Raw genomic sequence first — 229,180 nt, forward strand, 5'->3', positions numbered from 1 at the left:
CGAAGACCTCCGGTGACGACGTGGTGTGTGGTAACTCACATCGTCCCGGAGGTCTTCACTTACGTCACCCGTTCACAACGTCCCGGGGAACTACACCTAGACCGGCTGGGCGACCGGCAGCCCCGTCCGCAGCTCGACCGGCAGGTGCGCCGTGTCGTTGAGCGTCACGAGCTCGGCGGGCTTCGCGGACCGGATCCGGATCACCGTCAGCGCCGTGTGTGCGACGTTCGTGCCCATCCAGCGCCACTCCGGCGCCTGGAAGACCTCTCGCACGAACCACCCGATCACGGCGTTGTGCGTGATGATCAGGTCGTGCCGGTCCTGCATGGCCGGGGTGAACCACTCCGCGACGGCGTCGCCCATCTGGGCCTGCCCGGCGATGATCTCCTCCTCGGTGATCCCGCCGTAGAACTTCTTGTACGCGGTCGGCATGTCCGGGGTGGGACCGGACGGGATGCAGTCGAAGAGCAGCGTCGACGGCTCCGGCTGGATCGCCGGCAGTCGCTGCGCCAGGAACGACGCGGTCTCGGTCGGCGCGTCGAGCGGCGAGTGGTACACGCCGTCGAAGGGCACCCCGCCGAGCCGGTCGGCGATGAGCATGGACTGCCGCTTGCCGCGCTCGGACAGCTTGCCGTCGCGGAGGCCGTGCTCAGCGTCCTGGTGCTCGCCGTGGCGCACGAGGTAGAGGTAGTGCGACATCTCCCGCATCAACCGCCGATGCCGATCGCGCTCTCGAGAGCCGCGCGCTCGACGTCCCCGACGACCGCGGTGATCTTCGGGCGGGTCAGGAGGTCACGTGCCAGGTCGAGCACGTCGCCCCTGGATACCCGGTCCACCCGCTCGAGGGCGGTGTCGAGATCGGTGAACTCGCCCGTGCCGAGCTCGGCGCGACCGAGGCGGGTCATCCGGGCGTCCGAGTCCTCGAGCGAGAGCGTCAGCGCGCCCTCGATCTGGCCCTTGGCGCGACGCAGCTCGTCGTCCGTGATGCCCGAGTCGACCATCCGCTCGAACTCGGCGTCGACGATGTCGATCACGCCGGCGACGTTGTCCGGGGCGCAGCCCGCGTAGACCCCGAAGGCGCCGTTGTCGAGGTAGGCGGGTGCGAAGGACGACACCGCGTAGGCGAGACCGCGGCGCTCGCGGACCTCCTGGAAGAGCCGGGAGCTCATGCCCCCGCCGAGGACGGCGTTCAGCACGCTCAGCACGGGGCGGCGTTCGTCACGGAGGTCGAGGCCCTGCGAGCCGCGCAGCATGCTGACCTGCTCGGTGGGGCGGTGCACGACCGTGAGCTGTTCGGCGGCGCGGTCGGCGACGGGCTTCGCTGTGCGCCGCGCGACCGGTGCCGCCTTGTCGGCGTTCTGGAAGACCTCTTCGACGAGGGCGCAGAAGCGGTCGTGGTCGACGGCGCCGGCGGCCGTGATGACCAGCCCGCTCGGCGCGTAGTGCTCGGCGTAGTGCGCCATGACCTCGTCCCGCTGCACCGCGCGGATGCTCTCCGGGGTGCCGCCGATCGGACGGCCGAGGGCGTGCCCCTCGAAGGCGGAGGCGAAGAACGCTTCTCCGGCGAGGTCGGCCGGGTCGTCCGCGGCCATCGCGAGTTCTTCGAGGATGACCCCGCGCTCGATGTCGAACGCCTGCGGCTCGAGCACCGAGTTGGTCACCATGTCACCGATCACCCGGACGGCCATCGGGACGTCGGCGTCGCGGACGCGGGCGTAGTAGCAGGTGTACTCCTTGGCGGTCGCGGCGTTGTGCTCGCCACCGACGGAGTCGAACGCGACGGCGATGTCGAGTGCGCTGCGCGTGGTCGTGCCCTTGAACAGCAGGTGTTCGAGGAAGTGCGTGGAGCCGAACTGGCCTTCGCGTTCGTCGCGGGAGCCGACCCCGACCCAGTAGCCGATGCTCGTCGAGTGGGACGCCGGAACGGCCTCGGTAAGCACGCGGACGCCCGACGGGAGGACGGAACGGCGGACGAAGGATCCCCCGGACGTCAGGAACGACGTGTCCGGGGCCTGGAGGGGCAACGGCACTGGGTGGTTCATCGCCGTCGAGCCTACTGACTCTCCGGGGTGCCTCATCCAGCATCTGGACTGTGCCTCGAAGTGGGGTACAGAAATTGAGGACAGACCGACTCGTCTGTCTGTCCTCCTTGTGCTACAGTCGTGCATGCCGGATCGGTAGTCCCCCTAGATTCCGATCCGGTGGCTCGGGACATCAGTCCTCGGCGGCACGAGTCCCCCCGCTCAGCCGCGGAGCCGATGAGTCCCAAGGAGAGCCACGCTGTGACGGTCGATTCCCCCCAACCGGCCGTCCAGCGTCTCCTTGGACCGAGCGATCCGAACCTTCCGTCGCCGGACGGGTCGAGCCTCCCCCCGGCTCCCCGTCCCGGCGGCGCGAAGGTCCGGATCCTCGAGACGGCAACGCGGCTGTTCTACGAAGAGGGCATCCACAGCGTCGGCGTCGACCGCCTCATCTCCGAGGCGAGCGTCACGAAGGCGACGTTCTACAAGCACTACGGGTCGAAGGACAACCTGATCCTCGCCTACATCCGGGCGCAGCACGACCACGTGCAGGACCGCTTCGAGCGACTCATCGCCGACGCCGACTCCCCCGCGCAGGCCGTCCGGTCCTGGGTCACCGCCGTCGCGGACGAGGTGCACGAGCCCGGTTTCCGCGGTTGCGCGTTCCTCAACGCCGCGGCGGAGTACCACGACCCGCGCGACCCCGTGCGCGAAGTCGTCGCGAGCCACCGCGACTGGTACACCGAGCGCCTCGCCGACCTCCTGCAGGAAGCGGGTCACCCGCTGCCCGGCGACGGCGCGGACGAGCTCATGCTCGCCCGGGACGGCGCGATGTCCGGCGCGTACGCGGGCGATGCGATCGCCGCGACGGCGGCGCTCGGCCGGGTCGCCGAGCGCGTCCTCGCCGGCTGAGCGAACGGGCTGAGCGCGCCTGCCGAGCAGGCCGACCGCCGCTTTCCGCGCACCCCTGGTGATGCCCCCTCTTCGGGGGTAGCTTGACGCGCACGATCGACCAACCCGCCGATCGCGATCCCGTCGACCCGTTTCCCTGCAGCGTCGGCGGGACCTCAGTGCTGCCAGCACGACTCGAGGACAACGATGTTCGACAACGCCTTCATCCGCCATGCCGTCGACCGGAGCGCCGAGAACGCTCTCGACCGCCGACGCTTCTTCGCAGCCGCCGGTGTCGCCGGCGCCTCAGCCGGCCTCGCCGCGCTCGGCACCTCGGTGCTCTCCGCCGCTCCCGCCGTCGCCACCCCGCAGGAGGACGGCGCCGTGTCCGACGCCGCCATCCTCAACTTCGCGCTCAACCTCGAGTACCTCGAGGCCGAGTTCTACCTCCGCGCCGTCTTCGGCACCGGCCTCGCCGCCAGCATGACCGGCGGCATCGACCCCCAGGGGCCGGTCGTCGGCGGCCGCCGGGTCCCGTTCAAGACCCCCGCCATCAGGGGCATCGCGACCGAGATCGCGAACGACGAGCGGGCGCACGTCGCGTTCCTCCGGTCCGCGCTCGGCGGCGCCGCGGTGGCCCGGCCGAAGATCGACTTCACGAACAGCTTCACCGCGGCCGCCCGGGCCGCCGGGGTCGTCGGGCCGACCGGCAGGTTCGACCCCTTCGCGAGCGAGGAGAACTTCCTGCTCGGCGCGTACGTGTTCGAGGACGTCGGGGTCACCGCCTACAAGGGTGCGGCCCCGCTGATCACCAACAAGACGTACCTCAGCGCCGCCGCGGGGATCCTCGCGGTGGAGGCCTACCACGCCGGCATCATCCGCTCGAAGCTCTACGACAAGGGACTGCAGGTGCCGGCGAACAAGATCTCCGACGCCCGCGACTCCCTCGACGGCGGCACCGACGACGACCAGGGCATCACGACCAGGGCCGGCGCGGTGAACTTCGTCCCGACCGACGCGAACTCGCTCGCGTACGGCCGCACCGCGGAACGCGTGCTCAACATCGTGTTCCTCAACCCGAACCAGATCGACAAGGGCGGCTTCTTCCCCGAGGGCGTGAACGGCGCCATCGTCGCGAGCGGCAACCCCGGCAGCGCGACCGGCCCCGCCTGATCCGCCGGTCTCGGCCGCGCGCCGCGCGCCGCGCGCCGCGCGCCGCGCGCCGCGCGCGTCGTGCGCTCCCGCTGAGATCGCACCATCTGTCGCTCCGCCGCGGCGGACCCGACACGGATCGCGATCTCGGCGGCGCACCAACGACGTGTCCCGCGACCACGACCGGACGGGCGCGCCCCGCTCAGCGGCAACGCGAAGCGTTGCGCGGGGCGCGCCGACCGAGCCTGCGAGGAAGGGTGCCAGCTGGCACCGGGCCTCCCGTCCGCCCCCAGGGCACGCGCACGCTCGCCGAGATCGCACCATCTGTCGCCCGGCACCGCCTGACGCGACAGGTCCTGCGATCTCGGCCGCGGGACGCCGTCCCGGTCGCCCCCAGGGGCCGCGGGACGCCGTCCCGGTCGCCCCCAGGGGACGGGTGGTTGCCTGGGTGCATGGCCAACGACCCGCTCTGGCGCCTCCCCGAGGTGCCCACCTTCACCCTGACCAGCCCCGACTTCACCGACGGGGGCGAGCTGCCCACCTCCGCACGCGGCGCCGACGTCGGCGGCGAGGACCGCTCCCCCGAACTGACGTGGTCCGGCGCACCGGAGGGCACCCAGAGCTACGTGCTCACCGTGTACGACCCCGACGCCCCGACCGGCTCCGGCTTCTGGCACTGGGCCGTGTCCGACATCCCCGGTGACGTGACCTCGCTCCCCGCCGGTGCCGGGACCGACGACGCCCTGTTGCCGGCCGCCGCACTCCGACGTCACAACGAGTTCGGTTCGGACACGTTCCTCGGGGCCGCTCCGCCCGCCGGACACGGCTCACACCGGTACTTCTTCACGCTGAGCGCCCTCGACGTCCCACTGCTCGAGGTCCCGGTCGACGCGACCCCCGCGGTCGTCGGGTTCATGCTCCGCGATCACCTGCTCGCCCGCGCCGTCCTGATGGGCACGCAGGAGACCCCCGCCGCCTGAGCCCGCACACGCGGAACGGCCGCCGCCCCGAGGGGCGACGGCCGTTCGTGCTGTCAGGCGACTGGCTGGGTTCAGCCCTCGGCCGGCGCGGTGGCGTGGGTCTCGTGACCCGCGCCGCCCTCGACGTCGACCTCGTCCGCCACGACCGGCGCGAGCGAGAGCTTGCCGCGGTCGTCGACCTTGGTGACCTCGACCAGGATCTTCTGGCCGACGCCGAGGACGTCCTCGACGTTCTCCACACGCTTGCCACCGGCGAGCTTGCGCACCTCGGAGACGTGGAGCAGACCGTCGCGACCCGGGAGCAGCGACACGAAGGCGCCGAAGGTGGCGATCTTCACGACGGTGCCGAGGAACTGGTCCCCGATCTCCGGGTTGGTCGGGTTCGCGATCGCGTTGACCTGGGCGCGAGCCGCCTCGGCCGACGGACCGTCGACGGCGCCGATGTAGACGGTGCCGTCGTCCTCGATGGAGATGTCGGCACCGGTCTCGTCCTGGATGCCGTTGATCGTCTTGCCCTTCGGGCCGATCAGCTCGCCGATCTTGTCGACGGGGATCTGCACGGAGATGACACGCGGCGCGGTGTCCGCCATCTCGTCGGGGGCGTCGATCGCCTCGGTGAGGACACCGAGGATGGCCGAACGGGCTTCCTTGGCCTGCTTCAGCGCGGCGTCGAGCACCGACGACGGGATGCCGTCGAGCTTGGTGTCGAGCTGGATCGCGGTGACGAACTCCGAGGTACCGGCGACCTTGAAGTCCATGTCGCCGAGTGCGTCCTCGGCACCGAGGATGTCGGTCAGCGCCGCGTAGCGGGTCTGGCCGTCGACGGTGTCGGAGACGAGGCCCATCGCGATGCCCGCGACCGGTGCCTTGAGGGGCACACCGGCGTTGAGGAGCGACAGGGTCGAGGCGCAGACGGAGCCCATCGACGTCGAGCCGTTGGAGCCGAGGGCCTCGGACACCTGACGGATCGCGTAGGGGAACTCCTCGCGCGACGGCAGCACCGGCACGAGGGCGCGCTCGGCGAGGAAGCCGTGCCCGATCTCGCGACGCTTCGGCGAACCCACGCGGCCGGTCTCACCGGTCGAGTAGGGCGGGAAGTTGTAGTGGTGCAGGTAACGCTTCTTCGTGACGGGCGACAGCGAGTCGATCTGCTGCTCCATCTTGAGCATGTTCAGCGTGGTGACGCCCAGGATCTGGGTCTCGCCGCGCTGGAAGATCGCCGAACCGTGGACGCGCGGGATCACGGCGACCTCGGCGTCGAGCGGACGGATGTCGGCGAGGCCGCGGCCGTCCATGCGGATCTGCTCGGTCAGGATGCGGCCGCGGACGACCTTCTTCGTGACCGACTTGTAGGCGCCGCTGACCTGGCCGTTGGCGCTCTCGGGGAGCTCGCCGGCCGTCACCTTGGCGGCGATGGCCTCCTTGACGCGGGCCTTGAGGGCGTCGTCCGCGTCCTGGCGCTCGAGCTTGCCGGCGATCTTGTAGACGTCGCCGAGCTCGGCGAGGGCGATGGCCTCGACCGCGTCGTAGACCTCGGGGGCGTAGGGCGGGAAGACCGGGTAGTCCTGGATCTCCTTGGCTGACTGCGCGGCCATCTTCGCCTGCGCCTCGACGAGGACCTTGAGGAACGGCTTCGCCGCCTCGAGACCCTGCGCGACGACGGCCTCGTCGGGCTTGGTGGCGCCGCCCTGGATGAGGTCCCAGCTGTGCTCGGTGGCCTCGGCCTCGACCATCATGATGGCGACGTCCTCGTTGCCCGCCTCGTCCGTGACGACACGGCCGGCGACGGTGAGGTCGAAGACGGCGTCAGCGAGCTGCGACGCCCTCGGGAACGCGACCCACTGGTCGGTGCCGTTCGCGCCGGGGATGAGCGCGAGGCGCACGCCGGCGATCGGGCCGGAGAACGGCAGGCCGGAGATCTGCGTGGACGCCGATGCCGCGTTGATCGCGAGCGCGTCGTAGAACTCGTCCGGAGCGATGCTCAGGACGGTGATGACGATCTGGACCTCGTTGCGGAGGCCGTCGACGAACGACGGGCGCAGCGGCCGGTCGATGAGACGGCAGACGAGGATCGCCTCGGTCGAGGGGCGGCCTTCACGACGGAAGAACGAGCCGGGGATCTTGCCGGCAGCGTACGAGCGCTCCTCGACGTCGACCGTCAGCGGGAAGAAGTCGAAGCCCTCACGCGGGTGCTTGCCGGCGCTGGTGGCCGAGAGCAGCATGGTCTCTTCGTCCAGGTACGCGGCGACGGCACCCTGTGCCTGCTGCGCGAGACGGCCGGTCTCGAACCGGACCGTCCTGGTGCCGTAGCGACCGTTGTCGATGATCGCTTCAGCGAACTTGATTTCGGGACCCTCCAAGAGGATGCCTCCTTGCGTCTGTGATGCAGCAGACCCGGCCTCGGGCACACGCGTGCACGTGCGCTCCACGACGCGGAACGCATGCCTGGCCAGCAGTAGAAGCAGTCGGGACGTGATCGGCCCGCATGCCACCACCGATGACCAGCTTCGTGCCGGTCTGCGTGCGATGTTGTGTGTCGTCTCGGGAAACGGTCCCCAGACACCGCGACTTTAGCATTCAGCGGTGCATCGACGGCGAGGCTGGTGGCGAACGGGCGTGTCCCCGATAGCCTTCGACCATGCGTCGATCCCCTGTCAGACGCGTGCTCGTCGCGGCCGCAGTGCTCGTCGGTGCGCTCGTCGCCCCCGTCGTGACCGCCGTCCCCGCGAGCGCGACGGACTACCCGAGCTGGCAGGACGTCGAGAAGGCCAAGGGGAACGAGCAGGCGAAGGCCGCCGAGGTCGACAAGGTACAGGCCGCGCTGCAGTCCGCCCAGGCCGAGGCCGCGACCAAGTCGCAGGCCGCGCTCGACGCGTCCGCGAAGGCGACCGCAGCCGAGGCGGACCTGAGTGAAGCCACCCAGACCGCCACGAGCCTCCAGGCCCAGGCCGACCAGGCGTCGGCGACCGCGAAGCGCGCACAGACGCGTGCCGGACAGCTCGCCGCCAACCTGTACCGCGACGGGTCGACGAACCAGATGACCACGCGCATCGCGACCGCGAAGGACCCCGACGAACTGCTGTACCAGCTCGGCGCGCTCGACCAGCTCTCGAGCAGCTGGGCGGGCGTGATGGACGAGGCGTCCGTCGCCGCGAAGACCGCGTCGTCGCTGCACGACCAGGCGAAGCGCGCCGAGGCCGAGCGAGCCTCCCTCGCCCAGGCCGCCGAGGAACGTTCGGCCGAGGCGAAGTCGGCGGAGCAGGTCGCCGACGCAGCCGTCGCGTCGACCAAGGACCACAGCGACGAGCTGTACGCGCAGCTGGCGTCGCTCAAGGACACCAGCGCCGCGACCGAGCAGCAGTACGAGGTCGGGCAGGCGGTCGCGGCCCAGGCTGCGGCACAGCGCGCGGCGGCGAAGGCGGCCGCGGAAGCGAAGGCATCGGCTGCCGCGACCACGACCACGGGGAGCTCCGCGAGCGCTGGGACGTCCTACCCGAGCACCGCCGGCGTGGCGGTGGACCCGGCGGCGGCGAAGGCCTACGCCCGGAGCGTCCTCGGCAACTACGGCTGGGGCGACGACCAGTACGGCTGCCTCGTCTCGCTGTGGACGCAGGAGTCGGGCTGGCGGGCGAACGCGCTGAACTCCTCGAGCGGTGCGTACGGCATCCCGCAGTCCCTGCCGGCGAACAAGATGTCCGCCGCCGGAGCCGACTGGCGGACGAACCAGAACACCCAGATCAACTGGGGCCTGGCCTACATCAAGAGCTCCTACGGCAGCCCGTGCGGCGCGTGGAACCACGAGATGAGCGTCAACCCGCACTGGTACTGAGCGACAGTCCCTGAGCGGCCGCCAGCGCCTCGTTCAGGCGATCTCGCGCTCCTCGGGCCAGCCGCCCACCCGGATGACCTCGCCGTCCGCGGCGACGAGCCGGGCGGCGACACCGTGCTCGCGGAGCATCGGCAGCGCCCGGTGCCCACGGACCACCGCCGCGGTGGTCATCGTGTTCGCGGCGACACAGGACGGCGCGACGACCGTGACGCTCCGCCACACCGGGTCCGCCGGGAGTCCCCAGCGCGGGTCGAGGATGTGGTGCCGGGCCGTCCCGTCCTGCTCCCACCGGCGCTTCTGCGTGCTCGAGGTCGCCACGGACCAGCCGGCACCGAGGGTGATCCGGTCCTCGGGGTCGTCGTCCAGGTCCCGCACGCGCACCTGCCACCCGCCGCGCGGCTCCGGGCCGGCGGTGGCGACGTCCCCGCCGAGCGCGACGAGCACGCCGACGCCGAGCCGGGCGGTGACGCTCGCGGCGGCCAGGTCGGCGGCCGCGGCCTTCGCCGTCGCGCCGAGGTCGAGGACGACGCCGTGCGGCACCCGCAGGAAGGTCCCGGAGAGCAGCACCCGTCGCCATGCCGGACGTCCGTCGAGCGCCGCCGCGAGTTCGGCGGGCTCCGGGACGACCCGGGCGTCGGCGAACGCGGCGTCGTAGCCGAGCGACACCATCCGGGCGCCGAGCGTCGGGTCGACGTCGCCGGACGTGGTCTCGGCGGCGTCGAGCGCCTGGTGGACGAGGCTGGCGAGGAGCGGGCTGACCACGGCGCCGCGCTCGAGCTCCCCGGCCCGCGCGAGCAGTTCCGAGTCCGGCCGGAACCGGCTGCACGCGGCGTCGACGGCTGCGGTGACCTCGCGCACGCAGGACTCGGCGGCGGCGAGGTGGCGGCGGTCCCGGTGGTCGAGGACGACCGAGGCGGTGGTGGTCCAGAGGTCCCACGACGTGCTGGCGCGCATCGTCACGACCCCGTCGTCATCGCGTCGGAGCTGGCAGCACGGCCCGGGGCGACACCCGATTCGGCGGCCGCCAGGGTCACAGTCGCCTGAGTCGCAGTCGCCTGAGTCGCGTCCGCCAGGGTCGCAGTCGCCTGAGTCGCGTCCGCCAGGGTCGCGTCCGCCTGGTGCCCGACCCAGAACCCGCCACCGGTGACGAGCGCCACCGCGAGCCCGCCCGCGCCGACGATCGCCGTCGTGGTCCGTCCGGACCGCTTGCCGTTGGTGTCCATCGTTCCTCCTCGCCGTCACCACGAGGTTGGCAGCCGGGACGATGGATTCCCCGGGCGGGTGCTGCACCCGGGCCCGGGGATCCCTGTGTCGGCGATGAGAGCGCCGGTCGGACTAGTGGCCGAGTCCGCCGAGCAGGCTCGCGAAGTCCGCCACCTCCGGCAGGGCGTCCGCCTCCTGCGGGTTCCGACGGGAGGCTCCGATCGCCCAGGCCAGGTCGGCCCCGGCCCGGCGGATGCGTCCGTCGAGTGCCGCCTGGTCGCCTCGGGTGCCCCAGTCGTCGGTCGCGGCGAACACGCCGGTGGGCACGACGGCCGCGCGGAGGTACGCGAACACGGGACGCATCGCGTGCTCGATCGCCAGCGAGTGGCGGGAGGTGCCACCGGTCGCCGCCAGGAGGACCGGCATGTCGGCGAGGGCGTCCTTGTCCATGACGTCGAGGAACGACTTCGCGAGCCCGCTCATCCCCGCGGTGAAGATCGGCGAGACGAACACGAGCGCGTCGGCCTCGACGACCGCGGCGGTGGCCGCTGCCAGCGCCGGCGCCTGGAACCCGGTGAGCATCGCGTCGGTGATCTCGTGGGCCAGCGGACGCAGGTCGACGTGCACGACGCGGGGCGAGCCTCCCGTCCCGGTCGTCTCGATGGCGGCGACGGCGGACTCGGCCAGCCGGTCGGCGAGCAGTCGGGTCGACGACGGCTCGGAGAGCCCGGCGGAGACGACGGCGATGGTGGTCATGGTGACTCCCGATCTTTCAATGCGTTTGCATGAACATCGTAGCCAACCGGCGAGGGAACGCAAGCATTCCCGGCAACGGAGAACGCCCCGGTCCTCAGCGAAGAGGACCGGGGCGTTCGATCAAGCCGTGTGTTCGTCGACGAGCGACGATGCCTTATCGACGCAGGCCGAGGCGCTCGATGAGCGCACGGTAGCGAGCGATGTCGACGTTGGAGAGGTAGCCGAGGAGACGGCGACGCTGACCGACCATGAGCAGCAGACCACGACGCGAGTGGTGGTCGTGCTTGTGCTCCTTGAGGTGCTCGTTCAGGTCGTTGATACGACGCGTCAGAACGGCGACCTGGACCTCGGGGGATCCGGTGTCGCCCGGGTGGGTCGCGTACTCTTCGATGATCTCCTGCTTGACCTGTGCGTCAAGTGCCATTGGTGATCCCCTTTCGATCCGTTGCGCGGTGCTCATGCCTGATGCATGGGCGCTCTTTGTCCGCGGCCGTTCTACGGCAACCGCACAAGACTACCAGAGCGCGAGCGGCACCAGGGGCGTCAGACGGTCCGTGCCCGCAGGCGTCGCCGCCGGGGTGCTGGCATCAGGCTGCGCACGAGGCCGACGAGCGTGGCGCCGAGCAGGCCGCCCATGCCGTTCGACAGGACGTCGCGCGGGTCTGAGACACGGTTCGGCAGCAGTGCGCCCTGCGCGAGCTCGATGCCGCCGGACAGGCCGACCGCGATCAGCACGCCGAGGAACCACCAGCGGCGCGGGAGCCACATCGCGGCGATCATCCCGACGGGCACGAACATGGCGATGTTGGCGAGGAACTCGGTGCGGTCGTAGGTCAGCCACGAGCCGTGCGGCAGGTGCTGCGCCCAGGCGAGCGCGTGCAGGACGAGGGAGTTCTCGGCGGACGTGAACACGTGCGGCGTCAACGTCATCCGCCAGATCACCCAGGCGTACGCCGCCGTGAGGGCGAGCAGGAGGAGTTTCCGGAACATCCCGACAGTGTGGGTCATCTGCCTGCCAGAGTCCTGGAGCGCTCCTGGGGAGATCCGTACGATGGTGACGACGAGCCCGACGGGACACGGTCAGATCAGGAGCACCGCCGATGCCGGACCAGGACACGACGAAGCACCGACATCGACGACGGCTGTCGAGCGCTGCACGCCAGTGGGTGCTCATCGGCGCGGTCGCCGTCGTCGTGGCCGCGGTCGTCGTGACCGTCTCGGTGTGGCTGCCGAACCGCCCGAACGGGCCCGACGGGCGCCGGATCGTCGAGCGGGCGACGGCCGCGCAGGCCTTCCCCGGCGGCCTCGCCCGGCAGCCGGCGAGCGAGAACCAACCCGGCATGCGCGAACGGGTGGCGCGCCAGGACGGCGAGGACACCACCGCCGACCGCATCGCCGAGATCGCGGACCAGCCGATCGCGACCTGGCTGACGAACACCTCGGTCACGAAGACCCGCGCCACGATCCGGCAGGTGGTCGCGAACGCGGCGTCGCAGGACAAGACGCCGGTGTTCGTGCTCTACAACGTGCCCGACCGGGACTGCGGCAGCTACTCCAAGGGCGGCACGACGGCGTCGGAGTACCTGCCATGGGTGCGCTCGGCCGTGCGTGCGATGGCGGGGTCGCACGCCGTGGTCCTCGTGGAGCCCGACGCCATCGCGCAGATCCAGGTCTGCAAGCGCCTGCTCGACTCACGGCTGCCGCTGCTCCGGAAGGCGGTCAGCGAGCTCTCCGGGCACGGGCTCACGGTGTACCTCGACGGCGGGAACGAGAACCGTGTCCCCACCGCGAAGATGGCCGGGTGGCTGCGGGAGGCCGGGATCGACCAGACCCAGGGCTTCTTCACCAACGTCTCGAACTTCTACCGGGTGGACCAGGAGCGGACGTACGCGGACGGCCTCGCGGACGCGATCGGCGGCGATCCGCACTTCGTCATCGACGTCTCCCGGAACGGCCAGGGCTGGCGCGGCACGTGGTGCAACCCCGACGGCGCGGGGCTCGGCCAGGATCCGCACGTGGCCGCGGGGTCGTCCCGGCTGGACGCGCTGCTCTGGGTGAAGACCCCCGGGCTCAGCGACGGCACCTGCAACGGCGGCCCGGCCGCGGGTCAGTGGTGGGAGTCGTACGCGCTCGCACTGGTCGAGAACCGCAAGGGCAGCTGAGGACATCCGATCGGGAGGCTGAACCGGCGTCCGATGTCGGTGCCCGGGGGTTGCATGGGCACCATGACCGCCGCCCAGCTCCGATCCGTCGTCCCGCCGTACCTGCTGCGCGCCATCGCGGACGCGCCCACCGACGCGTTCCCCCGCGCCACCCCGGCGGCGCGCACGGCGCTCGCCTCCCTCGAGACCGTCCAGGCACCCAAGCGCGAAGCCCGGCTCGGCGTGAGTCACCCGGCCACGGCACCGGACCGCTCACCACAGCGGAGCATCTTCGACGCGAAGGGGTCCACCACGCTGCCGGGCACGCTCGTCCGGAGCGAAGGGGGCCCCGACTCCGGCGACGCCGCCGTGGACGAGGCGTACGCCGGCCTCGGCGCGACGCACGCGTTCTGGCTCGACGTGTTCGGCCGTGTGTCGATCGACGGCGCCGGGCTCCCCCTCGACGCCAGCGTGCACTACGGGCAGGACTACGACAACGCGTACTGGGACGGAACCCGGATGGTCTTCGGCGACGGTGACGGCGAGGTGTTCAACCGCTTCACGATCGCGCTCGACGTGATCGGCCACGAGCTCACGCACGGCGTCACCCAGTACACCGCGGACCTGACGTACCAGGGGCAGTCCGGCGCGCTCAACGAGTCGATCAGCGACGTGTTCGGTTCCCTGGTCGCGCAGTACACCGCGGGGCAGACCGCCGAGCAGGCGACGTGGCTGATCGGCGAGGGGCTGTTCACCGCCGCGGTGCACGGCGTGGCGCTGCGGTCCATGAAGGCCCCGGGGACCGCGTACGACGACCCGGTGCTCGGGAAGGACCCGCAGCCGGGGACGATGGCCGGGTACGTGGAGACCACCGACGACTCCGGCGGCGTGCACACGAACTCGGGCATCCCGAACCACGCCTTCTTCCTTGCGGCGACCGCGATCGGCGGGAACGCGTGGGACGGCGCCGGGGCCGTCTGGTGGGACGCCCTGACCTCGCCGGACGTCACCGCGTCGATCGACTTCGCCGGCTTCGCGCGGGTCACGGTCGCCGCGGCGGACACCCGCTTCGGGTCCGGCTCGTCACAGTCGGCCGCGGTGACCGAGGCATGGCGGAACGTCGGCGTCCTGGCCTGAGAGCGCGTATTTTCGGGAGCATGCACATCGTCGTCCGCCGCAGTGGTGGGTTCGCCGGCCTCACCAGGGGCTGGCGTGTGGACACCGACGCGTGCGACGACCCCGACGGCTGGTACGACCTGGTCGGGTCACTCCCCCGCGAGTCGCCGCCGCGCCGCCGGAACTCCGTGCCCGACGACTTCGAGTGGACGATCACCGTCGCCCGCACCACCGTGCGGATGCCCGGCAGCCAACTCGACGGACCGTGGGCCGCGCTCGTGGACCGGGTGCGCGCCGAGGGTGAGCCGACCTGACGGACGGGCTCCGGGCCTCCCGTCCGGTCGTGACGCGACGCCGCTGCCGGGTCGCGCCCCCGCAGCGGCGTCGCGCCCCGGCATGACGGGGCGCGACGTTCGCACGAGAGCGCAACCGGAACTGCGCGCGCCCGTCAGGTGACGTCGATGACCGTCAGGCGACGGGTGGGGCGCGTCATCGCGACGTAGACCGCCGCGGCGGCACGGGCTGCGTCGGCACCGACGCCGTCGGGGTCGACGAGCAGGACGCCGTCGAACTCCAGGCCCTTCGCGTCGGCCCCCGTCAGCACCGTCACCGAACCGGGACGAGGCGACCCGAGCGACCGGACGTCCACGTCGGCGCCCGCCAGTCGCTGCCGGACCGCCTCGACCTGCGCGTCCGGGACGATCACGCCCGTGGTCCCCGCACCGATGTGCTCGCGCTCGCGCACGACGGTCGCCGCGATGGCGTCGAGCACGCCGGCACGTGGCACCCGGAGGCGCACGACGGGGTCGCCGTCACGGACCGCCTGGTTCGCCGTCACCGTGAGCCCCGCGGCCGCGGCGAACTCGCCGGCGGCCTCGACGATGGAGCGCGGCGTGCGGTAGTTGACGGTGAGTTCCTCGACGCGGTGGTCGAGCGGGACCTGGGGCGCACGGCCACGACGGCGGCGTGCGAGCGCCCCGATGACGTCGTCCCACGTGCGGGCGGCGCCGGGCGACGAGCCCTGCGCCATGTCCCCGACGATCGTGAACGAGCGGAGCGGGTTGCGGCGGGCGAGCACACGCCACTGCATCGGCGAGAGCTCCTGCGCCTCGTCGACGACGATGTGGCCGTACGTCCACTCGCGGTCCTCGGCGGCACGCTCGGCCGTGGTGCGCGGGTCCCCGCCCTCGGCGAAGGCCCCGGCGACCTGCTCGGCGGAGACGATCCCCTCGACACCCATGTTCTCGATGGCCTGGCGGGCGTTCTCGATGTCGCGGTTCCGGCTGGCCTTCGCCTGCCGCTTCGCCGCGCCGCCCGTCGGGTCGAAGGTGCCGAGGAGTTCGGCGGCCTCGTCGAGGAGCGGGACGTCCTCGACGGTGAAGCCCGCACCACGCTCACGGGTGAGCAGCGCCCGGCGCTCCGGAGACCAGTTCGGGGTGAGCGACGCCAGCCAGTTCGGGCGGGCGTAGAGGTCCTCGATGAGCTTCTCCGCGGGCAGCGGGAGCCACGCGGTGTTCAGCAGCACGCGGGCGTCGTACGAGGACCGGATGTCCTCGCGGAGGACCTTGATGTCGGCGTCGTCCACCGTCGTGCCACGCTGGCGCAGCTGCTCGGCGAGGAGCTTCGTCATCGCGTCGAGCGCGGACTTGTTGAACGAGACGCGGGCGGCGTTGTGCGGCTTCCCACGGTCCTGCGCACGGTGCATCGCGTCGGCGACGAGCTGCGGCGGGACGACGAGCCGCTCACCCTCGACGTCGAGCGTGACGGACTCGGTCGGCACGACCTGGCGTGAGCGGACCGCACGGCGCAGCAGGTCGGCCATCTCCGCCGAGCCCTTCACCGCGGCGACGTCCCGGCGGTCGTGCCTCGCGGTGTCGATCCCCGGGTACAGCGATCCGAGGGACGCCATCACGACGCCGGTCTCGCCGAGGGACGGCAGGACCTGCTCGATGTAGGTGAGGAACGCCGGCGACGGACCGACGACGAGCACGCCGGAGCCCCGGAGGCGCTCGCGGTAGGAGTAGAGCAGGTACGCGGCGCGGTGCAGCGCCACGGCGGTCTTGCCGGTGCCGGGACCGCCCTGCACGATGAGCACACCCTCGAGCGGGGAGCGGATGATGCGGTCCTGTTCGCCCTGGATCGTCGCGACGATGTCGGTCATCCGACCGGTGCGCTCCGCGGTGACGGCGGCGAGCAGTGCGCCCTCGCCCTGCAGGTGGGTGCGCTCGTCGTCGTAGAGGGTCGCGTCGAAGACCTCGTCCTCGACACCGACGACGCTACGGCCCTCGAGCGAGAGGTGGCGACGGGCGCGCATCCCCATCGGGTGCGCCGCGGTCGCCTGGTAGAAGGCGCTCGCACCGGGGACGCGCCAGTCCAGCAGGAGCGGGCGGTGCTCGGCGTCCCGCAGGCCGACGCGGCCGATGTAGCGGAAGGCGTCCTCACCGGTGGGCGGGTCGGCGACCTCGAGCCGGCCGAAGACCAGACGGTCCCCGACACGCTCCAGCGTCTGGATCGTGTCCTCGTAGAGCTTCGCGAACGCGTCGCGCTCACTGCGGCTCTGGTGGTTCCCGCCGACCGCCTGACGACGGGTCTCGGCGAGACGCTGCTCGGCCTCGGCTGTCAGTTCGTCGAGTCGGGCGAAGAGCCCGTCGACGTACGCACGCTCACGGTCGATCTCGGTCGGTTCGGACACACGCCACCCTTCGGGACAGGGGTATCCAGTGTAGTCCCCTGTCCCTCCGGGCGATGCCGCTACATCTCTTCGTGCGTGTCCGGGTCGCCGTCCCACAGCCGTCCGCGCTCGAGGCCGGAGATCGCCGCGACCTCGTCCTCGGTCAGCGTGAACCCGAACACGTCGAGGTTCTCGCGCTGCCGGTCCGCGTCGCCGGACTTCGGCACCGGGATCGCACCGAGCTGGGTGTGCCAGCGGAGCACGACCTGCCCCGGGGTGACCCCGTGGGCGGCGGCCGCGGCGGTGATCGGCTGCTCGGTGAGGAGCTCCGAGCGCTTCGCGAGCGGGCTCCAACTCTCCGTGACGATGCCGAGGTCCTGGTGCACCTGACGGAGCGCACCCTGCGGGAAGTACGGGTGCAGTTCGACCTGGTTCACGGCCGGGGCGACCCCGGTCGCCTCGATGATCCGGTCGAGGTGCGCCGGCGTGAAGTTCGAGACGCCGATCGAGCGGACCTTGCCGCTGTCCCGGAGGTCGACGAACGCCTTCCAGGTGTCCACGAACTTGTCCACCGAGGGGTTCGGCCAGTGGATCAGGTAGAGGTCGACGTAGTCGAGGCCGAGGTTCCCCAGGGTCTCGTCGATCGACCGGTGCGCCTCGTCCCAGCCGTGGTGGCGACCCGGGAGCTTCGACGTGACGAAGAGCTCCTCGCGCGGCACGTCCGAGTCGCGCACGGCACGGCCGACCGCGTCCTCGTTGCCGTAGTTGAGCGCGGTGTCGAGCAGCCGGTAGCCGCTCGCGATCGCGGTGCCGATCGCCGCAGCGCCCTCGTCGCCGTCGAGCGAGTAGGTGCCGAGACCGAGGACGGGCATCTGGTGCCCGTCGTTCAGCTCGACGGTCGGAGCGGTCGGGACGCTCGGTTCGCCGGTCGGCATCAGCGCACGCCCAGCAGGTCGATCACGAAGATCAGGGTCTTGCCGGAGAGGAAGTGGCCGCCGCCGGCCGGGCCGTAGGCGAGCTCCGGCGGGACGACGAGCTTGCGGCGCCCGCCGACCTTCATGCCGGGGATGCCCTCCTGCCAGCCGCGGACGAGCGCCGCGAGCGGGAAGTCGATCGGCTCGCCACGGTTCCAGGAGCTGTCGAACTCCTCACCGGTCTCGTACTCGACACCGGCGTAGTGCACCTTCACGGTCGAACCGGCGCTCGCTTCGTCGCCGGAACCCTCGACGATGTCGGTGATGACGAGGTCGGTGGGCGCGGGGCCCTCGGGAGCGTCGAACTCGGGCTTGCTGTTCAGGTCAGTCATGCCGCAAGTCAACCAGAGACGGCGGACAGGCCCCAGAATGGTTCCACCGTGACACGATCCCCCCAGCAGCAACGCCGCCGTCTGTTCGCCGACCTCACCCCGCTCCGCCGCTCCCCCGCGTTCGCGCGGCTCTGGGCCGGCACCGCGATCGCCGGCATCGGCACGCAGATGACCACCGTCGCGGTCGGCCTCGAGGTGTACGAGATCACGCACTCCACCTTCGCCGTGGCCCTCGTCGGCGTGATCGCGCTGCTGCCGATGATCGTCGCCGGGCTCTACGGCGGGATGCTCGCCGACGCGTTCGACCGCCGGACGGTGGCACTGGTGTCGAGCATCGTGGCGTGGGCCGCGGTCGCCCTGATCGCCACGCACTCCTGGCTCGGGCTGCACAGCGTCGCACTGCTCTACGTCCTCGCCACGGTCAACGCCGTGGCCGCGACCGTCAGCAACGCCTCCCGCTCGGCGATCGTCCCCCGCCTGGTCGGCACCGACCTCCTGCCCGCGGCGAGCGCCCTCGGCGGGATCGCGTCCGGGTTCCAGGTCACCGTCGGCCCCGCGATCGCCGGTGTCCTCATCGCGAGCGTCGGGTTCGCCCCGACCTACACGATCGACGTGGTGCTCTTCACGTTCGCGTTCGCCGGGGTGTTCACCCTGCCGCGGATGGCCGCCGACCACGACGCGCTCCGGCCGGGGCTCAGCTCGCTGATCGAGGGTGCCCGGTTCCTCCGGCGCTCGCGGAACATCACGATGACCTTCGTGCTCGACATCATCGCGATGACGTTCGGGCAGCCGCGCGTGCTCTTCCCCGCGATCGGCGCGCTCGTGATCGGCGGCGGGGCGATCACCGTCGGCACGCTGACCGCCGCGTACGCGATCGGGGCGCTCCTCTCGAGCGTGTTCTCCGGACCGCTCGGCCACGTCCGTCGCCAGGGCGAGGCCGTCGGCTGGGCCATCACCGCCTACGGCGCCGCGATCGCCGCGTTCGGCGTGGTCGTCGCGCTCGCGCACGTGCTCGGCGGTCGCGCCGGGGAGTCGTTCAGCACCGCGATCCTGCCGGCACTGGGCTTCGCTTCGCTGTTCCTGGCGCTCGCGGGCGGCGCCGACAACGTCAGCTCGGTGTTCCGCAACACGATCCTGCAGGCGGCGTCCCCGGACGGGATGCGCGGACGGTTGCAGGGGATCTTCATCGTCGTGGTCACGGGCGGCCCGCGCCTCGGCGACCTCTACGCCGGTCTCGCCGTCGCGGTCGGGTTCGCGTTCCCGCCGATCCTCGGCGGCATCGCGATCATCGGCCTCGTCGCGCTGCTCCTGCGACTCGTCCCCTCCTTCCGCCGCTACGACGCCCTGCACCCGCACGCGAACTGACGGGCGCACCACGCGCCGTGGTCGCGACCACGACCGGACGGGAGGCGCGGTGCCAGCCCGACCCCGGCCTCCCGCCCGGCACCGAACCGGCCCACCGCGCGCCGGGAGACGACAGGTGACCGGTAGATTCATGTGCATGCCGGAACGTGGGACGCGCGACCTCCAGCGGACCGGGGTCCGCGCCGTCGCGCGTCGTACCTACCACTCGGTGATCCGGCACCGCGTCGTGGACGCCGCCGCGTCGCTGACGTTCTTCGCACTGCTGACCGTGTTCCCGACCGCGCTGACCGTCGTGTCCGGCCTGTCGATCGTGGACCGCCAGGGCGACAGCCTGTCGGACATCATCGAGATCCTCGGGTTCATCGTCCGCCCGGAGACCGCGGCGCACCTGGAACAGCCGCTCCGCCAGCTGCTGACCCTCGACAACCCGGGCCTCGGGTTCGCGATCGGGATGGTGCTGACCCTCTGGTCGCTCTCCGGCTACGCGACCGCGTTCGGCCGCGCGATGAACACCGCGTACGAGGTCGAGGAGGGACGCCGGATCTGGAAGTTCCGCAGCATGATGCTCCTCGTCACGCTGCTCGTCATGGCGGGCGGTGCGATCGCGATCGTCATCCTGCTCGGCACCCCGACGATCGCCGCGGCCGTGGTCTACCAGCTCGGCTGGGCGAACTGGATCGACGACCTCTGGAACATCGCGAAGTGGCCCGTGCTGGCGGTGGACCTCGTCGTGATGGTCGCGGTGCTGTACTACGCGACGCCGAACGTGAAGGCCCCGCAGCTCCGCTGGGTCTCCGCGGGCGCGGGCTTCGCCATCGGCACCTGGGCGATCGCGACGTTCGGCTTCGCGCTGTACGTGGAGACGATCGGCGGCGGCAACAAGGCGTACGGGTGGCTCGGCGGCGCGCTCCTGCTGCTCGTCTACCTCTACATCTCGAACTTCGTGCTCGTCGTCGGCGGCGAGCTCGACTCCGAGGTGATCCGGATGCGGCAGCTCCTCGCCGGGATCGACGCGGACGAGGCGATCCGGTTGCCGCTCCGCGACGTGACCCGCAACTTCACGCTCGCCCGGTGGCGGGACGCCGACGTCGCGGCCGCGCACGCCGTCCGGACGGCGGCGCAGGAACTCCCGCGGGAGGAACCGCCCACGCCGCGCGAGGAGCACCTGCGCGACGTGGCCACGCAGGTGCGGGTCGGCGAGCCGCCGCTCCCCTGAGCGGTCGGCGTTCGGGCGTTGCGGCGCTCGGGCGCTGCCGCGCTGGGGAGGTGCGGCGCTCGGGCGCTGCGGCGGTCAGCGCTTGCGGTTCGCCTCGGCGTCCAGCATCTCCTCGGTGATCACCGGGATCGCGCCCGTCGCGAGCTCGATGCCGGACAGCCGCGCCGGGCTCAGCACGCGCTGCACCTGGTCCTCGTCCATCAGTCCTGCGGCGGTGACGAGCGTCGAGATCGGCGTCGAGGTCGTCAGCGCCGTGTGCGCGATCGAGGCGGCGGCCGCGTAACCGATGTACGGCGTCAGGGCGGTGACGACACCGACGTTCGTGTCGACCTGCGCGGCGAGCTTGGCCTCGTTCGCCTCGATGCCGGTGATGCAGTGCTCCCGGAGCGTGGCGCAGCCCCTGGTCATCCACTGCAGCGACTGCATGATCGAGTGCGCGATGATCGGCTCGAAGGCGTTCAGCTGGAGCTGCCCGGCCTCGGCCGCCATCGTGACGGTGGTGTCCGCGCCGGCGACCGCGAACGCGATCTGGTTCACCACCTCCGGGATCACCGGGTTCACCTTGCCCGGCATGATCGACGACCCGGCCTGTCGCGCCGGGAGCGTGATCTCACCGAACCCGGCCTGCGGCCCGGACGCGAGGAGCCGGAGGTCATTGCAGATCTTCGAGAGCTTCGCGGCGCTGCGCTTCACCGTGCCGGAGAGGGTCATGAACGAGCCGGCGTCGCTCGTCGCCTCGATGAGGTCCGGCGCGGTGACGACGTCGATGCCGCTGGCGTCCTGCAGCTGCCGACGGACCTCGTCGCGGTACAGCGGGTCCGCGGTGATGCCGGTGCCGATCGCCGTCGCGCCGAGGTTCATCTCCGCGAGCAACGGCGTGACGCGGCGGAGCAGCACCGCGTCTTCCTGGATGGTGTGCGAGAAGCCGGTGAACTCCTGCCCGAGGGTCATCGGGACGGCGTCCTGTAGCTGGGTGCGCCCGACCTTCAGCACGTCGGCGAACGCGGCACCGCGCTCGGCGAAGGCCTCGGAGAGCTGCTCGAGCTGGTCGATGAGCCGCCGGACACCGAAGATCATCGCGAGCTTCACGCTCGTCGGGTACGTGTCGTTCGTCGACTGGCTGCGGTTCACGTGGTCGATCGGGTGCAGGTACGCGTAGTCGCCCTTCTCACGCCCGAGCAGCTCGAGGGCCCGGTTCGCGAGCACCTCGTTCGTGTTCATGTTCGTGCTGGTGCCGGCGCCGCCCTGGACGACGTCGACCACGAACTGGTCACGGAGGGCACCGTCGCGGACTTCCTGCGCGGCACGGTCGATGGCGTCGGCGCGCTCCTCGTCGAGCACGCCGATGGCCTTGTTCGCACGGGCGGCGGCCTGCTTCACGGTGACGAGGGCCTCGATGAGGTCCGGGTACACCGCGATCGGGACGGACGTGATCGGGAAGTTCTCCAGCGCCCGGAGGGTGTTGATCCCCCAGTAGGCGTCCGCCGGCACCTCCCTCGAGCCCAGGGAATCGGTCTCGGTGCGGGTACCAGCACTCACGTGCGCCTCCTCGTCGTGGTTCACGTGACGAGGCTAGCCCAGTCCGTCTGGCCGGTCCGGGAGCGCGCGGTGCGCGACGCGGGTGGCGCCGGACGGGAGGCACGGGTCAGCACCGACCCGAGCCTCCCGTCCGGTCCGGAACCGGCCCGGCGTCGACGGGACGTGTCAGTGGAACTGCGGGACGATCAGGTAGATGCCGTAGAGGACGACCGCACCGCAGACCGCGAAGCACAGGACGGCGAGCGAGCGGAACGCCCGGACCGCGGCGGTCGCGCCCTGCGGGTTCGGGAACCCGACGGTCGCCGGGCCGATCGTGCCGTCGTCCTTCACGGTGAACTTGCCGGCGCGGGTGTCGGCGGCGCTCCAGAAGCGGAGGCCGACCGAGTACACGGCGACGACGAAGCACGAGGAGACCACGGCGACGAGCGCCACGGTGACGAATGCGAGCCAGTCGATGCCCATCAGCGACGGCCTCCCTTGCGTGCGGCCATGCGCCGCAGTGTGCGCTCGCGGCTCAGTTCGGCGCGACGCGCTGCGACGTTCTCGGCGCGCTTCTTGCGCTGCAGGTCGCGCAGTTCCTTGCGGGTGTACACCGCGTTCGCGGCGACGTCGATCTCGATCGCGGCGGCCTGCTCGTGCGGCTTCCGGAGGGACCAGAGGTAGAGGCCGAGGATCACGACGGCACCGATGACGGCGTCGAGGACCAGGCCGACGATGCCGAAGCGGGCGAGTCCGGACGCGACCGCGCCGACCGCGGCCGAGGCCGGCAGCGTGATGAACCAGGCGATGACGATCTTGCCGGCGGTGGACCACTGGATCTTCGAGCCGCGGCGTCCGAGGCCGGCACCGATGATCGAGCCGGACGACACCTGCGTGGTCGACAGCGCGAAGCCGAGGTGGCTCGACGCCAGGATCGTGGCGGCGGTGGAGGCTTCTGCGGCGAAGCCCTGCGTCGCGCGGATCTCGGTGATGCCCGAGCCGAGCGTGCGGATGATGCGCCAGCCACCGGTGTACGTGCCGAGGGCGATCGCGAGCGCACAGGCGACGACGACCCAGAGCTGCACACCGCTGTTCGAGCTCTGCGCGCCGGACGCGATGAGCGTCAGCGTGATGACGCCCATCGTCTTCTGCGCGTCGTTCGTGCCGTGTGCGAGCGACACCATCGACGAGGTGAAGATCTGGCCGATGCGGAAGCCGCCGCGCTCGTTCGGGAACACCGGGCGCTTCGTGATCCGGTACGCGATGCGCGTCGACAGGAACGACACGAACGCCGCGATGACCGGGGACAGGAACGCCGGGATGATGACGACGGTCATCAGCGCGAGGTAGTTCACCGAGTCGAACCCGGCACCGACGATCGCGGCGCCGATCAGCCCGCCGAACAGCGCGTGCGAGGACGACGACGGCAGCCCGCGCAGCCACGTGATCATGTTCCAGACCACCGCACCGATCAGCCCGGCGAAGATCATCTCGGGGCTGATGGCGACGCCACCCGGCCCCTCGTTGATCAGGCCGTGCGAGATCGACGTCGCGACGGCGGTGCTGAGGAACGCACCGACGAGGTTGAGCACCGCGGCGACCGTGACCGCCACCTTGGGCTTCATGGCCCCGGTTGCGATCGGTGTCGCCATCGCGTTGGCGGTGTCGTGAAAACCGTTTGTGAAGTCGAAGAAGAGGGCCAACGCGATGACCAGGACGACTATGAGTGTGATGTCCACCGCGGGCCAGTGTTCCGCATCCGGGGGCTTCCGAGCAAACCTGATCGAGAACTCGTCCCGGGCTCCCCCTGCAGACTCGTTCAGTTTCGGAAGCATGCCGATGGGAGAATGGGTCCCATGGACACCGTGGAGCTCCTCATCCTGCTGATCGGATCGCTCGCGGTGACCGGGTTCGCGCGGGCCAAGGGCCTCCCGGCACCGCTGCTCGTCACCGCGGTCGCGCTCGCGGCGTCCTTCCTGCCGGGGCTGCCGCACATCGAGATCGACTCGGAGATCATCCTGACGGTGGTCCTCCCGCCGCTGCTCTACTCGGCGGCGCTCGACGTCTCGTGGCAGAGCTTCCAGACCTCCATCAAGCAGATCCGCCGCCTCGGCATCCTGCTCGTGATCGTCACCGCGCTCGCGGTCGGCGCCGCCGCCTACTTCCTCATCCCGGACATGACCTGGCCGGCCGCGATCCTGCTCGGCGCGATCGTCGCCCCGCCGGACGCCGTGTCCGCTGCCGCCATCGGGCGGAAGCTCGGGCTCCCCCGCCGGGTGATGACGGTGCTGTCCGGGGAGAGCCTGATCAACGACGCCGCATCGCTGACGCTGGTCCGGGTGTTCACCCTGATCATCGCCGGTGCCTCGTTGACCATCTGGCAGGACCTCGGGATCTTCGCGCTCGCGATCGGCGTGGGGCTCGTCGTCGGCATCGTGCTCGGCGTCCTCGTGCACTGGATCCGGATGCGGATCAACGACCCCGTGGTCGAGACGATCATGAGCATCCTGCTGCCGTTCGTCGCCTACGTGCTGGCCGAGGACCTCTCCGGCTCCGGCGTGATCGCGGTCGTCACCGCCGGGCTCTACATCGGCTACAACTCGCCGAAGGAGGGCTACGCCACCCGGCTGCAGGAACGCCCGCTGTGGACGAGCATCGACGTCATCCTCGAGGGGTTCGTCTTCGCGCTCATCGGGCTGCAGCTCAACAGCGTGGTGCAGGACCTGGTCGAGAGCGAGCGCAGTCTCGGGCAGGTCGTCACGGCAGCGGCCGTGGTCCTCGCGGTGGTGATCCTGGTGCGGCCGGCGTTCGTGTTCGAGTCCTACGTGCGCAACCGCTTCAACGGCCGATGGCTCAGACCGCTCCGGATCAAGCTCTCCCGCGGGCACCGGTCACTGCGGTGGATGCGTGGTTCGGCGGAACCCAAGCTGAACTGGCGCGAGCTCACCGTCATCTCGTGGACGGGGATGCGCGGCGTGGTGACGCTCGCGGCCGCGGTGTCGGTCGTCGCGAGCCCGACGAAGATCCCGGCGCAGGACACCATCTTCGTGATCGCGTTCTTCGTCACGGTCGGCACGCTGCTGCTGCAGGGCCTCACGCTGCCGTTCGTCATCCGCGCCCTCAAGGTGCAGGACCCGGCCGAGGGCGAGGAGGACATCCGGAGCGAGATGCGTCTCAACCAGCGCACCACCGAAGCGGCGATCGAGCTGCTCGACAAGCGCCGCCCGGACTGGGCGCAGCAGTTCGGACAAGAGGCGGTCGACACCGTCGTCAACCGTCTGAAGCTCCGGCTCGAGCGCCAGGCCGAGACCTTCCGGCGCGACGCCGAGGAAGAGGAGTCCGAGGAACGGAACGCCCCCGTGCGGCTCCGCGGCTCGCAGATCCAGGACATCCGGCGCGAGCTGCTCGACCGGCGGCGCGAGATCGTCCTCGAGGAGCGTGAACGCGGCAACCTCGACGAAGAGGTGATGCGCCGCGTGCTCGTGACCCTCGACGCGGAGGAGCTCGCGATGGACTCCGCGCAGGCCTCCCGCAGCCGCTCGTAGCGGGCTCCGGGCAGCGCCGATCAGCGCCTGCCTGGGCGTGCGCTCCCCCGGACCGCGGTCAGTCGTGCGGCGTATCCTCGACTGACCCGACACGAGAACCAGGAGCACAGCGCCGAGTGAGCACGCCGCGGAACGACGTCCCGAAGCACACCGACACCCCGGAACGTCCCGGGTCGTCGGCACCGAAGTCCGCGCCGAAGCAGCGCAGCACCAGGCCGTCGGCCCGCGGGACGAAGCCCCGTCGCGGCGCGAAGGTCGCTGGCTCGAGCCGTCCGACGCCCCGCCGGCAGGCCCCGGTCCCCGCACCGCAGAAGATCAGCGCGTACCGCCGCTGGTACGGCACCCTGCACCCGTCGCTGCAGCTCATCGGGCTGCAGCTCTGGATGCCGCTCTTCTTCATCGTCGGCTTCTGCCTCTGCTACGTCTTCGCGTTCCACGCCCCGCACCCGCACGACGTCCCGATCGCCCTGGTCGGCAGCGACCCGACGTTCATCGCCGCGGTGCAGAAGGCCCTCCCCGGGGAGTTCGTGTTCCACACGTACGACTCGCTGATCGCGGCCAAGCGTGACGTGCTCGCCGGGTCGATGGCGGTCGCGTACGACCCGTCGACGAACGAGTTCTTCAAGGCGAGCGCGCACCAGTTCCAGGTCGCGAGCCTGGTCCCGGCGACCCTGTCCGCGGTGCTCACCGGCATCGGCGTCGCGACGCCGAAGGTCACCGAGCTCGCGGCACTGCCCTCGTACGACGAGTACGGCACCGTGGCGATGTACGTGATGCTCGCCTGGTGCATCGGCGGCTACATGGTCGCGATGTTCATCGGCATCATGGGCGGCCCGCTCCGGCACCGCACCCGCATGACGGTGATCGTCGTCGGCGGCCTGGTCATCTCCCTCATCACGAACACCCTCGCCGGCCCGGTCGTCGGTGCGATCCACGGGCACTGGATCGAACTGGTCCTCATCGCGTGGGGCTGGATCGTCGCGATCGGCCTCGCCGTGAACGGCCTGAGCTACTTCGTCGGCCGGTTCATCGCCGCGCCCGCGATGATCTGCTTCGTCTTCCTGTCGATGCCGTCCTCCGGCGGCGCGTACCCGAAGTGGTTCATGCCGGAGCCCTTCGCCTGGCTCAACAACGTCGTCGTCGGGTCGAGCATGGTCGACATGATCAAGCACCAGATCTACGGCGTCGGCCCCGGCCCTGCCCGCGGCCTGATCACGATGGCCTGCTACGCCGGCGCCGGCCTGGTGCTGATGTACTTCGGCAAGATGTGGTGGGAACGCCGCCGCATCCGCGCGATCGTCACCGGGCGCACCACGATGTTCCAGGACGCCCAGACGGCGAACCGCGAGTTCCTCGGCAGCCAGCGCGACGCCGAGCTCGAACGGCACGGGCTCTCCTCGACCGAGACGGGGACGCTGCAGGTCCTGCGCGAGTCCGACTGGGAGGACGAACGCGCCGGCGGGGACGTCTTCACGGGCGGTCGCGACGGCCTCGAGAACGAGCCGCTGACGACCGGCCGGATCCCGGTGATCCGCCAGCAGCCGCCGCAGCGCTCCACCGAGCAGCGTTCCACGGAGAAGCCGCACAGTCGGCACGCCGCACGCTGAGCGGTATCCTGGGCCGATCATGACCCGTTCCGCCTGGCACCGCCTGCTCATCACCCTCGTCGTCGTCCTGCTGGCGCTGACCGTGGTGTTCTACGTCGCGAGCGTCGTGCTCGCACCGGCGGACGGCCGCAACACCGCTGGGCTCTTCGTCGGCTGGGCGATGTTCGCGATGGTCGGCGCGATCGTGTTCGGGATCATCGACTTCTTCGTGCGTCCGCTCGGTGGGCGAAGCGGCGACGCCGACGTGATGGCCGCCGCCGAACAGGCGCGAACGGGCAGCACGCGCACCCAGCAGCCCCGCTAGAGCCGGCGCGCGGGCTCGCGCCCGACGAGACGCCGCTCGGTGCGCGAGACGCCGCCGCTTCCGGCGGCGTCTCGCGCGTCGAGCGGCGTCTCGGGGACTCAGCGGCGTCTCGCGCCGCACCACGGGACGGACGGGAGGCCCGGTGCCAGCTGGCACCGGGCCTCCCGTCCGTTCCTTCCCATGACGACCGCGCTGGGAAGGTGATTCGCGCGTGGGAGGTGGAAACTTCCGACCCACTACGCGCGAAACAACTCCCTACGCGCGTTTCAACAGGGGCAGGCGGGGTCGCAGGCGAGCCGCGCGGTCGCGAGCCACGCGGTCGCGAGCGGGCGAGCGCGGCGCGGCGGGCGGGCGCGGGCGAACGCGGCGCGCTAGCGCGACAGCGCGGCCGCGACGTCGGCGACGTGCGGCTCGCGGAGCACCGAGCTGTGCTCGGAGTGCACGCGGACCTCGTCGACGGCGCCGGTCAGGAACGGCGCCCACCGTGCCGCGCCGGTCTCGTTGCCGTCCGCGATCACGAGCGTGACGTCCCCGGCGTAGACCGTCGGGCGGTGCCGGCGGGACACGACGAGCGCGTGGTCGAAGAACGCCCGGAACTGGCGCTGCCCCTTCCAGCTGAAGACCCCCGCTCCGTAGGCACGTGCGTGCCGTCCGAGCTGGGCAACGGGCGTGACGGCCCGCTTCCGGAACGCCGCGGTCCGGTCGGCGAGCGCCTTCCCGATGCCGGGGAAGGCACGACGCGTCGACTGGCCGAGGTCCAGCTCGCCGAACTCGACGCGGTCCGCCTGCTCCGCGGACTGCTCCGGCAGGTAGGTGTCCAGGAGCACGACGCGGCGCACCTCCTGCCCGGCCGCGGTGAGGATCGCGGCCATCTCGATCGCGACGAGACCACCGAAGGAGTGCCCGACCAGGGTGTACGGCCCGCGGGGCTGCACGACGCGCATGAGCTCGACGTAGCGGCGTGCCATCGCGTCGATGCTCCAGTCCGGGACGGACCGACGCTCGAGGCCGTGCTGCTGGAACGCGTACACGGCGCGGCCGCCGAGCCGACGGGTCAGCGGGACGTAGGTCAGGGCGAGCGCGCCGGCACCGGCGACGCAGAACAGCGCCTCCTCGGTGCTGTCCGCGCCGTCCGAGAGCGTCACGATGTCGGGGTGACTCGGGACGGCGGCGGCCCCACGACGCGTGCGGGCGGCGAAGGTGCGGACCGTCGGGTCCTCCAGGAGCGCGGAGGACGGCAGGTCCACCCCGAGACGGTCCTGCACGGCGGCGAGCATCTCCTCCGCGGAGAGCGAGTCCCCGCCGAGCGCCGCGAAGTCGTTGTCGAGCCCGACGGCGGGGAGCCCGAGCGGGCCGACCGCGGGGAGCCCGAGCACCTCGGACCAGATCTGTGCGACGGCGAGCTCCCACTGGTCGTAGGTGTCCTCGTCGATCCCGGCACCGCCGTCGGCGCCGATGGTCATCGCGAGCGACGGCGCCTCGGGGAGCTTCGCCCGGTCGACCTTGCCGCGCTCGTTGCGGGGCAGCACGGTCATCGGCACGATCGCGGTCGGGACCATGTAGTCCGGCAGCAGGTCGCGCAGGGCCTTGCGGATGGCTGCGGGCGACGGGGCACGGCGACCCGGGCGGGTGACGAAGTACGCGACGAGGCGTGTGGGCGCCGGCGGTGCCTTCACCGCGATGACCGCGGCTTCCTGCACCGCGTCGACGGTGCGGAGCGCGGCTTCCACCTCGCTCGGCTCGACCAGGTACCCGCGCACCTTCACGGCGTCGTCGGCCCGGCCGAGGAGCGTGAGCCGGCCGTCCTCGTCGAAGCGGCCGAGGTCGCCCACCGACCACGTGGGGGTGCCGTCCTCGGTGACCCCGGCGCGCGCCGCGGTGACCTCGGGCGCACCCCAGTAGCCGGTCGTCAGGGCGTCGGAGACGCAGACGATCTCGCCGGTCTCGCCGACGTCGGCGACGGTGCCGTCGGGTCGGCGGAGCACGACGCGCTTGCCGGCCACGATGCGGCCGGACGGGATGTTCCGCTCCGGGATCGGGTCGCCGGCGGCGATCTCGTTGACGGCGTAGACGTTCGTCTCGCTCGAACCGGTCCAGTTGAAGAACGACGCGGTCGACCCGAGGAGCGGTCGGAGGGCGGCGATGTCCGCGCCGGTGATGGCCTCGCCGACGGTCGCGACCATCCGCAGGCCGTGCAGGCGGGTGTCGGCGGGGTCGAGTGCTGCCACCACCGACCGCACCAGGTGCGGCGTGGTGTGCAGCGTCGTCAGTCGGGCGTTCTCGATCCAGGCGAGCAGACGGTCGATCCCGGTCCGTCGGGGGTCGACGACGTGCACGGACGCTCCGGTGAGGAGCGTGGAGAGGACGAGCATGAACCCCGCCGCGAACCCGTGCGGGAGCACCGAGGCGATCCGGTCCTCCGGCACGAGGCGGAAGAGCTCACGTTCCGCCACCGTGTCGACGAGCGCCTGGCGGTGCGTCGTCACGACCCCCTTCGGGGCACCGGTGGAGCCGGAGGTGAAGATGATGTCGAGTGCGTCACGCCCGCCGCGTTCCGCAGCGCCGGGCACCGCGGGGATCTCCGCGTCGGTCGCCGCGACGGCGCGGGCCTCGGTGAGCAGGGCGCCGAACGGGAGGACCGTCCCCGGCTCCGTCACCAGGGCCTCGGCCTGCGCGGTGTGCGTCTCGTCCGCGATCACGTCGACGATGCCGGCCAGCGTCATCACGTGGCGGAGCCGCGCCTCCGGCAGGAACGGGTCGAGGGCGACGATGATCCGCCCGGCGTGCACGAGCCCGAGCAGTGCGGCCACGGACCCCACCCCGTGCGAGACCATCACGCCGACCGGGACGGAGGCGCCGTGCTGTTCGGCTCCCACCCCGCGGCCGCTGTGGTCGTCCGGAGTCAGCCGGTCGTGCAGGAGCGCCCCCAGCGCCCGTGTCACGCGGTCGAACTCCCGGTGCGTCATCTCGGTGTGCTCGTCGGCGACGGCGAGTGCGTCCGGCGTGCGCGAGGCGACCGCGGCGAGCCCGGCGAGCAGTGACGACGGCGGGACCGGTGCCCCGGCGCGGTCCGAGCGCGCGGCCGTGTACGGCGTCGTGGGCGGCGTCGCGACGACGGGAATGGATTCGGTCGAGCTGAGCACGTGGTCCCCTTACCATGCTGGACTTTGATCTGCACCAGACGGTAACTCGGGTCCTCTACGGGTCGGCGCGCAGGCAGGGGCACCTGCGGGAACCCGCGCGACTCCTGCGACAAGCCGCAGGTGCCCCGTGCGGTGCCGCTACGGTGCGTCGACCCCGACCCCGACCCCGGTGAAGCCGGCGACGGTCGCGTCGTCCTCGGCGAACGTGAAGCGCGCGTCCACCGTGCCGCCGTCCAGCACGGCCGGCAGCCAGTACTTCGCGTCGTCCCACATCGCCGCGTAGGGCACCGCGTCGACGGGGATCCACCGCGGCTCGAGCTCGTCGCTCGCCGTCGGGGTGCCGGACCAGTGCCGGCAGACGAACACGTCCGAGAACTGGGACCAGGACGGCCGGTACGGGAACCGGTAGTCCAACGTGCCACGAGCCTCCAGATCGGCCGGGTCGAGCCGCAGGCCGACCTCTTCAGCCACCTCGCGCACGGCGGTCTCGACAGCCGCCTCCCCCGGCTCACGCTTGCCGCCGGGCCCCACCAGCCGACCGGTCCCGAGCCCGCGGCGCTTCTCGCCGAGCAGGACCTCAGGGCCCTCGGCGCCGTCCCGCAGCAGGTACACGACGACCACGCGGGGGTGCTGGTTCTTCGTCTCGTCGCGCTCGCTCACGTGTCCAGTGTGGCCGATCATCTGGCGTACGCTCGTTCCATGGCAGGCGTGCTGCGGGGGCACCATGGCTGAGCACCGGCGATTCGGGCGCAGCCTCGAAGTGCTGCGCGCGGAGGCCGCCGAGGAGATCTCGATGATCGTCGAGCACCGCTCCCGGCAGGGCGACGACCCCTGGGACTTCATGCCGATGCTGCCGACCGTCGACGAGCAGGTCGTGCTCATCCTCCGCGCCGAGGCACTCGAACTCGACGCGGCGATCGGGCAGCGCAGCGCGCAGTGGTCGATGCACCCGGCGTCCGGACACGGCACCCAGCTCGGCGAGGAGTACCACCGCCTGCGCCGCATCGCGCTCCAGCACCCGGAGCTCACCGAGGCCGTCTGGAAACTGATGGGCGCCCTGCCGAAGCAGCAGTGACGTGGGGTTGGATGGGTGCATGACCGAAACCGTGCTCGCCGTCCTCAACCAGCCCTCCCGTGACGCCGCGCCGCACGACCCGTCCGCCGACGCGTTCACCTTCGCCGCCCCGCTCGAGGAACACGTGCAGGTGCAAGACCTCGGGATCATCCGCGGCGACGGGGTCTTCGAGACGATCACGGTCGTCGACGGCCGGCCGCAGGCGCTCGAGGCGCACCTCGACCGGTTCGTCCGCTCCGCACGCATGCTCGACCTGCCGCTGCCCGACCTCGACGCCTGGCGCCGCGCGATCGAAGCCGTCTGCGCCGAACTGGACCCCGTGCACGAGGCGTTCGCGAAGACCGTGCTGACCCGCGGCGTCGAGGGTTCGGACCGGCCGACGGGCTGGGTGTACGCGGCCGCGTCCGGGGACTCCACCGCGGCACGGACCCGCGGGATCTCCGTCGTCACGCTCGACCGCGGGTACCGGCACGACGTCGAGCGGACCTCCCCGTGGCTGCTGCAGGGCGCGAAGACGCTGTCCTACGCGGTGAACATGGCCGCCCTCCGCGAAGCCGTCCGTCGCGGGGCGGAGGACGCCCTGTTCGTCTCGACCGACGGCTACGTGCTCGAAGGGACCCGGGCGAACCTGATCCTGTCGGTCGGTGGCCGGCTCGTGACGCCGCGGACCGACATCGGGATCCTCGCCGGGACGACCCAGGCGGACGTGTTCCGCTTCGCCGAGACCGAGGGCATCGAGACCGCCTACGAGCTCGTCACGCTCGACGACCTCCGGGCCGCTGACGCCCTGTGGCTGGTGTCGAGCGTGCGGCAGGCTGCGCCGATCCGACTCGTGAACGGGGACGAGCGGGCGATGGACCTGCCGCTCACGGAGCGGATCAACGAGTTCCTGCTGTCGCGCGAGTCCTGACGGGGCGCGGGCCGCGGGCGCGGGCGCGGGGCGCAGGCCGCGGGCGGGTGCGCGTGCCGCGGGCGGGTGCGGGCGCCGCTACCAGCGCGGGGTGATGACGCCGACGCCGTCGGCCCACTCGAACACCTGCCGGCCGTCGATCCACACGCGGTTCGCGCGGCTCGTCGCGTCGAGCGGATCGCCGGACCAGAGCACGAGGTCCGCGTCGTACCCGGCCTCGAGCCGGCCGACGCGGTCCCCGAACCCGAGGAACGTCGCCGGGTTCGTCGTGAGCGCTTCGAGCGCCGTCTGACGCGGGAGTCCGTCCCGCACGGCCATGGTCGCCTGGGTGACGAGCATGGCGATCGGGACGACGGGTGCGTCGGTCGTGATCGCCACCCGCACCCCGGCTGCGGCGAGCGCCGCGAGGTGCGGGATCCCGCGGTCCCGGAGCTCGACCTTCGACCGGCTCGTGAACAGCGGGCCGTAGATCACCGGGATGTCCTTCGCCGCCAGCACGTCGGCGATCTTGTGCGCCTCGGTGCCGTGGTTCACGACGAGGCGGTAGCCGAACTCCTCGGACAGGCGGATCGCGGTCGCGATGTCGTCGTGGCGGTGGGTGTGCTGGTCCCAGGCGAGCTCGCCGTCGAGCACGCGGGCGAGCGTCTCCTTCGTGAGGTCACGCTCGAACGGCTCGCCCTTCGACTCCGCTGCGGCACGGGCCTTCCGGTAGTGGTCGGCGGCCGCGAACGCCTCTCGGATGACCTTGGCGACGCCGAGCCGTGTGGACGGGGTCTGGCCCTTGTCGCCGTAGACGCGCTTCGGGTTCTCGCCGAGGGCGCTCTTCACGCTGACGGCGTCGGAGATCAGCTGCTCGTCGATCGTGCGGCCGCCCCACGTCTTGATCGCGACGGACTGCCCGCCGATGGGGTTGCCCGAGCCCGGCTTCACGACGATGGCCGTGATGCCGCCGGACAGGGCGTCCCGGAAGCCCTCGTCGTCGATGTCCACGGCGTCGATCGCGCGGACGGCCGCCTGGTTCGGGCCGGTGAGCTCGTTCGTGTCGTTGCCGGCCGGGCCGTTCGCTTCCTCGTGGATGCCGACGTGCCCGTGCGCCTCGACGAAGCCGGGCAGGAGCCACGCGCCGGCGGCGTCCACCACGGGGACGCCGGGCGGCGGGACCACGTCGGGCCCGAGCGCGGTGATGCGACCGTCCTCGACGACGACCGCTCCGCCGTCGAACTCCGGAGAGGTGACGGGGACGACGTGGGCACCGGTGATCGCGAAGGAGTTCGTCATGTCGTCCACCGTATCGAGGGGATCCGACACGGAGCCGGAATGCGAAATACAGACCGTTGGCGCCCCGCGCTCGTTCATGCCTACGGTTCTGGGAACAGGAGGCGGACATGGACCGGACCGGACACGATCGACTGGCAGAGGTGCCACGGCACACCACGACCGAGCGACCCTGGCGAAGCGCGCTCCGGGGACCGCGGGCCGACCGGATGACGACGTCCGTCACGGCGTCGGTCCCACCCCGGATCGCCGAGCTCGTGGTCGCGCCGCTGCCGGACGACCTCGCCCTGCTCGACCGCGCGGCCGATGCGCTCCGGACCCTGGACGACGACCACGGCGCCCGGCTCGCGCCACTCGCCGCCCTGCTCGCCCGCACCGAAGCGGTGGCGTCCTCCCGGATCGAGGACGAGCACGCGGATCTCGACGACTACGCCCGCGCCGTCGTGGGCATCCGCGCGAACACGAGCGCCACCCTGATGGTCGCCGCGACCGCGGCCGTTCGTCGGCTGAGCGCGGACGCCGGGCGCGGCGCCATCACCGAGCGATCGATCCTCGCCGCACACCACGAGCTCATGCGGGACGACCCGGTGGACGGCCGGGCTGCGGGCTCCTACCGGACGGTGCAGAACTGGATCGGCGGTGGCAGCACCCCGCGGCTCGCGACCTACGTCCCGCCGCCTCCGGAGCTCGTCAGCGACGCGATGGCCGACCTGCTCGCGTTCCTCGCCCGCGATGACGTGCACCCCATCGCACAGGCAGCGATCGCGCACGCCCAGTTCGAGTCGATCCACCCCTTCACCGACGGCAACGGGCGGATCGGCCGGGCGCTGATGGGCGCAGTCTTCCGCCGGCGCGGGCTGACGACCACGTTGACGGCACCGGTCGCGACGGCGTTGGTCGCCGACCGGGCGCGGTACTTCGACCACCTGGTGCGGTACCGCTTCGGGTCCGTGCACGACTTCGTCGCCGACCTGGCGATCGCGGTCGGCACCGCCTGCGACGAAGCATCGGTCACTGCGCTGCTCCTCGGCGAGCACACGTCGGACGACGGCGGGGACGGCCTGCTCGAGGACCCGGTCCTCACCGAGGACCGGGCGCTCGAACTCGCTGCGGCGGCCGGCGTGACGACCGACGACCACGTCGACCGTCTCATCCGTGCCGGCGTCATCCGTCCGGTGACCACCCGACGCCGCAACCGCGCGTGGCTGGTCACCGGCGTCGCGACAGAGCTCGACGCGTTCGCCGAGCGGGTGCGCGCAGCGGTGCTGCGCGGGGAGCCGTACGGGGATGCGGCCTAGGCTGGACCGGTGAGCAGCGAGCACGAAGCGACCACCCCGCCGACCGCCGAGAAGCGTCCGGTGACCCGAACGCACCACGGCATCGACTTCGTCGACGACTACGAGTGGCTGCGTGACAAGGAGTCCCCGGACACCATCGCGTACCTCGAAGCGGAGAACGCCCACACCGAGGCGTCGACGAAGCACCTCGCCGCACTGCGGGAGCGCATCTTCGGGGAGGTCAAGGGCCGCGTGCAGGAGACCGACCTCTCCGTTCCGGTGCGCATGGGCGAGTGGTGGTACTTCACCCGCACCAGCGAAGGCAGCCAGTACGGGGTCCAGTGCCGCGCACCGATCAGCGGCCCGGACGACTGGACACCGCCGACGCTCGACGACGGCGCGGCGACGCTCCCCGGCGAGCAGGTCGTCCTCGACGGCAACGCACTCGCCGACGGCCACGACTTCTTCTCGCTGGGCTCCTACGACATCACCGACGACGGCACCCGGCTGGTGTACGGCGTCGACGTCGCCGGTGACGAGCGCTACACCCTGCACATCCGTGACCTCACCACCGGCAACGACCTCCCCGACGTGGTCGAGAACACCGGCTCCGGTGCCACGTTCGACCCCTCCGGCCGGTTCGTGTTCTACCCGACGGTGGACGAGTCCTGGCGCCCGGACCGGATCTGGCGGCACACGGTCGGCACCGCGGCGGCGGAGGACGTCGTCGTGTTCGAAGAGCCGGACGACCGCTACTGGGTCGGTGTCGGCGTGACCCGGTCCTCGCAGTACATCGTCATCGAGCTGGGCTCGAAGATCACCTCCGAAGCGTGGATCCTCGACGCGGCCGACCCCACCGGTGAGTTCCAGGTCGTCTGGCCCCGCCGGGACGGCGTCGAGTACGAGATCGAGCACGCCATCGTCGGTGGCAGCGACCGGCTGCTCATCCTGCACAACGACGGCGCCGAGAACTTCGAGCTCGTGGACGTCCCCGCCGATGACCCGAACTCCGAGACCGACCGCCGCATCGTCGTCGCGCACCACACCGAGCGCCGCATCGAGTCGGTGGACGCGTTCGCCGGGCACCTCGCGCTCGAGTACCGGGCCGAGGCGCTCCCCCGCGTCGCGATCATCCCGATCGACGGCGACGGCTACGGCGACGCGAACGAGGTCCACTTCGACGAGGCGCTGTTCTCCGCCGGCCTCGGCGGCAACCCGGAGTGGGAGCAGCCCACGCTCCGCATCGGGTTCACCTCGTTCGTCACGCCGTCGGAAGTGAGCGACCTCGACCTCGCGACGGGCGAGGTCACCGTGCTGAAGCGCCAGCCCGTGCTCGGCGGCTACGACCCGGCCGACTACGTGCAGGAGCGGGACTGGGCCACGGCGGAGGACGGCACCCGCGTGCCGGTCTCCCTCGTCTGGCGCCGTGACGCCGTCGATCCCGACGCGCCGTCACCGCTGCACCTGTACGGGTACGGCTCGTACGAGCACTCCATCGACCCGGGCTTCAGCGTGATGCGCCTGTCGCTGCTCGACCGCGGCGTCGTGTTCGCGGTCGCGCACGTCCGCGGCGGCGGCGAGATGGGCCGGCACTGGTACGAGAACGGCAAGACCCTCACGAAGAAGAACACCTTCACGGACTTCGTCGCGGTCGCCGACCACCTCATCGCCACCGGCCGCACCACCGCGGACCGACTCGTGGCCGAGGGCGGCAGCGCCGGCGGACTCCTGATGGGCGCCGTCGCGAACATCGCCCCCGACCGGTTCGCGGGCATCGTGGCGGCAGTCCCCTTCGTCGACGCGCTGACGAGCATCCTCGACCCGGACCTGCCCCTCACGGTCATCGAGTGGGACGAGTGGGGCGACCCCCTGCACGACGCCGAGGTCTACCGGTACATGAGCGAGTACACGCCGTACGAGAACGTGCGCGACGACGTCCGGTACCCCGCGATCCTCGCCGTCACGTCGATCAACGACACCCGGGTGCTCTACGTCGAGCCGGCGAAGTGGACCGCCAAGCTGCGGGAGGTCGGGGCGCCCGTGCTCCTGAAGACCGAGATGGCGGCCGGCCACGGTGGCGTCAGCGGCCGGTACGCATCGTGGCGGGAGCGGGCCTTCGAGCTCGCGTGGATCCTCGACACGCTCGGGTTGGCCGAGGTCTCCCCCGCGGCGGCCACGGCAGCCCCGATCGCCGCCGGCTGAGCCGGGCCAGGCCCGGGCCAGGCCCGGGCCCGGCCTGGCCCGGGCGGGCGGGCGCGGTCGAGTGCGCAGAAATGGGCTCCCAGCACCCCTTCGCGCGCATCGTCTGCGCACTCGATCGACCGGCGACCCGCGCCCGCGGCCCGGCGCCCCGCCGTCACACGCGGTTGAGCGCGTGCACCGCCTCGTCGTAGGACTCCTCGGCGAGACGCACGCGGTCCCCCGCGAGCACCCCGTACCCGAACGTGCCCTCGCCACCACGCTCCGCGATCCCGGCGTTCGTCCGCAGCGCGTCGAGCGCGTACAGGGACCGCACCCGCTCGGTGAGCACGTCCGCCGCGGTCCCGATGCGCTTCCAGAGCGCGTGCGGGAACGCGTCGTCCCCGAGCACGTCCATCGCGAGCCGCGCCCGCATCGTGCCCTGCCATGCCCGCTCGGTGGCCTCGCGGTCGGCGGTCTCGCGCTCGGCGGCCGTGTCCGAGGTGTCGTCGGCGACGGCGTCGCGGACGAGCTCCCGCACGTGCGGCTTCACCGTCGCGGAGACGTCCTGCGCGACCTTCTTCGGCGACCGCAGCGCCCACTCCGTCGGCGCGGGACGCTCGACCGCGTCGTCGAGGGCGTCGAGCAGCTCCAGGAACGGCTCGCCGTGCAGCGCCGCAACGACGTCGCGCACGGCCTGGTCGCGCCGTTCGCGCGTGGCCGCGAGGATCCGCTCACGCGTCATCGCGTCGACGAGCGCGTCCTGCGCCGGTGTCGAGGCACGCGGCAGCCGCTCGATCAGGTACTCGGCGAGGGCGGCGCGAGCGGTCACCCCGGCGAGGTCGTCCGCCGCTGCCGCTGCACGGTCCACTGCGTCGGTCGCGGGGAACGCCGGACGGTACGCACCGAGGATCGCGGCGATCTCGAGCGTGGTCGCGGCCGTCTGCCGGAGTTCCGCGTTCTCACCGGACCGCAGCCGGGCCTCCTGGCCGAGCAGCGCGGAGCGCAGCTTCCGGAGTCGCTTCGTGAGGATCCGTGCGGTCGTGCCCTTCTCGGGTCGGTCGACCGTCTGGAGGCGCGGTGCCGGTGCTCCTGCCAGCCCACGTGCCAGCTTGGACGCGACGGCGGCGGGGCCGGCCCCCACGGCCTGGAAGCGGCCGTCCAGCGATGCGAAGAACTCGTGGGCGATCTGCGGGTCGACACCCTCGACCGTCTCCACCTCGACCTCGCGCCAGGTGCGCGGGTCGGCGGGAGCGTCGTCGTCGAGGCGCTGCGCGCTGACGCGGTCGTCGGCGAGCTCGGCGATCTGGTCGCCGTCCTCGTCGAGGAGCCGGGTGACCGTCCGGGTCGTGGTGATCCGGACGACGGGGCGCAGGCCACGGCCGCGGCGTTCGGTGAACAGCGCGGCGAGGACGTCCACCGGCACGGTGTCCGGGTCGTCGGTCAGCGGGAAGTGCTGCTCGTGCCGGACCGTGTCCGACTCGGCGCGCTTGATGTGCCACCCGGCGTCGGGCCCACCGGTCCGGCGCCGCACGGTCACCCGGGAGGCGACGAGGTCGTACCGCTCGGTGTCCCAGTAGGTGGCGTCGAGCTCGAAGGGCTCCTGGCGGTCGAGTTGCAGGATCCCTCCGGCGCCGATCAGGTCGGGGAGGTCGGCCCCGTCGGGCAGGTCGTACGTGCGCTCGATCTCGAGGTGCGTGTCCGTCACACGCTCTTGTCTACCAGGCCGTGCGGGGAGCTCCGAACCACGCGGGTTAGCCTGAGCGCATGAGCGAGACGATCACCCGCGACGCGTTCGTGCCGGAGGCCGGCGCCGTCACGATGTTCACGACCACCTGGTGCGGCTACTGCGCCCGCCTGAAGAACCAGATGTCGAAGGCCGGCGTTCCCTTCCGGGAGGTCGACATCGAAGCGACCCCCGGTACCGCCGAGCTCGTCGCCGAGGTCAACGGCGGCAACCAGACCGTGCCGACCCTGGTGTTCCCGGACGGCAGCACCGCGACGAACCCGTCCCTCGCCGAGGTGCAGTCCCGCATCTGACGCGGCGACGCCCGCGGGACGCCGACGCCGGCGCCCGGCCGTTGCACAACAGAAAGCAGTCCGCACCACGCGATCACGTGGTGCGGACTGCTTTTGGTTGTGCGGGAGCGAACGGCACCGGCACCGCGCGGGCACCGGCGCGGGCACCGGCGCGGCACGCGGCCGCCGGCGCGGCACGCGGCCGCCGGGTCAGCCGCCGAGCGCCTCCGTCAGCATCGCAGCCATCGCGTCGAGCTGGATGTCGCCGGAGTCGACGAGTTCCTCGTCGGAGCCGTCGAGCGCACGCGCTGCCAGCCCGGCCTTGGAGTCGATGAGCTCCGCGATCTTCGTGTCGATCGTCTGCGCGGCGATGATCCGCCACGCGGTGACCGGCTCTTCCTGCCCGATGCGGTGCACGCGGTCGATCGCCTGCGTCTGCTCGGCGCTCGTCCACGACAGCTCGGCCAGGACGACGTTGGACGCCACCTGCAGGTTGAGGCCGACGCCCGCCGCGGTGAGCGAGCAGACGATGACGGCTACGTCGGGGTCGTTCACGAACGAGTCGATCTCGGCGGTGCGCTGCGCGGGCGTCTGGTCGCCGCGGACGGTTGCGGTGCGGAGGCCCCTGCGCGCGAAGACCTCTTCCGCCTGGTCCATCACGTCGAGGTGCTTCGCGAAGAACACGACCTTGCCGACGTTCGAGGCGAGCTGCGCGGCGTAGTCCGCCGCGAGCTGGGCCTTGGCGCGGCCGATGCGTCGGACCATCGAGAACACGTTCTCGCCGGTCGACGATGCGTCCTGGTCCTCCAGCTCCCAGCGGGCGACCTGTCGGACGAGCCGGTGGTCGATGCCCTCGACCGGGTCCTGCCCGGTGCGGGCGTCGAGCGCCTGGTGGTAGCGCTTGACCAGCTTCGCGGTGAGCTCGCGCTCGGCGTCGCGGATCGAGCGGCCCTCTTCGCCGTCGAGCTCGACGGGGATGTCGGCGATCCGACGGGCGGGGATGTCCGCCGCGACGTCGACCTTGCGGCGTCGGACGATGCCCATGTCGATCACGGCGCGCCGGGCCTCGACGAAGAAGCCCTGGTCGGCCGGGGTGAGCCCGATGTCCTCGAGCTCGTTCATGAGCTTCGCACGGGGCTTCTTGTCGTCGATCCAGCCGAGGTACTCCCAGATGGTGCGGAAGTCCTCAACGGAGTTGATCAGCGGGGTACCGGTCAGCGCCATCAGGAGCGGCGAGGAGGACCGCGCGCGGATCTTCTCCGCGAGCTGCAGCACGAACTTCGATCGCTGCGAGTCCTTGTTCTTGATGAAATGCGCCTCGTCGACGACCATGCCCTTGAACCCGAAGGCACCGAGCCAGCCGAAGTGCCGGTCGAGGATCTCGTAGTTCACGATGACGATGTCGGCGAACCCGTCGAGGTCGTCCCCGTCGCCGTGGATCACGGTCGCGCGGCGGTTCGGCACCCAGCGCTCGGCTTCACGCGCCCAGTTGGTCTTGACGACGTTCGGGACCACGACGAGCAGCGGGTACGCGCCGGCGGCCTCGGCGGCGAGCAGCGACTGCGCCGTCTTGCCGAGTCCGGGCTCGTCGGCGAGCAGGAACGTCCGGTGCCCCTGTGCGGCCGCCGCGACGAGCTCCGCCTGGTGCTGCATGAGGTTGGTGCCGGACAGCGTGCTGAGCGTCGACGGGTCGGGCAGCGGCATCGTCGCCGCGCCACCACCGGCGCCGTACTCGAACGACTTGAACAGCGGGCCGAAGAGCTCCCAGTTCGCCAGGCGCCGCGGGTGTGCGACGGGCTGGTCCGCGAGCGCGAAGTCCGGCGGCAGGAACGGGTTCGCGAGCTGCCGCTGCACGACGGCCTGCGGGACGACCGCGCGTTCCTGCGTGGCGGCGACCGGTGCGGGCTCGGCTGCGATGACCAGGTCCTGCGGCTGCATCTCCATGCCGCCGGCGATCATCATGTCCCGCTTGACGGTGCGCGTCGCCTCGGAGACGGACGCTTCCTCGGCGAGCAGCTGGATCACGCTGGTGTCGCGCGCCGCCGTCTTCGCGAGGATCTGCGCCACGCCGTCGAGCCGCTTCATCTGCTCGGCGCGCTGCGCGTCGGTGAGCTCCGTGTCGGCCTTCACCCTGGCGCGTTCCTCGCGCATGAGCAGGGCGACCGCCTGGAACTTCGTGCGGTTCGTCGTCTTCAGCGCTCCGCGTTGCGCGGCCGCCTCGACCTCGCGCACGGCGCGGGCGAGCACCGGGATGACACCGTCGTTGTCGAGCGGCCGGGTCCGGCGCGACGCGGTCCGCGTCCCACCGGCTGCACGCCGCGTGCCTGATCGAGCCAAGGCTCCTCCTGTTCCACCCCGCGACCGGGGCGAGCCGCCCGTGCGGGCGGAAGTCTCGTCGGTGCGTCCGTCGCACCGTTCGCCGGCGGCGGGCCACCGTGGCCCGCCGATCCCCGCGACGTGGTGTGCGACCGTTCGCATCGGAGACACCCGGGTGGTGTCCGTGGCCGATGCCGTGGTCTGCGCGGAGGATCCGGCGCCGTCGCACGCACGCGATGCTCGGGACTGTGGCGTCCCAGGGCGGTCGCGGACCCGGTGCTCGCGTCCTTCAAGTGAACGACTGTCGTGTCCGGAATCGACGCGACGCGCGAGCACGCGGTGCGTGCGCGCTCAGTTTACTCCCGGACCACCGACGGAGGCGAGTCGGCGCACCCCGCGCGAGTCGAGCCTCCCGTCCGGTCCGTGGGTGGCTCCGTGCGTTGGTTGCCGAAACGTGCGTTGGTGGTCCTTCCTTCCGGCCCCCGACGCGCGATCCCGCTTTCCAGCGCGCGTGGCATGGGCTGGAACGGACGCCTCAGACGCGCGGTGCGGACCGCGGACGGGCCGCTGGGTCGGACGGGAGGCTCGGTGCCGGTTCCACGAGCGCGGCACGTGTCGCCGCCAGCAGCTGTTCCGCGGTGGCGATCCCGTTCGCAGAGCCGGTGGTGGCCTGGCCGCCGGCGTGCGCCAGCAGCTGGGCGCCGATCGCCGGTCCGAGGCGCTCGGTCTCGGCCGGGTTGCGAGCCGCCCAGTCCCGGGCGATCGCGTCGGCGAGCCGTTCCGCGGCGGCCCCACGGTCCGCATCGCCGCGGGACCGGTGCCAGAGTCCGGTCACCACCAGGTGCGCGACGACCGCTCCGATGTCCCGGACGGGGTAGCCCCAGCCGGCGGTGTCGATGTCGAGGAGCCCGGAGATGCGCCACGGCTCGGCCTCGTCGACGAAGACCTGCTCGAGGTGCAGGTCCCCGTGCACGACCTGCTTCGTCGCCGCGGCCCACCCGATCGACCGGCGGCCGATCGCGTCGTAGAGCTCGTCGATCTGCTGCGCGTCCTGCGGGAGCGCGGCGACGAGCGTCTTCCGGTGCCAGTCCGCGTGGTCCATCGCGTCCGCGCGGGCCTGCTGCGTCATCGGGACCGTCGCGATGCGCCCCGTGAGCGCCGCGAGCGAGGCGACGAACCGCGGGTCGTCGGCGATCTCGAGGATGCGGCTGCCCGCCGGCACGCCGCGGATCCGCTCGAGGACGAGCAGCCCGTCCCCACGGCTCGACAGCACGCGCGGCACCGGGAGCCCGGCGGCGACGAACTGCTCGTGGGTCTTCACGATCGGCGCGACCCGGTGCGGACGGACGACCTTGAGGAACAGGGTCCCCTCCGGCGCGTCCACACGGACGACCGCGCGCTTGCCCGGCCGGTACGCCGCGACCGTCAGGGTCGGGTTCGTGACGGGCATGCCGAGGGTGGTGAGGAGCTCGGCGACCGCGTCACGGTAGGTGACCTGCGGCAGCACCGGCAGGCCCGGGTCGTTCGGGTACGCCCACACCGAGACGGGCTCGTGCGTCGCCGGGTCGGTGACGAGCGCGCTGTTCTGGTCGTGGGTCCCGCCGGTGTCCACGTAGGTCAGGACGGTGGCGCGCTGGCCGTTCCGGTCGACGGTGTCGACCTCGTACCCGTAGAGGTAGCCGTTGCCCGACGGTTCCACCGAGTGGGCGCGTGCGGCCACGACGGTGGTCCCGGAGCCGACGAAGGCCTCCGGGATGACTCGCTCGTGATTCGGCCACACGACACCAGTCAACCGTGTCCACGGGCTTTCGTCGCCTTCGTGCACGGCTCGGCGTGCGTCCGGTGGCTAGCGTTGACGACGTGAACCCGGTCGCGCGTCTCCGCAGTTCGAGCCGCACGCCGTTGCTGCAGGTCGTGAAGACCGCGGTGGCGGTCGTTGCGGCCGTGCTGCTGTGCCAGGTGGTGATCAACGGGCCGTTCCCGACCTTCGCCGCGATCGCCGCGCTGCTGGTCGTGCAGCCGAGCATCAACCAGTCGTTCGTGAAGGGGCTCGAGCGGAGCGCCGGGGTCGTCCTCGGGGTGCTGCTCGCGACCGGGCTGCACTTCCTGCTCGGCGACTCGGTCTGGGTCGTGCTGCTCGTCATCGTCGTCGCGATCCTCATCGCGTGGGCGCTCCGCCTCACCCCGACCTCCGCGACGCAGGTCGGCATCAGCGGGATGCTCGTCCTCACCGCCGGGGTCGTCACGCCGAACTACTCGGCGGACCGGATCCTCGAGACCGTTCTCGGCGCCGCAGTGGCGCTCGTCGTGAACGCCGTGATCGTCCCGCCGGTGCTGCTCCGGCCCGCGCACCTCGCCGTCGCGCGGCTCGCCCGGGACACCGCGGTGGCCTTCGAGCGGGTCGCGATCGGCCTCACCGAGGGGTGGGACCACGACCGCTGGCACGACGCCCTCGTCCGCGCCAGGGCCCTGCGGCAGCAGCATGCGAAGGCGGAGGCGGCGCTCACCTCGGCGCAGGAGTCCCTCACCATGAACCCCCGCGGCGGGCGGCACCGGACGATCCTCGAGCGGGACGTCGTCGTCGCGGAGCACCTGCGGGTCCTCGTGACGCGGGTCACGGGCATGACGCGGGCGATCCGGGACAACACCGCGCCGGACCTCCGGGCGGACCCGATGGTGGGGCGGATCGCGACGGAGGTGGCTCGTATCGGGGCGGACCTGCGGGCGCTCGGGGCGCGGGTGGAGGCGCCGGCGAACGGTGGTCCCGGCGTCCTGGACGCGGGTCCCGGCTCCGGGCCGGATGCCGGCGCGGGTTCGGGCCCGGGTTCGGGTTCGGGTTCAGGTCTCGACGCCGAGCCCGCGCTCACCGCGCCGCTCGAGGTCATCCGGCCGAACTCACGGCACTGGATCCTGATCGGCGCGCTGCTCGAGGACATCCGGCGCGTCCGTGAGGAGCTGCTCGGCGAGGACGACTGACGCGCGGCTCCCCCGCCGCCCGCGCGCGCTGCTCCTTCGGTGCGCGCTCCTCCGCCGTTGCGCGTTCCCCCGCGCGCTGCGCGTTCGTCCGCGCGCGCTGCGCGATCCTTCCCACACCGCACGCTGTGGAAAGTGGTTTCGCGCGTGGGAGGTCCTTTCTTCGGGCCCCCTACGCGCGATTCGACTGCCGACGCACGATTTGACTCCCCTGCCACGGGCAGGCGCAGGCGCGCACGGGCCGGAGCAGGCGCGCGCGGTCAGGCGCAGGCGGAGGCGGGGGCGGCCGCCGCGGCCTCGGCAGCCGTGCCGATGATCTCACCCCAGATCGTGCGGGTCGGGACCGCGGGGTCCGAGGTGACCACGTCCGCATCCGCGAACCGTGCGATCTCGGCGACCACGGCCTCCTGTCCGGCCTCGCGCGCGGCACGGCTGGCGACGTCCGGGACGGCGGCGCGGAGTTCGGCGACGATCCGGTCGCGGCGGTCACGGTCCATCTGTCCCAGGGCGCCGATGCCCTTCCACGCGGCGTCGAGTTCGGCGCGCAGGCGGATGATGGCCGGGTGGTCCGGCTGGTCGTTCATGGGTCCCCCAGAGACAGGACGTTCTGTCGGGTACAGCGTCCGGCCGGGAGCCTATCAACGAAGCAAGCAGTGCTCATGTCCCTAGATCACGGGCCACGGGCGGTGCACCCGGGCGCGTCCGACGTGCCGAGCCAGCCGCGCTCGCTGTGACGAGATTCAGTCAGGATGCCCGTCGGTGCACCCTCCGGGCGTGGTTCGATGCCACGATGGGTCGCAGGAGGTCCACTATGCGGTTGTTGGTGGTCGAGGACGACGACGAGATGCGCGCGCTCATGGAGCGCGGACTCGCGGCCGAGGGGTACCGCGTCACCGCGGTCGAGAACGGTGTCGAGGCGCTCATCGCGCTCGGAGAACAGGCGTTCGACCTCGCGGTCGTCGACGTGATGATGCCCGGCATGTCCGGCTTCGAGCTCGCCCGGCGGATCCGCGAGCGTGAGGACCCCGTTCGCATCCTGCTCGTCACCGCGCGCGACGCCGTCGACGACCGGGTCTTCGGGCTCGACGCCGGTGCGGACGACTACCTCACGAAGCCCTTCGCCTTCGCCGAACTCACCGCCCGCCTGCGTGCACTCGGCCGGCGCGAGGCCACCGGTGCCCCCCGCACGATCGAGGTCGGGGACGTCTCCATCGACTCCGAAGCCCGCCGGGTCTCGATCCAGGGTCAGCGCGTCGCCGTCAGCCCGACCGAGTTCGCGCTCCTCCGGCTGCTCGCCCGCTCCGTCGGCACCGTCGTCGACCGTCCCAAGATCCTCGAAGAGGTCTGGGACGGGTCGCAGCACGTCGACCCCAACGTCGTGGAGCAGTACATCTCGTACCTCCGCAAGAAGCTGACGGCGCACGACGCGACCGTCGCCATCGCCACCGTGCGTGGCCGGGGCTACCGCCTCGACCTGCTCGGCTCCTGACGCCGGGGCCCGTCGTACCGATGCGCTTCTTCAGGCCGCTCCGGCTGCTCTCGCTCCGGTCGCGGATCACGATCGGGTCGACGGCGATCGCCGCGGTCGTCATCGTGCTGCTCGTCCTGGTGATGCGGTTCCAGGTCGTGAGCGTCGTCGCGTCGGCCACCAGGACCCTGCTCGACGCCGACGCCGACCCGTACGTCGCGACGCTCGAGGTCGACAGCGACCCGGACCTGTCGCCACCCGGCAACGCGCAGCTCGTCGCGGTGGTCTCCCCCGCCGGCGACATCGTGCTCTCCACGATGCCGACCCGGGTCGAGCGGGCACTCGGCAGCCTGACGACGACCTCGGCCGGCACGAGCGTCATCGACGTGTCCGGCTCCCAGTACCGCGTCGTCGTGGAGCACCCGGTGAACGGTGCCGGTCGCTGGACGGTGGTGGCCGCCCGCAACTCGCAGGCCGAGGCGATCGTCGTCGACGACCTCACCACGACCCTCTCGATCACCGGCCTGGCCATCCTGGTCGCGTTCGGCATCGCGTCGTGGGTCCTGGCGACCGCCGCGCTCCGCCCCGTGAACCGGATGCGCCGCGAGGCCGAGCGCCTCTCCGTCGCACCCGAGCGCGCCGAACTGCCTGTCGGACCGGCCCAGGACGAGCTGGCGTCCCTGGCCACCACCCTCAACGCGTTCCTCGCCAGGACCCGCCAGGCGACGGAGCGGGAACGCCAGATGGTCTCCGACGCCAGCCACGAGCTCCGCACACCCCTGGCGATCCTCACCACCCAGCTCGACCTGGCATCGCTCGACGCCGACGACGCCGCAGCCCTCGCCGGCCACATCGAACGAGCGAAGAACAACGTGGCGCGGCTGTCCCGCCTGGCGAACGACCTGCTCACGCTGTCACGCATCGAGGAGTCCGAACGGCGCTCCGAAGACGGCGACCAGCGGCCGCTCACCGCGTGGTCGGACCTCGGTGACGAGGTGATGGCCGCCGTCGACCGCGTCCGGCTCATCGCGAGCGCGAAGGACATCACCGTCGACTTCGACCTCGAGCCGCCCGTCGCCGTCGGCGGTTCCGGTCCGGGCATCGGCGGCGGGACCGTCGAGCCGCGGTACCGGCTCGACACCGGTGGCATGGCACAGCTCGTGACGAACATCGCCGGCAACGCCGTCGCCGCGCTGCCTCGGGGCGGCGGGATCCTGGTGACGTGGCGGACCGCCGGGAACGCCGGGGAGCTGCAGGTCACCGACGACGGCCCCGGCGTGCCGGAGTCGTTCGTGCCCGTCGCGTTCGACCGCTTCACCCGGCCCGACGAGGCCCGGAAGTCGCGACCGAACCCCGACCCGGCGACCGGCGGGATCCCGGTGCCGGGTGGCTCCGGCCTCGGGCTCGCGATCGTGCGGGCGGTCGCGGAACGCGCGGGAGGCACGGCGTCCCTCCGCAACGTCCGCTCCGGTGGCCTCGAGGTCACCGTGCGCATCCCCGAGGCGCAGCAGTAGCGCCGGCGCTCGCCGCGCTCACTGCCCGCGCCGCTCACTGGAAGTCCCGGGAGCGGGTCCGGACGGACAGGGACAGGTGCTCGATGCGGTCCGCGACCACGTTCACCACGCCGTCCGGCGACCGCTCGAGGATCCCCCGCACGATCACCGCCGGCGACTCGCGCGCCACCCGCCGGTAGCGCCCCCACACCCCGACGCTGCAGATCACGTTCACCAGGCCGGTCTCGTCCTCGACGTTCATGAACGTGATGCCCGACGCCGTCGCCGGTCGCTGGCGGTGCGTCACGATGCCGCCGACCTCGATCCGCCGCCCGGTCTCCGCCGTCGCGAGGCCCCCCACGCTCAACACCCGCTTCGCGACGAGCCGGTCCCGCACGTGGCGCACCGGGTGGTCATCCGTCGTCATGCCCGTCGACCACATGTCCGCGATGAGGACGTCGCCGCTCGTCATCTGCCCGAACAGCGGCGGCTGCACGACCACCTGCGTGTCCGGGAGCTGGTCGGCCCGTTCCGCAGCTGCCTGCGCGGCGGACCACATGCCGCCGCGGCGGTCCACACCGAACGGCGCGAACGCATCGGCGGCGGCGAGTGCCTCGAGCTGCGCCGTCGTCAGGCCGACCCGGCGGGCGAGGTCGGACATGTCCACGAACGGGCCGTTCGCGTCGCGCTCGGCGACGATCCGCTCGGCGCTCTTCCGGCCGAGGGACGCGACCTCGGCAAGGCCGAGGCGGACCGCGAAGGCCCCGTCGCGACGGTGCCGGGCGGTGTCGTCGGGCAGCGCCTTGTCGAAGGGCAGCACGGGGTCCTGCTCGGTGGCGAGACAGGCGTCGTCCCCGAACCCGTGTCCGTGCCCGTCCGCGTGCCCGTGCGCGACGGGATCGGCGCCGGCACCGGCAGGCACCCCGGCCGGTTCGAGCGTCGCGTCCACGCCGGAACGCAGGATGTCCGGCCGGAGCACCGTCACCCCGTGCCGCCGGGCGTCGGCGACGAGCGTCTGCGGCGAGTAGAAGCCCATCGGCTGCGCCCGGAGCAGCGCCGCGAGGAACGCCCCCGGGTAGTGCAACCGCATCCACGCGCTGGCGTAGACGATGAGCGCGAAGCTGATCGAGTGGCTCTCCGCGAAGCCGAAGTTCGCGAACGCCTGGATCTTCGCGTAGATCGCGTCCGCGTCCTCGCCGTGGATGCCGTTGTCGGCCATCCCCGCGTAGAGCTTGTCCCGGAGCCGGTCGATCTTCTCGTGACCGCGCTTGGACCCCATCGCCCGCCGGAGCAGGTCGGCGTCGTCGCCGGAGCAGTTGCCGACCGCGATCGCCATCTGCATGAGCTGCTCCTGGAACAGGGGCACCCCGAGGGTCCGTTCGAGCACGGGTTCGAGCGACGGGTGCATGTACGTGATCGGCTCTTCGCCGGTGCGCCGACGGATGTACGGGTGCACCGCGCCACCCTGGATCGGCCCCGGGCGGACCAGCGCCACCTCGATCACGAGGTCGTAGAACCGCCGCGGGAGCAGCCGGGGCAGCGTGCCCATCTGCGCGCGCGACTCCACCTGGAACACCCCGATCGTGTCCGCCCGGCAGAGCTGGTCGTAGACGCCCTGTTCCTCCTTCGGGATGGAGTGCATCTCCCAGCGCTCCCCGCAGTGCTCCGCGGCGAGGTCGAAGGAGTACTGCAGCGCCGCGAGCATCCCGAGCCCGAGCATGTCGAACTTCACGAGCCCCATGTAGGCGCAGTCGTCCTTGTCCCACTGCAGCACGGTGCGGCCGTCCATCCGGGCGTGCTCGATCGGCACGACTTCCCCCACGGGGCGGTCGGTGAGCACCATGCCGCCGGAGTGGATGCCGAGGTGCCGCGGGAAGCCGAGGACGTCGCTGGCGAGCCCGACGACACCCGCCGGGATGTCGTGGTCCTCGCTCTCGGTCACGGAGCCCCACCGCTCGACCTGCTTCGACCAGGCGTCCTGCTGCCCGGGGCTGTGGCCGAGCGCCTTCGCCATGTCCCGCACGGCGCCCTTCGGCCGGTAGGTGATGACGTTCGCGACCTGTGCGGCGTTGTACCGGCCGTACTTGTCGTAGACGTACTGGATCACTTCTTCCCGCCGGTCGGAGTCGAAGTCGACGTCGATGTCGGGTTCTTCGTCGCGCATCGCGGAGAGGAACCGCTCGAACGGCAGCCCGTACCGGATCGAGTCCACCGCGGTGATCTCCAGCAGGTAGCAGACCGCCGAGTTCGCCGCGGACCCCCGGCCCTGGCAGAGGATCCCCCGCCCGCGGGCGTACTGCACCATGTCCCGCACGATGAGGAAGTACCCGGGGAAGTTCTTCTCCTGGATCACCGACAGTTCGCGTTCGATGCGCTCCCGCTTGTGTGGGTCGACGCCGTCGGCGCTGCCCGGGTACAGCCGTCGCGCGCCGTCCCAGGTGAGTTCGCGCAGCCACGACATCGCGGTGTGCCCGTCCGGCACGTCGAGATCGGGCAGCCCGGGCTTGACGGTCTTCAGCTGGAACCCGAGCTCGTCGGCGAGCGTGACGGTGTGCTCGATCGCCCCGGGGTACCGCGCGAAGCGCCGTGCCATCTCGGCGCCGGAGCGCAGGTGCGCGGTGTCCGCCGCAGGCAACCAGCCGTCGATCTCGTCGAGACTCCGCCTGGCCCGGACCGCGGCCAGCGCCGTCGCCACCGGGAACCGGTCCGGGGTGGCGTAGTGCACGTTCCCCGTCGCCACGACCGGCAGCGCGTGCTGCGCCGCGAGGGCCGCGAGGACGTCGTTCCGGGCGCTGTCGAGCGGGTCGCCGTGGTCGAGCAGCTCGACGATGACGTTCCCGGTGCCGAAGCGGTCGAGCAGCGCGCGGAGGGCGGTCTCCGCCGCGGACTCCCCGCCCTGCTCGAGGGCTCGGCGGACGGTGCCCTTCCGGCACCCCGTGAGCACCCGCCAGTGTCCGCCCGCCCGTGCGGCGAGGTCGTCGAGGTCGTACCGCGGCCGGCCCTTCTCGGACCCCGCGGCGAGGTGCGCGCTCGTCACCGCCCCCGCGAGCCGGTGGTAGCCGTCCTGGCCGTCGGCGAGCAGGAGCAGGTGCGAGCCCTCGGGGTCGGGGACGCCGTTCTGCGGCTCCGTCAGCCCGAGGGAGAGCTCGGTGCCGTAGACCGTGCCCACGCTCGGGTAGGCCTCTGCCACCTCTGCCATCCGGGCGGCACCGTAGAAGCCGTCGTGGTCGGTGAGCGCGAGGGAGTGCAGGCGCAGCCGTGCCGCTTCTTCGAACAGGTGCTCCGGCTGGCTGGCGCCGTCGAGGAAGCTGAAGGTGGAGTGCGCGTGCAGCTCGGCGTACGGGACCACCGGCCCGGTGTCACCGTCCGGCAGCCCTGCGGGCTGGTACGGCGCACGCTTCCGCGACCACGCCGGACTGTCACCGCCGTCGCCGTCCGTCGCCGTCCCCGGGCTCCGCTTGTCGGAGAGGGCACGCTCGAACTGGGACCACGGGATGGGTGGGTTGCTGTAGCCCATCAGGCTGCTCCGTTCACGTCGCCACGGCTTCCGCCCACCACCGGTGGTCTGCGAGCACCAGGTACCAGGCCCGCCCGTCGGCGTCGACGAGCTGCAGGCGGTGCAGTCGTCGGCCGCCGGCATCCCACCACCGCACGACGAGGGGCCACGGGCCCGCCCACGCCGTGACCGCGGCGAACCGGCCGCCACGGTCACCATCGGCGCGGAACCGCTCCGGCGCCCCGGAGAGCACCCCGCGGTCGTCGACGTCCACGCTGCCGCCGTCCCCGGCGACGACGTCCACCGGCCGCGGGCGTTCGAGCACCGTGGCCGGCGGCGGCCCCGGGAGCTTGCCTGGCCACGGGCGGTCGCGCACCGCGGTGAGGTCGGCGGGTGGGGCGTCACCCCACGGCACGAGCACCATCCGCTCGGACAGCGTGCGTCCGCCGCCGATGCGCGGGGTCACGACGCCGTCGTGGCCGACCATGCCCTGCACCCGGGCGAGACCGTGGTGCACGCGTTCGTCCGGCCCCGAGCCCCAGAGCCCGCGCTCGTGGTTCGCCATGTCGTCGACAGCGACCGGCTCGAGCACGACCGAGGTCACCGGCGCTTCGAGGCCGGTCGGGTCGACCCCGCCGGCGAGCTGCCAGCGCACCCGGTCGACCACGTCGGCGGCGTCGAACCAGCGCGGGTGCGTCCAGGTGCGTTCGAGCAGGATGTCCCGCTCGTCGACGATCCCCACCCGGATGCTCGTCGCGACGAGCCCCGCGGCACGGAGCCGTGCGGCGAAGTCGTCGGCCGAGCGGCGGAACGCGAACGCGATCTGGTCGGCACGGTCGAGTGGCGGCTCGAAGGAGGCTTCGATCCGGAGTTCCGGCGGCACGTCGCGCGCGGAGATCTCCCGCGGGTCGCGTCCGCTCGCCAACCGGTGCAGGAACGCCCCGGCGACGCCGAACCGGTCACGGACCTGTTCGTCGCCGAGCGCGGCGAACTGCCCCAGCGTGACGATGCCGAGGCGGTCGAGCACCGATGCGAGGTCGGGGTCCCCGAGCACCCCGAGCGGCAGCCGCGCGAGGAAGTCCGCCGAGCCCGACACCGGCACGATGCGCACCCGCTCCCCCGGGCGCACCGGCCGGGCACGTGCTGCCTGCTCCGCCGCGAACGGGGTGTCCGCCACCCCGGCCCGCACTGCCGGGGCGCCGTGGTCGGCGGCGATCCCCGCGAGGGTCGCCGCGGCGGCGCGTTCACCGCCGTAGTACCGCGCCGGCCCCCTGGACCGCAGCGCGAGGGTGCCGGGCCGCACGACTTCGACCCCGGGGACCGCGGCTTCCACCGCGCGGATGACCGGCTCGAACGCCCGGTGGTCGAGGGCGTCGTCGTAGGGCTGCACGACGAGTCCCGGGCAGCGTGCCTGGGCTTCCCGGACGCGGAGCCCGCGGGCGACGCCGTCCTGCCGCGCGGACGCCGAGCACGCGAACACCAGCCCCTTCACGATCAGGGCGAACGGCTGTTCCGGCGGCGCACCGGCAGCCCGGGCCGCGGCGATCACCGGCCAATCCGGGCACCAGAGCACGATGGTCCGGGTGGGCGGCGGCTCGGGCAGCGCACCGCCCCGGGCGACCGCGTCCGCACGGACGCGCCCCGACGCGATCACGACGCCACCGCCACGGGACGGAGGTCCCTGCGGAACCCGTGGCCGTCGCCCGGCAGCTGGACCGGCACCGGCGACGCTGCCCGGACCGCGCCGTCCGCAGCGGGCAGCAGCAGCTCGGCGGTCGTCGGGCGCACCGCACCGGCACGTCCGGTCGCCGTCACGGTCGCCCGACGCTCGGTCAGGTGCCCGTGCCCCTGCCCGATCCCGCTCCACTCCGACGCGGTGACCCGCAGCGTGACGTCGGCCCCCGGCCAGGAGCCGAGCGCCACGAGGGCACCGCCGCGCTGCCGCAGCCGGGCCGAGAGCCGTGCGACGTCGCCGGGGACGACACGGCCGAGGGGCCGGGTGAGGACGATCTGGGCGACGTCGGCCATCGCCGCCGTCACCGCGAGCCACTGGTCCCCCGGGTCCGGCACCAGCACGAGCCGCTCGAGGTCGATGCCGGCAGCCGCCGCGGCTTCCACCCCGAAGGACGGCACCCCGACCACCGCGCACCACGCCCCCGCCGCCGAGGCCGCCTGCAGCATGGTCATCGCGAGCAGCACGGACTCCGGGACGGCGTAGGTGCCCCCGACGCGGATCGCGCCACCGGGCAGCAGGGGTTCCAGCGCGGGCGCCGTGGGGAGCCCGGCGGTGTCCACCCGGGTCGACTCCATGTCGGCGACCCGGGAGCGCAGCGACGTGATCCGGTCGAGCGCAGCACGGGCGTCACCGATGTGGTCGGTACCGGCCGGACGACCGGCAGCACCGGCAGCACTGGCAGCACCGGCAGCACCGGCAGCGCGCGCACCGGGTGTCCGCCCGACCCGATCCGGGCCGGACGACCGGAGTGCCGTCGCCGTCTGCATCCCCTCATATTCGAACATGTGTTCGATGATGTCAATCAGCACCGACATCGTGTGGACAACCGGGTCGAACACCCGTTCGATCCACAGGTCACCAGCGGGCGACGGCCCCCAGACTGCCGAGCACCGAGCGCGTCTTCGTCTCGACCTCGGTCGCCTCGTCCGCCGGCACCGACGACCACGTCACGGCCCCACCGGCCCCGAGCGTCCGCGACCGCACCACGGCACCAGCACCAGCACCAGCACCAGCATCGGGCCCGACCACCGTCACCAGTGTGCGGATCACCACCGACAGATCGACCGCCCCGCTCGCCGAGAAGTACCCGATCACCCCCGAGTAGACCCCGCGCGGTGCCCCCTCGAGCCGGTCCGCGATCGCCATCGCACTGATCTTCGGCGCTCCCGTCATCGATCCCGGCGGGAACGCCGCCCGCACGACGTCGGCACGGGAGACCCCCGGCGGCAGCGACGCACCGATCGTCGACACCATCTGGTGCACGCTCGCGTAGGTCTCCACGTCGCACAGCCGATCGACGTGCACCGAACCGGGCACCGCCGTCCGGAGCAGGTCGTTCCGCAGCAGGTCGACGATCATCACGTTCTCCGCGCGGTCCTTGACGCTCGCCGCGAGCTCGTCCCGCACCGCCGCGTCAGCCGCAGCGTCGGCGAGTCGTCGTCTGGTCCCCTTGATCGGTTCGGCGAGGACGGACCCGTCCGCGTCGATCCGCAGGAACCGCTCCGGCGACCGGCTCGCCACGCGGAGCGGTCCGAGCCGCAGGTACGCACCGAACGGGACGGGGTCCGTCGCGCGCATCCGCAGGTACTCGTCGAGCTGCGGGTCCGCACCGGGGCCGACCCGAGCCTCCCGTCCGGTGCCGGGGAGGGCGAAGGCGGTGGTGAGGCAGACCTGGAACGCGTTGCCGTCGCGGATCTCCGCACGGCACGCGTCGACCGCGGACTCGTGGGCGGCTCGCGTGACGCGTCCGGTCGCCTCCACGCCGGACGGGAGGCTCGGGGACACGTCGCGGACGTCGGTGGCCGCTGCCAGGGTGGCCACCGAGTCGAGCCACGCCCGGTTCGCGGACGACGCGTCCGGTTCCGTGTCCACCACGAGCGCCAGCGCCCACGCCGCCCCGTCGTCACGGACAACGACGGCCCGGTCGACGAACCGCAGGTCGGCGTCCGCGTGGCCGTCGGCGGTCCGGTCGGGGCCGCCGGATTCCCGACCGAGTTCGTACCCGAGGAACCCGACCCAGCCGAGTGCGAACCCGAGCCCCTCGATCGGCCCGTCCAGTGCCGGGGTGGCGGCGAGGAGCTCGGCGAGCACGGCGAAGGCCGATTCGTCCGCAGCACGGCTCGCGCCAAACCATGCCCGTGCGGGCATGGACACGTCCACGACGGCGCGCCGGTCCTCGTGCCGGAACCGGGCCGCGAACGGACCGTCGCACGGTGTGAGGATCGACCACCGGGCCCGCGCGTGCGCAGCCGACGGAGCACCGTGCGGCACGGCCGAGTCGAGCCAGACGAACTCGTCCCGTTGCGCTCGTGCGAGCCGGCGCAGGTCGATCCCGTCCAGCCGGCGGGACTCGATCCGCGGGGTCAGACCGCCTGGATCGTCCACGATGCGGGGAACGAGGCACCCGGGTCGAGCACGACGAGCCCACGCTCGGCACCCGCGTTGAAGGCGTCGGGGGCGCACGTCATCGGCTCGACCGCGAGCCCGGCACGGTGGTACTCCGGCACGACGTGGTCGGCGGTGTGGACCTGAGCCCATGCGCACTCGTCGCCGAAGACCATCCGGACACCGTGACCGTCGGCCGCGGTGAGGGTGATCGACGCGGTGCCGTCCGCGCGGTCGAAGCCGGTGAACGCGTGGTCGATGAACCGCGTGCCGATCAGCGTCGGCGTGCGGAGGTCGAACTCGTCGTGCACGGGCACGAGCGCCGTGGGGATCAGCCGGTCCTCGGTGACCTCGAGCACCTCGGCCGCAGGCAGGGTCAGCGTCCAGTCGTCCACGGTCCCGGCGCCGGCGGAGAGGTACGGGTGCGGGCCGGTCCCCCACGGAGCCGGCCGGTCCCCGGTGTTCGTGCCGGTGACCGTCGTGTGCAGCCCCTGCTCGTCGACGCGGTACTCCACGCGCACGACCACACGGAACGGGTATCCCTCCTGCGCCGCGATCGTCGTCGTCAGGACGACACGGTCCGGCGCGACGGACTCGACGTCGAAGTCGGTCCAGCCGACGAGCCCGTGCAGGGCGTGGGAGCGCTTCGGTTCGGTGAGCGCGAGCTCGTGGTCCTGGCCGTCGAACGTGTAGCGACCGTCGACGACGCGGTTCGGCCACGGGGCGAGGACGGCGCCGCGGAACACCGGGCGGACCTCGTCGGCGGCGAACGGCACCACGAGGTCACGGTCCTGGTGCTGCAGGCTCCGGAGCGTGGCCCCGACGGTCGCGATCTCGGCCGTGTAGCCGGCCGCGGCGATGGTCAGTTGCGTTCCGGACAGCGGGGCGTCGTTGCTCATGCGCTCAGCGTAGCGAACCGCTCGAATCGATCGGCGGACACGGAAAAGCCCCGCCCTTCCGGAGAAGAGCGGGGCTTCGTTGGTGGATCTGAGGGGACTCGAACCCCTGACCCCCTGCATGCCATGCAGGTGCGCTACCAGCTGCGCCACAGACCCAAGTCGTTGCTGCTTTCGCGACTCCGGCTTCCCGGAGGCACCATAGAAGCGTACACCATCGCCGACCCGGGGAACGAAATCGAACCCGCACCCCGGGCGCGTCGGGGCTTACGCCGAGTGCTCGGCTGCGGACGCGGCAGCAGCGACGTCGAGCGGGATGGTCGGGCAGTCCGACCAGAGGCGCTCGAGCGAGTAGTACTGGCGGTCTTCTTCGTGGAAGACGTGCACGACGACATCACCGAAGTCGATGAGGACCCAGCGGCCTTCGCTCCGACCTTCGCGACGGAGGGTCTTCGCGCCCGCCTGGAGCATGCGGTCCTCGACCTCGTCGGCGATGGCCATCACGTTGCGCTCGTTGCGCCCCGTGGCGAGCAGGAACACGTCGGTGAGCTGCAGGGGGCCGGTCACGTCGAGGGCGACGAGGTCTTCGGCCTGCTTGGCGTCGGCCGCACCAGCGGCGACCTGCACGAGTTCCAGTGCGCGTGTGGAGGCGGTCACGGAGTCCTTCCGGTTGTCATCCAGCACGGTGCCGGATCGGACACGATCATAAGCCACGCCACCGACGGCGGCGAGGGCGGGGCGCGACGGGGAGTCGGCCCCTCGGGAGAGCGGGGTCAGCCGCCGAAGAAGTTCGTCGACACCAGGGCGACGACGATCACGGCGGCCGCGGCGACGCAGACGCTGCCGACGGTCACGGCGAGCACGACCGGCACACGCGATTCCTTCGGCTTCGCGGCGGCGAGCACCACCTGCCGGGTCGAGGTGTGGCTCGACACGGCACGACTGGCACGCACGGGGCTGGCGTCGGTCTCGGGCTGCTCGTCGTGCTGCTCGAGGAGGCGGTCGACCTCGGCGCCGTCGATCGGCCGGTGCGAGCCGGTCGAGGACAGCGAGGCGGGCAGGTCGATCGATCCGGTGAGGATGACCTCGCCGGTGGCGTTCAGCGCGCCCGTGGGGTCGGCCAGGGCGGAGTTCGGCAGGATGATCGCGTTCGTCCGGGTCTCGGCGATCCGGCGCGTGCCGGTCTCCTCGTCGTGGACCTCGGTGTCGTGCGAGTCGTGCGCCTGCGTGGACCAGTGCCCCACCGGCGGTTCGAAGGCGGTCGTCAGCGGCTTCGGCTCGGGCGTGCGGCGGAACGCGACACCGGGAGCGTCGTCCGCCGGCTGCGGGGCGCTCTGGACGGGGACCTCGTTGGTGTCGTCGTCCTCGGCGTCGAGCGAGAGCGGGAACACCCCGGGGGTGGCTGCGGCGGCGGCGGTCGGAGCCGGCGGGACCGTGGCGATCGGCGCAGCGTCAGCGGGCGCTGCGTCGACCGGCGCTGCGTCGGCAGGCGCTGCGTCGGCCGGCGCTGCGTCGGCCGGTGCGGCATCGTTCGTCGCAGGTTCTGCAACGGGGGTCGGCTGCTCGACGGCGGCCTGGTCGTCTGCGGACTGGGGCGCCCACGTCGAACGGTGCCGGCGCGGTTCCTCGGCGTGCGCGGCTGCTTCCTCGAGCGGCTCGAGCGCATCCGGTGACCCGTCGGCGGAGGTCGCCTGTTCCACCGCGGCGTCGTCGAGCCGCGTGGTCTCGGGGGTGGGTTCCTGCCAGTCCGACGGCGCGGCGTGCGGCTCGGGAGCGGACACCGGCGCACCGGATGCGGGCGACCCGACCGATGCGGCAGCGGGCCCGGCAGCAGGCGCAGGCGCGGGCGCGCTCGGACCGGCGAACCCGGACGGGGCGGTCGGCGGGGTGGTCTGCTCGTCGTCGTCCTCCAGCGACGCGACGGTCCCGAGGACGTCCTGCACGGTGCGGTCCGAGGACTGCGGCGTGGGGTTCTGGAGCGGGACCGGTCGGACACCCTGCCCCTCGGCCTCGCGCATCTGCCGGATCTGGCGACGGGTGAGTCCACCGGTGCCCGGGACGATCTCGGTCGCGGATGCCGGCGGCTGCTCGGGCACACCACCGGCGGGGAACTGCACCGGCACGGACCCGGGCGCGGATGCGATCGGCGCAGCGGACTGCGCCGGCGCGGGTGCAGCCGGCGCGACGTGCGAACCGGGTCGGCGACGAGCGCCGGGCTCCGGGGTGGTGGAGGGGACGGTCGGCGGCGGGGTCACGGGCTGCGCGCCGCCCGAGGCGGCGCGCTCGCGCTCGCGCGCCTGACGCCGCGACAGTGGCGGCTGCGCGTCGGACGGACTCATGCAACGCTCCGATACAGATGGTGCTTGGTGATGTACTGGACGACACCGTCGGGGACCAAGTACCACACGGGATTCCCGCGTTTCACCCGGTCGCGGCAGTCGGTCGACGATATGGCCAGCGCGGGGACTTCGAGCAAGCTTACGTCGCGCTCGGGCAATCCGGTGATGCTCAAGTTGTGCCCTGGGCGGGTCACGGCGACGAAGTGCGCGAGGTCCCAGAGGCCATCATGGTCTTTCCAGTCGACAATCTGCTGGACAGCGTCTGCGCCGGAGATGAAGACGAGCTGTGCGTCGGGGCGCTGGTCGTGCAGGTCCCGGAGCGTGTCCACCGTGTAGGTCGGGCCGGGACGGTCGATGTCCACGCGGCTGACGGTGAACATCGGGTTCGATGCGGTCGCGATGACCGTCATCAGGTAGCGGTGCTCCGCGTCGGTCACACCGGACTTCATGTACGGCTGTCCGGTGGGGACGAAGACCACTTCGTCGAGGTCGAACGACTTCGCGACTTCGGACGCGGCCACGAGGTGACCGTGGTGGATGGGGTCGAACGTCCCGCCCATCACACCGATGCGCGGTCGCCCCGAGCTCTCGAGCATCGAGCAGTGCGTCAGATCTTGGTGTGGCCGAACTCGTCCACACCGGTCTCGTGGGTGCGGGTGGCTTCGAACTTGTTCGAGTGGCGGTACGCGACGTCACGGAAGGACCACGTGACGAACCCGAGGAACGCGAAGAACGCGGCAGCCACGACCGGGAAGATGAACGCGGGGACCGACGAGGCGTGCTCGGCGGCTTCAGCGAGGAGGGTCATGGTGCGATGCTCCGATCGGTCGAGGAAGGCTGCGGACCAGTCTAGCCGCGGATCTGGCCCTGTCCGCGCACGACCCACTTCGTGCTGGTCAGTTCGGGCAGCCCCATCGGCCCCCTGGCGTGCAACTTCTGCGTGGAGATGCCGACCTCGGCGCCGAAGCCGAACTCGCCGCCGTCGGTGAAACGCGTCGACGCGTTCACCATCACGACCGCCGAGTCCACCGCGGCGAGGAACCGCTCCGCCGTGTCGACGTCGTTCGTGACGATGGACTCGGTGTGGTGCGTGGACCACTGCGCGATGTGCGCCATCGCGGCGTCGACGTCCGGCACGACGCGGATCGAGAGGTCGAGGTCCATCGACTCCGTGGCCCAGTCGACGTCCGTGGCCCGGAGCACGCCCGGCACGATCGCCCGGGTCTCGTCGTCCCCGCGGAGCGTCACGCCCGCGGCACGGAGCCGGGCGGCGAGCGTCGGGAGGAGCCGTTCGGCGGCGGACCGGTGCACCAACAGCGTCTCGAGGGCGTTGCACACGCTCGGGCGCTGCACCTTGCTGTTCAGCACGATGTCGACGGAGCGGTCGAGCGGCGCGGACTCGTCGAGGAAGACGTGCACGACGCCGGCGCCGGTCTCGATCACGGGGACCTGGGACTCGGTGACCACCGTCTGGATGAGCGACGCGCTGCCCCGCGGGATGAGCACGTCGACCAGCCCGCGGGCACGCATCAGTTCGGTCGCGCCCTGCCGCCCGAACTCGTCGATCGTCTGCACGACCGCCCGCGGGAGCCCGACGGACTCGACGGCGTCCTGCAGCCGGGCGACGAGCACCGCGTTCGTGCGCTCGGCAGCGGACCCGCCGCGGAGCACGACCGCGTTGCCGCTCTTCAGGGCGAGGCTGGCGATGTCCACCGTGACGTTCGGACGCGCTTCGTAGATCGCACCGACGACCCCGAACGGAACCCGGACCTGGGAGAGCTGCAGGCCGTTCGGCAGGACGGACCCGCGGACCGACTGCCCGACCGGGTCGGTGAGACCGACCACGTGCTCCACCGCGACCGCGAGCGCTTCGATCCGGGCGGGGTCGAGCCGCAGCCGGTCGAGCAGGCCACCGGAGAGCCCGCTGTCCTCACCGGCGACGAGGTCACCGTGGTTCGCGGCGACGATCTCGTCGGTCGCGGCCCGGACCGCTCGGGCGATGGCTCGGAGCGCGCTGTCCTTGACCGCGATGGTCGCCGTCGCGAGTGCGGCGGCCGCAGCGCGTGACGCGACGAGCTTGTCCGTGAGGGTCGGTGCGGGTGCGGTCAGCGACATGGCTCGATTGTAGGTCGGCCACCAGCACCGTGACGGTGCGCGACGCCCGTCAGGGGCGTGGGGCCGCGTGGAACCAGGTGCCGACGGGCTCGCCCGCCAGTGCCTGCTCCACGAGCGCGGTCGCCGTCACGAGGACCGACGTGCCCGCCTCCGCGGCGAGCCGGGCCGCGGCGACCTTCGTGCCGGCTCCCCCGGTGCCGACCCCGGACTTGCCCACCGATCCGAACGTGACCCCGGCGAGCTCGTCGCCGAACGGGACCTCGTCGATGCGGGTGGCCCCCGGCAGCTCCGGCGGCCGCGTGTACAGGGCTTCGACGTCGGAGAGCAGCACGAGCGCGTCGGCGCCGAGCAGCCGCGCCACCAGGGCCGCGAGCCGGTCGTTGTCGCCGAAGCGGATCTCGTGCGTGGCGACCGTGTCGTTCTCGTTGACGATCGGGAGCACCCGGAGCGCGAGCAGCCGGTCGATCGCCCGCTGCGCGTTCACCCGGTGCGTGGGGTTCTGCAGGTCCCCGGCGGTCAGCAGGATCTGCGCCGCGACGACGTCGTGCCGGTCGAGCTGCTGCTGGTACCGGAACATCAGGACGTTCTGCCCGGTGGCCGCAGCCGCCTGTTGGGTGGCGAGGTCGTCCGGGCGGCCCTCGAGCCCGAGGAACGGGAACCCGGTCGCGATCGCCCCCGAGGAGACGAGCACGACCTCGGTCCCCCGCCCGTACGCCGCGGCCAGGGCATCGACGAGGGCACCGATCTGCCCGGTGTTCTCCCCGCTGACCGACGAGGAACCGACCTTCACGACGATCCGGCGGGCGCGCGGGATGTCCGAGCGCTCCCGGACGGTGCCGAGCGCGGTGCGGTTCGTCGTGTCGGTCATGCCCGGATCAGTCCCTGCTGTCGCTGCCGTCGTCGCCGGCCGCGCTGCCGCTGGCCGCGCTGTCTCCGTCGTCCGCCCAGAGCCCGGAGACGCGCTCCTGCTCGAGCTCGGCACGTGCTGCGGCCTTGGCGTCCATCCGCTCGAAGTACTCCTCGCGGCGCTGGTTGCGGGTCGGGCGCATGTTCATGTCGACACGGGCATCCGTTCCGCGGGCGCTCGTGATGAGCTCCGCGGTGGACGTGAGCGTCGGCTCCCAGTCGAAGATCATGCCGCCGTCGCCGCCGATGACGACGGTCGACCCCGCGACGGCGCCGGCCTTGAACAGGCCGTCCTCGACGCCGAGCTTGGCGAGCCGGTCGGCGAGGTAGCCGATCGCCTCTTCGTTCTCGAAGTCGGTCTGCTGCACCCAGCGCTCCGGCTTCGACCCGCGGACGCGGTAGAAGCGGTGCTCCTCGCCGCCCTCGGCCTTGACCGTGAACCCGCCCTTGGCGTCGACGGCCTTCGGGCGGATGATGATGCGCTCGGCTGCGGGCTCGGACGCCTTCGCCGCGCGGGCCTGCTCGACGATGCCACCCAGCGCGAACGAGAGCTCGCGGAGGCCCTGGTGGGACGCGGTCGAGATCGCGAAGACGCGGTAGCCGCGGGCTTCGAGCTCGGGGGTGACGAACGCGGCGAGTTCCGCGGCGTCCGGGACGTCGATCTTGTTGAGCGCGATGAGCTGGGGGCGCTCGAGGAGCGGCACCTGCCCCTCCGGCACCGGGTACCGCTCGAGCTCGCGGAGCAGCACGTCGAGGTCGCTGATCGGGTCACGGCCCGGGTCGAGCGTGGCGCAGTCGATGACGTGCAGGAGCACCTCGCAGCGCTCGACGTGGCGGAGGAACTCGAGGCCGAGGCCCTTGCCCTCCGATGCGCCCTCGATCAGCCCGGGGACGTCGGCGACGGTGAAGCGCACCTCACCGGACTCGACGACGCCGAGGTTCGGGGTGAGGGTCGTGAACGGGTAGTCCGCGATCTTCGGCTTCGCGGCGGAGATCGCGGCGATGAGCGAGGACTTGCCGGCGCTCGGGTACCCGACGAGTGCGACGTCGGCGATGGTCTTCAGCTCGAGCCGGACGTCGCCGCCTTCGCCTTCGGTGCCGAGGAGCGCGAACCCGGGGGCCTTGCGCTTCGTGGTCGCGAGTGCGGCGTTGCCGAGACCACCCTGACCGCCCTGGGCCACGACGACGCGCATGCCGGGCTCGGTCATGTCGGCGAGCAGGTCGCCGTTGTCCTCGTACACCACGGTGCCGACGGGCACGGGCAGCTCGAGGACCTCACCGGAGACCCCGCTGCGCATGTCGCCCATGCCGGGCTGACCGTTCTTGCTGGAGCGGTGCGGCGACCGGTGGTAGCCGAGCAGGGTCGTGACCTGGGGGTCGGCGACGAGGACGATGTCCCCACCGTCACCGCCGTTGCCGCCGTCCGGGCCGGCAAGCGGCTTGAACTTCTCGCGACGAACGGACACGCAGCCGTTGCCGCCGTTCCCCGCGCTGAGGTGCAGGATCACGTCGTCGACGAACGTCGCCATCGGGTGTCACTCTTTCGTAGAAATGGGAAGGAGGGGCAGGCACTCGGCCTGCCCCTCCTCCTGAAGTACTGCGTCGTCAGTGGTGCTTACGCGTTGACGATGTTGATGACCTTGCGGCCACCCTTGGTGCCGAACTCGACCGAGCCGGCTGCGAGGGCGAACAGCGTGTCGTCGCCACCGCGACCGACGTTCGCGCCCGGGTGGAAGTGCGTGCCGCGCTGGCGGACGATGATCTCACCGGCGTTGACGACTTCGCCGCCGAACCGCTTCACGCCGAGGCGCTGTGCGTTCGAGTCGCGACCGTTGCGAGTGGAACTCGCACCCTTCTTGTGTGCCATTGTCTACTCCCGCCTTACGCGATCTTCGTGACCTTGACGCGCGTGAGTTCCGCGCGGAAGCCCTGGCGCTTCTTGTAACCGGTCTTGTTCTTGAACTTCTGGATGATGACCTTCTTGCCGCGGAGGTCCTCGAGCACCTCGGCGGTGACGGTCACCTTGGCCAGGTCGGTCGCGGCGGAGGTGATGTTGTCACCGTCCACGAGGAGCACGGGCGCGAGCTCGATGTTGCCCTTGTCATCGGCCTTGGCGCGATCGATGGTGATGATCGTGCCGACCTCGACCTTCTCCTGACGGCCGCCGGCGCGCACTACTGCGTAAACCACGTGGAAATCCTTACGTAACTCTGCTTGAGGGAAGTCTCGGGTGCCCAGGCGCGATCTGGCCGGTGGGAACCGGTGATCGGCGACACAGGCAGCAGGGCCGATTGACCAGACCGCACAGTGACACCAGGGATCGAGAATACTCGATGGGCATGGGTCCGGTCAAACGGCGACACGCACGTAGCATGTCTGAGTGACCGTGTTGATCGACCCGCCGACGTGGCCCGCACACGAAACCGTGTGGTCGCACCTCGTCAGTGACCTATCGTACGCGGAACTCCACGACTTCGCGGCACGTGCCGGTGTGCCACGCCGTGCGTTCGACCACGACCACTACGACGTGCCCCTCGCGCGCTACGAGGAACTCGTGTCGCTGGGGGCCACGCCGGTCACCGGGCGCGAGCTGGTCCTGCGGCTCATCGCCAGTGGGCTGCGGGTCGCGCAGCGCGACAAGCGCGGGCACTGACGGCGCGCGCACTGACGACGCGCGCACTGACGACCGGCCTGGAGGCGCGGCTCGGCCCCGGCTCGCGGGTGCGGGCCGGGAGACGGCGGGTCGACCGCCGCGCTCCGGCCCCCGCGGTGCGCTCAGCGCGCGGCCGGCGGTCCCCACGGGTTCGCGGGCGGCGCGGACTGCTGCGGCGCCTGGGGTGCCTGCTGCTGCTGCGTCTGCTGCTGCGCCTGCTGCTGCTGCGGGGGCGCGAAGCTCGTCGCAGGCACCGCGTCCGCCGGACGGACCGTGCCCGGGGTGCCGGGAGCGCCGGCGCCGGGACGACCACCACGAGGGCGGCCGAGCCACAGCCACGCCACGGTGGCCGTCGCGAGGAGCATCACGGTCAGCGGGATGCCGCGCTGCACCGGGGAGGTGAGGACGTCGATGACGAGCCGCTTCGGCCCGGACCCGATCGCCCCGTACGCCCCCGTGAAGACCCCCACGAGCGCCAGCGCGACGGTCCCCGCGGCACCGCCGAGCACGGCGCGGAGCAGCACGACGGGCAGTGGGCTGCGTCGGGTGATCGGCGTCAGGAAGGCCAGCCCGAGGAAGGCACCCGCGTAGAACGGGAAGGGGCTGAGGAACACCGCGGTCGCGAAGCCGAGCACCACGCTCTGGCCGCCGTAGGACCCGAACGGCCCGATGTACAGGCTCGTCCCGATCATCCCGACGAGCCCGGAGGCGGCCTGGACCGCCAGGACCGCGACGACGGCGATCGCCGCACCGGCAGCGGCGGATGCCGAGGCTCCCGGCGCGAACACCGTGGTCGGGCTCCCCGGCGCACGCGGCGTGCGGGGCGGCCGCGGGGGTGCGTACGGCCCGGTGCCGTACCCACCACCCTGCGGCTGCTGTGCGGGCGGCTGCTGCGCGGGCGGCTGCTGCGCGGGCGGCTGCTGCTGCCACCCGGCGCCGTAGTACCCCCGGCCGTCCCCCGGACGCTGCCCCGGACCGCTCACGCTCAGTTCCCCAGGATCACGGGGCCGTCGTCGGTCGGGGTCTCCCCCGAGGTCGCCGGAGCGCTGATGCTGCCGGACGACACCCGACGCGAGCGTGCTCGGCCCTGACCGGGCTGCTTGGGCTCCGGGAGCGCCTGCAGCACCGAGTCGAGGAGCGAGTCGGCGTCGGGCGCCTTGCGGGGCTCGCGCTTCGTCACCGCGACGGGGATGTCGAGGATCGCGACGGTGGTGTCGGTCGGGGTGACCGGCGCCGAGGACGAGACACGACGGCGCGTCGGCGCGGCCGGGGCCGTGGCCTCGGGCGCGACCGCCGGCGCAGCGGCAGCAGCCGGCGCGGCGGCCGGAGCAGCAGTGGCCGGGGCAGCAGCAGGCGCGGCAGCCGGTGCGGACACCGTCAGGATGCCGTCGTCGGTCGTCGGGGCGGACTGCTCGGAGCTCGCACGGCCACCACGACGGCGGCGGCGCTTCGACCCACCGGAGGACTCCCCCTGCGGCTCGGACGCCTCGGGCGACGACGAGGAGGGCGCTGACACCGGGGACTCGACCGTGGCCGGGGACGAGGGCGCCGAAGCGGCGGCCTCTTCCTCGTGCGCGAGGGTGGAGGCGGCGATCCGGGACAGCGCGTTCTTCACGTCGTCCGTGATCTGGTGCGCCTGCGCCGACTTCGACTCGCCACCGTTGTGGCCGCCGGCCCCGGACCCGCCGTTGCCGCGCGAGCCGTTCCCGTTGGAGCCGTTCCCGTTCCCGTTCCCGTTCCCGTTCCCGTTGGAACCGTTGCCGTTCGACCCGTTGTCGGACCCGTTGCCACGACCCTTGCGGCGACCCTTCGAGGGGCCGGGGTCCGCGTTGTTGTCGTTGACCTTGGCGTTGACCTCGTCGAGCGACTCGCGGAGCCCGACGCCGATCTTCTTGCGGGTCATCTGCACGAGGCCGAGCGAGGTGACCTCGGCGACCTGGTGCTTGGTGCGGTCGCGGCTGAGGCACTCGACGAGACGACGGAGCACGAGGTCCCGGTTCGTCTCGAGCACCATGTCGATGAAGTCGACGACGATGATGCCGCCGATGTCGCGCAGGCGGAGCTGGCGGACGATCTCCTCGGCGGCCTCGAGGTTGTTCTTCGTGACGGTCTCCTCGAGGTTGCCCCCGGAGCCGACGAACTTGCCCGTGTTGACGTCGATGACCGTCATGGCCTCGGTGCGGTCGATGACGAGCGAACCGCCGGAGGGCAGCCAGACCTTGCGGTCGAGCGCCTTCTCGATCTGCTCGTTGAGGCGGTACTCCTCGAAGGAGTCCGGGCCGTCGTACAGCTCGACGCGGTCCTTGAGGTCCGGCGCCACGGCGGTGAGGTACTCGTCGATGGTCTCGCGTGCGGCGTCGCCGTCGATGATCAGCTTCGTGAAGTCCTCGTTGAAGACGTCGCGCACGATCTTGACGAGCAGGTCCGGCTCCGAGTGGAGCATGACCGGCGCGTGACCGTTCTCGACCTTCTTCTGGATGGCTTCCCACTGCGCGGTGAGGCGCTGGACGTCGCGGGTGAGCTGCTCCTCGGTCGCACCCTCGGCAGCGGTGCGGACGATCACGCCCGCGTGCTCCGGCAGCACTTCCTTGAGGATCTTCTTCAGGCGGGCACGCTCGGTGTCCGGGAGCTTCCGTGAGATGCCGTTCATCGAGCCGTTCGGCACGTACACCAGGTACCGGCCGGGCAGCGAGACCTGGCTGGTCAGCCGGGCGCCCTTGTGGCCGACCGGGTCCTTCGTGACCTGCACGAGGACCTTGTCACCCGGCTTCAGCGCGGCTTCGATGCGACGACCGTGGTTGCCGGTCTCGACGGAGTTCCAGTCGACCTCACCGGCGTAGAGCACGGCGTTCCGGCCGCGGCCGATGTCGACGAACGCGGCTTCCATCGACGGCAGGACGTTCTGCACCTTGCCGAGGTAGACGTTGCCGATGAGCGAGACGTTGTGCGACTTGGTGACGTAGTGCTCGGCGAGGACGTTGTCCTCGATGACACCGATCTCGATCTTCTGCGCGCTCGAGCGGACGATCATCTGGCGGTCGACGCTCTCGCGGCGGGCGAGGAACTCGTCCTCGGTCACGACCTGGCGCCGGCGCCCGGCATCGCGGCCGTCACGGCGGCGCTGCTTCTTCGCCTCGAGGCGGGTGGAGCCCTTGATGCGCTGCGGCTCGGTGATGAGCTCGACCTCGCGGCGGCGCGGCTCCTGGTGGTCACGGGGCTCGCGGTGGTCGCGCGGTTCGCGGTCGGCGCTCGAGCCACGACGGCGGGTCCGGCGACGGCTGCCGCCCTGGACGTCGTCGTCCTCGTCGTCCCAGCGGTCGTCGCGCTCTGGGCGGGCGGCGCGGGTGGGCAGCTCCGGCAGGACCGGCGCGTGGAAGATCAGGCTGAGCGTCGAGGTCGCCTTCGGCGTTTCCGGCTCGGGCGCCGCGGGCGTCTCGTCCGGCTGCTCGGCGACCTCGGCCTCGGCCTCGGTGTCCTGCGCGGCGGACTCGGCGACGGCGGTCGCCTCGGCAGCAGCGGCGGCGCCGGCATCAGCGGCACCGGCGTCATCGGGCTCGGCCTCACCGGGCTCGGCGACGACCGGCAAGTCACCGGTCAGCGTGCTGACGTCGCTCGGCGCGTCCGTCGTGGCGGTCGCGACCGAGACCTCGACGGAGACCGTCGCGTCGGTCGCGGTGCCGTCCTCGACCGGACGGGAGGCACTGCTCGCCTCGGGCGTCGAGGTCTGGTCGGTCTGCGCGACCGTCTCGGTGCCCTGGTCGGTGACCGTCTCGACCGCGTCGGTCGACTCGGTCGACCCGCCACGGGCCTCCTGGCCGGACCGGGCGCGGCGACCGCCGAACAGGCGGCCCCGTCGTTTCGGTGCGGCGTCGTCGTGGTTGTTCGTTCCGTTGTTCTCGTTCTGCTCCACCATGGACTGGTGCACTCCTCGGCCCCGCTCCCACCCCGAGGGGCGGCGGGAATTCTGTAGTTGTGGCGGGCGGCGGCGACGCCACCCACACTCGCTGGTCAGTGACCGTCCGGCGTCGACATCTTGTGCGGTCCGCGCTCGTTCCGTGCGGAGCACCCGGCCCCGCTCGGCTCGGCGTCGGAGTGACGCGTCGTCCGGTCACGGCACGCTCTCACCGTGCCTGATCGTCCGGGCTGGTGCCCGGAAAGCTCTCGTCGTCGGGTGGATCTCCCACCCGACCCTGTGATTATCGCACGCGACGCCCGGGAAGGCGCGGAGCCGTCGTGTCATGATGACGCTGTGAGTACGACTGCACCAGCCACCCGTCGCCCGGTCGCCATCGCGGTCCTGCTGCTCGTGACCGGCGCGGTCGCCCTGTACGCGGCGTTCCGGCTGGTGCTCGACGAGTTCGAGAAGTACGCGAACCCGGACGCGGTCCTCAGTTGTGACGCCAGTCCGTTCATCAGTTGCTCGGACGTGATGGCGAGCTCGCAGGGGCACCTGTTCGGCTTCCCGAACCCGCTGCTCGGGCTGATGGGCTTCGTCGCCCCGATCGCCGTCGGGGTGGTCCTGCTCGCGGGGTTCCGCGGGACGCGGTGGTTCTGGATCGTGTTCAACGCGGGCGTGTTCCTGGCCTGGGTGTTCGTCACGTGGCTCTTCACGCAGACCGTCTGGTCAATCGGCGCACTCTGCCCCTGGTGCATGCTCGTCTGGGCGATGACGATCCCGATGTTCTGGGTCTTCACGGTCTGGAACATGTCCCGCGGCACGTTCGGTGCCCGCGGTCAGCGCATCGGGAAGGCGCTGCTGCCGTTCTGCTGGGCGATCCCGCTCGCGAACTACCTGGTCATCGTGGTGGTCGTCCTGATCATGTTCCCGACGGTGCTGACCTCGCTCTGAGCCGCCCGGATTCGGTGACACGTCACCTGATTCCTGGACTCTTCTCAGCCAGGAGGGCCCGTCGGCGCGTCGTCAGCCGTTACGCTCGTTCCCGATGAGCGACAACGAGAGCAGCAAGAAGGCTCGCCGGAACGCCGCACGGGAACGTGCCGCCGCCCAGCGCGAGAAGGAGAAGTCCCGCCGGCGCCGCAACCGCACCCTGACGATCAGCGGCATCATCGTCGGTGGTCTCGCCGTGATCGCGGTCGTCGTGCTGGTGATCGCCAACTCGATCCAGCCCGTGGGCCCCGGACCGAAGAACATGGCGAGCGACGGCATCCTCTTCAAGGGTGAGAACAGCCAGATCGTCCCCGTGACGACGAAGGCCATCCCCGAGGGCGGCAAGCCGACCGCCACGAAGCAGGACGACTCCCTCGCGAACATCACCGTGTACGAGGACTACATGTGCCCGTACTGCAACCAGTTCGAGACCGCGCAGATGACCCAGATCAAGCAGTGGGTCCAGAGCGGGTCCGCCACGCTCGAGATGCACCCCTTCAACCTGCTCGACCGCTCCTCGCTCGGCTCGAAGTACTCCACCCGGGCAGCCGCGGCCGCCGCGTGTGTCGCGAACTACCAGCCCGACGCCTTCCTCGACGTGAACGCCGCGTTCTACGAGAACCAGCCGTCGGAGAACACCCGTGGCCTCTCGAACGCGAAGCTCGCCTCGATCGCGAAGAAGGCCGGCGCGACGGACAAGGACATCGCGTCCTGCATCACCGACCAGAAGTTCGCCGGCTGGGTCGGTGACGCCACGAACCGGGCGCTCACCGAGAAGATCCCGAACTCGTCGCTCGACAAGCTCACCGGCACCCCGCTCGTGCTCGTCAACGGCAAGCAGTACAGCGGCACCCTGACCGACACCGACGCGTTCGCCGCGTTCGTCGAGCAGAACGTGAGCGCCAGCTAGCGCGAGCGAGCGAGCGCCAGCGTCCGCGGCGCGAACGCGCGCCGCACAACTGAAGACGGCCCGCACCACGAGATCACGTGGTGCGGGCCGTCTTCCGTTGTGCGGATCCAGACGGAACCGCCTGGAGGCCCGGTGCCGGTCCGGCGGACCGGCACCGCGCCTCCAGGCGGTCACCGACGCGGCCACGGGCGGGCGCGGGCGGGTGCGCGGGCGCGCGCGCGGGCGGCCTGCACCGGCGCACAACCGAGAGCAGCCCGCACCACGGGAATCCATGGTGCGGGCTGCTTTCGGTTGTGCGGACCGCCAGCGGCCGCGGGCCGCGGGCCGCAGGCGGCGCGGGTCAGGCGGAGCGGGTCACGCGAACCAGAGCGCGAGCTCGCGTGCAGCGGACTCGGGGCTGTCCGAGCCGTGCACCAGGTTCTGCTGGACCTTGAGGCCCCAGTCGCGACCGAGGTCACCACGGATGGTGCCCGGCGCGGCCGAGGTGGGGTCGGTGGTGCCGGCGAGCGAGCGGAAGCCCGCGATCGCCGCGTTGCCGGCGACGCGCACGGCGACGACCGGACCGGACTGCATGAACTCGACGAGGGGCTCGAAGAACGGCTTGCCCTGGTGCTCCTCGTAGTGCGCGTCGAGCAGGTCGCGCGGCGCGGTGATCATCTTCAGGTCGACGATCGCGTAGCCCTTGGCCTCGATCCGGCGGAGGATCTCACCGGTGAGCTGGCGGGCGACGCCGTCGGGCTTGACGAGGACGAGGGTCTCTTCGAAGTCGGACACAGCGGTACTCCCTGAGGTTCGGGGGTGGATGTGGTCAGTCCTCGGCAGCGGCGCGACGGGCGGCGTTCTGGCGGTCGAGCTGACCGCCCTTGACGAAGCAGAAGATCCACAGCGCCAGGAACACCAGGCCCACCACGAACATGAACGGCTCGATGAAGCCGGTGGCGAGGATGGCCGCCTGCAGCAGCCACCCGAACCATACACCGGCGCGGGTACCGGTCAGACGCGACGCGAGCGCCAGCACGATCATCGCGCCGATGCCCCCGCCGAACGCCCACCCGGCGGGCAGCGTGTGCTTGCCGAAGACGACGAGCATCGGGAAGAAGAACATGATCGCCTCGAGCACGAGGGCGATCGAGGTCAGGCTCTCCTGCGCGCCACGCTCACGTCGCTGCCGCGGCTGACGACCCGGCCTGGAGGCTCCGCGCGCGTCCGTCACTTCGCCTCACCCTCTCCGTGGACCAGGTCCATGACCGCGCCCACCATCACGATGGAGCCGGCGACGAGCACCATGGCGTCCTCGGCTTCCGCCTCGTCGGCCAGGTCGCGCGCTTCCTGCAGCGCCTGCGTGAGCGAGGGCTCGACGACCACGCGGTCGTTCCCGACCTCGTCGACGATGATCCGGGCGAACTCGTCCGCGTCGAGCGCACGCTCCCCCGGCGGCTGCGTGACGACGAACGTCGCGATCGTGTCCTTGAGCGCGCGGACGAACCCGCGGGCGTCCTTGTCGGCGAGGATCCCGACGACACCGACGACGTGCTCCGAGGGGAACGCGACGGGCAGCGCGTCGGCCAGGGCCTTCGCGCCGTGCGGGTTGTGTGCGGCGTCGACGACCACGGTCGGGTCCTGCGCGATGGGCTGCAGGCGGCCGGGGCTCGTGGCGCCGGCGAGGCCCTCGCTCAGGACGTCCTCGTCGAGGGCCTGGGTCCCGCGGCCGATGAAGGACTCGACCGCGGCGATGGCGACCGCGGCGTTGTGGGCCTGGTGCACGCCGAACAGCGGGAGGAACAGGTCGTCGTAGCGACCGGCGACACCCTGGACGGTGATCAGCTGTCCACCGACGGCCGGGGTCACGTCGGCCACGGAGAACCCGGTGCCCTCGACGGCGAGCGTCGACTCGGTGAGCTCAGCGGCACGCACGAGTTCGGCGAGCGCCTCGGGGACCTGGGCGCTCGACACGACGGCCGAGGACGGCTTGATGATCCCGGACTTGGTGCGGGCGATCTCGGCGACGGTGTTGCCGAGCTGCTTCGCGTGGTCGATCGCGATCGGGGTCAGCACCGCGACCTGGCTCTGCACGACGTTCGTGGAGTCCCACTCGCCGCCCATGCCCACCTCGATCACGGCGACGTCGACGGGCGCCTCGGCGAAGCACGCCAGCGCGAGCACCGTGAGCGCCTCGAAGAACGTCAGCGGGAGTTCGCCCTTGTCGGTGAGCTCCTGGTCGGTCATCGCCAGGATCGGGGTGATGTCGTCCCAGTTCTCCACGAACCGGTCCGGAGCGATCGGCTGCCCGTCGATGACGATGCGCTCCCGGATGGACACCAGGTGCGGGCTCGTCATGAGTCCGGTGCGCAGGCCGTGCGCGCGGACGATGCTCTCGGTCATCCGGGCGGTCGACGTCTTGCCGTTCGTCCCCGTGACGTGGATCACCGGGTACGCCAGGTGCGGGTCGCCGAGGAGCTCGACGGCACGACGGGTCGCGGTCAGGCGGTGCTCGGGTGACTGCTCGCCGATCCGGGCGTACAGGGCGGCCTCGACGCGGCGGACCTCGTCGTCGTCGCCCCCGTAGGGCACGGCGTCGCCGGGGTCGGTGTCCCCGGCCGGTCCGACCGGGATCTCGATCCCGTCCGGCGTGGTCTCCCCGAACTCGTCGCTGTCGTTGCTGTCGTAGCTGTCGCTCATGCGCGCTCCACCTCCACGGTCACCTTGGCACCGTCGCCGACCTCGGTGGCCGGGTCTTCCTTCGCGAACACCGCTGCCACGAGCTGCAGGGTCGTCGCCAGGGTCTCGTTCGCGATGAGCTCCTGGTGCGCCTGCACCGCTGCCTCGGCCGTCTCGTCGGCACGGAGCGTCAGGACGATGCGGTCGCTGACGTCCAGGTCGGCGTCACGGCGGGCCTGCTGGACGGCACGGACGACGTCACGGGCCAGCCCCTCGGCCTCCAGCTCGGGCGTGGTCACGGTGTCGAGCACCACGAAGCCGCCGCCGTCGAGGAAGGCCACGGCGTTCGACGCGTCGGCCACGGTGAGGTCGAGCGTGAACTCGCCCTCGACGAGGTCGATCCCGCCGACGGTGACGCCGGTCTCCGCCGCCACCCAGTCGCCACGCTTGGCGGCCGGGATGACCTGCTGCACGGCCTTGCCGATGCGGGGTCCGGCGGCGCGGGCGTTCACGGTGAGCTTCCGCTCGATGCCGTACTGCGCCAGGGACTCCTCGGCCTGGGTCTCCAGGACGACGCGCTTCACGTTGAGCTCGTCGCGGAGGATGTCCGCGAACGGCTCGACGGCGGCGGTGTCCGGCACGACGAGCGTCAGCGTCGCGAGCGGCAGCCGGACGCGCTTGCCGGTGGCCTTGCGGAGCGCGAGCCCCTTCGACGCCACGTCACGCACGCGGTCCATCGCGGCGACGAGGGCGTCGTCCGCGGGGAACTCCTCCGGGCTCGGGAAGTCCGTCAGGTGCACGCTGCGGTCGCCGGTGAGACCCTTCCAGACCTCCTCCGAGACGAGCGGTGCGAGCGGTGCGGCGACCCGGGCGAGGGTCTCGAGCACGGTGTACAGCGTGTCGAACGCGGCCTTCGCCGAGTCGCTCGACTCGGCGCCGAGCCAGAACTTGTCCCGCGAGCGTCGGACGTACCAGTTCGTCAGCACGTCGGCGAAGTCGCGGATCGCCTGGGCGGCGAGCGGGGTGTCGAGCGCGTCGAGGTGCGTCGTCACGTCGGTCACGAGCACGCGGGTCTTCGCGAGCAGGTACCGGTCGAGCACGTCGGTCGAGTCCGTCCGGCGCGACGCCGGGTAGCCCTCGGGCCCGGACGCATTCGCGTACAGCGTGAAGAAGTAGTACGTCGACCAGAACGGCAGCAGGAACTCGCGGACGCCCTGGCGGATGCCCTCTTCGGTGACGACGAGGTTGCCGCCACGGATCACCGACGAGGACATCAGGAACCAGCGCATCGCGTCGGCACCGTCGCGGTCGAACACCTCGGAGACGTCGGGGTAGTTCCGGAGCGACTTCGACATCTTCTGCCCGTCGGAGCCGAGGACGATGCCGTGGCTGATCACGTTCGTGAACGCGGGACGGTCGAACAGCGCGGTGGAGAGCACGTGCATGACGTAGAACCAGCCGCGGGTCTGCCCGATGTACTCGACGATGAAGTCGGCCGGGTTGTGGCTGTCGAACCACTCCCGGTTCTCGAACGGGTAGTGCACCTGCGCGTACGGCATCGACCCGGAGTCGAACCAGACGTCGAACACGTCGGAGATCCGGCGCATCGTGGACTTCCCGGTGGGGTCGTCCGGGTTCGGGCGCGTCAGGTCGTCGATGAACGGACGGTGCAGGTCGACCTCACCGTCGCCGTTCAGCGGCAGCCGGCCGAAGTCGCGCTCGATGTCCGCGAGCGAGCCGTACACGTCGGTGCGCGGGTACTCGGGGTCGTCGGAGACCCAGACCGGGATCGGCGTGCCGAAGTAGCGGTTGCGCGACACCGACCAGTCGATGGCGTTGCCGACCCACTTGCCGAACTGGCCGTCCTTGACGTTCTCCGGCACCCAGGTGATGTCCTCGTTGAGCTCGCCCATCCGGTCGCGGAACTCGGTGACCCGGACGAACCAGGACGACACGGCCTTGTAGATGAGGGGCCTGCGGCAGCGCCAGCAGTGCGGGTAGCTGTGCTCGTACGAGGCCTGGCGGAGGAGCCGTCCGGCGTCCTTCACGGCCTTCGTCAGCGGCTTGTTGGCGTCCGACCAGAGCTGCCCGGCGACGAGCGGGAACTGCGACGTGAAGACACCGCCCTCGTCGAGGGAGAGCACGACCGGGATGCCGGCCGCCGCGCAGACCACCTGGTCGTCGGCGCCGTACGCCGGGGCCTGGTGCACGATGCCGGTGCCCTCGCCGGTCTCGACGTAGTCGGCGACGAGGATCTGCCAGGCCTGCTCCATGCCCTCGGTCTCGGCGAGGAAGTCGAACAGGCGCTCGTACCGGACACCGTCGAGCTCGGAGCCCTGCAGCTCGCGCGTGACCGCCGCGACAGCGGCCTCCGCCGATTCGTAGCCGAGGTCCTTCGCGTAGGCCGCCACGGTGTCGGCCGCGAGCATGTAGGAGACGGAGCCGGCGGTGCCACCGTCAGCCGAGCCTCCCGGCCCGGCGGGCAGCACCACGTACGAGACGGCGGGCCCGACTGCCAGCGCGGCGTTCGTCGGGAGGGTCCAGGGGGTCGTCGTCCAGGCGAGCGCACGCACGCCGTCGAGCCCCAGCTCCGCAGCGCGCGCGCCCTCGAGCGGGAACGAGACCGTCACGGACTGGTCCTGACGCATCTGGTAGACGTCGTCGTCCATGCGCAGCTCGTGGTTCGACAGCGGGGTCTGGTCGTTCCAGCAGTACGGCAGGACCCGGAAGCCCTCGTACGCCAGGCCCTTGTCCCACAGCTGCTTCCACGCCCAGAGGACGCTCTCCATGAAGGTCACGTCGAGGGTCTTGTAGTCGTCCTCGAAGTCCACCCAGCGCGCCTGGCGGGTGACGTACTGCTGCCACTCGTCGGTGTACTGCAGCACGGACTTCTTCGCGGCGGCGTTGAAGACGTCGACGCCCATCTCGTCGATCTGGTGCTTCTCGGTGATGCCGAGCTGGCGCATCGCCTCGAGCTCGGCGGGCAGCCCGTGGGTGTCCCAGCCGAAGCGACGGTGCACCTGCTTGCCGCGCATCGTCTGGTAGCGCGGGAAGACGTCCTTCGCGTACCCGGTCAGCAGGTGCCCGTAGTGCGGCAGGCCGTTCGCGAACGGCGGGCCGTCGTAGAAGACCCACTCGTCGCAGCCGACACGGCGGTCGATCGACGCCTGGAAGGTGTCGTCGCCCTTCCAGAAGGCGAGGATGCCCTGCTCGACGTCAGGGAAGGACGGCGAGGGGGTGACGCCGGCAGCGTCGGCTGCATCGCGGTTCAGTGGGTATCGCACCGGTTGCTCCTGTGGGTTCGGTTGCTCTCCACGAGGACGGAGCACGCTCCGCGGTACCACCTCGCTTGCCGCACACGCCGGTGCGACCGCTCGTCGTCGGGGATGGTGACGGTCCCGAACCCGTCCGGCTCTACTGACGATCCGCTCGCGCGTCCCGCGTTCTTCCGGAAGCTCCCCGGTGATGGCCGGATCGGTGCTCTTGGAACACGAGTTTAGCGGACGAGAGCATGCTTGAGAGATGCCCTCGTCTGAACAGCAGGACCGTCCCGAGTCCTCCCTCACCGTCGTCATCGCGTTCGGCGCGAACCTGCTCGTCGCGATCGCCAAGACCATCGCCTCGATGCTCTCCGGATCCGCGTCGATGGTCGCGGAGGCGGCGCACTCGTGGGCCGACACCGGGAACGAGGTCTTCCTGCTCGTGGCCGAACGGCGCGGTGCCCGGAAGCGGGACAGCGCGCACCCGCTCGGGTACGGGCGGGAGACCTACATCTGGTCGATGTTCGCGGCGTTCGGGCTGTTCACCGCCGGCGCGATCGTGTCGATCTACCACGGCATCAGCGAGCTCGGGGACACTGGGCCCGCGGACGACGTCCTGCTGAACTACGTCGTGCTGGCGCTGTCGTTCTGCCTCGAGGGGACGAGCTTCCTGCAGGCGTACCGGCAGGCGCACGGCGCCGCCCGGAAGCGCCGGGTGCCGGTGCTCCGGCAGGTGCTGCAGTCGTCGAACCCGACACTCCGGGCCGTGTTCGCCGAGGACGCCGCCGCGCTGATCGGTCTCGTGGTCGCGTTCCTCGGGGTGTTCCTCCACCAGATCACGGGGCTGGCGGTGTTCGACGCGATCGGCTCCATCGCGATCGGTGTCCTGCTCGGGGTCGTGGCGATCATCCTGATCGACCGCAACCGCCGGTTCCTGCTCGGCGAGAGCACGTCGCCGGAGCTGGAGAACGCGGTGCTCGTCGAGCTGCTCGGGCGCCCGCAGATCGACCGCGTCACGTACCTGCACCTGGAGTTCGTCGGGCCGTCCCGGGTGTACCTCGTCGCGGCGATCGACCTCATCGGCAACGAGGACGAGTCGCACGTCGCGGTCCGCCTGCGCGAGGTCGAGAAGTCCCTCGAGGAGAGCCAGTACATCGAGGAGGCCGTCCTCACCCTGAGCCTGCCGGGCGACGAGTCGCTGATGCCGACCGACGGCGACGTGCCCGAGGTCGTCCGGGACGGCACCGTGGAGGACGTGGCGTCCGGCGGGGCCGGCACGCTCCGCACCGACTAGCGCGGCGGCGCGGCGCGGCGCGGCGGCGCGGCGCGGCGCGGCGGCGCGGCGCGGCGCGGCGGCGCGGCGCGGCGCGGCGGCGCGGCGCGGCGCGGCGCGGCTTGCGCCGGCGCGCCGCCCGCGCCGCCCGCGGTGTCGCACGGCGCAGCACAACGGAAACCGGCTCGAACCACGCACGTCCGCGGTTCGAGCCGGTTTCCGTTGTGCGACGCCGGTCCGCACCGCGGAGCGCGGGCGTCGCGTCAGCGCGCGGGAGCGGGCGCCGCGCGAGCGCGCGGGCGTCGCGTCAGCGTGCGTCGAGGCCGGCGGCCACCGGGGTGAGCGCGGCGCCGACGTACTCGACGAGCGGGCGGCGGGCCACCCCGTCGGCGACCCACACCCCGAAGGCCGCGGCCGCCGCGCCGAGCATCGCACCCGACACCGTCTGCGGCCAGAGCGACCCCGGGTACTCCCCCGTGCGGCGCGCGACGAACGCCGCGACCGCGCCGTGCTGCGCCGTCACCCGCGCGGCGACGCTCGCGACGAGCTCCTGCCCGATGCCCATCACCTCGGCCTGTGCGACCGCCCACGGCACGCGCTCCGGATCGTGGGCGCGGGCGGCGGCGAGGAGCGCCTCCTCGACGGCGCGCACGGCCGACGGCTCGGCGGATTCCGCCAGCAGGGCCGGCAGCGCGGCGACGGCGGCGTCGAGCTCGAGCCACATCACGTCCGACTTCGCCAGGAAGTAGTTGAAGAACGTCGCCCGGCTGACCCCGGCGCGCGCGGCGATGTGGTCCACGGTGGTGCCGGCGTAGCCCTGCTCGAGGAACAGCTCCGCGGCGGCGTCCGCGAGCACCTCGGCACTCGAGCGTCGCGGCCGTCCCCCGCGGCGGATCGGTTCGTCCATGGTCCCCAGTAAACAGCTAGACTCGTCCAGCCATGATCTTGGACCCAGTACAGAAACGCCGTACCCGAGCCGCGGGCCTCGTCGCGGGTGCCACCGCGCTCCTCCTCGCCCTGACCGCGTGCACCGGCGCCGGCACGAGCACGACGAGCAGCTCACCCGTCACCGGCGGCACGCTGACGTACGCGTCCGGTGACGCCGAACCGACCTGCCTCGACCCGCACGTCGGCGGCAACTACCCGCAGGCGCTGCTGTCGACCCAGTACATCGAGGAACTCGTCGGACTCGACGACGGCAAGCCGACCCCGTCCCTCGCCACGAAGTGGACGACGAGCGACGACGGGAAGACCCTGACGTTCACGCTCCGCGACGACGTCACGTTCACCGACGGCACCCCGTTCGACGCCGCCGCGGTCGTGGCGAACATCGAGCACGTGCAGGACCCGGCGACGGCGTCGAGCACGGGGTACCTCGCCCTGCAGTCCATCGAGAAGGCCACCGCGACCGACGACCACACCGTCACGCTGTCGCTCAGCCGTCCGGACAGTGCGCTCCTCGAGTCGTTCTCGCAGCCGTGGGTGGGCATGGAGTCCCCGAAGGCGCTCCAGCGCACGCAGGCGGTGAACTGCGAGTCGCCCGTCGGCACCGGCCCCTTCACGATCACGAACTGGAAGCACGGCGACCGCGTCACCCTCGCGGAGAACGACGACTACTGGGGCACGACGAAGCCGCGGCTGTCCGGCATCACGTGGCGCTTCCTCCCCGACTCGACGTCCCGGTACGCGGCGCTGCAGTCCGGGCAGGTCGACGTCATCGACAACGCCCAGCCCGACCAGCTCAAGGCCGCGTCGGCGAAGTCCACGATCCGCGACCTCGACGCCCCGCGCCCCGGCGCCTCGAACCGTCTCGAGCTGAACTCCGGCCACGGCGTGTTCCAGGACGAAGCCGTGCGCAAGGCGTTCATCGCCGGCGCGGAGATCAACCCGGGCGTGCAGTCGCTGTTCCTCGGCACCGCGAAGCGTTCGTACTCGGCGCTCTCCAGCGTCGAACCGTTCGGGTACTCCGACAAGAGCCTGTTCCGGTACAGCCCGAGCACGGCGGAGCAGCTCCTCGACGACGCCGGCTGGAAGGTCGGCTCGGACGGCATCCGGCAGAAGGACGGCAAGCAGCTCACGGTGACGTTCCCGGTGTCGACCAACCAGTCGGTGCCGGCCGAGCGCAGCCTGTTCCAGCAGATCCAGGCATCGGAGGCGAAGGTCGGCATCAAGGTCCAGCTCGAGGAACTCGACCTGTCCAGCTGGTACGCCGCCCTCGCGAACAACCAGTACGACGTCGTCAGTGCCCCGTACACGAAGGTCGGGGCCGACGTGCTCCGGATCCTCTACGACTCCGCGAGCATCACCCCGGCGCCGTCGGGGTACTTCGCGAACCTCGCCCAGCTCGACGACCCGAAGGTCGACGCGCTGCTGGAGCAGGCGGCGCAGACGTCCGACACCAGCACGCGTGGCAGCCTCTACGAGGAAGCGCAGCAGCGGATCCTGGAATCCCGGACGGTGCTGCCGCTCTACGACCAGCAGAACCACTTCCTGTACCGCTCGGCCGTGCACGGGATCCGGACGACCGCCGTCTCGACACCGTGGTTCGGCACCGCATGGATCGACCGCTGAGCTGGGTCTGGTGGGCACTCCGCCGACTGCTCGGCGGCATCGGGGTGCTCTGGGCCGTCGCGACGATCGTGTTCGTCGCGATCCGGCTCATCCCCGGCGACCCCGCGCTCGCGGTCCTCGGCGGCCCCGGGTCGCAGGCCTCGGCCGCGGCGGTCGCCCAGGTCCGCGCGGACTACGGGTTCGACCGACCCGTCATCGTGCAGTACGCGGTGTTCCTCGGACGCCTGGCGACCGGACAGCTCGGTGACTCGTACGCCTTCCGGACCCCGGTCGCGACGCTGCTCGGCCAGCAGCTGCCGGTCACGCTGACGCTCGCGGTCGCCGGGCTCGTCGTCGCCTGGGTGCTCGCGATCGTCGCCGCGTGGTGGTCGACCCAGCGCGGCCGGGTCGCCGCGACCCTGACCAGCGCGATCTCCGTGACCGCGAGCGTCACCCCGCACTTCTGGCTCGGCAGCGTCCTCATCGTGGTGTTCGCGAGCGCGCTCGGCTGGGTGCCCGCGGTCAGCGACGGCAGCGTCCGCGGATGGGTCCTGCCCGTGCTGACGGTCGCGGTCCCGGTCGCCGGCTACCTCGCCGAGACCGTCCGGGACGGCGTGGTGGACGCCCAGCGCTCGGCGTTCGCGCTCGCCGCCCGCGGCCGTGGCGAGACCCGCGCGGGGCTCTTCGGACGGCACCTGCTCCGGCACGCCGCGCTCCCCGGGATCGCGCTGTCCGCCTGGGCCTTCGGGTCGCTCGTGTCCGGCGCCGTCGTCGTCGAGTCGGTCTTCGCGCTGCCCGGCATCGGCCGGGCGCTCGTGACCGCCGTCACCCAGCGGGACATGCCCCTGGTTGCCGGGATCGCACTCGTCTCCGCGGCGGCCTACGTCGTGGTGCTCGCGGTCGCCGATCTCGTCGAGCGCGCCGTCGACCCGCGCACGAGCCAGCGCGGTCCCGGCCACGGGGCGGACGCGCGATGAGCGGGATCGCCGAGCCGAGCCTCCAGGCCGGTGCGACCGCGGCAGACCCGCCGACGCGACCCGGACGCACCCGCACCCTCGGCCCCGCCGGCACCGTCGCCGCCGCCGTCGTGGCGCTCGCCGTCGTCGCTGCCGCATGGCCGGCACTCCTCGGCGGCGCGCACCCGCTCGCGGTGCACCCGGCCGAGGCGCTCCTGCCACCCGGCGCAGGGCACCTCTTCGGCACCGACGAGTCCGGCCGGGACGTCCTGGCCCGGGTCGTCGCCGGCACCCGCGCGAGCCTCCTGGTCGGCGTCGTCGCCACCCTCGTCGGCGGAGGCGTCGGCATCGTGCTCGGCGTCGTCGCCGGACTCGGGGGCCGCATGGTCGACGCCGTCATCGGCCGCGTGACCGAGGTCGCGTTCGCCCTCCCGCTGCTCCTCGTGGCGCTCGTCGTCATCGCCGTGACCGGCCCCGGTCCGGTGCCCGCGATGCTCGCCGTCGGGTTCGCGACCGCTCCCGGCTACGCGCGCATCGTCCGCGGCCTGGTGCGGACCGCGCGGTCCTCGCAGGTGGTCGAGACCGCCGTGCTGCAGGGTCGCTCCCCCGCGCGCATCGTCCTCCGGCACGTGCTGCCCGCCGCGCTCTGGCCGATCGTCGCCGTGGGGACACTCGGCGTCGGCCAGGCGATCGTCTGGGCCTCCGCCCTCAGCTACCTCGGCGTCGGCACGCCACCACCGGCCCCGGAGTGGGGCGCGATGCTCGCCGACGGCCGGACCTACCTGCAGACAGCACCCTGGATGAGCACCTTCCCCGGCCTCGCGATCGTCGTGCTCGCGACCGCGGTGACGGTGCTCGGCCGGGCCCTCCGACCCACTGGAGCAACCCGATGAACGTCGTCGAAGCACGAGGACTCTCCGTGGCGGTCGGCGGCACACCGCTCGTCCGGGACGTCGCCCTCGCCGTCGCCGCCGGCGAGTGCGTCGCCCTGGTCGGCGCGTCCGGCTCGGGCAAGACCGTCACCGTCCGCGCGCTCCTCGGCCTGTCCGCGCCCGGTTCCGCCGTCCGCGCCGACGGGCTCGAGGTCGCCGGCCTCGACGTGCGCGCGTTCTCCGACCGACGGTGGCGTTCGGTGCGCGGCGCACGTGTCGGATACGTCGGACAGGAGGCCCTCGGCGCGTTGGACCCGCTCCGTCCGGTCGGGCGTGAGGTCGACGACACCCTCCGGCTGCACACCGCGATGAGCGCACGTGAGCGCGTGGACGCCGTGCGCTCCGCGCTCGCCGGGGTCGGTCTCGACCCGGCGATCGCGTCCGACGGACGGCTCGCGGGGACGCTCTCCGGGGGGATGCGGCAGCGGGCACTCATCGCCGCCGCCACGATCGGGTCCCCGGCGCTCGTGATCGCGGACGAGCCGACGACGGCGCTCGACGCGGGGATCGCCGTGCGGGTGATGGAGCAGCTGCGGGCGGCGCAGGAGCGCGGCGCGGGGCTGCTCGTCGTGACGCACGACCTGGGGCTCGTCGCGGGGTGGGCGGACCGCGTCGTGGTGATGGACGCGGGGCGCGTCGTGGAGGAAGGAGCCGTCGCGGCGGTGCTGCGGTCCCCGGTGCACGCGGCGACGCGGGCGCTGGTCGCGGCCGCCGGCGCAGGTGCCGGGTCGCACGGTGCGAGGGGCGCCGCGGGCGCCGGGTCGCACGGTGCGGGGTCGGGCGCCGCGGTGCTCGAGGCGCGGGAGCTGTCGAAGTCGTACGACCGGGTGGACGCCGTCACGGGCGTGTCGTTCACGCTCGAGCGTGGCCGCTCGCTCGGCGTCGTCGGCGCGTCCGGCTCCGGCAAGACCACCCTCGTCCGGATGCTGCTCGGCCTCGAGGCGCCCGACGCCGGCACGGTCACGCTCGACGGCGAACCGTGGGCGCCGCTCCCCGAACGGGACCGCCGTGCCCGCCGCACCCGGGTGTCCGCCGTGGTGCAGGACCCCGGCGCGACCTTCGACGAGCGCTGGAGCGTGGAGCGGGTACTCGCGGACGCGTTCACCGACGGCAACGCCCGGCGGGCGACGGGCGAGCTCGGGGACCGGGTGGACGCCGCGCTCCGGCAGGTCGACCTCGACCCGGCGCTCCGCGACCGGTCACCGCTGACGCTCTCCGGCGGGCAGCGGCAGCGACTCGCGATCGCCAGGGCGCTGGCGACCGACCCCGCGGTGCTGGTGCTCGACGAACCCGTGACGGCACTCGACGCCACCGTGCAGGACGCGGTGCTGACGCTGCTCGAACGGCTCAGGGACACCACCGGGGTGGCGATGGTGTTCGTGTCGCACGACCTCCGTGCGGTGCGGCGCATCGCCGACGACGTGCTGGTGATGCACGAGGGCGCGGCCATCGAGCACGGACCCGCCGCCGACGTGTTCGCACACCCGGAGCACCCGGTGACGGCGGAGCTCCTCCGCGCCGCCGAACGGCTGTCGGCCGGCCCGGCCGCGGCCGCGGCGTAGCGACGGCGCGCAGCGCGCGACCGCGCTCCGCGCGAGACGCCGCGCTCCCCGCGAGACGCCCCACTCGCCGCGAGACGCCGCCACCTCCCGCGGTGTCTCGCGGGGGTGACGGCGTCTCGTGTGGTGAGTCGGGCCTCCAGGCCGGTGCCGGAGCCGGTCAGCTGCCGGACGTGGCCTTGTCGTTGTCCGACGAGGCGCTCGCCGAACCGGAGATCACCGGGATCTCGCTCGTCGAGAACTCCTTCGCCCAGTCCGATTGCGCGAACTCCGACGACGGGTCGTTGTACTCGTCGATGACCTGGGCCACCTCTGCCTCCGAGGCGACCGTCGGGCCGGAGCCCATGAGCGGCGTGCTCGCGGTCTCCTTCGTGAAGTACACCGCCACCAGCCCGATGAGCGCTGCGGCCATCAGGTAGAACGCGGGGATGTCCTCGGCCCAGCCGAAGCCCGCGTCCTTCGCGCCGTTGATCAGCGCGGCGGTCGCGAGCGGGGTCGTCCCACCGAAGAGCGACACCGATACGTTGAACGCGATCGCCAGGGCGCCGTAGCGGATGATCGTCGGGAACAGCGCGGGGAGCGTCGAGGGCATCGTCGAGGTGAACGTGACGAGCACGACACCGAGGATCAGCAGGCCGAAGAACACGCCGACGCCGGTACCGGTCTGCACGAGCTGCAGGGCCGGCCACGAGAACAGGAAGAAGCCGATGCAGCCGGCGGCGAGCACCGGACGACGCCCGAACTTGTCGGACAGCCGGCCGCCGAAGGTGATCACGACCATCATCAGGATCATCACGATGACGATGAGGATCAGCCCGAACGTGGCGTTCTGCCCGAGGTTCTGCTCGAGGTAGGTCGGCATGTACGACAGCAGCATGTAGTCGGTCACGTTGAAGACCAGGACCAGGCCGATGCAGATGATGAGCGCACGCCAGTTCTCCGCGAAGAGCTTGAGGAACGGCGTCTTCTGCGACTCGCGCTCGGCCGCTTCTTCCTGCTGCTTCTGGAAGGCCGGGGTCTCCTCGAGCTTCAGACGCAGGTAGAGCCCGATCAGACCGAGCGGGCCGGCGATGATGAACGGGATGCGCCAGCCCCAGCTGAGCAGGGCGTCCTCGGACAGGCCGAACTGCAGGCCGGTGACGATGGAGGCACCGAGCACGTACCCGGCGAGCGTGCCGAACTCGAGCCAGGAGCCCATGAACCCGCGGCGCTTGTCCGGGGAGTACTCGGCGATGAACGTCGCGGCGCCGCCGTACTCACCACCAGTCGAGAAGCCCTGCACGAAGCGGGCGACGAGGAGCAGCACCGGCGCCCAGAACCCGATCGAGCTGTACGACGGGATCAGACCGATCATGAGCGTGCCGGCGGCCATCAGGATCATCGTCAGCGCGAGGACCTTCTGGCGGCCGATCTTGTCGCCGATCGGGCCGAACACCGCGCCGCCGATCGGACGGACGATGAAGGCCGCGGCGAAGAAGCCGAACGTGGCGACGAGGTTCGCGGCCGGGTCACCCTCGGGCAGGAACACCTTCGAGATGGTGACCGTCAGGTACGCGAAGATGCCGAAGTCGAACCACTCCATCGCGTTGCCGAGCGCTGCTGCGGCGACGGCGCGCTTGAGGAGCGACTCCTCGACGACGGTGACGTCGCCCGTGGTGAGCTTGCGGCGTGCGCGCTTCGCGGCGCCCTTCGACCGGACCGGCCGGTCGCCGTGCGGGTGGGGTGCGTTGTTCGGTGCCAAATCGTCCTCCGGTTGCTGTGGCTGCCTTCGGGAGTCCGACGAGAAGAGCGACATCGCAGGACTGCGAACACCGACGGCTCGCCGAACAAACTCCGACAGACTACCAGCTGCCCGCTCTTCATGGAATATCAGGTGTGATCCGCCTTGTCCGCATCCCGCGAACAGGCCGACCCACGCCGGATCCAGCCGCCCGGTACGATTGCTGCACCGCGCGTCACGCGTGGACACTCAGGCACCTCATCACGGACTCGGTGCCGCACATAGCGATCGAAAGGCGCAGCCATGACCAAGCCCATGCCCGACAAGCCCACCGTCGACGGACTCGAGCAGGTCTGGGGCCCCGTCTGGGACCAGGACGGCACCTACCGCTTCGATCGCTCCGCCGCCGCGGACCGCAGCCAGGTCTACTCGATCGACACGCCGCCGCCCACCGCCTCCGGCTCGCTGCACATCGGGCACGTGTTCTCGTACACGCACACCGACCTCAAGGCCCGGTTCGAGCGCATGCGCGGCAAGCACGTCTTCTACCCGATGGGCTGGGACGACAACGGTCTCCCCACCGAGCGTCGCGTGCAGAACTACTACGGCGTCCGCTGCGACCCGCAGCTCCCCTACGACGGCACGTTCGTCCCGCCGTTCGAAGGCGGCGACAACAAGTCGAGCAAGGCGGCCGACCAGGTCCCGATCTCGCGCCGCAACTTCATCGAGCTGTGCGAGCGCCTGACGGTGCAGGACGAGCAGCAGTTCGAGCACCTCTTCCGCACGCTCGGTCTGTCGGTCGACTGGACGCAGTCGTACCGCACCATCGACGACACCTCTCGCGCGAGCGCCCAGCGCGCCTTCCTGCGGAACCTCGAGCGCGGCGAGGCCTACCAGGCCGACGCCCCGACGCTCTGGGACGTCACCTTCCGCACCGCGGTGGCGCAGGCCGAGCTCGAGGACAAGGAGATGCCGGGCGCCTACCACGGCATCGCGTTCCACAAGTCGGACGGCAGCGGTGACATCGTCATCCAGACCACCCGCCCCGAGCTCCTCCCCGCCTGCGTCGCCCTCGTCGCGCACCCGGACGACGAGCGCTTCCAGGACCTCTTCGGCACCACGGTCCGCTCCCCCCTGTTCGACGTCGAGGTCCCGGTGCTCGCTCACCACCTCGCGCAGAAGGACAAGGGCGCCGGCATCGCGATGGTCTGCACCTTCGGTGACACCACCGACGTCGTGTGGTGGCGCGAGCTGCAGCTGCCGAACCGCGCCATCATCGGCTTCGACGGCCGCGTCCGCTCGGACGAGCCGTCGTGGATCGAGTCCGAGGGCGGCAAGGCCCTCTACGCCGAGCTCGCCGGCAAGACCGTGTTCTCCGCGAAGAAGGTCGTCGTCGACGCCCTCACCGCGTCCGGCGAGCTCGTCGGCGACGTGAAGACGATCCAGCACCCGGTGAAGTTCTTCGAGAAGGGCGACAAGCCGCTCGAGATCGTCTCGACCCGCCAGTGGTACATCGTCAACGGCGCCCGCGACGAGTCGCTCAAGGCCACGCTCCGGCAGCGCGGCGAGGAGATCGCCTTCCACCCGGACTTCATGCGGGTCCGCTACGACAACTGGGTCGGCGGCCTGTCCGGCGACTGGCTGATCTCCCGCCAGCGCTTCTTCGGCGTGCCGCTGCCGGTCTGGTACCCGCTCGACGCCGACGGCAACCCGGTCTTCGACCAGCCGATCGTCCCGACCGAGGCGCAGCTCCCCGTCGACCCGGCGTCCGAGCCCGCCCCCGGCTACGCCGAGGACCAGCGCGGCGTCCCCGGCGGCTTCCAGGGCGAACTCGACGTGATGGACACCTGGGCGACGTCGTCCCTGACCCCGCAGCTCGCGGGCAAGTGGGAGACCGACCCGGAGCTCTACGGCCTCGTCTACCCGTACGACGTCCGCCCGCAGGCCCAGGACATCATCCGCACGTGGCTCTTCACGACGGTCCTCCGCAGCCAGCTCGAGGCCGACGTCGTGCCGTGGAAGCACGCCTCGATCTCCGGCTTCATCGTGGACCCGGACCGCAAGAAGATGTCGAAGTCGAAGGGCAACGTCGTCACGCCGCTCGCGATCCTCGAGCAGCACGGCGCCGACGCGGTCCGCTACTGGGCCGCATCGTCCAAGCTCGGCACCGACGCGGCCTTCGACCCGCAGAACCCGAAGCAGATCAAGGTCGGCCGTCGTCTGGCGATCAAGGTCCTCAACGCGGCGAAGTTCGTCTACGGCTTCGAGCTGCCCTCCGGCGCCACGCGCGTCACCGAGGCGCTCGACATCGACATGCTCGCCGCGCTCCGCACCACGCTCGAGCAGGCCACCACCGCGTTCGAGGGCTTCGACCACGCCCGCGCACTCGAGGTCACGGAGCGGTTCTTCTGGACCTTCTGCGACGACTACCTCGAGCTCGTCAAGGAGCGTGCGTACGGCACCGCGCCGGACTCGACGCACGAGACCCAGGCGAGCGCCGTCCTGGCGCTGCGCGCCGCCATCGACGTGCTGCTCCGTCTCCTGGCACCGTTCCTGCCGTTCGCGACGGAGGAAGTGTGGGCCTGGACCCACGACACCAGCGTGCACCGGGCCTCCTGGCCGACCGCTGCCGACCTGCCGGTCGACGCGGCCGAGACCGGTCTGCTCGCCGCCGTCGGGCAGGCGCTCATCGGGATCCGTGGCGCCAAGACGGCCGCCAAGGCGTCCCAGAAGACGCCGGTGACGCGTGCCGTCGTCGCGGCCCCGGCCACGACCCGCGAGCTCGTCGAGCGCGCGGCGGTCGACCTGGCGGCCGTCGGCCGCATCCAGGACCTGTCCTTCGTGGACGGCGACGTGCTCGAGGTGACCGAGATCGAGCTGGCCGAGCAGCCCGCGTAGGGTCGCGTTCGTCTCGGTTCACCATCGACGGCCAGGAGGCTCGGATGCAGTTGGGTACGCGCTGGAACGTGGGTGCGTCAGCACCCTCACGGCTCGACGAAGCGCTGGTCGTGGCGGTGCGGTCCGTCGAGGACGAGTTGGCCGCGGAGTCGGTCGACACGACCGGGTGGGGGTGGACGCTCACCTACCTGGAGGGCAAGCCCCGGGTCGAGCTGGACGACGGCACGTCGATCCACCTCGACGACGCCGGGCACGCCCAGGTGACGAACCCGGACGACGCCCCCGAAGAGGACTGAGGCGCGCGCTGGCCCGCTCGCGCGGCGGCGGTGCCGCTCGGCGGCGCACAACGAAAACCGGCTCGAACCACGGACTTCCGCGGTTCGGGCCGGTTTCGGTTGTGCGGGGTCAGGCCTGGGCGAGCCAGCCGAGCAGGACCTCGTTCACCTCGGCGGTGTGCGTGGTGAGCAGGCCGTGGGGTGCACCCTCGATCTCGACGTACTGCGCGTGCGGCAGGGCCTTCGTGAAGCGGCGGCCGGTGGCGTCGATCGGCAGGATGTTGTCCGCCGTGCCGTGCACGATGAGCGCCGGGACGGTGACCTTCGGGATGTCCTGACGGAAGTCCGTCGGCCAGGTCAGGGGTGCTGCAGCGGATGCGATCGCACCGGAGCCAGCGGCGACGTTCCACGCGTTGCGGACGGCTTCCTCGGAGATGCGGCTGCCGAGGTTCTCCGACAGGTTGAAGAAGTCCTGGTAGAAGTTCGTGAAGTACGCGTACCGGTCCTTCTCCACGTCCGCGGAGACGCCCTCGAAGAACGACATCGGTGCGCCACCGTCGGGGTTGTCGTCCGTGATCGCCAGGTACGGCTCGAGGGAGGCCAGGAACGCGACCTTCGCGATCCGGTCCTCACCGTGGCGGCCGATGTAGCGGGCGATCTCGCCGGTGCCCATCGAGAAGCCGACCAGGATCACGTCGTGCAGGTCGAGGGTCTCGAGGACCGTGTGCAGGTCGTCGGCGAACGTGTCGTAGTCGTACCCGGTCGACGGCTGCGAGGACTGGCCGAACCCGCGACGGTCGTAGGTGATCACGCGGTAGCCGGCGTCGAGGAGCGGCGGGACCTGGCCTTCCCACGAGTTGCCGTCGAGCGGGAAGCCGTGGATCAGCACGATCGGCTGCCCGGTGCCCTTGTCCTCGTAGTGCAGCTGGATGTCGACGCTGTTCTCGGTCCCGACGGTGATCTCACCCATGGTCTTGCCTTCCTTCGGCATTCGTTCCGGTCGGAGAACGGCCGTTCTCGCCGGTGTCCGCTACACTAGAGAACGATCGTTCCCAGCGCAAGTCGGCGCGGTGGACGGGCAGTGGAGAAGGGATGCACCATGCCAGTCACCATCGAACCGGACACCCGGGCGCACATCGTCGACGTCGCGGACGAGCTCTTCTACACGCGCGGGATCCAGTCCGTCGGCATGGACGAGATCCGGACCGGCGCGGGCGTCTCGCTGAAGAAGCTCTACGCCGCCTTCCCCGGCAAGGACTCCCTCATCGCCGCGGTGCTCGCCGGCCGGCACGAGTACTGGGAGCACGGCCTGGCCCAGGCGGTCGACGCCGCGACGACCCCGCGCGACAAGCTCCTCGCGATGTACGACTTCCTCGAGTCCTGGTTCGGCGACGCCACCTTCCGCGGGTGCGGCTTCATCAACGCCTTCGGGGAGCTCGGCGCGACCTCCCCCGCGGTCGCGGAGATCGCCCGCGCACACAAGGAGTCCTTCCAGCACTACGTCGCCGGACTCACGCGGACGGCAGTGTCGGATCCGGCCCTCGCCGAGGAGCTCGCCGCGCAGCTGGCCCTGCTGGCCGAGGGGGCGCAGACCACGGCGGCCATCGCCGGAGACGCGGCCCCCGCCCGGCACGCACGGCGCGCGGCTGCCACGCTGATCGACGCTGCAACCGCGTAGCTAGGGTGGGGTGATGACGACGCCGTTCGACGAACCGAGCACCCTCCCCTACGCACTCCCCCCGTTCGACCAGGTCCGGCTCGAGCACCACCGTCCGGGCTTCGACGCCGGGATCCGAGCGCAGCGTGCCGAGGTCGAGGCGATCGCCACGAACCCGGACGCCCCGACGTTCGAGAACACGCTCGTGGCGCTCGAGCGGACCGGGCAGCTGCTCTCCCGCGTGAGCATGGTGTTCTTCACGCTCTCCTCGGCGGACTCCACGCCGGAGCTGCACGACATCGAGGCCGAGGTCTCACCGCTCCTCGCAGCCCACCGCGACGCGATCACCCTCGACTCCCGGCTCTACGAGCGCGTCCGAGCCGTGCGCGACAGCGCCCCCGAGACCGGGCTCGAGGGAGAGGACCTGCGCCTCGTGGAGCGCACCTTCACCGAGATGACCCTGGCGGGCGCCGGCCTCGACGACGCCGGCAAGGAGCGCCTCACCGCGATCAACCAGGAGCTCTCCACCCTCACGACCACGTTCGAGCGCAACCTGCTCGACGAGACGAACGACCTCGCGGTGCACGTCACGTCGGAGGAGTCGCTGATCGGCCTCGACGACGGTGCCAAGTCCGCCGCCGCCGGTGCCGCAGCCGACCGCGGCCTGGACGGCTGGCTCATCACCCTGCCGCTCTACACCGGCCACCCGTGGCTGGCGTCCCTGGCCGACCGCGACCTCCGCGAACGCATCATGCGCGCCTCGCTCTCCCGCGGTCGCCGCGGCAACGAGCACGACAACCGGGACGTCCTGCTCCGCATCGTCCGGCTCCGTGCCGAGCGTGCCGAACTGCTCGGCTTCCCGAACCACGCCGCCGTGGTCACCGCCGACGAGACCGCCGGCACTCCCGAGGCCGTCGACGGGCTGCTGTCCTCGCTGGTCGGTGCCGCTGCGGCGAACGCCGACGACGAGCGTGCCGTCCGCTCCCAGACCGTCGGCTTCGACGTCGAGGCGTGGGACTGGGCGTACGCGACGGAGATCCTCCGCGGCGAGCAGTTCGCGGCGGACAGCTCAGCCACCCGCCCCTACCTCGAGGCGGACCGGGTCCTGCACGACGGCGTCTTCTTCGCCGCGAACGCGCTCTACGGGCTGAAGTTCGCCGAGCGCCCGGACCTCCACGGGTACAACGACGAGGTCCGCGTGTTCGAGGTCACCGACGAGGACGACACCCCCGTCGGCCTGTACCTGCTCGACCTCTACACGCGGGACGGCAAGCGCGGTGGCGCCTGGATGAACCCGGTCGTCGAGCAGTCGGCGCTGATGGGCACGCTGCCCGTCGTCGTGAACAACCTCAACGTCGCCAAGCCCGCGACCGGCTCCCCGACGCTCCTCATCCAGGACGAGGTCGAGACGCTCTTCCACGAGTTCGGCCACGCGCTGCACGGTCTCATCGCCCGGACGACCTACCCGCGCTTCTCGGGCACGAACGTCGAGCGGGACTTCGTCGAGTTCCCGAGCCAGGTCAACGAGATGTGGGTCTCCTGGCCGGAGGTCCTGGCGAACTACGCCAAGCACCACGAGACCGGTGAGCCGATGCCCCCGGAGCTCGTCCTCGGGCTGAGCGACTCGGCGGGCTTCAACGAGGGGTTCGGCACCACCGAGTACCTCGCCGCGGCCCTGCTCGACCAGGCGTGGCACCGGCTCTCCAAGGCCGAGGCCGATGCCGTGACCGACGTCGAGGCCTTCGAGCGCCAGGCCCTCGCGGACGCGGGCATCGACGTCGCCGCGGTCCCGCCGCGCTACTCGTCGACGTACTTCGCGCACACGTTCTCCGGCGGGTACGACGCCGGCTACTACGGGTACATCTGGAGCGAGGTGCTCGACGCCGACACCGTGGAGTGGTTCCGCGACCACGGTGGACTGGACCGCGCTGCCGGGCGTCGCTTCGCCACGATGGTGCTCGGGGTCGGCGGGTCGAAGGACCCGATCGAGGCCTTCCGCGAGTTCCGTGGCCGCGACGCCGAGGTCGGCCCCCTGCTCCGCCGCCGCGGCCTGCAGTAGCGCGGGCGCGGGCGGGCGCGGTTCCCCGCGTAGGAAGTTCGCCGCGTGGGCAGTTCCCCGCGTAGGAAGTTCGCCGCGTGGGCAGTTCCCCGCGTAGGCAGTCGAATCGCGCGTAGGCGGTCGGAAGTTCTGCCCCCCTACGCGCGATTCGCCTTCCCACAACGGGCGTGATGGGAAGGAACGCACGCGAACCCCGCGGTCGGCACCGCGCACGCGCACCCCGCGCCCGGCACCGCGCGCGAACCCCGCCGCCGGCACCGCGCACGCGCACCCGCGCCACACAGCAGAAGGGCCCACACCGACACGGTGCGGGCCCTTCGTGCGTGGCGGAACGCCTACGCGGACTTCTCGACGCGCTTCGCCCGCGGCCGCGGCACGATCGTCGGCGCCGCGTTCTCGAGCACCGACTCGCGCGTGACGACCACCCGGGCGACGTCGTCGTCCGAGGGCACGTCGAACATGATCGGCCCGAGCACTTCTTCCATGATCGCGCGGAGGCCACGAGCACCGGTCTGCCGCAGCACGGCCAGGTCGGCGATCGCTTCGAGCGCGCCCTGGTCGAACTCGAGCTCGACGCCGTCGATCTGGAACATCCGCTGGTACTGGCGGACGAGCGCGTTCTTCGGCTCGGTGAGGATCTGCATGAGCGCGGACTGGTCGAGCTGCGACACCGTGGTGACGACGGGGAGACGACCGATGAACTCGGGGATGAGCCCGAACTTGTGGAGGTCTTCCGGCAGCACGTCGGCGTAGAGGTCCTGCTGGTCGAGCGGGCTGTGCAGCTGCGCGCCGAACCCGATGCCGCGCTTGCCCACGCGGGAGGACACGATCTCTTCGAGCCCCGCGAACGCACCGGCCACGATGAACAGCACGTTCGTCGTGTCGATCTGGATGAACTCCTGGTGCGGGTGCTTCCGGCCACCCTGCGGCGGGACCGAGGCGACCGTGCCTTCGAGGATCTTGAGCAGCGCCTGCTGCACACCTTCGCCGGACACGTCGCGCGTGATCGACGGGTTCTCCGCCTTGCGCGCGATCTTGTCGACCTCGTCGATGTAGATGATGCCCGTCTCGGCCCGCTTGACGTCGTAGTCCGCGGCCTGGATGAGCTTGAGGAGGATGTTCTCGACGTCTTCGCCGACGTAGCCGGCTTCGGTCAGGGCGGTGGCGTCAGCGACCGCGAACGGCACGTTGAGGCGCTTGGCGAGGGTCTGCGCGAGGTAGGTCTTCCCGCAGCCGGTCGGCCCGATGAGCAGGATGTTCGACTTGGCGATCTCGACGTCGTCGCGGTCTTCGGCCGCGGTGATCTGCCCCTGTGCGCGGATGCGCTTGTAGTGGTTGTAGACCGCCACCGCCAGGGCGCGCTTCGCCGGGTCCTGCCCGATGACGTACTCCTGCAGGAAGTCGAAGATCTCGCGCGGCTTCGGGAGTTCGAACTCACCGCTGCCGGTCTCGTCGCTGGCTTCCGCCAGACGCTCTTCGATGATCTCGTTGCAGAGTTCGACGCATTCGTCACAGATGTAGACGCCGGGACCGGCGATCAGCTGTTGTACCTGCTTCTGGCTCTTGCCACAGAAGGAGCACTTGAGGAGGTCAGCGCTCTCTCCGATGCGTGCCATGCTCCGGCCTTCCCTGGTCGACGTGCACGCCGGTTCGCGTCCACGAGGTCGTCGTGTTGTCGAGCCTAACCGCAACCGGCGACACTCACGGCGACGCCGGGCGCGTTTCCGGCGGCACGTTCGCCCAGGGCGTTCGGTCCTGCTAAGTTGTCCTCGGATCTTCTACAAGTTGTAGAGCACGCGTCCCGGAAGGAACCACCCCATGCAGAAGCGTCTCGCCGTCGGCGGAGCAGCGACCCTCGGCGTCGTGGCCGCCATCGTCCTCGGCACCGCCGCATCCGCGAGCGCCCACGTCGAGGCGACGAGCACCTCCACCGCGGCGGGCTCCTACACGACGGCCACGTTCTCCGTCCCGCACGGCTGCGACGGCTCCCCCACCACGACGCTGCAGTTCCACGTCCCGTCCTCCGTGATCGAGGTCACGCCGACGGTGAACCCGAACTGGGACCTCACGAAGACCACGGAGCCGTACACGAGCCCGTCCGCCTCGGCCGACGACGAGTCCGCCGAGGACGCCGGTGAGCGCGTCACGAGCGTCACCTACACCGCGAAGACCCCGCTCCCCGCCGACGAGCGCGACACCTTCTCGCTCTCCTTCTCGCTGCCGGACGGCAAGGCCGGTGACGTCGTCGCCCTCCCCGTCACGCAGACGTGCGAGAAGGGCTCCACCGAGTGGGACCAGGTGCAGAAGGCCGGTCAGGCCGAGCCCGAGCACCCGGCACCCTCGATCACGCTGACCGCCGCGTCCACCGCCGCCGACGGCGACGACGAGCCGGCAGCAGCCAGCGATGCGGCGACCACCGCCGCGGCCGCCCCCTCCACCGGCACGCAGCCCGACCTGGTCGGCCGCTTCCTCGGTCTCGGGGGCCTGGTCCTCGGCGCGGCCGGTCTGGTCGTCGCGGTGGCGGCGACCCGCCGGCGCAGCACCAAGTGACGGCCGCTCGGGGACGGGTGACGTCCCGTCCGGACCGGCGCCGGTCCCACCCGGCCTGGAGGCTCGTGGCCGCGTCCGCCACGACCCTCGCCATCGCGGGCGGTGCCGTCCTCGGGCTCGCCGGCCCGGCCAGCGCGCACAACTACATGATCGCGTCGACGCCGAAGGTCGACGGCACACTGACGTCCCTGCCGGACGCGTTCGAGATCACCACGAACGACAAGCTCCTCGACATCGGCGGCTCCGGGTCGGGCTTCGCCTTCCGGATCGTCGGGCCCGACAAGCGGTACTACGAGAACGGCTGCGTCGACATCGACGGCCCCTCGATGACCACGAAGGCCGCCCTCGGCGCCTCGGGGAAGTACGAGGTCGAGTGGCAGATCGTCTCCGCCGACGGCCACACCGTCTCGGACGAGTACGCATTCACGTGGAAAGCCCCGGCCGGGTTCACCGCCGCGAAGGGCTCCGCGACCCCGCCGACCTGCGCCACGAGCGGTTCGGCGAGCGAGGCGGCCACGACGGGCACGGCCTCGGGCGACACCGACTCGTCGACCTCCGACGCGATCTGGATCGGTGCCGGCGGCCTGGTCGTCGTCGCCGCGATCGTCGCCGTGCTGCTCCTGGTCCGCCGCCGTCCCGCCGAGGACCCCGACGACGAGTGATGCGCTCCCGGCGAGGTCCGTCCTGCCGGTGAGATCGCAGCTCGTGTCGCTCCACGTGACCCGATGTGACACCGAATGCGATCTCACGGACGCGATGCGAGCCTCCAGGCCGGCACCGGTACCGGCGCGCACGACGAAGGGCCCCACACCGACCGGTGTGGGGCCCATCGCGTGTGCGCTACTTGACGAGGGCCGGGAGGTTCTTCCGGCTCGTCAGCACCTGGTCGATCAGGCCGTACTCCACGGCTTCCGCAGCGGACATGATCTTGTCGCGCTCGATGTCGTGGTTGACCTGCTCGGCCGTCTTGTTGGAGTGCTTCGACAGCGTCTCCTCGAGCCAGGTGCGCATGCGGAGGATCTCCGCCGCCTGGATCTCGATGTCGGACGCCTGACCGCCACCCTGCTGGGTCGCGGGCTGGTGGATGAGCACACGGGCGTTCGGCAGCGCGAGACGCTTGCCCGGCGTGCCGGCGGCGAGGAGCACCGACGCGGCCGAAGCGGCCTGGCCGAGGCACACCGTCTGGATCTGCGGGCGGATGTACTGCATCGTGTCGTAGATCGCCGTCATCGCGGTGAACGAGCCACCGGGCGAGTTGATGTACATCACGATGTCGCGGTCCGGGTCCATCGACTCGAGCACGAGCAGCTGGGCCATGACGTCGTCGGCCGACGCGTCGTCGACCTGGACGCCGAGGAACACGATGCGGTCCTCGAACAGCTTCGCGTACGGGTCCTGACGCTTGTAGCCGTAGGCCGTGCGCTCTTCGAAGCTCGGGAGGATGTACCGATCAGTGGGAGCCGGGACGTTCTGCGCGCCACCGAGCATGGGGAGATGCATTCTCGTTTCCTTTTCTTCGGTGGGGATCAGGACTGGGCGTCGGGGTCGGCGGCAGGCGTGGGGGTCTCGCCGTCGTTGACGGTCCCGCCACCACCGATGACCTCGGCCGACGACGCACGGAGGTGGTCGACGAAGCCGTAGTCCAGGGCTTCCTGCGCCGTGAACCAGTTGTCGCGGTCGTTGTCCTTGAGGACCTGCTCGATCGACTTGCCGGTCTGCTCGGCGGTCAGCTCGGCCATGCGCTGCTTCATGTCGAGGATGACCTTCGCCTGCGTCTGGATGTCCGCGGCGGTCCCGCCGAAGCCACCGGACGGCTGGTGCAGGAGCACACGGGCGTTCGGGGTGATGTAGCGCTTGCCGGGCGTGCCCGACGAGAGCAGGAACTGCCCCATCGAGGCGGCGAGGCCGATGCCCACGGTGACGATGTCGTTCGGCACGAACTGCATCGTGTCGTAGATCGCCATGCCCGCGGTGATCGAGCCACCGGGCGAGTTGATGTAGAGGTAGATGTCCTTCTCAGGGTCCTCGGCGGCGAGCAGCAGCAGCTTGGCTGCGATCTCGTTCGAGTTGTCGTCGCGGACCTCGGAGCCGAGCCACACGATCCGGTCTCTCAGAAGGCGGTCAAAAACACTGGGGTTCAGTGTTGCTTCGGCCATGGAAAAGCTCCCGTTCAGTTGTCGCTTGATGTCGAACTTATCGGTTGCAACGCAGCAGTTCGCGCCTGTTCGCTGTCGGCAATGCGGGTCGCGGTGAACGAGGCAGAAACGGACGGGAGGCACGGTGCCGACTGGCACCGTGCCTCCCGTCCGAGACGCTGCTCGCGTCGACTGCCGGACTACTCCGCGTCGACCGTGGCCGGCTGGGCGACACCCGCGGTGAACGCGGACAGGTCGACCGGCTCGCCGTTGGAGTCCTTCACCGTGACCTGCGCGAGGACCGTGGCGACGGCCTTCGAGCGGGCGACCTCGCCGACCATGCCGGGGATCTGCCCGTTCTGGTCGATGACCTTGATGAACTCGCCCGGCTCCATGCCGTACTGCGCGGCAGCCTGGATCAGGTACTGCGTGAGCTCTTCCTGCGAGACCTGGATCGACTCCTTCTCGGCGATGGAGTCGAGGAGGATCTGCGAGCGGAAGGCCTTCTCGCTGGACTCGGCGACCTCGGCGCGGTGCTCGTCGTCCTCGAGGCGGTTCTCCTGCTCGAGGTGACGGTGCACCTCGTCCTCGATGAGCTTCTCCGAGATCGGGATGTCCACGTCCTCGAGGAGCTTCTCGACGAGCTTGTCGCGAGCAGCGGCGCCCTGACCGAAGGTCTTGGACTTCGCGATCTGCTCCTTCAGGTCCGCCTTGAGCTCGTCGATGGTGTCGAACTGGCTGGCGATCTGCGCGAACTCGTCGTCGGCCTCGGGGAGCTCGCGCTCCTTGACGGCGGTGACGGTCACGGCGATCTGAGCGGTCTCGCCTTCGCGGTCGCCACCGACGAGCTTGGACTCGAAGGTGGTGGACTCGCCGGCGGTGAGGGACTCGAGCGCCTCGTCGATGCCCTCGAGCAGGTCGCCCGAGCCGAGCTCGTAGGAGACACCCGTGGCGGAGTCGACCTCGTCGTCACCGATGGTGGCGGTGAGGTCGATCTGGGCGAAGTCGCCCTTCGTCGCCGGGCGGTCGACCGTGACGAGCGTGCCGAAGCGGGTGCGCAGGTTCTGCAGCTCCTCCTCGATCTCCTCGTCGGAGACCTCGACCGCGTCGACGGTCAGCTCGTAGGAGCTGTAGTCGGGGAGGTCGAACTCGGGACGCACGTCCACCTCGAAGGTGAGGACGAGGTCGCCAGTGAAGTCGTTGACGTTCGGCAGCTCGGAGACGTCGGCCTCGGCACGGCCGAGGATGCGCAGCTCCTGCTCTTCGACCGCCTGGCGGTAGAAGGTGTCGATGGCGTCACCGACGGCGTGGTTCAGGACCTCGCCGCGGCCGACACGCTGGTCGACGATCGCCGGCGGGACCTTGCCCTTGCGGAAGCCGGGGATGTTGATCTGCTCTGCGATGTGCTTGTACGCGTGGTCGATGCTCGGCTTGAGCTCTTCCGGCGTCACGTTCACCGTGAGCTTGACGCGGGTCTCGCTCACCTTGTCGACGGTGCTGTTGGCCAAGGGGGATTCTCCTGATGGTTGGCGGTGGTGTGGGTCCTGGTCGGGGCGACAGGAGTTGAACCTGCGACCTCCCGCTCCCAAAGCGGGCGCTCTACCAAGCTGAGCTACGCCCCGTTTGCATGGGCCAGGGTGCTCGCGCACACCGGTGGGGCGCATGCGACGCCGATGAGTCTAGCGGTCCGCGGGTGTCCGGTTCCCGGGAGCTTCACCGGTCTGTCGCAAGCCGCGGCGCCACTGCACCCCGACGAGGACCTGGACACCGAGTGCGGCGAGCGCCAGCACGATGCCGAGGACGATCCGCCACACGTGCAGGAGCGCGTGCCACGGCTGTGCCTGCGGGTCCCCGAACAGGTCCGGACGCAGGGAGAAGACGACCGCGGCGAGGGCGACGAGCACGTACGAGAGGACCCGTGAGCGCTTGATCGTGCGCTGCGACGACTCGTCCGGTGGCGGCAGGATCACGAGGGCTGGTCCGTCCGCTTGCATGTCGTTCGTCCGCTACAGTGGTGGGGCTGCGCCTCGAGCGCAGGCGCGGGGATGTAGCTCAATGGTAGAGCCCCAGTCTTCCAAACTGGCTACGCGGGTTCGATTCCCGTCATCCCCTCCACGATTCCAGACCGGCGCTGCGTCGATCCTCGATTCCCGTCATCCCCTCCACGAGGGTCTCGAGCCACTCCCGCGGAGCGCTCCGGTAGCTCTCGGGCATCCCGTCGCCCGACGCGTCGATCGCCCGCTGCCAGCTCAGCACCCGGGACACGACGCCGAGCGTCGTCGCGAGCCCCACGATGTGCTGCACGTCCGGGTCGTCCGCCGCGCCCGGTTCGCCGAAGAACGTCTCGAGGTACGCCTCGACCCCACCAGGCGCACCGTCACGCCCCGCGACGAGCAGGCTGAGGAACGGGTGCGACACGCAGGCGTCGCCCCAGTCGAACGGGACGGCTCCGCGCACGAACGCGTTGCCCACGTGCAGGTCGCCGTGCTCGAGCGTCGTCATCGGCATGAGCTCGTCGAGCTCGACGGCCGCGTCGGTGAGCAGCGGCACGATCCCCCGGTGCTCCGGCGCCCAGCGCGCCACGAGTTCGGCGGCGACGCCGGGCAGCACCGGCAGCCGGAGGTCCGGGACGCCGGCCACCACGAGGTCCGCGGCCGCGGCGGGCTCGGTCGCCCACTGGACCTCGGCGTAGTGGCGCATCACGTCGAGCCACACGGTGTCGCGGTCCTCGGCGAGCCGGACGATCGGTCCGCCGTCGGGCAGGAGCACGTGCCGCCCCGCCGCCGCGACCGGACGCTGCACGTGCGGGACGCCGTGGAGTGCGAGGACGTCGAGCAGCGCCGGCTCGGCCGCGACCCCGTCCGGCGCGGTCTTCAGGAAGAGGTCGCCGTCCGCGGTGGACACGCGCCAGATCGTGCTCCACGCGCGTCGTCGGACCTCCTCGACCACGAGGACGTCCGTACCCCGGTCCGCGAGGACCGACCGCGCCCACGCCACCGCATCCATCCCGTCACCGTACGGCAGCGGGCGGAGCCGACCCGAGCCTCCAGGCCGGGTCGCACGACACGCGGACCCGCGCCGACGCGACCGGCGCAGCCGCCCGGCGGACTTGACGAACCATTCGAACACACGTTCGAATACGTCTCGTGGGACGGCGTCGCGAGAACCGGTGGCAGCCCCCGGAACACCCGGAGGTCGAACGTCCGCGCGCCTACTCACTGTCCGAGGACGCCCGCGGCCCGGACGTCTGCCACGCGGTCACCCCGATGGCCGTCTGGGCATGGATCCAGTTCCCGACCTTCCACGTGCGGGTGAAGGCCTTCGCGAAGAGCTGGACGCGCGACGCGGTGCTCGTCGAGTGGGCGCAGTTCGGGCAGCAGGCCGAGGCGTGGGTGTGGCGATCGGCCGTCAAGCACCGGGTCCTGCGCGCGGAACGAGCGGACCGGGACCGCACGGGGCAGTCCAGATGACGCATCCGATTGACTCTCGACGACCGGCACGAGATCGTTCAATGAGTCCCGGTCCACGAAGAAACTCGACAATCAAGACATCCGTCCGCGAGTGTCACAACCGGAAGGAGGCACCATGAAAGCCCATGACGTGCCGTCCTGGGTGGCACACGTGCTCACCCCGCCAGAGGTCATCGCCGCCTACGTCGATCGACGTGTGAACGACCCGTCACTGCTGTCGGGCGACCAGCACGAACCCACCTACGCGGACTTCCTCCGCGAGGAGTAGACCGTCACCCCGACGCTCGCGGCGGTCACGCACGCGAGCGCCACCACCTCGACGAGCGACAGCGCCTCGTGCAGGACCAGGAGTCCGGCGAGTGCAGCGACGGCCGGGCCGAGACTCTGCAGCACGCCGAACACCCGCGTCGGCATCCGGCGGAGCGCGAGCATCTCGAGGGCATACGGCAGCACGCTCGAGAGCACGGCGACGGCGCCGAACACGATCAACAGCGTCGGGTCCACCACGACCCCGGCGACCGCGGTGCGCAGCCCGAACGGCAGCGAGACCAGCATCGCCACGAGCATCGACACCGCGAGCCCGTCGACGCCCGGGATGATCGCACCGACGTGGCGGTTCATCACGATGTAGCCGGCCCAGCACACGGCGGCCGCCACGGCGAACGCGACGCCGCCGAGTTCGGTCACCGCGGACGGGCCGATCCCGAGCAGCACGACGCCGGCCAGCGCGAGTACCGCCCAGAGCGCGTCGCGCCACCGCCGCGTGTGCACGAGGGAGAGGGCGAGCGGCCCGAGGAACTCGATCGTCACGGCGACACCGATCGGGATCGACGCGAAGGCCAGGTAGATGAAGACGTTCATCCCGCCGAGCGCGAGCCCCAGTCCGATCGCGCCGGACCACTGCGCACGGTGCCAGTGGCGGACACGAGGACGGACCACCAGCGCCAGCACGAGCGCGCCGATCACGAGCCGGAGCGTCGCGGCCCCGACGGAGCCGACCTCGTCGAAGCGGGTCTTCGCGATCGCGGCGCCGAGCTGCACGGAGACGATCGCGGCGAGCGCCAGGAGCGGCGCGGGGACACGCGTCATCCGAGGTACGCGAGGACGGCGAGCACGCGGCGGTGGTCCTCGCCGGTGTCCTCGAGCGCGAGCTTGGCGAAGATGCTCGAGACGTGCTTCTCGACGGCGCCGGTACCGATCACGAGCGCGCGGGCGATCGCCGCGTTCGTCCGGCCCTCGGCCATCAGCCCGAGGACCTCACGCTCGCGGGGTGTCAGCGCCGCGAGCGGGTCGCGGCGGCGGCTCATCAGCTGCGTCACGACCTCGGGGTCGAGCACGGTCCCGCCCGAGGCGACGCGGCGGACGGCCTCGTCGATCTCCTCGAGCCGGGTCACGCGGTCCTTGAGGAGGTACCCGACACCGGAGGACCCGGACGCGAGGAGGTCCTCGGCGTAGGTCGCCTCGACGTACTGCGAGAGCAGGAGCACGCCGGTGCCCGGTGCGAGTCGGCGGGTCTCGACGGCGGCGCGGACGCCTTCGTCGGTGAAGGTCGGCGGCATCCGGACGTCCATGATGACGACGTCAGGCGCCCCCGCGGGCAGGGTCGCCAGGAACGAGACGGCGTCGGCGTGCTGCCCGACCACCTCGATCCCGGCTTCGCGCAGGACGCGGGCGAGCCCTTCGCGGAGCAGGACCGCGTCGTCGACGACGACGGCCCGGATGCGTGCTGCATCCGGGCCGTCGCTCATGCCCACAAGACTAGTGCGGGCGGGGGGCTCACACGTCGGGCAGCATCACCCAGACGTCGACCGTCTCGGAGTCGATGCCGTCCATGAACTGCGTCACGTGCACCTTGCTGATCGCGGACGGCAGGTCCTTGACGGTGCCGGACCAGTTGCCGTCGGCATCGGCGAAGACGACGGACCCGGCACCGGTCTCCGCGATGGTGAGGTCGATGGCGGCACCGGGGGTGGCCGTCCCGGAGAGCACCGCGGTGCGCGCTTCCGTGTCGACCGAGTCGACGTTCACCGTGAGTGGCGACTGCGCCGCGGTCGAGCTGGCGGAGGCGGCGGTGGTGACGGGTGCCGCGTTCGCGGCCACCGTCCCGAACCCGATGCCACCGATGATGGTCGCGGCGGCGACTGCGGTCGCCGCGGCGGTTGCGAGCTTCTTCTGCATGTTCGTGTTCTCTCTTCTCGAAGGATCACTGTCAGGTGCACGGCCGTACGAGAAGAACGTAGCACTCGTATTTCACATACGGAACATTGACATCATCGAGTCGTCGGGACCCCGTTGAGGGCGCCGAGCGGGATCCGAGCGGTCGCTTCGGTCGGGCCTCCCGTCGGGCTCGACACCGTGAGCTCTCCGTCGAGCGCCCGCATCCTGCCCATCAGCCCCTCGATCCCGTGGCCCTCCTGCACGCTGGCACCCCCGATGCCGTCGTCGGTGACGCTCACGGTGAGGTACCAGACCGAGGAGGCGTCCACGACGAGCCCGAGGTAGACCCCCGCGGCCCGGGCGCCGGCGTGCTTCGTGGTGTTCGTGAGGAGCTCGGAGACCGTGAAGTACACGTTGCGCTGGATCTCGGTGGCGAGTTCGAGGCCGTCCGGCAGGCGGATCTCCAGCCCGACCGGGATCGGCGTGCGGGCGACGAGGGCCTCGAGCGCGGCGACGAGTCCCCGGTCGAGCAGGATCGGCGGCGCGAAACCGCGGGACAGGGCACGGAGTTCGTCGAGGGCGTCCTTCGCGTGCTCGGACGCTTCCCCGATGAGCTGCTTCGCCGCCGCCGGGTCCTTCTCGAACGCTCGCTCGGCCGCCGACAGGTCCATCCGGAGCCGGACGAGGCGCTGCTGCGGACCGTCGTGCAGGTCGCGTTCGATCTGTCGGAGCGCCTGCCCCTCGGCCGTGACCGCCCCGGCACGGGAGGCCTGCAGCCCCGCCACGCGCTGCTCGAGCACCTCGGCGCGGAACCCACCGAGCAGCCCGAAGTCGATCCAGTAGTGCGCGATCACCGAGCCGCGCGCCCAGAGCGGGAACAGCACGACCGAGGCCGCCATGCTCACTGCGCAGGCGAGCGCCCCGAGGATCCACGCCCAGTTCGAGTCGATGCTGTTGAGCATCAGCCACTCGTTGATCTGCCAGCCCCAGCGGAGCGCGGTGAACCCGGCGACGATCGGCCCGAAGAACCCGGCGATGAGGACCGCGCCGGCCCCGACCGTGACGAGCGCGGCGAGCGGGTAGACCACGGCTGCGTGCAGCAGGTACAGCCAGTAGTGCGGGTTCGCCACGGCCGAGCCGGTGCGCGCCCACCAGTTCTGCTGCCAGCGCGGCGTCCAGTCGACGGGGCGGATCGGCCGCGGGTCGGCCCACGAGATGCGGAGCCGCTCGAACTGGCCGAGCCACCGAGCGACGAACAGCGCGATGAAGAACATCAGCAGGACGAACGGGTTGAACAGGTCGCGGAACCCACCGCCGAGCACCGCGGCCGGGAACGCGAAGTACAGCGTGCAGAGGAGCACCGCCGTCAGCGCCATGTACCCGAAGTCCCGCGGCAGGCGCTTCCACGCGTCGCGGTAGAACTCGCCCGCGGTCGGGGTCGGCGGCTGCGCGGGCATGGGCGTCGTGGCTCCTGGCGGTACTGCGTCGTCCAGCGGCACGGTGGGTGCCTGGTCGAGACGGTCGGTGTCGGTCATGACTCAAGCCTCGTGAACACGGGACTTCTCCCCAATACTGCCCGCTCCCGGATCGGGGGTGGGGTTACCCCTACCCTGAACCCATGGACGCTGCTGTCAGGGATCGATGGATCGCACTCGCCGCGGTGGTCGCCGCGCTGGCACCAGCGCTCGGCCCGGTCGCCGGACAGGTGGTGCTGACGCAGTGGGATCCGGGACAACCGGTCCTCGTCGGAGCCGCCGTCGTGGGCGGGCTGGCGGCGGTCGTGGTGGCCGTGTCCGCATGGCGCCGCGGTGACCGCACCTCGCTCGGGTTCGCACTGTCCGCGCTCTGCTCCGCGCTGTCCTGGGCACCGCTCGGTCCGCTCTCGTTCCCGATCACGACGATCCTGCTCATCACCTCGGAAGCCCTGCTCATCACCTTCGGCGTCATGGTGCTCCGCCGCGGCACCGGCGCCTCGCGAGTCGCGGGCTGGGTCATCGCGGTCGGCGCGTTCGTCTGGCTGTTCGGCGGCCTCGCGATCTGGCTGGGCACCCTGCCCGGGACCCCGCAGAGCATGCTCACCGTGCTCTTCGCCATCCCCGCGATCGGCCAGTTCGCCGCGTTCGTGGCCGCGGCGCTGCTCTTCGTCGGACCACTGCTCCGTCCGGTCCGCGCGGGCGCGCGGTACCTCTGGTCCACCGCCGACGTGCGCTGACGGTGGCCGGTGGGTGACGCGCTCCGCGCGATGTACGGTGCGGTCGGCATGCGGGTCACCTACGGCGCCGGACTGGAGGCCGACCTCCGGTGCGGTCGGCATGCGGGTCACCTACGGCGCCGGACTGGAGGCCGACCTCGCCTCCGCCTGGACCCACGACTTCCCGACGGGCCGGGTCCACCACACGTGGATCGCCACGGAGATCGAGCGCGTCTGGGTGGGACGCGGCGACGTCGACGAGGTCCTCGAACCCGGCGGCGTCGCGATCCTCGCCGGCTGCGCACCGATCTGGGTCGGCACCCGCAGTGCGCGGAACCCGCCGCCCCGTGTCGACGACCCACTGTTCCCGGCGGTCGGGGTGCACCACGGCGAGGTCGCGTTCGGCCCGCTGATGCCCGAGGTGCTCTGCCTCCCGGAGCTGCTCACCACGATGCAGCCGCAGGACAACGGCTGGGACACCGGCTCCGACGTCGTCCTGACCCTCCGGCACCTCGGCTCCCTCGTCGGGCAGCGGTGGCCCGGCCCACCCCAGGACGCGCTGGCCGAGATGGTCGTGACGACGGCGCTCAGCACCTGGCGGCCGCCCGTGCTCCGCGACAACAGCCTGACCCGCTGCATCAACGCGATCGCCGACCCCGGGCCACCCCCGACGGTCCCCGAGCTCGCGGCCCTCGCGAACACCTCGGAACGCACGCTCCGGCGCCGCTTCCGCACCGAGACCGGACTCGGTCCCGACGAGTTCTCGCGGTGGTTCCGCACCCTGCCCGTCCGCCGGGACCTGCTGGCCGGCGCCGATCCGACCGAGGTGGCGGCCGGCTCCGGGTTCCCCTCCGTCCGGGCGATGCGTCGGACGCTCGATCGCGTCGAGTCGTCCCTGCCGCGCCTGCGGGGCACGGAGACACGTTTTCGGATTCTCGATTGACCGATCCGGTCCACGAACCCCGGGGTTCGTGAACCGGATCGGCCAAATTGGAAAACGAAAACGTCCTCGCCGCGGACCGGCGTTGGGGGCGAGCCCGGTCAGCGTGGCGCCGGTGAACGGGGGGTTGGCTGGTGGGCGGCTGTGTGGGGGGCGGGATCCGGTTGTGAACGGCGGGACGGAGTCCGGAGGCGGCGGGACGGCGGGACGGGTCAGACGGCGGGACGGCGGGACGGGTCAGACGGCGGGACGGGTCAGGCGGCGGGACGGCGGGACGGGTCAGGCGGCGCGTGTCGCGAGGCGCGCGGCGCGGCGGGTCGCCTGCTCCTCGGGGTCGGGGACCGGGGCCGCCTGGATGAGTCGGCGGGTGTACGGGTCCTGCGGGGCGCGGAGGATCGCGTCGCACGTGCCCTGCTCGGCGACGCGGCCCTGGTGCAGGACGACGACGCGGTCACAGAGGGTGTCCACGACGGCGAGGTCGTGGGTGACGAAGAGGCACGCGAACCCGAGGCGCTCCTGGAGCTCGCGGAACACGTCGAGCACGCGGGCCTGGACCGACACGTCGAGGGCGCTCGTCGGCTCGTCCGCGATGAGGAGCGCCGGGTCGAGTGCCACGGCGCGGGCGATGGCGACGCGTTGGCGTTGGCCTCCGGAGAGTTCGTGCGGGAAGCGCTCCCGGTACCCGCCGTCGAGGCCGACGTCGGCGAGCAACCGCTCGACGCGTTCGCCCGTCTCCGCGGCGGAGAGCCGGAGGATCTGGCGGAGCGGCTCGGCCACCGTCTGCCCCACCGTGTAGCGCGGGTTGAGGGAACGGAGCGGGTTCTGGAAGACGACCCCGACGCGGCGGCGCATCGTGCGGCGGTCGGCACGGCTCGCGCCGGACACGTCCGTGCCGTCGACGGCGATCGTGCCCGCGGTGATCGGGGCGAGGCCGACGGCTGCCCGCCCGATGGTCGTCTTGCCGCTGCCGGACTCCCCCACGAGGCCGACGATCTCGCCGCGTCCGACCGTGAACGACACGTCGTCGACCGCGCGGAACCGGCGACGCAACGCACCGCCGTACTCGACCACGAGGCCCTGGACGTCGAGGACCGTCGACGGGCGCGGCGTCGCGGGGGCGAGCCGGTCCTCCGACCCGTGCGGGGTCATGCGTGGGACCGCAGCGAGCAGTTCCCGCGTGTAGTCCGCGTCCGGGGCCGCGAAGACGGCGCTCGCGGTGCCGGACTCGACGACCTGGCCGCGGCGCATCACGACGACGCGGTCCGCGATGTCCGCGACGACACCCATGTCGTGGGTGATCAGGAGGATCGCGGTGCCGGTGCGCTCCCGGAGCGCGCGGAGGACGTCGAGGACCTCGGCCTGGACGGTGACGTCGAGGGCGGTCGTCGGCTCGTCGGCGATGAGGAGCTCGGGGTCCGCGGCGAGCGCCATCGCGATCATCACGCGCTGGCACTGCCCGCCGGAGAGCTCGTGCGGGTACTGGCCGAGCCGCCGTTCGGGCTCGGGGACCTCGACCGCGCGGAGGAGGTCGAGGGAGCGCTCGCGGACGGCCGAGCGGTCGAGGGACGCGTCGGCGCGCCGGACGGCCTCGGCGAGCTGGAAGCCGATCGTGAACACCGGGTTGAGGGCCGCGGACGGGTCCTGGAAGATCATCGAGACGCGGCGGCCGCGGACCTCGCGGAGACGCTGCTCCCCCGCGGTGAGGACGTCTACGCCGGCGAGGCGGATCGTGCCGGACGCCCGCGCTCCCTCCGGGGCGATGCCCATCGCCGTCATGGCCGTCATGCTCTTGCCCGAGCCGGACTCGCCGACGACGGCGACGACCTCACCGCGCCCCACGGTGAAGGACGCGTCGTCGACGGCGCGGACGACCTCACCCTCGACGTCGAACGTCACGGTGAGGTGGTCGACCACGAGGACGTGCTCGCGCGGCTCGGTCATGTCAGTCCGTCCCTGGTGCGTCGTCGCCCGTGTCCCGGGCGGCCTTGAACGCCTCCCAGTCCTCGAGCATCTTCCGGTGGTGGCCGTTGAGCCACTGCATGTAGTCGCGGCCGTTGCGGAGACGCTCACGGACCGGGGCGTCGACGTCGCCGTCGCCGGTGTGGCCGTCCTGCTCGACGACCGCGAGCCCGCGGGCGATGATGTCCCGCTGCCGGTCGAGGTACTTCCGCTCCCCGGCCAGCCAGCTGCCCCACACGTCGGTCTCGGCGCGGAAGAAGTGGCTCCGCTCCCCCGGCACCGTGACGCGCTTCACGAACCCGGCGTCCGCGAGCCGCCTGGTCGCCGTCGACACCGAGCCCGAGCTCGCGCCGAGCGCGGCCTGCAGATCCGCGGACGACGAGGACGGCGCGCGGGTCATGATCAGGTAGCCGAGCACCCGAGCGTCCGTCAACGGCATGCCCGCACCGTCGGCGAGCATGATCGCGAACTCCTCGACGAACGCCTGGCGCTCCGGTTCGAGGTGCAGGTCGTCGCGCGCGTCCCCCGCCTGCGTGGTGCTCACGCCAGGCCTGCCGCGACCTCGGGGGTCTCCTCCGGGATCGACCACGGCTCCTCGCTCATCCCGCCGCTGCCGCGGATGCCGGTGACGGCGCCCTCGGCGTCGCGGGTGAACGTGATGTCCTCGTCGACGGAGCCGAACCGGTTGCCGTGCGTCATCCGGAGGGTGTCGGCGTCGACGGGCTCGAGGCGCGTCGGGGACTCCAGCGGGTCCGGGCCGGACGGGTCGATCGCGAGGAGACGGTCCCCGACACGGGCGACGTCGGTGACGCCCCACGGGTTCGCGTACCGGCCGGTGTAGCGCGCGGCGACGGCGTCCTCCGCGACGGTCGCCCCCGGCGCCGCGGAGTCGGCCGCGGCGTCGAGGAGGTGCAGGATGCCGGTGGCGAGGAGCGTCGCGGGGCCGGCCGCCGAACTCGTCATCACGGACACGACGAGCGAGGACGCCGGGTCGAACAGGGACTGGGTGATGTGCCCGGGGAAGCCGCCCGAGTGGCCGCGGACCTCGCGGCCGTCGATGCGGTCGACGATGAAGCCGGCACCGTAGCCGCGGGCTGCCGGGTCCTCCTCGGTCGCGCTCCACGACTTCCGCTGCGCGAGGCGCTTCGAGTGGTCGCTGAGCAGGTCGCCCTGTCCGAGGACGTGGGCGGAGAAGTACCGGACCAGGTCGGACGCGGTGCCGTGGAAGCCGGTCGCCGCGGCCATCGCGCGGGTGTCGACGTGCGCGATCCGCTGCCGGGTGCGCGCGACGTGGAAGCCGGAGTACCCGATGACGAAGTCGTCCTCGCGCGAGGGGTCCCAGTCCGGGCCGGTGTTCCGGAGGCCGAGGGGTTCGACGATCGCCTCGCGGACGAACTCGTTGTACGTGCGTCCGGTGACCGCGGCGATGACGAGCCCGAGGAGCGAGTACCCGAGGTTGGAGTAGTTGAACGAGGACCCGGCGGGGACCTTCTGCCCGCGGTCGAGCACGAGCGCCAGGAGTTCGGACTCGTCCGGGAACGGCCGCTTCAGGGACCAGTAGTCACCGTCGTGCCCGTCGCGGATCACACCGGCACCCATCTCCATGAGCTCCCGGATGGTGGCGTCCGCGATCGGGGACCCGCCGTCGACGAGCGCCGGGACGTACGTGCCCACGGTGTCGTCGAGGCGCAGGGACCCACGCTCGGCGAGGAGCAGCAGCGCGGTCGACGTGAACGTCTTCGAGTGCGAGGCGATCCGGAACAGGTCGTTCGTCGTCAGGCGGCGGCCGGCCTCGACGTCGGCGTAGCCCCACGCCTCGGAGAACAGCTCCTCGCCCTGGAACCCGATCGCGACCTGCACGCCGGGCACCCGCAGTTGCCACACCTTGTACGCCACCCAGTCACGGATGTAGGGCAGGGTCTTCCGGTACGCGTCGAGCGCGACGGCGGTGTCGGTCACAGGGTGTCCTTTCGAGAACGGGTCACAGGGGTCAAGACTGCCGTCAGCGTCGACGCGGGTCGAGTGCGGCGCGCAGGGTGTCGCCGAGCGCGATCACCGCGAGGACGGTCACGGCGAGGAACGTCGCCGGGGCGATGAGCATGTGCGGTGCACGCAGGAACTGCGACGTCGCCGCGGAGAGCTGCAGCCCCCAGGAGATCGCCGGGCTCTCCAGCCCGATGCCGAGGTACGTCAGCGACGACTCCGAGACGATCACACCACCGACGGTGATCGTGGCGAGGACGAGCAGTGGCGAGACCGACGACGGCAGCACGTACCTGGTCGTGATCCGCCACGTGGAGAGCCCCATCGTGCGGGCGGCCAGCACGAACTCGGCGTTCCGGACGCCCCGGACGCTCGAGCGCACGAGCCGCGCCATCGTCGGCCAGCCGAACAGCGCCAGCACGAGGGACACCGTCAGCACCGAGCGCTCGCCGACGCTGTTGAGGACGACGACGGCGCCGAGGAGGAACGGGAACCCGAGGAACACGTCGGTGAGGCGGGCGAGCACCGCGTCGACCCACCCGCCGACCATGCCCGCGACGGTCCCGACCACGAGCGCGACCATCCCGGCGAGCACCGTGGTCAGCACCGCGACCGAGATGGACGACCGCGTGCCGTAGATCACGTTCGCGTACACGTCGCACCCCTGCAGGTCGAACCCGAACGGGTGCCCGGCGGACGCGGGGTCCCCGCTCCGGCCGAGGTCGCACACCCGGGGGTCGCCGTGCCCGAACAGCCCCGCGAAGAGCTGCGGGAACGCGGCGATCGCCAGGATCACGACGAGCACCGCTGCCGGCACCCAGAAGCCGGGCGTCCGGGCCGCGGCGGCGAGCGGGCGACGCCGGGCGGCGATGACGGGTTCGACGGTTGCTCCGATGGCGGAGGTGGTCATGCGGCGGCTCCCGATCGGACGCGCGGGTCGAGGGCGGCGTGCAGCAGGTCGACGAGCACGCTCGTCACGAGGAACACCAGGATGAGGGCGGTCGAGATCCCGACGACCACGGCACCTTCGTGCGACCGGATGCCCTGGAACAGCAGGTTCCCGACGCCCGGCAGGTTGAAGATGCCCTCGATGATGACGGTGCCGCCCATCAGGTACCCGAGGTCGGTCGCCAGGTAGGTGGCGGTGGGGATGAGCGAGTTGCGCATCACGTGCACGCCGACGACCCGGCCGGGGGTGAGCCCCTTCGCGCGGGCGGTCCGGACGTAGTCGGCGTCGAGCGTCTCGATCATCGACGTCCTGGTCAGCCGGGACACCGCGGCGAGGCCGAACAGCGCGATCACGAACGCGGGCAGGACGTACGCGGTCGGCCAGCCCGCTGTTGCGCCCGCGACCGGGAACCAGTGCAGCCGGACGGAGAACACGAGCTGGAGGGCGACGCCGAGGACGAACACCGGGACCGCTCCGACGACGATCGTGCCGACGAGGACGGTCTTGTCGAGCACCGTGCCGCGCTTCAGCGCCGAGAGCACCCCGAACCCGATGCCGAGGACGATCTCCAGCGCCCACGCGGTCAGCGCGAGGGTGATCGTGACCGGCCACCGCGACGCCATCTGCGCGCCGACGGACTGGCCGTTGAAGTCGGTGCCGAAGTCGCCGCGGAACAGTCCACCGAGGTACTGCACGTACTGCAGCCACAGCGGCTGGTCGAGGTGGTACTCGGCGCGGAGTGCCCGCACCACCGACTCGGTGAGCGGCCGGTCCCCGCCGAGCGCCCGGATCGGGTCGCCCGGCAGCGCGAAGGTCATCGCGTAGATCAGGAACGTCACCCCGAGGAACACGATCGCCAGGCCGCCGATCCGCCGGCCGACGGCGAGCGCCGGACGCATCACGAGCCTCCCGGCTGGTTGGTGGTGACCAGACGCGGACTGGGGGCGCGGGTCGGCTCCGCGACGTGGCTCGCGCAGGCGAGGATCGCCCCGTACTGCACCCCCACCAGCTTGCGCACCGGGATCGGTGCGGCGTCGCTCACCGCGTCCGCCTGCCAGAGCGCGTACCGCTCGGCCAGCCGGTCGCGGAGGCGCCGGAGCGGCGCGGACGCCGTGCCGGCGGTCGTCTCTGCCTCGAGCGCCCGGAGCAGCATGCCGCCGTAGCGGAGCCGGAAGCAGCGGACGAGGTCCTCGCAGCCGAAGCGTTCGGCGACGGTGGCCATCCGGTCGGCGGGCTCCCGGTCGGCCCGGGCGTGGTCCGTCTCCGGCGTCGACACGAGCATCGGGATGAAGGCGCGAGAGCCCTCGAGGAACGGCGTCTCGATGGTCAGCATCGGCGACGCGGTGTCGAGGATCTCCTGCAGCTCCGTCCCCGACGCCCCGAGCTCGTCGGCGCACCGGCGGAGCAGGTCGGCGTACGACTCCTCCGTCGGGGTCTGGTCGTCGGCGTCCGGGTGGCTCCAGTACGGCAGCTCCGCGACCATGCACAGTGCGCCGTGCCGGAGCGCCCACGATGCGCTCGACGCCCCGTGGATGTGCTCCCCCGGGTCGACGCCGAGCTCCTCGAGGTAGTCGTACGCCTCCTCGATCCCGTCCATCGCGAACACCGCCGGGGCGAGTTCGCGGAGGAACGGCGACTCCGGCTCCCCGGTGTCGAGGGGCAGCCCGAGCGCGGCCGGCACCGCGTGCAGGACGTCGATGACGTCCGGCAGGTCCTCGGAGAGGTAGTAGTAGACGCCGCCCATCTCGCCGTTGTGCAGCGAGACGAGGAGGTCCGGCTCGGTGTCGTCGATGAGCCGCATGAACGCGAGCGTCTCCGGCAGCACCTGGTCGAAGTACACCGACTTGTAGCTGTTCGGGAACGTCCACTCCACCTGGCTGTCCGGGGCCGGCCGGTAGAAGTGCCGCGAGTAGAACACCCGGTCGTGCGGGTCGTGGAACCACGCCTCGTTGAGCCGCATGCCGTCCGGGTCGATCGTCGGCACGATGTGCCACGTCGTGTCGAGTGCCGACGCGGTCTCCGGGTCCTCGGCGATCGTGGTGGCGAGGTGGAGCGCGGTCCACGAGCCGATCGGTTCGTTGGGGTGCACGCCCCCGACGATCACGGCCGCGTGCGACCCCGCCCCGACGCGGTACGCGTTGAGGGGTTCCCCGAGCCGGCTGGTCCCGATCCGGGTCACGGTGACCCGGTCGGGGTGCGCTGCGGCGAGCGCGTCGAACCGTGCGTGCAGGTCGTCGACGAGCGGGAAGCCGTCGTGGTCGGGGACCTCGGCGACGAGCCGGAGGATGGTGTCCTTGTCCATGCGGTGGTGCCCCTGCCCCTACTTCACGGCGATCTTGGCGATGACCGGGCTGCCGGCGACCGCGGGGAGCTTCGTGACCTTGTCGCTCGTCACGTAGGAGTACTTGTCGAAGAACGTCGGGACGATCGGGAAGTCCTTGAGCACGGCCTCCTGCGTCTGGTTGTAGTAGTCGTTCGCCTCGGACTGCGACCCGGCCGAGTCCGCCTTCGCGAGCAGCGAGTCGACGGTGTCGTCCTGGTAGTAGCCCGTGCAGGCGGCGCAGCCACCGGCGGTGGTGAACAGGGCGCGGAGGGTGTTCTGCTGGCTGATGTAGAGCGCACCCCAGTGGCCGAAGTGCGGGCCCTCGATCTTCTTGTCGGTCAGCTCGGAGTAGTACGAGGCCCAGTCGGTGGTGGCCTTCGCCTCGGCGTCGACCCCGAGGTTCTGGCGGATCTGGTTGGCGTACGCCTCGTACAGCGAGTCGAGGCCGTTGCCGCCCGGGTAGACGAGGGTGATGGTGCCGTCGAAGCCGCCGGCGCTGGCCAGGAGCTTCTTCGCGGCTGCCGGGTCGAACTCGCACGCGTCACCGCAGATGCCCTCCTGCGTGCCGGACATCGACGGCGGCGTGAGGGCGGTGGCGGGGTCGTACAGGCCGCCGTAGATCGCCTTGTTCACCTGCTCGCGGTTGATCGACATCGAGATCGCTCGACGCACGTCGGCGTTGGAGTAGCGCTCGTCCCAGAGCGGGAAGCCGATGTAGTCGATGCCGGGGGCGTCGAAGGAGTGCAGCTTGTCGCCGAAGTCCGACTTCGCGCTCGTCATCTTGTCGGTCGGCAGGAAGAGCACGTCCGCGTTCCCGGCGAGGACGTCGGTGTACGCGGTGTTCATGTCCGAGTAGCTGCGGAAGGTGACGTTCGTGGTCGTGGGCTTCGTGCCCTCGTAGCCCTTCCACGCGGTGACGGTGAACTCCTGGTTCGCCTTCCACGCCTTCGTCATCTCGTACGGGCCGTTGCCGATCGGCTTCTTGTCGTACGCCTTGATGTCGTCGTACGCGGCCGAGGGCATCGGGTAGAACGCGGTCTGCGCCTGGCTGAGCTGCAGCGGGAACTGGCTGTCCGCGTGGGTGAGGGTGACCGTGAAGGTGTCGTCGCCGGTGACCTTGAGCCCGGACATCTCCTTCGTCGTCGGGGTGCCCTTCGCCGGGTTGAGGTCCGAGTACCCGACGATCGATGCGAGCTGGCCGCTGTTCTCCCACGCGTTCGGGCCGTAGGCGACGTAGTTCCACGCCTTCACGTAGCTCTCCGGCGTGACCTCCTCGCCGTTCTGGAACTTCCACCCGTCGCGGAGCGTGATCGTCCACGTGGTGGCGTCGTCGCTCTCGACGCTCTTCGCGGCGACGTCGTGGAGCGTGCCCTTCGCGTCGGTCTGGGTGAGCGGGGCGAACAGGCTCATCACCTGGTCGAACGCGACCGTCTGGCGGCCGGGCGTGAGGTGGTCGGGCTCGCCGGTGGCGTACACGAGCGTGCTGCCCGAACCGGAGGCGGAGTCGGCGTTCCCGCTCGAGGAACACCCCGTCGCCACCAGTGCCAGCGTGGCCGCTGCGGCCAACGCGGCCATCGTCCTGCGTCGCATGATCTCTCCTCGGGTCGTCGTTGAGAAGTGAAGCTAGGCCCGCTCGGTGCTCCGAGGCAATAGTTCTTTCAATGCGCTCTGAAACATTTACCGTTCCGAAACACCGGGGAAACGGCAGCCCTCGCGCTCGCCGGACGTCCTGTGCCACGCTGACGTGCATGCGACACACGCCCCACTTCCTGATGACCGAGGCCGACGAGGTCAAGCGCCTCGTGGACGGCAACCCGTGGGCCACGATCGTGTCGCACACCGCCGCGGGGATCGTCGCGTCGCACTACCCGTTCCTCCTCGAGACGACCACGGACGACGAGATCGTCCTCGTCTCGCACGTCGGCCGGCCCGACGAACTCGCGCACGAACTCGGCCAGCACGAGGTCCTCGTCATCGTGCAGGGACCGCACGGCTACGTCTCCCCCGCCTGGTACCCGGCGTCGCAGTTCGTGCCGACCTGGAACCACGTCACCGCGCACCTCTGGGGCGTCCCGGAGATCCTCACCGACGAGGAGAACTTCCGCGTCCTCGGTGAACTCGTCGACCACTTCGAGCGGGAGATGCCCGAGCCGGTGTCCCTCGACGTCGACGAGGACACCGCCAGGCGGATCGCGAAGGGCACCGTGGGGATCCGCATCCGGGTCACCCGGTTCGACGCCCGCGCGAAGCTGTCCCAGAACAAGGCCCCCGACGTGGTCGACGACGTCATCGCGGGCCTCCGCGGGGACGGCCCGTACGCCTCACCGGCGCTCGCCGACGAGATGGAGCGGGTCCGGTCTGCCTCCCCCGACGACCAGGGCGGACGGGAGGCCCGGTGACCGAGATCCTGCTGCGCACCGTCCGGCGGGTGGGCACCTCAGGGGCCCCTGCCGACGTGCTGGTCCGGGACGGTGTCGTCGTCGAGGTCGCACCGGCCGGCACGCTCGACGCGTCCGGTCCCGACACCGACGTCGTCGAGGCCGACGGGGCCTGGCTCGGCCCGGCCCTCCGCGACCACCACACCCACTTCGACCAGTGGGCGCTCGTCCGCCGCCGGGTCGACGTCTCCGCGTGCGACTCCGCCGAGGCCACGGCAGCCCTGCTGGCCGAGGTGGCGCGCACCGGTGTCTCGGATCCGGTCCTCATCGGACACGGCTACCGGGACGGTCTGTGGCCGACCCCCGCCCGACGTGCGCTGCTCGACGGGGCCGCACCGGGCCTCCCGGCGGTCGTCATCAGCGGCGACCTGCACGCCGTCTGGTGCAACGCGCTCGCCCTCGCGCACTTCTCCGGGATCCTCGGCCGGCCGCTCGCCGCCGGCGAGGACGGCGTCCTCCGCGAACAGGACGCGTTCGACGTGACCGGTGCACTCTCGCAGGTCCCGGACGCGGTGCTCGACGGCTACGTCGCCGACGCGGTCGAGGCGGGCGCCGCCCGGGGCCTCGGGAGCATCGTCGACCTGGAGATGCGCTTCGGACTCGACCGGTGGGTCCGGCGGATCCACGGCGGCACGGACGCGCTCCGGGTGTCCTCCGGGGTGTACCCGGCGGAGCTCGACGCCGCGATCGACCGCGGGTTGCGCACCGGGGACGTCATCGACGGCACCAGGGGACTCCTCACGATGGGGCCGTTCAAGGTCGTCACCGACGGGTCGCTCGGCACCAGGACCGCGGCACTGCACTCCGGCGAGGGCGTGCTCGCCTGGCCGTTCGAGGACCTGGTCGCCATCACGCGCCGGGCCGTCCTCGCCGGGCTCACCCCCGCGATCCACGCCATCGGCGACCGGGCCAACACCCTGGCGCTCGACGTCTTCGAGGCCGTCGGCACCCGGGGCACCATCGAGCACGCGCAGCTCCTCGTCGACACCGACGTCGAGCGGTTCGCGCGACTCGGGGTCGCGGCGTCGGTGCAGCCGGAGCACGCGATGGACGACCGGGACATCGCCGACCGCCACTGGGCGGGGAACACCGACCGGGCGTTCGCGTTCGCGTCGCTCGCCCGGGCCGGGGCCCGCGTGCTCCTCGGGTCCGACGCCCCGGTGGCGCCGCTCGACCCGTGGGTGTCGCTCGCCGCGGCGGTCGGGCGCGACCGGGACGGGCGCGAGCCGTGGCACCCGGCCGAGCGGCTCTCCGCGCTCACCGCGTGGACGGGGTCGACGGACGGACGGGTCGGCGTGTCCGTCGGGGACGTCGCGGACCTGGTGCTCGTCGCGGCCGACCCGCTCGCTGCATCCTCGGCGTCGCTCCGGACGATGCCGGTGCTGGCGACGGCGGTCGCGGGGCGGTGGACGTACCGGGACCTGTAGGCGCCGCGGCTACTTCTGGTCCTTGGGGCACCAGTAGAGCTTCCGGCCGGCCATCTCCGCCATCCGGATCTCGGTGCCGCACACCCGGCAGGGCTCGCCGGTGCGGTGGTAGACCCAGTGCCGGTCCTTCCGGGACTTCTGCGCCCTCTTGTACTCCGCCTCGGACAGCCCGTCCATCGTCATCATCAGGCCGTCCCGGACTCCGTCGTGCAGGAGCTTCGACCAGTCCGCCCAGAGCGCCTTCGCCTGCTTGACGGTGATCTTCTTGCCGACCTTGTACGGGTCGATCCGCTGCCGGAACAGCAGCTCGGCGCGGTAGATGTTGCCGATGCCGCTCACCACGGCCTGGTCCATGAGCAGCTGCCCGATCGCGACGTTCCGCTTCCGGACGTTGTCCACGAAGATCTTCTCGGCCTCCGGGCCGTCGTCGTTGATCGGATCGGGGCCGAGCTTGTCGAGCGCCTGCTGCACTTCGGTCGGGTTCTCGACCACGCACGCGGTCGGGCCGCGGAGGTCGGCGACGGTGTCCTCGGTGAGGAGCCGCACGCGCACCTGACCGACCGGGTCCGGCGGGAACGCCTCGATCGGGTCCTCGACCTTCTCCTGCTCGGCCATCCGGTACCGCGCAAGACGGGGTGCGCCGATCGAGGTCAACGACTCCTCGCCGTCGGCGTCGGAGGACAGCGCGGTCGCCGTCGACAGGTCCCCCGCGAAGTCCCACGCCCCGTAGAGCCCGAGGTGGACGCGGAGGAACAGGTCGCCCTCGAACTCGAGGAACATCTGCTTGCCGACCGCGCGGGCCGCGATCATGCGCTTGCCGTCGAGCTGCGCGGCGCCCGCGGCGAACCGGCCCTGCGGACTCGACACCTCGCAACGCTTGCCGACGAAGTGCCGGGTGAACTGGTTGGCGATGCGGTGGACGGAGTGACCCTCGGGCATGGGACCTGTGTACTCGTCGTGCCTTACGCGTCGATCTGCTTGCCGGCGATGACACCGGTCTGCTCGTACTCGGCGAGCTGCGCGATCCGGCGGGCGTGGCGCTCCTCGCCCGAGAACGGCTCCGCGATGAACAGGTCGACGAAGTCGATCACCTCGGCCTCGGTGTGCTGGCGCGCACCGATCGAGATGACGTTCGCGTCGTTGTGCTGGCGGGCCAGGAGCGCGGTGGACTCGTTCCACACCAGTGCGGCCCGGATGCCGGTGACCTTGTTCGCGGCGATCTGCTCGCCGTTGCCCGAACCGCCGAACACGACGCCGAGCGCCTGGACGCCGGCCAGCTGGTCCTGCACGACGGCGTGCGCGGCGTTGATGCAGAACGAGGGGTAGTCGTCGAGCGCGTCGTACTCGGTCGGACCGTGGTCCACGACGTCGTGACCGGCGTCGGTCAGGTGGGCGGCGAGGGTCTTGCTGAACTCGAGGCCGGCGTGGTCCGTTCCGAGGTGGATGCGCATGGTCCCGATCCTATTCCCGACCGCGGGTGCCCCTGGCCACGATGACGACGTACCGGCAGTCGTCGTCGCCGGGGTTCCGGTAGGTCACCTCGGCCGGGTCCCCCAGCTCGATGCGGTCCCCCGCTGCGAGCGCGACGGGTTCCCCGCCGACGACGAGCTCCAGCTCGCCCTCGACCACCCAGATGCAGTGCCGGAGGAACGCGTACGCGGACGCCGGGTACGTCACGGAACGACCGGCCGGGAGGCGCACCTCGGTCACGTCCACGGGGAAGTCCGCGCTCGACACGGGACGGCGGCGGTACCCCGTCTCGGGATCGGTCCAGTGGTCGGCGGTCGCGCCGCGCTGGACGCCGGTCGCGTCCTCGGGGGTGCCCGGCTCCGTGTCGCGGTGGTGCCCCTGGCCCTCGTCGAGCAGTTGCGAGATGGTCATCCCGAAGGCACCCGAGAGGCGTCCGAGGATCGTCGCCGTGGGGCTCGAGACACCGCGTTCGACGCGGTTGATCATCGCGCGGGAGACGCCGGACTCCTCGGCGAGCTCGGTGAGGCTCCACCCGCGTTCGGTGCGGAGAGACTGGAGCCGTTCGCCGAGCAGCCGCTCATCGTCTACGATCTGAGACATGGCGACAGCATATGCGACGAATGGTCGGTCCTCGGAGCCGGACGTGCTCGTGCGCGACTGCGAGCCGCGCGACCTCGACGTCGTCCACGCGCTGCACGTCGACGCCGTCCTGCACACCACCGCGATCTGGCAGGACGTCCCGAACCCCCGCCCCTGGTTCGACACCTGGCTCGCGGACCGTCGCGCCGCGGGACTGCCGGTGTACGTCGCCGAGGTCGACGGGGTCGTCGCCGGCTACGTGACGTACGGCCCGTTCCGGCCGCACCCGGGGTACCGGCACACCGTCGAGCACAGCGTGTACGTGGTCCCGGCGTTCCGCGGGCGCGGGATCGCCTCGGTGCTCATGCGCGCGCTCGTGGAGCACGCCCGGGCGCAGGACCTGCACGTGATGATGGCCGGGATCTGCAGCGCCAACACCGGGTCGATCGCGCTGCACGAGCGGCTCGGGTTCGAGGTCGTGGCCGTGCTGCCGGAGGTCGGGCGGAAGTTCGACCGGTGGCTCGACCTGACCCTGATGCGGCTGCCGCTCGACTGACCCGGGCCACGGCTGGCGGCTCGGCGCGGGCTCCGGCTCCGGCTCCGGCGTCAGACGACCTGGTCTCCGTCCTGGCCCAGGCCTCCCGTCAGTCGACGGTGTCGAAGATCGGGCCGACCGTGCGCGAGCGCTTGAGCTCGAAGAAGCCCGGGTAGCGGGCGGCGGCGACGACGCCGTCCCAGAGGTCGAGGGCCTGCTGGCCCTTCGGGGCCGGCGAGATGACCGGACCGAAGAAGGCCGTGCCCTCGACGGCGATGACGGGGGTGCCGACGTCCTGGCCGACGCGCTCGATGCCGTCGCGGTGGCTCGCACGTGTCGCCGCGTCGACCTCGTCGCTCCACGCGTACTCGGCGAGGTCGGCGTCCAGGCCGAGTTCGGCGAGGACGGCCGGGACGACCTCCTCCGGGTTCTTCTCCTGGCGGTGGTGGATGTGCTCGCCGAGCGCGTCGTAGAGCGGCTTGACGATGCCGTCGCCGAGCCGGAGCTTCGCCGCGGTCACGAGGCGCGGGTAGACCTGGCCGGCGGCCAGGCGCTCCTGGTACTCCGGCGGGACGTCCTGGTCCTCGTTGAGGACGAAGAGGCTCATCACCTTCCAGGTCACGTCGAGCGGACGCTGCGCCTCGACCTCGCCGACCCAGCGGCTCGTCATCCAGGCCCACGGGCAGTTCGGGTCGAACCAGAACTCCACAGGGGTCGTCGTCGGGCTGGTCGCGGTCGGGTTGTCCACAGTCGTCTCGGTCACGGTGCGAGCGTACGCGCGCTCGCTAGGCTGGCTCTCACACGTCCCGCCGGTGCACGACGCCATGCGGGAACACCGATGCGCGGACATCGACCGTCCGCGCCAGCAACCATGGAGCGTCCGTGCCAGGAGAGAACCTCACCCGTATCGAAGCCCAGGAACGTGCCGCGATCGTCGACGTGCAGTCGTACGACGTCGAGCTCGACCTCACCCGTGGGGCCGAGTCCTTCGGCAGCACCACCCGGGTGCGCTTCACCGCGACGCCCGGTGCGTCGACCTTCATCGACGCGATCACGAAGGCCGTGCACTCCGTCGAACTGAACGGCACCGCGCTCGACGTCGCGGCCGTGAACGACGGCGTCCGCATCCAGCTCGCCGACCTGCAGGCCGAGAACGAGCTCGTGGTCGTGGCCGACGCCCTCTACACGAACACCGGTGAGGGCCTCCACCGCTTCGTGGACCCCGTCGACGACGAGGTCTACCTGTACTCCCAGTTCGAGGTGCCCGACTCCCGCCGGATGTTCGCGGTGTTCGAGCAGCCCGACCTCAAGGCCGAGTTCACCTTCACCGTCACCGCACCGTCGCGCTGGCAGGTCGTCTCGAACTCCCCCACGCCCGAGCCCCGCGTGGACGGCGAGATCGCCACGTGGGCCTTCCCGCCCACCACCCGGATCTCGAGCTACATCACCGCCCTCGTCGCCGGTCCGTACGAAGTCGTCCGCAGCGAGCTGACCTCGAGCGACGGCCGCACCATCCCCCTCGGCATCTTCGCGCGGAAGTCGCTCGCCGGGTACCTGGACCCCGAGTACGTGTTCGACATCACGCGCAAGGGCTTCACCTACTACGAGGACAAGTTCGACGTCCCGTACCCGTTCGAGAAGTACGACCAGCTGTTCGTGCCCGAGTTCAACGCGGGTGCGATGGAGAACGCCGGCGCGGTGACCTTCACCGAGACCTACGTCTTCCGCTCGAAGGTCACGGACGCCATCAAGGAGCGCCGGGTCGTCACGATCCTGCACGAGCTCGCGCACATGTGGTTCGGCGACCTCGTCACGATGAAGTGGTGGAACGACCTCTGGCTGAACGAGTCCTTCGCCGAGTGGGCGTCGACGATCGCCACCGCTGAAGCCACCGAGTGGACCGAGGCCTGGACGACGTTCCAGGCGATGGAGAAGTCCTGGGCCTACCGCCAGGACCAGCTCCCCTCGACCCACCCGATCGTCGCGACGATCAACGACCTCGAAGACGTGCAGGTCAACTTCGACGGCATCACGTACGCCAAGGGCGGCTCCGTCCTGAAGCAGCTCGTGGCGTGGGTCGGCATCGACGCGTTCTTCGCCGGGGTGTCCGCGTACTTCAAGAAGCACCACCACTCCAACACCGAGCTCAAGGACCTGCTCGTCGAGCTCGAGACCACGAGCGGCCGTGAACTCACCGAGTGGTCGAAGCTGTGGCTCGAGACCGCCGGGGTGAACACGCTCCGCCCGGAGATCGAGACCGACGAGTCCGGCGTGATCACGTCGTTCGCGGTGCTGCAGGAAGCACCGGCGGACTACCCGACGCTCCGCCCGCACCGCCTCGCGATCGGCGTCTACACGTTCCAGCAGGACGCCGACGCACCGTTCGGCGCTGACACCGCGTCCTCCGGCGGCAAGCTCGAGCGCATCCACCGCGTCGAGATCGACGTCGACGGTGCCCGCACCGAAGTCCCCGAGCTCGTCGGCCAGCACCGCGGCGACCTCGTGCTCCTCAACGACGACGACCTGGCGTACGCCAAGATCCGTCTCGACGAGCAGTCCCGCCGCACCGCGATCGAGCACCTCGCCTCGATCGCGAACCCGCTCGCGCGTTCGATCGTGTGGGGCGCGATGTGGGACGCCACCCGCGACGCCGAGTCCCCCGCCAGCGACTACGTCCGCCTCGTGCTCGGCAACATCGCGACCGAGACCGAGTCGACGACGATCCGCACGACGCTCTCGCAGCTGCTCCTCACCGCACGGAACTACGTCGCACCGGCGAAGGCCGACGCCACGATCCGCACCGTGGGCGAGACGCTCTGGCAGCTCGCGGCCTCGGCCGAGGCCGGCTCGGACGCACAGTTCCAGTTCGTGAAGTTCTTCGCGCAGATCGCCTCCACGCCGGAACACGTCGCGACGCTGTCCGGGCTCCGCGACGGCTCGGTCACGCTGAGCGGGCTCGAGATCGACACCGACCTGCGCTGGGAGCTCCTCGAGGGCCTTGTCCTCGCGGGTGCCGCCGGCGACGCCGAGGTGGATGCCGAGCTCGCGGCGGATCGCACCGCCTCGGGCGAGCAGGCCGCCGCTCGGGCACGCGCGACGATCCCCACCGCCGAGGGCAAGCTCGCGGCGTTCTCCTCGCTCGTCGACTCGGACGCGCTGCCGAACGCGATCGTGCGCCAGACGACGGTCGGGTTCCAGCACGCGAACTCGCCGGTCGTGCTCGAGGGCCTCGTCGCGAAGTACTTCGACGTGCTGACGCGCATCTGGGCCGAGCGGAGCTACCACATCGCCGACACGATCGTCACCGGGCTCTACCCGGCGCCGCTCGCATCGGTCGAGCTCCGTGACGCCGCGACCGCATGGCTCGACGCGCACCCGGAGACCCCGGCGCTCCGTCGCATCGTGACCGAGAACCTGGCGGGCACCGAGCGTGCCCTGCGGGTCCAGGCCGCGGACGCCTGAGTCTGAACCCGATCGGCGGGGCCTTGGCGTTCATCCAGGAGCGCCAAGGCCCCGCCCTTTAGCATCGACCGGATATGACCTCCGCTGCAGACGACACCTCGAAGCTCATCTCGAACGCGTTCACCCAGTTCGTGGAGACCTGGCACGTCCCGATCGTGATCGTCATCACGATCCTCGCGGCGATCATCCTCCGGGTGATCCTCCGGCACTCGATCAAGGGCATCGTCGACCGCGTCGTGAACGGCGTGAAGAAGCGCCAGGGAGCGACGGACACGCAGGCGCTCATCGCCTCGCCCGTCCAGACCGCGCGTGTCGTCCAGCGCACCCGGACGCTCGGCAGTGTGCTGGAGAACCTCGCGACCGTGATCGTGGTCGTCATCGCGCTCGTCATCATCATCCCGCAGGTGATCCCGAACGCCGCGGTCGGCATCGTCGGCGGTGCCTCCCTCGTCGCCGCGGGTCTGGCCGTCGGTGCGCAGTCGATCGTGAAGGACCTGCTCTCCGGGATCTTCATGATCCTCGAGGACCAGGCCGGCGTCGGCGACGTCGTCGACACCGGGCAGGCGACCGGCGTGGTCGAGAACGTCGGGCTGCGGGTCATGCAGATCCGTGACGTGAACGGCATCCTCTGGTTCGTTCCGAACGGGCAGATCCTGCGCGTCGGCAACCTCTCGCAGGGTTGGTCGCGGGTGCTCGTCGACATCACGGTGCCCTACGACACCGACGTCGACGCGGTGCAGGACGCCCTGCTCGCGGCGGCCGTCCGGATGTCCCAGGAGCCCCGCTGGCGGCAGCGCATCGTCGAGAAGCCCGAGATCTGGGGGCTGCAGTCCATCAGCGACACGGGCATGGTGTTCCGCCTGGTCGTGAAGACCCGCGCGTCCGAGCTCGACGTCGTCGGCCGTGAACTCCGCATCCGCCTGAAGCAGGCGGTCGACGAGATCGGCATCACCCTCCCCGCGATGGCGATGATCATGCCCCAGGGCTGGGAGAACGCGACCTCCATCAACGGGTTGCGCGCCGTCCGGACCCAGCCGACGCCGGCACCGACGAAGCCCCGGCGCGGCAAGAAGACGAACGTGTACGGGCAGCCGATCGAGACCGACCGGACCGAGCCCCGGAGGGACGACCGATGACCGACACTCCTGCCCCGGGTCTGCCAACCGGCCCCGGCGGCGTGCCCGCACAGCCGATCACGCTCCGGGTGGGGATGGGCGGCACGTCGGCGACCGGATCCCTCTTCGAGCGCGTCGGCGGCGCCCCGACGTTCGACCGTCTGGTGCGCCGCTTCTACGACGGCGTCCAGACCGACGACGTGATCTGGCCGATGTACCCGCAGGACGACCTCGAGGGCGCGATCTCACGCCTGTCGCTCTTCCTGCAGCAGTACTGGGGCGGCCCCGGCACCTACAGCGAGGAGCGCGGCCACCCGCGCCTGCGCATGCGGCACATGCCGTTCCGCATCACCTCGGAGGCGCGGGAGCGCTGGCTGCACCACATGCGCGAAGCGGTCGAGTCCCTGGGGCTCGCGCCGCTCGACGAGGCGGAGCTGTGGGCGTACCTCGACCGCGCCGCGCACGCGATGACGAACGCGTTCGACTGACGGGCGATCCGGGCGCACGCCCGCAGGGACGGGAGGCCCGGTGCCAGCTGGCACCGGGCCTCCCGTCCGTCATCCGGTCGCGTCCACGGTGCCGCACCCGCATCGAGACGCCGCCCCGCCTGCGATGCGCCGTTCTGTGGCCGAGACGCCGCCTGATCCGGCGGCGTCTCGCCGAGTGTGCGGCGTCTCGCCGGGAGTGCGGTGTGTCAGCGCGCGTACGAGCCGGTGGCCAGGTCCTCGAGCAGGCTCGGACGCGTCGGCTGCCAGCCGTAGGCGGCACGCGCATGTGCGCCCGAGCACTCCTGGTGCATGAGGAGCGCGTCCGCGTACTCGGTACCGAGCCGCGCACGCGAGTCGTCGACGCTCTCCGCCACCACCGGCGAGCCGTGCGCCGCCGCCTCGGCGATCTCCCGGACCGTCGGGTTGTCGCCCGTCGCCGCCAGGACGTAGCCGTCCTGCTCACCGCGCTCGAGCGCGAGCACGTAGAGCGCACCGAGGTCGTCCGTGTGCACCGTCGCCCACCGCTCGGAGCCGTCGCCGACCAGGCGGACCTCGTGCTCGCCGTCGCCGACGAACATCGCCGGGATGCCCGCACCGTGCCCGTACACGATGCCCGGAGCGACGATCGTGGTGCGCACGGAGCTCGCGCGGACCACGGCCTCGTTCGCACCGCGCCACGCCGTCATCGCGGGGGGTGACGCCGGGGACTGCTCGGAGATGTCGGTCGAGTTGCCGAAGGTGAAGATGCCACCCGTGTGGACGAAGGGCTTCGGGGTGCCCGCCAACGCGCCGAGCACGGTGGCGATGAAGGCCTCGTCGACGGCCTTCGCACTCGCGGTGTGCACGACGGCGTCGGCCTCGTGCGCGAGCCGCTCGACCACGTCGGTGTCGGTGACGTCCTCGACGAGCGCCCGGCCGCCGGCGTCACGGACGGCCTGCGCCTTCTGGTCGGAGCGGACGATCGCGGTGACGTCGTGCCCGCGGGCGACGAGTGCGCGGAGGACGGAGGACCCGATGTAGCCGGACGCGCCGGTCAGGAAGACGTGCATGACCCCAGCCAACCACGCGCTGGTCCGGCGGTGGTCGGTGCTCGGCGGTCGGTGCTCGCCGGTCGCTGCTCGGTGCTCGCCGGTCGCTGCTCGGTGCTCGGTGCTCGGTGCTCGCTAGGAGGCGAGGGTCCAGGCGCGACGCTTCACGAGGACGTGGCCCCGCGACGTCGTCAGGCGGCTCCACGGGCCGGTCTCGAACAACCGCACCGGGTCGTGCCCGAGGAACCCGAGACTCTCCCCCGCGAAGCCCGCACCAGCCGGGACGTGCTCGATGCCCGGGATGGGCGCACCCCAGACCTCGGAACGGACCTTGCGGACGATCGCTTCTCCGGCATTGGTCGGGACGGCGTCGGCGACCTCGGCGATGCCGGCCTTCGCGGCACGGCGGAGGAGCTCGGCCGAGATGTCCGGCAGCGGGATCCACCCGCCGCGGGGCGGGGAGATCGCCGCCCAGGTGACCGTGTGGACCTCGTGCGGGAGCTCGACCTCGATCGGGGTGGCACGGGTGGGGTCCGCGCCTTCGGCGTGCTCGGCGTCCTGCGCCTCGGCGAGCAGCCGGAGCCGTTCCTGGAACGACGCCAGCGGCACGACGGCGTCGATGGACGCCGGCTGCGTCAGCGAGAAGGTGCGCAGGCCGAGGACGGTCGGGAGCTCGTCGAGCAGGCCGATCGGGTACATGATCGCCGTGTAGACCGCGAGCACCCCCGAGTCGGCGATGAGTCGGACGGAGCCGTCCTCGACGCGCGCAGCACGTCCGAGGTACGTGCGGAGGTCTCCCAAGGAGGCGGCGTCGGGCAGCGTGAACGAGGTGCTCATGTCGTCGCCGATCTTACCGGGACGCGCTGTCAGCTCGGGGTCCGCGCGGTGCGACCCGGTCGTTCGTAGACTGCGGGAGTGGTGAACGGCGAACCGGACTTCCTGCGGACCCTGCGACTCGAGGACACGGGCGCGTCGACGCGCGAGACGATCCTGACCGGGGCGAGCCACTGGTCCCCCGGCGGACGGGTCTTCGGCGGGCAGGTCCTGGCACAGTGCATCGTCGCGGCGCAGTCCACCATCGAGGACCGGGCCATCCACTCGGTCCACGGGTACTTCCTCCGCCCGGGCGACATCGAGACGCCGATCACGTTCGGCGTCGAGCGCATCCACGACGGCCGCTCCTTCGCCGCACGTCGAGCGCAGGCGTACCAGAACGGTGTGCCGATCTTCTCGATGATCGCGTCGTTCCAGACCGAGGACGACGGGGTCGAGCACCAGGACCCGTTCCCCGTCGACACGCCGTCACCGGAGTCGATCCCCTCGGCCGCGTCGATCCTGTCCGCGATCGACCACCCCGTCGCCCGTGCCTGGGCCGAACGGTCGATCGACCTCCGGCACGTCGAGGGGCCGGTCTTCGTCGACGTCCAGGGCGAACACGTGGCGCACCAGGCCGTCTGGTTCCGGGTGCAGGGCGACCTCCCCGCGGACCCGGCACTGCACCGAGCGGTCCTGGCCTACGCGAGCGACCTGTCGATCCTCGAGCCGATCATGCGCCGGCACGGCGTCGCCTGGGGAACTCCGGGGGTCAAGAGCGCGAGCCTCGACCACGCGATGTGGTGGCACCGGGACGGCCGGGCCGACGAGTGGATCCTGTACACGCAGGAGTCCCCGAGCGCGCAGGGCGGCCGGGGACTCGCGTTCGGTCGGATGTTCTCCCGCGACGGACGCCTGCTGGCGAGCGTCGCGCAGGAGGGGATGATGCGCATCCCGCGCTGAGGCACGGGATTGCTCCGGCCGTTCTACGGACGGGAGAAGACCACCGGGTCCTCGACGTACGGCTCACACGCTGCACGCTCGGCCGGGGTGAGTCGCCGCGGGCGGTTCGTCGTCGCGTCCACCATCACCAGCGCCGTCGTCGCCCGCGTGTACAGCTCCGCGGGCTCGTGACCCGCAGGGGACCAGACCTCGTACGAGATGTCGAGGCTCGCGCCCCCGATCCGCCCGATCCACAGCTGGATGTCGAGCGGACGCCGGAAGTACGGGGTCGACGCGAGGTACTCGAGCCGCTGCGCCGCGATCACGGTCATCGTGCCCGAGCCGGGGCGCCCGTCGATGATCGGCTCCGGCGCGGACCCCGACTCGTCGACCTCGTCGGGGTCCGGCGCCCAGAACGCGAGCACACGGGCTTCTTCGAGCAGGCGCAGCATCGCCGAGTTGTTCACGTGCCCGTAGGCGTCGATGTCACTCCAGCGGATGCGGACCGGCGCGTGCAGCCTCGCCACGGGGTCAGTCCCGCGTGAGCTTGCGGTACGTCGCGCGACCAGGCTTCGCGGCGTCGGCGCCGAGACGCTCGATCTTGTTCTCCTCGTACGCCTCGAAGTTGCCCTCGAACCAGTACCAGTTCGGCGTGCCGTCCTCGTTCAGGCCTTCCCACGCGAGGATGTGGGTCGCGATGCGGTCGAGGAACCACCGGTCGTGCGTGATCACCACGGCACAACCGGGGTACTCCAGGAGCGCGTTCTCGAGGCTGCCGAGGGTCTCGACGTCCAGGTCGTTGGTCGGTTCGTCGAGGAGCAGCAGGTTGCCGCCCTGCTTGAGCGTCAGCGCGAGGTTCAGACGGTTGCGCTCACCACCCGAGAGGATGCCCGCACGCTTCTGCTGGTCCGGACCCTTGAACCCGAACTGCGACACGTAGGCGCGAGAGGGGATCTCGGTCTTCCCGACCTGGATGTAGTCGAGCCCGTCGGACACGACTTCCCACAGGTTCTTGTTCGGGTCGATGCCGCCGCGGCTCTGGTCGACGTAGGAGATGTCGACCGTCTCGCCGATCTTCAGCGTGCCGCCGTCGAGCGGCTCGAGGCCCACGATCGTCTTGAAGAGGGTCGTCTTGCCGACGCCGTTCGGGCCGATCACCCCGACGATGCCGTTGCGGGGCAGCGTGAACGACAGGTCGTCGATGATGACGCGCTCACCGAACTGCTTGTGCAGCTTCTCGGCGTCGATGACCTGCGAGCCGAGTCGGGGGCCGACCGGGATCACGATCTCCTCGAAGTCGAGCTTCCGCGTGCGCTCGGCCTCGGTCACCATCTCCTCGTAGCGGGCGAGACGGGCCTTTGACTTCGCCTGGCGGCCCTTCGTGTTGCTGCGCACCCAGTCGAGCTCGGAGGACAGGCGCTTCGCCAGCTTGGCGTCCTTCTTGCCCTGGACTTCGAGGCGGGCACGCTTCTTCTCGAGGTAGGTCGAGTAGTTGCCCTCGTACGGGTACAGGCGACCGCGGTCGACCTCGGCGATCCACTGCGCGACGTGGTCGAGGAAGTACCGGTCGTGGGTCACGGCCAGGACGGCACCGTGGTACTGCTGCAGGTGCTGCTCGAGCCACTGCACGCTCTCGGCGTCGAGGTGGTTGGTGGGCTCGTCGAGGAGGAGCAGGTCGGGCTTCTGGAGCAGGAGCTTGCAGAGCGCGACGCGGCGCTTCTCACCACCGGAGAGGTGCGTGACGAGCTCGTCCCCCGGGGGGCACTGGAGCGCGGCCATGGCCTGCTCGAGCTGCGAGTCGAGGTCCCACGCGTCAGCGGCGTCGATCTCTTCCTGCAGGGTGCCCATCTCGGCGAGGAGCGCGTCGAAGTCGGCATCCGGCTCGGCCATCAACGCGGAGATCTCGTTGAAGCGGTCGAGCTTGTCCTTGATCGGGCCGACGCCTTCCTGGACGTTCTCGAGGACCGTCTTGGTCTCGTCGAGCTCGGGCTCCTGCATGAGGATGCCGACGGTGAAGCCCGGCGTGAGCTTGGCCTCACCGTTGGAGGGGGTGTCGAGCCCCGCCATGATCTTGAGGATCGTCGACTTACCGGCACCGTTCGGTCCCACGACGCCGATCTTGGCACCGGGGAGGAACGACATCGTGACGTCGTCGAGGATCAGCTTGTCGCCGACCGCCTTGCGGGCGCGGACCATCTGGTAGATGTACTCAGCCAAAACGTGAAAACCCAATCCTGTTCGTCGAGCGACTCAGCGGACCAGCCTACCGGCCGCAGTGCCCTGTCCGCTCAGCGCCGTGTCGCGCCGACGGGGGGTGTTCTTCTCGCGGTGATCGACGTAGCGTGACTTCGCCCTGCTCCGTGAGACCCACCCCCTCGCGGCCGGACGGCCCCCCAGGAACCTCGTCCGGCACACCCGACGCGAACTGACCGAAGGAACACGTTCATGTCGACCACTCGACTTCGTCGCATCGTCCTGCCCGCCGTCGGGGCACTCGCCCTCTTCGTCGGTCTCGTCGTCCCCGGTGGCGCGTCCGCGTCCGCCGCCACCGTCGCCCCGCACGGGACGCCGTACATGGTGTACTCCGCCAACATCTCGGAGAACGGCTCCGGGACCGGGTACTCGTCGTACATCAACGTGCACGACGCCCACAACAACGCCTTCGCGGTGGGGATCCAGTCCGACAAGGGCTCGGCCACGAGCAAGGGCAACCCGCGCTACATCTGGGAGCGCGTGCAGAACGGGAAGTTCACGTACGGGTACCTGGGCGCGGCGTCCCACAACCTCACCCCGGTGCAGATGCGGTGGTACCAGAACGACGTCGCCACGTTCCTGGTGAACGGGCACACGATCGCTGCGGTGTCGATGAAGCTGCAGGGCCGGTTCTTCTTCAACGCCGAGGGCAACGCGCGGCTCAACGGGGACGTCGTGCACTCGTCGATCCGCGACGTGAAGATCACCGTCGGCGCGCACCCGGGCCAGATCGGTCTCGCCGGGACCTGGAACACCGGGTTCTCGTTCCACGGGCTGAAGGCGCGGCAGTTCAACTCCGCGAAGAACCAGGGTGCGAGCTTCTGGATCGACGGCCGGGTCACCGGGCTGCCGAAGGGCGGCAACTGGGACACGACCGAGGTGGCCGGCATCGCGATGATCGCGCAGGCGTACTAGGAACGGGCGGTCCGCTCCGCGGATCAGTCCGCGCATCAGTCCGCGGAGCGGTCCGCGGAGCAGCGCGCCGAGCGGCCCGCGGCGTGCGAGCAACCCGCGCCCCAGCGTGACCGCCGACCCGACGCTCATGCGACGTCGAGGTCGGCGGGCGGCGCGAAGGCGGGATGCACGTCGTCGCCGTGCAGTGCCTCCGTTGCGGCAGCTGCCGCAGCGGCCTCGGGCAGCTCGTCGTGATGGCCTCCGCCGAGGTGCGCGTCGGCGTCGCGCTGCGCGTCGGCATCGCGCTGCGCATCGGCGTCCCGCGATCCGGCATCCCGCGATCCGACCTCGGCACGCGGTCCGGCGTCGGCTCCGCCGACCTCTCCCGTGGCGAGGTTCACCCGCGGACTGCTCCCCGGCGCCGCCGATGCTTCCGAGGCGTGGCGCGGGACCCGGATCCAGTTGCTGATCCCCCACGCCAGGTCGTGCCCGAGGCCCTCGGCGTCGATCTCGATCGAGGTCCCGCCGCGGCCGTCGCGTTCCCACGTCCGGATGCGGACCCGCCCGGTCACGATGATGCGGTCGCCCTTCTTCAGCGACTTGTGCGCGTTCGCGGCGAGGGACCGGAAGGCCGTGACGGTGAACCAGTTGGTCGGACCGTTGGTCCAGGTGGCGTTGGCACGGTCCCAGCGACGGGACGGCGATGCCAGACGCATGCTCGTGATGGCGATGCCGGTCTCGGTGACGAGGTGACGCGGCTCGGTCGCGACGATGCCGCAGATGGTGATGGTGTCGTTCATGCACCGATCGTCATCGAGCCCCGGACCGCCGAGGCGGGCCGAGGCTCGATGTGTGGGGTGTTGACCCGATCAGGTGACCTGTGGAGGAGGAGTCCCCCGAGCCTCCAGGCCGGTCCTGCCGGGACGCACCGGACCGTCACCGGTCAGTGCGCGTGGAACTCCGGACGCGACGCGAGCGGTCCGAGTGCCGCGTGGACCGCGCCCTTCGCCGTCTCCAGGGTCGGGTACGTCCCGCTCCTGGCGCCACGGTGACCGTAGAGCTCGACCCGGAAACCGTCCGGCGCGCGATGGATGCTGCCCACCGCGCCCGCCGGTCCGACCGCGACCCACGTCCCTGCCGTCGTCGTGTCGTTCGTCGTCGTCGTCGTGTTGTTCGTCATCGTGCGACCACCTCCTTGTGGCCCCGACGCCCGTGGTTCAGGACGCCAGGATGTACTGACTGTAGGCCTTGCGGACCTTGTTCACCTTCGGCAGCGCCACCGCGAGGCAGTAGCCCTGGCCGGGGTTCTTCGCGAAGAAGTCCTGGTGGTAGTCCTCCGCCGGGAAGAACGTCGTGAGCGGCTCGATCGTCGTGACGATCCCGCCGTCCCAGATGTCCGACGCGCGCTCGATCGCCTTCTCGAACAGTGCGCGCTGCTCGTCGTCCGCGGGGAACATCGCCGAGCGGTACTGCGTGCCGACGTCGGCACCCTGCCGGTTGAGCTGGCGCGGGTCGTGGAGCGTGAAGAAGACGTCGAGGATGACGTCAGCGGGGATGACCGACTCGTCGAAGGTCACTGCGACGGCTTCGGCGTGCCCGGTCCTGCCGGTGCACACCAGCTCGTACGAGGGGTCCTCGACGGTCCCTCCGATGTAGCCGGACACGACGTCCTGCACACCCTGGAGCGTGCGGTACACGGCGTCGAGACACCAGAAACATCCACCTGCGAGCACGAACGTGGTCATGGGCACAACCTAGCCTTCCTGGGCTCCGGAGAGCTCCGAGTTGGGGGACACCTCCTCCACAACACACTTCGGGTCCGCACTGTTCCCCGGTCGTCCAGCTGACCTCCAGCGTGTCAGTGGTCGCCCGTACCGTCGTCACCACACCGACCCGAACGTCACCGACCTCGGCGTCGACGACACGAACGTCACCGACACGGAACAGGAGGCACCACGATGCAGACCACGATCGAACCCAGCCTGCGCATCCGCACTGCGCACCCCGTCGCCCGCTCCCGCGGCGACCTCCGGATCCTCGACGTGCGGGACGACCTCGCCCGCGTCACCCGTGCGAACGGCGAGATCGTCGGCTACGTCGACCGCGTCGACGTCGCCGGCGACACCGCCTACCGGGCGCGTCGGTACGTCGCTGCCGAACGCCGCTTCGTCGAACTCCCCAACGTGTGGTCCGCGGACGACGCCGTGGACTGCCTCCGCTGGTGATCCTGACGCCTCTCGCATGATGTTCCACATTGGAATCAAGTGCGACCGGATGGACGGAACGCCGCCCGATCTCCCCTGGAACTGACCCACACGTGGATATGGTGCGCGCATGGACTGGTGGAACGACTTCATCGACTGGACCGCGTCGGACACGGGCTGGCGCGTGATCTCCGGAGCGCTGATCCCCTTCGTGGCGATCATCGTGGCCGGTGTCGTCGCGGCGCTCATCGGCCGCGGCGCCACCAAGCGCGTCGTGTCGCTGCAGGAGCGCGAATCGAAGAACGCGGCGGTCGCCGCGATCATCTCCGCCGCGCGCAAGGCCGCGACGTGGGGCACGCTCGGGCACGACGAGCGGAACTACGCCGACCACCTCGCCGAGGACGCCGACATCCGTCTCCGACTCCTGCCGATCGCCGGCGCGCCGCTCGCGGCGAACTGGGCGCAGCACGAGATCGCCGACATCAAGAAGAACTCCTCGACCTTCAGCTTCCAGGCGGAGCAGTCGCTCGCGGAGTTCCGTGACCGCCTCCTCGACTGGCAGGCCCGTCCCGGTCGCGCCCGCAAGCTGTTCAAGAGCGACCTCGAGCGCTGGAAGTTCGAGTCGCCCGACCCGGATGCCGACCTGATCAAGCGTCAGCAGGACTGGAGCGCCGACCAGACGGACGCCAAGCGTCCGGCAGCGGCACCGACGACGCCCGCCCCGACTCCCACGACGACGTCGCTCCGCCCCGCTGCACCCCGCCCGGGAGGCACTCCCTCCCCCGCCCCGCAGGGCACCCCCGCAGCCGCCGCGTCCACGGCCGCGGTCGCGCCGGCCGGGGCCGCTGCGTTCAGTGCCACCCGGAACGCCGGCACGCCGGTCCGGACGACGGACCCGAACGCGACCACTCCGATCTCGGACGGTCAGACGCGGTCGTACGGCGACGGGGTGACGCGTCCCTACGGCGACGACCAGACCCCGGTGCGCCCGGCGCTCGGGTCGCCCCGGTCCCCGGCTCCCACGTCGAACCAGTCGGATGACGACAACGCCGACGTCGTCGACGACGCGCCGCGCAACGACGTACGAGGCGACGAGCCAGGCAAGCTCACCGCGGGCCCCATCGACGCCGCCGCAACGCCGAACACCACCTCGGTGCCGACTCGGATCGCGGACGCGCCCGTCGAGCCCGCCGATTCGAACGAGACCTCCGAAGCGACGCACACGCAGCCGATCAGCGCGAACGAGCTGCGTCGCCGCGCGGAGGACGACGAGTAGTCGATCCGTTCCAGCTCGACACGAGGGCCGCCATCCGATCGGATGGCGGCCCTCGTCGTCGGTGCCCCCGGCAGGAATCGAACCCGCGGCACGGTGGGTAGAAACCACCTGCTCTATCCACTGAGCTACGGAGGCGGACGCCCACGATTCTATTCCGACGGGCGCAGCAGGCGATCGACCCACGCGTCGACGTCCGCTCGGGAGCGGAGCCGCACGATGCGCAGGTGCGGTGCCGTCCGTTCCACCGCCGGGACCATCTGCTGCATCTTCCGCCGTGTGCGCATCCCCCAGCGGATGATGTGGTCGCGGTTCGTGAAGAAGGTCCAGAGCGGGGGCTCGACGTTCCCGTTCCACAGCTCGATCCGACGGACACGACGACGGACCGTCCGCCGCAGCAGCCGCCAGAACGCCACCGGGACCGGCAGGTCGAGCCAGACGAGGGTGTCGGCCCGGGCTGCCAGCATCGCCCGTACCTGGCTGTACTGCCACTCGGTGACCCAGGCAGGTTCGGCGGAGTAGGCGTCGACGTCCGCCTCGAACGTCGGACGCGGCTCCCAGTCCCTTCCGTGGAAGAGGCTGTCGATCTCGGTGTGCGGGATGCCGAGCGCCCGAGCGATCCGCCCCGCTGTGGTCGTCTTGCCGACGCCGGTGGTCCCGGCCACGAGCACACGCCGCGGCGGTGGGTCGAGGACGTCTTCCGCTCCGAGCACCTCACGACCCTACCGATCGAGCCGCACCCCCCGCGGTGACGTCGCACACCGTCACTCCGCCGACCTCGGACTCGCCCGCCCCGTTGAGCGGGCGAAACACCCTGGTCGCCCCGGCCGCGGACGCTGGCATTTCGCCCGCTCGACCGGCGCACGCGCGACCCGCGCTCACCCCTGTCGCGAACCGGGTGATTCGCCCGTTCGGCCGAGCGGGCGAAACACCCCGGTCGCCCCGGCCGCTGCCCCGGGCATTTCGCCCGCTCGACCGGCGCACGCGCACGCGCGCGCGCACGGCGACGGTCACGCGCTCGCGGTGACCACCGTCGGGCGGTCAGCGCGTGGAGAAGGTGATCCGAGCCTCCCGTCCGGCCCGTTTGGAACGCAACCAGCCGCGAGCAGCCGAGCCGTCAGTCGACGGCGCGCGCGACCGCCATCAGCAGCTGATCGCGCGACGGGACCCCGGGCGAACGGAAGACCTCGGCTCCGTCCGCCCGCCGCACGATGATCGTGGGGGTGGACCGGATGCCGAGGTCTTCTGCGTCGTCCGGGTGTGCCGCGACGTCACGCTCGACGACGTCGAGCCCCGGGACGATCCGCGCTGCGTCGGCTGCCACCCGGCGGGCAGCGGCGCACGGCGCACAGAAGGCGGAGGTCCAGAGGTCGAGCTGCATGTCGTCCTGCAACGTCGGGGCGGGTCGGACTACTCCCGGTCGAACTCGCCGCTGCGGTCGCCGCGGTCCTGCAGGTCGTCGACCGGGTCGGACTCGCTCGGGACCCAGGTGTAGTCGACGGAGGTCTGGTCGAGGACCTGACGGGCGTGCGTGGCCTTGTAGGTGAAGGCGGTCTGCAGGCCTTCGACGTCCGCGAACACCGTGACCTCGTCCTCGACCGCGTCGCCGGTGGCGGTGCGGGTGTCCGTCGTCCCGTCGAAGGGGCCCTGGTGGAAGATGGCGGTGTACTCGTCGCCCTCGTGGATGGTGATGTCGCTCATGCCTCTTGTCTACCAGGGGCGACCTGTTGCCTGATTCATAGCAACGCTATATAGTTCTGCTATGGAAACATCGCGCGAGCAGACGATCGAGACGCTCCTGGTGTCCGTGAACCGCCTGATCCGCACCGCCGTCCAGTCCACGGGGAACACGACGTCCCCCGCGGTGTGGCGCACGCTCGGCATCCTCGAGACCGACCAGCCGCTCCGGCTCGGCGAACTCGCGAAGGCGTCCCGCGTGTCCCAGCCCACCATGACCCGCCTCGTCGCCGGCATGCTCGCCGACGACCTCGTTTCACGGTCCGTCGACCCCGGGGACTCCCGCGGCCAGCTCATCGAGATCACCGACGCGGGGATCGCCCGCCTGGTGGAGTGGCGCGTCACCCTGACGCGCACCGTCGGCCCGGTGTTCGCGGACCTCGACGACGACCAGTGGGACGTCCTGCACGAAGCATCGGCCCTCATCGCATCGAGGACCAGAACGGAGATCACCGCGTGAACGCGCACGCCCCTGCCCACGCTCCTTCGCAGAAGGGCAGCATCCTGAAGCAGTCCAAGGCGGTCTGGGCGATCGCGTTCGCCTGCGTCGTCGCCTTCATGGGCATCGGCCTGGTGGACCCGATCCTCCCGGCGATCGCGGCGTCCCTCAAGGCGACCCCGGCACAGACCGAGCTCCTGTTCACCAGCTACCTCGCCGTCACCGGCGTCGCGATGTTCTTCACCAGCTGGGTGTCGAGCCGCATCGGCGCGAAGAAGACCCTGATGATCGGGCTCGCCCTCATCGTGGTGTTCTCGGTGCTCGCCGCGGTGTCGAACGACGTGTGGACGATCATCGACTTCCGCGCCGGCTGGGGACTCGGGAACGCGCTGTTCATCTCCACCGCGCTCGCCACCATCGTCGGTGCCGCATCCGGCGGCACGGCCTCCGCGATCATCCTGTACGAGGCCGCGCTCGGCCTCGGCATCGCGATCGGCCCGCTCGTCGGCGGCCTGCTCGGCTCGATCAGCTGGCGCGGTCCGTTCTTCGGCGTCACGACCCTGATGGCCGTCGCGTTCATCGCCATCGTCGTCCTGCTGAAGTCCTCCGGCCTCGAGAAGCCCACCCCGACGAAGCTCTCCGCGCCGTTCCGTGCACTCGCCCGGCCGGCACTCGCCGCGCTCGCCGCGACCGCGCTGTTCTACAACATCGGGTTCTTCGTCCTGCTCGCCTACACGCCCTTCCCGCTCGGGTTCGGGGCGCTCGGGATCGGGTTCACGTTCTTCGGCTGGGGCGTCGGCCTGGCGATCACCTCGGTCTGGGTCGCGCCGATGCTCACCGCCCGGCTCCGGCGGACGACGGTGCTGCGGATCGCGCTGCCCCTGCTCGCGCTGGACCTCTTCGCCGCCGCGATCGTCGTGCGGTCGCAGGTCGGGCTCATCATCTGCGTGGTCATCGGCGGACTCGTGCTCGGTGTCCTCAACACGGTGCTCACGGAGTGCGTGATGGAGGCGACGGACCTCCCCCGCTCCGTCGCATCGAGCGCGTACTCGGCCGTCCGCTTCATCGGTGGCGCGATCGCCCCGCCGGTCGCCACGCTCCTCGCCGACGCGTACTCGCCCTCGGCTGCCTACGTGTTCGCCGGGGCGTCCGTCACGGTCGCGTTCGTCGTCACGCTGGTGACCGCTCGGGTGCTGCGGCGGGTCGACGACGGCGCGGAGGCGGAGCCCGTCGAGGCCGAGGCCATCGGCGCGGGCGAGATGGCGTAGGGCGCGGCGGCACTGGCGGGCGAGCGGGCGGCGCGGGCGCGGCGTCACGTTCGGGTCCCGTCCGAACCGCGTGTGTGCGCGTTCCGTCCAACGGGCGAAATGCCCGGGTCCACCACGAGGTCGACTCGGACATTTCGCCCGTTCGTCGTCCCGGAGGACGGGATCGGCCCGGGGCGCGAGCCCTGCTGGCGGGTGGGCGGGCGCACGAGCGGGCGAAATGCCCGGGTCCGCCGAGCGGACCACCCGGGTATTTCGCCCGTTCGACGAGGCGGGCGGGCGAGCGCAGCCGCGGCGCAGGCCCGGCAGCGGGGCGGCGACCGCCTGGAGGCCCGGGCGGGCGCGGCGGGCCGGCACCGGGCCTCCAGGCGGTCGGGTCCAGGGCCCCGCCCGGCCGGGAATAGGATCGTTGCCATGGCAACCGCGAATGACCGCCTCGTCTGGATCGACTGCGAGATGACGGGCCTCGACATCGAGGTCGACGAACTCGTGGAGGTGGCCGTGGTCATCACCGACTTCGACCTGAACCCCGTGCACCCCGGGTTCGACATCGTGATCAAGCCGGACCAGTCGGCGCTCGACAACATGAACGAGTTCGTGACGAACATGCACGTCACGTCGGGCCTCATCGAGGAGATCCCGAACGGCGTGTCCCTGGCGGACGCCGAGTACCAGGTGCTCGAGTACATCCTCGCCCACGTCCCCGCCGAGGGCTCAGCACCCCTGGCCGGCAACACCATCGGGACCGACCGTGCCTTCCTCGCGAAGTACATGCCGCGGGTCGACGGGCACCTGCACTACCGCAGCGTCGACGTGTCGAGCATCAAGGAGCTCTGCCGCCGCTGGTTCCCACGCGTGTACTTCAACGCGCCGGAGAAGCACGGTGGGCACCGGGCGCTCGCGGACATCCTCGAGTCGATCCGCGAGCTCGAGTACTACCGCCGCGCCGGGTTCGTCGCGGAGCCGGGGCCGACGACGGAGGACGTGAAGGCGATCTCGGCCGAGGTGGTGGAGTCGTGGGCACCCCGCCTGGCGCCGCAGTCCGCGGACGCCAGCGCGGAGCAGACCGCGGACGCCGGCGCGGAGCAGACCGCCGAGTAGTGTCCCGAGGACCCTCCTGCGTGTACTACTATTGAGTGGTTGCCCGGCACGCCGGGCGGACATGGTGGGTATAGCTCAGCTGGTAGAGCGCCTGGTTGTGGTCTAGGAGGTCGCGGGTTCGAGCCCCGTTACTCACCCCAATGTTCATGAGCACGACCGAAGTGCATGAACACGCCCGAAGGCCCTCGTCGCGAGACGGGGGCCTTCGTCGTCGTCCAGGCGGATGTGCCACGATCGTGCCGTGATGGAGATGTCCGCCGACGCGTTCGAGGCCCTCGTGACCGACGAGCTCGACCTGCTCCCCGACGAGATGGTCGACGGCCTCGACAACGTGGTGTTCGTGGTCGAGGCCGAACCGGAGGACGGCTCGGAGCTGTTCGGCATCTACGACGGCGTCGCCCAGACCGAGCGCGGGCAGTACGGCTTCGGCGAGCTGCCCGACCGGATCGTGGTGTTCCGGAAGCAGCACCTCGCGGAGTGCGACACCGAGGAAGAGCTCCGCGACGAGGTGCACACCACGCTCGTCCACGAGATCGGCCACTGGTACGGCATCGACGACGAGCGCCTGCACGAGCTCGGCTGGGCGTAGCGAGCCAACCAGACCGCAACGCCACCAGCCCGCTACGTCCCGAGCACCACGTCCGCCGATGCGCGCGGGTCATCCGCCGCGATGAACGCGTCCTCCTGGAGTGCCCACCGCTCCCACTCCGCCGCGAACACCGCGCCGTCCCGGTCGAGCGCCCGCCGCTTGCGCAGCCCGTCCTCGGCGGTCATCCACACCCGGAGCGTGGCGAGCGGTGCCGAGGCGCGGGACAGGGACCCGCACCCCTCGATGACGAGCGGCGCGCCGGGTTCGAGCGACACCCACCCCGCGGGCGCCGATGTCTCCCAGTCCCACCGCCGGTACCCCGACGGCGGTCCGAGGACGTCGCGGACCACGGCCTCGGCAGCGTCGGCGAGGCCGTCCCAGCCCGGGTAGAGGTCGTCCAGGTGCACGACCCGGCATCCGAGCGCGTCGCCCAGGGCGTTCCCGAGCGTGGTCTTCCCGGTCCCGGAGCGCCCGTCGACCAGGACGACGGACCGGCGGCCGGATGCCCGAGCAGCCGACCGTGCGCGCGAGGCGAGTTCCGTTGCGGGGCCGGGGCGAGCCTCCAGGCCGGTGTGGACGGGGCAGACGGGCCCGACGGGACCGACGGGGCCGACGGGGCCGACGGGGCCGGTGCGGCCGGTGCGGCCGGTGCCGCCCTCGCGCGACTCAGCCACGCCACGTCCCCGCAGCGACCGACACCGCGATCGACACCAGGCCGATCCCGACCAGGACCGCGATCATCGCCCACTCGCGTCCGCCGAACCCGGCTGGCCTGGCCCACGTCCGACGACCGGGCGCTCCGAACCCGCGCGACTCCATCGCGACCGCCAGGGTCGTCGCCCGTCGCAACGCCAGCACCAGCAGCGCGAACGCCATCGAGGCACCACGCCGCAGCCGCCCGGTGTCCGCCAGTCCCCGTGCCCGCCGGGCCATCGCGAGCTGCCGCCAGTCGTCGACCAGGAGCGTCATCATCCGGATCGCCGCCAGCGCTCCGAGCACGAAGCGGGCCGGCAGCCGCAGGATCTGTGCCAGCCCGTCCGCGAGGTCCGTGGGATCCACCCGGATGAACAGCACGATGCTCGGCACCCCCACGGCGAGCACGCGGAGCATCGTCGCGACCGCGAGCAGCAGGGACCCGTCGGTGACGTGGACGAAGCCGAGGTCGAGCCACTCCCGTCCGGAGGCCCGCCCGTAGAGCGCGATGCTCACGCCGGTCAGGGGGACCGCGAGGAGCACCGGAGACGTCCGGAGGAGCAGCGTCCGCACCGGGATGCGGAGGATCGGCAGCAGGGCGAGCTCGAGTCCCAGCGCGACCGCGGCGGACACCACGTCGAGGCTCAGCACCAGGCACAGGCCGAGGCCGAGCACGCCGAGGAGCGTGGCCACCGGTTGGACGGCGCGCACGCCTCGGACGGGCCGGACGGGAGGCTCGGCTCGGCTCGACGGGGCCGCCTGCGTCGCGGGGGCGGTCACCGCGGGACCTCGGACCGGGGTCGGGTGGGCGCGGTCGCGGTCGGCGCGGTCGTCGCGCTCGTCGCGCTCGTCGCGCTCGTCGCGCCCGTCGCGCCCGTCGCGCTCGTCGCGCCCGTCGCGCTCAGGACGAGTTCGTCCGCGTCCAGGGCCCGGACCAGGTCGCGGTCGTGGGTCACGGCGACCACCGCTGTCCCGGCGTCCGCGAGGGCTCCGAGCCGGTCGACCACCGCCTGCCACGTCGCGCGGTCCTGCCCCGAGGTCGGTTCGTCGAGCACGATGACCGGGGGCCTCGTCGCGACGACGGTGCCGATCGCGAGGCGCCGAGCCTCCCCACCCGAGAGCGTGAAGGGGTTCGCGTCCGCGAGGTGCCGGAGCCCGAACGCGTCGAGGAGCTCGTCCACGCGCTGGTCCGTGTCCGGCATGCCGAGGGCCCGCGGGCCGGCGGCGAGTTCCTCGCGGACGGTGCGGGCGACGAACTGGTGCTCGGGGTCCTGGAAGACGGTGCCGATGCGGGCGGCGAGCTCGCGGCTGGACCAGGCGTGCGGAGCGGTCGTGGCGGTGGTGGTGCTCAGGGCCTCGGTCGCACGGAGGGTGCCGTCGGCGGGGCGGAGGAGTCCGGCGAGCGTGAGGCCGAGCGTGGACTTGCCGACGCCGTTCGGCCCGGTGATCGCGAGGACCCGGCCGGCGCGGACCCGGAGGTCGATGCCGCTCCCGACGCGCTGCCGTTTGCCCCGCGCGGTCCCGAGTCGCTCCGCGACGAGGAGCGCCGCGTCGGGCGCTTCGCGCGGGGCGCCCTCGTCCTGCGGGCCGCCCTCGGCGAGCGGGCGAAATGCCCGGGCGGGGGCGTCGGCGGACGCCGGTATTTCGCCCGCTCGACCGGGCGCGGACTCGAGCGGGCGAAATGCCCGGGTGGGGGTCGCGGCGGACCCGGGCATTTCGCCCGCTCGACCCGGAGTGCGAGCGGGCGTGCGCGCGGAACCCCTCGCGGGTTCGGCGCCGGGGACCCACACGCCGGCCGCGGTCAGGGCAGCGCCGTGGGCGGCGAGCACCTCGGCGGGCGGCCCGTCGGCGACCACGCCTCCGCCGGGCTCGAGGAGCACGAGACGGTCGACCAGGTCGAGCCAGGTGCCGATCCGGTGCTCCACCACGAGGAGGGTCGCGCCGGTGTCGGCGAGCAGGGCCTCCACGGCGTCGTGCACCTGGGTGACGCCCGCGGGGTCGAGGTTCGCGCACGGCTCGTCGAGGACGAGGGCGCCCGGGCGCATCGCGAGCACCCCGGCGAGCGCCAGCCGTTGCCGCTGCCCGCCGGAGAGCATCGTCGTGGACCGGTCGAGCGCCAGGTCGAGCCCGACGACGTCGAGTGCCGACCGGACCCGCTCCCACGTCTCGCCACGCGGGACACCGGTGTTCTCGCACCCGAACGCCACGTCGTCGCCGACGCGGGACATCACGGTGTGCGCCTCGGGGTCCTGCATCACGAGTCCCACGCGGCCGCGGACGGACTCGGGCGCCGCTCCGTCGACGAGCACGGTGCCCTGCGCGGCGGCGGCGGTGTCGTCCTCGGGGTCCGGCTCGTCCGGCAGCACCGCGGCGACTGCCCGGAGGAGCGTCGACTTCCCGGCGCCGGAGGGGCCGACGATCGCGACGCGCTCCCCCGGCTCGACGACGAGGTCGACGCCGCGGACGGCCCAGGCGTCGCGGTCGGCGTACCGCCAGCCCCAGTCGTCGAACGCGATCCGGGCCGGGTGCACGCCCGGCGTGCTCACGCTGCCGAGGAGCTGGGACGGCGTCGGGTGTGCTCGCGACCGACCGCGAAGGATGACAGCACCCCGGTGCGCGCGAGTGCCCGGACGATCAGCCACGAGCCGATGCCGGCGATCACGGCACCCGAGATCGTGCCGCTGACGATGTAGACGGTCTTGAACGCGGCGTCGTACCCCGCGTACCAGAGCACCGAGTCGTTGATGCCCATCGCGAGGCCGGCTGCGGCTCCGGCGAGGACGACCACGGGGAGGCGGTACACGCGGTACAGGAACAGCGCGAGCACGATCTCGGCGCCGAGGCCCTGCACGAGGCCCGCTTCGAGGGTGCTCCAGCCCCACTGCGTCCCGAGGAGCGCCTCGACGCTGGCCGCGACGATCTCGGCGAAGAGCGCGGCGCCGGGCTTCCGGACGACGAGCGCGACGATGGGTCCGGCGAGGAGCCAGACGCCGCCGAAGAGCGCCTGGGTCCCGGGGAGCAGCAGGGCGACCGCTGCGGAGAGGGGCTCGTAGCCGAACTCCCAGAGCTTGAAGACGACGCCGACCGCGACGGCGAGCACGCTCGCGACGACGATGTCGACGACCCGCCAGCGGAGCGACCGCTTCGGCGCGGCCGACGTGGGGGTGGTTCGGACGGTGGACGGCGTGCTCGTAGGCATCTGTCAGGACTCCTCCCTGCGCCGGCATGACCCGGATCAGGTTCGACGGTCGGAGCGCTGCTCGCTCCCTCTCAGCCCGGCGATCCCGGACTCCCGTGTGTGTCCTGGCAGTGTACCGCTGCCCTCGGCCCTGTGACGGGGGCTACTTCTTCAGGACGCGGACGAGCTTCCGGAGCACCGTGCCGGTCACCCAGACCAGCGGGATGCTGACGGCGACGAGCGAGATGAGGTTGGGCTCGAACTCGAGGTCCTTGCCCGGGCGACGGATGTACGCGCCGATCGGCACGGAGACGCCGCCGCCTCCGCCGCCACCGTTGTCGTCGCCGTCCCCGCCGCCCCCGAAGCCGAACCACCCGAGGGACACCGGGATGAGTGTCTGGTCGCCGACCTCGACCGGTTCCCCGTAGTTCGTGGAGACGCCGATGGGACGGACCTTGTCTGCGATCTGCGTGACGATGTTGGCCATGCCGGCGACGCTACTCCGCTGTGGATGGACGCCGTTCGCCCACAGACCTGCGTGCGCGGCGGACAGCACAGGGACCCGTCGATACCTTTGGCAGGACCCATCTCAGGAGGATCGTTTGCACACCTGGCCCGGCAACCCCTACCCGCTCGGCGCGACCTACGACGGCAGCGGCACGAACTTCGCGCTGTTCAGCGAGGTCGCAGAGCGCGTGGAGCTCTGTCTCTTCGACGAGGACGGCAACGAGGAACGCGTTCCCCTCGTCGAGGTCGACGCGTACGTCTGGCACGCGTACCTGCCGAACGTCGGCCCCGGACAGCTCTACGGCTTCCGCGTCACCGGTCCGTACGACCCGGCGACCGGCGCACGCTGCAACCCGGAGAAGCTCCTCCTCGACCCGTACGCGAAGGCGACGAGCGGCGAGATCGACTGGGACCAGTCCCTCTTCTCGTACACGTTCGGCGACCCGGACTCCCGGAACGACGAGGACTCCGCGGCGCACATGGTCAAGGGCGTGGTGATCAACCCGTTCTTCGACTGGCAGGGCGACCGCGCACCGCGCACCCCGTACGGCGAGACCGTGATCTACGAGGCCCATGTGAAGGGCCTCACCGAGACGCACCCGGCAGTTCCGGAAGACCAGCGCGGCACCTACGCCGGCGTCTCCCACCCGGCGGTCATCGAGCACCTGCAGCGACTCGGGATCACGACGCTCGAACTGATGCCCGTGCACCAGTTCGTGAACGACTCGACGCTGCAGGACAAGGGCCTCTCGAACTACTGGGGCTACAACACCATCGGGTTCTTCGCGCCGCACTCGCACTACTCGTCCTCGGGCGACCAGGGCCAGCAGGTGCAGGAGTTCAAGACGATGGTGCGCGAGCTCCACCGTGCAGGGATCGAGGTCGTCCTCGACGTGGTCTACAACCACACCGCCGAGGGCAACCACATGGGCCCGACCCTGTCGTTCCGCGGCATCGACAACGCCGCGTACTACCGCTTGATGGACGACGACAAGCGCTACTACATGGACTACACGGGCACCGGCAACTCGCTCAACGTGGGACACCCGCACTCGCTGCAGCTCATCATGGACTCGCTCCGGTACTGGGTGACCGAGATGCACGTCGACGGCTTCCGCTTCGACCTCGCGTCGGCGCTGGCCCGTGAGTTCTACGAGGTCGACCGGCTCTCGGCCTTCTTCGAACTCGTCCAGCAGGACCCGATCGTGTCCCAGGTGAAGCTGATCGCCGAGCCGTGGGACGTCGGCCCCGGTGGCTACCAGGTCGGCAACTTCCCGCCGCAGTGGTCGGAGTGGAACGGCAAGTACCGCGACACCGTGCGCGACTTCTGGCGGGGCGAGTCCTCGACCCTCGGCGAGTTCGCCTCCAGGATCTCCGGCTCCGCCGACCTCTACGAGCACGACGGCCGCACCCCCAAGGCGAGCATCAACTTCATCACCGCGCACGACGGCTTCACGCTGTACGACCTCGTTGCGTACAACGAGAAGCACAACGAAGCCAACGGCGAGGACAACAACGACGGCGAGAGCCACAACCGGTCGTGGAACTCCGGGGTGGAGGGCCCGACGGACGACGAAGCGGTGAACGCGCTCCGGCTGCAGCGTCGCCGGAACTTCATCGCGACGCTGCTCCTCAGCCAAGGCGTCCCGATGATCGCCCACGGTGACGAACTCGGCCGCTCGCAGTCCGGCAACAACAACGTCTACGCGCAGGACTCCGAGCTGAGCTGGATCGACTGGGACACGGCGGACGACGACCTCATCCAGTTCACGGCCGACGTCACGAAGCTCCGGCACGACCACCCGACGTTCCGTCGCACCCGGTACTTCAACGGGCGCCCGGTGCGCCGCGGGCAGGACGAGCCGCTGCCGGACGTCGTGTGGCTGACCCCGTCGGGTGACGCGATGGAGCCCGAGGACTGGGACTCCGGATTCGGCAAGAGCGTCGGCATGTACCTGAACGGCGAGGGCATCCGCGGGCGTGACTCCCGCGGGGACCGGGTGACCGACGTCGCGTTCATCACGTACTTCAACGCCCACGACGACGTCGTGACGTTCACGCTGCCCCCGGAGGAGTACTCGCCGGGTTGGACCGTGCGGATCGACACCGCCGACCCCGGCGCGCGCGAGGAAGTCCTCGGCGCCGGCACGCCGCTCGACGTCCCGGCCCGCTCGATGATCGTGCTCCGCGCCGAACCCGACCACGAGGTCACGGTCACCCCCGCGGAGACCCAGACCGCCGGCGCCCCGGCACCGCGCGCACCGCAGGACGCGGTGACCCCGGCGAACCCGGCCGGATCGACGGCTCCGAGCGGCACCGCCCAGGGCGGAGCAACGCGATGACCAGCCGTGTGCCGGTGTCGACGTACCGGCTCCAGGTCTCGCCCGACTTCGACCTGGCCGCGGCGGCCGACGTCGTCGACTACGTGCGGGACCTCGGCGCCGACTGGCTCTACCTCTCCCCCGTGCTGCAGGCGGAGCCCGGCTCGAACCACGGTTACGACGTGGTCGACCACACCCGGATCGACGCCGAGCGCGGCGGGGACGACGCCTTCCGCGCGCTGACCGAGGCGGCCCACGCGGCGGGCCTCGGTGTGCTGGTGGACGTCGTCCCGAACCACGTCGGCGTCGCGACGCCGGAGAGCAACCCGTGGTGGTGGTCCCTGCTCGAACAGGGCCAGGGCTCCCCGGTCGCGCCGGCGTTCGACGTCGACTGGCAGGCCGGCGACGGCAAGATCCGGATCCCGGTGCTCGACGACCGGCTGCTGGACGCCGTCACGCTCGACACGACCCGGCAGCCCGCCGTGCTCCTCGTCGGCACGACCGCGTACCCGACCGCACCCGGGACGGTGCACGACGACGACAGCGGCCCGGACGCCGTCGCCGCGGTGCACGCCCGGCAGCACTACGAGTTCGTGCACTGGAAGCGCGCCGACCACGACCTGAACTACCGCCGGTTCTTCGCGGTGAACACCCTCGCCGCGATCCGCGTCGAGGACCCCGAGGTCTTCGCGGCCTCGCACGTCCTCGTCGGGGAGTGGTTCCGGGACGGCCTCGTCGACGGCCTCCGGACCGACCACCCGGACGGGCTGTACGACCCGGCCGGCTACCTCCAGGACCTCCACGAACTGACCGGCGGTGCCTACACGCTCGTCGAGAAGATCCTCGAGCCGGGTGAGGAACTCCCGGCGAGCTGGCCGGTGGACGGCACCACCGGCTACGACGCGCTCGGCATCGTCGACCGGCTGTTCGTCGACCCCCGTGGTGAGGAACCGCTCTGGGCGACCGTGGACGCCGAGCCCGCCGACTGGCAGGCGCTGACGCACGACACCCGGCGCGGGATCGCCGAGGGCATCCTCGGCAGTGAGGTCGACCGGCTCGCGCGGCTCCTCGGGGCGGACGGCACGGCGCAGGACCTCGACCACGCCCGCGTCGTCGATGCCCTCGCCGAGGTCATCGCGTCGTTCGACGTCTACCGCACCTACCTCCCCGAGGGCGCGCACCACCTCCTCACCGCCCTCGAGCTCGCCGCCGAGACCCGCCCCGACCTCGACGACGTCATCGACCGGATCGCCCCGGCGCTCGTCGACCCGTCGAACGCAGCCGCGATCCGGCTCCAGCAGACCAGCGGCATGGTGATGGCGAAGGGCGTCGAGGACACCGCCTTCTACCGCACCGCGAAGCTCAGCTCCCTGAGCGAGGTGGGCGGCGACCCGAGCATCTTCTCGGTCGGTCCGGACGAGTTCCACGCCGCGCAGCGCGAGCGCCTCGCCAGCTGGCCCCACACGATGACGACGCTCACCACCCACGACACGAAGCGCAGCGAGGACACCCGCGCCCGGATCGCGGTGCTCGCCGAGCTCGGCGACGAGTGGACCGAGACCTTCCAGCGGCTGCACGCCCTGGCCCCGCTCGAGGACGAGGTCTTCGCGAACCTGCTCTGGCAGGCGATCGTCGGCGCCCGTCCGGCCTCGCGCGAACGACTGCACGCCTACGCCGAGAAGGCCGCGCGCGAAGCGGGGAACAGCACGACCTGGACGGAACCGGACGAGGACTTCGAGGGCCGCATGCACGCGCTCGTCGATGCGTCCTTCGACGATCCCGCCGTGGTCGCACTGCTCGACGACCTGGACCAGCGGATCGATGCTGCCGGCTGGTCGAACGGCCTCGGCGTGAAGCTCGTCCAGCTCACCGCGCCCGGCGTCCCGGACGTCTACCAGGGCACCGAGCTCTGGGACCGCTCCCTCGTCGACCCGGACAACCGGCGCCCGGTGGACTACGCCGAACGCCGGCACCTCCTCGCCGAACTCGACGGCCCCGACGACGACGGGCCCGAGGTCCTGCCGTCCGTCGGCATCGACGGCGCCGCGAAGCTCCTGGTCACCAGCCGTGCCCTGCGCCTCCGCCGTGACCGGCCGGAGCTGTTCACCCGGTACCTCCCGATCGAGGCCACCGGCAGCGCGGCCGACCACGTCGTCGCGTTCGACCGCGGCGGCGCCGTCACGGTCGCCACCCGACTCCCGATCGGGCTGGCACGGGTCGGCGGGTGGGGCGACACGCTCATCCACCCGGCTCCCGTCGACCGCGTCGACCTCCTGACCGGGAGGCCCGTCCCGGCCTCCAGGGGCATCGCACTGTCCGAGCTGCTCACCACCTACCCCGTGGCCCTGCTGGTCCCGGCGGCGGACGTGGACGAGACCGGCCACGTCGCCGACGCGGCGACCGGGGCGGACGCGGGGCGCGCCTCCCGTCCGGCTGAGACCGCACCGACGCCGGATCCGAGCCGGACCGACTCGACCGAGACGCCCGAACAGGCGGAGATCGACATCCTGGAGGGCCACGCATGACCGCACCCGACCGCTACGCCGTGTGGGCGCCGGACCCCGAGCGGGTCCGCCTGGTCGTCGACGGCACCGAGTACCCGCTGACCCGGGGCGACGACGACTGGTGGCGCACCGACGAGATCGTCCCCGTGGTCGGTGCCCGGTACGGGTTCCGCATCGGCGACGACGACGCCGTCCGCCCCGATCCCCGCAGCCGGTACCAGCCGGACGGCGTACACGGTCCGTCGGAGGTCGTGGACCCGGCGCGGTTCGCGTGGACCGACGAGTCGTGGACCGGTCGGCCGGCCCGCGGCGCGGTGATCTACGAGATGCACGTCGGCACCTTCACCCCCGAGGGCACGCTCGACGCAGCCGCCGAACAGCTCGACCACCTCGTGGAGCTCGGTGTCGAGTTCGTCGAGCTCCTGCCGGTGAACGGCGTCAACGGCGAATGGAACTGGGGCTACGACGGCGTTGCCTGGTACGCGGTGCACGCACCGTACGGCGGCCCGGACGCCTACGACCGCTTCGTCGACACCGCGCACGCGCTGGGCCTCGGCGTCATCCAGGACGTCGTCTACAACCACCTCGGACCGAGCGGCAACTACCTGCCGCTGTACGGGCCGTACCTGGTGCAGGGGCTCGCGAACACGTGGGGTGACTCCGTGAACGTCGAGCACCCGGAGGTCCGTCGGTACGTCCTCGACAACGTGCGGATGTGGTTCCGGGACCACCACGTCGACGGGCTCCGGCTCGACGCGGTGCACGCGATCCGGGACACCTCCCGGCCGCACGTGCTGGCCGACATGGCGTCGGAGACGGATGCATACGCGTCCTTCGTCGGCAAGCCGCTCTCGCTCATCGCGGAGTCGGACCTCAACGACCCGGTCATGTTCCGGCCTCGCGAAGCCGCGGGGTACGGGCTCGCGGGGCAGTGGTCCGACGACTTCCACCACGCCGTGCACGTGGCGCTGACCGGGGAGACGAACGGCTACTACGCCGACTTCGCCCCGCTGTCGGCGCTCGCGAAGGTACTGCGGGACGGCTTCTTCCACGACGGCACGTGGTCCTCGTTCCGCGGCAAGCGGCACGGGCGGCCCATCGACCGCGGCACCTCCCCCGCGACGGCACTCGTCGTCGCGAACCAGAACCACGATCAGATCGGCAACCGCGCGGCCGGCGACCGTCTCGCCGCATCGCTGTCCGACGAGGGCCTGGTCATCGCGGCGGCCCTGACGCTGCTCGGCCCGTTCACGCCGATGCTCTTCATGGGCGAGGAGTTCGCCGCGACGACCCCGTGGCAGTTCTTCACCTCGCACCCCGAGCCGGAACTCGGCAAGGCCACCGCAGAAGGACGGATCGCGGAGTTCGCGGAGCACGGCTGGGACGAGTCGGTCGTGCCGGACCCGCAGGACCCGTCGACGTTCCAGAACTCGAAGCTCGACTGGTCCGACGTGACGTCGGACCGGGGCACGGCGATCCTCCGCGCGTACCGGGTCCTCGTCGCGCTGCGGCGGACCGACGAGGCCTTCGTCGACGACCGTTACGAGGCGAACGCCGTCCGCATCAGTGAGGAACGGCGCTGGCTCGTCCTCACGCGCGGGCTCCTCGGGCCGACCGCAGCACCGGTGCACGTCGTGGTGAACTTCCTCGACGACGCGGCCGAGGTCCCGGTGCCCGGCGCGACCGGCGAGGTCCTGTACGCGTTCGGTGAGGCCTCGGTCGCGACCGACTGCGTCCGGTTCACCGGGCGCGGGGTGGTCGTGCTGCGGTAGTCACGCTCCGTGCCGCTCGGGCGAGGGGCGGAGTGGTGCGCGAAAGCGACAGTGCTCGACCGGAATCCGGCCGAGCACTGTCGCTTTCCGGGACCACTCCCGGCGGAAACTCCGCGGCGCGAGCGCCAGCGCCACCGCCGCGCGCGCCGCGCGCTCGTCAGTGGATCGGGTTGGACACCGCGTGCGCGTTGCGCCGCACCGACGGCAGCGGCTTGTGCTCCTTGGCGAGCGCCCGGGCCTCGCGGAGGCGCCGGTCGATGCCCCACTTCGTGACCAGGGTCAGGCTCTCCCGGACGATGTTCCCGCTCATCTTCGAGACGCCGAACTCCCGCTCGGTGAAGGTGATCGGGGTCTCGACGACCTGGAGCCCGGCCTCGAGGGCGCGCCAGCACAGGTCGACCTGGAAGCAGTACCCCTTCGAGGCGATGCCGTCGAGGTCGATGCGCCGGAGCGCCTCGGAGGTGAACACCCGGAACCCACCGGTGGCGTCCCGGACCGCGATGCCGAGTGCGAGTCGTGTGTAGAGGTTGCCGCCGCGGGACAGGAGTTCGCGGTACCAGGGCCAGTTCTCGACCTCGCCGCCCTTGATCCAGCGGGACCCGAGGACGAGGTCGTTCGTGTCCGCCAGCTCGATCAGCCACGGCAGGTACTCCGGGTGGTGCGAGCCGTCGGCATCCATCTCGACGAGCTTGTCGTACCCGTGCTCGAGGCCCCACGCGAAGCCGGACAGGTACGCGCCGCCGAGGCCGTCCTTGACGGTGCGGTGCAGCACGTGGACGCGATCGGTCGAGGCGGCGATCGAGTCCGCGATGTCGCCGGTGCCGTCGGGCGAGTTGTCGTCGACGACGAGCACGTGCACCGTGTCGTCGGTCGCTGCAAGGGTGCGCGACACGATGGGGCGGACGTTCTCCGCCTCGTCGTAGGTCGGGATGATGACCAGGGTCTCGCTCATGGTGCTCCTCGAAGTTCCGTGTCGAAGGTATCGGTCGGGTGCTGGATCAGCTGTCGGACAGGGATGCGAACACGATCAGGTTGTCCGTGTAGTGCCCGGTGGCCGTGTCGAACGTGCCGTCGCACGTGATCAGGCGGAGTTGCGGGGTGGGGGTGGTGCCATAGACGTCGCTCGTCGGGAAGGCGGACTTCGAGGCGCGCTCGGTGTCCTGGACGGTGAAGGTCCGGGTGCTGCCGTCGGACATCGCGACGTGGATCTCGTCGCCGGACACGAGTTCGTCGAGACGGAAGAACACCGCGGCGCTCGTGGGGCTGTCCACGTGTCCGGCGATGACCGCGGGGCCGACCTCGCCGGGGACGATCCCGTCGCTGAACCACCCGGCGTTGTCCCAGCCCTTCGGCGGGTCCAGTTCGCCGGCGGAGCCGCGGTGCAGGTCCTCGAGCGAGGCGTCCACGCCGATCGCCGGGATCGTCACGCGGGTCGGGGTGGCGTCGGACTTCGCTGCGGGTGCGGCCGGGTCCTGGAACCCGGTCGTGTCCCCGTCCCCCGCGGCAGCCGAGGCCGACGAACCGGACGACCCGGCCCCGGACGACCCGGCCCCAGACGACGAAGACGACGACGACGACGCACCCGCGACCGGGCCGGAACCCGATCCGGAGGCGAACGCCACCCCCGTCACGACGGCCCCCGCGACGACGACCGCAAGAGCGGCAGCCCCCACGGCCACCCACCGACGCCGAAGACCGCGAACCGGACCAGCAGGCCCACGCGCCGACCGCCGCCCGGTCACGACGCGCCTCCGGCCGAGGTCGCGCACCCGCCGAGCACGTCGGAGGTGAGCATCGTCGCCCCGAGCGCCGCCCACGCATCGCCGTAGTACGTCGGCGTCGTCGCGGCGGTCCGGTCGGCCCGGTCGACGTCCTTCGCGGCCGCACCGGTGGACCCGGCGGCCTGCTCGGCAGCGGCACGCGCGACGTACGCCAGCGCACTCCTGTCCCCGGTCACAGCGGTGCCGCCCAGGTCGAGCTGCGCCGCGAGCTGCGTCGTCCGGCGGAGTGTCGGCGCGATCGACGCCGCGAGGGAACGGTCGGCGCTCGTGCACGCCTCGGCGTACCGGAGCGGCATCCGCATCGCGTCGTAGCCGTACAGCACCCGGGCGTCGTTCCCGGTGGAGGGCATCGGGTCGACGCTGCCGTCCGCGTGCACCTGCGACCAGTCGCTCGGCAGGTCGGACTTCTCGAGCACGGCCTTCGTGACGGCCCGGGAGCCCGCTTCGAGCTCCTTCCAGCGGTCGTCCCCGGTGGCGGATGCGAGCACCCGGTAGGCGGCGGGCGACGCGTACGAGGCGTCGTACCGGTACGGCTCCGAGTCCGCCCACGGCCCGGGCAGCAGGATCCGCCCGAGGTCCGTCGTCGCGGTCTCGTGCTCGAGCACGGCGGCGGCCATCCGCTTGCCGGCCTTCGTGTAGGTGTCGTTCCCCCACGACGACCCGGCGAGCACGAGGGCCCGGGCGGTGTCGAGGTCGGCGTCGCTCGCGGACTGCCCGTCGGCGATGCCGCCGTCGGTCGTCCAGCGCCATGCGAGCAGGTCGTCGTCGGTGAGCATGTGCTTCGCCGTCCACTTCCAGATGTCACCGAAGCGCTCACGGTCACCCGAGGCGTAGGCGATGAGCAGGCCGTACGCCTGCCCCTCGCTGACCGTGTCGTCGCCCTGGTCGGTGCGGACGATGCGGCCGTCCTGCTCGTACCGGTCGAGGAACGCGGCGCGCAGCTCGGCGGCGGAGCGGGTGCCGTCCGGCGCGGTTGTCGAGGTCGGGGTCGACGCGCCACCGGCGTCCGGCGCGGGGTCCGACCAGGGTCGGACCGCCGCGACGGCGATGCCGCCGGCGACGAGGACCGCGGCGAGGCCGACGGCGGTGACGGGGATCCAGTTCCTGCGGGTCATGCTGGCCTGCTCTCTGCTGGTTGACGTGGACGACGGGCTGGTCGCCGTGGACGACGGGCTGGCCGCCGTGGACGACGGGCTGGCTGGGGCAGCGGACGGGAGGCTCGGATCACGTCAGCGGATCGGCGGACGTCAGCCGGGCCTCCGGTCCGGATCAGTGGAACAGTCCGCGGAACACACGCACCACCGCGTGCAGGAACCCCGTTGCCGGGCGGTCGGCGGCCGTGCCGCCACCGCCGGTCTGGACCCCGCCCTTCGGCGTCGCTGCGGTGGCGGCAGCGTCGGTCACGGGCACGATCGTCAGGTCGCCCGCGCTGTTGTCGAGGACGAACAGGGTGGAGACGGTGTTGCCCTTGAGGTCGACGTCCGCGGTGCCGGTCTGGCCGCTCCCCGCGATGTCGAGGTCCCACTTGCCGGCGTCTACGGTGGCGTACTCCGTGGCGGTGCCGAACGCGGCGTTCGTTGCGACGTCGGTGCCGTCCGCGGTGACGTCGACCTTCTTCGCCGTGGTCGCGGCCTGGACGAGCCGGAGCTTCGCCTTGCCGTCACCGGGCTGGGCGAGGTCGTCGGAGAACGCCGCGGTCTTCAGCGACTTGTTCTTGCCGTACGCGACGACGGTGCTCGCGTCGCCGCCCTGCACCGTGACGTCGGTGGAGATCACCGGGGTCGAGTCCGGTGCGTCCGAGGCGCGCATCGAGAGCACGTAGGTGCCGGCGGCGAGCTCCTGGTACGGGCTCACCTGGCCGTAGGTGACGTCGTCGAGCTCGAAGACCTTCTTGCCGCCGGACAGGCTCGACAGTTCGACGTCGACGCCCTTCGTGTCCGGGGAGAGGTGGCCGACGCGGAGCCAGCCCTCGTCGGCGGTCGCGGCGCTGGCGGCCTGGGGTGCGGCGAGGCCGACGGTCGCGGCGACGAGGGTCGCGGCCAGGGCGCCGACGACGGCGACGCGACGGCGGGAGGTGCGTGCGGTGGCGTTCATGGTGGTGCTCCTTCGGGTCGGTTGGTGCTGGTCGTTCCGGGTCAGGGCCGCGCGCGCTCCGTGAGCGGGCGAAATGCCGGGGTGGTCGTGCCGCCGACCGTGGTGTTTCGCCCGCTCACGGGAGCCCGCTCACGGGGCTCGTGCACGGGACGCACACGGGGCTCGCGCGGGACGCACACGGGGGCGGCGGTCACGATGCGCTGACCGCGGTGCTCGTCGGGTCGGTCGTCGGGAAGACGATCGTCAGGGTGTCGCCGTCGCGTTCGACCGAGGTCGGGCGGAAGGCGCTGGACATGGCCTCGAGGGTCTGCTCGGTCCGGCTCGCGGCCTGCGTGCTCGACGCGTGCAGGACCACGCGGCGGAAGGCCTGGCCGGTCTCGCCGGTCATCGGGGTGAAGCGGTCGACCCGCACGGACCGGTCGGCGAGGACCTGGCCGAGGGCGATCATCGCCCGGGAGTCGACCTGGCCGGCGCGGAACTGCGACTTCGTCCCGGAGTCGGCCTCGAGTGCCGGGTTCTGGGCGAGCTGCGTGCCGAGCGTCTTCCGCTGGTCGGTGGCCTTCGTGATCTCCTGCTTCGCGGTGGTCTCGCCCTGCGGGTGGATCTGCCGGACGTCGACGGCCTGGTTGCCGGTACCGAAGGTCGCCACGCTCGTGGAGTTCGCGATCGCCTGACGGACGTCCGACGACGAGTTCCCGCCGGTGCGCATCGAGTCCGTCGTGACGACGTAGTCGGAGTCCTTCCAGCCGTTGGGCGACTGCTTCTCCACGGCTCCGTCGGTGTCGAGCTTGTAGTACCAGACCACGTTGTTCCGGGCGAAGCCGTCGTTCACCAGGTCGACCCACATCGCGTCGTCGACGAGCATCCGGGAGCGCTTGTCGACGTTGTCGCCGATCCAGTTCTCCGCCTGCGCCATCGGCTTGTCGAGGTCGGTGACGAGGAACCCGCGGAGCTGCGAGCCCCAGAGCGGCACGGCGGCCACGAGCGCGGCGACGGTGACGAGCGCCCACGCACCGCCGAGGGCGCGACGCGAGACCCCGCGGAAGCGGGTCCGGGCGCGGAAGGCGGTGATCCCGCTCAGGGCGAGGACGGCCCGCTCGCCGACGTAGGCGACGAGGAGCGCGGCGAACGGCACGAGCATGATCACGTACGGCACGGGCAGGTACCCGTTCGGACGGAACATCATCGCGAGGAGGAACACGAGCATCGCGGCGATCGGGCGGACGCGGCGCAGGAAGACCCCGACGATCGCGGCGGCCGAGCCGAGCACGATGAAGACCGGGTCGAGCGCCCACCACTGCGACGCCGCCTCGTTCGCCAGGCTGCCGCCGGTGAAGAGCGACCCGCTCGCCTCGCGGCTGCCGAGCTGGTAGGTCACGCCCTCGAGCAGGCTGACCTTGCCGGCGCTCGGCAGGAGCTCTCCCTTGACCGCGGCGAGCAGGATGTACCCGCCACCGATCACGGCGAGGACCGCGCCGGCGACGCTGAGCGTGTACCGGCGGGTGCTCGGGTCGGCACGGCGGAACGCCATCCAGACCAGGAACGGCAGCGCCAGCAGGTAGGTCTCCTTGCTGAGCACCGCGACGCCGAGGCAGGCGGCCGCGCCGACGAAGCCCGCGAGCTGCTGCCGGCGGCTGAGCACCAGCACGAACGCGGCGAGGAGCCACGGGGTCGCGACGTTGTCGATGTAGACCGTGCGGTGGTACTGCAGCGCGAGCGGCGACAGGCCGAAGACGAGCACCGCGATCGCGGCGGTCGGACGGGCGGTGCCGAGGCGTCGGGCCAGCACGAACACCAGCACCGCGGAGACGGCGGCGAAGAACACCATCGCCTCACGCGCGGCCTCGACCGCGAACGGGTACCGCGCGAACGCTCCCGTCAGCGACGTGTAGCCGGCGATCTGGATCCAGCCGAGCGGCGGGTGGTCGTACCAGTACGTGTAGTGGGTCAGTTCGCCGAGGTGGGTGATCGCCCACGCCTGGGCGGTGTACGTGCCCTCGTCGTCGATGCGCTGCGGGATGCCGCCCATGTTCCAGGCCTGCACCACCGCGGCGATCGCCACGACGGGGAGGAGCCACGCGAGGCTCCGGGCGTGCACCTGGAACCAGAGGCGCACACCGGTGGCGGTGGTGGTCCCCCGGACCGGGATGCCGGTCGTGTGGGTGATGCTGGCGGTCATCGGGTACCTCCGGCGCTGGTCGACGAGCCGGCGGTCGCGAAGACCGGCTCGGGGCTGGTGACGGCGGACGGGAAGCCGACCACCTCGGGCTGCTGCACCGGGGTGCGGTGCTGCCCGGTGTGCTCCGTCTTCTCCCAGCCGTTCTGCTTCCGGGCGTGCCGGATCACGGCTCGGACGGCCGCCGCGGCGAGGAAGACCTGGTACGGGATCAGGCCGAGGACGAGCTTCACGTAGTCGCGGATCCGGACCTTCTCCTTGTAGAGACGTCCGAACTCGCCGAGCCCGGCGATCTCCACCGCCAGGAGCATCAGCGTCGGGGCGAGTGGGATGAAGGACACCAGGGCGATCGCCGTCGGGACCTTCACGAACGCGATCATGACCACGCTGAGCGGGATGAGCAGTCCGGTCGCCGCCTGGATGAACGGCATCGTGAGCAGGTAGCGGGCGAAGAAGCGCTGCTTCAGCGTCGGGAGCTTCTTCCACTCCCCCTTCTCCAGGACCTGCAGGAAGCCCTGGTTCCAGCGGGTGCGCTGCTTCAGGAGGGACGCGAAGGTCGGCGGGGTCTCCTCGCGGGTGACCGCCTCCGGGCTGTACGCCACGACGACCTTGGCGCCGTCGGCGGAGAGCCGGACCCCGAGCTCGCAGTCCTCGGCGAGGCAGTGCGCGTCCCAGCCGTTCGACCAGTCCAGGCGCTCCTTCGTCACGAAGACGGTGTTGCCGCCGAGCGGGATGAACTTCGACTCGGCGTGGAAGTGCAGACGCGAGCGGAACCAGAAGTAGTACTCGAGGACGTTCCGGAGCGACCACCAGCTGGACTTGAAGTTCATCAGCTGCACGCCGCCCTGCACGACGTCGGCGCCGGTCTCCTGGAACCGCGAGTCGACCAGGGTGAGCAGGTGCGGGTACACCTCGTCCTCCGCGTCGAACACGCCCACGACGTCACCGGTGGCGTGCTGCAGCGCCAGGTTCATCGCCTTCGGCTTGTTCTTCGGCAGGGTGTCGTCGACGACCACCTTGATCAGCCCGGGGTGGCGGGCAGCGGCCTCGCGGACGACCCGATCGGTGCCGGGGTCGTCCTCGCCGACGATCGCGATGATCTCGAAGTCGGGGTGGTCCTGCGTGGCGAGCATGTCGAGCGTCTGCCCCATCACGTCCTCCTCGTGCCGGCCGGGCACCAGGAGCGTGAAGCGGTGCGCCGCGGGACGCGGCGTCTGGCTGAAGCTCGTCGCGCGGAGCGCGGAGCGCGAGCGCCAGGCGTGCAGCATCCACCACAGGGTGGACAGCGCGACCAGCGTGAGCAGGACGGAGATGGCGATGAGGGCGCTGTAGCCGATCCACTCGCCCACCGACCAGGCGGCGTGCGGGACCTGACCCGAGCCTCCCGTCGGGACGTCCGTGGTGCCCCGGTTCGGGACGTTCCCCGACGTGCCGGACTGGTCCTTCGGCTGCAGCAGTGGCCCCGCAGCGATGGTCAACGTGCTCAGCGGTGTCATTCGACGATCTCCTTCGTGCGACGTGCGTCCCGGGAACGGAAGACGAGTGCCTTGTACGCGGCGAACCGGAACGCGGTGCCGAGGACCAGGCCGACCCCGTTGCCGGCGACGTTGTCGGCGAGGGTGGAGGTGAATCCGAGGAGGTAGTGCGAGACGTAGAGGCACCCGGCGGCGATGCCGAGGCCGATCAGGTTCGTGAGCGCGAACAGCAGGCCCTCGCGGATCGTCTCCCGACGTCCGGTGGTGCGCTCGGCGCGGAACGTGATGAAGCGGTTGAGGACGTACGCGACGGCCGTCGAGACGACGGCCGAGGCGACCTTCGCGCCGATCGGCTTGTCGTCGAGCACCGTGGCGCGCAGCAGGTTGTAGACGCCGAGGTCGACGAGGAAGCAGAACGCGCCGATGGCGCCGAAGGACACGAGTTGGCGGGCGGTCGCGATCAGGGTCGCGAACCGGCCTGCGGATGTCACCCGTTCAGGTGGCACCACAACGAGGGTGTCGGTCGAGGTCATGCCCCCGATTCGGGGGGCTTCTCGTCTGGGTTTGGGTGGGGTACGTACTTACCCAGGGGTCTGCCAGACGCGCGACACGCGTTGTTCATCCGGGGTACGCGTGGTGCGGTCCGCAACTGCGGACGGGAGGCACGGTGCCAGCTGGCACCGTGCCTCCCGTCCGTGGTGGGGTGGCGTCTACGCGGGGCGCGAGGTCGGGCTCACGCTCTTCGAGGAGTCGCGTTCCGGGATGTCGCCGAGCGCTTCGTCGATGGCACGCAGTGCATCGGCGTCGAGCGTCACGCCCGCGGCCTTGACGTTGTCCGTGACCTGCGACGGACGGGAGGCCCCGACGATCGCGCTGGCCACGTTCTCGTTCTGCAGCGTCCACGCGATGGCGAGCTGGGCGAGGGTCAGACCAGCCTGGTCGGCGACCGGCTGCAGGCGCTGGACGGCCTCGAGGACCTCGTCGCGCATGAACCGCTTGATCATGTCCGCGCCGCCCTTCTCGTCCGTGGCGCGGGAGCCCTCGGGCAGCGGCTGGCCGGGCTTGTACTTGCCCGTCAGCACACCCTGCGCGATCGGCGACCAGACGATCTGGGACAGGCCGAGCTCCTTCGAGGTGGGGACGACCTCGCCCTCGATGACCCGCCAGAGCATCGAGTACTGCGGCTGGTTCGAGATGAGCTGGAAGCCGAGCTCCTTCGCGAGCGACGCGCCCGCGCGGATCTGCTCCGCGGTCCACTCGGAGACGCCGATGTAGAGCGCCTTGCCCTGTCGCACCACGTCGGCGAAGGCCTGCATGGTCTCTTCGAGCGGGGTCTCGTAGTCGTAGCGGTGCGCCTGGTAGAGGTCGACGTAGTCCGTCTGGAGGCGGGTCAGCGAGCCGTTGATCGACTCCATGATGTGCTTGCGGGAGAGGCCGACGTCGTTGTGCTGCTTCGGGCCGGTGGGCCAGTAGACCTTCGTGAAGACCTCGAGGCCGGCACGACGCTCACCCTTGAGCGCTTCGCCGAGGACCGTCTCCGCCGCCGTGTTGGCGTACGTGTCCGCGGTGTCGAACGTGGTGATGCCGGCGTCGAGCGCTGCCCGGACACACTGGGTGGCGACGTCGTTCTCGACCTGCGAGCCGTGGGTGAGCCAGTTGCCGTACGTGATCTCGGAGATCTTGAGGCCGGAGTTGCCGAGGTACCTGAATTCCATGCTCCGACGCTACCGCGCGCGCCCGGCGCCGCGGGAGGCCCCCGCGGGGCCTCCCGCGCGGCGCGCCGCGCGCCGCGGCCGCGCTCCCGCGGGAGGGGGAGGTCGAGCGGGAGGGACGGGGGAGGTCGAGCGGGAGGGACGGGGGGGGGGACGTCGAGCGGGCGAAATACCCGGGTCCGTCCGCCGTCGGACACTGGCATTCCGCCCGCTCGACTTCCGTGGCGCCTCCTCCACAAGCGGGTGTCCGTCTCGACGGTCCACAGTGGAGGCTCGACTCACCACCTGGACGGCGGTCCCCCTACGAGCATGTGGAGATGACCGCCAGACGTCGACTCCCGTCGGCACTCCGCAATGCCTCGTTCCGCGTACGCAACGCACTCCACCGAGGGGTTCCCCGAGGCCGACTCGACGCGCGAGACCTCGTCCGTCCGTACCACGGGGTGCGCTCCCCGGCGCCGCCAGGAACCACCGAGGAACGTGCTCGAGCGCTCGCCCCGCGGCTGCGAGCAGACCAGGTCTTCAGCCATGTCACCGCTGCGGCGATCATCGGCGTCCCGCTCCCCCGACGGATCGAACGGGATCTCCGGCTGCACGTCACGACGATCGGCGTCGACCAGGCACTCCGCGTCCGTGGTGCCGTCGGACACCGCGCGCGGTACGGCACGGTGCGCTGGTCACACGCGCGCGGGGTGCCGATCAGTCATCCGGCCGACACGTTCGTCGCGCTCGCGACCCTCCTCACCCTCGACGAGCTCATCGTCGCCGGCGATGCACTCGTGGGCTGGCTCGGATGGCTGACCGTCGACGAGTTGACCGCAGCGGTTCGGCGCCGTCGACGGATCAGGGGCATCGTGAAACTGCGCGCGGCGCTCCTCGAGATCCGGGTGGGATCGCGGTCCCCAGGAGAGACCAGAACGCGACTCGCACTCGTTCGCCGTGGACTCCCCGAACCGGCCCTGAACCACGACGTCGTGGTCGACGGAGTCTGGATCGCCTGCGTCGACCTCGCGTACCCGGAAGCCCGAGTGGCGATCGAGTACGAGAGCGACCTCCACCGAACCGATCCAGGCACGTTCAAGAAGGACCTCACCCGTGGTGAACACCTGAAGGACGTCGACTGGTGGCTGGTCCGATCGACAGCGGACGACCTCGGACGGAACGTGGACCGCTTCGTCTGGCGCATCCGTCGGCTGCTCGACGTCGGTACCGCTGGACGCCACGACACGCGGTCGACGGCGCTCCGATGAACATTGGTTGACGCTTCAACCAATTGGGTGCACAATGGCGTAGCATCAACTTCGATGCGGGCGCATGGATCGGGGCTCCGGTTCGCTCGCGTCGCACCACGAACTCCGTCGTCCCGGAAGGACACCACCATGACGCTCACCGCTGACACCGTTCCCGGCTACCAGACCGGCACCTGGAAGATCGACCCGACCCACTCCGAGGTCACCTTCTCCGTCCGCCACCTGGCGATCAGCAAGGTGAAGGGCAAGTTCGAGAACTTCGACGCGACCGTCGTCACCGCTGAGAACCCGCTCGAGTCGACCGTCGAGGCGAACATCGACGTCGCGTCCATCAACACGGGCCAGGAGCAGCGCGACCAGCACCTCAAGACGAGCGACTTCTTCCTCACGGAGGAGCACCCGCAGCTCACCTTCCGTTCCACCGGCATCGAGGCCAAGGGCGACAACCTGCACATCGCCGGTGACCTGACCCTCCGCGGCGTCACCAAGCCGGTCGTCCTCAAGGCCGAGCTCGGCGGCTTCACGACCGACGGCTACGGCCAGGTCAAGTTCGGCGCCGAGGCGACGACCAAGATCGACCGGACCGAGTTCGGCGTGAACTGGAACGCAGCGCTCGAGGCCGGCGGCTTCACCCTCGGCAACGACGTCACCATCAACCTCGACGTCCAGTTCGTCCTCCAGGCGGCCTGACCCTCGAACGACAACCGCTGCCCGACTGCGGCCTCGCGCCGCACGGCAGCCCTCCCCCTAGTCGAAGCCCCGACGCCATCCCGGCGCCGGGGCTTCGTCGTGCCCGGCGTCCGCAACGCACGCCCACTCGAGCGGGCGAAACACCCGGGCCGCCCGCCCCGTGCACCGCGGCATTTCGCCCGCTCGGCACCCCCGGCGCCCCCGGCGCGCGCGGGCGGTCGGACGAGGACGCCGCTCGACTCCGCATCCACTCGAGCGGGCGAAACACCCGGGCCGCCCGCGCCATGCACCGCGGCATTTCGCCCGCTTGGCGCCCCCGGCGCCCCCGGCGCGCGCGCGGGCGGTCGGACGAGGGCGCCGCTCGACGCCGCATCCGCTCGAGCGGGCGAAACACCCGGGCCGCCCGCCCCGTGCACCGCGGCATTTCGCCCGCTCGTGCACGGTGGGGCGGGCCGCGGGGCGGAGCGCGCAGCGCGTACGGTGGGCAGCGCGGCGGCACGCCGGGAATCCCGGGCATCGTGCGCCGGTTCACGCACAGCACCAGCACGCACGCAGCGCACAGCACCAGCACGCACGCAGCACGCAGCACGCACGCACGCACGCGCAGCACGCACGCACGCAGCACGCACGCACACGCAGCACGCACGCACGAGCACGCGCAGCACGCACGCAGCACACACGCACGCCCCCTCGAACAAGGAGCACCACCATGGCCACCGACTGGATCGCGTTGCAGGCCCTCGCCGCAGCCGAGTTCGGCCGCCGCGTCGCCGCCGTCACCGAATGGGACGCGCCGACGCCCGACTCCGAGTGGACCACCAGGGACCTCGTCGCCCACGTGGTCGACGAGCAGCGCTGGATCCCGCTCCTCCTCACCGGGTGCGACTACGCCCAGGCCGAGGCCGACCTGGAACCGATCGGCGACGACCTCGTGACGGAGTGGCAGCGCTTCGCCGGCGCCGCCACCGAGGCCTGGCAGCGCGCCCCGAAGGACACCCCGGTGCACCTCGCGACGGACGTCGTGACCGCGGGCGAGTACCTCGCGGAGCAGACGAGCGACATCACGATCCACACGTGGGACCTCGCCCGTGCCACCGGGAGCGACGACGCGCTGCCCGACGAACTCGTCGAGGCCGTGTGGAAGCACTTCGAACCGCAGATCGAGTCCCTCGCGGCAACGGGCCTCTACGCGGCCCCCGTCGAGGTCGGCGAGGACGCACCGCTCCAGGTCCGCCTGCTCGCCGTCACAGGCCGCGATGCCAGGGTGGCTGCATGAGCATCAGCACGACCCGCCTCGGTGGCACCGGCCTCGAGATCAGCAACGTCGTCCTCGGGATGATGTCCTACGGCGACCCGACGAAGGGCTCCCACGAGTGGAGCGTCGGCATCGACGAGGCCCGCCCGTTCGTCCGTCGGGCCTTCGACGCCGGCATCACGACGTTCGACACCGCCAACGTCTACTCCGACGGCTCCAGCGAGGAGATCACCGGCATGCTGCTCCGCGAGCTCGGCCCGCGCGAGGACGTCCAGGTCCTCACGAAGGTCTTCAACCGGATGCGTCCCGGCCGGAACGGTGCCGGGCTCTCCCGCGTCGCGATCATGCACGAGATCGACGCGTCCCTGACCCGCCTCGGCACCGACTACGTCGACGTCTACCAGATCCACCGCTTCGACCCGAACACCCCGGTCGAGGAGACGATGGGAGCGCTCCACGACGTCGTCAAGTCCGGCAAGGCGCGCTACATCGGCGCGAGCAGCATGTGGGCGTGGCAGTTCGCCGAGATGCAGCACACCGCCGAGCTGCACGGGTGGACGAAGTTCGTGTCCATGCAGGACCAGTACAACCTGCTCGAGCGCGAGGAAGAGCGCGAGATGCACCCGTTCTGCGAGCACACCGGTGTCGGGGTGATCCCGTGGAGCCCCCTCGCCCGCGGCAAGGTCACCCGCCCGTGGGACGCGCAGGGCTCGGGGTCCCGTGCCGACACCGACCAGTTCGGCAAGACCCTGTACCGCCAGGACGAGGACGCCAACCGCGCGATCGTCGGCACGGTCGAGCAGATCGCCACGGACCGCGGCGTGAGCATGGCCCAGATCGCGCTCGCGTGGGTGGCCGGCAAGAGCGCGGTGTCCGCACCGATCGTCGGCGCGACGAAGGAGCACCACATCGACGACGCTGTCGCAGCCGCGTCGATCGACCTCACCGAGGACGAGGTGACGCGGCTCGAGTCCGCGTACACGCCCCGGGTGCCGTCCGGTTTCTGACGTCACCACGTGACGGACGGGAGGCACGGTGCCAGCTGGCACCGGGCCTCCCGTCCGGTCGTGAGCCGGGTCCTACCCCACCGGATCCGCTGGTGACGCGGCCGAGCGCTCCAGCCGCGCGATGCGCACGAGCGCTGCGCGCTCGCTGCCGGTCTGGTTGCCGAGCACCGCGCCGATGCCGTCGAGGACGAGGCCCGTCGTCCGCCCGACCGGGAACTCGAGGGGGCCGAGCGAGGGCGCTCGCAGCCCGAGCATCGACCGGTGCCGCGGGTCGAGCGTCGACGCGGCACCCTGGAACAGCGCCTGGTAGCCCGGCCGGAGCATGCGCGCGAGCGGCGGGTTCCTGATGAAGCGGACGACGTCACGGGTGCGCGGCGTCACGGCGAGTTCCCCGCGGTCGAGGTACCCGTTCATCTGGGCGCGGAGCTCCGCCTCGGACTCCGGCGGGTCCTCGACGCGCATGAGCCGTCCGGCGATGGCCCATTCCCGGACGTAGGCGTCGGCGCCGCCCGGGATGGGGTCGCCCCACTGCTCGGCGGCACGGAGGAAGGCGTCGGTGAAGGCGAGGTGCACCCAGCGGGCCAGGTCGGGGTCGTTCGCGGTGTAGTCACGCGTGACACCGTGGCCGTCGACGTACTGCCCCCGGACCTTCTCGTGCAGGCGCAGGACCCACTCGCTCGCGCCACGGGCCGTCGCGGTGTCGCCGTGGGAGACGGTGTAGATCCAGCGGATCGTGCCGGCGAGGCGGCCGAAGGGGTCCTCGCGGTAGCGGGAGTGGTCGGCGACGCCGGCGAGCGCACCCGGGTGCAGCGCCTGGACGAGGAGCGCCCGGACGCCCGCGACGATCGTCTGCTTGCCGCCGTGCACCGCCCAGGTCGCGGAGCCGGGGCCGAAGAAGCCCGCGTCGTCGCCCTGTTCGAGTTCGTCCACCCACGCGGGACGCTCGGTCGCACCGCCGGTGAACGTGGTGTTGAGCCGGGAGCGGAAGGCGTCGGTGACGAAGGACATGCGCCCATCGTCCGTCGTGCTCCTGACATTGCCCCGGGCACGCCAGCTAGGTTGGACGGGTGAGCATCGACACGCCCCGTCCCTGGCTTGCCGCCTACGCCCCCGGCGTCCCCCACGACATCGAGGAGCCGACCGGTTCGCTCGTCGACCTGGTGGAGCAGTCGGCGAAGCGGTTCCCGAAGAAGGTCGCCCTCGAGTTCTTCAAGCGCACGACGACGTACGCCGAACTCGAGGACCAGATCGTCCGCGCGGCGAACGGGCTCCGGAAGCTCGGCGTCACGGCCGGCGACCGCGTGGCCCTGGTGCTGCCGAACTGCCCGCAGCACGTCGTGGCGTTCTACGCGGTCCTGCGGCTCGGGGCGATCGTCGTCGAGCACAACCCGCTGTACACGCCGCGGGAGCTCCGCCACCAGTTCGAGGACCACGGCGCCCGGGTCGTCATCGCGTGGGACAAGTCCGTCGCCACGCTGCAGGAGTTCCCGTCCGACGTCCGGCTCGACGCGATCGTGTCGGTCGACCTGACGAAGGCGATGCCGCGGAGGACCCGGCTCGCGCTGACCCTGCCCGTTGCGAAGGCCCGGGAGTCCCGCGCGAAGCTCACGACGAAGGTCCGTGGCACCACGAAGTGGGACGACCTCGTCGCGTCGCGGCGGCTGCCCCGGAAGCACCCGCGTCCGGCGACGACGGACACCGCGCTCATCCAGTACACCTCCGGCACGATGGGCACCCCGAAGGGCGCCGTGCTCACGCACCGGAACCTCATCGCGAACGCCGCGCAGGCCCGCGCTTGGGTGCCGCAGATCCAGCCCGGCGACGGCAGCGTCGTCTACGCGATCCTGCCGATGTTCCACGCGTACGGGCTGACGCTCTGCCTGACCTTCGCGATGAGCATGGCCTCCCGGCTGGTGCTGTTCCCGGCGTTCGACCCGGACCTCGTGCTCACCGCCATGAAGCAGCACCCGCCGACGTTCCTGCCGGCCGTGCCGCCGATCTACGCCCGGCTCCAGCACGCCGCCGACTCGAAGAAGGTCTCTCTACAGGGGATCGAGATCGGGATCTCCGGCGCGATGCCGCTGTCGCAGGACATCGTCGAGCCGTGGGAGGCGCGCACCGGCGGGTACCTCGTCGAGGGCTACGGGCTCTCCGAGTGCTCCCCGGTCATCATGGCGAACCCGGTGTCCGACGCCCGGCGGCTCGGGACGATCGGGCTGCCGTTCCCCTCGACCGAGGCCCGCGTCGCCGACCTGGACGACGCCACCCGGGTCCTCGGCGTCGACGAGTCCGGCGAGCTGCAGGTACGCGGGCCGCAGGTGTTCAGCGGGTACTGGGGCAAGGCCGAGGCCACCGACGAGGTCTTCACCCCGGACGGCTGGTTCCGCACCGGGGACATCGTCGCGATCGACGCGGACGGGTACGTGCGGATCGTGGACCGGCTCAAGGAGCTCATCATCACGGGCGGCTTCAACGTCTCGCCGTCCGAGGTCGAGGACGCCCTGGTCAAGCACCCGAGCGTCCGGGAGGTCGCGGTCGTCGGCATCACCCAGGCGGGCAACGAGCAGGTCGTCGCCGCGGTGGTGCCGCGTGACCCGGCCTCGTTCGATGCCGACGCGCTGCGGGCCTACGCCCGGGAGCACCTGGCGGCGTACAAGGTGCCGCGCCGGGTCGTCGTCGTGGAGGACCTCCCCCGCTCGATGATCGGCAAGGTGCTGCGCCGGAAGGTGCGCGACGCGATCCTCGAGGGGTAGCGCGCGGGTCCGTCTGCAGCGTGCGCGCGTCAGCGCCGCGCGCGCCGCGCGGGCAGCGCCAGCAGCGCGAGCCCGAGCACGACGAGCACGATGCCCGCCCAGCCCGCGGCACCGAGGTGCTCACCGACCACGAGCACAGCGAGCACCGCGGCCACGACGGGCTCGAGCAACGACAGCAGCGTCGCACCCGACGCGCTGACCGTCCGGAGCCCGAGCGCGTACAGCGAGTGCCCGAGGACCGTCGGCACGAGCGCGAGGTACAGGAACACCGGCCAGTTCCCCGCGACCACGAGCGCGTCGTGCCCGACCACCACCGCGAGCACCACGAGCGGGACCGCGGCGAGCCCGAACACCGCGCCGACGAGGCCCTGCTCGCTCGGCCGCGCCCGCTCCGCGATCTCGACGCCCGGCCCACCGGGAAGCGTCCCGACGGCAACCGGCGCCGCGCCCGGCCCACCGGGAAGTGTCCCGACAGCACCCGACGCCGCGCCCATCCCCCGTGCGATCGCCCACGAGTACAGCGCGTACGTGAGGCCGGCCACGAGCGCGCACGCCAGCCCGACCGGCAGCGACTCCGAGGCGCCGTTGCCCCCGGGCCGCGCGAGCGTCACGACGACCATCCCGACCACGCTCACGAGCGTCGCCACACCCCAGCGCAGCGTCGGCCGCCGGTGCTCCGCCGCCCACTCGACGAGTCCCGCGAACACCGGCGACGACCCGATCGCGACCGTCGTGCCGAGCGCCACCCCCGCGTCGGCCAGCGCCGCGTAGAACGTCACCGCGTACACGGCGAGTGAGGCCGCCCCGAGCCATGCCCAGCCCCTGGTGCCGCTCGCGGTGAGGGCGCGGATCGTGCCACGCCCGGCCGCGGCGGCGAGCACGAGGCCGCCGAGCCCGAACGTCACGGCGCCGAACACGGACGCCGGCACGCCCGGCGCGAAGTGGGTCGCGGTCCCGGTGGTCCCCCAGACGACGGCGGCGACCGCGATCGCGGTCACGCCGGCGAGCGGACGGGAGGCTCGGCTCGCCTCGACCGCGCCGGTCACGACACGTGGACGCTCGGTCGCCGCGTCACCTCGGGTTCCGCTTCGCGCAGGACCTCGCGGGTCACCGGTGCGACGTCCCCGACGCCCGTGAACACGAAGCGGATCGCGTTCCGGATCGGGGAGCCCTCGTTCCACTCGAAGTAGATGCTCGGGACGACCCCGGCGATGTCCCGGATCGCGAGGAGGGTCGAGGCGATCGTGTTCGGGACGTTCCCGGAGCGCACCTTGAGCACGCGGAACCCGTGGATGACGTGCCCCTCGACGACGAGGTCCTCCTCGAAGTCCGACGAGTCGGCGGGCAGCACCTCGAGGAACATCGTCGGGACCCGGGCGGGGATGCCGGAGTCGCGACGTTCCTCGCGCCCCTTCGACCGGTACGCCTCGGCGGTCCCGGCGCCCGGCTCGTTCGCGATGATGCACACGGCACTGAACTGGTCGGCGTCGGCCTCGACGAACTGCCGGGCGGTGGCGTCCAGCTCGATGGAGGACGCGCGGAGTTCGAACGACCGGCGGACCCGGGACACCAGGGACACGACGACGATCGCGACGATGAACACCGTGGCGATCCGCACGCCGTCGGGCCGCTCGAAGACGTTCGCGATGGTCGTGTAGATGAACACCAGCGCGATCACGGCGTACGCGATCATCCGCTTCCGCTGCTGCCGGCATCGGGCGGAGAGGGTCACCGCGACCGCGGCGCTCGTGATGAGGACGAGCACCCCCGTGGCGTACGCGCCGCCCTGCGCGTCGACGTTCGCCTGGAAGATGATCGTGATGAGGAAGGCGATGAGCGTGAAGATGATGACGAGGGGCCGGGTCGCCCTGGCCCACTGCGGCGCCATGCCGTATCGCGGCAGGAACCGGGGCACCAGGTTCAGCAGCCCGGCCATCGCGCTCGCGCCCGCGAACCACAGGATCGCGACCGTCGAGAAGTCGTACACCGACCCGAACACGCCCCCGAGGTACTCGTGCGCCAGGTACGCCAGCGCACGACCGTTCGCACCGCCGCCCGGCTGGAACTCGTGCTGGGGGATGAGGAAGGTCGTGACGATCGAGGAGGTGATGAGGAACGTGCTCATGATCACCGCCGCAACGGTGAGCAGCCGTTTGGTCCCGCGGATGCGGCCCTCCGGTCGGGGGCCGGTGGCGTCGTCGGCGTCGCCCCGCACCTGCGGCATCACCGCGACACCGGTCTCGAACCCGGACAGGCCGAGCGCGAGCTTCGGGAACACGACGAGCGCGATCCCGATCATCACGAGGGGGTTGCTGTGCTCGGCCGTCAGGCCGCTCCACCAGTCGCTCGCCACGGTCGGTCGCTCGAACACGTGCCAGAGCGCGACGACCACGACGACCGCATTGAGCACCAGGTAGACGGCGACCAGTCCGACGGCGATGCCGATCGCCTCCTTGAAACCGCGGAGGAACACGACGCCGAGCAGGAGCAGCAGCGCAAGGGTCAGCGGCACCGGGATCTCGGTGAACCAGTGCGGCGTGAACGGGTTCTCGGCGATGTGGGCCGTGGCGTCCGCGGCGGAGAGGGTCATCGTGATCATGAAGTCCGTCACGGCGAACCCGAGCAGCACCAGCACGAACAGCTTGCCCGCCCACCACGGCAGCAGCTTCTCGAGCATCATGATCGATCCGGCACCGCGGAAGCTGTCCTGGGCGACGCGGCGGTAGACCGGCAGCGCACCGAACAGCGTGACGAGCACGAGCACGATGGTCGCGATCGGTGACAGGAGTCCCGCGGCGAGCGCCGCGATGGCGGGCTGGTACCCGAGCGTGGAGAAGTAGTCGACGCCGGTGAGGCACATGACCCGCCACCACGAGTGGGTCTTCTCCACCTCGACCTGGTGCGGCCCCTGGTGGGACGCACCCTGTTCGGAGCCGTGGAGCATCCAGCGGCGCATGCGAGTGCCGCGGTCCGGGGCGGGGCCAGTCGCGTCGCGTTCCGCGGCTCGCTCGGCGTCTGTCGCGGTCACGGTCACGATGGTAGGCCGTGGCGCATCGATCCGCGTGCCGGCTGGACGATCAGCGCTCGGTCGACCGGCGCGGCCGGTCGATCAGCGCTTCGGCCTGGCGATCACCGATGCGATGCCGGCGACCACGAGCAGCACCCCCGCGGCGATGCAGGCGCCCAGCGCGAGCGTCGTCGGGTCCACCGAGAACCACGGGAGCACCGTGACCGCCATCGCCGCGGCGAAGACGAGGAGCAGGACGCCCCAGAAGATCGTCCCGAAGCGTGCCGAGGGTCGGGGTCGCGGTGCCGGGACCGGGGTGGTCGCGGTCGGGTCGTCGTTCGTCATGTGCTCGTTCGTCATGCGCTCGTTCCTCACTGGTCCACTCGGACGGCGCGGGGCACGTCGACGCCCCCGCCGACGATCCACACCTGCACGGTCGTGACGTCGGCGGCCGCCGCCGTCCGCGCCGCCCGGTTCTCGACGGTCGTGGTCCCGAGGACGCCGCCCAGGTCGTCGTCCCCGTCCGTGTCGGTGTCGGTGTCGGTGTCGACGCCGTAGCCGACGCCGCTCACGTGCACCCGCACCGGGGCGTCGGCCGGCAGCAGGACCTCGGCTCCCCCGGCTCCGAGCCACAGGGTGACCCGCCCGCCCCCGTCGGCCTCGTCCAGCCCGCGCAGGTCGAGCGTCGGGCCACCGACGAGCATCGCGTAGTTCCGCTCGACGCCCTGCCCGACGTCGTCGACCCGCCAGGTCGTCCCACCGATCACCGTGACCTGCGTGCCTCCGGGCAGGATCCCGGTGACGACCAGCGCGACGACGCCGACGGTGGAGAAGAACCCGAGCCCGCCGCTCTCCCGTCCGCGGACGCCGGCGACGATCGTCGCGACGGCGAGCACGGCGACCGCGGCGGCGATGCCGAGCACGGCGATCGGCAGGTCCGTCTGCTGGGCCCAGACCGCGACCCCGGCACCGGCCACCAGGGCGATGCCGATGCTCACGGCGACGAACGGTGCGCCCGGCTGGCGCTCCGCACGCTCCGTGCGCCGCTCCGCCGCTCGCTCCCGCTCGGCCCGCACCCGTTCCTGGTGCTGACGGCTCCGGTCCGCCTCGGTGGCGGGCGCGGTCCACCGCCAGGAGGCACCGCTCGCGTCCGCCGGGGACGGCTCGTCGGCGCTGGTCCAGATGTCGCGTCGCGTGGCGGCTCCGGCGGTGTCCTGTCCGTCCGGTGGCCGTGGGCCACGACGGGCGAGCACCACGACGAGCCACACCGCGCCACCGACCAGGACGATCGTCCACGCGGTGCCGAGGGTCGCCGAGAGCCAGTCGGGCATGCCCCACGCCACCGGGACGCCCTGCCACCAGATGCCCTGCACGGCCGGCACGAAGGTCAGCACCACGAGGACGCCGATCGCGACGACGGCGGGGTCGAACACCCCGCGGACCAGTCGCTCGGCGTGGATCCGTCCCTCGGTGTCGGGCAGGAGCGCCCAGCCCGCGGCGTAGGCGAGGAACACCGGTCCGCCGAGCAGCGCGACGACGATCGCGACGCCGCGCACGACGAGCGGGTCGAGCCCGGTGCGCTGGGCGACGGCGCCGCAGACGCCGGCGAGCCAGCGGTCGTCCGAGCGGACGACGTGGATGCCCCGGATCCAGTCGAAGAAACGTGTCGCCGACGCGGGGCCGCCGGTCTCCTGCTGTGTCATGGGCACCAGCCTCGTGCCACCGGGACGTCGACGCCATCGGGGTTCGCCCTGATCGTCCCCTGATCCCTGCCCCGAGGACGACGGTCCCGGTGCCCGTGGTGCCAGGATTGCCCCATGCCGACCGCCAGCATGTCCCGACCGGCCCTCCGGGTCGTCGGTGGCGTCTGCGCCGGGTTCGCCGCGCACACCGGGATCCCGGTCGGCACGGTGCGCCTGGCCACGGCCGTGCTCGCGGTGTGCGGCGGCGCGGGGGTCCTGCTCTACGCGTGGCTCTGGGCGACGACCCCGACGCAGGGACCGGCGACACCGACGGCCCGCACGGCGATGCTGACCGAGCCGGCGACGGCCGCTGATGCGCACCGACGACGGGCACCGGTGGTGGAGATCCTGCTCGGCGCCGCGCTCCTCGCCGCCGGTGGGGCGATGGTCGCTGCGCGGCTCGGCGTGGACGTGCCGCTGGAGTTCGTCGTGCCCGGGATCGTCGTCGCGACCGGTGCCGCGCTCGCCTGGCGGCAGCTCGACGCCCTCCGGGACGTCCGCTCGGCGGGGTCCTCCGCGGTCGTCGTCCGTGCCCTCGGCGCGCTCGTGCTCGTCGTGCTCGGCATCCTGCTCTTCTTCACCTCGAGCACGCACCCGAACGTGTGGACGGTGCTCACGGCTGCCACCGCCGTCCTGCTCGGTGTCGCCGTGGTGGTCGCACCGTGGGTGGTCCGACTGGTCAGGGACCTCGCGGAGGAACGCGCGGGCCGCGTTCGCGAGGTCGAACGCGCCGAGATGGCCGCGCACCTGCACGACTCGGTGCTGCAGACACTGGCGCTCATCCAGCAGCGGGCCGAGCCGGGCTCCGACGCCGCCCGCCTCGCCAGGGCCCAGGAACGCGAGCTGCGCTCCTGGCTGTTCACGGATCAGGAGGAGCCGACGAGCGACCTCGGCGCGCAGCTCCGCGCGGTCGGCGCCGAGATCGAGACCGAGTACCCGGTGCGCGTCGAGGTGATCGCGATCGGGCCCGCCCGCGCAGACCTGCCGGACGGGCTCGTCGCCGCCGCGCGCGAAGCCGTGCTGAACGCCGCTCGGCACGCGGGCGGCACCGTGAGCGTGTACGCCGAGACGGCGGCCGACCGCGTCGAGGTCAGTGTCGGCGACCGCGGACCGGGGTTCGACGCGACGGCGATCCCGGAGGGCCGGTACGGCGTCCGTGAGTCGATCATCGGTCGGATGCGCCGGCTGGGCGGGACGGCGACCATCGGGCCGGGTCCTGGACGCACCGGGGCCGAGGTCCGGCTCACGCTGCCACTCCCCCACGGCGATGTGCGCGCCCACCCCGCCGAGGACCGTGCGACGAAGGAGACCCCGTGACCGAGCACGCCAGCCCACTGACCGTCGCGATCGTCGACGACCACTCCATCTTCCGAGCCGGCGTGCGCGCCGGACTGCCACCGAGCCTCCAGGTCGTCGGTGAGGCCGCGACGGTCGACGAGGCGGTCGACCTCGTCGCCACGACCGCGCCGCGCGTCGTCCTCCTCGACGTCCACCTGCCCGGCGGAGCGGGCGGTGGCGGCGCCGAGGTGATCACGCGGTCCGCGCCGGGGCACCCGGACACCCGGTTCCTCGCCCTGAGCGTCTCCGACGCGGCCGAGGACGTCGTGCGGGTGATCCGAGCCGGAGCCCGCGGCTACATCACGAAGAGCTCCTCGAGCACCGACGTCGCCGAGGCGGTCCGCCGGATCGCCGAGGGGGACGCCGTGTTCTCGCCGCGGCTCGCCGGGTTCGTCCTCGACGCGTTCGGCGCGGTGAGCGGGGAGACCGCGCAGGTCGACTCCGAGCTCGACCGGTTGTCGGCGCGGGAACAGGAGGTGATGCGGCTGATCGCCCGCGGCTACGCGTACAAGGAGGTCGCCGGAGACCTGTTCATCTCCGTGAAGACCGTCGAGACGCACGTCTCGAAGGTCCTGCGGAAGCTCCAGCTGTCCAACCGCCACGAGCTGACGGCCTGGGCACTCCAGCGGAAGCTGCTCTGAGCACTACTTCGAGCTGATCCGCGTGTACTTGTTCACCGACCACGGCACGAAGACGACGAGCATCACCGCGATGCCGATGAGCACCGTCGTGATCGGGTGCTGCATCGTCCAGATGTCCGGCACGGGGGCCGATCCGACGTTGCCGAACAGCTGTCGAGCCGCCTGCACCAGGGAGGACACCGGGTTCCACTCGGCGAACACGCGGAGCACCAGCGGCAGCGTGTCGCTCGGCACGAACGCGTTCGAGATGAACGTCAGCGGGAACAGGATCATGAACGACGCGTTGTTGATCACCTCCGGTGTCTTCACGCTCATGCCGAGCAGCGCCATCACCCAGCTGAACGCGTAGCTGAAGAGCAGCAGCAGTGCGACGCCGGCGAGGAACTCCAGCGGCGACGAGTTCACGCGCCACCCGACCGCCACACCGGTGAGCATCATGATGACCATCGAGATCGTGTTGAGCACGAGGTCGCTGTTGGTCCGGCCGACGAGCACCGCGGACGAGGACATCGGCAGGGTGCGGAACCGGTCGATGAGCCCTTCCTTGAGGTCCTGCGCCATCGCGGAGCCGGAGAACGTGGCGCCGAAGACGACCGTCTGGGCGAAGATCCCCGCCATCAGGAACTGCGTGTAGTCGGTGCCCTCGACCGAGATCGCGCCGCCGTACACCTGGCTGAAGAGCAGGACGAACATGATCGGCTGCAGGACCGCGAACACGAGCATGTCCGGCGACCGCTTGAGCTTGATCAGGTTCCGCTTCGTGACGGTCCAGCCGTCCTCGAACCAGACGGCGACCGGTGAGGTGACGACGACGGGCAGCTGTCGGCCCGGCGCGGTGATCGTGGCGGTCATCGTGCCGCCTCCTTCTGCTTCGACTGCTTCGCGGGGGCGGCGTCGCCGTCGTCTTCCGTCGCGGCGTGCCCGGTGAGCCGGAGGAACACGTCGTCGAGGGTCGGCCGGCGCATCCCGGCGTCGTGGAGGTCGATGCCCGCGTCGCCGAGGTCGGCGAGCACGCGCTGCAGCGCCGACGGACCGGCGTCGACCGCGATGGCACGGGTGCGGCCGTCGCCGGAGATCTCCACCTCGCCGACGCCGTAGCGGCGGAGGACCGTCGTGGTGGCGTCGCCGTCGCTGTCGTCGACGAGCGTGACCACGACCCGGTGCCCGCCGACCTGGGCCTTGAGGTGGTCGGAGGTGCCCTCGGCGATCACCGTCCCGTCGTCGATCACCGCGATGTCGTCGGCCAGCCGGTCGGCTTCCTCGAGGTACTGCGTGGTGAGCAGCACGGTCGCTCCCTCGGCGACGAGGTCCTCGATGATGCCCCACAGCGCCAAGCGGCTCCGCGGGTCGAGCCCGGTCGTCGGTTCGTCGAGGAAGAGCACGCTCGGGTTCATCACGAGCGCGCCCGCGAGGTCGATCCGTCGCCGCATGCCGCCGGAGAAGCCCTTCACGGGTCGGTCGCCGGCCTCGGACAGGTCGAACACGTCGATGAGTTCGCGGGCCCGCTGCCGGGAGGCCTTGCCACCGAGGTGGTAGAGCCGGCCGATCATCTCGAGGTTCTCGAACCCGGTGAGGTTCTCGTCGACCGCGGCGTACTGCCCCGAGACCCCGATCGAGCGCCGGGTGGCCTGCGGGTCCGCGACGACGTCGATCCCCGCGATGGAGGCCGAACCGCTGTCCGGCTTGATGAGCGTCGTGAGCACCTTGACCGTCGTGGTCTTGCCGGCCCCGTTCGGTCCGAGCAGCGCCTTCACGGTGCCCTGCGGCACCGAGAGGTCGAGTCCGGCGAGCGCGTGGACGGGTCCCGACTTCGATCGGTAGGTCTTGGTCAGCCCTGAGGCTTCGATGATGGCCATGCCGCTCCCTTGTCGAACATGGAATGTATCAGTAGTCCGGTTCGGAGCAGACCGCGGGATCAGACGTCGAAGCCGCCGCCGAAGTCACCACCGAAGTCGTCGAAACCACCACCGCCACCGCCGCCGCCGCCGAAGTCGGAACCGGAGCCGCTGTCGTCCCACGACGCGTTCTCGGCCCCAGTGTCCCCCGAACCACCGTCACTCGCATCCCCCGATGCGTCCGTACCGCCGTCGAAGGAGGACGGATCGGGCAGGAAGGCGCTCATCAGGGTCGACCCGATGACGTAGCCGGCCACGGTGCCGAGGATCGAGGCGCCGATCATGCTGCCGAACGACGGCCCCTGACGCTGCCCGAAGCCGCCGCCCATGCCACCGTTCGTCCCGCCGTTCATCCCGCCGAGCGACCGTTCGATGAACCCGGGCTGGCGGATCTCCGAACGGGTCGCCGACTGCGCGAGCGAGCGGGCGTCGTCACCACGGGGCGCGTCACCGGGCGGCGCGGTGCGGGTGAACTCGTCGTAGACCATCCGGCGCTGCTCGGGGGTGAGTCGCTCGAAGGCCTCGGCGTGCACTTCCTCGATGCGCTCGGGCGGGGCCGTCCGGAGCAGGTAGCGGTACCGGTCCACGGCCTGCTGGTCCTCGGGGCGAGCTCCGGCACCACCCCCGGCCGGCGCGGCGTCGTACGACTGCTGCCCGTACCGGTAGCCCTGCGGCTGCTGCGCGTTCCAGCCCTGCTGCTGTTGCTGCGATCGGTCTTCACGGCCGAGCAGACGGTCGAGGAATCCCATGGTGATGCTCCTTCGGGTGCGGGCACGATGTCCGTGGCTGCCACAGTAGGGTCGCCGATCGACGGGTGACTGAGTGCCCGCACAGAGTTCGCCCCAGAACACGAGGGCCACGCCACGAGGAGGAGGATGCCACCATGACCGCCGACGTCGAGGAGCTCCGTCGCCTGCGCCGTGCCCGCAGCCGGATGGACCGCGAGTACGCCGAACCGCTCGACGTCCCCGCGCTCGCCGCCGGGGCGTTCATGTCGACCGCGCACTTCAGCCGCCGCTTCCGCGACGCGTACGGCGAGACCCCCTACGCGTACCTGATGACCCGACGGATCGAACGCGCCCAGGCACTCCTCCGCGCCGGGGACATGAGCGTCACCGACGTCTGCGTGGCCGTGGGCTGTACGAGTCTCGGGTCGTTCTCGTCCCGGTTCACGGAGCTCGTCGGCATGACGCCGACCGAGTACCGCGCCGCCGACCACTCCGACCTCGCCGGGGTGTGGAGCTGCCACGCGATGGTCGTCACCCGGCCGGTCCGAGCAGTTCTGGAGAAGCGCGCCGCCCCCGCCGGGACCTAGTGTCGCTCGCATGACGATCCAGATCAGCGGCGTGCACGTGCTCGCCGACGACATCGACGCCGCCGTCGCCTTCTACCGCGACGCGATCGGCTTCTCCGTGCGCAACGAGGTCGAGAACAGCGGGTTCCGCTGGGTGACCCTCGTGAGCGACACGCACCCGGACCTCGAGCTCGTGCTCTCCGAACCGCACGCCGGCCGGTCCCAGGCGGACGGCGACGCGATCGCCGCGCTCCTGGCGAAGGGGGCGCTGTCGATGCTGCAGCTCCGCGTCACGGACCTCGACGCGGTCTTCGACCGGATCACGGCGAGCGCCGACGCCGAGGTGCTGCAGGAACCCACGGAGCAGTTCTGGGGTGTCCGCGACGCCGCGGTCCGCGACCCCGCGGGCAACATGGTCCGCATCGCCCAGGCCTGACCGCCCCGCCGCCGCAGCGGCCGGTCACCCGCCGCCGCAGCGCCCGGTCACCCGCGGCCGGTCATCCGCCGCCGCGGCGCCCGGTCACCCGCGCAGCGCGTCCACCCACACGGCGTGCAGCTCGTCGGCCGCCCCGGGGTGCGCCACCAGGAACGGCACCCCGACCGGCGGGAACCCGTCGACCGGGCCGTCCGCCGTCATCACGACGCCACCGGCCTCGTGCACGAGGAGCACCGCGGCCCCGTGGTCGACCGGGTCGAACGCCGACACGCATCCGCCGATCCCCCGGCCGGCCGCGACCTGCGCGATCGTGAGCGTCCCGGAGCCGAGCACCCGGAGCGTGCAGGAGCGGGCGGCGAGCGCGTCGAGGAACGTCCCGAAGCCCGGCCACGGCAGGTGCCCGTCGAGCTCGGTCCCGACGACGGCGCCGGCGAGCGGCCGCGGGGTGTCGTCGAGCCGGAGCTGCCGGTCGCGGATCGTGGCACCGCGTCCACGCCGTGCCTCGAGCACCTCGCCGCGCCACGGGTCCGCGACGACGCCGACGACCGGGTGCCCGCTCCGCGTGAGGCAGAGCGACATGCTGGTCCACGGGATGCCGTTCGCCAGGTTCGTCGTGCCGTCGACGGGGTCGAGGTACCACCGGTGCTTGTCCCCGGGCGCCGCGCCGTACTCCTCGCCGGTGAAGCCGTGCGTCGGGAACACCGCGCGGACCCGGCCGCGGACGTGCTGTTCGACGAGCCGGTCGACGTCGGTGACCAGGTCCGCGACGTGCGCCTTCGTCGTCACGGAGCCGACGGGGTGCTCCCGTGTGAACGCGATCACCTCGTGCGCGATCCGGTGGGCGAGCGCCCGCGCGCGCGACGCCACCTCGGCCTCGGTCGGCTCGCGGACGGCGTCCGGCCACCCGTCTCGTTCGGCCGCCTCGAGCGCGGCCCGCACCGGGCCGACGTCGTTCGTCGTGATCGAGTCGACGCCGAGCCGCGCCGCCCAGATCGCCGGCTCGACGTCGTCGACCGTCCACACGGACACCTGCAGGCCGAGGTCGTGCGCCGCCCGGACGGTGGCCGGGGTGAGGAACGCCACGTCGAGGTTCAGCGTCGCCGGCGCGAGCTCGTCCAGGTCCGCCGGCGTCGGCGGCTCGAGCGACTCCCACGCCAGCCACACGTCGGCCTCCGGCAGCACCGACCGGACCGCGACCATCGCCTCGGGCGCACCGCACCACGCCACCGACACGGCGCCGGCGAACGCGGCGACGGCGTTCGCCGCCACCAGCGCGTCCGCCGCCGAGGTCAGGTCGACGAGGAGCGTCGACCGGCATCCGTCCAGGCGCTCCAGCACGGCGTCGAGCCGCGGGATCCGGTCGAGGCCGTTCCCGAGCCGCGCCACGTCGCACCACGACACGTCCGCGATGCGCCGCGCGTCGCCCCACATCCGGCCGAGGGTCTCGTCGTGCAGGAGCACCGCGACCCCGTCGGCGGTGCGCCGGACGTCGACCTCGATCGCGTCGGCGCCGAGCGCCTCGGCGACCGCGACGGCGGGCAGCGTGTTCTCCCGGCGGACCCGCGGCGCACCGCGGTGCGCGACGAGCCGTGGCGGACGCACGCCGGGCCTCCCGTCCGGGGTGACGGCGACCGCCTGCACGACCTCCGCGCTCATCGCGTGCCCCCGACCAGGACGCCGGAGCTGTAGACGAGGACGGCACCGATCCGGACACCGGTGGTGCTGCCGACCACCGGTGGCGGGCCGGTGACGAAGGAGCGGAGCTCCGACTCGCCGGCCGTGAGGACGACCTCGGCGAAGTGGCCGCGCATGAGCACCCGGGACACCGTCGCGGTGACGGGGCCGTCCGCGACCAACGTCACTGCTTCCGGGCGGACCAGGACCTCGTCGCCCGCGGCGGACGGCGTCGTGACCGCGGCGAGGAACGCGCCGGAGACCGTGCTGGTCGAGCCGATGAACGACGCGACGAAGCGCGTCGCCGGAGCCGCGTAGAGTTCCGCCGGCGCCGCGACCTGCTCGATCCGTCCGTCGTGCATCACCGCGATCCGGTCCGAGACGCTGAGCGCCTCGTCCTGGTCGTGGGTGACGATCACGGTCGTGATGCCGAGGCGCTGCTGGATGCGCCGGATCTCGTCGCGCACGCTCACCCGGAGCTTCGCGTCGAGGTTCGACAGCGGCTCGTCGAGGAGCAGCACGTCCGGCTCCTGGACGATCGCACGAGCGAGCGCGACGCGCTGCTGTTCGCCGCCGGAGATCGCCGTCGGCTTCGAGGTCGCGTGGTGCGTCAGCCCGACGAGGTCGAGCGCCGCTCGCACCCGGTCCGCGATCTGCGCCTTCGGCACACGACGGGTCCGGAGCGGGAAGGCCACGTTCTGGGTCACCGTCATGTGCGGCCACAGCGCGTAGTTCTGGAACACCATCGCGCTCGGACGGCGTTCCGGCCCGAGCGGGGTGACGTCGCGGCCGCCCATGGCGACCGTGCCGCCGTCCACGGCGAGGAAGCCGGCCACCATGCGGAGCGTGGTCGTCTTGCCGCAGCCGGACGGCCCGAGGAGCGAGACCAGCTCGCCCTTCGCGACGTCGAGGTCGATCCCGGCGACCACGTCGCGGCCGCCGAGCGTCTTCCGCAGACCGCGCAGCGCCAGTCCGTCGGTGGTCGGGATGTCGGTCTGGAGGCTCGGTGCGGGTTCCGCGACGAGCGTCGTGTCCGTCATGGGGTCGCCTTTCGTGCTGGTGAGGGTCATCGGATCTGGAAGCCGTCCGCGAGGCGGCCGCCCATGATGTGCTTCCGGGCGAGCGTCATGAGCACCACCGACGGGATGCTCAGCGCGATCGCGAAGACCGCCGAGACCTGTCGTGGCGAGTTCAGGACGAGGGAGTACATCGCGGTCGGCATCGTCATGTAGGTCGGGGCGCCGACGAGGTACGTGCCCTGGGCCTCGTCGAAGGACGCCAGGAACGACATCACCGCGGCGACGAGGATCCCGGGCCAGGCGATCGGGAACGTCACGCTCCAGAACGTCCGCCAACGGCTCGCCCCGGCGTCACGAGCCGCTTCCTCGAGCGAACGCGGAACCGCCGAGAATGCCGCGGCGGGCAGCCACGTCATGAACACCACGCACCCGAGGACGTGCACGATCAGGATGCCGGTGACGGTGTTCATCAGGTTCAGGGCCGTGAACATCGCGGACATCGTCACGAAGAGCCCCATCTTCGGGAACGCGTTCGTCGCGAACAGCCCGACGAGGACGATGCGCCGGCCCGGGAACTCGATGCGGCTGATCGCCCAGGCCGCGGGGAGGCAGATCACCGCGGCGATGAGGACCGTCAGCGGTGCGAGCACGAGCGAGTTCTGCACCGCGACGCCGAGGGACGGGTCCTCGAAGACCGTCGCCCACCACTGCATGGTCCAGCCGTCCGGCAACAGGTTCGGGTACGTCCACGACGTGGCGAACGCGCGCGCGGCGAGCCACAGCAGGGGGCCGGCGATGAACACCGCGAGCACGACCGCGGTCGCCCAGACCAGGGTGGTGCCGGTGAGTCGCTTGATCACGAAGGCTCCTTCTGCAGTTCGCCCGCGTTCGAACGGACCGTCGAGCGGAGGTAGAAGACGCTGGCCGCCGCGGCGAACGCGAACACGATGAAGGCCATCGCGGTCGACTGCTGCGGTCGGTTGTACGCCTGGAAGTACTTGGAGATGTCGACACCGAGCATCGTCGGGGCGTTCGGGCCGGTGAAGTACGGCACCGTGAACGAGCCGAGGACCCCGATGACGGTGAAGGTCACGGCGATGACGATCGGCGTCGTCGCCATCGGCAGGAGCACCTGCCAGACCACCCGCCACGTGCTCGCGCCGGCGTCCTTCGCGGCCTCGATGAGGGCGTCCGGCGTCCCCTGGAGGGCACCGGCGATCATCAGCACCGCGAACGGCAGGCTCGTCCAGACGCTGCCGAAGACGACGGCGACGAGGGTGTACCCCCAGACCGGGAAGTCCATCCCGAACTGCGCCGCGATGCTCCGGAGGAAGCCCTGCGCGTTGGTGAACGTCAGGATCGACCAGCTCGCGATGACGACCGGGACGAAGATCGGCACGACGGCCAGCACGCTGAGCGTCTTCCCGACGACGCCGCCGCGGAGCCGCAGGATCACCGCGACGACGACCGCCAGCGCGATCGTCAGGCCGGTGGACAGCGCGGTGACGCCGAGCGTGGCGGCGAGGTCACGGAGGAACACCGGGTTGCCGAGCAGCGTGCCGTAGACCGCGAGCGAGAAGCCGTGCACGGTGTCCTGGCCGATGTCCGCGAGTGCCTGGTTCAGGCCGCCGGTGAACCCGAGGCTGAAGAGCGCGGCGTTCACCACCGGGACGCCGACGAACAGGACCACGACGAGGACCGGCGCGGCGACGAGGGCGATGCCCTGGACCCGCCGGCGGCGGCCGGTCCGCTCCTCGGCCCGGCTCGGCTGTCCGGGCGTGCTCCGGCCGGGCTGCCCGGGCGTGCGCTGGCTCGGCTGCCCGGGCGTGCCCTCGACGCGAGCGGGGACGGGCGGGAGGCCCGTGGCGGAGTCGCCGCGGGCCTCCCGGTCGGTGATCTGCGTCACTGCGGGACCTTCGCGTCCCACGCCGCGTTCATGTCGGCGGCGAAGTCGCTCTGGAACCCGAGGCGGAGCTTCGACGGGTTCGCGTCCGCGAACTGGTCCGCGACCGACTTCGGCAGCGAGTCGAGCGGGATGACCGGGTAACCGGAGACGGCACTCGCGACGAGCTGCTGGCCCTTCGAGCTCAGGACGAAGTCGGCGAGTTCTTCGGCAGCGGCCTTCTTCGCCGCCGGCTCCGTCTTCGGGATGCCGAGGAAGCTCGCGCTGCCCGTGAACGACGGGTCGGTGATCTGGATCGCCTTGACCGTCTTCGGGATCACGCCGGTCTTCTGCGAGGTGATGAACTGGTCGCTCCAGACCGGCGCCATCGAGATCTGGCCGCTGCCGAGGAGCTGCACGACCTGGTCGTTGCCGTTCGGGTAGACGCCCTTCTGGTACATCGAGGAGCCGAGGGCCTCGAGCTTCGCGAAGCCCTCGTCCCACTTCGACTCGAGCGACTTGTCGTACGTGGTCTGCATCGTCTCCTGCTCGGACGCCGACAGGTACTTCGCGAGGACCGTGGCGACGAACGAGCCGCCGGAGCCACCCGAGGACGGGGAGTTGTACGCGAACTGGCCCGGGTTGGCCTTGATCCAGGCGAGGAGGTCGTCGAGGGTCTCCGGGGCGTCCGTGACCTTCGTCGAGTCGTAGGCGAGCAGCACGCTCGAGGCCCGGTACGGGATCGCGCTCGTGCCGCCCTGCTCCTTCGTCGCCTCGGGGACGTCCTCGAGGTTCGGGATGCTGCTGTCGCTGACCTTCGCCATCAGGCCGGCCTTGCCCGCGGTGGTGACGAAGCCGGCGTCGACCAGGTCGTACGCGACGGACTTACCGGCCTTGACGGCGGTCGCGAGGTTCGCCTGGGTCTGGGCGTCGTGCTCGCCGTGCAGGTCGATGCTCGTGCTGACGTGGATCTCCGGGTTCGCCTTCTCGAAGGCGGGGATGAGCGACTTCTCCCAGAGGTCCTGGACGTTCGTGTCGCCGCTGATGAACACGGTGAGGTTGACTGTGCCGCTGCTGGAGTCGGCGGCGTTCGAGGCGTTGGCGCTCTGCACGCAGCCCGACAGCGCGACGGTCGCGGCGGCCGCGATCGCGAGGCCGGCGAGGACTCGGGTCTTCACGTCGATGTTCTCCCTGGTTCGTGGGGTGGGGGTGATGTGGTGCGGGTGGTGGTGCGGTGGTGGTGCGGGAACGTTCCCGCACCGTGGTCGAGTGTGGCGCTGCCCGGTGAACGGCGGGTGCCCCGCCCGTGCAGCCCCGGTGAACGCTGCGGTGCGCGCGGCCCCGAGGAGGGCTGCGAGAATGGCGTCGTGACCGATCGCACCTGGGGCTGGCTCGCAGCCGTCATCGACGTCGTGCTCATCGTGGTGTTCGCCCTCATCGGGCGTTCCTCGCACGGGGAGACGAACTCCATCGGCGCGCTGTGGACCACCGCGTACCCGTTCCTCGCCGGCTGGGCGATCGCCTACGTCACGAGCGGGGCATGGGCTCGACCGCTGAAGACCTGGCCGACCGGCGTCGTCGCGTGGATCCTGACCGTCTTCGTCGGCATGGCGATCCGGGTCGCGACGGGACAGGGCGTCGTGGACGGCAACCCGCTCCCCATCTCGTTCCTCATCGTCGCCACGGTCGTCCTCGGGGTCTTCCTGCTCGGTTGGCGGCTCGTCGCCCGCGGCGCCCTGCGCGCGGTGGCCGCACGGAGGAGCACATCCGCCCCCGCCCTCGGCGACCCGACGAAGGGCGACCCGGCAGCGGACCCGTCGAACAGCCCGGGCGTCACTCCCGGCACGTGAACGGCACACGGGGAACGCAACCGACGATCCTCGACGTCGCGGCACGAGCCGGCGTGTCGAAGTCCGCGGTGAGCCGCGTGCTGTCCGGTTCCGGCCGGTTCTCCGACGAGACCCGTGAACGTGTCGAGCGCGCGGTCGCCGAGCTCGGCTACGTCGCGAACGCGATGGCCAGGGGTCTCGTCAGCGGACGGACCAACACCATCGGCATGCTCGTCCGTGACGCCTCCTCGATGCTCTACACCGCCCTGCACGCGGTCATGGAGCAACGGGCCTCCGAGCTCGGGTACCGCGTCGTCACCACCACCGGTGTCGGACGCGTCGAGGACGAGAAGTCGGCGCTCGCAGCCCTGGTGTCGATGCGGGTCGACGGGCTCGTCGTCTGCAGCGGCCTGCTGCCCTCGGCTGACATCGCCGAGTTCGCACCACGGATCGCGACCGTGGTGGCCGGTCGACCGGAGCTCCATCCGGCACTGTCGAGCGTGTACTGCGACGAGGCCGACGGTGGCGCACGGATCGCCGACGCCGTTGCCGACGCCGGACACCGGAAGGTCGTCGTGCTCACCGTCCCCATCGACAACGCACTCACGCAGCATGCTCGTTCCCGCGCGATGGTCGGACGGTTGCGCGAACGCGGCATCGCGACGGTCGACATCGACGCGAGCTTCGTCCGTCCCGCCGACGACATCGCGGCAGACGTCATCGAGACGATGGAACTCTCCGGCACGACCGCGGTGATGTGCCCGACGGACCGGATGATGCTCGACGTGTGCGATGCCCTCGCGAAGCGCGGCATCGACGTCCCCGGTGATGTCTCGGTGACCGGTTTCGACGGCGTCTACCCGCTCGCGAACGACTGGATCGGGTTCACGACGCTGCAGCAACCCGTCGACCGCATCGGTCGGGAGGCCATCGACCTCGTCATCGGCCGCATCGACGACCCGACACGGCCGGTGGAGCACCGCTCCCTCCGAGGAACGGTCGTGCCGGGACGGACGCTCGTCCGCCGGTAGGCACGAACGGCGGGCACGACGCGCGGCCATCCGTCAGAACAGGCCTCCGCGCGACCCGTCCCCCTCGAGTCCGCGGAACATGTCCGACACCAGTGCTTCGATCTGCGGCTCGACGAGACGCTCCACGGCCTCGGTGATCCGCGGTCGGTGGTCGATCAGCGCGAGGCACACGGCAGTGCCGGTCGACCGTGCGCACTCGTCGGAGAGGTCGATCTCGTGACGGAGCGCCGCCTTCGCCTCGTCCGACAGCGGTTCGCGCGGCGCGGCCTGTGACGCTCCGGTGCCCGCGAGCCCCTCGAGCGTGAAGAGGAACGGCGCTCCCTCTTGCGGCTGCGGGTCGACGTCGAGCCCCTGGAACTCGGGCGAGAGCCCCTCGGCCGGCTGGTACCCCTCGTGCCGCTTCCGTGCGGCGGCACGCTCGAGCTCACGCTGCAGCAGCGGCAGGTTCTTCGCGGTGTAGTCGTCGACCGAGTCCTCGATGATGGTCGAGATGCGGCCGATCAGGGCGTGCTGCACGGGGTGCGGCACGTCCGGTCCGAACCCCGCGGCGCTGGCGATCGGCGACCCGGTGCACTTCCGGCAGATGCGGGTGCGCGGTCGGGCGGTGCCGATCTGCCACCGTGGGAGCCACCGCAGCCAGACGTCGACGGCGTTCCGCACGCGCCCGTCGATGCCGTCCATGGTCCAACGATACGGACTGCGCGCCCGGAGCGGCGCTATGCGGTCGGCTCGGTGACGAAGTCGATGAGCTCCTCGACGCGCCCGAGCAGCGCCGGCTCCAGGTCGGCGAAGGTCCGCACCTGCCCGAGGATCCGCTGCCAGGCCCTGGCGATGTCGGCCTGCTCGGCGTTCGGCCACCCGAGCGCCTGGCAGATCCCCTTCTTCCACTCGATCGACCGCGGGATCGTCGGCCAGGCCGTCAGCCCCACCCGCGCGGGCTTGACCGACTGCCAGACGTCCACGAAGGGGTGCCCCACGACGAGCACGTGGGCTCCCCACTTCCCGCGCATCACGGCGTCCGCGAACCGGGACTCCTTCGACCCGGGGACCAGGTGGTCGACGAGCACCCCGACGCGACGCTCCCGTGACGGCCGGAACTCGTCGAGCACCTCCGCCAGGTTGTCGACGCCGGACAGTTCCTCGACGACGACGCCCTCGACGCGGAGGTCCGCTCCCCAGACCTTCTCCACCAGTTCGGCGTCGTGCTTGCCCTCGACCATGATCCGGGAGGGCAGCGCGATCCGCGCGCGCTGCGACTCGACCGCGAAGGAACCCGAGGCGGTCCGGAGCCGACCACCATCGGACGCGTGCCTGACCGTGGGACCGGCACCGGGCCTCCTGGCCGGCGGAGCAGCCGCGGCAGACCGCCCGACCGGCGCCTGCGGCCGACCCAGCGTGACGAGCTCGCCCTCGAGCAGGAACTGCCCGTCGAAGGGGAAGGCGCGGGTGCGGCCCTTCCAGTCCTCGAGGGAGACGTTGCCGGCCTCGAGCCCGACGACGGCGCCGGCCCACCCGGATGCCGGGTCCTCCAGCACCATGTCGCGTTCGAGCGGCACCTGCCGCACCTTGTTCACGCCCTTCGAGCGCCAGTCGCCCGAGAGCACGTCGCTGCCGTACCGGTCGTCGTCCACCCGCACGAGGGTACTGTCGAGTGGTCCCGCAACGGCGCTGGCGGACGGCGCGTTCCCGCGCCCGAACGAACCACAGAACGGAAAGGCACGCCCGTGCGCGCAGCAGTCATCCACGCCCCTCGCGACATCCGCGTCGAGGACCTCGACCAGCCCGAGCTGATCAGCCAGCGCGACGTCGTCGTCAAGGTCGCCGCAGCCTGCGTGTGCGGGTCGGACCTCTGGCCCTACCGCGGCGTCACCGAGACCAAGCACGCCCGACCGATCGGCCACGAGATGGTCGGCGAGGTCACCGCGGTCGGGGCCGAGGTCACCGGCATCGCGGTCGGCGACTTCGTGATCTCCCCCTTCACCATGAACGAGGGCACCTGCCAGGCGTGCCGAAACGGCATGACCTCCGGCTGCGAGCACCTCTCCGGCTTCGGCGGGAAGGACGCCTACGGCGACCCGGTCGGCGGCGCGCAGGCCGAGTACGTCCGCGTCCCCGACGCATCGGCGACCCTGGTCGTCGTCCCCGGACCGGTCGACCCCGCGCTCGTCCCGTCGCTCCTGACGCTGTCCGACGTGTTCTCCACCGGGCACCACGCCGCGGTCTCCGCGGGCGTCGGCCCCGGCAAGACCGTCGTCGTGGTCGGTGACGGCGCCGTCGGGCTCTGCGCGGTCCTCGCGGCGAAGCGCCTCGGCGCCGAGCGCATCATCGCGATGAGCCGGCACGCGGACCGGCAGGCGCTCGCACAGGAGTTCGGTGCGACCGACATCGTCGAGACCCGCGGCGACGAGGGCGTGCAGGCGGTCCGGGACCTGCTCGGCGGCGACCTGGCGGACTGCGCGGTCGAGGCGGTCGGCACCGAGCAGAGCATGGACCAGGCACTGCACGTCGTCCGGCCCGGTGGCGCGCTCGGCTTCGTCGGCGTCCCGCACGGGGTGCCGACCATCGGGATGCGGTACCTCTTCGACACGAACATCACCGTCGGTGGCGGGATGGCCCCGGCCCGGGCGTACATCCCGGAGCTGCTGCCGGACGTGCTGTCCGGCGCCATCGACCCCGGCCGGGTCTTCGACCTGGAGCTCCCGCTCGACGAGGCCGCCGAGGCCTACGCCGCGATGGACGAGCGCCGCGCGATCAAGGTGCTGCTGCGCCCGTAGGTGCACCGCGCGTTCCCACCCATGACGCTTGCGGTGGGAAGGTGAATCGCGCGTGGGAGGTCGGAACTTCCGACCGCCTACGCGCGATTCGACTCACCACGCACGATTCGACCCGCTGACCCCGCCCCGCCACACTCCACCCCGCCCCGCCCCGCCCCCGCCGCGGACCCCCGGCGTGTTTCGCGGAACGGAACGCGTGTTTCGGAACTGTGAACAAACCTTTCAGTAAAGAAGGTTGTCCGTTACAGTCCTCGACATGACCACACGAGGACGCACCCCCGGGCAGCCCGCCCTGCTGCGCGTGCTCAACGACCGCGCCGCCCTCGGCATGCTCCTCGACGACGGCCCGATGACCCGGAACGAGATCGCGCAGCGCACCGGGCTGAGCAAGCCGACCGCCGCCGAGATCATCCGCCGGCTCGAAGCGGCCGGGCTGATCCACGAAGCCGGCACCGAGACCCAGACCGGCCGCCGCGGCCCGAGCGCCGTCGTGTACGGCGCGACGACCGACCGGGACCTCGCCGTCGCCGTGGACGTCCAGCTCGTCGACGTCCGCTCCACCGTGGTCGACGCCACCGGGCGCACCTACCCCGTGGCCGAGCACCGGATGAGCGACGCGGAGGTGCGCGCCCCCGGCGAGGACATCGTCGCCGCCGCGGTCGGCCGCGCCGCAGCAGCCGCCGGCGTCGACCCGGACCTGGTCACCGCCGTCGCCGTGGGCGTCCAGGCATCCGTCGACCACGCCACCGACACCCTCATCTTCACCGACGGGCTGCCCGGCTGGCCGCGCGAACAGGTGTCGGCCACGCTCTCCAGGGCACTCGGTGTGCAGGTCGTCGTGGAGAACGACGCGAACCTCGCCGCGATCGCCGAACGGAACATGGGTGCCGGCCGCGCGCTCGGCTCCTTCGCCCTGCTGTGGATGGCGGAGGGCCTCGGCATGGCCCTCGACCTCGGCGGCCGCCTGCACGCCGGAGCATCCGGCGCCGCGGGTGAGATCGGCTACCTGAGCGTGCCCGCCGACGCGCTCCCCCTCGACCCGACGGCCACGATCGTCGCGGACCTCATCTCCGAGACCGCGATCACCGCGCTCGCCGCCGAACACGGGATCACCGCACCGGACGGCACCGCTGCCGACTGGCGCCAGGTGCTCCCGCAGCTGCCCGGCCTCCCCGAGCAGCACCCCTTCACGACCGCCCTCGGCGAGCGCGTCGGGCACAACGTGCTCCCCGCGCTCGCCGTCGCCGATCCCGAGACGGTCGTCCTGCACGGCCCGACCGGGATCGCGGGCGGTCCCGCCCTGGCCGCCGCCGTGACCGCCTGGCTCCGGACCCGCTCCCGCTGGTCCACCGCCGTTGTGGCGCCCGGTGTCCCCGACACACCCGTCCTGCACGGCGCACGTCACGTCCTCATCGACGTCGTGCGCACCGCGCTCGCGGACCGGCTCGACCGCATCAGTGACGATGCGACCGAACCGGATCCCGTCCAGCGCGCCTGAGCCAGCACCAACCGCCAGCTCCACCTCCTGTACCGGCACCACTCGAGCCACACCCCAGCCCTGCCAGAGGGCTCTTCGGCGCGCCCGGAACCGGCGCCGCACGTCCGTGCGGCGTCCACCGGACGCGTCGGAGCGAGACCAGAGAGCGAGTCATCCCGTGTCACTCCCCCGCACGCACCTCAGGCGGATCCTCACCGCCACCGCCGTCGCCGCCACCGGCGCGCTCGTCGTCGCCGGCTGCAGTTCCGGCAGCAGCGCGGCGTCCATCGACGAGAGCGCCCCGAAGACCCTCAAGGGCACCGTGTCCCTGTGGCACTTCTTCACCGGCCGTGAAGCCGGCGTCGTCAAGAAGGCCGTCGCCGGCTTCGAGAAGGCGAACCCCGACGTCACGGTCGACATCCACGCCGGCCAGGACGACGAGAAGCTGCAGAAGGCGATCTCGTCCGGGCAGAACATCGACGTCGGCCTGTCGTACTCGACCGCGATCGTCGGGAGCTTCTGCTCCTCGGGCGCCTTCCGCGACCTGTCGCCGTACATCAAGCGCGACAAGGTGGACCTGTCCGACATCCCGAAGGCCGTGCAGGGCTACACCGAGTACAAGGGCACCCGCTGCACGCTCCCGGCCCTCGCCGACGTCAGCGCGCTGATGTACAACAAGCCCGCCATGCAGGCCGCCGGCATCAGCACGCCGCCGAAGACGCTCGACGAGCTCAAGACCGACGCGCTGAAGATGACGACGTACAACGCGGACGGCTCGATCAAGCAGCTCGGCTTCAACCCGCTCATCGACTTCTACGAGAACTCGCCCGAGCACTGGGCACCGATGATCGACGGCACCTGGCTGGACAGCAAGGGCAACAGCGAGATCGGCACCTCCGCCGCCTGGAAGAAGCTCATCGAGTGGCAGAAGGGCTTCGTCGACGCGATCGGCTACGACAAGCTCAAGGCGTTCACGTCCGGCCTCGGCCAGGAGTTCGCCGCGGACAACGCGTTCCAGACCGGGCAGGTCGCGATGCAGATCGACGGTGAGTACCGCACCGCGTTCATCAAGGACCAGAAGCCGGACCTGGACTACGGCACCGCGCCGACCCCGGTGATGGACGGGCTGGGCAACTACGGCTCGACGTACATCGCGGGCAACGTCGCGGGCATCGCGAAGGGCTCGAAGAACCCGGAGCTCGCCTGGGCGCTGCTGGAGTACCTGTCCACGAACACGGACGCGCAGGTCACGATGGGCAACGGGCTGAAGAACATCCCGACCCTCACCTCCGCGCTGACCTCCCCCGACCTCGAGGTCGACGCCAACTACAAGACCTTCGTCGACGTCGCCGGGAACAAGGACACGATGACCTCGCCCGCCACGGCGGACGGCGCCGCGTACATCGGCACCTTCACGAAGTTCTGGCAGGCCTACCAGGAGAACGGCGGCGACCTCGACGCCAAGCTCAAGAAGCTGGACTCCGACATCGACAACGCGAACCAGCTGGCTGGTCCGTGATGAGTGTCCCCACCAAGACCGTCTCCGGCCGGGAGGCGCGGCTCGCCCGTTCCTCCCGGCCCGCGGGCCCGACGGGGTCGGGTCCGGTACCCGCCACGGCTCCGCCCCGTCGGCGCCGCTCCGCCGACTCCCGCCGCCGACTCGTCGCGCTGACGATGCTGGCGCCGGCCCTGCTGGGCCTCGTGGTGTTCTTCGCGTACCCGCTGGTGGCGTCGATCTTCTACTCGTTCACCCGCTACAACCAGCTGCAGGAGCCGCAGTTCGTCGGCCTGCTGAACTACCGGTTCCTGTTCACCCAGGACCCGCAGGTCGGCGCAGCGGCCCTGAACACGCTCTGGTTCGTCGTCATCCTGGTGCCGGTGCGGATCGTGTGCGGGCTCCTCGTCGCCGGGCTGCTCAGCCGGGCGAAGACCGCGACGGGGTTCTGGCGGACGCTGTTCTACCTGCCCGCCCTGGTCCCGCCGGTCGCGAGCGTCGTGGCCTTCGTGTTCCTGTTCAACCCCGGCACCGGGCCGGTCAACCAGATCCTCCGGGTGTTCGGCATCGACGGTCCGCTGTGGTTCAACGACCCGTCGTGGTCGAAGCCCTCGCTCGTGATCATGGGCGTCTGGGTGATGGGCGACATCATGATCATCTTCCTGGCGTCGCTCCTCGACGTGCCGCGCGACCTCTACGAGGCGGCGTCGCTCGACGGGGCGAACGGCGTCCAGCAGGTGCGGCACATCACGCTGCCGACGATCGCCCCGGTGATCGGCTTCGCCGCGGTGACGGGGGTGATCGCGGCGCTGCAGTACTTCACGGAGGCCGCGGTCGCCTCGGGTGTCGCGAGTGGCAAGGCCACGATCGGCGGTGGGACGGCGGCGCAGCTCGGGTACCCGGGCACGTCGCTCCTGACCTACACCGAGCTGCTCTACCAGCACGGGTTCGCGAACTTCCAGTTCGGCTACGCGTCCGCGATGGCCGTCGTGCTGTTCGTGATCACCGCGATCGTGCTCGTGTTCACGATGCGCCGGATCAGTGTGTTCCGGCCGGAGGAGTCCTGATGACCGCCGTCTCCCAGTCGCCGCTCGCCCGGGCACCCCGTGGCGCAGCGCCCGGAGCAGCCCGCGGGCCGCGTCGCAGCCTGCTGCTCTGGATCGCCGAGCACGCCGCACTCGTCGCGCTCGGTGTCGTCACCCTCGCCCCGATCGTCTTCGTGATCCTGACCTCGCTGATGTCGAGCAACCAGGCGCTGACGGCGTCGATCCTGCCGCGGCCGTTCGACTTCTCGAACTACGCCAGGGTCTTCACGGAACTGCCGCTCGCGCAGTGGTTCGGCAACTCGGCCCTCTACGCCGTGCTCGCGACCGCGTTCATGCTCGTCAGCTCGGTGCCGGCCGCGTACGCGCTGGCGCAGATCAAGTTCAAGGGCGCGAACCTGATCTTCACGGTGATCATCGTCGCGATGCTCCTGCCCCCGCAGGTCACCGCGGTGCCGGTCTACGTGATGTGGTCGCACCTGCACCTGACGGGCACGTTGTGGCCGCTGATCCTGCCGAACCTGCTCGGGGACGCGTTCAGCATCTTCCTGCTCCGGCAGTTCTTCATGACGATCCCGAAGGAGTACGGCGACGCCGCACGGATCGACGGCTGCGGTGAGTGGCGCGTGCTCTGGCGCGTCATCGTGCCGATGGCCCGGCCCGGCATCGCATCAGCGGCGATCTTCATGTTCTTCAACTCGTGGAACGACTACTACGGCCCGCTCCTCTACGCGTCCGAGAACCAGGCCGCCTGGCCGGTGGCGTACGGGCTCGCCACGTTCCGCGGGCAGCACGGCACCGACTGGTCGATGACGATGGCGATGACCGTCGTCGTCATGGTCCCGGTCGTCGTCATCTTCTTCTTCGCACAGAAGGCATTCGTCGAGGGCATCGCGCTCACCGGCGTGAAGGGATAAGCACCACAGTGAAACTCGCAGTCATCGGTGGCGGTTCCACCTACACCCCCGAACTCGTGGACGGCTTCGCCCGGCTCCGCGACCAGCTCCCCATCGACGAGCTCTGGCTCGTCGACCCCGACCCCGTCCGCCGCGAACTCGTCGGCGGTGTGGCGAAGCGCATGTTCGCACACGCCGGGCACCCCGGCACCGTGCACGTCACCGACGACGTCGTCGCCGGGGTCAGCGACGCCGACGCCGTGATGTTCCAGCTCCGCATCGGCGGGCAGGCTGCACGGCAGCAGGACGAGACCTGGCCGCACGAGGCCTGCTGCATCGGGCAGGAGACGACGGGGCCGGGCGGGTTCGCCAAGGCCCTCCGCACCGTGCCCGTGGTCCTGGAGTACGCCGAACTCGTCCGGAAGCACGCCAAGCCGGACGCCTGGATCGTCGACTTCACGAACCCGGTCGGCATCGTCACCCGCGCGCTCCTCGAGGCCGGGCACCGCGCCGTCGGGCTCTGCAACGTGGCGATCGGCTTCCAGCGCCGGTTCGCCGCGGAGTTCCAGGTCGCACCGTCCGCGGTCCGGCTCGACCACGTCGGGCTGAACCACCTGACGTGGGAGCGCGGCGTGCACGTCACCGACGCCGACGGCCGGACCCGTGACGTCCTCGACGACCTGCTCGGCGCCGACGCCCTCGACCGCACCGCCGAGAGCGTGCACATGCACCCGGACCTGCTCCGCCTGCAGCACGCGATCCCGTCGTACTACCTGCGCTACTTCTACAGCCACGACATCGTGCTCGAGGAACAGCTCCACGAGCCGACCCGCGCCGAGGCCGTGATGGCGACCGAGCGTGCCCTGCTCGCGAAGTACGCCGACGAGTCCGTGGTCACGAAGCCCGCCGAGCTCGAGCAGCGCGGCGGTGCGTACTACTCGGAGGCGGCGATCGACGTGCTGTCCTCGATCCTCGGCGACCGCGGTGACGTGCAGGTGCTCAACGTCCGGAACGACGGCACCTTCCCGTTCCTGCCCGACGACCACGTGATCGAGGTCCCGGCCCGCGTGACCCGGCAGGCGATCACCCCCCTGCCGGTCGCGCCGCTCGACGCGGACATGGTCGGGCTCGTGTCGCACGTCGCCGGGTACGAGCGGCTCGCGCTCGACGCGGCCGTGCACGGCGGACGCGACCGCGTGCTCCGCGCGATGTGGGCCCACCCCCTCGTCGGACAGGTGGACAAGGCCGAGAAGCTCACCGACCTGCTGCTGGCCGCGAACGCGGAACACCTGCCGTGGACGCGATCGGAGCAGGTGACGTGGGCGGGCTGAGCCGCGGCGGCGGGGCGGGGGTGACCCCGGCCTCCAGGCCGACCCGCGACACGACGGACGCGAGCGGCCCGTCGGACGTGGGCCGTGCGCCGGACGGGGGCACCACGGACGCCGGCCGTGCGCCGGACGTGGTGCTCGCCGTGGACGGCGGCGGCAGCAAGACCGACGTCGTCGCGATCGCCCTCGACGGCACGCTCGTGGGGCACGCCCGCGGGCCCGGGTCGAACCCGCAGACCCGCGGGTGGGAGCTCGCCGGACCGATCCTCGACGACGTCCGCGGGCGGGTCGTCCACGCGCTCGACGGTGCGCGCGTCCTGACCACGCACGTGTACCTCGCGGGGCTCGACCTGCCCGACGAGATCACCGCGGCCACGGCGGCGCTGCAGCACTGGGCGCAGGACGGCGGGGCACCGGACGTCCTCGACAACGACCTGTTCGCGCTGCTCCGCGCCGGCACCCTGTCGCCGGACGCCGCCGCGGTGGTGTGCGGCACCGGCATCAACGCGCTCGCGGTGCGGGCCGACGGTGCGACCTCGCGGTTCCCGGCGATCGGGGACGTGTCGGGCGACTGGGGCGGTGGCGCGTACCTCGGCAACCGGGCACTGTGGCACGCGGCCCGGGCGGAGGACGGCCGCGGACCGGCGACGGCGCTGACGGCTGCGGTCCCGGCAGCACTCGGGCTCGGCACCGTCCGCGAGGTCACCGAGGCCGTCCACTTCGGCCGCCTCGACCAGAGCGTGTTCAACCGGCTCTGCCCCGTGCTCTTCGAGATCGCTGCCACGGGCGACCCGGTCGCCGCCGGGGTCGTGGCGCGGCAGGCGGAGGAGATCGTGCTGCTGGCGTCGGTCGCCCTCGGGCGGCTCGGCCTCGGCGCCGCCGGTTCGTCGGTCCCCGTCGTCCTCGGCGGGGGCGTGCTCGCCGCCCGGCACCCGCTGCTCGTCGACGCGGTCGTCGGCGGGTTGGCGGCCCGTGTGCCGGGCGCGGTGCCCACGTGGGTGACCGCTCCCCCGGTGCTCGGTGCGGGGCTCGCGGCGCTGGAGTCCGTCGGCGCGGAGCCCGCGGCGCTCGAGCGGTACCGGGCCGCGGTGCTGTCGCGGTCGTTCGCGTCCACGACGGCGCGCATCGCGTAGCCGCGGCCGGTCTGGTCGCGGAGAGCGACAGTGCTCGCCCCGGAGACGGGCGAGCACTGTCGCTTTGCGCGACCGCTCCGGCTAGACCGCCACCGCCGGCGCGCCCGCGCGCGCGAGCATCCCGAGCGTGTCGACGACCCGGTTCGAGAAGCCCCACTCGTTGTCGTACCAGGCGACGACCTTCACGTGCCGCCCGCCGTCGACCCGGGTGAGCAGGGAGTCGAACACGCTCGACTCGCTCCGCCCGGTGATGTCCGTCGACACGATCGGGTCCGCCGTGAACGCCAGCACCCCGGCGAGCGGCCCGGCAGCAGCGGCCCGGTACGCCTCGTTCACCTGCTCGACGGTGACGTCCCGCGCGACGACGGTGTTCAGCTCGACGATCGACCCGACGGGCACCGGCACGCGGATGGCGTCCCCCGACAGCTTGCCGTCGAGTCGCGGGAGCACCAGCCCGATCGCCTTCGCGGCACCGGTGGTGGTCGGCACGATGTTCACCCCGGCCGCACGGGCACGGCGCAGGTCGCGGTGCGGCCCGTCCTGCAGGTTCTGCTCCTGCGTGTACGCGTGCACGGTCGTCATGAACCCGTGCTCGATGCCGGCGAGGTCGTCGAGCACCGACGCCAGCGGTGCGAGCGCGTTCGTGGTGCAGCTCGCGTTGCTGATCACGGTGTGGACCGCCGGGTCGAAGGTGTCCGAGTTCACGCCGTAGGCGATCGTCGCATCTGCACCGGTCGCGGGCGCGCTGATCAGCACCCGGTGCGCGCCGGCCGTCAGGTGCGCGGCGGCGGCGTCCCGGGCCGTGAAGCGGCCGGTGGACTCGAGGACGACCTCGACGCCGAGGTCACCCCACGGCAGGTCGGCGGGCTCGCGGGAGGCGAGGACGCGGATCCGTCGGCCGTCGATCACGAGGGTGTCGCCGTCGACCTCGACGGTGCCGTCGAAGGGTCCGAGCGCGGAGTCGTAGCGGAACAGGTGAGCGAGGGTCTCCGGTGCGGTCAGGTCGTTGACGGCGACGACGTCGAGGTCGTCACCGCCCCGGGCGACGAGTGCGCGGAGGGTGTTGCGGCCGATCCGGCCGAAGCCGTTGATCCCGATGCGGGTCATGGGGGTTCCTTTCGTTCCGCTGACCATGCTCACGGGCCTGGAGGCACGGCTCCAGTGGCAGGACAGCCAGGGTCCGCAAGGATCTCGCCACCATCTCCGAGGCCCTGGCGGGTGCGTCAGTCCTGGAACGTGCGCCGGTACTCCGTCGGCGAGGTCCCGAGCACGCGGCGGAAGTGGGTCCGCAGGTTCGCGTCGGACCCGAGCCCGGCCCGCGCCGCGACCTGGTCCACCCCGAGGTCGGTGCGCTCCAGCAGCTCGCGCGCCAGGTCGACCCGCGCCCGCAGCACCCACTGCATCGGCGTGTAGCCGGTGTCGTCCACGAAGCGGCGTGAGAACGTGCGCGGCGACACCGTGGCGTTCCGGGCGAGGACATCGAGCGTGAGCGGGTCGGCGAGGTGGCGGAGTGCCCACTCCCGGGTCTCCGCGAAGACGTCCCCGAGGGGTTCCGGGACGCTCCGCGGGACGTACTGCGCCTGCCCGCCGCTCCGGTACGGGGCGCTGACCAGCCGCCGGGCGACGTGGTTCGACAGCGCGACGCCGTGGTCCCGCCGCACCAGGTGCAGGCACAGGTCGATCCCGCTCGCGGCGCCCGCGCTCGTCAGGACCGTGCCGGCGTCGACGAAGAGCACGTTCTCGTCGACCTCGACGGCGGGGTACCGGTCGCGGAGGACGCGGGTGTAGTGCCAGTGCGTCGTCGCCCGGCGGCCGTCGAGCAGTCCCGCTGCCGCGAGTGCGAACGCCCCTGTGGAGATCGCCGCGATCCGGGTCCCGCGCTCGTGCGCCCGGACGAGTGCCGCGACGACGGAGTCGGGTGGCGGGGTGTCGGCCGGGTACCGGTAGCCGGGCACGAACACCGTGTCCGCCCAGTCGAACGCCTCGAGCCCGTGGTCGACGGCGTACGCCATGCCGTCCCCTCCGGCGACCCGACCGGCACGCGGACCGCACACCCGGACCTCGTACGGCATGCTCGGCCGGTTCGAGAACACCTGCGCCGGGATCCCGACGTCGAGCGGCTTCGCTCCGTCGAGCACGAGCACCGCGACCCGGTGGAGGCGAGGGGACACCATGCCCCGACGCTAGCCGACCCGCACCCCCATGAGTTCTCCACAGGTCAGCGGCTGCCGACCTCCACGCCGAGCTCGTGCGCCAGGCGGTGCCGAACGGGCCTGACCAGCGTCCGCCCCTCAGGCGTCGCGGATCGCAAGCACCCGGTGCGGTGCCGCCGCCTCCGCCCGCCACCCCGTGGGCAGCGCCGCGTGCAGCTCCGGCAGCGTGAAGCTCCGCCGGATCGAGCGGAGCCCGTCCACGCGCACGAAGGTCCCTGCGGCCACCAGGGCCGACCCGAGCGCGTACGCCCGGTAGGCCGCGGGCGACCGCCGGATGTCCGAGTGCAGGCTCCGCGTCGTCGCGAGCCGCTCGGAGTCGGCCAGGAACCCCGCACGCTCCTCGTCGCCGAGGTGGTGCAGCACGTGGTTCGAGACCACCACGTCGAACCGCTCCCCGGCCGCGACGAGGTCGCCGCTCGACTGCTCCCGGAAGGTCACTCCGCGCGGCGTCGAGCGCGTCGCCGCCGCGATGGCACGGGGATCGGGGTCGATGCCGACCACCTCGACGTCGAACCCGTCGCTCGCCGCCCAGCGCACCAGCGCGCGGGCGAGGTCGCCGCCGCCACAACCGAGGTCGAGCACACGGCCGCGCCCATTCGCCGGCAGCGCCGGGACGACGTGGGTCCGCCACGCGGCCCGCCATCCGCTGACGAGCGAGTTCACGACGGCGAACCGCCGGAACGTCCGCGCGAGGGCGCGCGGGTCGCAGTCCGGGTCGTCCATCAGCTCCCGCAGCTCCAGGTCGCGGGTGCGCAGGTCGACGGCCGGGAGGCCCGGTCCGGCCTCGGTGCGTCGGCTCACCGGTACTCCACGGCCAGGTCCGGAGCCGCGATCGCCTCGGCGACACGGGTCCCGACGGCGGTCAGGCGGGCGCTCTCGACGGTGAGGCCGGGCCCGAAGGCGAGCGCGACGACGGAGGCCCCGTCTTCGATCCCGGCGTCGAACGCGTCCCGCAGCACGAAGAGCACGGTGGCGCTCGACATGTTCCCGTGGTCACGGAGGACGGCACGGCTGCTCGCCATCGCGGCGTCGGGCAGGGCGAGGGCGTCCTGCGTCCGGTCGAGGATGGCGCGTCCGCCCGGGTGCACGGCCCAGATCGGGACGTCCGCGGCGGGACCGTCGAGGAGCGGTGCGACGGCCTCCGCGACGGTGGCGCCGACGAGCTTGGGGACGGCGGTGCTGAGGACCATCTCGAAGCCCTCGTCGCCGATGTTCCACGCCATCTCCGACGCCCCCTCGGGGACGACCGTGGTCGCGAACCGGTCGAGCCGGAGCCCGGGGCCCTCCGCCGTGACGACCGCTGCGGCCGCGCCGTCACCGAAGACGCTGTTCGCGACGATCTGGTCCGGGTCGTCCGACGCCCGGACGTGCAGCGTGCAGAGCTCGGCGCAGACCACGAGCACGACGGCGGTCGGGTCGGACTCGGCGAACGCGGCAGCGATGCGGAGGGCGGGGAACGCGGCGAAGCAGCCCATGAAGCCGACGTGCTGCCGGAACACCGTGCGGCGCAGGCCGAGTTCCTCGACGATCGCCAGGTCCGGGCCCGGTTGCGTGAAGCCCGTGCAGGACACGGTCACGACGTGGGTGACCTCGGCCGGGTCCACCCCGGAGCGCTCGAGGGCGTCCCGGGCGGAGGCGACGAACAGCGGCGGCGCGAGCTCGCGGTACCGGTCGTTGCGGGTCCCGGTCGACGGCGAGTGCAGGACCCCGTCGGCGTCGCGGAACGCGCCGGGCGCTCCGGCCGGGTCGAGGTCCGTCAGGACGGTGTGCCGATGCTCCACCGCCGAGGCGTCGAAGGCCGCTGGGACGATGCGGCGACCGAGCCGACCGAGGTCGGGCTGCGCGGTGAACAGGTCGCGCACGGCGGCCTGGTCGAGCGTCGTCGGGGGGACGGCGGTGCCGATGGCACGGATCGTTGCGGACACGCCTCATCCTGTCACCGGGCCGTGGACGTGTCCCCAGGAACGACGGGAGGCACGGTGCGGACCCGCACCGTGCCTCCCGTCCGATCTGGTCGCTACGCCTGCGCGCGCTCCAGGACCAGCTCGCGGACGCGCGCCGCGTCCGCCTGGCCCTTCATCGACTTCATGACCGCACCGATGATCGCGCCGGCGGCCTGGACCTTGCCGTCGCGGATCTTCGCGAGCACGTCCGGCTGCGCCGCCAGTGCCTCGTCGACGGCGACGGTGAGGGCGGAGTCGTCCGAGACGACCTTGAGTCCGCGCGACTCGACGACGGCTGCGGGCGAGCCCTCTCCGGCGATGACGCCCTCGAGCACCTGGCGGGCCAGACGGTCGGTCAGCTCGCCGGACTCGACGAGGGTGATGAGTTCGGCGACGTGTGCGGGCGACACCAGGTCGCCGGGGGCGGCGTCCTGCGTGTTCGCGACGCGGCTGATCTCGCCGGTCCACCACTTGCGCGCGGCCTGTGCCGGGGCGCCGGCGGCGACCGTGGCCTCGACCTCGTCGAGGAGCCCGCCGTTCACGACGTCCTGGAACTCGAGGTCCGCGAACCCGAACTCGCCCTTGAGGCGACGACGACGGGCGACAGGGGCCTCCGGCAGGGACGCGCGGAGCTCCTCGATCATCGCCTTGTCCGGGATCACGGGCAGCAGGTCCGGCTCCGGGAAGTACCGGTAGTCGTCGGCGTCCGACTTCGGACGGCCGGCCGACGTGCGACCGGTGTCCTCGTGCCAGTGCCGGGTCTCCTGCGTGATCGTGCCGCCGTCCGCGAGGATCGCGGCCTGACGCTGGATCTCGTAGCGGATGGCACGCTCGACGGCGCGGAACGAGTTGACGTTCTTCGTCTCGGTGCGGGTGCCGAGCTTCTCCTGGCCCCACGGGCGGAGCGAGATGTTCGCGTCGCAGCGCAGGTTGCCACGCTCCATGCGGGCCTCGGACACGCCGAGCGCCCGGACCAGGTCACGGATGACCTGGACGTAGGCGGCACCGAGCTCGGGGGCACGGTGCGCGGCGCCGAAGATCGGCTTCGTGACGATCTCGACGAGCGGGACCCCGGCGCGGTTGTAGTCCACCAGGGAGTACTCGGCGCCCTGGATGCGACCCGTGGCACCGCCGACGTGCGTCAGCTTGCCCGCGTCCTCTTCCATGTGGGCGCGCTCGATCGGCACCTGGAACAGCGTGCCGTCGGCGAGCTCGACCTCGACCTCCCCCTCGAAGGCGATGGGCTCGTCGTACTGCGAGATCTGGTAGTTCTTCGGGTTGTCCGGGTAGTAGTAGTTCTTCCGGGCGAACCGCGAGGACTCGGCGATCGAGCAGCCGAGCGCGAGCCCGAGGTTGATCGAGAAGCGCACGGCCTGCTCGTTCACCACGGGGAGCGACCCGGGCAGCCCGAGGTCCACCGGGGTGACGTTCGTGTTGGGCTCGCCGCCGAAGAAGTTCGGGGCGTCGGAGAACATCTTCGTCTTCGTCGCGAGCTCGACGTGCACCTCGAAGCCGAGGACCGGCTCGAAGCGCTCGAGCGCCTCGTCGAAGTCCATGAGTGCGTCCTTGGCGGCCATCAGACCACGCCTTCCTCTGCTGCCGACTGCTGACTTGCGTCGAGGTCCGGGATCCGTTCGATGAGCGGGGCACCCCACTGCTGCTCGAGCAGGCGCTCCAGCGCCGCGCCGTAGCGGTACAGGCGGGCGTCCTCGCGCTGCGGCGCCATCAGCTGCACGCCGGTCGGCAGGCCGTCCTCGGGCGCGAGGCCGTTCGGGATGCTCATGCCGGGCACGCCGGCGAGGTTCGCCGGGATCGTGGTGAGGTCGTTGAGGTACATCGCCAACGGGTCGTCGAGCCGCTCGCCGAGGGGGAACGCGGTCGTCGGGGCCGACGGGCTGATGAGCAGGTCGACGTGCTCGAACGCCTTGTCGAAGTCCCGCTGCACGAGCGTCCGGACCTTCTGCGCGCTGCCGTAGTAGGCGTCGTAGTAGCCGGCGCTGAGCGCGTAGGTGCCGAGGATGATGCGGCGCTTGACCTCCGGCCCGAAGCCGGCTTCGCGCGTCGCGGCCATCACGTCCTCGACGGTCGCACCGCCCTCGGGCGTGACGCGGAGGCCGAACCGGACCGAGTCGAACTTCGCGAGGTTCGAGGACGCCTCTGCCGGCAGGATCAGGTAGTACGCGCTGATCGCGTAGGCGAAGGAGGGGGCATCGATCTCGACGACCACCGCACCGGCGGCCTCGAGGATCGCGACCGTCTCCTGGAAGCGCTGCGTGACGCCGGCCTGGAAGCCGTCCCCACCCGCGAGCTCCTTGACCACGCCGACGCGCAGGCCCTTCAGCGTGTCCGCCTGCAGGCCGTCACGGGCGGCTGCCGCGAACGACGGCCACGCCTCCGGGATGGACGTGGAGTCCTTCGGGTCGTGCCCACCGATGACGTCGTGCAGGAGCGCGGCGTCGAGGACGGTGCGGGCGACCGGGCCGACCTGGTCGAGGCTCGACGCCAGCGCGATCGCGCCGTAGCGGCTGACCCCGCCGTACGTCGGCTTCACGCCGACGGTGCCCGTCACGGCACCCGGCTGACGGATCGAGCCGCCCGTGTCGGAGCCGAGGGCGAGCGGCGCTTCGAACGCGGCGACCGCAGCGGCCGAGCCACCACCGGAGCCGCCGGGGATCCGGCCGAGGTCCCACGGGTTGTGCGTCGGGCCGTACGCCGAGAACTCGGTCGTCGAGCCCATCGCGAACTCGTCCATGTTGGTCTTGCCGAGCGGCACCATGCCGGCCCGACGGAGCTTCAGCACCGTGGTGGCGTCGTACGGCGGCACCCAGCCCTCGAGGATCTTCGAGCCGGAGGTCGACGGCATGTCGATGGTGCAGAGGACGTCCTTGATGGCGACCGGCACACCGGCGAGCGCGCCGAGGTCGTCGCCGGCCGCACGACGGGAGTCGATCGACTTCGCGACGCCGATGGCGTTCTCGTTGACGTGCAGGAACGCGTGCACGTCGGGGTCGACGGCCGCGATGCGGTCCAGGTGCGCCTGGGTCGCCTCGACGCTGGAGACGTCGCGCGCCACCAGGGCGTCGGCGAGCGCGGCCGCGCTGAGGCGGGTGATGTCGTCGGTCACTGCTCTTCTCCCAGGATCGCCGTCACGCGGAACCGTTCGCCGTCCGTGTCGGGCGCCCCGGAGAGCGCCTGCTCCTGCGTCAGCGTCGCGCCGACCACGTCGGGTCGGAGGACGTTCGCGAGGGCGACCGGGTGGCTGGTGGCGGGGACGTCCGGCGTGGCGACCTCGGTCACCTTCGCGACGCTGTCGACGATGTGCGACAGCTCCCCGGTCAGCTTCTCGATCTCGGCGGGCGTGAGGGCGATACGTGCGAGGTTCGCCAGGTGGGCGACCTGCTCGCTCGTGATGTCAGGCATGCCGACCAGTCTACCGAGCGCGTCACTTGCCGCTGTCGCCGCCGCTGGTGCCGCCGCTCGTGCCGCCGCTCTTCGTGGTGCTGCCGCCGCTGTTCGTCCCGGTGGCGCCGCCGGTGGTGCTGCCGCTCGTGGTGCTGCTGGTGCTGCTGCTGCTCTTCGGCGACGCGCCGATCATCGACTGGCTCGGTGTCGGCAGCGCATCGCCGCCGTACTGCGCGTCGAGGTAGGTCATCATCGACTTCCCCACCCCGAACTTCGCGCTGTACCCGGTCGTCCCCTGCAGGAACGGCCAGTTCGCGAGGCGCACGTTGCCCTGCACGTTGCCGATCCAGGTCGCGTTCGTGTACTTCGTCGACGACGCGACGAGCCAGTTCTGCACGTCGCCGTCGGTGGTGCCCGTCTTGGCGAACTTCGGCGTCGCGTCGCCGGGGTTCGCGCTCGCGGCCGTCCCCGCACCGGTCAGCACGGACTGCAGCGCGTAGTCAACCGTGCCCGCGACGTCGGAGTCCACGCCGCGCGTGCAGGACGCGGGCGTCGGGGTGATCTTCGTGCCGTCCGCCTCGGTGACGGAGTCGATCGCGGTCGGGGTGCACACGATGCCGCCGTTCGCGAAGCCCGCGTAGGCCTCGGCGAGGTCGATCGGCGACAGGTTGTTCGTGCCGAGGATCATCGACGGCACGGAGCTGATCGCCTTCCCCGCCGCGGTGTGGATGCCCATCGACTCGGCGAGGTTCGCGATCTCGCAGAGGTCGAGCTGCTTGCCCATCGCCGCGAACGCGGTGTTGATGGACTCGGCGGTGGCGGCCTGCACCGTCATCGAGGCCGGCACCGACTCGGCGTTCGCCACCGACCAGTCCGGGCCGGCGATGTTCGCGCACGAGTTCGTGAACTCGGACGTCGGGTAGTCGTGCTGACTCGTCGCCACCGACTGGGAGAGGGTGTGCCCGGTGGCGAGCCACTCGGCGAGGGTGAACACCTTGAACGTGGACCCGGTCTGGAACCCGCCGGAGTTGCCGTACGCGGTGTCCGCGCTGTAGTTCACCGCCGTCGTGCCGGCCGCGGTGCTGTCGCCCTGCGTGTACGAGGTGTTCTGCACCATCGACATGATCCGGCCGGTGCCGGGCTCGACCGTCACGTTCGAGCCGCCCGCGTCGACGCCGGCCATCGAGGTCGGCACGTACGACGACAGCGCGTTCTGCGCCTGGGACTGCAGGTCGAGGTCGAGCGAGGTGTGGATCTCCAGGCCCTTGGTGTCGAGGGTGGCGATGCGCTCCGCGGAGGTCTTGCCGAACGCCGGGTCCTGCAGCACCTGGTCGCGCACGTAGTCGCAGAAGTAGCCGGCGTCGTAGTTCGTCGCGGCGGAGGAGCAGCCGTTCGCCGTCTCGGTGATCTTCGGCTGCACCGGGGTCGCGATCGCCGCGGTCTCGTCGGCCTTCGTGATGGAGTGGTGCGCGTACATCCGCTGGAGGACGTAGTCACGACGGGCCTTCGTCGCCGCGTACCCGTTCGCCGTGCCGTTGTCGGCGTTGCTCGGCTGGTCGATGCGCAGGTTCGAGGGGTTGTTGAGGATCGCGACGAGCGTCGCCGACTGCACGAGCGACAGGTCCTTCGCGTGGACGCCGAAGTAGTACTCCGCCCCGGCCTCGGCGCCGTAGACCCGGCCGCCGAGCCCGACGATGTTGAGGTAGCCGGTGAGGATCTCCGACTTGGAGTACTTCTTGTTCACGGCGATCGCGTACCGCATCTCCTGGAGCTTGCGCTGCGGGGTGACCCCGGCGGCGTCCTCGTAGCAGGCCGCGATCTTGGCCTTCGTCGCTGCGGCGTCCTTGCCGGTGAGCTGCTCGCACTGCTGCACGAGGACGTTCTTGACGTACTGCTGCGTGATGCTCGACCCGCCCTGGACGTCGCCGCCGACGACCGTCGCGGCCGCGCCGCGCAGGGTGCCGATGACGTCGATGCCGCCCTCGTCGTAGTACCGCGGGTCCTCGGTGTCGATCGCCGCCTGCTTCAGGGTCGTGGCGATCGCGCTCGAGTCGACGTTCGTGCGGTTCTCGGCGTAGAAGGACGCGATCTTGACGTCCTTGCCGCCCTGCTTCGCGTAGACGGTGGAGACCTGCTGCGGGGTCTGCACGTCGAGGTAGCTCGGCAGGTCCTCGAAGAACGCGGCGGCACCGGAGGCCCCCTCCCCGGCCACGGCGACGGCCGGGGTCACGGCGACGGCGACGAGGAGCCCGGCGAGCACGGACATCACGACGAACATCAGGAGGGCGCCGGGCCACCGCACTACACGCATGGGAGCACGGTAGGGAGCCGCCCTGGGTCGAGACCGCTCCGACCGCCGCAGAAGCTGCACCGGTCCTCAGGTTCACACTCAGTCGCGTGGCTGCAGGTCCTGCGGTCGGACGAGGTACATGTCCGGGGACGCCCCGACGACGCCCTCGCCGCGGCCGTTGCCCTGGCGGATCCCGTCGCGAACCATGTCGCCACGGCCGACCGCGATCAGCGCGACGTCGTGGAGCGACGCGGTGCCGGGCTTCAGGTAGTCGTTGTGCCCGACCGGTCGGCGGAACAGGTCCCCGGCGTCCTCCGGGTCGACACCGCCGGCGAGGTCGAGGATCGTCGAGCCGAAGCCGGCGACGCCCGGGTCGGTGCCGAAGTACCCGGAACCGGCGATCGGGTCCCAGTGCGCTCCCCCGACGAACACCTCGCCCGAGGACACCGCGAGCTCGGAGGCGTTCGTGACGTCGCTGCCCGGTGACCCGAGCACCGTCAGGCTGTCCGCGCTCATGTGCCCGGACGCCAGGGCCATCAGCGCCGTCGTCGAGCCGTAGGAGTGCGCGACGATCCCGAGCCGCGGCTGCTGACCGTCACGGAGTTCGCGGATGCCGTCGACGGTGCGCTCGAGCCGGGCCGCACCGGTCTTCGCGAGGTCGAGCGAGAGGATGTTCGACAGGTCCGGCGTGCGGTACCCCATCCAGGCGACCACCGCGACACCCGTCCCCGACGCCGGTGCGGCGACCGGCGCGAGCGTCGCCTGCTCCGCGTACAAGTCCCCGGCGGTCGCGGTGAAGTCGACCATCTGCCCGGTGACCGTGAAGAACATCCCCGGCACGACGACGGTCACGTCCGCCGCGGTGTCGAGGTCCCCGATCGCGATGGCGGCGCGGCCGGCGCCGCGGGTGTCGAGCGTGATCAGCGACTTCGGCGGGGTGTCGGCGACGCGGTGGAGGGACTCCCGGACCTGCCCGAGCATCGCCGACTCCGACGCCGCGGTGTGCGGGTCCGCGAGCCCGGCGGCGAGCACCGCCCGGTTGACGTGGTCGCGCACCGTGTACGGCACGCCGTCCAGGTTGCCGACGACCACCGGGGCGTCCCGTTCGAGCCGTGCGCGATCCGCGGACCCGAGACCGGACCACCAGGTCGTGACCTCGGCGGCGGTCGGCGGGTGGTCCATCGCCGTCGCGACCACGTCCGCCTCCGTGGCCGCGTGCGCCAGGCGGTCCGGGGCGATGGCGACGAGGTCGTCGAGGAACGTCCGCCCCCTGGCCGCCCGGAGATCGGCGGTGTCGACCGTGTCCTGTCCCCCGGTCATGACCGGTCGGGAGGCCGTGGCGGGGTCGTGGACGATCGCGGCGGTCCGGACGATCGCGACGGACGTGGTCGTGGGCGCGACCGGCGACTCGACCACTCCGAGCGAGTGCATCGAGGCGGTGATCAGAGCAGCGGCGACGAGCAGCAAACCGGTCTCCCCCGGGAAGGCCTTCCCATCGTCCCCCTGCAGACGACAGGTGATGCTCTGTCGAGTGTAAGGAAGACGGGCCGGAACCGGTCGTGCTCGATGCAACTTGCCCCCTGAACTGGGTGCAAGGAGCAGCGAGTCGCGGTGTGCGGACAGGCCGTCGGCGTGCTCATGGACCGGTGTCAGTCCGCGGCCGGCGCCTCCGGCGCATCGGCCGTCGCCGTCGGTGGCTCGGGCAGGGCGTCCGGTCCCGCGGTCACGAGGAGCCGGAACTGCTCGGCGTCGATGATCCGCACGCCGAGCTGCTCGGCCTTCGTCAGCTTCGATCCGGCACCGGGTCCGGCCGCAACGAAGTCGGTCTTCTTGCTGACGCTCGATGCCGCCTTGCCGCCGGCGGCGATGATGGCCTCCTGCGCACCTTCCCGGCTGTACCCCTCCAGCGAGCCGGTCGCGACCACCGTGAGGCCGCTGAGGACACCGCCCTCGGTGCTCGCCGCGCCCGGCCCCGGGTGCCCCGGGGTCGTGAACTGCACACCCGCCGCGGTCCAGCGGTCGATGATCTCGCGGTGCCAGTCGACCTCGAACCAGTCGAGGAGGGCGTCCGCGATGATCCCGCCGACCCCGTCCACCGCCGCCAGGTCCTCACGCGAGGCGGACCGGATCGCGTCGAGGGAACCGAAGTGGTTCGCGAGTGCCCGCGCGGCGACGGGCCCGACGTGGCGGATGCTCAGGCCGACCAGGATGCGCCAGAGCGGCTTCGTCTTCGCGGCGTCGATGTTCGCGAGCATCTCGAACGCGTTCTTCGACGGGTAGCGGCTCGGTTCGCCGGTGTACTCGGCCCCACGGGCAGCGGCGTCGAAGGGCGGGTCGGTCTTCTTGCGCGCCCGGCTGAACGGCGTCACGCGCTTCGGGGTGCCGTCGTCGTCGGTCTTCTCCATGCCGGTCTCGGCGTCGCGGACGATCACCTCGATCGGGACGATGTCCTCCATCGTCAGGTCGAACAACCCCGCTTCGGTGACGAGCGGCGGGACCTCCGGGTGGAGCGGTTGGGTGAGGGCTGCCGCGGCGACCTCGCCGAGGCCCTCGATGTCGAGCGACCCGCGGGAGGCGATGTGCTCCACGCGCCCCCGGACCTGGGCGGGGCAGCTGCGGGCGTTCGGGCAGCGGAGGTCGATGTCGCCTTCCTTCGCGGGCGCGAGCGTGGTGCCGCACTCCGGGCACGCGGTCGGCATCACGAACTCGCGCTCGCTGCCGTCCCGCAGTTCCACCACCGGGCCGAGCACCTCGGGGATGACGTCCCCGGCCTTCCGGAGGACGACGGTGTCCCCGATGAGCACGCCCTTCGCCTTCACGACCTGCTGGTTGTGCAGCGTCGCCTGCCGCACCACCGACCCGGCCACCTCGGCCGGGGCCATCACCGCGAACGGCGTGGCCCGACCGGTCCGCCCGACGCTCACGACGATGTCGAGGAGCTTCGTGTGCACTTCTTCCGGCGGGTACTTGTACGCGATCGCCCAGCGCGGCGCCCGGGACGTCGAACCGAGTTCCTCGTGCAGGCCGAGGTCGTCGACCTTGATGACGATGCCGTCGATCTGGTGCTCGACGGACGCGCGGCGCTCCCCGTAGTCCTTGACGAAGCCGAGCACGTCGTCGATGGTGTCGAACACCCGGTGGTGGGTCCCGGTCGGCAGCCCCCAGGTGTGCAGGAGCTCGTAGACCTCGGACTGGGAGCGGACGTCGGTGTCCCGCTCGAGTTCGCGCACCGGCCACGCACCGATGCCGTGCACGAGCATCCGCAGGCGCCGCAGCCGGTCGACCATGAGTTCACGCTTGGCGGCGGACTTGCCCTCTTCCTTCTGCCGGAGGGAGCCCGCTGCGGCGTTCCGCGGGTTGGCGAAGAGGCGCTCCCCCGCTGCGAGCTGCTTGGCGTTCAGCTCGTCGAACTGCTCGACCGGGAAGAAGATCTCGCCCCGCACCTCCACCAGGGGCGGGTGGCCGGAGCCGGACAGCCGGTCCGGGATGGTGCCCATCGTGCGGACGTTGCCGGTGACGTCTTCCCCGACGACACCGTCACCGCGGGTGGCCGCCGTGACGAGGCGCCCGTTCTCGTAGCGGAGGTTGATCGCGAGACCGTCGATCTTCAGCTCGGTGAGGAACCGGACACGCTCGGCTCCCGCGTCCCGCTGGACCTTGATCGCCCAGTCGGTGAGTTCTCCCGGCGAGAAGACGTTGTCGAGCGAGAGCATGCGCTCCGCGTGCTCGACCGGGGCGAACTGCGTGGTCTCGGCCTGCCCGCCCACCGTCTGCGTCGGGCTGTCCTCGGTGAGGAGTTCCGGGAAGCGCCGCTCGACCGCGTCGAGACGGTGCACGAACGCGTCGTACTCGGCGTCCGAGGCGGTCGAGGCGTTCCCCTCGTAGTAGCCGTGCCGGAGTTCGTTGATCGTCGAGCGCAGGCGGTCGACCTCACGCGCGGCCTGGGCCGCGTCGAGCCCCTCGGCGTCGATGGTCTCGAACGTGGCGTCGGTCTCGCTCATACCCACAGTTCTACCGTGGACCACCGACCCGGGACGTCAGGCGTCGACCGGGACCGCGCTGACCGTGGTGTCGATGGTGCACTGCCCGAGGACCCGGGTCCCGACGTACACGACGGCCGTCTGCCCGGGTGCGACACCGTGCAGCGGCTCGTCGACGTCGATCACGAGCGTTCCGTCGGCCACCCGGGCCGTCGCGGGCACCGGGTCGGCGTGCGCGCGGATCTGGACGTCGCAGGAGAACGGCGTGGCGGGGTCGGCCGGGGCGGCACCCGCCCAGGTGAACCGCGACCCGGACATCGAGGAGACGGCGAGCGCCTCCTTCGGTCCGACGACGACGGTGTTGTCCTTCGGGCGGATCTCGAGCACGAAGCGCGGCTTGCCGTCCGGTGCCGGGCGGCCGAGTGCGAGGCCGCGGCGCTGCCCGACGGTGTAGCCGGTCGCGCCCTCGTGCGTGCCGACGACCGTGCCGTCGCGCTCGACGACCTCACCCGGGGCGGTGCCCACGCGGTCGGCCAGCCACCCGCGGGTGTCGCCGTCCGGGATGAAGCAGATGTCGTAGGAGTCCGGCTTCTGCGCGACGGTCAGTCCGCGTGCAGCGGCCTCGGCGCGGACCTCGTCCTTGGAGGGGGTGGCCCCGAGCGGGAACATCGCGTGCTGGAGCTGCTCGGCGGTGAGCACGCCGAGCACGTACGACTGGTCCTTCGCCCACGCGGCCGAGCGGTGGAGCTCCCGCGAGCCGTCCGCCAGGGTGACGATCGAGGCGTAGTGCCCGGTGCAGACCGCGTCGAACCCGAGGGCGAGCGCCTTCTCGAGGAGCGCGGCGAACTTGATGCGCTCGTTGCACCGCATGCAGGGGTTCGGGGTCCGGCCGGCCTGGTACTCGGCCACGAAGTCGTCGACGACGTCTTCCTTGAACCGGGCCGAGAAGTCCCACACGTAGTACGGGATGCCGAGGGCCGAGGCCGCGCGCTGGGCGTCCATCGAGTCCTCGATGGTGCAGCACCCGCGGCTGCCGGTGCGGAGTGTCCCGGGCATCCGGCTCAGTGCCAGGTGCACCCCGACCACGTCGTGGCCGGCGTCGACCGCCCTGGCCGCGGCCACCGCCGAGTCGACACCACCGCTCATCGCCGCCAGAACACGCATGCGTCAAGGGTAACCCGCCGTGCAACCGGTACCGCTGGCGTACGGTTGATCGCGCGATGGCCACGACCGAGAACGACTCATTCGACTTCCGGTCCGTCCTGTTGTCCGGGTTCCTGCCTGCTGCGCTCTTCGCCATCGGCGAGGGCGCCATCATCCCGATCATCCCGATCGCCGCGGACTCGCTCGGTGCGAGCCTGGCGATCGCCGGGTTCGTCGCGTCGCTGATCCTCGTCGGGGAGCTCATCGGCGACGTGCCCTCCGGCGTGGTCGTCGCCCGGATCGGCGAGCGCAACGCGATGATCGGCGCCGCACTGGTCTCGGTCGTCGGCCTGCTGGTGTGCACGGCGGCGCCGAACCCGGTGGTGCTCGCGATCGGCGTCTTCCTGGTCGGTGTCTCCACCGCGGTGTTCGCGCTCGCCCGGCACGCCTACATGACCACCGCGATCCCGGTCCGCATCCGGGCCCGCGCGCTCTCCAGCCTCGGCGGCGTGTTCCGCTTCGGGTACTTCGTCGGCCCCTTCATCGCCGCGGGCGTCGTGCACCTGACCGGCACGACGCAGAGCGCCTTCTGGATCCACATCGTCTGCTGCATCGCGGCGGCGGTGACCCTCGTCGTGCTGCGCGACCCCGCGACGGGCGTCCGCGGTCTGCGGTGGCCGAGCCGGGCCTCCCGTCCGGACGGCGACGCCGTCGACGCGACCGACACCGGCGCGATCCTCGTGCAGCAGGAGTCGCACGGCCTCTTCCGCACGATCCGGGCGAACCGGAGCGTGCTGCTCCGACTCGGGAGCGGCGCCGGCCTGATCGGCGCGATGCGCGCCGGGCGACAGGTCATCCTGCCGCTCTGGGCGGTGAGCGTCGGCCTCGACGACGCCACGGCCGCGTTGATCATCGGCATCGCCGGCGCCGTCGACTTCGCACTCTTCTACACGAGCGGCCAGATCATGGACCGCTGGGGACGGCTCGCGAGTGCGCTCCCCTGCATGCTCGGGCTCAGCGTCAGCTACTTCCTGCTCGCGTGGAGCGGGCACCTGGACGCCCGCGTCGGCTGGTTCGTCGGGATCGCGATGGGCATGTCGCTGGCGAACGGCGTCGGGTCCGGGATCCTGATGACGCTCGGGGCGGACCTCGCGCCACGGGACGACCCGGCGCCGTTCCTCGGCGCGTGGCGGTTCACCGGCGACTTCGGGCAGGCGGCGGCACCGCTCGTCATCTCCGGCATCACCGCGGTGGCGTCGATCTCGATCGCCAGCGGGGTGATGGGCGTCCTCGGCCTCGTCGGCGCCGGCGTCCTCATCCGCTACGTCCCCCGGTACCTGCCCCGCCGCTTGCGCTGAGCGCGCGGCGCTGCGCGGTTCACGGCCGGGAGGCCGGGGTCGCCCCCGCCGCGCACGCCGCGGTGGCGGGGCGGCCGGTACGATGTCGGTGCTCGCGGGAGTGGTGGAATCGGTAGACACGCAGGATTTAGGTTCCTGTGCCCCAGGCGTGAGGGTTCGAGTCCCTCCTTCCGCACCGAGGACGCCCGCACACTCGCACGCTGGCTGCCACACGCAGGCCGCCGCACCGAGCCCGCGTGCTCGCGCATGTCATACCGCCGGAGGACGGCCCGTCCGGACCCGCACGGTACTCTCGTCGTGCGGGTGACCCTCCCGTCACCGCACCAGCACGACCGGAAGAAGCATGCACTCCGTCGCACTCGCCCTGATCCCCTGGCTGGATCCGCAGTACATCCTCGACCACTTCGGGGCCGTCGCCGTGCTCGTCGTGTGCGCGATCGTCTTCGCCGAGACCGGCCTGCTGATCGGCTTCATCTTCCCCGGCGACAGCCTGCTCGTGATCACGGGCCTCTTCGCGTTCGACCGCGGCGGGGAGATCGGCGGCATCCCGGTCTGGGTCGCTGCGCTGATGATCGGCGCCGCGGCGTTCCTCGGCGGCGAGCTCGGGTACTACATCGGGAAGAAGGCCGGTCCGCCGATCTTCGAGCGCAAGGAGAGCGGTCTGTTCTCCAAGGCGAACGTCGACCGTACCAACGCCTTCTTCCACCGGTTCGGCGCCCTCGCCGTCATCCTCGCCCGCTTCGTGCCGGTCGTGCGCACCTTCGCGCCGATCGCCGCGGGTGTCGGCCGGATGGACTACAAGAAGTACTCGCTCTACAACGCCATCGGCGCCGTGGTCTGGGGCGTCGGCGTGACGTTCCTCGGCTACTTCATCGGGCACATCCCCTTCGTGGCGCACATCGTCCGCGAGTACATCGACGTCATCCTGCTGCTCGCGGTCGTCGTGACCGTCGTGCCGATGGCGCTGACGTACCTCCGCAACGCCCGCAAGGCGAAGAAGCAGTCCGCCGAGTAGCCACCCCGGCCGGGAGCCGACGCCCCGCACAACCGAAAGCACCTCGCACCACGGGATCCCGCGGTGCGAGGTGCTCTTGGTTGTGCGGGAGCAAGCCGCACCGCGGGGGCCGCACGGGCGGCACCACGGGCGGCCGCACGGGCGGCACCGCGGGCGACCGCGGGCGACCGCGGGCCGCCGCGGGCCGACCCCGCGCTACGCGCCGAAGTACTCGCGCACGATCGGGGCGATCCCGCGGAACGCCTTCGCACGGTGCGACAGCGCGTTCTTCTCCGCGCGCGTCAACTCCGCCGACGACCGATCGGCGTCGTCCGGCTTGAAGACCGGGTCGTACCCGTGGCCGCCGTCACCGCGACGCTCGGTCAGCACCTCGCCGTTCCACACGGCCTCGACCACGTGCTCCACACCGGCGGGCGTCACGAACGCGGCCGCGCACACGAACGCCGCGGTCCGCTCCACGACACCGTCCAGGTTCCGCAGCAGCAGGTCGATGTTGTCCGCGTCCACCCGGGTCCCCGCGTAGCGCGCGGAGTTGATGCCGGGGGCACCCCCGAGCACGTCGACCGCGATCCCGGAGTCGTCCGCGAGCGCGGGCAGCCCGGTGTGCGCCACTGCCGCGCGCGCCTTGATGAGCGCGTTCGCCGCGTAGGTGTCGCCGTCCTCGACGGGCTCGGGGCCGTCGTAGCCCTGCAGCTCCACACCGGACCCGAGGGCGTCGCCGAGGATCTCCCGCAGTTCGACCACCTTCCCCTGGTTGTGGGTCGCCAGGACGACGGTGCCCGTCATGCGAGCCCCAGTGCGTCGCGCTGGATCGCCGCCAACGAGGCGTTGCCGGCGAGCCCGAGGTCGAGCAGCACGTTCAGCTCGTCGCGGTCGAACGGCGCGTGCTCGGCAGTGCCCTGCACCTCGATGAACTTGCCGGAGCCGGTCGTGACGATGTTCATGTCGGTGTCGGCGGCGGAGTCCTCGGTGTACGCCAGGTCGAGCATCGGCACACCCCCGACGATGCCGACCGAGATCGCCTGCACGCTGTCGACCAGCGGCGTGGCCTTCTTCGCGATGAAGCCCTTGCCACGGCCCCACTCGATCGCGTCCGCCATCGCGACGTACGCGCCGGTGATGGACGCCGTGCGGGTGCCGCCGTCGGCCTGCAGCACGTCGCAGTCGAGCACCAGGGTGTTCTCGCCGAGGCCCTTCATGTCCACGACGGCGCGGAGCGAGCGCCCGATCAGGCGGGAGATCTCGTGCGTGCGACCGCCGACCTTGCCCTTGATCGACTCGCGCTGCATGCGCTCGTTCGTGGAGCGCGGGAGCATCGAGTACTCGGCGGTGACCCAGCCGGTGCCCTTGCCGGCCATCCAGCGCGGGACGCCGTTGGTGAAGGACGCGGTGCAGAGCACCTTCGTGTTGCCGAAGGAGATCAGGGCGCTGCCCTCGGCCTGGGTGCTCCAGCCACGTTCGATGGTGACGGGACGGTGGTCGGTGGTCGTGCGACCGTCGATGCGGGTGGTCATGGGGTCCTTTCGATCCGGCCTGGAGGCTCGGTGCGGGTTGTCGGAGCTGGTCACGCCGAGCGGCTGGTCGCCGCCGGGTCGTGGGGACGTGGCAACGTGATGGCGCCGGTCTCGAGGTGGCCGACGCTGACGATCTCGGGGCCGAGGAACCGGCGGGCGAGCCGGAGGAACCCGGCCTTGTCGTCGCCGGTCGCCTCGAACGCGTAGGTCGGGGGTTCGGTGGTGGTCCGTTCGAGGCCGTGCTCGACGAGCCGGCGGTAGACGTCGCTCGCCGTTTCCTCCGCGCTGGACACCAGCGTGACGTCGGGGCCCATCACGTACTGGATCGCCGCGGACATCAGCGGGTAGTGCGTGCACCCGAGGACGAGCGTGTCGACGTCGGCGGCCCGGATCGGCGCGAGGTACCCGGCGGCGATCTCGCGGAGCTCGGGCGAGGAGGTGTCCCCGGCCTCGACGAACTCCACGAACCGCGGGCACGCGGCGAGCGTCAGTGACACGTCGGAGGCCACCGCGAAGGCGTCCTCGTAGGAGCGCGACCCGATCGTGCCGACGGTCCCGATCACCCCGATCCGCCCGGTCCTGGTCTGCTTGACGGCGGCGCGGGCGGCGGGCTGGATGACCTCGACCACGGGGATGCCGTACGCCTGTTCGTAGCGTTCGCGGGCGTCCCGGAGCACCGCGGAGGACGCGGTGTTGCACGCGATGACGAGGGCCTTGACGCCCTGCTCGACGAGGTCGTCCATCACCTGCAACGCGTAGCGGCGGACGTCCGCGATGGGCTTCGGGCCGTACGGCGAGTGCACGGTGTCGCCGACGTACCGGATGCTCTCGCGCGGCAGCTGGTCGATGATCGCCCGGGCGACCGTCAGGCCGCCGACGCCGCTGTCGAAGACTCCGATCGGTGCATCCGTCACGGGACCAGCGTACCGACGCACGCCGACAGGTCCGCGTCAGCACAGCCTCCAGGCCGGTGTCCTGACTAGTGTCGGAGACGTGACCAGCGCGCTCCTGACGGACCAGTACGAACTCACCATGGTCGACGCGGCCCTGAAGGACGGCACCGCCGACCGCCGCTGCGTGTTCGAGGTGTTCACCCGACGACTGCCGGACGGGCGCCGTTACGGCGTCGCTGCCGGGCTCGGCCGCTTCCTCACCGCCCTCACCGACTTCCGCTTCGGGGACGAGGAGATCGGGTTCCTGCGGGACCGCGGCGTCATCGACGCCGGCACCGCGACCTGGCTCGCCGACTACCGGTTCACCGGCGACGTCCGCGCGTACCGCGAGGGCGAGGTCTTCTTCCCGAACTCCCCCGTGCTGCAGATCGAGGGCACCTTCGCCGAAGCCGTCGTCCTCGAGACCCTGGCCCTGTCGATCTTCAACGCCGACTCCGCGATCGCCTCGGCGGCTGCGCGCATGGTGTCCGCCGCCGACCACCGCCCGCTCGCCGAGATGGGCTCCCGCCGCACCGGCGAGTGGAACGCGGTCGCCGCTGCCCGCGCCGCGTACATCGCCGGGTTCGGCGCGACGAGCAACCTCGAGGCGGGCCGCAGCTGGGGCATCCCGACGATGGGCACCGCAGCGCACGCCTTCACGCTCCTGCACGACTCCGAGGAAGCGGCGTTCCGCTCGCAGCTCGACGCGCTCGGCGACGGCACCACGCTCCTCGTCGACACGTACGACATCGAGGCCGCCGTCGACACCGCCGTGCGGCTGACGAACGGCAAGCTCGGCGCGGTCCGCATCGACAGCGGCGACCTGCCGTCCGTCGTCGCCTCGGTCCGCGGCCAGCTCGACCGGCTCGGCGCGACGAACACCAAGATCACCGTGACGAACGACCTCGACGAGTACACGATCGCGGCACTCCGCGCGGCCCCCGTCGACTCCTACGGTGTCGGCACGTCCGTCGTCTCCGGGTCCGGACACCCGGCCGCCGGCATGGTCTTCAAGCTCGTCGCCCACCACACCGCCGCCGGCGAGTGGGTGTCGGTGGCGAAGAAGTCCGCCGACAAGGCGTCGATCGGCGGCCGGAAGGACGCCGGGCGTCGCCTGCGCAACGGGATCGCCACGGCGGAGGTCGTGCGGACCTCCGGCTCGGTCGGGCCGGACGAGCGGCCGCTGCTCGTGCCCGTCGTCACCCACGGCGAGGTCGACCCGGCGTTCCTCGGGGTCCGCGGGGTCGAAGCCGCACGCGCACACCACAAGGGCGCCAAGGCCGAGCTGCCGGCGGACGCGTCGCGGATCGGGCGGGGCGACCCGGCGATCCCGACGCTGATCGTGTGAGTGGTTACTCGGCCTTCATCTTCTCGTAGATGGCCTTGCAGTCCGGGCAGACCGGGAACTTCTCCGGGTCGCGGCCCGGGATCCACTTCTTGCCGCACAGGGCCTTCACCGGCTTGCCGCTCAGCGCGGACTGCAGGATCTTGTCCTTCTTGACGTAGTGCGAGAAGCGCTCGTGGTCGCCGGGCTCGATCGCCTCTTCCTCGAGGAGCTTCTCGAGCTCGCGGTCCATCACGTCGAGTCCGCCGCCACCGGGTTCCGTCATGCTCATGACACCAGGGTACGTCGCTGCTGCCCGCCCGTGTGCGCGTCTAGTTCCGCTGCGCCGCGGCCAGCAGGTCCGGCCCGTGCCGGTCGAAGAGCTTCCCGCCCGCGACCACGCCGATGCCGAGCACCACGATGCCGACACCCGCGCCGACCACCAGCGTCAGGACCGCCCACGGCTCCGCACCGTCGGAGAGCGCCAGCACCCCGAGCCAGCCCGCCGGGACCGAGAACAGCAGGATCCCGATGATCGTCGTGGACTGCGACACGGTGGAGACCACCCCGGCGGCCTGCGGCTGCTGGAACGGCCGGTCCCCCGGGCGGACGGTCGGGTAGGGCAGCAGCACGGACACGACGCTGGAGATGCCGAGTCCGGCGAAGAGCGCGGCCACGCAGACGCCGATGAGCACCGGGAACGCGACCCAGTCGCCGAACAGCCACGCGGAGAGCGCGGACCCCGCGACGATCGCGGGGACGCCGACGACGATCACCGGGGTCAGCCGGCCGAGACGGTCGCTCCACCCGGGCGCCCCCGACGCGACGTGCAGCCACACCGCGGTGTTGTCGTACGAGACGTCGTTGTGCGGGAGGAACCCGGCGATGACGGCCATCAGCGGCAGCGGGATGAGCGCCGTCCAGTGCCACGGCACCCCGGCGACCCCGAGCGGGACGACCACGATCGGCACGAACAGCAGGATCAGGTACGAGGTGCGGTACCGCGGGTCACGCCCCCAGTAGGTCAGCGCACGAGCGGCGACCGCGGCGACCGGGGTCGCCCCGAGCCGGTCGAACCAGCCGAGCGTCCGGTAGCTCCGCACCGCGGTGCGGTCGTCGACGGTGACGAGCATCCGGCCGACGAGTCCCCACCACGCGGCGGCGAGGAGCCCGAGGACCACCAGCGCGAGGAGCAGCTTCACGATGCCCTCACCGGTGTGGCCGGAGGCGACGTCGGCGGGCACCGCCCACGCGGCACCCCACGGGGTCCACCCGGCGATGTCCGCGATCCGCTGGAGCTCGGCGCTCCGGGGGTTCAGCCAGTCGACACGGAGCAGCAGCGAGACGGTCGGGATGACGAGCACGACCACGACCAGGGCGACGAGCCAGCCGGCGTCACGGCTCGGCCGGTTGGACCCGATCAGCCACGAGCCGACCGTGCAGCCGACGCGGACGAGCAGCCCACAGGTGGCGATCACGATCAGCGCCGCGACGACGCCGAGCACACCCGTGCCGGCACCGCGCATCCACGCCACGGACTGGGACACCGCGACGATCGCGACCCCGACGACCGGGACCCCGACCAGCCCCGCGACGGCGAGACCGATCGCCAGGTCGCGGCGACCGACGCCGAACACCGCGAACCGTCGCGGGTCGAACTGGTCCGCACCGCCGACGGCGAGCGGGATGATCGTGAACCCGACCGTGATCAGCGTGCCGACCGGGACGATGACGGCGCGCGCCACCACGGGATCGGCGGTGCGCAGGGACGACATCGCGATGCCGATGAGCACCGCGGCGACGAGTCCGGCCAGACTGCCGACGACGACGAGGACCGAACGCCTGGCGCTCCCGCGGACCTCGCCCGCGAGCAGGTCGGCCCTCAGCCGGAGAAGCTGTGCAACCATTCCATGCTCTCCGCGACGACGCGGCCACCCGCGAGTTCGACGAACTTGTCCTCGAGGCTCTTGCGGCCACGGACCTGGGCCATGGTGCCCGACGCGAGCACCTTGCCCCCGACGATGATGGCGACCGAGTCGCAGGTGCGCTGGACGAGCTCCATCGAGTGACTCGACAGCACGACCGTGCCACCGCCCTGCGTGTAGCGGCGGAGGATCTCGGTGATGGTCGCCGCGCTGACCGGGTCGACGGACTCGAACGGTTCGTCGAGCACGAGCACGCGCGGCGAGTGGATCAGCGTGGCGGCGAGGGCGATCTTCTTCGCCATGCCGACGGAGTAGTCCGCGACCGGACGGCCGAGCGCGTCGCCCAACCCGAACGCCTCGGCGAGGTCGGAGCTGCGGGCCCTGGCGGTCTTGCCGTCGATCCCGCGGAGCGTCGCCGAGTAGAAGAGCAGCTGCGCGCCGGTGAGCCGGTCGAACAGCCGCAGCCGGTCGGGCAGCACCCCCATGGACCGCTTCGCCGCGGCGGGGTCCGCCCAGACGTCGTGGTCGAGCACCGTCGCCGTGCCGGCGTCCGGGCGCAGGAGGCCGGTGAGCATCGACAGGGTCGTGGTCTTGCCGGCGCCGTTCGGGCCGACGACGCCGAAGATCGAGCCCTGGCGGATCTCGAGGTCGACCTCGTCGGCGGCGAGCGTCTGCCCGTACCGCTTCACGAGGCCGCTGGCGCGGAGGACCACCGGCTGCTGCTTCGCGGCCTGCTTGGGCGCCGTGGTGCGGGCCTTCTTCTTCGGTGCCGGCTTGGTCTGCGTGGTCGCGTCGGCGCGGGGCTCGGCGGTGCGGGGCTCGGCAGTGCGGGGCTCAGCAGTGCCTGTTCCGTCGGCACGGACGGGAGGCTCGGCGTCCGTCACGACGTCACCCTGCGTCCTGTCACTGGTCGCGCTGCTCTTCTTGTCCGTGCCGGCCGTTTCCGCGGCCGCGGCGCCCTGTGAGCGTGTCGCGCGGCTCGGGCGTTTGGCGCGGGGCTTCTTCGCCGTGCTCGGCTTCGTCGTGGTCGACGCTGCGGCCGCAGGCAGCACTCCCGTCCCCTCGGTCGCTCGCGCGTCGTCGCCGGTCGAGGTGTCGTCGACCCTCGTCCGGTCGTCGGTCCTGGTGGTGCTGTCGTCCGTCATGCCGTCCTGGTCGGGGCGGTCGTCCGCATCGCTGTCCCCCGTGTCGCGGTGTGTCGAGACGCCGGCCGTGTCGTCGGCCGTGTCGTCCCCGTCGTCCTGGTCGTCCTGGTCGGTGTCGTCGAGCTCGTCGAGCTCGTCCACCTCGTCGTCGACCTCGGTGAGCCACGCAGCGTCGGACGTGGCGTACACGTCCTCGTCGTCCCCTGCTGCAGCCACGGCCCAACCGTACCAACGCGGTGGGGACATCGGCGGGGGCGGACACCCAGTGTCACGAAATGACTACGAACCCGCTCAGCACGTACCCCGGCGCGGGGTCGTTCCGTATGATTCACCGGGACACGACGGAGTGTTCACCACTTGGAAACCTGCTCGGACCGTGCACACGGCCGGGGTTCTCCGCCGTCCACGACGTGACGGTGGCGCGACTCTCGGCTGATTCGGATCGACTGCGAGCAGACTCGACGTGGCCTGTCCGTGCCCAAGGGCGCGCGGGCGGACACCGGAAGGGACCAGTATGACCACGCAGATCGTCATCCTCGCAGCGGGGATGGGCAGCCGCCTCGGGCGCAGCCTGCCGAAGCCGCTCACCGAGCTCAGCGACGGCCGCACCATCATGCAGCAGCAGTTCGAGAACATCCGGGCCGCGTTCGGTTCGAGCGCCCGCATCACGGTCGTCGTCGGCTACAAGTCGGAGTACATCGTCGAGGCGTTCCCGGAAGCGAACTTCGTGTACAACGAGTCCTACGACTCCACCAACACCTCGAAGAGCCTCCTCCGTGCGCTGAAGGCCACGGGCAAGGGCGGGGTCCTCTGGATGAACGGCGACGTCGTCTTCGACCCCCGTGCGCTCGTCCGTGCGGCCGACATGATGGACCAGGACCGGTCCTTCGTGAGCGTCAACACCGAGAAGGTGTCCGACGAAGAAGTCAAGTACACCGTCGACGCGGAGGGCTTCATCCACAAGCTCTCGAAGCAGGTCGTCGGCGGCCTCGGCGAAGCGGTCGGCATCAACTACGTCTCCTCGGCCGACAAGCAGGCCCTGATCCGTCAGCTCGGTCGCGTCGACGACCAGGAGTACTTCGAGGGCGGCATCGAGGCTGCCATCGGTGAGGACGGGCTACGCTGGACGCCGATCGACATCTCCGACCTGTACGCGGTCGAGATCGACTTCGCCGAGGACCTCGAGCGCGCGAACAACCTGTTCGCCTGAGCAGCCGGTCTCCTCTCGGCGATCCAGGCCGGAAGGACCCCATGACGACAGCGAGTGCGCCGACCGCGCCCGTGGCCGCCGCACCAGCGGCGACCCGGAGCTCGGGTCGGCGCTATCGTCATGCGCTCTGGTTGCTGACCAAGCGCGACCTGCGGGTGCGGTACTCGACCTCGGCGCTCGGCTACTTCTGGTCGATCCTCGACCCGCTGGTGATGTCGGCGATCTACTGGTTCGTCTTCACCCAGGTCTTCCACCGTGGATCGGTCGGCGAAGAGCCCTACATCGTCTTCCTCCTCGCGGCACTCCTGCCGTGGATGTGGTTCACCGGAGCGGTCTCCGACTCGACCCGGGCCTTCATCAAGGAGTCGAAGCTCATCCGGTCGACCACGATCCCCCGGAGCATCTGGGTCCTGCGGATCGACGCGTCGAAGGGCATCGAGTTCCTCCTGAGCATCCCGGTCCTCGCGATCTTCGTGATCGCGACCGGAGCACAGGTGCACTGGCAGGTCGTGCTCTACCCGTTCGCGATCGTGCTGCAGGCGGCGCTGGTCTACGGCATCGGCCTCATCGTCGCCCCGCTCGTGGTGTTCTTCCGCGACCTCGAACGCGCCGTGAAGCTGGTGCTCCGCTTCGCCTTCTACGCGTCCCCGATCATCTACGGCCCGAGCGCGCTGCCGGACACCCTCCACGACCTGGCGGCGATCAACCCGCTGACGGGCATCTTCGGCATCTACCGCTCCGCGTTCTTCCCGAACCAGCTCGACTGGTTCCAGGTCCTCGCCTCCGTCGTGACCACGGCCATCGTGGTCACCGTCGGGCTCCTGGTGTTCCAGCGCAGCGAGCACCGCGTCCTCAAGGAGCTCTGATGACCGCCACGCAGTCGACCGGTCAGACGAAGACCGTGGCCCCGGTGATCTCCGTCACGGACGCCGGCATCCGGTTCAAGCGGAACCGGCGTGCCAGTCGCAGCTTCAAGGACCTGTTCGCCGGCAGCAACCGCCGGAAGCGCGGCGACGAGTTCTGGGCCCTGCGGCACGTCTCGTTCGACGTCCGCCCCGGAGAGGCCATCGGCGTCGTCGGGCGGAACGGCCAGGGCAAGTCGACGCTCCTGAAGCTCGTCGCCCAGGTGATGCTCCCCGACGAAGGCCGGGTCCGCGTCGGCGCGGGCGTCGCTCCGCTCATCGAGATCACCGGCGGGTTCGTCGGCGACCTGACCGTCCGGGACAACGTCTACCTGACCGCCGGGCTGCACGGGATGTCCCGAGCGGAGATCCGCGACAGCTTCGACGAGATCATCGACTTCGCCGAGATCGGCGACTTCGTCGACACCCCCTACAAGCACCTCTCCAGCGGCATGAAGGTCCGGATCGCGTTCGCGGTGATCTCGCGCCTCGACGAGCCGGTGATCCTCGTCGACGAGGTCCTGGCGGTCGGCGACAAGGCCTTCCGCGAGAAGTGCTACAAGCGCATCGAGGAGCTCCTCGCGGGCGGTCGGACGCTCTTCTTCGTCTCCCACAACGACAAGGACCTGCGCCGGTTCTGCCAGCGCGGCCTGTACCTCGACAAGGGCCGGTTGCAGCTCGACGGGCCCATCGAGGAAGCCCTGAAGCGGTACAACGCGGAGTACGGCGTCTGACCCCGGGGTGTCCCCGTCCCACCACAACCACGCCCGCCAGGACCCCCCTCCACAGGCCGAGGTCCCCCGGGCGAATCCCGGCCCCCAGCGTCGGACCCTCCCCCTAACGTTCCCCCCATGCACCCAACACCCACCGCCTACGCGGTCCCCTTCGCGGTCGACCGTACCCATGCGCCACACCGATACGACCTCGTCAACATCAGCGATGAACCGATCGACGGCCTGAGCCTCACGCACCTCGGGACGGGCTACTGTCCGCCGCTCGTCGTCCGCCACCTCGACCCCGGACGCAGCATCGGGATCGCGGTCTTCGGCGTCTCCTTGGAAGAGACGGGCGTCGTCATCGTCCGCTGGCGCCGTCCGGATCGATCCGAGTACCTCTGGCGGATGTCCCTCGCCGGCCCCGGTCTCGCGCCGTGACGTCCCGCCGACCTCAGCGCCCCTGACGCTCCCGGGCGACCTCGTGCCAGCGCGCGAGCAGCCGCTCGATCGCGTCGTGGAAGCGGGCCGTGGCCGTTCCCGGTGTCGTGTCGCCGAAGTACCGCGTCACCCAGTGCTGCAGCTGCGCCAGTTCCTCGGCGTCGTGCGCCGCCGCGTCCACCCGGGCGACCACGTCGTCGGCGTCGGGTGCCAGCAGCCAGTTCGCGGCTGCCAGGTACCCTCGCTCGTCGACGTCCGCCTCGGGGGCGACCGGCCGGGTCACGATGAGCGGCTTGCCCACGGCCAGGCGGTCGTAGATCATGGCGCTGATGTCGGTGATGGCGACGTCGGCGTCGGCGAGCTGCCAGCCGAGTTCCGCCCCGTCGTCGAACACGTGGTGCGCGGACGGATCGGCCGTGTTCGCCGCAGCGATGGCGGCGACGATGCGCTCGTGGGCGGCCTTGTACTCCGCATCCCGAACGCCGCTCCGCGGGTGCGGCCGGTACACCAGTCGGTGCCGGGGCGACGCGAGCACGCGCTCCGCGATGGTGGTGCCGTGGCTCGCGATCGACCCGTAGGCCGCGGCAGCGCGGTCTCCCTCCCACGTCGGCGCGTAGAGCACCACTGTGCGATCGTCGTGCGGGTACGGCGGCTCCCCGGCGAAGTGGTCGGCCTGCGGACGGCCGATCGCGATCGCGCGCCGATCCAGGTCGTAGTCCCACAGGGCCTCGTCCAAGCGGTCACGAGCGGCGTCACCAGCGATCAGGGCGTAGTCGTACGCCTTGAACTGGTTCGTCGTCATGTACATCTTGTCGCTCTCGCCGTGGTTGACGAAGACGTGCCACATCCGCCCGTACCGCATCATCTGGAAGTTGCGGGCGTTCTGGTTGACGTAGAGCACCACCTTGGGTGCCTGCTCGTCCACGAACTGCTCGAGGTCGACCACCTGACGGGCGTACACCGACCGCACGGGTGCTTCGTCGAGCAGCGTCAGCATGGTGCCGGGGCTGCGCGAGACGATCGCGACCGGGTGCGTGCGGGACAGCTCGGCGAGCGGTGCGTACCACTGCCGAACCTGGTACATGTTCACGGGGCCGTCGGCGAAGTACACCGCGATCTCGATGCTGCCGGGTACCAGGGGCTGCTCCGCCGACAGGCGCCGGGTCAGCTGGCGTCGCTGGCTGCGCGAGCGCAGGAGCCGACGGGCGAGGCGGAACGCCGTGCGGACGTCGTTGGTGATCGGCATGCGGACCTCTCTCTCGTGGTGGGGCTCAGACGATCGGCGGGCGACCGGCGATGGTCATCCGGCCGATCGTCAGCCAGCCCATGGGCGTCGCCGGACCGCAGTCGGTGCTCCAGCCTTCGCGGACGCCACCGAACCAGACCCGCAACCGTGCCGGGTGCCGCCACCAGCGGGCGGTCTGGATCGCGGCCCACGAGCCGACGTAGAGCGGGCGCAGCAGCGGTGGCAGGTTGCGGCGGGCCAGCCAGACCCGGTTCCGGGCGTTCAGACGGTAGTACTCGGTGTGCCGTGCCGGGTCGATCGCGGGGTGGTGCGCGATGAGGTCCCCGGCGTACCAGGCCCGTCGTCCGGCGTCCCACACCCGCCATGCGAGCTCGATGCCCTCGTGCGCGTAGAAGTACGGCGCTCCCCAGCCGCCGACGACGCGGTACACGTCCATCGGCAGCACGACCGCGCCCTCCCACACCGAGAAGACCGGCGACGACTCCGTCGGGTCGCCCTTGCGGATCCGGGGCACCCAGCGGAGCGGACTCGCGGCGCCGGACGGATCGACCACGCGGGGCTGCACCAACCCGAGGGACGGGTCCCGCTCGAACAGGGCGATCGCGTCGCGCAGGAACGTGTCCGAGGGGACGGACGCGTCGTCGTCGAGGAAGAACACGTAGTCGCCGTCGACGACCGCAGCGCCTGCGTTCCGACCGGCGGGGATGCCGACGTTCTCCGGCAGCGCCAGGGCCCGGACACTCTCGGGCAGGCCGACGGGCTCCCAGCCGTTGCCGACGCAGACGACGTCGAGCTCGACGTCGCGCTGTGCGAGGACGCTCTCCAGCCCGCGGCGCAGGTCTTCCGGACGCGTGCCCTGGGTCAGGCTCACGACGGCGACGCGCGGGCGGTCGCGGTGCGGGACCGCGTTCCGGCGGACCGTGCCCGGCGTCATGCCCGCACCCGCTTGGAGGAGATGATCGCCAGGAAGTGCCCGACGGTCGCGATCACGGCCAGCGGCAGCAGGACCCCGACGAGGATCCGGTCTGCCAGGGGATCGCCGATGACGAGCCCGAGCAGCGCGAACACGAAGGCGAGCATCGAGAGCTCGACGGAGTGGTACAGACGGTGGAACGGCAGGAAGCGCGCGATCCGTCGCAAGGAGGCCAGGCGTCGACCGGACGGTGCGGTGGAGGCGTCCCGACGATCGACGAGCTTGTCGAGCCCGGAGTTCGCGCGAGCCACGTGGACCATGTCGTTCAGCGCCTTGTTCCAGACGATCACCAGGCCGAGCGCGCACCCGATCGTGGTCCACATCCAGTCCGCGTCGTGGATCGGCCAGGTGGCGGCCCGGATGCCGAGCGCGACCGGGATGAGTCCCTCGGTCGTGTAGTGCCCGACCTTGTCGAGGAAGACCCCGGCCGGCGAACGGGTCCCGCGCCACCGCGCGACCTCGCCGTCGGAGCAGTCGACGAGCATCTGGAGCTGCCCGAGCACGAGCGCGAGCGCCGCACCCCAGATCCCCGGGATGAGCAGCGCCGCGGCGACGGACCACCCGACCAGGATCATCAGGCCGGTGACCTGGTTCGCGCTGATCCGGGTCTTCAGGAGCACCCACGTCAGGTACGGGGAGATGTCCCGCAGGTACAGCGACGCCGTCCAGTGCTCCGCGTTGGCGCGGGACCGGACCTCGTCCGGCTGTGCCACGGCACGGAGCTCGGCGATCGAGGTCGGGTGGGCGTAGCCGCGCTCGGCGGGTTCGGGCTGGAGGTCGGGCAAGGAGGTCACCGTCCGGTGTGGGTCGTCAGCTCGGAGGTCCGCGTCAGGAACCCGACGATGAACCCGACCCCCCAGCCGATGTGGATGCAGGGCAGCACGACGAGCAGCCAGCCCCGTGTGGCGGCGTCGGATCGCCGCGAGACCGCGACGGTTCCCACGACGACGAAGAGCAGGTAGACCGCTGGCACCGCGAACCCGAGCATCGCCCAGGCGGCACCGCTGTGGAACAGGGCGCCGATCACGCCGACGATCCCGGCGACCAGGCCGAGTCCGACCGCGGCCACCATGGCCGGCGGGACGAAGTACCGGAGGCCGTTGTTCGCGGGGAACCGTCGAGCCAGTTCACCCCGCCAGAGGCCGGTCGCCACGAACTGCCGGATCAGACGCTTGAGGCTCGGCCGCGGGCGGTAGGTCACGACGAGTTCCGGCGTGAACCACACCGTGCCGCCGGTCGTGCGCAGCCGCCGGTTGAGTTCCCAGTCCTGGCCGCGCTTGATGCCCTCGTCGAAGAGACCGACCGCGAAGAGCCGGTCTCGGCGGAAGACGCCGAGGTACGCGGTCTCGGCCGGTCCCGCCTGTCCGCCGACGTGGTGCGGGGTGCCGCCGAGGCCGACGCGGCTGCCGTACGCGAGCGCCACGGCCTTCTCGAACGGCGTGCGACCCTCGGCGCGCATGATGCCGCCGACGTTGTCCGCACCGGACTCCGTCAGGGTCCGCACCGCGATCCGCGTGTACTCCTTGGGCAGCACCGAGTGCGCGTCGACACGGACCACGATCGGGTGCTCGGACGCGCGGATCGCCACGTTCAGGCCGGCCGGCGTGGAGCCGACGGGGTTCTCGACGGCGCGGATCCGGGGGTCGGCGGCACTCATCTCGGCGACGAGTTCGTTCGTGCCGTCGATCGAGGGTCCGAGTGCGAGGACGACCTCGAACGGCCCGGCGTAGTCCTGCTCGAGCAGACTCGCGACGGCGGCCCGGACCTCGGTGACCTCGTTGAGGACGGGCATCACGTACGAGACGCCCGGCAGGGGCTGTCCGTCTGTCTGCATGCGTTCCTCGGGGTCCTGGCGGTGAGCGACTCGCAGCCTATCAAGAGGCCGAGCACCCCACCTGCGCGCTCCCCCACCGCCGCCCGCCCACGCCGAGCGGGCGAAACACCACGGTCCACCCCGCACCCCACCCGGGCATTTCGCCCGCTCACCACACACACGAACGCCCGCCCCGCCGAGCGGGCGAAACACCACGGTCCGCCCCGCACCCCGCCTGGGCATTTCGCCCACTCACCACACACACGAACGCCCGCTCCGCCGAGCGGGCGAAACACCACGGTCCGCCCCGCACCCCACCCGGGCATTTCGCCCGCTCGTGCGAGAGCGAGCGAGCGCGCGGGGCGGGGTCGGCGGGGCGGTGCTGCGGGGCTGACGACGGACGGGAGGCCCGGTGCCGACTGGCACCGAGCCTCCCGTCCGATCTGGGGTTGCGTCAGCTCTTGCTGTCGTAGGTCCCGAGGGTCACGTCAGCCTCGTGGGACTGGCCGTTGCGCACGTAGGTGATCGTCGTCTTCGCGCCACCGGCGAAGTACCGCACCTGCGCCGTGAGGTCGGTCGCGTCCGAGACGGTGGCGTTGCCGATCTTCGTGACGACGTCGCCCTTCTGCAGGCCCGCTCCGGAAGCCGCACCGCCGGAGGACACAGACTTGATGAGCGCACCCATCTGTGTGGCCTTCGCGTCCTCGTTCGCGTCGCCGACCGTCGCGCCGAGCAGACCGTGCGTCGCCGAGCCGTTGTCGATGATCTCGTTCGCGACCCGCTTCACCAGGTTCGCCGGGATCGAGAAGCCGACGCCGATGCTGCCCGACTGGGAGTCGGACGAGTCCGTGCTGCCGGCACTCGCGATCGCGACGTTGATGCCGATCAGCTTGCCCTTGGAGTCGAGCAGCGCGCCGCCCGAGTTCCCCGGGTTGATGGACGCGTCGGTCTGGATGACCGGGAGCGACACCGTGGCGGTGGTGCCGGTGCTCGAGCCGTTGTCGCCGTTGCCCCAGAAGTCGAACGGGCCGTTGCCGTTGTTGCCCTGGCCCTCGTTCGAGTCGCCGCCGGCGTTCGGGTCGCTCGAGGTGACCTGGATGCTGCGGTTCAGGGTCGACACGATGCCGTCGGTGACGGTGTTCGACAGGCCGAGCGGAGCGCCGATCGCGACCGCGGTGTCGCCGACGTTGAGCTTCGAGGAGTCCGCGAACGACATCGGCTTCAGGTCGCTCGCGTCGATCTTGATCACCGCGAGGTCGACCGTCGGGTCGGTGCCGACGAGCTTGCCGGCGTAGATCTTGCCGTCCGACGTGGTGACCTGGATGGTCCCCGTCGAGCTGTCGCCGTCGAGCGTCACCACGTGGGTGTTCGTGACGATGTAGCCGTCCTTGCTGAGGACCACGCCGGAGCCGGTGCCGGCCTCGCTCGAGGACGACACGTTGATCGTCACGACCGAGGGAGTGGCCTGCGCGGCGACCGCGGTGACGACCGTCGCCGAGTTGTAGTCGTTGACCGTCAGGTTGCCACCACTGGAGCTCGAGGAGCTCGAGGTGGTGCCGCCGTTCGAGGTCGCCGCCACCCAGCCACCACCGGCAGCCCCGCCGACGAGCGCGCCGACGATGAGGCCGCCCACGAGGGGCAGGACGATGCGGGAACGCGTGGACTTCGGCTTCGTGGCGGTGTCCGTGGCAGCGCCTGCACCCGCTCCGGTCGCTGCTGCGCCGGAGAAGTAGTAGCCGTTGGTGCGGTCGGAGCCGTCGGTGCGCTGGTCGTCGCCGAAGGCGGACGAGGGAGCCTGGGCGGACTGGCCGTACTGCTGCTGGCCGGTGGGCTGGGAGTACGACTGCTGTCCGTAGGACTGCTGGCCGTACTGCTGCTGCCCGTACTGCTGCTGGCCGTAGGCGGACTGGTCGTACTGTGGCTGCCCGGAGGGCTGCTGTCCGTAGGCGGACTGTTCGCTCGCGGACCCCGGCGCCTGCGACGACGCCGGCTGCGCGTACTCGCCGTACCGAGGACGGTCCTGCTGGCCGTACTGGCTGGTCTGGCCGTACTGGCTGGTCTGGCCGTACTGACTCGTTTGGCCGTAGTCGCTCGTCTGGCCGTAGGCACTCGTCTGGCCGTAGTCGCTCGCCTGGCCGGACCCTGCGCCGTAGGGCGAGTGGTCCTGGCCGTAGCCGCCCTGCTGGCCCTGGCCTTGGCCCTGGTCTTGGCCGTACTGCGTCGTGGGGTACGGCGCCGTGTACTGGTTCGTCTCGTTCGCCGGCACCGGATCGATCACGTCGGTGTGGTCGGCATCAGCGTGACGCGCGTGCTCGTCAGGGCTCCCCGTCCCGGTCGCGGTGGTCTCGGAGTCGCTCGGCGTCGACGCACCAGCGTCGCCCGCCTGCTGCGCGGCATCGTCGGCGGCGACCTCGGGGGTCGTGTCGTCCGGACGGTTGTCGTCGCCGTGCCCGTTGGGCGTGGTGTCGGTCATGCTGGACGTGCTCCTTTCAAGCTCGTGCAGTCTGTCGCACGCACCTGGGCAGTGCTCCTGACGGCCCTGCGAGTGCACTATGGCGATCTTATGCGTCGGCTGTGGATCGACTCCCGGGCCCGCGCGTCGGCACGCACTAAGTTGGGGTCCGTTCAGCGTGAGCGCTCGTCGGAGGGAACCACATGCGGCAGTCAGGACCCTGGTTGCGCGCCGCGGAGGGCGCGATGCTCCTCGGCCCGGACGGCGTCCCCGCGCCGACGGTGTTCGCCGAGATGAGTGCCCTGGCAGCGCGTACCGGCGCGATCAACCTCGGGCAGGGCTTCCCCGACGAGGACGGCCCCGCCGAGGTCCTCGACGCTGCTGTGCGCGCGATCCGCGACGGCGTGAACCAGTATCCGCCAGGGCGCGGTACTCCCGATCTGCGCCTGGCGATCGCAGAGCACCAACGCCGGTGGTACGGCATCGAGGTCGATCCCGATCGAGAGGTCCTCGTGACCGCCGGTGCGACCGAAGCACTCGCCGCGACGCTCCTCGCCCTCGTCGAACCCGGCGACGAGGTGATCACGTTCGAGCCCTTCTACGACGCGTACGGGGCGCTGATCAGCCTCGCGGGCGGCACACACGTCACCGTCCCGCTCACCGCACCCGACTTCCTGCCCGACGACGACACGCTCCGTGCGGCGTTCTCGGACCGGACACGCGCCGTCCTCGTCAACACCCCGCACAACCCGACCGGCCGCATCCTCCCCACCGAGGTGCTCCGGAGGGTCGTCGAGCTCGCGGCACGGTACGACGCCCTGGTCATCACCGACGAGGTCTACGAGCACCTGACCTTCGACGTCCCGCATGTCCCCATCGTCACGCTCCCGGGTGCTCGGGAACGGACCGTGACGATCTCGAGCGCTGGGAAGACCTTCAGCACCACGGGCTGGAAGATCGGCTGGCTCACGGCTCCTCCGCCCCTGGTCGACGCGATCACATCGGTGAAGCAGTTCCTGACGTTCGTCAACGGCGCCCCGTTCCAGCCCGCGGTCGCGGCCGGACTGCGTCTCCCTGACGAGGTGTTCGCCGGGATCGCGGCGGATCTCGCGGCGAAGCACCGGGTGCTGGCCGCGGGGCTGATCGCCGCCGGCTTCGAGGTGATGCGCCCCGACGGCGGGTACTTCGTCATCGCCGACACAGCGCCCCTCGGGTACGAGGACGCGCGGGCGTTCTGCCTCGAACTCCCCACCCTCGCCGGGGTCGTCGGCGTGCCGGTCTCCGCCTTCGTCCGACCCGACCACGCCGCCGGGTACCGCTCGCTCGTGCGCTTCGCGTTCTGCAAGCGTCGATCGGTGCTCGAGGACGCGGCCGGCCGGCTCGCGGGGCTCGGCGCCCGTCACCTGACCGGCGGCTCGCAGCGCTCCTGACGGACCGGGCCCGATGCCCGTGACCTGATGGGTGGCCCGGGTGGCCTCAGCGCTCCGTGACGTCGTAGCGACGCAGTGACAACGAGGGGTTGACCCGCCGGACCTCGTCGGTGACGGCCGTGTCCACCGTCGCGACG

The 229,180-nt window shown here is 71.5% G+C and carries 207 protein-coding genes, 6 tRNA genes and 1 riboswitch (1 of these 214 cut by a window edge); of the genes, 84 read left to right on the top strand and 129 right to left on the bottom strand.

Annotated features, from left to right (window positions below; all coding sequences use genetic code 11):
* Positions 1-96: 96 nt before the first annotated feature.
* Positions 97-699, bottom strand: coding sequence for a histidine phosphatase family protein (locus EDF55_RS05180; RefSeq protein ID WP_123653899.1), 603 nt, complete (start codon positions 697-699; stop codon positions 97-99).
* 8 nt (positions 700-707) lie between these two features.
* Positions 708-2,042, bottom strand: coding sequence for a pitrilysin family protein (locus EDF55_RS05185; protein WP_123653900.1), 1,335 nt, complete (start codon positions 2,040-2,042; stop codon positions 708-710).
* 240 nt (positions 2,043-2,282) lie between these two features.
* Between EDF55_RS05185 and EDF55_RS05190 the strand changes: the two genes are divergently transcribed.
* The 3 genes from EDF55_RS05190 (at position 2,283) to EDF55_RS05200 (ending at position 5,044) form a co-directional block, all read left to right on the top strand.
* Positions 2,283-2,933, top strand: a complete 651-nt coding sequence (locus tag EDF55_RS05190; protein ID WP_185017162.1) for a TetR/AcrR family transcriptional regulator — start codon at positions 2,283-2,285, stop codon at positions 2,931-2,933.
* A gap of 186 nt (positions 2,934-3,119) precedes the next feature.
* Complete coding sequence (locus EDF55_RS05195; protein ID WP_123653902.1) at positions 3,120-4,085, top strand: ferritin-like domain-containing protein; 966 nt, start codon at positions 3,120-3,122, stop codon at positions 4,083-4,085.
* A 431-nt stretch (positions 4,086-4,516) separates the two neighbouring features.
* A complete protein-coding gene (locus tag EDF55_RS05200) occupies positions 4,517-5,044 on the top strand; it encodes a YbhB/YbcL family Raf kinase inhibitor-like protein (RefSeq protein ID WP_123653903.1) in 528 nt (175 codons plus the stop codon).
* Between the two features lie 71 nt (positions 5,045-5,115).
* Here the strand turns inward: EDF55_RS05200 and EDF55_RS05205 are convergent, their stop codons facing one another.
* On the bottom strand, positions 5,116-7,404 hold the full coding sequence (locus EDF55_RS05205; protein ID WP_123653904.1) for a polyribonucleotide nucleotidyltransferase: 2,289 nt from the start codon (positions 7,402-7,404) through the stop codon (positions 5,116-5,118).
* A gap of 278 nt (positions 7,405-7,682) precedes the next feature.
* Between EDF55_RS05205 and EDF55_RS05210 the strand changes: the two genes are divergently transcribed.
* Positions 7,683-8,873, top strand: a complete 1,191-nt coding sequence (locus EDF55_RS05210; protein ID WP_123653905.1) for a hypothetical protein — start codon at positions 7,683-7,685, stop codon at positions 8,871-8,873.
* A gap of 33 nt (positions 8,874-8,906) precedes the next feature.
* Here EDF55_RS05210 and EDF55_RS05215 read toward each other — a convergent pair whose 3' ends face one another.
* From EDF55_RS05215 to EDF55_RS05235, 5 genes are all read right to left on the bottom strand, one after another.
* Positions 8,907-9,827, bottom strand: a complete 921-nt coding sequence (locus EDF55_RS05215) for an FAD:protein FMN transferase (RefSeq protein WP_123654675.1) — start codon at positions 9,825-9,827, stop codon at positions 8,907-8,909.
* A gap of 2 nt (positions 9,828-9,829) precedes the next feature.
* Positions 9,830-10,096, bottom strand: a complete 267-nt coding sequence (locus tag EDF55_RS05220; RefSeq protein ID WP_123653906.1) for a hypothetical protein — start codon at positions 10,094-10,096, stop codon at positions 9,830-9,832.
* A 112-nt stretch (positions 10,097-10,208) separates the two neighbouring features.
* Positions 10,209-10,832, bottom strand: coding sequence for a CE1759 family FMN reductase (locus tag EDF55_RS05225; protein ID WP_123653907.1), 624 nt, complete (start codon positions 10,830-10,832; stop codon positions 10,209-10,211).
* A gap of 154 nt (positions 10,833-10,986) precedes the next feature.
* Positions 10,987-11,256 carry a 30S ribosomal protein S15 gene (gene rpsO, locus EDF55_RS05230; RefSeq protein WP_123653908.1) on the bottom strand — a complete coding sequence of 90 codons (270 nt, stop codon included), beginning with the start codon at positions 11,254-11,256 and terminating at the stop codon, positions 10,987-10,989.
* Positions 11,257-11,375: 119 nt separating this feature from the next.
* On the bottom strand, positions 11,376-11,822 hold the full coding sequence (locus tag EDF55_RS05235) for a VanZ family protein (RefSeq protein ID WP_165931566.1): 447 nt from the start codon (positions 11,820-11,822) through the stop codon (positions 11,376-11,378).
* 110 nt (positions 11,823-11,932) lie between these two features.
* Here EDF55_RS05235 and EDF55_RS05240 point away from each other — a divergent pair, with 110 nt between their 5' ends.
* From EDF55_RS05240 to EDF55_RS05250, 3 genes are all read left to right on the top strand, one after another.
* Positions 11,933-12,994, top strand: coding sequence for a glycoside hydrolase family 6 protein (locus tag EDF55_RS05240; RefSeq protein WP_123653910.1), 1,062 nt, complete (start codon positions 11,933-11,935; stop codon positions 12,992-12,994).
* A 63-nt stretch (positions 12,995-13,057) separates the two neighbouring features.
* Positions 13,058-14,110 (top strand): M4 family metallopeptidase, encoded by a 1,053-nt coding sequence (locus EDF55_RS05245; RefSeq protein ID WP_123653911.1) that lies wholly within the window; start codon positions 13,058-13,060, stop codon positions 14,108-14,110.
* Between the two features lie 20 nt (positions 14,111-14,130).
* Positions 14,131-14,403: a protealysin inhibitor emfourin gene (locus EDF55_RS05250; protein ID WP_123653912.1), complete on the top strand. Its 273-nt coding sequence runs from the start codon at positions 14,131-14,133 to the stop codon at positions 14,401-14,403.
* Between the two features lie 134 nt (positions 14,404-14,537).
* On the opposite strand, the gene EDF55_RS05255 is transcribed toward EDF55_RS05250, so the two are convergent.
* The 3 genes from EDF55_RS05255 to EDF55_RS05265 are packed head-to-tail and all read right to left on the bottom strand — an operon-like array spanning position 14,538 to position 18,066.
* Entirely contained in the window at positions 14,538-16,781 is a 2,244-nt protein-coding gene (locus tag EDF55_RS05255) for an ATP-binding domain-containing protein (RefSeq protein ID WP_123653913.1), read from the bottom strand.
* A 59-nt stretch (positions 16,782-16,840) separates the two neighbouring features.
* The gene (locus EDF55_RS05260) at positions 16,841-17,695 is read right to left on the bottom strand and encodes an aldo/keto reductase (RefSeq protein ID WP_123653914.1); all 855 of its coding nucleotides are present in this window, start codon (positions 17,693-17,695) and stop codon (positions 16,841-16,843) included.
* Complete coding sequence (locus EDF55_RS05265; protein ID WP_123653915.1) at positions 17,695-18,066, bottom strand: FKBP-type peptidyl-prolyl cis-trans isomerase; 372 nt, start codon at positions 18,064-18,066, stop codon at positions 17,695-17,697. The genes EDF55_RS05260 and EDF55_RS05265 overlap by 1 nt, the downstream gene beginning before the upstream one ends.
* Positions 18,067-18,114: 48 nt before the next feature.
* On the opposite strand from EDF55_RS05265, the gene EDF55_RS05270 reads away from it, so the two are divergent.
* Positions 18,115-19,431: an MFS transporter gene (locus EDF55_RS05270; RefSeq protein ID WP_123653916.1), complete on the top strand. Its 1,317-nt coding sequence runs from the start codon at positions 18,115-18,117 to the stop codon at positions 19,429-19,431.
* Between the two features lie 136 nt (positions 19,432-19,567).
* A complete protein-coding gene (locus EDF55_RS05275) occupies positions 19,568-20,647 on the top strand; it encodes a YihY/virulence factor BrkB family protein (protein WP_185017164.1) in 1,080 nt (359 codons plus the stop codon).
* 75 nt (positions 20,648-20,722) lie between these two features.
* Here the strand turns inward: EDF55_RS05275 and EDF55_RS05280 are convergent, their stop codons facing one another.
* The 3 genes from EDF55_RS05280 to EDF55_RS05290 all read right to left on the bottom strand — a co-directional run bounded on the left by EDF55_RS05280 (position 20,723) and on the right by EDF55_RS05290 (position 23,904).
* The gene (locus EDF55_RS05280; RefSeq protein WP_123653918.1) at positions 20,723-22,210 is read right to left on the bottom strand and encodes an aspartate ammonia-lyase; all 1,488 of its coding nucleotides are present in this window, start codon (positions 22,208-22,210) and stop codon (positions 20,723-20,725) included.
* A 141-nt stretch (positions 22,211-22,351) separates the two neighbouring features.
* Positions 22,352-22,648 carry a hypothetical protein gene (locus tag EDF55_RS05285; protein ID WP_123653919.1) on the bottom strand — a complete coding sequence of 99 codons (297 nt, stop codon included), beginning with the start codon at positions 22,646-22,648 and terminating at the stop codon, positions 22,352-22,354.
* A complete protein-coding gene (locus EDF55_RS05290; protein ID WP_123653920.1) occupies positions 22,648-23,904 on the bottom strand; it encodes an inorganic phosphate transporter in 1,257 nt (418 codons plus the stop codon). Before EDF55_RS05290 ends, EDF55_RS05285 begins: the two co-directional genes overlap by 1 nt.
* Before the next feature lie 117 nt (positions 23,905-24,021).
* On the opposite strand from EDF55_RS05290, the gene EDF55_RS05295 reads away from it, so the two are divergent.
* From EDF55_RS05295 to EDF55_RS05305, 3 genes are all read left to right on the top strand, one after another.
* Positions 24,022-25,710, top strand: coding sequence for a sodium:proton antiporter (locus tag EDF55_RS05295; RefSeq protein ID WP_123653921.1), 1,689 nt, complete (start codon positions 24,022-24,024; stop codon positions 25,708-25,710).
* 116 nt (positions 25,711-25,826) lie between these two features.
* The gene (locus EDF55_RS05300) at positions 25,827-27,317 is read left to right on the top strand and encodes an ABC transporter permease (RefSeq protein WP_123653922.1); all 1,491 of its coding nucleotides are present in this window, start codon (positions 25,827-25,829) and stop codon (positions 27,315-27,317) included.
* A 19-nt stretch (positions 27,318-27,336) separates the two neighbouring features.
* On the top strand, positions 27,337-27,621 hold the full coding sequence (locus EDF55_RS05305; RefSeq protein WP_123653923.1) for a hypothetical protein: 285 nt from the start codon (positions 27,337-27,339) through the stop codon (positions 27,619-27,621).
* A gap of 371 nt (positions 27,622-27,992) precedes the next feature.
* Here EDF55_RS05305 and EDF55_RS05310 read toward each other — a convergent pair whose 3' ends face one another.
* Together EDF55_RS05310 and EDF55_RS05315 are read right to left on the bottom strand one after the other, a co-directional pair.
* Positions 27,993-30,764, bottom strand: coding sequence for an alpha/beta fold hydrolase (locus tag EDF55_RS05310; RefSeq protein ID WP_123653924.1), 2,772 nt, complete (start codon positions 30,762-30,764; stop codon positions 27,993-27,995).
* Positions 30,765-30,902: 138 nt separating this feature from the next.
* On the bottom strand, positions 30,903-31,424 hold the full coding sequence (locus EDF55_RS05315; RefSeq protein ID WP_185017166.1) for an 8-oxo-dGTP diphosphatase: 522 nt from the start codon (positions 31,422-31,424) through the stop codon (positions 30,903-30,905).
* 64 nt (positions 31,425-31,488) lie between these two features.
* On the opposite strand from EDF55_RS05315, the gene EDF55_RS05320 reads away from it, so the two are divergent.
* Both EDF55_RS05320 and EDF55_RS05325 read left to right on the top strand, forming a co-directional pair.
* On the top strand, positions 31,489-31,839 hold the full coding sequence (locus EDF55_RS05320) for a tryptophan synthase subunit alpha (protein WP_123653926.1): 351 nt from the start codon (positions 31,489-31,491) through the stop codon (positions 31,837-31,839).
* 19 nt (positions 31,840-31,858) lie between these two features.
* Entirely contained in the window at positions 31,859-32,749 is an 891-nt protein-coding gene (locus EDF55_RS05325) for an aminodeoxychorismate lyase (RefSeq protein WP_123653927.1), read from the top strand.
* A 78-nt stretch (positions 32,750-32,827) separates the two neighbouring features.
* On the opposite strand, the gene EDF55_RS05330 is transcribed toward EDF55_RS05325, so the two are convergent.
* Positions 32,828-34,027 carry an amidohydrolase gene (locus EDF55_RS05330; RefSeq protein ID WP_123653928.1) on the bottom strand — a complete coding sequence of 400 codons (1,200 nt, stop codon included), beginning with the start codon at positions 34,025-34,027 and terminating at the stop codon, positions 32,828-32,830.
* A gap of 206 nt (positions 34,028-34,233) precedes the next feature.
* Here EDF55_RS05330 and EDF55_RS05335 point away from each other — a divergent pair, with 206 nt between their 5' ends.
* Both EDF55_RS05335 and EDF55_RS05340 read left to right on the top strand, forming a co-directional pair.
* Complete coding sequence (locus tag EDF55_RS05335; protein WP_260235830.1) at positions 34,234-35,322, top strand: Fic family protein; 1,089 nt, start codon at positions 34,234-34,236, stop codon at positions 35,320-35,322.
* Positions 35,323-35,331: 9 nt separating this feature from the next.
* A complete protein-coding gene (locus EDF55_RS05340) occupies positions 35,332-37,503 on the top strand; it encodes a S9 family peptidase (protein ID WP_123653930.1) in 2,172 nt (723 codons plus the stop codon).
* Between the two features lie 154 nt (positions 37,504-37,657).
* Here EDF55_RS05340 and EDF55_RS05345 read toward each other — a convergent pair whose 3' ends face one another.
* On the bottom strand, positions 37,658-39,187 hold the full coding sequence (locus EDF55_RS05345; RefSeq protein ID WP_123653931.1) for a CYTH domain-containing protein: 1,530 nt from the start codon (positions 39,185-39,187) through the stop codon (positions 37,658-37,660).
* Between the two features lie 59 nt (positions 39,188-39,246).
* On the opposite strand from EDF55_RS05345, the gene EDF55_RS05350 reads away from it, so the two are divergent.
* A complete protein-coding gene (locus EDF55_RS05350) occupies positions 39,247-39,519 on the top strand; it encodes a mycoredoxin (RefSeq protein ID WP_123653932.1) in 273 nt (90 codons plus the stop codon).
* A 189-nt stretch (positions 39,520-39,708) separates the two neighbouring features.
* Here the strand turns inward: EDF55_RS05350 and EDF55_RS05355 are convergent, their stop codons facing one another.
* On the bottom strand, positions 39,709-41,835 hold the full coding sequence (locus EDF55_RS05355) for a DEAD/DEAH box helicase (RefSeq protein ID WP_123653933.1): 2,127 nt from the start codon (positions 41,833-41,835) through the stop codon (positions 39,709-39,711).
* Positions 41,836-42,349: 514 nt separating this feature from the next.
* Positions 42,350-43,594, bottom strand: coding sequence for an aminoglycoside phosphotransferase family protein (locus EDF55_RS05360; protein WP_123653934.1), 1,245 nt, complete (start codon positions 43,592-43,594; stop codon positions 42,350-42,352).
* An 80-nt stretch (positions 43,595-43,674) separates the two neighbouring features.
* Here EDF55_RS05360 and EDF55_RS05365 point away from each other — a divergent pair, with 80 nt between their 5' ends.
* Entirely contained in the window at positions 43,675-44,790 is a 1,116-nt protein-coding gene (locus EDF55_RS05365; RefSeq protein WP_123653935.1) for an aromatic acid exporter family protein, read from the top strand.
* Between the two features lie 257 nt (positions 44,791-45,047).
* On the opposite strand, the gene EDF55_RS05370 is transcribed toward EDF55_RS05365, so the two are convergent.
* The gene (locus EDF55_RS05370; RefSeq protein ID WP_123653936.1) at positions 45,048-45,371 is read right to left on the bottom strand and encodes a hypothetical protein; all 324 of its coding nucleotides are present in this window, start codon (positions 45,369-45,371) and stop codon (positions 45,048-45,050) included.
* A 227-nt stretch (positions 45,372-45,598) separates the two neighbouring features.
* Between EDF55_RS05370 and EDF55_RS05375 the strand changes: the two genes are divergently transcribed.
* Together EDF55_RS05375 and EDF55_RS05380 are read left to right on the top strand one after the other, a co-directional pair.
* Complete coding sequence (locus tag EDF55_RS05375) at positions 45,599-46,276, top strand: response regulator transcription factor (RefSeq protein ID WP_123653937.1); 678 nt, start codon at positions 45,599-45,601, stop codon at positions 46,274-46,276.
* Between the two features lie 20 nt (positions 46,277-46,296).
* The gene (locus tag EDF55_RS05380; RefSeq protein WP_123653938.1) at positions 46,297-47,769 is read left to right on the top strand and encodes a HAMP domain-containing sensor histidine kinase; all 1,473 of its coding nucleotides are present in this window, start codon (positions 46,297-46,299) and stop codon (positions 47,767-47,769) included.
* Positions 47,770-47,803: 34 nt separating this feature from the next.
* Here EDF55_RS05380 and EDF55_RS05385 read toward each other — a convergent pair whose 3' ends face one another.
* From EDF55_RS05385 to rplU, 15 genes are all read right to left on the bottom strand, one after another.
* The gene (locus EDF55_RS05385; RefSeq protein ID WP_123653939.1) at positions 47,804-51,265 is read right to left on the bottom strand and encodes an error-prone DNA polymerase; all 3,462 of its coding nucleotides are present in this window, start codon (positions 51,263-51,265) and stop codon (positions 47,804-47,806) included.
* Positions 51,266-51,278: 13 nt separating this feature from the next.
* Entirely contained in the window at positions 51,279-52,898 is a 1,620-nt protein-coding gene (locus EDF55_RS05390; RefSeq protein WP_123653940.1) for a DNA polymerase Y family protein, read from the bottom strand.
* Positions 52,895-53,764 (bottom strand): hypothetical protein, encoded by an 870-nt coding sequence (locus EDF55_RS05395; RefSeq protein ID WP_260235833.1) that lies wholly within the window; start codon positions 53,762-53,764, stop codon positions 52,895-52,897. The genes EDF55_RS05390 and EDF55_RS05395 overlap by 4 nt, the downstream gene beginning before the upstream one ends.
* Positions 53,765-53,834: 70 nt before the next feature.
* A complete protein-coding gene (locus tag EDF55_RS05400) occupies positions 53,835-55,364 on the bottom strand; it encodes an anthranilate synthase component I family protein (RefSeq protein WP_185017168.1) in 1,530 nt (509 codons plus the stop codon).
* Complete coding sequence (locus EDF55_RS05405) at positions 55,343-56,263, bottom strand: aldose 1-epimerase family protein (RefSeq protein ID WP_123653942.1); 921 nt, start codon at positions 56,261-56,263, stop codon at positions 55,343-55,345. Before EDF55_RS05405 ends, EDF55_RS05400 begins: the two co-directional genes overlap by 22 nt.
* An 80-nt stretch (positions 56,264-56,343) precedes the next feature.
* Positions 56,344-56,419, bottom strand: a tRNA-Ala gene (locus EDF55_RS05410).
* 108 nt (positions 56,420-56,527) lie between these two features.
* Positions 56,528-56,917, bottom strand: coding sequence for a ribosome silencing factor (gene rsfS, locus EDF55_RS05415; RefSeq protein ID WP_123653943.1), 390 nt, complete (start codon positions 56,915-56,917; stop codon positions 56,528-56,530).
* Between the two features lie 116 nt (positions 56,918-57,033).
* Positions 57,034-58,599 (bottom strand): hypothetical protein, encoded by a 1,566-nt coding sequence (locus EDF55_RS05420; RefSeq protein WP_123653944.1) that lies wholly within the window; start codon positions 58,597-58,599, stop codon positions 57,034-57,036.
* Positions 58,596-59,195, bottom strand: a complete 600-nt coding sequence (gene nadD, locus EDF55_RS05425) for a nicotinate-nucleotide adenylyltransferase (RefSeq protein WP_123653945.1) — start codon at positions 59,193-59,195, stop codon at positions 58,596-58,598. The genes EDF55_RS05420 and nadD overlap by 4 nt, the downstream gene beginning before the upstream one ends.
* A gap of 11 nt (positions 59,196-59,206) precedes the next feature.
* Entirely contained in the window at positions 59,207-59,407 is a 201-nt protein-coding gene (locus EDF55_RS05430) for a hypothetical protein (RefSeq protein ID WP_123653946.1), read from the bottom strand.
* Positions 59,408-59,448: 41 nt separating this feature from the next.
* Complete coding sequence (locus EDF55_RS05435; RefSeq protein ID WP_123653947.1) at positions 59,449-60,714, bottom strand: glutamate-5-semialdehyde dehydrogenase; 1,266 nt, start codon at positions 60,712-60,714, stop codon at positions 59,449-59,451.
* 49 nt (positions 60,715-60,763) lie between these two features.
* Complete coding sequence (proB, locus tag EDF55_RS05440) at positions 60,764-61,582, bottom strand: glutamate 5-kinase (RefSeq protein ID WP_123653948.1); 819 nt, start codon at positions 61,580-61,582, stop codon at positions 60,764-60,766.
* A 7-nt stretch (positions 61,583-61,589) separates the two neighbouring features.
* The gene (obgE, locus tag EDF55_RS05445) at positions 61,590-63,149 is read right to left on the bottom strand and encodes a GTPase ObgE (RefSeq protein WP_123653949.1); all 1,560 of its coding nucleotides are present in this window, start codon (positions 63,147-63,149) and stop codon (positions 61,590-61,592) included.
* Between the two features lie 86 nt (positions 63,150-63,235).
* Complete coding sequence (gene rpmA, locus EDF55_RS05450; protein ID WP_071298800.1) at positions 63,236-63,487, bottom strand: 50S ribosomal protein L27; 252 nt, start codon at positions 63,485-63,487, stop codon at positions 63,236-63,238.
* A 14-nt stretch (positions 63,488-63,501) separates the two neighbouring features.
* A complete protein-coding gene (gene rplU, locus EDF55_RS05455; RefSeq protein WP_123653950.1) occupies positions 63,502-63,810 on the bottom strand; it encodes a 50S ribosomal protein L21 in 309 nt (102 codons plus the stop codon).
* Between the two features lie 190 nt (positions 63,811-64,000).
* Here rplU and EDF55_RS05460 point away from each other — a divergent pair, with 190 nt between their 5' ends.
* Positions 64,001-64,273, top strand: a complete 273-nt coding sequence (locus EDF55_RS05460; protein WP_123653951.1) for a DUF4031 domain-containing protein — start codon at positions 64,001-64,003, stop codon at positions 64,271-64,273.
* A 122-nt stretch (positions 64,274-64,395) separates the two neighbouring features.
* On the opposite strand, the gene EDF55_RS05465 is transcribed toward EDF55_RS05460, so the two are convergent.
* Both EDF55_RS05465 and EDF55_RS05470 read right to left on the bottom strand, forming a co-directional pair.
* Entirely contained in the window at positions 64,396-65,256 is an 861-nt protein-coding gene (locus tag EDF55_RS05465; protein ID WP_123653952.1) for a hypothetical protein, read from the bottom strand.
* A 2-nt stretch (positions 65,257-65,258) separates the two neighbouring features.
* Entirely contained in the window at positions 65,259-68,186 is a 2,928-nt protein-coding gene (locus tag EDF55_RS05470; protein WP_123653953.1) for an Rne/Rng family ribonuclease, read from the bottom strand.
* Between the two features lie 336 nt (positions 68,187-68,522).
* Between EDF55_RS05470 and EDF55_RS05475 the strand changes: the two genes are divergently transcribed.
* Together EDF55_RS05475 and EDF55_RS05480 are read left to right on the top strand one after the other, a co-directional pair.
* The gene (locus EDF55_RS05475) at positions 68,523-69,122 is read left to right on the top strand and encodes a vitamin K epoxide reductase family protein (RefSeq protein ID WP_243698419.1); all 600 of its coding nucleotides are present in this window, start codon (positions 68,523-68,525) and stop codon (positions 69,120-69,122) included.
* A 94-nt stretch (positions 69,123-69,216) separates the two neighbouring features.
* Positions 69,217-70,071, top strand: a complete 855-nt coding sequence (locus tag EDF55_RS05480) for a thioredoxin domain-containing protein (protein WP_123653954.1) — start codon at positions 69,217-69,219, stop codon at positions 70,069-70,071.
* Positions 70,072-70,425: 354 nt separating this feature from the next.
* Here the strand turns inward: EDF55_RS05480 and ndk are convergent, their stop codons facing one another.
* From ndk to ileS, 4 genes are read right to left on the bottom strand one after another with little or no spacing between them, the layout of a single operon-like run.
* Complete coding sequence (gene ndk, locus EDF55_RS05485; RefSeq protein ID WP_123653955.1) at positions 70,426-70,845, bottom strand: nucleoside-diphosphate kinase; 420 nt, start codon at positions 70,843-70,845, stop codon at positions 70,426-70,428.
* A 34-nt stretch (positions 70,846-70,879) separates the two neighbouring features.
* Entirely contained in the window at positions 70,880-71,284 is a 405-nt protein-coding gene (locus EDF55_RS05490) for a DUF4233 domain-containing protein (RefSeq protein WP_123653956.1), read from the bottom strand.
* The gene (locus EDF55_RS05495; RefSeq protein ID WP_123653957.1) at positions 71,281-72,750 is read right to left on the bottom strand and encodes a folylpolyglutamate synthase/dihydrofolate synthase family protein; all 1,470 of its coding nucleotides are present in this window, start codon (positions 72,748-72,750) and stop codon (positions 71,281-71,283) included. Before EDF55_RS05495 ends, EDF55_RS05490 begins: the two co-directional genes overlap by 4 nt.
* Positions 72,747-76,013, bottom strand: a complete 3,267-nt coding sequence (gene ileS, locus EDF55_RS05500) for an isoleucine--tRNA ligase (RefSeq protein ID WP_123653958.1) — start codon at positions 76,011-76,013, stop codon at positions 72,747-72,749. Before ileS ends, EDF55_RS05495 begins: the two co-directional genes overlap by 4 nt.
* 238 nt (positions 76,014-76,251) lie before the next feature.
* Here ileS and EDF55_RS05505 point away from each other — a divergent pair, with 238 nt between their 5' ends.
* Positions 76,252-77,283, top strand: coding sequence for a cation diffusion facilitator family transporter (locus EDF55_RS05505; protein ID WP_123653959.1), 1,032 nt, complete (start codon positions 76,252-76,254; stop codon positions 77,281-77,283).
* 286 nt (positions 77,284-77,569) lie between these two features.
* Here the strand turns inward: EDF55_RS05505 and EDF55_RS05510 are convergent, their stop codons facing one another.
* Positions 77,570-78,169, bottom strand: a complete 600-nt coding sequence (locus tag EDF55_RS05510; RefSeq protein WP_123653960.1) for a TetR/AcrR family transcriptional regulator — start codon at positions 78,167-78,169, stop codon at positions 77,570-77,572.
* Positions 78,170-78,201: 32 nt separating this feature from the next.
* On the opposite strand from EDF55_RS05510, the gene EDF55_RS05515 reads away from it, so the two are divergent.
* Genes EDF55_RS05515 through EDF55_RS05530 form a run of 4 tightly spaced genes read left to right on the top strand, consistent with a single transcriptional unit; the run spans position 78,202 to position 83,262 of the window.
* The gene (locus EDF55_RS05515; RefSeq protein WP_123653961.1) at positions 78,202-79,833 is read left to right on the top strand and encodes an ABC transporter substrate-binding protein; all 1,632 of its coding nucleotides are present in this window, start codon (positions 78,202-78,204) and stop codon (positions 79,831-79,833) included.
* On the top strand, positions 79,818-80,789 hold the full coding sequence (locus tag EDF55_RS05520) for an ABC transporter permease (RefSeq protein WP_260233419.1): 972 nt from the start codon (positions 79,818-79,820) through the stop codon (positions 80,787-80,789). The genes EDF55_RS05515 and EDF55_RS05520 overlap by 16 nt, the downstream gene beginning before the upstream one ends.
* Positions 80,786-81,661 carry an ABC transporter permease gene (locus EDF55_RS05525; RefSeq protein WP_123653962.1) on the top strand — a complete coding sequence of 292 codons (876 nt, stop codon included), beginning with the start codon at positions 80,786-80,788 and terminating at the stop codon, positions 81,659-81,661. The genes EDF55_RS05520 and EDF55_RS05525 overlap by 4 nt, the downstream gene beginning before the upstream one ends.
* The gene (locus tag EDF55_RS05530) at positions 81,658-83,262 is read left to right on the top strand and encodes an ABC transporter ATP-binding protein (protein WP_123653963.1); all 1,605 of its coding nucleotides are present in this window, start codon (positions 81,658-81,660) and stop codon (positions 83,260-83,262) included. The genes EDF55_RS05525 and EDF55_RS05530 overlap by 4 nt, the downstream gene beginning before the upstream one ends.
* A 157-nt stretch (positions 83,263-83,419) precedes the next feature.
* Here the strand turns inward: EDF55_RS05530 and proP are convergent, their stop codons facing one another.
* Positions 83,420-85,000, bottom strand: a complete 1,581-nt coding sequence (gene proP, locus EDF55_RS05535; RefSeq protein WP_123653964.1) for a glycine betaine/L-proline transporter ProP — start codon at positions 84,998-85,000, stop codon at positions 83,420-83,422.
* A 282-nt stretch (positions 85,001-85,282) separates the two neighbouring features.
* Here proP and valS point away from each other — a divergent pair, with 282 nt between their 5' ends.
* Together valS and EDF55_RS05545 are read left to right on the top strand one after the other, a co-directional pair.
* A complete protein-coding gene (valS, locus tag EDF55_RS05540) occupies positions 85,283-87,877 on the top strand; it encodes a valine--tRNA ligase (protein WP_123653965.1) in 2,595 nt (864 codons plus the stop codon).
* A gap of 44 nt (positions 87,878-87,921) precedes the next feature.
* Positions 87,922-88,173 carry a hypothetical protein gene (locus EDF55_RS05545; protein ID WP_123653966.1) on the top strand — a complete coding sequence of 84 codons (252 nt, stop codon included), beginning with the start codon at positions 87,922-87,924 and terminating at the stop codon, positions 88,171-88,173.
* A 109-nt stretch (positions 88,174-88,282) separates the two neighbouring features.
* Here the strand turns inward: EDF55_RS05545 and EDF55_RS05550 are convergent, their stop codons facing one another.
* On the bottom strand, positions 88,283-89,122 hold the full coding sequence (locus EDF55_RS05550; RefSeq protein WP_123653967.1) for an alpha/beta fold hydrolase: 840 nt from the start codon (positions 89,120-89,122) through the stop codon (positions 88,283-88,285).
* A 129-nt stretch (positions 89,123-89,251) separates the two neighbouring features.
* Between EDF55_RS05550 and EDF55_RS05555 the strand changes: the two genes are divergently transcribed.
* Both EDF55_RS05555 and EDF55_RS05560 read left to right on the top strand, forming a co-directional pair.
* Positions 89,252-89,830 (top strand): TetR/AcrR family transcriptional regulator, encoded by a 579-nt coding sequence (locus EDF55_RS05555; RefSeq protein ID WP_123653968.1) that lies wholly within the window; start codon positions 89,252-89,254, stop codon positions 89,828-89,830.
* A gap of 13 nt (positions 89,831-89,843) precedes the next feature.
* Positions 89,844-91,868 (top strand): M3 family metallopeptidase, encoded by a 2,025-nt coding sequence (locus EDF55_RS05560; RefSeq protein ID WP_123653969.1) that lies wholly within the window; start codon positions 89,844-89,846, stop codon positions 91,866-91,868.
* A gap of 335 nt (positions 91,869-92,203) precedes the next feature.
* Here EDF55_RS05560 and clpX read toward each other — a convergent pair whose 3' ends face one another.
* Positions 92,204-93,484 (bottom strand): ATP-dependent Clp protease ATP-binding subunit ClpX, encoded by a 1,281-nt coding sequence (clpX, locus tag EDF55_RS05565; RefSeq protein ID WP_123653970.1) that lies wholly within the window; start codon positions 93,482-93,484, stop codon positions 92,204-92,206.
* Between the two features lie 202 nt (positions 93,485-93,686).
* Here clpX and EDF55_RS05570 point away from each other — a divergent pair, with 202 nt between their 5' ends.
* Entirely contained in the window at positions 93,687-94,418 is a 732-nt protein-coding gene (locus EDF55_RS05570) for a YcnI family protein (RefSeq protein WP_123653971.1), read from the top strand.
* Positions 94,419-94,483: 65 nt separating this feature from the next.
* Positions 94,484-95,080 (top strand): copper resistance protein CopC, encoded by a 597-nt coding sequence (locus tag EDF55_RS05575; protein ID WP_123653972.1) that lies wholly within the window; start codon positions 94,484-94,486, stop codon positions 95,078-95,080.
* Positions 95,081-95,258: 178 nt separating this feature from the next.
* Here EDF55_RS05575 and EDF55_RS05580 read toward each other — a convergent pair whose 3' ends face one another.
* From EDF55_RS05580 to EDF55_RS05600, 5 genes are all read right to left on the bottom strand, one after another.
* A complete protein-coding gene (locus EDF55_RS05580) occupies positions 95,259-95,918 on the bottom strand; it encodes an ATP-dependent Clp protease proteolytic subunit (protein ID WP_071298779.1) in 660 nt (219 codons plus the stop codon).
* Between the two features lie 26 nt (positions 95,919-95,944).
* Positions 95,945-96,574, bottom strand: coding sequence for an ATP-dependent Clp protease proteolytic subunit (locus EDF55_RS05585; protein ID WP_123653973.1), 630 nt, complete (start codon positions 96,572-96,574; stop codon positions 95,945-95,947).
* A 179-nt stretch (positions 96,575-96,753) separates the two neighbouring features.
* Complete coding sequence (gene tig / locus EDF55_RS05590; protein WP_165931435.1) at positions 96,754-98,061, bottom strand: trigger factor; 1,308 nt, start codon at positions 98,059-98,061, stop codon at positions 96,754-96,756.
* 37 nt (positions 98,062-98,098) lie between these two features.
* Positions 98,099-98,175: transfer RNA gene (locus tag EDF55_RS05595), tRNA-Pro, on the bottom strand.
* 57 nt (positions 98,176-98,232) lie between these two features.
* Positions 98,233-98,547 (bottom strand): hypothetical protein, encoded by a 315-nt coding sequence (locus EDF55_RS05600; RefSeq protein ID WP_123653974.1) that lies wholly within the window; start codon positions 98,545-98,547, stop codon positions 98,233-98,235.
* Positions 98,548-98,594: 47 nt separating this feature from the next.
* On the opposite strand from EDF55_RS05600, the gene EDF55_RS05605 reads away from it, so the two are divergent.
* Positions 98,595-98,668, top strand: a tRNA-Gly gene (locus tag EDF55_RS05605).
* On the opposite strand, the gene EDF55_RS05610 is transcribed toward EDF55_RS05605, so the two are convergent.
* Entirely contained in the window at positions 98,657-99,559 is a 903-nt protein-coding gene (locus EDF55_RS05610; protein ID WP_123653975.1) for a phosphotransferase, read from the bottom strand. The genes EDF55_RS05605 and EDF55_RS05610 overlap by 12 nt on opposite strands.
* A gap of 140 nt (positions 99,560-99,699) precedes the next feature.
* Here EDF55_RS05610 and EDF55_RS05615 point away from each other — a divergent pair, with 140 nt between their 5' ends.
* The gene (locus EDF55_RS05615) at positions 99,700-100,023 is read left to right on the top strand and encodes a hypothetical protein (protein ID WP_123653976.1); all 324 of its coding nucleotides are present in this window, start codon (positions 99,700-99,702) and stop codon (positions 100,021-100,023) included.
* Between the two features lie 115 nt (positions 100,024-100,138).
* On the top strand, positions 100,139-100,291 hold the full coding sequence (locus tag EDF55_RS18705; RefSeq protein ID WP_165931436.1) for a hypothetical protein: 153 nt from the start codon (positions 100,139-100,141) through the stop codon (positions 100,289-100,291).
* Here the strand turns inward: EDF55_RS18705 and EDF55_RS05620 are convergent.
* The 4 genes from EDF55_RS05620 to EDF55_RS05635 all read right to left on the bottom strand — a co-directional run bounded on the left by EDF55_RS05620 (position 100,264) and on the right by EDF55_RS05635 (position 103,715).
* Positions 100,264-101,112: a DMT family transporter gene (locus tag EDF55_RS05620; protein ID WP_123653977.1), complete on the bottom strand. Its 849-nt coding sequence runs from the start codon at positions 101,110-101,112 to the stop codon at positions 100,264-100,266. The two genes, EDF55_RS18705 and EDF55_RS05620, sit on opposite strands and share 28 nt — an antisense overlap.
* Positions 101,109-101,771 carry a response regulator transcription factor gene (locus tag EDF55_RS05625; protein ID WP_123653978.1) on the bottom strand — a complete coding sequence of 221 codons (663 nt, stop codon included), beginning with the start codon at positions 101,769-101,771 and terminating at the stop codon, positions 101,109-101,111. The genes EDF55_RS05620 and EDF55_RS05625 overlap by 4 nt, the downstream gene beginning before the upstream one ends.
* Positions 101,772-101,799: 28 nt before the next feature.
* Positions 101,800-102,201 carry a hypothetical protein gene (locus tag EDF55_RS05630; RefSeq protein ID WP_123653979.1) on the bottom strand — a complete coding sequence of 134 codons (402 nt, stop codon included), beginning with the start codon at positions 102,199-102,201 and terminating at the stop codon, positions 101,800-101,802.
* 92 nt (positions 102,202-102,293) lie between these two features.
* Positions 102,294-103,715: a sensor histidine kinase gene (locus EDF55_RS05635; RefSeq protein ID WP_123653980.1), complete on the bottom strand. Its 1,422-nt coding sequence runs from the start codon at positions 103,713-103,715 to the stop codon at positions 102,294-102,296.
* An 83-nt stretch (positions 103,716-103,798) separates the two neighbouring features.
* Between EDF55_RS05635 and EDF55_RS05640 the strand changes: the two genes are divergently transcribed.
* Positions 103,799-104,392: a hypothetical protein gene (locus tag EDF55_RS05640; RefSeq protein WP_123653981.1), complete on the top strand. Its 594-nt coding sequence runs from the start codon at positions 103,799-103,801 to the stop codon at positions 104,390-104,392.
* Positions 104,393-104,492: 100 nt separating this feature from the next.
* Complete coding sequence (locus EDF55_RS05645; RefSeq protein ID WP_123653982.1) at positions 104,493-105,314, top strand: helix-turn-helix domain-containing protein; 822 nt, start codon at positions 104,493-104,495, stop codon at positions 105,312-105,314.
* A gap of 276 nt (positions 105,315-105,590) precedes the next feature.
* On the opposite strand, the gene EDF55_RS05650 is transcribed toward EDF55_RS05645, so the two are convergent.
* The 7 genes from EDF55_RS05650 to EDF55_RS05680 are packed head-to-tail and all read right to left on the bottom strand — an operon-like array spanning position 105,591 to position 114,115.
* On the bottom strand, positions 105,591-107,252 hold the full coding sequence (locus tag EDF55_RS05650) for an ABC transporter ATP-binding protein (RefSeq protein WP_123653983.1): 1,662 nt from the start codon (positions 107,250-107,252) through the stop codon (positions 105,591-105,593).
* A gap of 1 nt (position 107,253) precedes the next feature.
* Positions 107,254-107,814 carry a GbsR/MarR family transcriptional regulator gene (locus EDF55_RS05655; protein WP_243698287.1) on the bottom strand — a complete coding sequence of 187 codons (561 nt, stop codon included), beginning with the start codon at positions 107,812-107,814 and terminating at the stop codon, positions 107,254-107,256.
* Positions 107,811-109,229: a serine hydrolase gene (locus tag EDF55_RS05660; protein ID WP_260235836.1), complete on the bottom strand. Its 1,419-nt coding sequence runs from the start codon at positions 109,227-109,229 to the stop codon at positions 107,811-107,813. The genes EDF55_RS05655 and EDF55_RS05660 overlap by 4 nt, the downstream gene beginning before the upstream one ends.
* Positions 109,230-109,272: 43 nt before the next feature.
* Complete coding sequence (locus EDF55_RS05665; RefSeq protein ID WP_123653985.1) at positions 109,273-110,163, bottom strand: ABC transporter permease; 891 nt, start codon at positions 110,161-110,163, stop codon at positions 109,273-109,275.
* Positions 110,160-111,101, bottom strand: a complete 942-nt coding sequence (locus EDF55_RS05670) for an ABC transporter permease (RefSeq protein WP_123653986.1) — start codon at positions 111,099-111,101, stop codon at positions 110,160-110,162. The genes EDF55_RS05665 and EDF55_RS05670 overlap by 4 nt, the downstream gene beginning before the upstream one ends.
* Positions 111,101-112,504, bottom strand: a complete 1,404-nt coding sequence (locus EDF55_RS05675; protein WP_123653987.1) for a M14 family zinc carboxypeptidase — start codon at positions 112,502-112,504, stop codon at positions 111,101-111,103. The genes EDF55_RS05670 and EDF55_RS05675 overlap by 1 nt, the downstream gene beginning before the upstream one ends.
* An 18-nt stretch (positions 112,505-112,522) precedes the next feature.
* Positions 112,523-114,115 carry an ABC transporter substrate-binding protein gene (locus tag EDF55_RS05680; RefSeq protein WP_260235837.1) on the bottom strand — a complete coding sequence of 531 codons (1,593 nt, stop codon included), beginning with the start codon at positions 114,113-114,115 and terminating at the stop codon, positions 112,523-112,525.
* A gap of 158 nt (positions 114,116-114,273) precedes the next feature.
* On the opposite strand from EDF55_RS05680, the gene EDF55_RS05685 reads away from it, so the two are divergent.
* Positions 114,274-114,924, top strand: coding sequence for an FMN-binding negative transcriptional regulator (locus tag EDF55_RS05685; protein ID WP_123653988.1), 651 nt, complete (start codon positions 114,274-114,276; stop codon positions 114,922-114,924).
* Positions 114,921-116,390, top strand: coding sequence for an amidohydrolase (locus EDF55_RS05690; protein WP_123653989.1), 1,470 nt, complete (start codon positions 114,921-114,923; stop codon positions 116,388-116,390). The genes EDF55_RS05685 and EDF55_RS05690 overlap by 4 nt, the downstream gene beginning before the upstream one ends.
* Positions 116,391-116,399: 9 nt before the next feature.
* Here EDF55_RS05690 and EDF55_RS05695 read toward each other — a convergent pair whose 3' ends face one another.
* Genes EDF55_RS05695 through EDF55_RS05705 form a run of 3 tightly spaced genes read right to left on the bottom strand, consistent with a single transcriptional unit; the run spans position 116,400 to position 118,460 of the window.
* Positions 116,400-117,329 (bottom strand): Fpg/Nei family DNA glycosylase, encoded by a 930-nt coding sequence (locus tag EDF55_RS05695; protein ID WP_123653990.1) that lies wholly within the window; start codon positions 117,327-117,329, stop codon positions 116,400-116,402.
* Between the two features lie 23 nt (positions 117,330-117,352).
* Positions 117,353-117,841, bottom strand: coding sequence for a ribose-5-phosphate isomerase (locus EDF55_RS05700; protein ID WP_123653991.1), 489 nt, complete (start codon positions 117,839-117,841; stop codon positions 117,353-117,355).
* A 10-nt stretch (positions 117,842-117,851) separates the two neighbouring features.
* Complete coding sequence (locus EDF55_RS05705; RefSeq protein ID WP_123653992.1) at positions 117,852-118,460, bottom strand: XRE family transcriptional regulator; 609 nt, start codon at positions 118,458-118,460, stop codon at positions 117,852-117,854.
* On the opposite strand from EDF55_RS05705, the gene EDF55_RS05710 reads away from it, so the two are divergent.
* On the top strand, positions 118,459-118,995 hold the full coding sequence (locus EDF55_RS05710; protein ID WP_123653993.1) for a GNAT family N-acetyltransferase: 537 nt from the start codon (positions 118,459-118,461) through the stop codon (positions 118,993-118,995). The genes EDF55_RS05705 and EDF55_RS05710 overlap by 2 nt on opposite strands.
* An 88-nt stretch (positions 118,996-119,083) precedes the next feature.
* Here the strand turns inward: EDF55_RS05710 and EDF55_RS05715 are convergent, their stop codons facing one another.
* Positions 119,084-119,737 (bottom strand): DsbA family protein, encoded by a 654-nt coding sequence (locus tag EDF55_RS05715; RefSeq protein ID WP_260235838.1) that lies wholly within the window; start codon positions 119,735-119,737, stop codon positions 119,084-119,086.
* A gap of 119 nt (positions 119,738-119,856) precedes the next feature.
* Here EDF55_RS05715 and pepN point away from each other — a divergent pair, with 119 nt between their 5' ends.
* The 3 genes from pepN to EDF55_RS05730 all read left to right on the top strand — a co-directional run bounded on the left by pepN (position 119,857) and on the right by EDF55_RS05730 (position 124,039).
* Positions 119,857-122,436, top strand: coding sequence for an aminopeptidase N (gene pepN / locus EDF55_RS05720; RefSeq protein ID WP_123653994.1), 2,580 nt, complete (start codon positions 119,857-119,859; stop codon positions 122,434-122,436).
* Positions 122,437-122,510: 74 nt separating this feature from the next.
* Positions 122,511-123,572 carry a mechanosensitive ion channel family protein gene (locus EDF55_RS05725; protein WP_123653995.1) on the top strand — a complete coding sequence of 354 codons (1,062 nt, stop codon included), beginning with the start codon at positions 122,511-122,513 and terminating at the stop codon, positions 123,570-123,572.
* The gene (locus EDF55_RS05730) at positions 123,569-124,039 is read left to right on the top strand and encodes a globin (RefSeq protein ID WP_395869924.1); all 471 of its coding nucleotides are present in this window, start codon (positions 123,569-123,571) and stop codon (positions 124,037-124,039) included. The genes EDF55_RS05725 and EDF55_RS05730 overlap by 4 nt, the downstream gene beginning before the upstream one ends.
* A 206-nt stretch (positions 124,040-124,245) precedes the next feature.
* On the opposite strand, the gene EDF55_RS05735 is transcribed toward EDF55_RS05730, so the two are convergent.
* Positions 124,246-125,088 (bottom strand): NAD(P)H-binding protein, encoded by an 843-nt coding sequence (locus EDF55_RS05735; protein ID WP_123653996.1) that lies wholly within the window; start codon positions 125,086-125,088, stop codon positions 124,246-124,248.
* 114 nt (positions 125,089-125,202) lie between these two features.
* Positions 125,203-125,904 carry a hypothetical protein gene (locus EDF55_RS18710; protein ID WP_123702902.1) on the bottom strand — a complete coding sequence of 234 codons (702 nt, stop codon included), beginning with the start codon at positions 125,902-125,904 and terminating at the stop codon, positions 125,203-125,205.
* A gap of 81 nt (positions 125,905-125,985) precedes the next feature.
* On the opposite strand from EDF55_RS18710, the gene EDF55_RS05745 reads away from it, so the two are divergent.
* Positions 125,986-126,843, top strand: coding sequence for an acyl-CoA thioesterase II (locus EDF55_RS05745; RefSeq protein WP_123653998.1), 858 nt, complete (start codon positions 125,986-125,988; stop codon positions 126,841-126,843).
* 23 nt (positions 126,844-126,866) lie between these two features.
* Here the strand turns inward: EDF55_RS05745 and EDF55_RS05750 are convergent, their stop codons facing one another.
* On the bottom strand, positions 126,867-127,349 hold the full coding sequence (locus tag EDF55_RS05750; RefSeq protein ID WP_123653999.1) for a thioesterase family protein: 483 nt from the start codon (positions 127,347-127,349) through the stop codon (positions 126,867-126,869).
* A gap of 4 nt (positions 127,350-127,353) precedes the next feature.
* The gene (ettA, locus tag EDF55_RS05755; RefSeq protein ID WP_123654000.1) at positions 127,354-129,039 is read right to left on the bottom strand and encodes an energy-dependent translational throttle protein EttA; all 1,686 of its coding nucleotides are present in this window, start codon (positions 129,037-129,039) and stop codon (positions 127,354-127,356) included.
* Positions 129,040-129,267: 228 nt separating this feature from the next.
* Here ettA and EDF55_RS05760 point away from each other — a divergent pair, with 228 nt between their 5' ends.
* Positions 129,268-129,990 (top strand): hypothetical protein, encoded by a 723-nt coding sequence (locus EDF55_RS05760; protein WP_123654001.1) that lies wholly within the window; start codon positions 129,268-129,270, stop codon positions 129,988-129,990.
* A 125-nt stretch (positions 129,991-130,115) separates the two neighbouring features.
* Here the strand turns inward: EDF55_RS05760 and EDF55_RS05765 are convergent, their stop codons facing one another.
* The 3 genes from EDF55_RS05765 to msrA form a co-directional block, all read right to left on the bottom strand.
* Positions 130,116-130,769 carry a single-stranded DNA-binding protein gene (locus tag EDF55_RS05765; RefSeq protein ID WP_123654002.1) on the bottom strand — a complete coding sequence of 218 codons (654 nt, stop codon included), beginning with the start codon at positions 130,767-130,769 and terminating at the stop codon, positions 130,116-130,118.
* A gap of 143 nt (positions 130,770-130,912) precedes the next feature.
* Positions 130,913-131,149: a methyltransferase gene (locus EDF55_RS05770; RefSeq protein ID WP_123654003.1), complete on the bottom strand. Its 237-nt coding sequence runs from the start codon at positions 131,147-131,149 to the stop codon at positions 130,913-130,915.
* A 37-nt stretch (positions 131,150-131,186) separates the two neighbouring features.
* On the bottom strand, positions 131,187-131,714 hold the full coding sequence (gene msrA, locus EDF55_RS05775) for a peptide-methionine (S)-S-oxide reductase MsrA (protein ID WP_123654004.1): 528 nt from the start codon (positions 131,712-131,714) through the stop codon (positions 131,187-131,189).
* Positions 131,715-131,927: 213 nt separating this feature from the next.
* On the opposite strand from msrA, the gene EDF55_RS05780 reads away from it, so the two are divergent.
* The gene (locus EDF55_RS05780) at positions 131,928-132,194 is read left to right on the top strand and encodes a hypothetical protein (RefSeq protein WP_123654005.1); all 267 of its coding nucleotides are present in this window, start codon (positions 131,928-131,930) and stop codon (positions 132,192-132,194) included.
* A 109-nt stretch (positions 132,195-132,303) separates the two neighbouring features.
* Positions 132,304-133,449 carry a hypothetical protein gene (locus tag EDF55_RS05785; RefSeq protein ID WP_123654006.1) on the top strand — a complete coding sequence of 382 codons (1,146 nt, stop codon included), beginning with the start codon at positions 132,304-132,306 and terminating at the stop codon, positions 133,447-133,449.
* A gap of 62 nt (positions 133,450-133,511) precedes the next feature.
* Here EDF55_RS05785 and EDF55_RS05790 read toward each other — a convergent pair.
* From EDF55_RS05790 to EDF55_RS05805, 4 genes are all read right to left on the bottom strand, one after another.
* Positions 133,512-133,584 (bottom strand) — tRNA-Arg (locus EDF55_RS05790).
* Positions 133,585-133,598: 14 nt separating this feature from the next.
* Positions 133,599-134,159, bottom strand: a complete 561-nt coding sequence (locus tag EDF55_RS05795; RefSeq protein ID WP_123654007.1) for an AAA family ATPase — start codon at positions 134,157-134,159, stop codon at positions 133,599-133,601.
* Positions 134,160-134,563: 404 nt separating this feature from the next.
* Positions 134,564-134,827, bottom strand: a complete 264-nt coding sequence (locus EDF55_RS05800) for a thioredoxin domain-containing protein (RefSeq protein WP_123654008.1) — start codon at positions 134,825-134,827, stop codon at positions 134,564-134,566.
* Positions 134,828-134,856: 29 nt separating this feature from the next.
* Complete coding sequence (locus tag EDF55_RS05805; protein WP_123654009.1) at positions 134,857-135,147, bottom strand: oligoribonuclease; 291 nt, start codon at positions 135,145-135,147, stop codon at positions 134,857-134,859.
* A 61-nt stretch (positions 135,148-135,208) separates the two neighbouring features.
* Between EDF55_RS05805 and EDF55_RS05810 the strand changes: the two genes are divergently transcribed.
* The 5 genes from EDF55_RS05810 to EDF55_RS05830 all read left to right on the top strand — a co-directional run bounded on the left by EDF55_RS05810 (position 135,209) and on the right by EDF55_RS05830 (position 138,577).
* On the top strand, positions 135,209-135,643 hold the full coding sequence (locus EDF55_RS05810) for a MarR family winged helix-turn-helix transcriptional regulator (protein ID WP_123654010.1): 435 nt from the start codon (positions 135,209-135,211) through the stop codon (positions 135,641-135,643).
* A complete protein-coding gene (locus tag EDF55_RS05815; RefSeq protein ID WP_123654011.1) occupies positions 135,640-136,890 on the top strand; it encodes an MFS transporter in 1,251 nt (416 codons plus the stop codon). Before EDF55_RS05810 ends, EDF55_RS05815 begins: the two co-directional genes overlap by 4 nt.
* Positions 136,891-137,301: 411 nt before the next feature.
* Positions 137,302-137,988, top strand: coding sequence for an oligoribonuclease (gene orn, locus EDF55_RS05820; protein ID WP_123654012.1), 687 nt, complete (start codon positions 137,302-137,304; stop codon positions 137,986-137,988).
* A gap of 64 nt (positions 137,989-138,052) precedes the next feature.
* Positions 138,053-138,128, top strand: a tRNA-His gene (locus EDF55_RS05825).
* 104 nt (positions 138,129-138,232) lie between these two features.
* Entirely contained in the window at positions 138,233-138,577 is a 345-nt protein-coding gene (locus EDF55_RS05830) for a metallopeptidase family protein (protein ID WP_123654013.1), read from the top strand.
* A 32-nt stretch (positions 138,578-138,609) separates the two neighbouring features.
* Here EDF55_RS05830 and EDF55_RS05835 read toward each other — a convergent pair whose 3' ends face one another.
* The 5 genes from EDF55_RS05835 to EDF55_RS05855 all read right to left on the bottom strand — a co-directional run bounded on the left by EDF55_RS05835 (position 138,610) and on the right by EDF55_RS05855 (position 142,935).
* Positions 138,610-139,251 carry an ATP-binding protein gene (locus EDF55_RS05835; RefSeq protein ID WP_260235840.1) on the bottom strand — a complete coding sequence of 214 codons (642 nt, stop codon included), beginning with the start codon at positions 139,249-139,251 and terminating at the stop codon, positions 138,610-138,612.
* Entirely contained in the window at positions 139,244-139,963 is a 720-nt protein-coding gene (locus EDF55_RS05840) for an energy-coupling factor transporter transmembrane protein EcfT (RefSeq protein ID WP_260235841.1), read from the bottom strand. Before EDF55_RS05840 ends, EDF55_RS05835 begins: the two co-directional genes overlap by 8 nt.
* Positions 139,964-140,046: 83 nt before the next feature.
* A complete protein-coding gene (locus EDF55_RS05845; RefSeq protein ID WP_185017170.1) occupies positions 140,047-141,816 on the bottom strand; it encodes an ABC transporter ATP-binding protein in 1,770 nt (589 codons plus the stop codon).
* A complete protein-coding gene (locus EDF55_RS05850) occupies positions 141,813-142,469 on the bottom strand; it encodes an ECF transporter S component (protein ID WP_123654015.1) in 657 nt (218 codons plus the stop codon). Before EDF55_RS05850 ends, EDF55_RS05845 begins: the two co-directional genes overlap by 4 nt.
* Positions 142,466-142,575, bottom strand: a riboswitch (TPP riboswitch). (Overlaps the previous gene by 4 nt.)
* Positions 142,576-142,611: 36 nt before the next feature.
* Positions 142,612-142,935 (bottom strand): hypothetical protein, encoded by a 324-nt coding sequence (locus tag EDF55_RS05855; protein ID WP_123654016.1) that lies wholly within the window; start codon positions 142,933-142,935, stop codon positions 142,612-142,614.
* 115 nt (positions 142,936-143,050) lie between these two features.
* Between EDF55_RS05855 and glgX the strand changes: the two genes are divergently transcribed.
* The 3 genes from glgX to treZ are packed head-to-tail and all read left to right on the top strand — an operon-like array spanning position 143,051 to position 149,552.
* Positions 143,051-145,297 carry a glycogen debranching protein GlgX gene (gene glgX, locus EDF55_RS05860; protein ID WP_123654017.1) on the top strand — a complete coding sequence of 749 codons (2,247 nt, stop codon included), beginning with the start codon at positions 143,051-143,053 and terminating at the stop codon, positions 145,295-145,297.
* The gene (treY, locus tag EDF55_RS05865; protein ID WP_123654018.1) at positions 145,294-147,801 is read left to right on the top strand and encodes a malto-oligosyltrehalose synthase; all 2,508 of its coding nucleotides are present in this window, start codon (positions 145,294-145,296) and stop codon (positions 147,799-147,801) included. The genes glgX and treY overlap by 4 nt, the downstream gene beginning before the upstream one ends.
* Positions 147,798-149,552: a malto-oligosyltrehalose trehalohydrolase gene (gene treZ, locus EDF55_RS05870; protein WP_123654019.1), complete on the top strand. Its 1,755-nt coding sequence runs from the start codon at positions 147,798-147,800 to the stop codon at positions 149,550-149,552. Before treY ends, treZ begins: the two co-directional genes overlap by 4 nt.
* A gap of 157 nt (positions 149,553-149,709) precedes the next feature.
* On the opposite strand, the gene EDF55_RS05875 is transcribed toward treZ, so the two are convergent.
* From EDF55_RS05875 to EDF55_RS05910, 8 genes are all read right to left on the bottom strand, one after another.
* Complete coding sequence (locus tag EDF55_RS05875; protein WP_123654020.1) at positions 149,710-150,504, bottom strand: polyprenol monophosphomannose synthase; 795 nt, start codon at positions 150,502-150,504, stop codon at positions 149,710-149,712.
* Positions 150,505-150,550: 46 nt separating this feature from the next.
* Positions 150,551-151,225, bottom strand: a complete 675-nt coding sequence (locus EDF55_RS05880) for a class F sortase (protein WP_185017172.1) — start codon at positions 151,223-151,225, stop codon at positions 150,551-150,553.
* A 65-nt stretch (positions 151,226-151,290) separates the two neighbouring features.
* On the bottom strand, positions 151,291-152,448 hold the full coding sequence (locus tag EDF55_RS05885; RefSeq protein ID WP_123654022.1) for a glycosyl hydrolase family 8: 1,158 nt from the start codon (positions 152,446-152,448) through the stop codon (positions 151,291-151,293).
* Positions 152,449-152,602: 154 nt separating this feature from the next.
* Positions 152,603-153,427: a DUF4397 domain-containing protein gene (locus EDF55_RS05890; RefSeq protein ID WP_123654023.1), complete on the bottom strand. Its 825-nt coding sequence runs from the start codon at positions 153,425-153,427 to the stop codon at positions 152,603-152,605.
* Positions 153,428-153,617: 190 nt separating this feature from the next.
* Positions 153,618-155,606 carry a glycosyltransferase family 39 protein gene (locus EDF55_RS05895; protein ID WP_123654024.1) on the bottom strand — a complete coding sequence of 663 codons (1,989 nt, stop codon included), beginning with the start codon at positions 155,604-155,606 and terminating at the stop codon, positions 153,618-153,620.
* Positions 155,603-157,099, bottom strand: coding sequence for a glycosyltransferase family 2 protein (locus tag EDF55_RS05900; protein ID WP_123654025.1), 1,497 nt, complete (start codon positions 157,097-157,099; stop codon positions 155,603-155,605). Before EDF55_RS05900 ends, EDF55_RS05895 begins: the two co-directional genes overlap by 4 nt.
* Positions 157,096-157,611, bottom strand: a complete 516-nt coding sequence (locus EDF55_RS05905) for a GtrA family protein (protein ID WP_123654026.1) — start codon at positions 157,609-157,611, stop codon at positions 157,096-157,098. The genes EDF55_RS05900 and EDF55_RS05905 overlap by 4 nt, the downstream gene beginning before the upstream one ends.
* Positions 157,612-157,788: 177 nt before the next feature.
* A complete protein-coding gene (locus EDF55_RS05910; protein ID WP_123654027.1) occupies positions 157,789-158,793 on the bottom strand; it encodes an aldo/keto reductase family protein in 1,005 nt (334 codons plus the stop codon).
* Positions 158,794-159,107: 314 nt separating this feature from the next.
* Here EDF55_RS05910 and EDF55_RS05920 point away from each other — a divergent pair, with 314 nt between their 5' ends.
* The 4 genes from EDF55_RS05920 to EDF55_RS05935 all read left to right on the top strand — a co-directional run bounded on the left by EDF55_RS05920 (position 159,108) and on the right by EDF55_RS05935 (position 162,992).
* Positions 159,108-160,040 carry a hypothetical protein gene (locus EDF55_RS05920; RefSeq protein WP_123654028.1) on the top strand — a complete coding sequence of 311 codons (933 nt, stop codon included), beginning with the start codon at positions 159,108-159,110 and terminating at the stop codon, positions 160,038-160,040.
* A 129-nt stretch (positions 160,041-160,169) separates the two neighbouring features.
* Positions 160,170-160,730: a YceI family protein gene (locus EDF55_RS05925; RefSeq protein ID WP_123654029.1), complete on the top strand. Its 561-nt coding sequence runs from the start codon at positions 160,170-160,172 to the stop codon at positions 160,728-160,730.
* 709 nt (positions 160,731-161,439) lie between these two features.
* A complete protein-coding gene (locus EDF55_RS05930; protein ID WP_123654030.1) occupies positions 161,440-162,006 on the top strand; it encodes a TIGR03086 family metal-binding protein in 567 nt (188 codons plus the stop codon).
* A 2-nt stretch (positions 162,007-162,008) separates the two neighbouring features.
* Entirely contained in the window at positions 162,009-162,992 is a 984-nt protein-coding gene (locus tag EDF55_RS05935; RefSeq protein WP_123654686.1) for an aldo/keto reductase, read from the top strand.
* Between the two features lie 72 nt (positions 162,993-163,064).
* Here the strand turns inward: EDF55_RS05935 and EDF55_RS05940 are convergent, their stop codons facing one another.
* Complete coding sequence (locus EDF55_RS05940; protein WP_123654031.1) at positions 163,065-164,000, bottom strand: oxygenase MpaB family protein; 936 nt, start codon at positions 163,998-164,000, stop codon at positions 163,065-163,067.
* A 59-nt stretch (positions 164,001-164,059) separates the two neighbouring features.
* Here EDF55_RS05940 and EDF55_RS05945 point away from each other — a divergent pair, with 59 nt between their 5' ends.
* On the top strand, positions 164,060-165,745 hold the full coding sequence (locus tag EDF55_RS05945; protein WP_123654032.1) for a long-chain-fatty-acid--CoA ligase: 1,686 nt from the start codon (positions 164,060-164,062) through the stop codon (positions 165,743-165,745).
* A gap of 29 nt (positions 165,746-165,774) precedes the next feature.
* Here the strand turns inward: EDF55_RS05945 and EDF55_RS05950 are convergent, their stop codons facing one another.
* The 4 genes from EDF55_RS05950 to EDF55_RS05965 all read right to left on the bottom strand — a co-directional run bounded on the left by EDF55_RS05950 (position 165,775) and on the right by EDF55_RS05965 (position 170,455).
* Positions 165,775-166,791 carry an EamA family transporter gene (locus EDF55_RS05950; RefSeq protein ID WP_123654033.1) on the bottom strand — a complete coding sequence of 339 codons (1,017 nt, stop codon included), beginning with the start codon at positions 166,789-166,791 and terminating at the stop codon, positions 165,775-165,777.
* The gene (locus EDF55_RS05955; RefSeq protein WP_395870100.1) at positions 166,788-168,689 is read right to left on the bottom strand and encodes an amino acid transporter; all 1,902 of its coding nucleotides are present in this window, start codon (positions 168,687-168,689) and stop codon (positions 166,788-166,790) included. Before EDF55_RS05955 ends, EDF55_RS05950 begins: the two co-directional genes overlap by 4 nt.
* A 165-nt stretch (positions 168,690-168,854) precedes the next feature.
* On the bottom strand, positions 168,855-169,112 hold the full coding sequence (locus EDF55_RS05960; RefSeq protein ID WP_123654035.1) for a hypothetical protein: 258 nt from the start codon (positions 169,110-169,112) through the stop codon (positions 168,855-168,857).
* Between the two features lie 11 nt (positions 169,113-169,123).
* Positions 169,124-170,455 carry a PspC domain-containing protein gene (locus EDF55_RS05965; protein ID WP_123654036.1) on the bottom strand — a complete coding sequence of 444 codons (1,332 nt, stop codon included), beginning with the start codon at positions 170,453-170,455 and terminating at the stop codon, positions 169,124-169,126.
* A 114-nt stretch (positions 170,456-170,569) separates the two neighbouring features.
* Here EDF55_RS05965 and EDF55_RS05970 point away from each other — a divergent pair, with 114 nt between their 5' ends.
* Both EDF55_RS05970 and EDF55_RS05975 read left to right on the top strand, forming a co-directional pair.
* On the top strand, positions 170,570-171,811 hold the full coding sequence (locus EDF55_RS05970) for an ATP-binding protein (RefSeq protein WP_123654037.1): 1,242 nt from the start codon (positions 170,570-170,572) through the stop codon (positions 171,809-171,811).
* Entirely contained in the window at positions 171,808-172,473 is a 666-nt protein-coding gene (locus tag EDF55_RS05975) for a response regulator transcription factor (RefSeq protein ID WP_123654038.1), read from the top strand. The genes EDF55_RS05970 and EDF55_RS05975 overlap by 4 nt, the downstream gene beginning before the upstream one ends.
* 3 nt (positions 172,474-172,476) lie before the next feature.
* Here EDF55_RS05975 and EDF55_RS05980 read toward each other — a convergent pair whose 3' ends face one another.
* From EDF55_RS05980 to EDF55_RS05990, 3 genes are read right to left on the bottom strand one after another with little or no spacing between them, the layout of a single operon-like run.
* Complete coding sequence (locus EDF55_RS05980; RefSeq protein ID WP_123654039.1) at positions 172,477-173,325, bottom strand: ABC transporter permease; 849 nt, start codon at positions 173,323-173,325, stop codon at positions 172,477-172,479.
* Complete coding sequence (locus EDF55_RS05985) at positions 173,322-174,329, bottom strand: ATP-binding cassette domain-containing protein (protein ID WP_123654040.1); 1,008 nt, start codon at positions 174,327-174,329, stop codon at positions 173,322-173,324. The genes EDF55_RS05980 and EDF55_RS05985 overlap by 4 nt, the downstream gene beginning before the upstream one ends.
* Before the next feature lie 59 nt (positions 174,330-174,388).
* Positions 174,389-175,117 carry a hypothetical protein gene (locus tag EDF55_RS05990; RefSeq protein WP_123654041.1) on the bottom strand — a complete coding sequence of 243 codons (729 nt, stop codon included), beginning with the start codon at positions 175,115-175,117 and terminating at the stop codon, positions 174,389-174,391.
* A 134-nt stretch (positions 175,118-175,251) separates the two neighbouring features.
* On the opposite strand from EDF55_RS05990, the gene EDF55_RS05995 reads away from it, so the two are divergent.
* The gene (locus tag EDF55_RS05995) at positions 175,252-175,683 is read left to right on the top strand and encodes a helix-turn-helix transcriptional regulator (RefSeq protein WP_123654042.1); all 432 of its coding nucleotides are present in this window, start codon (positions 175,252-175,254) and stop codon (positions 175,681-175,683) included.
* A 10-nt stretch (positions 175,684-175,693) separates the two neighbouring features.
* Positions 175,694-176,098, top strand: a complete 405-nt coding sequence (locus tag EDF55_RS06000; RefSeq protein ID WP_123654043.1) for a VOC family protein — start codon at positions 175,694-175,696, stop codon at positions 176,096-176,098.
* An 84-nt stretch (positions 176,099-176,182) separates the two neighbouring features.
* Here the strand turns inward: EDF55_RS06000 and EDF55_RS06005 are convergent, their stop codons facing one another.
* From EDF55_RS06005 to EDF55_RS06025, 5 genes are read right to left on the bottom strand one after another with little or no spacing between them, the layout of a single operon-like run.
* Complete coding sequence (locus tag EDF55_RS06005; RefSeq protein WP_123654044.1) at positions 176,183-177,754, bottom strand: inositol monophosphatase family protein; 1,572 nt, start codon at positions 177,752-177,754, stop codon at positions 176,183-176,185.
* Entirely contained in the window at positions 177,751-178,812 is a 1,062-nt protein-coding gene (locus tag EDF55_RS06010) for an ABC transporter ATP-binding protein (protein ID WP_260235842.1), read from the bottom strand. Before EDF55_RS06010 ends, EDF55_RS06005 begins: the two co-directional genes overlap by 4 nt.
* 26 nt (positions 178,813-178,838) lie before the next feature.
* Positions 178,839-179,651 carry an ABC transporter permease gene (locus EDF55_RS06015; protein ID WP_123654046.1) on the bottom strand — a complete coding sequence of 271 codons (813 nt, stop codon included), beginning with the start codon at positions 179,649-179,651 and terminating at the stop codon, positions 178,839-178,841.
* Positions 179,648-180,697, bottom strand: coding sequence for an ABC transporter permease (locus tag EDF55_RS06020; protein ID WP_260235843.1), 1,050 nt, complete (start codon positions 180,695-180,697; stop codon positions 179,648-179,650). Before EDF55_RS06020 ends, EDF55_RS06015 begins: the two co-directional genes overlap by 4 nt.
* Positions 180,694-181,851, bottom strand: coding sequence for an extracellular solute-binding protein (locus tag EDF55_RS06025; protein ID WP_123654047.1), 1,158 nt, complete (start codon positions 181,849-181,851; stop codon positions 180,694-180,696). Before EDF55_RS06025 ends, EDF55_RS06020 begins: the two co-directional genes overlap by 4 nt.
* 189 nt (positions 181,852-182,040) lie before the next feature.
* Between EDF55_RS06025 and EDF55_RS06030 the strand changes: the two genes are divergently transcribed.
* Together EDF55_RS06030 and EDF55_RS06035 are read left to right on the top strand one after the other, a co-directional pair.
* Positions 182,041-182,523, top strand: coding sequence for a DUF3054 domain-containing protein (locus EDF55_RS06030; RefSeq protein ID WP_123654048.1), 483 nt, complete (start codon positions 182,041-182,043; stop codon positions 182,521-182,523).
* A complete protein-coding gene (locus tag EDF55_RS06035) occupies positions 182,520-183,533 on the top strand; it encodes a LacI family DNA-binding transcriptional regulator (RefSeq protein WP_123654049.1) in 1,014 nt (337 codons plus the stop codon). Before EDF55_RS06030 ends, EDF55_RS06035 begins: the two co-directional genes overlap by 4 nt.
* A 33-nt stretch (positions 183,534-183,566) precedes the next feature.
* Here EDF55_RS06035 and EDF55_RS06040 read toward each other — a convergent pair whose 3' ends face one another.
* Positions 183,567-184,214, bottom strand: a complete 648-nt coding sequence (locus tag EDF55_RS06040; protein WP_123654050.1) for a spermidine/putrescine ABC transporter substrate-binding protein — start codon at positions 184,212-184,214, stop codon at positions 183,567-183,569.
* A gap of 35 nt (positions 184,215-184,249) precedes the next feature.
* Positions 184,250-185,164 carry a DUF3097 domain-containing protein gene (locus tag EDF55_RS06045; protein ID WP_123654051.1) on the bottom strand — a complete coding sequence of 305 codons (915 nt, stop codon included), beginning with the start codon at positions 185,162-185,164 and terminating at the stop codon, positions 184,250-184,252.
* Positions 185,165-185,257: 93 nt separating this feature from the next.
* Between EDF55_RS06045 and EDF55_RS06050 the strand changes: the two genes are divergently transcribed.
* The 7 genes from EDF55_RS06050 (at position 185,258) to EDF55_RS06080 (ending at position 193,679) form a co-directional block, all read left to right on the top strand.
* Positions 185,258-186,307: a zinc-binding dehydrogenase gene (locus EDF55_RS06050; RefSeq protein WP_123654052.1), complete on the top strand. Its 1,050-nt coding sequence runs from the start codon at positions 185,258-185,260 to the stop codon at positions 186,305-186,307.
* Between the two features lie 256 nt (positions 186,308-186,563).
* The gene (locus EDF55_RS06055; RefSeq protein ID WP_123654053.1) at positions 186,564-187,805 is read left to right on the top strand and encodes an ROK family transcriptional regulator; all 1,242 of its coding nucleotides are present in this window, start codon (positions 186,564-186,566) and stop codon (positions 187,803-187,805) included.
* A 157-nt stretch (positions 187,806-187,962) separates the two neighbouring features.
* Positions 187,963-189,303, top strand: coding sequence for an extracellular solute-binding protein (locus EDF55_RS06060; protein ID WP_243698295.1), 1,341 nt, complete (start codon positions 187,963-187,965; stop codon positions 189,301-189,303).
* Positions 189,303-190,346, top strand: coding sequence for a carbohydrate ABC transporter permease (locus EDF55_RS06065; RefSeq protein WP_207909605.1), 1,044 nt, complete (start codon positions 189,303-189,305; stop codon positions 190,344-190,346). The genes EDF55_RS06060 and EDF55_RS06065 overlap by 1 nt, the downstream gene beginning before the upstream one ends.
* Positions 190,346-191,239: a carbohydrate ABC transporter permease gene (locus EDF55_RS06070; RefSeq protein ID WP_123654055.1), complete on the top strand. Its 894-nt coding sequence runs from the start codon at positions 190,346-190,348 to the stop codon at positions 191,237-191,239. Before EDF55_RS06065 ends, EDF55_RS06070 begins: the two co-directional genes overlap by 1 nt.
* A gap of 8 nt (positions 191,240-191,247) precedes the next feature.
* Positions 191,248-192,549, top strand: coding sequence for a 6-phospho-beta-glucosidase (locus EDF55_RS06075; RefSeq protein WP_123654056.1), 1,302 nt, complete (start codon positions 191,248-191,250; stop codon positions 192,547-192,549).
* Entirely contained in the window at positions 192,537-193,679 is a 1,143-nt protein-coding gene (locus EDF55_RS06080; RefSeq protein WP_260235844.1) for an N-acetylglucosamine kinase, read from the top strand. Before EDF55_RS06075 ends, EDF55_RS06080 begins: the two co-directional genes overlap by 13 nt.
* An 81-nt stretch (positions 193,680-193,760) precedes the next feature.
* Here EDF55_RS06080 and gap read toward each other — a convergent pair whose 3' ends face one another.
* From gap to mnmA, 11 genes are all read right to left on the bottom strand, one after another.
* On the bottom strand, positions 193,761-194,786 hold the full coding sequence (gap, locus tag EDF55_RS06085; RefSeq protein ID WP_123654057.1) for a type I glyceraldehyde-3-phosphate dehydrogenase: 1,026 nt from the start codon (positions 194,784-194,786) through the stop codon (positions 193,761-193,763).
* A gap of 116 nt (positions 194,787-194,902) precedes the next feature.
* Positions 194,903-195,853, bottom strand: a complete 951-nt coding sequence (locus EDF55_RS06090) for a GlxA family transcriptional regulator (protein ID WP_123654058.1) — start codon at positions 195,851-195,853, stop codon at positions 194,903-194,905.
* Between the two features lie 117 nt (positions 195,854-195,970).
* Positions 195,971-196,693 (bottom strand): methyltransferase domain-containing protein, encoded by a 723-nt coding sequence (locus EDF55_RS06095; protein ID WP_260235845.1) that lies wholly within the window; start codon positions 196,691-196,693, stop codon positions 195,971-195,973.
* Positions 196,690-197,817 carry a type III polyketide synthase gene (locus tag EDF55_RS06100; protein WP_123654059.1) on the bottom strand — a complete coding sequence of 376 codons (1,128 nt, stop codon included), beginning with the start codon at positions 197,815-197,817 and terminating at the stop codon, positions 196,690-196,692. The genes EDF55_RS06095 and EDF55_RS06100 overlap by 4 nt, the downstream gene beginning before the upstream one ends.
* Before the next feature lie 92 nt (positions 197,818-197,909).
* Positions 197,910-199,412, bottom strand: coding sequence for an Asp-tRNA(Asn)/Glu-tRNA(Gln) amidotransferase subunit GatB (gene gatB / locus EDF55_RS06105; RefSeq protein ID WP_123654060.1), 1,503 nt, complete (start codon positions 199,410-199,412; stop codon positions 197,910-197,912).
* Positions 199,412-200,959: an Asp-tRNA(Asn)/Glu-tRNA(Gln) amidotransferase subunit GatA gene (gene gatA, locus EDF55_RS06110; protein ID WP_123654061.1), complete on the bottom strand. Its 1,548-nt coding sequence runs from the start codon at positions 200,957-200,959 to the stop codon at positions 199,412-199,414. The genes gatB and gatA overlap by 1 nt, the downstream gene beginning before the upstream one ends.
* Positions 200,956-201,255 (bottom strand): Asp-tRNA(Asn)/Glu-tRNA(Gln) amidotransferase subunit GatC, encoded by a 300-nt coding sequence (gene gatC, locus EDF55_RS06115; RefSeq protein WP_123654062.1) that lies wholly within the window; start codon positions 201,253-201,255, stop codon positions 200,956-200,958. Before gatC ends, gatA begins: the two co-directional genes overlap by 4 nt.
* 22 nt (positions 201,256-201,277) lie before the next feature.
* Positions 201,278-203,548 carry a transglycosylase domain-containing protein gene (locus EDF55_RS06120; RefSeq protein ID WP_123654063.1) on the bottom strand — a complete coding sequence of 757 codons (2,271 nt, stop codon included), beginning with the start codon at positions 203,546-203,548 and terminating at the stop codon, positions 201,278-201,280.
* A 78-nt stretch (positions 203,549-203,626) separates the two neighbouring features.
* The gene (locus EDF55_RS06125; RefSeq protein WP_123654064.1) at positions 203,627-204,994 is read right to left on the bottom strand and encodes an alpha/beta hydrolase; all 1,368 of its coding nucleotides are present in this window, start codon (positions 204,992-204,994) and stop codon (positions 203,627-203,629) included.
* A gap of 182 nt (positions 204,995-205,176) precedes the next feature.
* On the bottom strand, positions 205,177-207,528 hold the full coding sequence (gene ligA, locus EDF55_RS06130; RefSeq protein WP_123654065.1) for an NAD-dependent DNA ligase LigA: 2,352 nt from the start codon (positions 207,526-207,528) through the stop codon (positions 205,177-205,179).
* 36 nt (positions 207,529-207,564) lie between these two features.
* Complete coding sequence (gene mnmA, locus EDF55_RS06135) at positions 207,565-208,671, bottom strand: tRNA 2-thiouridine(34) synthase MnmA (RefSeq protein ID WP_123654066.1); 1,107 nt, start codon at positions 208,669-208,671, stop codon at positions 207,565-207,567.
* 56 nt (positions 208,672-208,727) lie between these two features.
* On the opposite strand from mnmA, the gene EDF55_RS06140 reads away from it, so the two are divergent.
* The 3 genes from EDF55_RS06140 (at position 208,728) to EDF55_RS06150 (ending at position 211,023) form a co-directional block, all read left to right on the top strand.
* Positions 208,728-210,008 (top strand): MFS transporter, encoded by a 1,281-nt coding sequence (locus tag EDF55_RS06140; RefSeq protein ID WP_123654067.1) that lies wholly within the window; start codon positions 208,728-208,730, stop codon positions 210,006-210,008.
* A gap of 94 nt (positions 210,009-210,102) precedes the next feature.
* A tRNA-Leu gene (locus EDF55_RS06145) sits at positions 210,103-210,183 on the top strand.
* 168 nt (positions 210,184-210,351) lie between these two features.
* On the top strand, positions 210,352-211,023 hold the full coding sequence (locus tag EDF55_RS06150; protein ID WP_123654068.1) for a DedA family protein: 672 nt from the start codon (positions 210,352-210,354) through the stop codon (positions 211,021-211,023).
* A 195-nt stretch (positions 211,024-211,218) separates the two neighbouring features.
* On the opposite strand, the gene rdgB is transcribed toward EDF55_RS06150, so the two are convergent.
* From rdgB to murI, 3 genes are read right to left on the bottom strand one after another with little or no spacing between them, the layout of a single operon-like run.
* Positions 211,219-211,809, bottom strand: a complete 591-nt coding sequence (gene rdgB / locus EDF55_RS06155) for an RdgB/HAM1 family non-canonical purine NTP pyrophosphatase (RefSeq protein ID WP_123654069.1) — start codon at positions 211,807-211,809, stop codon at positions 211,219-211,221.
* Positions 211,806-212,537 carry a ribonuclease PH gene (rph, locus tag EDF55_RS06160; RefSeq protein ID WP_123654070.1) on the bottom strand — a complete coding sequence of 244 codons (732 nt, stop codon included), beginning with the start codon at positions 212,535-212,537 and terminating at the stop codon, positions 211,806-211,808. Before rph ends, rdgB begins: the two co-directional genes overlap by 4 nt.
* A gap of 50 nt (positions 212,538-212,587) precedes the next feature.
* Positions 212,588-213,451 (bottom strand): glutamate racemase, encoded by an 864-nt coding sequence (murI, locus tag EDF55_RS06165; RefSeq protein ID WP_123654071.1) that lies wholly within the window; start codon positions 213,449-213,451, stop codon positions 212,588-212,590.
* Between the two features lie 79 nt (positions 213,452-213,530).
* Between murI and EDF55_RS06170 the strand changes: the two genes are divergently transcribed.
* Complete coding sequence (locus EDF55_RS06170; protein ID WP_123654072.1) at positions 213,531-214,817, top strand: nicotinate phosphoribosyltransferase; 1,287 nt, start codon at positions 213,531-213,533, stop codon at positions 214,815-214,817.
* Between the two features lie 4 nt (positions 214,818-214,821).
* Here EDF55_RS06170 and EDF55_RS06175 read toward each other — a convergent pair whose 3' ends face one another.
* The 3 genes from EDF55_RS06175 to EDF55_RS06185 are packed head-to-tail and all read right to left on the bottom strand — an operon-like array spanning position 214,822 to position 218,079.
* Complete coding sequence (locus EDF55_RS06175) at positions 214,822-215,085, bottom strand: DUF3039 domain-containing protein (RefSeq protein WP_071299074.1); 264 nt, start codon at positions 215,083-215,085, stop codon at positions 214,822-214,824.
* A gap of 40 nt (positions 215,086-215,125) precedes the next feature.
* On the bottom strand, positions 215,126-216,700 hold the full coding sequence (locus tag EDF55_RS06180; RefSeq protein WP_123654073.1) for an ABC transporter permease: 1,575 nt from the start codon (positions 216,698-216,700) through the stop codon (positions 215,126-215,128).
* Complete coding sequence (locus EDF55_RS06185; protein WP_260235846.1) at positions 216,676-218,079, bottom strand: ABC transporter ATP-binding protein; 1,404 nt, start codon at positions 218,077-218,079, stop codon at positions 216,676-216,678. Before EDF55_RS06185 ends, EDF55_RS06180 begins: the two co-directional genes overlap by 25 nt.
* A gap of 298 nt (positions 218,080-218,377) precedes the next feature.
* Here EDF55_RS06185 and EDF55_RS06190 point away from each other — a divergent pair, with 298 nt between their 5' ends.
* From EDF55_RS06190 to EDF55_RS06205, 4 genes are all read left to right on the top strand, one after another.
* Positions 218,378-219,073 carry an NTP transferase domain-containing protein gene (locus tag EDF55_RS06190; protein ID WP_123654074.1) on the top strand — a complete coding sequence of 232 codons (696 nt, stop codon included), beginning with the start codon at positions 218,378-218,380 and terminating at the stop codon, positions 219,071-219,073.
* A 41-nt stretch (positions 219,074-219,114) separates the two neighbouring features.
* The gene (locus EDF55_RS06195; protein ID WP_123654075.1) at positions 219,115-219,939 is read left to right on the top strand and encodes an ABC transporter permease; all 825 of its coding nucleotides are present in this window, start codon (positions 219,115-219,117) and stop codon (positions 219,937-219,939) included.
* A complete protein-coding gene (locus tag EDF55_RS06200; RefSeq protein WP_185017179.1) occupies positions 219,939-220,709 on the top strand; it encodes an ABC transporter ATP-binding protein in 771 nt (256 codons plus the stop codon). Before EDF55_RS06195 ends, EDF55_RS06200 begins: the two co-directional genes overlap by 1 nt.
* A gap of 117 nt (positions 220,710-220,826) precedes the next feature.
* Entirely contained in the window at positions 220,827-221,129 is a 303-nt protein-coding gene (locus EDF55_RS06205) for a hypothetical protein (protein ID WP_123654076.1), read from the top strand.
* 13 nt (positions 221,130-221,142) lie between these two features.
* Here EDF55_RS06205 and EDF55_RS06210 read toward each other — a convergent pair whose 3' ends face one another.
* The 5 genes from EDF55_RS06210 to EDF55_RS06230 form a co-directional block, all read right to left on the bottom strand.
* Positions 221,143-222,375 carry a CDP-glycerol glycerophosphotransferase family protein gene (locus EDF55_RS06210; RefSeq protein ID WP_123654077.1) on the bottom strand — a complete coding sequence of 411 codons (1,233 nt, stop codon included), beginning with the start codon at positions 222,373-222,375 and terminating at the stop codon, positions 221,143-221,145.
* 25 nt (positions 222,376-222,400) lie between these two features.
* Positions 222,401-223,309: a glycosyltransferase family 2 protein gene (locus EDF55_RS06215; protein WP_123654078.1), complete on the bottom strand. Its 909-nt coding sequence runs from the start codon at positions 223,307-223,309 to the stop codon at positions 222,401-222,403.
* Positions 223,306-224,133 carry a CDP-alcohol phosphatidyltransferase family protein gene (locus EDF55_RS06220; RefSeq protein WP_123654079.1) on the bottom strand — a complete coding sequence of 276 codons (828 nt, stop codon included), beginning with the start codon at positions 224,131-224,133 and terminating at the stop codon, positions 223,306-223,308. The genes EDF55_RS06215 and EDF55_RS06220 overlap by 4 nt, the downstream gene beginning before the upstream one ends.
* 5 nt (positions 224,134-224,138) lie before the next feature.
* Positions 224,139-225,182, bottom strand: a complete 1,044-nt coding sequence (locus EDF55_RS06225; protein ID WP_123654080.1) for a glycosyltransferase family 2 protein — start codon at positions 225,180-225,182, stop codon at positions 224,139-224,141.
* Between the two features lie 433 nt (positions 225,183-225,615).
* Complete coding sequence (locus tag EDF55_RS06230; RefSeq protein ID WP_123654081.1) at positions 225,616-227,634, bottom strand: S1C family serine protease; 2,019 nt, start codon at positions 227,632-227,634, stop codon at positions 225,616-225,618.
* 182 nt (positions 227,635-227,816) lie between these two features.
* On the opposite strand from EDF55_RS06230, the gene EDF55_RS06235 reads away from it, so the two are divergent.
* Entirely contained in the window at positions 227,817-229,043 is a 1,227-nt protein-coding gene (locus tag EDF55_RS06235) for an aminotransferase class I/II-fold pyridoxal phosphate-dependent enzyme (protein ID WP_123654082.1), read from the top strand.
* A 46-nt stretch (positions 229,044-229,089) separates the two neighbouring features.
* Here EDF55_RS06235 and EDF55_RS06240 read toward each other — a convergent pair whose 3' ends face one another.
* Positions 229,090-229,180: the end of a carbon-nitrogen hydrolase family protein gene (locus EDF55_RS06240; protein WP_123654083.1), read on the bottom strand. The gene runs 713 nt beyond the window's last position; only the last 91 of its 804 coding nucleotides appear in the window; its start codon lies beyond the right edge, outside the window; its stop codon occupies positions 229,090-229,092.

Origin of the sequence: Curtobacterium sp. ZW137 (assembly GCF_003762905.1) — a bacterium.
Taxonomy (GTDB): Bacteria; Actinomycetota; Actinomycetes; order Actinomycetales; family Microbacteriaceae; genus Curtobacterium.

Bases quoted from the DNA above. Each gene is read 5' to 3' on its own strand.
- EDF55_RS05970 (WP_123654037.1), top strand. From the start codon at position 170,570: ATGCCGACCGCCAGCATGTCCCGACCGGCCCTCCGGGTCGTCGGTGGC.
- EDF55_RS05385 (WP_123653939.1), bottom strand. From the start codon at position 51,265: ATGGGCTACAGCAACCCACCCATCCCGTGGTCCCAGTTCGAGCGTGCC.
- gatB (WP_123654060.1), bottom strand. From the start codon at position 199,412: ATGGCCGCCAAGGACGCACTCATGGACTTCGACGAGGCGCTCGAGCGC.
- EDF55_RS05225 (WP_123653907.1), bottom strand. From the start codon at position 10,832: ATGACCACCATCGCCGTCGTCTCCGCCGGGCTCTCCGAGCCGTCGTCG.
- EDF55_RS05900 (WP_123654025.1), bottom strand. From the start codon at position 157,099: ATGACACCGCTGAGCACGTTGACCATCGCTGCGGGGCCACTGCTGCAG.
- EDF55_RS05985 (WP_123654040.1), bottom strand. From the start codon at position 174,329: ATGGCCATCATCGAAGCCTCAGGGCTGACCAAGACCTACCGATCGAAG.
- EDF55_RS05545 (WP_123653966.1), top strand. From the start codon at position 87,922: ATGCAGTTGGGTACGCGCTGGAACGTGGGTGCGTCAGCACCCTCACGG.
- EDF55_RS06120 (WP_123654063.1), bottom strand. From the start codon at position 203,548: ATGCGTGTAGTGCGGTGGCCCGGCGCCCTCCTGATGTTCGTCGTGATG.
- EDF55_RS05700 (WP_123653991.1), bottom strand. From the start codon at position 117,841: ATGCGCATCCACCTCGGAACGGACCACGCCGGCCTCGAGTTCAGCAAG.
- rpmA (WP_071298800.1), bottom strand. From the start codon at position 63,487: ATGGCACACAAGAAGGGTGCGAGTTCCACTCGCAACGGTCGCGACTCG.
- EDF55_RS05785 (WP_123654006.1), top strand. From the start codon at position 132,304: ATGGACTGGTGGAACGACTTCATCGACTGGACCGCGTCGGACACGGGC.
- EDF55_RS06210 (WP_123654077.1), bottom strand. From the start codon at position 222,375: ATGCCGATCACCAACGACGTCCGCACGGCGTTCCGCCTCGCCCGTCGG.
- EDF55_RS06000 (WP_123654043.1), top strand. From the start codon at position 175,694: ATGACGATCCAGATCAGCGGCGTGCACGTGCTCGCCGACGACATCGAC.
- msrA (WP_123654004.1), bottom strand. From the start codon at position 131,714: ATGACCACGTTCGTGCTCGCAGGTGGATGTTTCTGGTGTCTCGACGCC.
- ligA (WP_123654065.1), bottom strand. From the start codon at position 207,528: ATGAGCGAGACCGACGCCACGTTCGAGACCATCGACGCCGAGGGGCTC.
- EDF55_RS05680 (WP_260235837.1), bottom strand. From the start codon at position 114,115: ATGCGACGCAGGACGATGGCCGCGTTGGCCGCAGCGGCCACGCTGGCA.
- EDF55_RS05470 (WP_123653953.1), bottom strand. From the start codon at position 68,186: ATGGTGGAGCAGAACGAGAACAACGGAACGAACAACCACGACGACGCC.
- EDF55_RS18710 (WP_123702902.1), bottom strand. From the start codon at position 125,904: ATGAGCACCTCGTTCACGCTGCCCGACGCCGCCTCCTTGGGAGACCTC.
- EDF55_RS05525 (WP_123653962.1), top strand. From the start codon at position 80,786: ATGAGCGGGATCGCCGAGCCGAGCCTCCAGGCCGGTGCGACCGCGGCA.
- EDF55_RS06195 (WP_123654075.1), top strand. From the start codon at position 219,115: ATGACGACAGCGAGTGCGCCGACCGCGCCCGTGGCCGCCGCACCAGCG.
- orn (WP_123654012.1), top strand. From the start codon at position 137,302: ATGGCAACCGCGAATGACCGCCTCGTCTGGATCGACTGCGAGATGACG.
- EDF55_RS05995 (WP_123654042.1), top strand. From the start codon at position 175,252: ATGACCGCCGACGTCGAGGAGCTCCGTCGCCTGCGCCGTGCCCGCAGC.
- EDF55_RS05810 (WP_123654010.1), top strand. From the start codon at position 135,209: ATGGAAACATCGCGCGAGCAGACGATCGAGACGCTCCTGGTGTCCGTG.
- EDF55_RS05620 (WP_123653977.1), bottom strand. From the start codon at position 101,112: ATGACGCGTGTCCCCGCGCCGCTCCTGGCGCTCGCCGCGATCGTCTCC.
- EDF55_RS05850 (WP_123654015.1), bottom strand. From the start codon at position 142,469: ATGCCTACGAGCACGCCGTCCACCGTCCGAACCACCCCCACGTCGGCC.
- gap (WP_123654057.1), bottom strand. From the start codon at position 194,786: ATGACCCGCATCGGGATCAACGGCTTCGGCCGGATCGGCCGCAACACC.
- EDF55_RS06055 (WP_123654053.1), top strand. From the start codon at position 186,564: ATGACCACACGAGGACGCACCCCCGGGCAGCCCGCCCTGCTGCGCGTG.
- EDF55_RS05730 (WP_395869924.1), top strand. From the start codon at position 123,569: ATGACCGACACTCCTGCCCCGGGTCTGCCAACCGGCCCCGGCGGCGTG.
- EDF55_RS05505 (WP_123653959.1), top strand. From the start codon at position 76,252: ATGCCCTCGTCTGAACAGCAGGACCGTCCCGAGTCCTCCCTCACCGTC.
- EDF55_RS05780 (WP_123654005.1), top strand. From the start codon at position 131,928: ATGCAGACCACGATCGAACCCAGCCTGCGCATCCGCACTGCGCACCCC.
- EDF55_RS05625 (WP_123653978.1), bottom strand. From the start codon at position 101,771: ATGAGCGACGGCCCGGATGCAGCACGCATCCGGGCCGTCGTCGTCGAC.
- EDF55_RS05375 (WP_123653937.1), top strand. From the start codon at position 45,599: ATGCGGTTGTTGGTGGTCGAGGACGACGACGAGATGCGCGCGCTCATG.
- EDF55_RS05200 (WP_123653903.1), top strand. From the start codon at position 4,517: ATGGCCAACGACCCGCTCTGGCGCCTCCCCGAGGTGCCCACCTTCACC.
- EDF55_RS05555 (WP_123653968.1), top strand. From the start codon at position 89,252: ATGCCAGTCACCATCGAACCGGACACCCGGGCGCACATCGTCGACGTC.
- EDF55_RS05320 (WP_123653926.1), top strand. From the start codon at position 31,489: ATGGCTGAGCACCGGCGATTCGGGCGCAGCCTCGAAGTGCTGCGCGCG.
- EDF55_RS05710 (WP_123653993.1), top strand. From the start codon at position 118,459: ATGGCGACAGCATATGCGACGAATGGTCGGTCCTCGGAGCCGGACGTG.
- EDF55_RS05530 (WP_123653963.1), top strand. From the start codon at position 81,658: ATGAACGTCGTCGAAGCACGAGGACTCTCCGTGGCGGTCGGCGGCACA.
- nadD (WP_123653945.1), bottom strand. From the start codon at position 59,195: ATGCTCGAGAGCTCGGGGCGACCGCGCATCGGTGTGATGGGCGGGACG.
- EDF55_RS05905 (WP_123654026.1), bottom strand. From the start codon at position 157,611: ATGACCTCGACCGACACCCTCGTTGTGGTGCCACCTGAACGGGTGACA.
- EDF55_RS05395 (WP_260235833.1), bottom strand. From the start codon at position 53,764: ATGTTCGAATATGAGGGGATGCAGACGGCGACGGCACTCCGGTCGTCC.
- EDF55_RS05305 (WP_123653923.1), top strand. From the start codon at position 27,337: ATGACCCGTTCCGCCTGGCACCGCCTGCTCATCACCCTCGTCGTCGTC.
- EDF55_RS05895 (WP_123654024.1), bottom strand. From the start codon at position 155,606: ATGACCGCCAGCATCACCCACACGACCGGCATCCCGGTCCGGGGGACC.
- EDF55_RS05435 (WP_123653947.1), bottom strand. From the start codon at position 60,714: ATGTCGCTGACCGCACCCGCACCGACCCTCACGGACAAGCTCGTCGCG.
- proB (WP_123653948.1), bottom strand. From the start codon at position 61,582: ATGACCGACACGACGAACCGCACCGCGCTCGGCACCGTCCGGGAGCGC.
- EDF55_RS05370 (WP_123653936.1), bottom strand. From the start codon at position 45,371: ATGAACGACCAGCCGGACCACCCGGCCATCATCCGCCTGCGCGCCGAA.
- EDF55_RS06175 (WP_071299074.1), bottom strand. From the start codon at position 215,085: ATGAGCATGACGGAACCCGGTGGCGGCGGACTCGACGTGATGGACCGC.
- EDF55_RS05260 (WP_123653914.1), bottom strand. From the start codon at position 17,695: ATGCCGACCGGCGAACCGAGCGTCCCGACCGCTCCGACCGTCGAGCTG.
- EDF55_RS05885 (WP_123654022.1), bottom strand. From the start codon at position 152,448: ATGACCCGCAGGAACTGGATCCCCGTCACCGCCGTCGGCCTCGCCGCG.
- EDF55_RS05855 (WP_123654016.1), bottom strand. From the start codon at position 142,935: ATGGCCAACATCGTCACGCAGATCGCAGACAAGGTCCGTCCCATCGGC.
- EDF55_RS05430 (WP_123653946.1), bottom strand. From the start codon at position 59,407: ATGACCCTCCTCGCTGAAGCCGCCGAGCACGCCTCGTCGGTCCCCGCG.
- EDF55_RS05550 (WP_123653967.1), bottom strand. From the start codon at position 89,122: ATGGGTGAGATCACCGTCGGGACCGAGAACAGCGTCGACATCCAGCTG.
- EDF55_RS18705 (WP_165931436.1), top strand. From the start codon at position 100,139: ATGAAAGCCCATGACGTGCCGTCCTGGGTGGCACACGTGCTCACCCCG.
- EDF55_RS05185 (WP_123653900.1), bottom strand. From the start codon at position 2,042: ATGAACCACCCAGTGCCGTTGCCCCTCCAGGCCCCGGACACGTCGTTC.
- EDF55_RS06230 (WP_123654081.1), bottom strand. From the start codon at position 227,634: ATGACCGACACCACGCCCAACGGGCACGGCGACGACAACCGTCCGGAC.
- EDF55_RS05725 (WP_123653995.1), top strand. From the start codon at position 122,511: ATGACCTCCGCTGCAGACGACACCTCGAAGCTCATCTCGAACGCGTTC.
- EDF55_RS05215 (WP_123654675.1), bottom strand. From the start codon at position 9,827: ATGCGCGCCAGCACGTCGTGGGACCTCTGGACCACCACCGCCTCGGTC.
- EDF55_RS05830 (WP_123654013.1), top strand. From the start codon at position 138,233: ATGGAGATGTCCGCCGACGCGTTCGAGGCCCTCGTGACCGACGAGCTC.
- clpX (WP_123653970.1), bottom strand. From the start codon at position 93,484: ATGGCACGCATCGGAGAGAGCGCTGACCTCCTCAAGTGCTCCTTCTGT.
- EDF55_RS05635 (WP_123653980.1), bottom strand. From the start codon at position 103,715: ATGACCGACACCGACCGTCTCGACCAGGCACCCACCGTGCCGCTGGAC.
- EDF55_RS06205 (WP_123654076.1), top strand. From the start codon at position 220,827: ATGCACCCAACACCCACCGCCTACGCGGTCCCCTTCGCGGTCGACCGT.
- EDF55_RS05640 (WP_123653981.1), top strand. From the start codon at position 103,799: ATGGACGCTGCTGTCAGGGATCGATGGATCGCACTCGCCGCGGTGGTC.
- EDF55_RS05695 (WP_123653990.1), bottom strand. From the start codon at position 117,329: ATGCCCGAGGGTCACTCCGTCCACCGCATCGCCAACCAGTTCACCCGG.
- EDF55_RS06070 (WP_123654055.1), top strand. From the start codon at position 190,346: ATGACCGCCGTCTCCCAGTCGCCGCTCGCCCGGGCACCCCGTGGCGCA.
- EDF55_RS05275 (WP_185017164.1), top strand. From the start codon at position 19,568: ATGCCGGAACGTGGGACGCGCGACCTCCAGCGGACCGGGGTCCGCGCC.
- EDF55_RS05420 (WP_123653944.1), bottom strand. From the start codon at position 58,599: ATGAGTCCGTCCGACGCGCAGCCGCCACTGTCGCGGCGTCAGGCGCGC.
- EDF55_RS06005 (WP_123654044.1), bottom strand. From the start codon at position 177,754: ATGAGCGCGGAGGTCGTGCAGGCGGTCGCCGTCACCCCGGACGGGAGG.
- EDF55_RS05330 (WP_123653928.1), bottom strand. From the start codon at position 34,027: ATGACGAACTCCTTCGCGATCACCGGTGCCCACGTCGTCCCCGTCACC.
- EDF55_RS05265 (WP_123653915.1), bottom strand. From the start codon at position 18,066: ATGACTGACCTGAACAGCAAGCCCGAGTTCGACGCTCCCGAGGGCCCC.
- EDF55_RS06215 (WP_123654078.1), bottom strand. From the start codon at position 223,309: ATGACGCCGGGCACGGTCCGCCGGAACGCGGTCCCGCACCGCGACCGC.
- rdgB (WP_123654069.1), bottom strand. From the start codon at position 211,809: ATGACGGGCACCGTCGTCCTGGCGACCCACAACCAGGGGAAGGTGGTC.
- EDF55_RS06140 (WP_123654067.1), top strand. From the start codon at position 208,728: ATGGCCACGACCGAGAACGACTCATTCGACTTCCGGTCCGTCCTGTTG.
- EDF55_RS05875 (WP_123654020.1), bottom strand. From the start codon at position 150,504: ATGAGCGAGACCCTGGTCATCATCCCGACCTACGACGAGGCGGAGAAC.
- EDF55_RS05980 (WP_123654039.1), bottom strand. From the start codon at position 173,325: ATGACCGCCACGATCACCGCGCCGGGCCGACAGCTGCCCGTCGTCGTC.
- EDF55_RS05770 (WP_123654003.1), bottom strand. From the start codon at position 131,149: ATGACGAACAACACGACGACGACGACGAACGACACGACGACGGCAGGG.
- obgE (WP_123653949.1), bottom strand. From the start codon at position 63,149: ATGGCGACGTTCGTCGACGACGTGATCCTGCACCTCAGCGCGGGGAAC.
- EDF55_RS06040 (WP_123654050.1), bottom strand. From the start codon at position 184,214: ATGGACGGCATCGACGGGCGCGTGCGGAACGCCGTCGACGTCTGGCTG.
- EDF55_RS06200 (WP_185017179.1), top strand. From the start codon at position 219,939: ATGACCGCCACGCAGTCGACCGGTCAGACGAAGACCGTGGCCCCGGTG.
- EDF55_RS05670 (WP_123653986.1), bottom strand. From the start codon at position 111,101: ATGCGTCCGGCGCTCGCCGTCGGCCGGCGGATCGGCGGCCTGGCGATC.
- EDF55_RS06190 (WP_123654074.1), top strand. From the start codon at position 218,378: ATGACCACGCAGATCGTCATCCTCGCAGCGGGGATGGGCAGCCGCCTC.
- EDF55_RS05570 (WP_123653971.1), top strand. From the start codon at position 93,687: ATGCAGAAGCGTCTCGCCGTCGGCGGAGCAGCGACCCTCGGCGTCGTG.
- valS (WP_123653965.1), top strand. From the start codon at position 85,283: ATGACCAAGCCCATGCCCGACAAGCCCACCGTCGACGGACTCGAGCAG.
- EDF55_RS05800 (WP_123654008.1), bottom strand. From the start codon at position 134,827: ATGCAGCTCGACCTCTGGACCTCCGCCTTCTGTGCGCCGTGCGCCGCT.
- EDF55_RS05580 (WP_071298779.1), bottom strand. From the start codon at position 95,918: ATGCATCTCCCCATGCTCGGTGGCGCGCAGAACGTCCCGGCTCCCACT.
- EDF55_RS06010 (WP_260235842.1), bottom strand. From the start codon at position 178,812: ATGACGGACACGACGCTCGTCGCGGAACCCGCACCGAGCCTCCAGACC.
- gatC (WP_123654062.1), bottom strand. From the start codon at position 201,255: ATGCCTGACATCACGAGCGAGCAGGTCGCCCACCTGGCGAACCTCGCA.
- EDF55_RS05930 (WP_123654030.1), top strand. From the start codon at position 161,440: ATGGCCACCGACTGGATCGCGTTGCAGGCCCTCGCCGCAGCCGAGTTC.
- EDF55_RS06065 (WP_207909605.1), top strand. From the start codon at position 189,303: ATGAGTGTCCCCACCAAGACCGTCTCCGGCCGGGAGGCGCGGCTCGCC.
- EDF55_RS05645 (WP_123653982.1), top strand. From the start codon at position 104,493: ATGCGGGTCACCTACGGCGCCGGACTGGAGGCCGACCTCGCCTCCGCC.
- rpsO (WP_123653908.1), bottom strand. From the start codon at position 11,256: ATGGCACTTGACGCACAGGTCAAGCAGGAGATCATCGAAGAGTACGCG.
- EDF55_RS05990 (WP_123654041.1), bottom strand. From the start codon at position 175,117: ATGGGATTCCTCGACCGTCTGCTCGGCCGTGAAGACCGATCGCAGCAA.
- EDF55_RS05235 (WP_165931566.1), bottom strand. From the start codon at position 11,822: ATGTTCCGGAAACTCCTCCTGCTCGCCCTCACGGCGGCGTACGCCTGG.
- EDF55_RS05250 (WP_123653912.1), top strand. From the start codon at position 14,131: ATGCACATCGTCGTCCGCCGCAGTGGTGGGTTCGCCGGCCTCACCAGG.
- EDF55_RS05245 (WP_123653911.1), top strand. From the start codon at position 13,058: ATGACCGCCGCCCAGCTCCGATCCGTCGTCCCGCCGTACCTGCTGCGC.
- EDF55_RS05925 (WP_123654029.1), top strand. From the start codon at position 160,170: ATGACGCTCACCGCTGACACCGTTCCCGGCTACCAGACCGGCACCTGG.
- EDF55_RS05295 (WP_123653921.1), top strand. From the start codon at position 24,022: ATGGACACCGTGGAGCTCCTCATCCTGCTGATCGGATCGCTCGCGGTG.
- EDF55_RS05510 (WP_123653960.1), bottom strand. From the start codon at position 78,169: ATGGACGAACCGATCCGCCGCGGGGGACGGCCGCGACGCTCGAGTGCC.
- EDF55_RS05325 (WP_123653927.1), top strand. From the start codon at position 31,859: ATGACCGAAACCGTGCTCGCCGTCCTCAACCAGCCCTCCCGTGACGCC.
- EDF55_RS05630 (WP_123653979.1), bottom strand. From the start codon at position 102,201: ATGCAGAAGAAGCTCGCAACCGCCGCGGCGACCGCAGTCGCCGCCGCG.
- EDF55_RS05705 (WP_123653992.1), bottom strand. From the start codon at position 118,460: ATGTCTCAGATCGTAGACGATGAGCGGCTGCTCGGCGAACGGCTCCAG.
- EDF55_RS05890 (WP_123654023.1), bottom strand. From the start codon at position 153,427: ATGAACGCCACCGCACGCACCTCCCGCCGTCGCGTCGCCGTCGTCGGC.
- EDF55_RS05285 (WP_123653919.1), bottom strand. From the start codon at position 22,648: ATGGGCATCGACTGGCTCGCATTCGTCACCGTGGCGCTCGTCGCCGTG.
- EDF55_RS05805 (WP_123654009.1), bottom strand. From the start codon at position 135,147: ATGAGCGACATCACCATCCACGAGGGCGACGAGTACACCGCCATCTTC.
- EDF55_RS05495 (WP_123653957.1), bottom strand. From the start codon at position 72,750: ATGAGCGACAGCTACGACAGCAACGACAGCGACGAGTTCGGGGAGACC.
- EDF55_RS05955 (WP_395870100.1), bottom strand. From the start codon at position 168,689: ATGCTCCACGGCTCCGAACAGGGTGCGTCCCACCAGGGGCCGCACCAG.
- EDF55_RS06090 (WP_123654058.1), bottom strand. From the start codon at position 195,853: ATGGTGTCCCCTCGCCTCCACCGGGTCGCGGTGCTCGTGCTCGACGGA.
- EDF55_RS05675 (WP_123653987.1), bottom strand. From the start codon at position 112,504: ATGGACAAGGACACCATCCTCCGGCTCGTCGCCGAGGTCCCCGACCAC.
- EDF55_RS06150 (WP_123654068.1), top strand. From the start codon at position 210,352: ATGCACTCCGTCGCACTCGCCCTGATCCCCTGGCTGGATCCGCAGTAC.
- EDF55_RS05335 (WP_260235830.1), top strand. From the start codon at position 34,234: ATGACGACGTCCGTCACGGCGTCGGTCCCACCCCGGATCGCCGAGCTC.
- EDF55_RS05195 (WP_123653902.1), top strand. From the start codon at position 3,120: ATGTTCGACAACGCCTTCATCCGCCATGCCGTCGACCGGAGCGCCGAG.
- EDF55_RS05350 (WP_123653932.1), top strand. From the start codon at position 39,247: ATGAGCGAGACGATCACCCGCGACGCGTTCGTGCCGGAGGCCGGCGCC.
- rph (WP_123654070.1), bottom strand. From the start codon at position 212,537: ATGACCACCCGCATCGACGGTCGCACGACCACCGACCACCGTCCCGTC.
- EDF55_RS05760 (WP_123654001.1), top strand. From the start codon at position 129,268: ATGTCGACCACTCGACTTCGTCGCATCGTCCTGCCCGCCGTCGGGGCA.
- EDF55_RS06235 (WP_123654082.1), top strand. From the start codon at position 227,817: ATGCGGCAGTCAGGACCCTGGTTGCGCGCCGCGGAGGGCGCGATGCTC.
- EDF55_RS05920 (WP_123654028.1), top strand. From the start codon at position 159,108: ATGACCGCCAGACGTCGACTCCCGTCGGCACTCCGCAATGCCTCGTTC.
- treY (WP_123654018.1), top strand. From the start codon at position 145,294: ATGACCAGCCGTGTGCCGGTGTCGACGTACCGGCTCCAGGTCTCGCCC.
- EDF55_RS05735 (WP_123653996.1), bottom strand. From the start codon at position 125,088: ATGCACGTCTTCCTGACCGGCGCGTCCGGCTACATCGGGTCCTCCGTC.
- EDF55_RS05965 (WP_123654036.1), bottom strand. From the start codon at position 170,455: ATGACACAGCAGGAGACCGGCGGCCCCGCGTCGGCGACACGTTTCTTC.
- EDF55_RS05240 (WP_123653910.1), top strand. From the start codon at position 11,933: ATGCCGGACCAGGACACGACGAAGCACCGACATCGACGACGGCTGTCG.
- EDF55_RS05765 (WP_123654002.1), bottom strand. From the start codon at position 130,769: ATGAACGACACCATCACCATCTGCGGCATCGTCGCGACCGAGCCGCGT.
- EDF55_RS05515 (WP_123653961.1), top strand. From the start codon at position 78,202: ATGATCTTGGACCCAGTACAGAAACGCCGTACCCGAGCCGCGGGCCTC.
- EDF55_RS05560 (WP_123653969.1), top strand. From the start codon at position 89,844: ATGACGACGCCGTTCGACGAACCGAGCACCCTCCCCTACGCACTCCCC.
- EDF55_RS05520 (WP_260233419.1), top strand. From the start codon at position 79,818: ATGGATCGACCGCTGAGCTGGGTCTGGTGGGCACTCCGCCGACTGCTC.
- EDF55_RS05180 (WP_123653899.1), bottom strand. From the start codon at position 699: ATGTCGCACTACCTCTACCTCGTGCGCCACGGCGAGCACCAGGACGCT.
- EDF55_RS05910 (WP_123654027.1), bottom strand. From the start codon at position 158,793: ATGGAATTCAGGTACCTCGGCAACTCCGGCCTCAAGATCTCCGAGATC.
- EDF55_RS05405 (WP_123653942.1), bottom strand. From the start codon at position 56,263: ATGAGCAACGACGCCCCGCTGTCCGGAACGCAACTGACCATCGCCGCG.
- treZ (WP_123654019.1), top strand. From the start codon at position 147,798: ATGACCGCACCCGACCGCTACGCCGTGTGGGCGCCGGACCCCGAGCGG.
- EDF55_RS05210 (WP_123653905.1), top strand. From the start codon at position 7,683: ATGCGTCGATCCCCTGTCAGACGCGTGCTCGTCGCGGCCGCAGTGCTC.
- EDF55_RS05610 (WP_123653975.1), bottom strand. From the start codon at position 99,559: ATGGATGCGGTGGCGTGGGCGCGGTCGGTCCTCGCGGACCGGGGTACG.
- EDF55_RS06225 (WP_123654080.1), bottom strand. From the start codon at position 225,182: ATGCAGACAGACGGACAGCCCCTGCCGGGCGTCTCGTACGTGATGCCC.
- EDF55_RS06180 (WP_123654073.1), bottom strand. From the start codon at position 216,700: ATGGTTGCACAGCTTCTCCGGCTGAGGGCCGACCTGCTCGCGGGCGAG.
- EDF55_RS05940 (WP_123654031.1), bottom strand. From the start codon at position 164,000: ATGTCCTTCGTCACCGACGCCTTCCGCTCCCGGCTCAACACCACGTTC.
- EDF55_RS05665 (WP_123653985.1), bottom strand. From the start codon at position 110,163: ATGACCACCTCCGCCATCGGAGCAACCGTCGAACCCGTCATCGCCGCC.
- EDF55_RS05650 (WP_123653983.1), bottom strand. From the start codon at position 107,252: ATGACCGAGCCGCGCGAGCACGTCCTCGTGGTCGACCACCTCACCGTG.
- EDF55_RS05600 (WP_123653974.1), bottom strand. From the start codon at position 98,547: ATGCAAGCGGACGGACCAGCCCTCGTGATCCTGCCGCCACCGGACGAG.
- mnmA (WP_123654066.1), bottom strand. From the start codon at position 208,671: ATGCGTGTTCTGGCGGCGATGAGCGGTGGTGTCGACTCGGCGGTGGCC.
- EDF55_RS05585 (WP_123653973.1), bottom strand. From the start codon at position 96,574: ATGGCCGAAGCAACACTGAACCCCAGTGTTTTTGACCGCCTTCTGAGA.
- EDF55_RS05960 (WP_123654035.1), bottom strand. From the start codon at position 169,112: ATGACGAACGAGCACATGACGAACGACGACCCGACCGCGACCACCCCG.
- EDF55_RS05480 (WP_123653954.1), top strand. From the start codon at position 69,217: ATGAGCGACAACGAGAGCAGCAAGAAGGCTCGCCGGAACGCCGCACGG.
- EDF55_RS05685 (WP_123653988.1), top strand. From the start codon at position 114,274: ATGCGACACACGCCCCACTTCCTGATGACCGAGGCCGACGAGGTCAAG.
- EDF55_RS05220 (WP_123653906.1), bottom strand. From the start codon at position 10,096: ATGGACACCAACGGCAAGCGGTCCGGACGGACCACGACGGCGATCGTC.
- EDF55_RS05380 (WP_123653938.1), top strand. From the start codon at position 46,297: ATGCGCTTCTTCAGGCCGCTCCGGCTGCTCTCGCTCCGGTCGCGGATC.